Origin of the sequence: Pseudomonas sp. 273, from assembly GCF_029201425.1 — a bacterium.
Classification (GTDB): Bacteria; Pseudomonadota; Gammaproteobacteria; order Pseudomonadales; family Pseudomonadaceae; genus Pseudomonas; species Pseudomonas delhiensis.
The window spans coordinates 1-223,956 of sequence record NZ_CP116775.1; the positions used below are offsets into that span (position 1 = coordinate 1).

The 223,956-nt window shown below is 67.6% G+C and carries 208 protein-coding genes, 1 tRNA gene, 1 other RNA gene, 5 pseudogenes and 1 riboswitch (1 of these 216 only partly in view); of the genes and pseudogenes, 101 read left to right on the top strand and 114 right to left on the bottom strand.

Features of this window, described 5'->3' with window-relative positions:
- Positions 1-3 precede the first annotated feature (3 nt).
- The gene (locus PKO50_RS00005; RefSeq protein ID WP_275630566.1) at positions 4-5,979 is read left to right on the top strand and encodes a hemagglutinin repeat-containing protein; all 5,976 of its coding nucleotides are present in this window, start codon (positions 4-6) and stop codon (positions 5,977-5,979) included.
- Positions 5,980-6,761: 782 nt separating this feature from the next.
- Here the strand turns inward: PKO50_RS00005 and PKO50_RS00010 are convergent.
- Complete coding sequence (locus PKO50_RS00010; protein ID WP_109935958.1) at positions 6,762-7,310, bottom strand: RNA 2'-phosphotransferase; 549 nt, start codon at positions 7,308-7,310, stop codon at positions 6,762-6,764.
- 58 nt (positions 7,311-7,368) lie between these two features.
- Positions 7,369-7,518, bottom strand: a complete 150-nt coding sequence (locus PKO50_RS00015) for a hypothetical protein (RefSeq protein ID WP_158546439.1) — start codon at positions 7,516-7,518, stop codon at positions 7,369-7,371.
- 426 nt (positions 7,519-7,944) lie between these two features.
- Between PKO50_RS00015 and PKO50_RS00020 the strand changes: the two genes are divergently transcribed.
- Together PKO50_RS00020 and PKO50_RS00025 are read left to right on the top strand one after the other, a co-directional pair.
- Entirely contained in the window at positions 7,945-8,604 is a 660-nt protein-coding gene (locus PKO50_RS00020) for a hypothetical protein (RefSeq protein ID WP_275628458.1), read from the top strand.
- Positions 8,601-9,197 carry a hypothetical protein gene (locus PKO50_RS00025; RefSeq protein ID WP_089390057.1) on the top strand — a complete coding sequence of 199 codons (597 nt, stop codon included), beginning with the start codon at positions 8,601-8,603 and terminating at the stop codon, positions 9,195-9,197. The genes PKO50_RS00020 and PKO50_RS00025 overlap by 4 nt, the downstream gene beginning before the upstream one ends.
- Before the next feature lie 50 nt (positions 9,198-9,247).
- Here the strand turns inward: PKO50_RS00025 and PKO50_RS00030 are convergent.
- Positions 9,248-9,580 (bottom strand): annotated as a pseudogene (locus PKO50_RS00030) (IS4 family transposase); the annotation flags it as partial.
- A 327-nt stretch (positions 9,581-9,907) separates the two neighbouring features.
- Between PKO50_RS00030 and PKO50_RS00035 the strand changes: the two are divergent.
- The 8 genes from PKO50_RS00035 to PKO50_RS00070 all read left to right on the top strand — a co-directional run bounded on the left by PKO50_RS00035 (position 9,908) and on the right by PKO50_RS00070 (position 14,666).
- Positions 9,908-10,078 (top strand): hypothetical protein, encoded by a 171-nt coding sequence (locus tag PKO50_RS00035; protein ID WP_275628459.1) that lies wholly within the window; start codon positions 9,908-9,910, stop codon positions 10,076-10,078.
- On the top strand, positions 10,065-10,277 hold the full coding sequence (tnpB, locus tag PKO50_RS00040) for an IS66 family insertion sequence element accessory protein TnpB (RefSeq protein ID WP_275628460.1): 213 nt from the start codon (positions 10,065-10,067) through the stop codon (positions 10,275-10,277). The genes PKO50_RS00035 and tnpB overlap by 14 nt, the downstream gene beginning before the upstream one ends.
- A 731-nt stretch (positions 10,278-11,008) precedes the next feature.
- A complete protein-coding gene (locus PKO50_RS00045) occupies positions 11,009-11,362 on the top strand; it encodes a hypothetical protein (protein ID WP_275628461.1) in 354 nt (117 codons plus the stop codon).
- A 314-nt stretch (positions 11,363-11,676) separates the two neighbouring features.
- Entirely contained in the window at positions 11,677-11,958 is a 282-nt protein-coding gene (locus PKO50_RS00050; protein WP_275628462.1) for a type II toxin-antitoxin system ParD family antitoxin, read from the top strand.
- A complete protein-coding gene (locus PKO50_RS00055; protein ID WP_275628463.1) occupies positions 11,955-12,320 on the top strand; it encodes a type II toxin-antitoxin system RelE/ParE family toxin in 366 nt (121 codons plus the stop codon). The genes PKO50_RS00050 and PKO50_RS00055 overlap by 4 nt, the downstream gene beginning before the upstream one ends.
- A 607-nt stretch (positions 12,321-12,927) precedes the next feature.
- Positions 12,928-13,605 carry a CsgG/HfaB family protein gene (locus tag PKO50_RS00060; protein ID WP_275630567.1) on the top strand — a complete coding sequence of 226 codons (678 nt, stop codon included), beginning with the start codon at positions 12,928-12,930 and terminating at the stop codon, positions 13,603-13,605.
- Between the two features lie 30 nt (positions 13,606-13,635).
- Positions 13,636-14,007, top strand: a complete 372-nt coding sequence (locus tag PKO50_RS00065) for a DUF4810 domain-containing protein (RefSeq protein WP_109937292.1) — start codon at positions 13,636-13,638, stop codon at positions 14,005-14,007.
- On the top strand, positions 14,007-14,666 hold the full coding sequence (locus tag PKO50_RS00070; RefSeq protein ID WP_275628464.1) for a DUF799 domain-containing protein: 660 nt from the start codon (positions 14,007-14,009) through the stop codon (positions 14,664-14,666). Before PKO50_RS00065 ends, PKO50_RS00070 begins: the two co-directional genes overlap by 1 nt.
- A 259-nt stretch (positions 14,667-14,925) precedes the next feature.
- On the opposite strand, the gene PKO50_RS00075 is transcribed toward PKO50_RS00070, so the two are convergent.
- The 3 genes from PKO50_RS00075 to PKO50_RS00085 form a co-directional block, all read right to left on the bottom strand.
- The gene (locus PKO50_RS00075; protein ID WP_275628465.1) at positions 14,926-16,443 is read right to left on the bottom strand and encodes a hypothetical protein; all 1,518 of its coding nucleotides are present in this window, start codon (positions 16,441-16,443) and stop codon (positions 14,926-14,928) included.
- A 176-nt stretch (positions 16,444-16,619) separates the two neighbouring features.
- The gene (locus tag PKO50_RS00080) at positions 16,620-18,539 is read right to left on the bottom strand and encodes a methyl-accepting chemotaxis protein (RefSeq protein ID WP_275628466.1); all 1,920 of its coding nucleotides are present in this window, start codon (positions 18,537-18,539) and stop codon (positions 16,620-16,622) included.
- Between the two features lie 169 nt (positions 18,540-18,708).
- The gene (locus PKO50_RS00085) at positions 18,709-18,954 is read right to left on the bottom strand and encodes a DUF6868 family protein (RefSeq protein WP_089390281.1); all 246 of its coding nucleotides are present in this window, start codon (positions 18,952-18,954) and stop codon (positions 18,709-18,711) included.
- A 251-nt stretch (positions 18,955-19,205) separates the two neighbouring features.
- On the opposite strand from PKO50_RS00085, the gene PKO50_RS00090 reads away from it, so the two are divergent.
- Positions 19,206-20,507, top strand: a complete 1,302-nt coding sequence (locus tag PKO50_RS00090; protein ID WP_109936010.1) for an MFS transporter — start codon at positions 19,206-19,208, stop codon at positions 20,505-20,507.
- A gap of 69 nt (positions 20,508-20,576) precedes the next feature.
- Here the strand turns inward: PKO50_RS00090 and PKO50_RS34045 are convergent, their stop codons facing one another.
- Positions 20,577-20,969 carry a phage infection protein gene (locus PKO50_RS34045; RefSeq protein WP_346770519.1) on the bottom strand — a complete coding sequence of 131 codons (393 nt, stop codon included), beginning with the start codon at positions 20,967-20,969 and terminating at the stop codon, positions 20,577-20,579.
- A gap of 758 nt (positions 20,970-21,727) precedes the next feature.
- Here PKO50_RS34045 and PKO50_RS00100 point away from each other — a divergent pair.
- Entirely contained in the window at positions 21,728-23,800 is a 2,073-nt protein-coding gene (locus PKO50_RS00100) for an AsmA family protein (protein WP_109936008.1), read from the top strand.
- 1 nt (position 23,801) lies between these two features.
- Here PKO50_RS00100 and PKO50_RS00105 read toward each other — a convergent pair whose 3' ends face one another.
- Positions 23,802-24,257 (bottom strand): GyrI-like domain-containing protein, encoded by a 456-nt coding sequence (locus PKO50_RS00105; RefSeq protein ID WP_275628468.1) that lies wholly within the window; start codon positions 24,255-24,257, stop codon positions 23,802-23,804.
- 112 nt (positions 24,258-24,369) lie between these two features.
- Between PKO50_RS00105 and PKO50_RS00110 the strand changes: the two genes are divergently transcribed.
- The gene (locus PKO50_RS00110) at positions 24,370-24,624 is read left to right on the top strand and encodes a hypothetical protein (protein ID WP_089390068.1); all 255 of its coding nucleotides are present in this window, start codon (positions 24,370-24,372) and stop codon (positions 24,622-24,624) included.
- 17 nt (positions 24,625-24,641) lie between these two features.
- On the opposite strand, the gene osmE is transcribed toward PKO50_RS00110, so the two are convergent.
- Together osmE and PKO50_RS00120 are read right to left on the bottom strand one after the other, a co-directional pair.
- Positions 24,642-24,992: an osmotically-inducible lipoprotein OsmE gene (gene osmE / locus PKO50_RS00115; protein ID WP_275628469.1), complete on the bottom strand. Its 351-nt coding sequence runs from the start codon at positions 24,990-24,992 to the stop codon at positions 24,642-24,644.
- Between the two features lie 480 nt (positions 24,993-25,472).
- The gene (locus tag PKO50_RS00120) at positions 25,473-26,738 is read right to left on the bottom strand and encodes an Hsp70 family protein (protein WP_275628470.1); all 1,266 of its coding nucleotides are present in this window, start codon (positions 26,736-26,738) and stop codon (positions 25,473-25,475) included.
- A 216-nt stretch (positions 26,739-26,954) separates the two neighbouring features.
- On the opposite strand from PKO50_RS00120, the gene PKO50_RS00125 reads away from it, so the two are divergent.
- Positions 26,955-27,818: an oxaloacetate decarboxylase gene (locus PKO50_RS00125; protein WP_009613347.1), complete on the top strand. Its 864-nt coding sequence runs from the start codon at positions 26,955-26,957 to the stop codon at positions 27,816-27,818.
- Between the two features lie 3 nt (positions 27,819-27,821).
- Here the strand turns inward: PKO50_RS00125 and PKO50_RS00130 are convergent, their stop codons facing one another.
- Together PKO50_RS00130 and PKO50_RS00135 are read right to left on the bottom strand one after the other, a co-directional pair.
- Complete coding sequence (locus PKO50_RS00130; RefSeq protein ID WP_275628471.1) at positions 27,822-28,475, bottom strand: hypothetical protein; 654 nt, start codon at positions 28,473-28,475, stop codon at positions 27,822-27,824.
- Positions 28,476-28,587: 112 nt separating this feature from the next.
- Positions 28,588-29,259, bottom strand: coding sequence for a hypothetical protein (locus tag PKO50_RS00135; RefSeq protein WP_275628472.1), 672 nt, complete (start codon positions 29,257-29,259; stop codon positions 28,588-28,590).
- A 167-nt stretch (positions 29,260-29,426) separates the two neighbouring features.
- Here PKO50_RS00135 and PKO50_RS00140 point away from each other — a divergent pair, with 167 nt between their 5' ends.
- Positions 29,427-29,693 carry a DksA/TraR family C4-type zinc finger protein gene (locus PKO50_RS00140; protein WP_275628473.1) on the top strand — a complete coding sequence of 89 codons (267 nt, stop codon included), beginning with the start codon at positions 29,427-29,429 and terminating at the stop codon, positions 29,691-29,693.
- Between the two features lie 6 nt (positions 29,694-29,699).
- On the opposite strand, the gene PKO50_RS00145 is transcribed toward PKO50_RS00140, so the two are convergent.
- The 24 genes from PKO50_RS00145 to PKO50_RS00260 form a co-directional block, all read right to left on the bottom strand.
- The gene (locus PKO50_RS00145) at positions 29,700-30,953 is read right to left on the bottom strand and encodes an ABC transporter substrate-binding protein (protein ID WP_275628474.1); all 1,254 of its coding nucleotides are present in this window, start codon (positions 30,951-30,953) and stop codon (positions 29,700-29,702) included.
- 277 nt (positions 30,954-31,230) lie between these two features.
- Positions 31,231-32,931 (bottom strand): urease subunit alpha, encoded by a 1,701-nt coding sequence (ureC, locus tag PKO50_RS00150; protein WP_275628475.1) that lies wholly within the window; start codon positions 32,929-32,931, stop codon positions 31,231-31,233.
- Positions 32,932-33,137: 206 nt separating this feature from the next.
- Entirely contained in the window at positions 33,138-33,443 is a 306-nt protein-coding gene (locus PKO50_RS00155) for an urease subunit beta (protein WP_089390077.1), read from the bottom strand.
- On the bottom strand, positions 33,440-33,946 hold the full coding sequence (locus PKO50_RS00160) for a GNAT family N-acetyltransferase (protein ID WP_109934709.1): 507 nt from the start codon (positions 33,944-33,946) through the stop codon (positions 33,440-33,442). Before PKO50_RS00160 ends, PKO50_RS00155 begins: the two co-directional genes overlap by 4 nt.
- A gap of 50 nt (positions 33,947-33,996) precedes the next feature.
- Positions 33,997-34,299 carry an urease subunit gamma gene (locus PKO50_RS00165; RefSeq protein WP_043268703.1) on the bottom strand — a complete coding sequence of 101 codons (303 nt, stop codon included), beginning with the start codon at positions 34,297-34,299 and terminating at the stop codon, positions 33,997-33,999.
- 1 nt (position 34,300) lies between these two features.
- The gene (locus PKO50_RS00170) at positions 34,301-35,134 is read right to left on the bottom strand and encodes an urease accessory protein UreD (protein WP_109934710.1); all 834 of its coding nucleotides are present in this window, start codon (positions 35,132-35,134) and stop codon (positions 34,301-34,303) included.
- A gap of 306 nt (positions 35,135-35,440) precedes the next feature.
- Positions 35,441-36,139 carry an urea ABC transporter ATP-binding subunit UrtE gene (urtE, locus tag PKO50_RS00175; protein ID WP_109934711.1) on the bottom strand — a complete coding sequence of 233 codons (699 nt, stop codon included), beginning with the start codon at positions 36,137-36,139 and terminating at the stop codon, positions 35,441-35,443.
- Between the two features lie 92 nt (positions 36,140-36,231).
- Positions 36,232-37,077 (bottom strand): urea ABC transporter ATP-binding protein UrtD, encoded by an 846-nt coding sequence (urtD, locus tag PKO50_RS00180; protein ID WP_109934712.1) that lies wholly within the window; start codon positions 37,075-37,077, stop codon positions 36,232-36,234.
- Positions 37,074-38,153 (bottom strand): urea ABC transporter permease subunit UrtC, encoded by a 1,080-nt coding sequence (urtC, locus tag PKO50_RS00185; protein ID WP_109934713.1) that lies wholly within the window; start codon positions 38,151-38,153, stop codon positions 37,074-37,076. Before urtC ends, urtD begins: the two co-directional genes overlap by 4 nt.
- Positions 38,154-38,274: 121 nt before the next feature.
- Positions 38,275-39,861 carry an urea ABC transporter permease subunit UrtB gene (urtB, locus tag PKO50_RS00190; protein WP_275628476.1) on the bottom strand — a complete coding sequence of 529 codons (1,587 nt, stop codon included), beginning with the start codon at positions 39,859-39,861 and terminating at the stop codon, positions 38,275-38,277.
- Between the two features lie 172 nt (positions 39,862-40,033).
- Complete coding sequence (gene urtA / locus PKO50_RS00195) at positions 40,034-41,302, bottom strand: urea ABC transporter substrate-binding protein (RefSeq protein WP_109933130.1); 1,269 nt, start codon at positions 41,300-41,302, stop codon at positions 40,034-40,036.
- A gap of 260 nt (positions 41,303-41,562) precedes the next feature.
- Positions 41,563-42,159, bottom strand: a complete 597-nt coding sequence (locus PKO50_RS00200; RefSeq protein ID WP_275628477.1) for a MarC family protein — start codon at positions 42,157-42,159, stop codon at positions 41,563-41,565.
- A 510-nt stretch (positions 42,160-42,669) separates the two neighbouring features.
- Positions 42,670-45,474, bottom strand: coding sequence for a hybrid sensor histidine kinase/response regulator (locus PKO50_RS00205; protein ID WP_109932478.1), 2,805 nt, complete (start codon positions 45,472-45,474; stop codon positions 42,670-42,672).
- Positions 45,475-45,621: 147 nt separating this feature from the next.
- Positions 45,622-46,911, bottom strand: coding sequence for a phosphoribosylamine--glycine ligase (purD, locus tag PKO50_RS00210; RefSeq protein WP_109932479.1), 1,290 nt, complete (start codon positions 46,909-46,911; stop codon positions 45,622-45,624).
- 96 nt (positions 46,912-47,007) lie between these two features.
- Positions 47,008-48,615: a bifunctional phosphoribosylaminoimidazolecarboxamide formyltransferase/IMP cyclohydrolase gene (purH, locus tag PKO50_RS00215; protein WP_109932481.1), complete on the bottom strand. Its 1,608-nt coding sequence runs from the start codon at positions 48,613-48,615 to the stop codon at positions 47,008-47,010.
- Between the two features lie 88 nt (positions 48,616-48,703).
- Positions 48,704-49,024 carry a DNA-binding transcriptional regulator Fis gene (gene fis, locus PKO50_RS00220; RefSeq protein WP_009613305.1) on the bottom strand — a complete coding sequence of 107 codons (321 nt, stop codon included), beginning with the start codon at positions 49,022-49,024 and terminating at the stop codon, positions 48,704-48,706.
- Complete coding sequence (dusB, locus tag PKO50_RS00225; protein WP_275628478.1) at positions 49,021-50,019, bottom strand: tRNA dihydrouridine synthase DusB; 999 nt, start codon at positions 50,017-50,019, stop codon at positions 49,021-49,023. Before dusB ends, fis begins: the two co-directional genes overlap by 4 nt.
- A 227-nt stretch (positions 50,020-50,246) precedes the next feature.
- Positions 50,247-51,779, bottom strand: coding sequence for a DUF3426 domain-containing protein (locus tag PKO50_RS00230; RefSeq protein ID WP_275628479.1), 1,533 nt, complete (start codon positions 51,777-51,779; stop codon positions 50,247-50,249).
- 75 nt (positions 51,780-51,854) lie between these two features.
- Positions 51,855-52,757 (bottom strand): 50S ribosomal protein L11 methyltransferase, encoded by a 903-nt coding sequence (gene prmA / locus PKO50_RS00235; RefSeq protein WP_275628480.1) that lies wholly within the window; start codon positions 52,755-52,757, stop codon positions 51,855-51,857.
- Positions 52,758-52,910: 153 nt separating this feature from the next.
- Positions 52,911-54,260, bottom strand: a complete 1,350-nt coding sequence (gene accC / locus PKO50_RS00240) for an acetyl-CoA carboxylase biotin carboxylase subunit (protein WP_109936158.1) — start codon at positions 54,258-54,260, stop codon at positions 52,911-52,913.
- Between the two features lie 17 nt (positions 54,261-54,277).
- Positions 54,278-54,742, bottom strand: a complete 465-nt coding sequence (gene accB / locus PKO50_RS00245) for an acetyl-CoA carboxylase biotin carboxyl carrier protein (RefSeq protein WP_109936159.1) — start codon at positions 54,740-54,742, stop codon at positions 54,278-54,280.
- Between the two features lie 25 nt (positions 54,743-54,767).
- Entirely contained in the window at positions 54,768-55,211 is a 444-nt protein-coding gene (gene aroQ, locus PKO50_RS00250) for a type II 3-dehydroquinate dehydratase (protein WP_009613296.1), read from the bottom strand.
- Between the two features lie 141 nt (positions 55,212-55,352).
- A complete protein-coding gene (dsbD, locus tag PKO50_RS00255; RefSeq protein ID WP_275628481.1) occupies positions 55,353-57,209 on the bottom strand; it encodes a protein-disulfide reductase DsbD in 1,857 nt (618 codons plus the stop codon).
- 133 nt (positions 57,210-57,342) lie between these two features.
- The gene (locus PKO50_RS00260; protein WP_275628482.1) at positions 57,343-58,251 is read right to left on the bottom strand and encodes a LysR family transcriptional regulator; all 909 of its coding nucleotides are present in this window, start codon (positions 58,249-58,251) and stop codon (positions 57,343-57,345) included.
- Between the two features lie 115 nt (positions 58,252-58,366).
- Here PKO50_RS00260 and PKO50_RS00265 point away from each other — a divergent pair, with 115 nt between their 5' ends.
- Entirely contained in the window at positions 58,367-59,458 is a 1,092-nt protein-coding gene (locus PKO50_RS00265; RefSeq protein ID WP_275628483.1) for a polyamine ABC transporter substrate-binding protein, read from the top strand.
- A gap of 67 nt (positions 59,459-59,525) precedes the next feature.
- Entirely contained in the window at positions 59,526-60,488 is a 963-nt protein-coding gene (speB, locus tag PKO50_RS00270) for an agmatinase (protein ID WP_275628484.1), read from the top strand.
- Between the two features lie 307 nt (positions 60,489-60,795).
- Here speB and PKO50_RS00275 read toward each other — a convergent pair whose 3' ends face one another.
- Positions 60,796-62,409, bottom strand: coding sequence for a PleD family two-component system response regulator (locus PKO50_RS00275; RefSeq protein ID WP_089390096.1), 1,614 nt, complete (start codon positions 62,407-62,409; stop codon positions 60,796-60,798).
- 249 nt (positions 62,410-62,658) lie between these two features.
- Here PKO50_RS00275 and PKO50_RS00280 point away from each other — a divergent pair, with 249 nt between their 5' ends.
- From PKO50_RS00280 to speA, 4 genes are all read left to right on the top strand, one after another.
- Positions 62,659-63,726, top strand: coding sequence for a DUF2333 family protein (locus PKO50_RS00280; RefSeq protein ID WP_089390097.1), 1,068 nt, complete (start codon positions 62,659-62,661; stop codon positions 63,724-63,726).
- Positions 63,726-64,262, top strand: a complete 537-nt coding sequence (locus PKO50_RS00285) for an NUDIX hydrolase (protein ID WP_275628485.1) — start codon at positions 63,726-63,728, stop codon at positions 64,260-64,262. Before PKO50_RS00280 ends, PKO50_RS00285 begins: the two co-directional genes overlap by 1 nt.
- A gap of 334 nt (positions 64,263-64,596) precedes the next feature.
- Positions 64,597-64,968: a translation initiation factor Sui1 gene (locus PKO50_RS00290; protein WP_089390099.1), complete on the top strand. Its 372-nt coding sequence runs from the start codon at positions 64,597-64,599 to the stop codon at positions 64,966-64,968.
- Positions 64,969-65,200: 232 nt separating this feature from the next.
- Positions 65,201-67,114 (top strand): arginine decarboxylase, encoded by a 1,914-nt coding sequence (speA, locus tag PKO50_RS00295; RefSeq protein WP_275628486.1) that lies wholly within the window; start codon positions 65,201-65,203, stop codon positions 67,112-67,114.
- A 240-nt stretch (positions 67,115-67,354) separates the two neighbouring features.
- Here the strand turns inward: speA and PKO50_RS00300 are convergent, their stop codons facing one another.
- A complete protein-coding gene (locus PKO50_RS00300) occupies positions 67,355-68,773 on the bottom strand; it encodes a PLP-dependent aminotransferase family protein (protein ID WP_109936166.1) in 1,419 nt (472 codons plus the stop codon).
- A 124-nt stretch (positions 68,774-68,897) separates the two neighbouring features.
- Here PKO50_RS00300 and cbpA point away from each other — a divergent pair, with 124 nt between their 5' ends.
- Both cbpA and PKO50_RS00310 read left to right on the top strand, forming a co-directional pair.
- Positions 68,898-69,848, top strand: coding sequence for a curved DNA-binding protein (gene cbpA / locus PKO50_RS00305; protein WP_109936167.1), 951 nt, complete (start codon positions 68,898-68,900; stop codon positions 69,846-69,848).
- A complete protein-coding gene (locus tag PKO50_RS00310) occupies positions 69,845-70,147 on the top strand; it encodes a chaperone modulator CbpM (protein WP_109936168.1) in 303 nt (100 codons plus the stop codon). Before cbpA ends, PKO50_RS00310 begins: the two co-directional genes overlap by 4 nt.
- A gap of 382 nt (positions 70,148-70,529) precedes the next feature.
- On the opposite strand, the gene PKO50_RS00315 is transcribed toward PKO50_RS00310, so the two are convergent.
- On the bottom strand, positions 70,530-71,090 hold the full coding sequence (locus PKO50_RS00315) for an NADPH-dependent FMN reductase (protein WP_275628487.1): 561 nt from the start codon (positions 71,088-71,090) through the stop codon (positions 70,530-70,532).
- Positions 71,091-71,274: 184 nt separating this feature from the next.
- On the opposite strand from PKO50_RS00315, the gene PKO50_RS00320 reads away from it, so the two are divergent.
- Both PKO50_RS00320 and PKO50_RS00325 read left to right on the top strand, forming a co-directional pair.
- A complete protein-coding gene (locus PKO50_RS00320; protein ID WP_109936170.1) occupies positions 71,275-72,033 on the top strand; it encodes an NAD-dependent epimerase/dehydratase family protein in 759 nt (252 codons plus the stop codon).
- Positions 72,030-72,863 (top strand): arylamine N-acetyltransferase, encoded by an 834-nt coding sequence (locus PKO50_RS00325; protein ID WP_275628488.1) that lies wholly within the window; start codon positions 72,030-72,032, stop codon positions 72,861-72,863. Before PKO50_RS00320 ends, PKO50_RS00325 begins: the two co-directional genes overlap by 4 nt.
- On the opposite strand, the gene PKO50_RS00330 is transcribed toward PKO50_RS00325, so the two are convergent.
- The 4 genes from PKO50_RS00330 to PKO50_RS00345 form a co-directional block, all read right to left on the bottom strand.
- Positions 72,860-73,318, bottom strand: a complete 459-nt coding sequence (locus tag PKO50_RS00330; RefSeq protein WP_109936172.1) for a DUF2214 family protein — start codon at positions 73,316-73,318, stop codon at positions 72,860-72,862. The genes PKO50_RS00325 and PKO50_RS00330 overlap by 4 nt on opposite strands.
- A gap of 114 nt (positions 73,319-73,432) precedes the next feature.
- Positions 73,433-74,782 carry an MATE family efflux transporter gene (locus tag PKO50_RS00335; RefSeq protein ID WP_275628489.1) on the bottom strand — a complete coding sequence of 450 codons (1,350 nt, stop codon included), beginning with the start codon at positions 74,780-74,782 and terminating at the stop codon, positions 73,433-73,435.
- 52 nt (positions 74,783-74,834) lie between these two features.
- On the bottom strand, positions 74,835-75,236 hold the full coding sequence (locus PKO50_RS00340; protein WP_275628490.1) for a YkgJ family cysteine cluster protein: 402 nt from the start codon (positions 75,234-75,236) through the stop codon (positions 74,835-74,837).
- Between the two features lie 81 nt (positions 75,237-75,317).
- Positions 75,318-75,767, bottom strand: coding sequence for a DMT family transporter (locus tag PKO50_RS00345; protein ID WP_109936174.1), 450 nt, complete (start codon positions 75,765-75,767; stop codon positions 75,318-75,320).
- A gap of 89 nt (positions 75,768-75,856) precedes the next feature.
- Between PKO50_RS00345 and PKO50_RS00350 the strand changes: the two genes are divergently transcribed.
- The gene (locus PKO50_RS00350; protein WP_275628491.1) at positions 75,857-76,291 is read left to right on the top strand and encodes an SRPBCC family protein; all 435 of its coding nucleotides are present in this window, start codon (positions 75,857-75,859) and stop codon (positions 76,289-76,291) included.
- Positions 76,292-76,671: 380 nt separating this feature from the next.
- Here PKO50_RS00350 and PKO50_RS00355 read toward each other — a convergent pair whose 3' ends face one another.
- Positions 76,672-78,699, bottom strand: coding sequence for an NADPH-dependent 2,4-dienoyl-CoA reductase (locus PKO50_RS00355; protein ID WP_275628492.1), 2,028 nt, complete (start codon positions 78,697-78,699; stop codon positions 76,672-76,674).
- Positions 78,700-78,897: 198 nt separating this feature from the next.
- Between PKO50_RS00355 and PKO50_RS00360 the strand changes: the two genes are divergently transcribed.
- From PKO50_RS00360 to selB, 7 genes and pseudogenes are all read left to right on the top strand, one after another.
- Positions 78,898-79,092 (top strand): hypothetical protein, encoded by a 195-nt coding sequence (locus PKO50_RS00360; protein ID WP_109936177.1) that lies wholly within the window; start codon positions 78,898-78,900, stop codon positions 79,090-79,092.
- Between the two features lie 170 nt (positions 79,093-79,262).
- Positions 79,263-82,357 (top strand): annotated as a pseudogene (fdnG, locus tag PKO50_RS00365) (formate dehydrogenase-N subunit alpha).
- The gene (gene fdxH / locus PKO50_RS00370; protein WP_109936180.1) at positions 82,354-83,286 is read left to right on the top strand and encodes a formate dehydrogenase subunit beta; all 933 of its coding nucleotides are present in this window, start codon (positions 82,354-82,356) and stop codon (positions 83,284-83,286) included. The pseudogene fdnG and the gene fdxH overlap by 4 nt, the downstream one beginning before the upstream one ends.
- Before the next feature lie 52 nt (positions 83,287-83,338).
- Positions 83,339-83,965: a formate dehydrogenase subunit gamma gene (locus PKO50_RS00375; RefSeq protein WP_275628493.1), complete on the top strand. Its 627-nt coding sequence runs from the start codon at positions 83,339-83,341 to the stop codon at positions 83,963-83,965.
- A gap of 189 nt (positions 83,966-84,154) precedes the next feature.
- Positions 84,155-85,087 (top strand): formate dehydrogenase accessory protein FdhE, encoded by a 933-nt coding sequence (gene fdhE, locus PKO50_RS00380; protein ID WP_109936182.1) that lies wholly within the window; start codon positions 84,155-84,157, stop codon positions 85,085-85,087.
- Between the two features lie 109 nt (positions 85,088-85,196).
- On the top strand, positions 85,197-86,603 hold the full coding sequence (gene selA / locus PKO50_RS00385) for an L-seryl-tRNA(Sec) selenium transferase (protein ID WP_275628494.1): 1,407 nt from the start codon (positions 85,197-85,199) through the stop codon (positions 86,601-86,603).
- Positions 86,600-88,531: a selenocysteine-specific translation elongation factor gene (gene selB, locus PKO50_RS00390; protein WP_275628495.1), complete on the top strand. Its 1,932-nt coding sequence runs from the start codon at positions 86,600-86,602 to the stop codon at positions 88,529-88,531. Before selA ends, selB begins: the two co-directional genes overlap by 4 nt.
- Here the strand turns inward: selB and PKO50_RS00395 are convergent.
- Complete coding sequence (locus PKO50_RS00395) at positions 88,509-89,426, bottom strand: hypothetical protein (RefSeq protein WP_275628496.1); 918 nt, start codon at positions 89,424-89,426, stop codon at positions 88,509-88,511. The two genes, selB and PKO50_RS00395, sit on opposite strands and share 23 nt — an antisense overlap.
- Here PKO50_RS00395 and PKO50_RS00400 point away from each other — a divergent pair.
- Positions 89,414-89,509 (top strand) — tRNA-Sec (locus PKO50_RS00400). The two genes, PKO50_RS00395 and PKO50_RS00400, sit on opposite strands and share 13 nt — an antisense overlap.
- Before the next feature lie 42 nt (positions 89,510-89,551).
- Here PKO50_RS00400 and PKO50_RS00405 read toward each other — a convergent pair.
- The 4 genes from PKO50_RS00405 to PKO50_RS00420 form a co-directional block, all read right to left on the bottom strand.
- Positions 89,552-89,881, bottom strand: coding sequence for an excalibur calcium-binding domain-containing protein (locus PKO50_RS00405; RefSeq protein ID WP_275628497.1), 330 nt, complete (start codon positions 89,879-89,881; stop codon positions 89,552-89,554).
- 132 nt (positions 89,882-90,013) lie between these two features.
- Positions 90,014-90,559, bottom strand: coding sequence for a GrpB family protein (locus PKO50_RS00410; RefSeq protein WP_275630568.1), 546 nt, complete (start codon positions 90,557-90,559; stop codon positions 90,014-90,016).
- Between the two features lie 108 nt (positions 90,560-90,667).
- Positions 90,668-90,856, bottom strand: coding sequence for a hypothetical protein (locus PKO50_RS00415; protein ID WP_275628498.1), 189 nt, complete (start codon positions 90,854-90,856; stop codon positions 90,668-90,670).
- Positions 90,857-91,235: 379 nt separating this feature from the next.
- The gene (locus tag PKO50_RS00420; RefSeq protein WP_109936196.1) at positions 91,236-91,910 is read right to left on the bottom strand and encodes a M15 family metallopeptidase; all 675 of its coding nucleotides are present in this window, start codon (positions 91,908-91,910) and stop codon (positions 91,236-91,238) included.
- A 191-nt stretch (positions 91,911-92,101) separates the two neighbouring features.
- On the opposite strand from PKO50_RS00420, the gene PKO50_RS00425 reads away from it, so the two are divergent.
- Positions 92,102-93,727: a methyl-accepting chemotaxis protein gene (locus tag PKO50_RS00425; RefSeq protein ID WP_275628499.1), complete on the top strand. Its 1,626-nt coding sequence runs from the start codon at positions 92,102-92,104 to the stop codon at positions 93,725-93,727.
- Between the two features lie 7 nt (positions 93,728-93,734).
- On the opposite strand, the gene PKO50_RS00430 is transcribed toward PKO50_RS00425, so the two are convergent.
- The 9 genes from PKO50_RS00430 to PKO50_RS00470 form a co-directional block, all read right to left on the bottom strand.
- Positions 93,735-93,941 (bottom strand): hypothetical protein, encoded by a 207-nt coding sequence (locus tag PKO50_RS00430; protein ID WP_275628500.1) that lies wholly within the window; start codon positions 93,939-93,941, stop codon positions 93,735-93,737.
- Positions 93,942-94,012: 71 nt separating this feature from the next.
- The gene (locus PKO50_RS00435; protein WP_275628501.1) at positions 94,013-94,477 is read right to left on the bottom strand and encodes a glycine cleavage system protein H; all 465 of its coding nucleotides are present in this window, start codon (positions 94,475-94,477) and stop codon (positions 94,013-94,015) included.
- The gene (locus PKO50_RS00440) at positions 94,474-94,848 is read right to left on the bottom strand and encodes a DsrE family protein (protein ID WP_109936200.1); all 375 of its coding nucleotides are present in this window, start codon (positions 94,846-94,848) and stop codon (positions 94,474-94,476) included. Before PKO50_RS00440 ends, PKO50_RS00435 begins: the two co-directional genes overlap by 4 nt.
- A complete protein-coding gene (locus PKO50_RS00445; RefSeq protein ID WP_275628502.1) occupies positions 94,835-95,320 on the bottom strand; it encodes a GNAT family N-acetyltransferase in 486 nt (161 codons plus the stop codon). Before PKO50_RS00445 ends, PKO50_RS00440 begins: the two co-directional genes overlap by 14 nt.
- A complete protein-coding gene (locus tag PKO50_RS00450) occupies positions 95,317-95,880 on the bottom strand; it encodes a DUF4136 domain-containing protein (RefSeq protein ID WP_275628503.1) in 564 nt (187 codons plus the stop codon). Before PKO50_RS00450 ends, PKO50_RS00445 begins: the two co-directional genes overlap by 4 nt.
- 121 nt (positions 95,881-96,001) lie before the next feature.
- The gene (locus PKO50_RS00455) at positions 96,002-96,592 is read right to left on the bottom strand and encodes a DUF4136 domain-containing protein (RefSeq protein WP_109936203.1); all 591 of its coding nucleotides are present in this window, start codon (positions 96,590-96,592) and stop codon (positions 96,002-96,004) included.
- Between the two features lie 58 nt (positions 96,593-96,650).
- A complete protein-coding gene (locus tag PKO50_RS00460) occupies positions 96,651-97,403 on the bottom strand; it encodes a methyltransferase domain-containing protein (RefSeq protein WP_089390130.1) in 753 nt (250 codons plus the stop codon).
- Entirely contained in the window at positions 97,396-97,704 is a 309-nt protein-coding gene (locus PKO50_RS00465; RefSeq protein ID WP_089390131.1) for a MazG-like family protein, read from the bottom strand. The genes PKO50_RS00460 and PKO50_RS00465 overlap by 8 nt, the downstream gene beginning before the upstream one ends.
- Before the next feature lie 48 nt (positions 97,705-97,752).
- Positions 97,753-98,610 carry a MaoC family dehydratase gene (locus tag PKO50_RS00470; protein WP_275628504.1) on the bottom strand — a complete coding sequence of 286 codons (858 nt, stop codon included), beginning with the start codon at positions 98,608-98,610 and terminating at the stop codon, positions 97,753-97,755.
- Positions 98,611-98,822: 212 nt separating this feature from the next.
- On the opposite strand from PKO50_RS00470, the gene PKO50_RS00475 reads away from it, so the two are divergent.
- On the top strand, positions 98,823-99,815 hold the full coding sequence (locus PKO50_RS00475) for an AraC family transcriptional regulator (protein ID WP_109933644.1): 993 nt from the start codon (positions 98,823-98,825) through the stop codon (positions 99,813-99,815).
- A 336-nt stretch (positions 99,816-100,151) separates the two neighbouring features.
- Here the strand turns inward: PKO50_RS00475 and PKO50_RS00480 are convergent, their stop codons facing one another.
- Positions 100,152-101,507: a 3-oxoacyl-ACP reductase gene (locus PKO50_RS00480; RefSeq protein ID WP_109933645.1), complete on the bottom strand. Its 1,356-nt coding sequence runs from the start codon at positions 101,505-101,507 to the stop codon at positions 100,152-100,154.
- A gap of 167 nt (positions 101,508-101,674) precedes the next feature.
- On the opposite strand from PKO50_RS00480, the gene PKO50_RS00485 reads away from it, so the two are divergent.
- A complete protein-coding gene (locus tag PKO50_RS00485; protein ID WP_275628505.1) occupies positions 101,675-102,955 on the top strand; it encodes an acetyl-CoA C-acetyltransferase in 1,281 nt (426 codons plus the stop codon).
- A gap of 446 nt (positions 102,956-103,401) precedes the next feature.
- On the opposite strand, the gene PKO50_RS00490 is transcribed toward PKO50_RS00485, so the two are convergent.
- Complete coding sequence (locus PKO50_RS00490) at positions 103,402-103,848, bottom strand: Lrp/AsnC family transcriptional regulator (RefSeq protein WP_089390136.1); 447 nt, start codon at positions 103,846-103,848, stop codon at positions 103,402-103,404.
- 167 nt (positions 103,849-104,015) lie between these two features.
- On the opposite strand from PKO50_RS00490, the gene yedA reads away from it, so the two are divergent.
- Positions 104,016-104,903: a drug/metabolite exporter YedA gene (gene yedA, locus PKO50_RS00495; RefSeq protein ID WP_275630569.1), complete on the top strand. Its 888-nt coding sequence runs from the start codon at positions 104,016-104,018 to the stop codon at positions 104,901-104,903.
- A gap of 6 nt (positions 104,904-104,909) precedes the next feature.
- Here yedA and PKO50_RS00500 read toward each other — a convergent pair whose 3' ends face one another.
- The 3 genes from PKO50_RS00500 to PKO50_RS00510 form a co-directional block, all read right to left on the bottom strand.
- Positions 104,910-105,161 carry a hypothetical protein gene (locus PKO50_RS00500; RefSeq protein WP_089390137.1) on the bottom strand — a complete coding sequence of 84 codons (252 nt, stop codon included), beginning with the start codon at positions 105,159-105,161 and terminating at the stop codon, positions 104,910-104,912.
- A 120-nt stretch (positions 105,162-105,281) separates the two neighbouring features.
- Positions 105,282-106,865, bottom strand: coding sequence for a rhodanese homology domain-containing protein (locus PKO50_RS00505; RefSeq protein ID WP_275628506.1), 1,584 nt, complete (start codon positions 106,863-106,865; stop codon positions 105,282-105,284).
- The gene (locus PKO50_RS00510; protein ID WP_275628507.1) at positions 106,862-107,467 is read right to left on the bottom strand and encodes a 3-mercaptopropionate dioxygenase; all 606 of its coding nucleotides are present in this window, start codon (positions 107,465-107,467) and stop codon (positions 106,862-106,864) included. Before PKO50_RS00510 ends, PKO50_RS00505 begins: the two co-directional genes overlap by 4 nt.
- A gap of 114 nt (positions 107,468-107,581) precedes the next feature.
- Between PKO50_RS00510 and PKO50_RS00515 the strand changes: the two genes are divergently transcribed.
- The 15 genes and pseudogenes from PKO50_RS00515 (at position 107,582) to PKO50_RS00585 (ending at position 123,526) form a co-directional block, all read left to right on the top strand.
- Positions 107,582-108,478 carry a LysR family transcriptional regulator gene (locus PKO50_RS00515; RefSeq protein ID WP_275628508.1) on the top strand — a complete coding sequence of 299 codons (897 nt, stop codon included), beginning with the start codon at positions 107,582-107,584 and terminating at the stop codon, positions 108,476-108,478.
- Positions 108,479-109,016: 538 nt separating this feature from the next.
- Complete coding sequence (locus PKO50_RS00520; RefSeq protein WP_275628509.1) at positions 109,017-110,084, top strand: LLM class flavin-dependent oxidoreductase; 1,068 nt, start codon at positions 109,017-109,019, stop codon at positions 110,082-110,084.
- A gap of 12 nt (positions 110,085-110,096) precedes the next feature.
- Positions 110,097-111,041, top strand: coding sequence for an ABC transporter substrate-binding protein (locus tag PKO50_RS00525; RefSeq protein WP_275628510.1), 945 nt, complete (start codon positions 110,097-110,099; stop codon positions 111,039-111,041).
- A gap of 16 nt (positions 111,042-111,057) precedes the next feature.
- Complete coding sequence (locus PKO50_RS00530; protein ID WP_275628511.1) at positions 111,058-112,140, top strand: LLM class flavin-dependent oxidoreductase; 1,083 nt, start codon at positions 111,058-111,060, stop codon at positions 112,138-112,140.
- Between the two features lie 4 nt (positions 112,141-112,144).
- A pseudogene (locus PKO50_RS00535) lies at positions 112,145-113,295 on the top strand (acyl-CoA dehydrogenase family protein).
- A 112-nt stretch (positions 113,296-113,407) separates the two neighbouring features.
- Positions 113,408-114,400 (top strand): ABC transporter substrate-binding protein, encoded by a 993-nt coding sequence (locus PKO50_RS00540; protein WP_275628512.1) that lies wholly within the window; start codon positions 113,408-113,410, stop codon positions 114,398-114,400.
- A 177-nt stretch (positions 114,401-114,577) separates the two neighbouring features.
- The gene (locus tag PKO50_RS00545) at positions 114,578-115,480 is read left to right on the top strand and encodes an acyl-CoA dehydrogenase family protein (protein ID WP_275628513.1); all 903 of its coding nucleotides are present in this window, start codon (positions 114,578-114,580) and stop codon (positions 115,478-115,480) included.
- A gap of 176 nt (positions 115,481-115,656) precedes the next feature.
- A complete protein-coding gene (locus PKO50_RS00550; RefSeq protein WP_275628514.1) occupies positions 115,657-116,628 on the top strand; it encodes an aliphatic sulfonate ABC transporter substrate-binding protein in 972 nt (323 codons plus the stop codon).
- Positions 116,629-116,708: 80 nt separating this feature from the next.
- Positions 116,709-117,719: a taurine ABC transporter substrate-binding protein gene (gene tauA / locus PKO50_RS00555; RefSeq protein ID WP_275628515.1), complete on the top strand. Its 1,011-nt coding sequence runs from the start codon at positions 116,709-116,711 to the stop codon at positions 117,717-117,719.
- Positions 117,720-117,962: 243 nt separating this feature from the next.
- Positions 117,963-118,754: a taurine ABC transporter ATP-binding protein gene (locus PKO50_RS00560; RefSeq protein WP_275628516.1), complete on the top strand. Its 792-nt coding sequence runs from the start codon at positions 117,963-117,965 to the stop codon at positions 118,752-118,754.
- Positions 118,744-119,561: pseudogene (tauC, locus tag PKO50_RS00565) on the top strand (taurine ABC transporter permease TauC). The gene PKO50_RS00560 and the pseudogene tauC overlap by 11 nt, the downstream one beginning before the upstream one ends.
- Positions 119,562-119,742: 181 nt before the next feature.
- Entirely contained in the window at positions 119,743-120,579 is an 837-nt protein-coding gene (gene tauD / locus PKO50_RS00570) for a taurine dioxygenase (protein ID WP_275628517.1), read from the top strand.
- A gap of 279 nt (positions 120,580-120,858) precedes the next feature.
- The gene (locus PKO50_RS00575; RefSeq protein ID WP_275628518.1) at positions 120,859-122,883 is read left to right on the top strand and encodes an oligopeptide transporter, OPT family; all 2,025 of its coding nucleotides are present in this window, start codon (positions 120,859-120,861) and stop codon (positions 122,881-122,883) included.
- A gap of 68 nt (positions 122,884-122,951) precedes the next feature.
- Complete coding sequence (locus tag PKO50_RS00580; RefSeq protein ID WP_089390284.1) at positions 122,952-123,167, top strand: CopG family transcriptional regulator; 216 nt, start codon at positions 122,952-122,954, stop codon at positions 123,165-123,167.
- Positions 123,161-123,526 (top strand): type II toxin-antitoxin system VapC family toxin, encoded by a 366-nt coding sequence (locus tag PKO50_RS00585; RefSeq protein ID WP_275628519.1) that lies wholly within the window; start codon positions 123,161-123,163, stop codon positions 123,524-123,526. Before PKO50_RS00580 ends, PKO50_RS00585 begins: the two co-directional genes overlap by 7 nt.
- Here the strand turns inward: PKO50_RS00585 and PKO50_RS00590 are convergent.
- The 8 genes and pseudogenes from PKO50_RS00590 to PKO50_RS00625 form a co-directional block, all read right to left on the bottom strand.
- Positions 123,514-124,239: a DUF6796 family protein gene (locus PKO50_RS00590; protein ID WP_275628520.1), complete on the bottom strand. Its 726-nt coding sequence runs from the start codon at positions 124,237-124,239 to the stop codon at positions 123,514-123,516. The two genes, PKO50_RS00585 and PKO50_RS00590, sit on opposite strands and share 13 nt — an antisense overlap.
- Positions 124,236-124,418, bottom strand: coding sequence for a hypothetical protein (locus tag PKO50_RS00595; RefSeq protein WP_275628521.1), 183 nt, complete (start codon positions 124,416-124,418; stop codon positions 124,236-124,238). The genes PKO50_RS00590 and PKO50_RS00595 overlap by 4 nt, the downstream gene beginning before the upstream one ends.
- Entirely contained in the window at positions 124,415-125,563 is a 1,149-nt protein-coding gene (locus PKO50_RS00600; RefSeq protein WP_275628522.1) for a PepSY domain-containing protein, read from the bottom strand. Before PKO50_RS00600 ends, PKO50_RS00595 begins: the two co-directional genes overlap by 4 nt.
- Positions 125,564-125,570: 7 nt before the next feature.
- Positions 125,571-127,984, bottom strand: a pseudogene (locus PKO50_RS00605) (TonB-dependent receptor).
- A gap of 101 nt (positions 127,985-128,085) precedes the next feature.
- Complete coding sequence (locus PKO50_RS00610; RefSeq protein ID WP_275628523.1) at positions 128,086-129,054, bottom strand: FecR domain-containing protein; 969 nt, start codon at positions 129,052-129,054, stop codon at positions 128,086-128,088.
- Positions 129,051-129,557, bottom strand: coding sequence for a sigma-70 family RNA polymerase sigma factor (locus PKO50_RS00615; RefSeq protein ID WP_275628524.1), 507 nt, complete (start codon positions 129,555-129,557; stop codon positions 129,051-129,053). Before PKO50_RS00615 ends, PKO50_RS00610 begins: the two co-directional genes overlap by 4 nt.
- Positions 129,558-129,638: 81 nt before the next feature.
- On the bottom strand, positions 129,639-131,594 hold the full coding sequence (gene betT / locus PKO50_RS00620; protein ID WP_275628525.1) for a choline BCCT transporter BetT: 1,956 nt from the start codon (positions 131,592-131,594) through the stop codon (positions 129,639-129,641).
- 368 nt (positions 131,595-131,962) lie between these two features.
- The gene (locus PKO50_RS00625) at positions 131,963-132,115 is read right to left on the bottom strand and encodes a hypothetical protein (protein ID WP_167364769.1); all 153 of its coding nucleotides are present in this window, start codon (positions 132,113-132,115) and stop codon (positions 131,963-131,965) included.
- Positions 132,116-132,451: 336 nt separating this feature from the next.
- Here PKO50_RS00625 and PKO50_RS00630 point away from each other — a divergent pair, with 336 nt between their 5' ends.
- Positions 132,452-132,775 carry a hypothetical protein gene (locus PKO50_RS00630; protein ID WP_089390159.1) on the top strand — a complete coding sequence of 108 codons (324 nt, stop codon included), beginning with the start codon at positions 132,452-132,454 and terminating at the stop codon, positions 132,773-132,775.
- A gap of 184 nt (positions 132,776-132,959) precedes the next feature.
- Here PKO50_RS00630 and PKO50_RS00635 read toward each other — a convergent pair whose 3' ends face one another.
- Positions 132,960-133,856 (bottom strand): sigma-54-dependent transcriptional regulator, encoded by an 897-nt coding sequence (locus PKO50_RS00635; protein ID WP_275628526.1) that lies wholly within the window; start codon positions 133,854-133,856, stop codon positions 132,960-132,962.
- A 91-nt stretch (positions 133,857-133,947) separates the two neighbouring features.
- Entirely contained in the window at positions 133,948-134,727 is a 780-nt protein-coding gene (locus PKO50_RS00640) for a MetQ/NlpA family ABC transporter substrate-binding protein (RefSeq protein WP_089390161.1), read from the bottom strand.
- Positions 134,728-135,178: 451 nt separating this feature from the next.
- Here PKO50_RS00640 and PKO50_RS00645 point away from each other — a divergent pair, with 451 nt between their 5' ends.
- The 4 genes from PKO50_RS00645 to PKO50_RS00660 all read left to right on the top strand — a co-directional run bounded on the left by PKO50_RS00645 (position 135,179) and on the right by PKO50_RS00660 (position 139,147).
- The gene (locus tag PKO50_RS00645) at positions 135,179-136,615 is read left to right on the top strand and encodes a cytochrome ubiquinol oxidase subunit I (RefSeq protein WP_275628527.1); all 1,437 of its coding nucleotides are present in this window, start codon (positions 135,179-135,181) and stop codon (positions 136,613-136,615) included.
- Between the two features lie 2 nt (positions 136,616-136,617).
- On the top strand, positions 136,618-137,625 hold the full coding sequence (cydB, locus tag PKO50_RS00650) for a cytochrome d ubiquinol oxidase subunit II (protein WP_275628528.1): 1,008 nt from the start codon (positions 136,618-136,620) through the stop codon (positions 137,623-137,625).
- A gap of 10 nt (positions 137,626-137,635) precedes the next feature.
- Positions 137,636-137,785, top strand: a complete 150-nt coding sequence (locus tag PKO50_RS00655; RefSeq protein WP_109935538.1) for a DUF2474 domain-containing protein — start codon at positions 137,636-137,638, stop codon at positions 137,783-137,785.
- 159 nt (positions 137,786-137,944) lie between these two features.
- On the top strand, positions 137,945-139,147 hold the full coding sequence (locus tag PKO50_RS00660; protein WP_275627212.1) for an ISL3 family transposase: 1,203 nt from the start codon (positions 137,945-137,947) through the stop codon (positions 139,145-139,147).
- 349 nt (positions 139,148-139,496) lie between these two features.
- Here PKO50_RS00660 and PKO50_RS00665 read toward each other — a convergent pair whose 3' ends face one another.
- Positions 139,497-140,708 (bottom strand): MFS transporter, encoded by a 1,212-nt coding sequence (locus PKO50_RS00665; RefSeq protein ID WP_275628529.1) that lies wholly within the window; start codon positions 140,706-140,708, stop codon positions 139,497-139,499.
- Between the two features lie 301 nt (positions 140,709-141,009).
- On the opposite strand from PKO50_RS00665, the gene PKO50_RS00670 reads away from it, so the two are divergent.
- From PKO50_RS00670 to PKO50_RS00690, 5 genes are read left to right on the top strand one after another with little or no spacing between them, the layout of a single operon-like run.
- The gene (locus tag PKO50_RS00670; RefSeq protein WP_275628530.1) at positions 141,010-143,841 is read left to right on the top strand and encodes a xanthine dehydrogenase family protein molybdopterin-binding subunit; all 2,832 of its coding nucleotides are present in this window, start codon (positions 141,010-141,012) and stop codon (positions 143,839-143,841) included.
- Positions 143,834-144,367, top strand: coding sequence for a (2Fe-2S)-binding protein (locus tag PKO50_RS00675; protein WP_089390167.1), 534 nt, complete (start codon positions 143,834-143,836; stop codon positions 144,365-144,367). Before PKO50_RS00670 ends, PKO50_RS00675 begins: the two co-directional genes overlap by 8 nt.
- Positions 144,368-144,369: 2 nt before the next feature.
- A complete protein-coding gene (locus tag PKO50_RS00680) occupies positions 144,370-145,611 on the top strand; it encodes a cytochrome c (protein WP_275628531.1) in 1,242 nt (413 codons plus the stop codon).
- A gap of 1 nt (position 145,612) precedes the next feature.
- The gene (locus tag PKO50_RS00685; RefSeq protein ID WP_275628532.1) at positions 145,613-146,581 is read left to right on the top strand and encodes an XdhC family protein; all 969 of its coding nucleotides are present in this window, start codon (positions 145,613-145,615) and stop codon (positions 146,579-146,581) included.
- A complete protein-coding gene (locus tag PKO50_RS00690; protein WP_275628533.1) occupies positions 146,578-147,153 on the top strand; it encodes a nucleotidyltransferase family protein in 576 nt (191 codons plus the stop codon). Before PKO50_RS00685 ends, PKO50_RS00690 begins: the two co-directional genes overlap by 4 nt.
- Before the next feature lie 541 nt (positions 147,154-147,694).
- Here PKO50_RS00690 and PKO50_RS00695 read toward each other — a convergent pair.
- The 3 genes from PKO50_RS00695 to PKO50_RS00705 all read right to left on the bottom strand — a co-directional run bounded on the left by PKO50_RS00695 (position 147,695) and on the right by PKO50_RS00705 (position 149,571).
- Positions 147,695-148,105: a type II toxin-antitoxin system VapC family toxin gene (locus tag PKO50_RS00695; RefSeq protein ID WP_275628534.1), complete on the bottom strand. Its 411-nt coding sequence runs from the start codon at positions 148,103-148,105 to the stop codon at positions 147,695-147,697.
- Entirely contained in the window at positions 148,102-148,362 is a 261-nt protein-coding gene (locus tag PKO50_RS00700) for an AbrB/MazE/SpoVT family DNA-binding domain-containing protein (RefSeq protein WP_089390172.1), read from the bottom strand. Before PKO50_RS00700 ends, PKO50_RS00695 begins: the two co-directional genes overlap by 4 nt.
- 84 nt (positions 148,363-148,446) lie before the next feature.
- Positions 148,447-149,571: a class I SAM-dependent methyltransferase gene (locus tag PKO50_RS00705; RefSeq protein WP_275628535.1), complete on the bottom strand. Its 1,125-nt coding sequence runs from the start codon at positions 149,569-149,571 to the stop codon at positions 148,447-148,449.
- A gap of 127 nt (positions 149,572-149,698) precedes the next feature.
- Here PKO50_RS00705 and PKO50_RS00710 point away from each other — a divergent pair, with 127 nt between their 5' ends.
- Entirely contained in the window at positions 149,699-150,475 is a 777-nt protein-coding gene (locus tag PKO50_RS00710) for a ferredoxin--NADP reductase (RefSeq protein WP_089390174.1), read from the top strand.
- 188 nt (positions 150,476-150,663) lie between these two features.
- On the top strand, positions 150,664-152,217 hold the full coding sequence (locus tag PKO50_RS00715; protein ID WP_275628536.1) for a TerC family protein: 1,554 nt from the start codon (positions 150,664-150,666) through the stop codon (positions 152,215-152,217).
- 18 nt (positions 152,218-152,235) lie between these two features.
- Here PKO50_RS00715 and mscL read toward each other — a convergent pair whose 3' ends face one another.
- Entirely contained in the window at positions 152,236-152,649 is a 414-nt protein-coding gene (gene mscL, locus PKO50_RS00720) for a large-conductance mechanosensitive channel protein MscL (protein ID WP_089390176.1), read from the bottom strand.
- Between the two features lie 190 nt (positions 152,650-152,839).
- Between mscL and PKO50_RS00725 the strand changes: the two genes are divergently transcribed.
- From PKO50_RS00725 to radA, 3 genes are all read left to right on the top strand, one after another.
- Positions 152,840-153,082 (top strand): YdcH family protein, encoded by a 243-nt coding sequence (locus PKO50_RS00725; RefSeq protein ID WP_089390177.1) that lies wholly within the window; start codon positions 152,840-152,842, stop codon positions 153,080-153,082.
- A 77-nt stretch (positions 153,083-153,159) separates the two neighbouring features.
- Positions 153,160-153,402, top strand: coding sequence for a hypothetical protein (locus PKO50_RS00730; protein ID WP_089390178.1), 243 nt, complete (start codon positions 153,160-153,162; stop codon positions 153,400-153,402).
- A gap of 95 nt (positions 153,403-153,497) precedes the next feature.
- Complete coding sequence (radA, locus tag PKO50_RS00735; RefSeq protein WP_089390179.1) at positions 153,498-154,862, top strand: DNA repair protein RadA; 1,365 nt, start codon at positions 153,498-153,500, stop codon at positions 154,860-154,862.
- Between the two features lie 466 nt (positions 154,863-155,328).
- On the opposite strand, the gene PKO50_RS00740 is transcribed toward radA, so the two are convergent.
- Entirely contained in the window at positions 155,329-155,700 is a 372-nt protein-coding gene (locus tag PKO50_RS00740) for a PilZ domain-containing protein (RefSeq protein WP_275628537.1), read from the bottom strand.
- Positions 155,701-155,846: 146 nt separating this feature from the next.
- On the opposite strand from PKO50_RS00740, the gene PKO50_RS00745 reads away from it, so the two are divergent.
- The 4 genes from PKO50_RS00745 (at position 155,847) to yjiA (ending at position 159,901) form a co-directional block, all read left to right on the top strand.
- The gene (locus PKO50_RS00745; RefSeq protein ID WP_275628538.1) at positions 155,847-156,353 is read left to right on the top strand and encodes a DUF3015 domain-containing protein; all 507 of its coding nucleotides are present in this window, start codon (positions 155,847-155,849) and stop codon (positions 156,351-156,353) included.
- Positions 156,354-156,552: 199 nt separating this feature from the next.
- On the top strand, positions 156,553-158,619 hold the full coding sequence (locus PKO50_RS00750; RefSeq protein ID WP_275628539.1) for a carbon starvation CstA family protein: 2,067 nt from the start codon (positions 156,553-156,555) through the stop codon (positions 158,617-158,619).
- Between the two features lie 15 nt (positions 158,620-158,634).
- A complete protein-coding gene (locus PKO50_RS00755) occupies positions 158,635-158,838 on the top strand; it encodes a YbdD/YjiX family protein (RefSeq protein ID WP_089390183.1) in 204 nt (67 codons plus the stop codon).
- Between the two features lie 73 nt (positions 158,839-158,911).
- Entirely contained in the window at positions 158,912-159,901 is a 990-nt protein-coding gene (yjiA, locus tag PKO50_RS00760; protein WP_275628540.1) for a GTPase, read from the top strand.
- Positions 159,902-160,305: 404 nt separating this feature from the next.
- Here yjiA and PKO50_RS00765 read toward each other — a convergent pair whose 3' ends face one another.
- From PKO50_RS00765 to PKO50_RS00805, 9 genes are all read right to left on the bottom strand, one after another.
- Positions 160,306-161,793, bottom strand: a complete 1,488-nt coding sequence (locus PKO50_RS00765) for an amino acid permease (protein WP_109934023.1) — start codon at positions 161,791-161,793, stop codon at positions 160,306-160,308.
- A 352-nt stretch (positions 161,794-162,145) separates the two neighbouring features.
- Positions 162,146-162,889, bottom strand: coding sequence for a cache domain-containing protein (locus tag PKO50_RS00770; protein WP_109934022.1), 744 nt, complete (start codon positions 162,887-162,889; stop codon positions 162,146-162,148).
- Positions 162,890-163,397: 508 nt separating this feature from the next.
- Positions 163,398-164,147 (bottom strand): FCD domain-containing protein, encoded by a 750-nt coding sequence (locus PKO50_RS00775; protein ID WP_275628541.1) that lies wholly within the window; start codon positions 164,145-164,147, stop codon positions 163,398-163,400.
- 152 nt (positions 164,148-164,299) lie between these two features.
- Complete coding sequence (locus PKO50_RS00780; RefSeq protein ID WP_275628542.1) at positions 164,300-164,992, bottom strand: ABC transporter substrate-binding protein; 693 nt, start codon at positions 164,990-164,992, stop codon at positions 164,300-164,302.
- Complete coding sequence (locus PKO50_RS00785; RefSeq protein ID WP_109934019.1) at positions 164,989-166,362, bottom strand: glutamine synthetase; 1,374 nt, start codon at positions 166,360-166,362, stop codon at positions 164,989-164,991. Before PKO50_RS00785 ends, PKO50_RS00780 begins: the two co-directional genes overlap by 4 nt.
- Before the next feature lie 84 nt (positions 166,363-166,446).
- On the bottom strand, positions 166,447-167,196 hold the full coding sequence (locus tag PKO50_RS00790; protein ID WP_275628543.1) for a type 1 glutamine amidotransferase: 750 nt from the start codon (positions 167,194-167,196) through the stop codon (positions 166,447-166,449).
- 18 nt (positions 167,197-167,214) lie between these two features.
- Entirely contained in the window at positions 167,215-167,655 is a 441-nt protein-coding gene (locus tag PKO50_RS00795) for a flavodoxin domain-containing protein (RefSeq protein WP_275628544.1), read from the bottom strand.
- Positions 167,652-168,932, bottom strand: coding sequence for an FAD-dependent oxidoreductase (locus tag PKO50_RS00800; protein WP_275628545.1), 1,281 nt, complete (start codon positions 168,930-168,932; stop codon positions 167,652-167,654). The genes PKO50_RS00795 and PKO50_RS00800 overlap by 4 nt, the downstream gene beginning before the upstream one ends.
- On the bottom strand, positions 168,929-170,149 hold the full coding sequence (locus tag PKO50_RS00805) for a cytochrome P450 (protein ID WP_275628546.1): 1,221 nt from the start codon (positions 170,147-170,149) through the stop codon (positions 168,929-168,931). The genes PKO50_RS00800 and PKO50_RS00805 overlap by 4 nt, the downstream gene beginning before the upstream one ends.
- Before the next feature lie 284 nt (positions 170,150-170,433).
- Here PKO50_RS00805 and PKO50_RS00810 point away from each other — a divergent pair, with 284 nt between their 5' ends.
- Positions 170,434-171,114, top strand: coding sequence for a type 1 glutamine amidotransferase (locus tag PKO50_RS00810; RefSeq protein ID WP_089390194.1), 681 nt, complete (start codon positions 170,434-170,436; stop codon positions 171,112-171,114).
- 846 nt (positions 171,115-171,960) lie between these two features.
- Here the strand turns inward: PKO50_RS00810 and PKO50_RS00815 are convergent.
- Positions 171,961-173,454, bottom strand: coding sequence for an aldehyde dehydrogenase (locus PKO50_RS00815; protein WP_275628547.1), 1,494 nt, complete (start codon positions 173,452-173,454; stop codon positions 171,961-171,963).
- A 231-nt stretch (positions 173,455-173,685) separates the two neighbouring features.
- Here PKO50_RS00815 and PKO50_RS00820 point away from each other — a divergent pair, with 231 nt between their 5' ends.
- Both PKO50_RS00820 and PKO50_RS00825 read left to right on the top strand, forming a co-directional pair.
- Positions 173,686-174,363 carry a DUF480 domain-containing protein gene (locus tag PKO50_RS00820; protein WP_109936430.1) on the top strand — a complete coding sequence of 226 codons (678 nt, stop codon included), beginning with the start codon at positions 173,686-173,688 and terminating at the stop codon, positions 174,361-174,363.
- A 97-nt stretch (positions 174,364-174,460) separates the two neighbouring features.
- Complete coding sequence (locus tag PKO50_RS00825) at positions 174,461-174,763, top strand: hypothetical protein (protein WP_275628548.1); 303 nt, start codon at positions 174,461-174,463, stop codon at positions 174,761-174,763.
- A gap of 16 nt (positions 174,764-174,779) precedes the next feature.
- Here the strand turns inward: PKO50_RS00825 and PKO50_RS00830 are convergent, their stop codons facing one another.
- From PKO50_RS00830 to PKO50_RS00840, 3 genes are all read right to left on the bottom strand, one after another.
- Positions 174,780-176,399 (bottom strand): NADP-dependent glyceraldehyde-3-phosphate dehydrogenase, encoded by a 1,620-nt coding sequence (locus tag PKO50_RS00830; protein WP_275628549.1) that lies wholly within the window; start codon positions 176,397-176,399, stop codon positions 174,780-174,782.
- A 312-nt stretch (positions 176,400-176,711) separates the two neighbouring features.
- Positions 176,712-178,064, bottom strand: a complete 1,353-nt coding sequence (locus PKO50_RS00835; RefSeq protein ID WP_089390200.1) for a GntP family permease — start codon at positions 178,062-178,064, stop codon at positions 176,712-176,714.
- A gap of 75 nt (positions 178,065-178,139) precedes the next feature.
- Entirely contained in the window at positions 178,140-178,631 is a 492-nt protein-coding gene (locus PKO50_RS00840; RefSeq protein WP_275630570.1) for a gluconokinase, read from the bottom strand.
- Between the two features lie 233 nt (positions 178,632-178,864).
- On the opposite strand from PKO50_RS00840, the gene PKO50_RS00845 reads away from it, so the two are divergent.
- From PKO50_RS00845 to PKO50_RS00910, 14 genes are all read left to right on the top strand, one after another.
- Positions 178,865-179,899 (top strand): LacI family DNA-binding transcriptional regulator, encoded by a 1,035-nt coding sequence (locus tag PKO50_RS00845; protein WP_109933520.1) that lies wholly within the window; start codon positions 178,865-178,867, stop codon positions 179,897-179,899.
- A gap of 248 nt (positions 179,900-180,147) precedes the next feature.
- Positions 180,148-182,805: an EAL domain-containing protein gene (locus tag PKO50_RS00850; protein WP_275628550.1), complete on the top strand. Its 2,658-nt coding sequence runs from the start codon at positions 180,148-180,150 to the stop codon at positions 182,803-182,805.
- 284 nt (positions 182,806-183,089) lie between these two features.
- A complete protein-coding gene (locus PKO50_RS00855; protein ID WP_109933522.1) occupies positions 183,090-184,421 on the top strand; it encodes an OprD family porin in 1,332 nt (443 codons plus the stop codon).
- A gap of 641 nt (positions 184,422-185,062) precedes the next feature.
- Complete coding sequence (locus PKO50_RS00860) at positions 185,063-185,365, top strand: hypothetical protein (protein ID WP_256595837.1); 303 nt, start codon at positions 185,063-185,065, stop codon at positions 185,363-185,365.
- Entirely contained in the window at positions 185,352-186,065 is a 714-nt protein-coding gene (locus PKO50_RS00865) for a ferritin (RefSeq protein ID WP_109933524.1), read from the top strand. Before PKO50_RS00860 ends, PKO50_RS00865 begins: the two co-directional genes overlap by 14 nt.
- A 2-nt stretch (positions 186,066-186,067) precedes the next feature.
- Positions 186,068-186,313 (top strand): hypothetical protein, encoded by a 246-nt coding sequence (locus tag PKO50_RS00870; RefSeq protein ID WP_275628551.1) that lies wholly within the window; start codon positions 186,068-186,070, stop codon positions 186,311-186,313.
- Complete coding sequence (locus tag PKO50_RS00875; protein WP_275628552.1) at positions 186,310-186,609, top strand: hypothetical protein; 300 nt, start codon at positions 186,310-186,312, stop codon at positions 186,607-186,609. The genes PKO50_RS00870 and PKO50_RS00875 overlap by 4 nt, the downstream gene beginning before the upstream one ends.
- A gap of 2 nt (positions 186,610-186,611) precedes the next feature.
- The gene (locus PKO50_RS00880; protein WP_275628553.1) at positions 186,612-187,052 is read left to right on the top strand and encodes a hypothetical protein; all 441 of its coding nucleotides are present in this window, start codon (positions 186,612-186,614) and stop codon (positions 187,050-187,052) included.
- The gene (locus tag PKO50_RS00885; RefSeq protein ID WP_275628554.1) at positions 187,052-189,172 is read left to right on the top strand and encodes a heavy metal translocating P-type ATPase; all 2,121 of its coding nucleotides are present in this window, start codon (positions 187,052-187,054) and stop codon (positions 189,170-189,172) included. The genes PKO50_RS00880 and PKO50_RS00885 overlap by 1 nt, the downstream gene beginning before the upstream one ends.
- Positions 189,169-189,402: a FeoA family protein gene (locus PKO50_RS00890; protein ID WP_109934533.1), complete on the top strand. Its 234-nt coding sequence runs from the start codon at positions 189,169-189,171 to the stop codon at positions 189,400-189,402. Before PKO50_RS00885 ends, PKO50_RS00890 begins: the two co-directional genes overlap by 4 nt.
- A gap of 21 nt (positions 189,403-189,423) precedes the next feature.
- Positions 189,424-189,657, top strand: coding sequence for a FeoA family protein (locus tag PKO50_RS00895; RefSeq protein ID WP_256595878.1), 234 nt, complete (start codon positions 189,424-189,426; stop codon positions 189,655-189,657).
- Entirely contained in the window at positions 189,654-191,981 is a 2,328-nt protein-coding gene (gene feoB, locus PKO50_RS00900) for a Fe(2+) transporter permease subunit FeoB (RefSeq protein ID WP_275628555.1), read from the top strand. The genes PKO50_RS00895 and feoB overlap by 4 nt, the downstream gene beginning before the upstream one ends.
- The gene (locus PKO50_RS00905) at positions 191,978-192,223 is read left to right on the top strand and encodes a FeoC-like transcriptional regulator (protein ID WP_109934536.1); all 246 of its coding nucleotides are present in this window, start codon (positions 191,978-191,980) and stop codon (positions 192,221-192,223) included. The genes feoB and PKO50_RS00905 overlap by 4 nt, the downstream gene beginning before the upstream one ends.
- Before the next feature lie 16 nt (positions 192,224-192,239).
- Positions 192,240-192,776 carry a hypothetical protein gene (locus PKO50_RS00910; protein ID WP_275628556.1) on the top strand — a complete coding sequence of 179 codons (537 nt, stop codon included), beginning with the start codon at positions 192,240-192,242 and terminating at the stop codon, positions 192,774-192,776.
- On the opposite strand, the gene PKO50_RS00915 is transcribed toward PKO50_RS00910, so the two are convergent.
- The 5 genes from PKO50_RS00915 to PKO50_RS00935 all read right to left on the bottom strand — a co-directional run bounded on the left by PKO50_RS00915 (position 192,773) and on the right by PKO50_RS00935 (position 195,220).
- Complete coding sequence (locus PKO50_RS00915; RefSeq protein ID WP_109934538.1) at positions 192,773-193,204, bottom strand: HMA2 domain-containing protein; 432 nt, start codon at positions 193,202-193,204, stop codon at positions 192,773-192,775. The genes PKO50_RS00910 and PKO50_RS00915 overlap by 4 nt on opposite strands.
- Positions 193,205-193,308: 104 nt before the next feature.
- On the bottom strand, positions 193,309-193,653 hold the full coding sequence (locus PKO50_RS00920; protein ID WP_275628557.1) for a hypothetical protein: 345 nt from the start codon (positions 193,651-193,653) through the stop codon (positions 193,309-193,311).
- A gap of 84 nt (positions 193,654-193,737) precedes the next feature.
- Complete coding sequence (locus tag PKO50_RS00925; protein ID WP_275628558.1) at positions 193,738-194,229, bottom strand: hypothetical protein; 492 nt, start codon at positions 194,227-194,229, stop codon at positions 193,738-193,740.
- A 178-nt stretch (positions 194,230-194,407) separates the two neighbouring features.
- Positions 194,408-194,920, bottom strand: coding sequence for a hypothetical protein (locus tag PKO50_RS00930; protein ID WP_275628559.1), 513 nt, complete (start codon positions 194,918-194,920; stop codon positions 194,408-194,410).
- Between the two features lie 51 nt (positions 194,921-194,971).
- Positions 194,972-195,220 (bottom strand): hypothetical protein, encoded by a 249-nt coding sequence (locus PKO50_RS00935; RefSeq protein WP_009613099.1) that lies wholly within the window; start codon positions 195,218-195,220, stop codon positions 194,972-194,974.
- A 153-nt stretch (positions 195,221-195,373) separates the two neighbouring features.
- On the opposite strand from PKO50_RS00935, the gene PKO50_RS00940 reads away from it, so the two are divergent.
- Positions 195,374-195,583, top strand: a complete 210-nt coding sequence (locus PKO50_RS00940) for a hypothetical protein (protein WP_109934542.1) — start codon at positions 195,374-195,376, stop codon at positions 195,581-195,583.
- 51 nt (positions 195,584-195,634) lie between these two features.
- Positions 195,635-195,799, top strand: a complete 165-nt coding sequence (locus tag PKO50_RS00945; RefSeq protein WP_158546420.1) for a hypothetical protein — start codon at positions 195,635-195,637, stop codon at positions 195,797-195,799.
- Between the two features lie 165 nt (positions 195,800-195,964).
- Here the strand turns inward: PKO50_RS00945 and PKO50_RS00950 are convergent, their stop codons facing one another.
- The 3 genes from PKO50_RS00950 to PKO50_RS00960 form a co-directional block, all read right to left on the bottom strand.
- Positions 195,965-197,812 carry a hypothetical protein gene (locus tag PKO50_RS00950; RefSeq protein ID WP_275628560.1) on the bottom strand — a complete coding sequence of 616 codons (1,848 nt, stop codon included), beginning with the start codon at positions 197,810-197,812 and terminating at the stop codon, positions 195,965-195,967.
- 84 nt (positions 197,813-197,896) lie between these two features.
- Entirely contained in the window at positions 197,897-198,157 is a 261-nt protein-coding gene (locus PKO50_RS00955; protein WP_275628561.1) for a hypothetical protein, read from the bottom strand.
- Between the two features lie 66 nt (positions 198,158-198,223).
- The gene (locus PKO50_RS00960) at positions 198,224-198,730 is read right to left on the bottom strand and encodes a hypothetical protein (RefSeq protein WP_275628562.1); all 507 of its coding nucleotides are present in this window, start codon (positions 198,728-198,730) and stop codon (positions 198,224-198,226) included.
- Between the two features lie 177 nt (positions 198,731-198,907).
- Between PKO50_RS00960 and PKO50_RS00965 the strand changes: the two genes are divergently transcribed.
- The gene (locus tag PKO50_RS00965) at positions 198,908-199,120 is read left to right on the top strand and encodes a carbon storage regulator (protein ID WP_275628563.1); all 213 of its coding nucleotides are present in this window, start codon (positions 198,908-198,910) and stop codon (positions 199,118-199,120) included.
- A 128-nt stretch (positions 199,121-199,248) separates the two neighbouring features.
- On the opposite strand, the gene PKO50_RS00970 is transcribed toward PKO50_RS00965, so the two are convergent.
- A complete protein-coding gene (locus PKO50_RS00970; RefSeq protein ID WP_023119085.1) occupies positions 199,249-199,524 on the bottom strand; it encodes a hypothetical protein in 276 nt (91 codons plus the stop codon).
- A gap of 120 nt (positions 199,525-199,644) precedes the next feature.
- Here PKO50_RS00970 and PKO50_RS00975 point away from each other — a divergent pair, with 120 nt between their 5' ends.
- From PKO50_RS00975 to PKO50_RS01000, 6 genes are all read left to right on the top strand, one after another.
- Positions 199,645-199,869 carry a DNA-binding protein gene (locus PKO50_RS00975; RefSeq protein ID WP_178119503.1) on the top strand — a complete coding sequence of 75 codons (225 nt, stop codon included), beginning with the start codon at positions 199,645-199,647 and terminating at the stop codon, positions 199,867-199,869.
- Complete coding sequence (locus PKO50_RS00980; RefSeq protein ID WP_019681378.1) at positions 199,866-200,081, top strand: hypothetical protein; 216 nt, start codon at positions 199,866-199,868, stop codon at positions 200,079-200,081. Before PKO50_RS00975 ends, PKO50_RS00980 begins: the two co-directional genes overlap by 4 nt.
- Positions 200,074-200,463, top strand: coding sequence for a hypothetical protein (locus PKO50_RS00985; RefSeq protein WP_054377824.1), 390 nt, complete (start codon positions 200,074-200,076; stop codon positions 200,461-200,463). The genes PKO50_RS00980 and PKO50_RS00985 overlap by 8 nt, the downstream gene beginning before the upstream one ends.
- 234 nt (positions 200,464-200,697) lie before the next feature.
- Positions 200,698-200,835, top strand: a complete 138-nt coding sequence (locus PKO50_RS00990; RefSeq protein WP_275628564.1) for a hypothetical protein — start codon at positions 200,698-200,700, stop codon at positions 200,833-200,835.
- Between the two features lie 106 nt (positions 200,836-200,941).
- The gene (locus PKO50_RS00995) at positions 200,942-202,234 is read left to right on the top strand and encodes a hypothetical protein (protein WP_275628565.1); all 1,293 of its coding nucleotides are present in this window, start codon (positions 200,942-200,944) and stop codon (positions 202,232-202,234) included.
- Entirely contained in the window at positions 202,234-203,238 is a 1,005-nt protein-coding gene (locus tag PKO50_RS01000) for a tyrosine-type recombinase/integrase (protein WP_275628566.1), read from the top strand. Before PKO50_RS00995 ends, PKO50_RS01000 begins: the two co-directional genes overlap by 1 nt.
- Before the next feature lie 485 nt (positions 203,239-203,723).
- Here PKO50_RS01000 and PKO50_RS01005 read toward each other — a convergent pair whose 3' ends face one another.
- From PKO50_RS01005 to PKO50_RS01060, 12 genes are all read right to left on the bottom strand, one after another.
- On the bottom strand, positions 203,724-204,881 hold the full coding sequence (locus tag PKO50_RS01005; RefSeq protein WP_275628567.1) for a hypothetical protein: 1,158 nt from the start codon (positions 204,879-204,881) through the stop codon (positions 203,724-203,726).
- Positions 204,882-205,070: 189 nt separating this feature from the next.
- Positions 205,071-205,425: a transfer-messenger RNA gene (ssrA, locus tag PKO50_RS01010) on the bottom strand.
- Positions 205,426-205,498: 73 nt separating this feature from the next.
- Entirely contained in the window at positions 205,499-206,176 is a 678-nt protein-coding gene (locus PKO50_RS01015; protein WP_275628568.1) for a type 1 glutamine amidotransferase domain-containing protein, read from the bottom strand.
- Positions 206,177-206,281: 105 nt separating this feature from the next.
- A complete protein-coding gene (locus PKO50_RS01020) occupies positions 206,282-207,292 on the bottom strand; it encodes a sodium:proton exchanger (protein ID WP_109934548.1) in 1,011 nt (336 codons plus the stop codon).
- Positions 207,293-207,355: 63 nt separating this feature from the next.
- Positions 207,356-207,526: riboswitch (yybP-ykoY riboswitch) on the bottom strand.
- Positions 207,527-207,564: 38 nt separating this feature from the next.
- Positions 207,565-210,840, bottom strand: a complete 3,276-nt coding sequence (locus tag PKO50_RS01025) for a carboxyl transferase domain-containing protein (protein ID WP_275628569.1) — start codon at positions 210,838-210,840, stop codon at positions 207,565-207,567.
- Between the two features lie 139 nt (positions 210,841-210,979).
- On the bottom strand, positions 210,980-211,231 hold the full coding sequence (locus PKO50_RS01030) for a hypothetical protein (RefSeq protein WP_009613086.1): 252 nt from the start codon (positions 211,229-211,231) through the stop codon (positions 210,980-210,982).
- A 92-nt stretch (positions 211,232-211,323) separates the two neighbouring features.
- A complete protein-coding gene (locus PKO50_RS01035) occupies positions 211,324-212,709 on the bottom strand; it encodes an ATP-binding protein (protein WP_109934550.1) in 1,386 nt (461 codons plus the stop codon).
- Positions 212,706-213,380 carry a response regulator gene (locus PKO50_RS01040; protein ID WP_089390213.1) on the bottom strand — a complete coding sequence of 225 codons (675 nt, stop codon included), beginning with the start codon at positions 213,378-213,380 and terminating at the stop codon, positions 212,706-212,708. Before PKO50_RS01040 ends, PKO50_RS01035 begins: the two co-directional genes overlap by 4 nt.
- A gap of 1,427 nt (positions 213,381-214,807) precedes the next feature.
- A complete protein-coding gene (locus PKO50_RS01045) occupies positions 214,808-215,980 on the bottom strand; it encodes an IS4 family transposase (RefSeq protein ID WP_275627213.1) in 1,173 nt (390 codons plus the stop codon).
- A gap of 138 nt (positions 215,981-216,118) precedes the next feature.
- Complete coding sequence (locus PKO50_RS01050) at positions 216,119-218,932, bottom strand: FAD-binding and (Fe-S)-binding domain-containing protein (protein WP_275628570.1); 2,814 nt, start codon at positions 218,930-218,932, stop codon at positions 216,119-216,121.
- Positions 218,933-219,078: 146 nt separating this feature from the next.
- Positions 219,079-220,224, bottom strand: a complete 1,146-nt coding sequence (gene lldD / locus PKO50_RS01055; protein WP_089390215.1) for an FMN-dependent L-lactate dehydrogenase LldD — start codon at positions 220,222-220,224, stop codon at positions 219,079-219,081.
- 69 nt (positions 220,225-220,293) lie between these two features.
- Entirely contained in the window at positions 220,294-221,973 is a 1,680-nt protein-coding gene (locus PKO50_RS01060) for a lactate permease LctP family transporter (RefSeq protein ID WP_275628571.1), read from the bottom strand.
- 318 nt (positions 221,974-222,291) lie between these two features.
- On the opposite strand from PKO50_RS01060, the gene PKO50_RS01065 reads away from it, so the two are divergent.
- The gene (locus PKO50_RS01065) at positions 222,292-223,056 is read left to right on the top strand and encodes an FCD domain-containing protein (RefSeq protein WP_275628572.1); all 765 of its coding nucleotides are present in this window, start codon (positions 222,292-222,294) and stop codon (positions 223,054-223,056) included.
- A gap of 97 nt (positions 223,057-223,153) precedes the next feature.
- Here the strand turns inward: PKO50_RS01065 and smpB are convergent, their stop codons facing one another.
- On the bottom strand, positions 223,154-223,633 hold the full coding sequence (gene smpB, locus PKO50_RS01070; protein WP_089390218.1) for an SsrA-binding protein SmpB: 480 nt from the start codon (positions 223,631-223,633) through the stop codon (positions 223,154-223,156).
- Between the two features lie 232 nt (positions 223,634-223,865).
- Between smpB and PKO50_RS01075 the strand changes: the two genes are divergently transcribed.
- Positions 223,866-223,956 carry the 5' portion of a type II toxin-antitoxin system RatA family toxin gene (locus tag PKO50_RS01075; protein WP_058488394.1) on the top strand. 344 nt of this gene lie beyond the right edge of the window, so the window shows 91 of its 435 coding nt (coding positions 1-91); its start codon is at positions 223,866-223,868; the stop codon falls past the right edge of the window.

Consider the following 223,956-nt stretch of genomic DNA (forward strand, 5'->3'; position numbering starts at 1 on the left):
CGCATCGCCAGCGCCGGCGGCCTGACCCTGACGGCCGCCTACCTGAACAACCAGGGCGAACTGCTCAGCGACGGCGACCTCGGCCTGACCCTCAGCGGAGACGCCTACAACGCCGGCCTGCTTTCCGCCCAGGGCAACCTCGGCCTGAACGCCGGCAACTTCACCCAGCAGGGCGGCCGCCTGGCCAGTGGCCTGGACACCCGGCTCACCCTCGGCGGCAGCCTGAACAACCAGGGCTGGCTGATCGCCAACCAGGCCCTGCGCGCCAGCGCCGCGCAAGTGAACAACAATGGCACCCTCGGCGCCCTGGGCGCGCTCGACCTCACCAGCCAGGGCATCGCCAACGGCGCCGACAGCCTGCTGTTCAGCGGCGGCGACATGACCCTGCGCGCCGCCAGCCTGAGCAACCGCTACGGCGACCTCTACAGCCAGGGCAACCTCAGCTTCGCCGGCCAGGACGGCGGGCGGGCGCAGAGCCTGAGCAACCGCTCCGGCACCATCGAGGCGCAAGGCGACATCCATCTCGACGTGGCGAACCTGGAAAACACCCGCGACGTCTTCGCCTTCGAGCAGACCACCACCTTCGGCGAATTCGACGTGCAGTGTGGCCAGCACTGCGGCGGCCACGACTCCTTCAAGCGCGGCAAGATCGACGTCAGCGAAACCATCGAAGAGCGCATCACCCAGAACAGCCCCGCCGCCTGGCTGACCGCCGGGGGCAACCTGAGCATCGATGCCGATGCGGTGGAAAACCGCAACAGCACCATTGCCGCCAACGGCGACCTGACCATCAACGCCAACTCGCTGCTCAACCAGGGCAACACCTCGCGCACCGGCAACAAGGTGGTGGTCATCAACGTGGTCCCGGGCGACTACGGCAAGATCCCCACCGGCCAGTGGGATGCCATGGAAAACCTGGCCCGCGCCTTCAACAACAAGATGGCTGCGGGCACCTTCGACCAGGACCTGTACGACCAGCTCTGGGCCATCTACAACGGCGACCGCTGGGCGATCGGCACCCCGGTCGTCAGCTGGAGCGAAGACGGCGCCCAGTCCGCGCCGGCCACGCTGCAGGCCGGCAACCGCGTTACCCTGAACGTGGCGCACAACCTGCAGAACGGCACCGTCAGCGAATACAGCCAGGCCCAGCTCACCGGCCAACTGGCTGGCAGCCTGCTGGGCGGGCAGCTCGGCACGGTCAACCTGACTCTCAACAAGCAGTCCAGCGACGCCCAGGCGCGCGGGCCGCAAACCGTGCAGAGCGTGACGCACACGGCCGCCGACGGCAGCCAGCAGGTCAGCTTCATCCCGGTCGACTACACCGGCGTGCCCTTCGCCGCCGTGGACCCGACGGCGGCCGACACCTTCCGCCTGCCCCAGGGGCAGTACGGGATGTTCATCCGCAGCCCGGACCCGCAGAGCCACTACCTCATCGAAACCAACCCGGCGCTCACCGACCTGGGGCGCTTCCTCAACTCCGACTACCTGCTCGGCAAGCTCGGCTTCGACCCGGACCAGGCCTGGAAGCGCCTGGGCGACGGCGCCTACGAGACCCGCCTGATCCGCGAAGCCATCCAGGCCCAGACCGGCCAGCGCTTCCTCGACGGCCTGACCAGCGACTACGACCAGTTCCAATACCTGATGGACAACGCCCTGGCCGCCAAGGACGCGCTGCAGCTGAGCGTCGGCGTGGGCCTCTCCGCCGAACAGGTGGCGGCGCTGACCCACGACATCGTCTGGATGGAAACCCGCGTCGTCGACGGCCAGCAGGTGCTGGTCCCGGTGGTCTACCTGGCCCAGACCGACGCGCGCAACCTGCGCGGCGGCAGCCTGATCCAGGGCCGCGACCTCAACCTCATGGCCGGCGGCGACCTGACCAACGTCGGCACCCTGCGCGCCAGCGAGGACCTCACGGCGACGGCGGGCGGCAGCATCCTCCAGGGCGGCCTGGTGGATGCCGGTCAACGCGTCAGCCTGCTGGCCGGAGACAGCATCCGCAATGCCCTGGCCGGGCAGATCCGCGGCGACCAGGTCGACCTCACCGCGCTCAAGGGCGACATCGTCAACGATCGCACCGCCGTTACCGCCGGCATCGGCGGCGACGAGTACCGCAGCTTCCTGGACGCCGGCGCGAGCATCAGCGCCCGCAGCGAACTCAGCCTGGACGCCGGCCGCGACATCACCAACCGCGGCAGCCTCGCCAGCGGCGGCGACAGCTACCTCGGCGCCGGCCGCGACATCAACCTGCAAGCCGTGACCGACGCCAGCCGCCTGCGCGACATCCAGCAGGGCGGGCACCACGTCACCACCACCACGGTCGCGCAGAACCACGGCTCCAGCCTGACGGCCGGAGGCGACCTGGTACTGGATGCGGGGCGTGACCTGAACGTGGTGGGCAGCCAGGCGAGCGCGAAGGGCGACCTGACCGCCGCCGCCGGCCGCGACATCAACCTCCGCGCTGTCGAAGACGCCGCCAGCGTCGAAGTCCGCAGCAAGACCAGCAGCACCCGCACCGTCGAGCAGACCGGACAGACCCGCCAGCTTGGCGCGCAACTGACGGCGGGCGGCGACCTGGTGGCCAGCGCCGGGCAGGACCTGAACCTGACCGCCAGCACCATCAGCGCCAGCAACGAGGCCTACCTTTACGCCACCCGTGACGTGAACCTGCAGGCGGCGGCGGAAACCGACAGCCATGCGCTGAGCAAGACCAAGCGCAGCCATGGGCTGCTCTCCAGCTCGGAGAAAAAGACCGAGGACACTTCCCTCTACACCACCCAGCAAGGCTCGCTGGTCAGCGCCGACAAGGTGGCCATCCGCGCCGGCCAGGACATCGGCGTCAGCGGCAGCGACGTGGCTTCCACCAATGGCACCAGCCTGCTGGCCGGGCGCAACGTGCTGATCGACGGCGCCACCGAAACCAGCGAAACCAGCCACGCCGAGTCGAAGAAGAAATCCGGCGTGATGAGCAGCGGCGGGCTCGGCTTCACCCTCGGTTCGGCCAGCACCCAGGCCACCCAGACCAACCACAACGAACAGACCCGTGGCAGCACCATCGGCAGCGTGCTCGGCAACGTCGACATCCAGGCCGGCAAGGACCTGACCATCCGCGGTTCCGACGTGGTCGCCGGCAAGGACATCAACCTCATCGGGCAGAACGTCGACATCCTCGCCGCGCAGAACGAGAACCGCAGCGAGCAGACCTACAAGAGCAAGACCAGCGGCCTCACCCTGGCGCTCTCCGGCAGTGTCGGCAGCGCCATGGATTCGGGCTACCAGACCGCCAAGCAGGCCAAGCACGAGGACGACAGCCGGCTCTCCGCGCTGCAAGGCATCAAGGCCGGGCTGACCGGCGTGCAGGCCTGGCAGGCGGCGCAGCAGGGCACTGAAGGGGGCGGCGTCAGCCAGTTCTTCGGCATCAGCGCCTCGCTCGGCTCGCAGAAGTCCAGCTCGAAGCAGACCCAGGAGCAGAGCGTCAGCCAGGGCAGCAGCCTGACCGCGGGGAACAACCTCAACATCCTCGCCACCGGCGCAGGCAAGGTGGGCCAGGACGGCGACATTCGCATCCAGGGCAGCCAGCTCAAGGCCGGCAACGACGTGCTGCTGGCGGCCAACCGCGACATCACCCTGGAAGCGGCGGCCAACACCCAGAAGCTCGACGGCAAGAACAAGAGCAGCGGCGGCGCGGTTGGCGTGAGCGTGGGGTACTCCGCGGACAACGGGGTGGGCCTGAGCATCTTCGCCAACGCCAACCAGGGTTCGGGCAAGGAAGTCGGCACCGGCACCACCTGGACGGAAACCACCCTGGACGCCGGCAACCAGGTCAAGCTGGTCAGCGGCCGTGACACCACGCTCAAGGGCGCCCAGGTCAACGGCGAGCAGATCATTGCCAACGTCGGCCGCGACCTGACGCTGCAGAGCCTGCAGGACAGCGACTACTACGATTCCAAGCAGAAGAACGTCTCCGCCGGGGCGAGCGTCGCCATCATCGGCACCGGCGGCAGCGCCAGCGTCAGTGCCAGCCAGAGCAAGATCGACTCCAACTACAAGAGCGTGCAGGAACAGACCGGCCTCTACGCCGGCAAGGGCGGTTTCCAGATCGACGTGGGCAACCACACGCAACTGGACGGCAGCGTCATCGCCAGCACCGCCGAAGCCGAAAAGAACCGCCTGAGCACCGGCACCCTGGGCTGGAGCAGCATCGACAACAAGGCCGACTACAAGAGCCAGCAACAGAGCGTCAGCCTCAGCAGCGGCAGCGATGGCAGCGGCAAATTCATCAGCAACATGCCCAGCGGCATGCTGGTGGCCTACAACCACGGCGACAGCGCCAGCGGCACCACCGGCTCGGCCATCTCCAGCGGCACCCTCGAAATCCGCGACCCGGCCAGCCAGCAACAGGACGTGGCCAGCCTGAGCCGCGACGTCGAGCACGCCAACGGCAGCATCAGCCCGATCTTCGACAAGGAGAAGGAACAGAACCGGCTGAAGCAGGTGCAGTTGATTGCCGAGATTGGCACCCAGGCGATGGACATCGTTCGGACGCAGGGGGAGATCGAGGCGGCGGAAGAAGGTCGCAAGGAGCTGAAAACACAGGGTAAGGACAACCCCACGCAGAAGGAGCTGGAGGCGACCGTCGCGTACCAGAATGTCATGCGCGAGTACGGCACCGGCAGCGACTATCAGAGAGCCGCGCAGGCTGTGACGGCGGCGCTGCAGTACCTGGCTGGTGGTGATATCGGTGGTGCGATAGCAGGTGCTTCTGCGCCTTACATAGCCCATCTCATTAAGCAGCAGACTGGCGACAATGACACGGCGCGCATCATGGCTCAGGCATTGCTCGGTGCCGTGGTTGCTGGGGTACAAGGCAACTCCAGTGTTGCTGGAGGGATTGGGGCTGCCACTGGGGAGTTGATCGCAGCGAACCTTTACCCAGGTAAGAAGCCTGAAGATCTGACGGAAAACGAACGTCAGATTGTTTCGGCTCTTTCCAGTTTGGCCGCGGGTATGGCTGGAGGTTTAGCCAGTGGTGATACAGCCGGTGCGGTGGCCGCAGCGGGAGCAGGCAAGACCGCTGTGGATAATAATTTCCTGAGCGGAGATCAAGCCAAGGCATTCGATCATGAGATGCAGCAATGTACAAAGGAAGGAGATTGTACGAAAGTAATTAAGAAATATGTTGCATTGAATGACGAGAACAGAGAGCTTCTGAAAGCTACTTGTTCAGAGAAGCCGTGGGTTTGCTATGGGAACAGCAGGGATTTTGTTCTTACAGGCCTGAACTCGGCTGACCCTTCTAGGCCGGTTTCTTCTGGAGGGATTGAAAATGATAATGTTAGATTGTTTGTGCAGTATGAAAATTCTCTCGATTTGCAGTATATAAATAAAAACACTGATACTTTGTACAAGGCTTTGGTGTTTGCCTCAGAGCCTGAGAATTTCATGCTTATGTTTGGTGGCCTAGCGAACCTAACGAACGCCTCCGGGACGTCCATTGCCACTGGTGCTGGGCTGAGCATGGCCGCGAATGGAGGAGTGCAGTTGGCAACGGGGAGCACGGGAGATAAATTCGATTGGATTGGATTCATGACCTCAGGAGTCACTGGTGGTATGTCTGCGGGCCAGACTTTGACACCCACTCTCCAAACTAATATTGGTGGTGCATACATTTCTAGCCAGCTGAATGGGCAGAGTTCTTTAGACGCTATGATGGGGGCTATGATTGGAGCGAGTCTAGGTTATGGCGCTGGTGCTACGATAACGAGTCAGATGGAAAAGAACTATGTAAATAAAATTTTTGGACTTTCCAGAAATAGTGTTAATGCATTGAAGTACTCTGAGGCTGCAAACTTTCCAGGCTCTTATTTGCTCAAAGAGACTCCTATGAGTCCGATTCCTGGTATTCTGGGTGGAGCAACAGGAAGTGTTGTCTCTGAATCCTCAAATAATGCAGTTCTGAATGGTGCGAATAATGGGAAATAGCTTGAGACGCCTGTTGTTTTTGATTGTTTTGTTTATTGTGGTCTTCTTTGCAATATTTACATCGATTTCTATTATATATTTTGTAAATTCGGCAAGCTATAACAATGGTGTTGTTTTTAGTTATCCGAATTCTGTGTTTGTGTATTCTCTAAAAGTAAGTGTTACTGGTTCGTTGATTATTTCAGTAGGTTTATGGTTGTTTATTGTTTGTGGGGTTAAACGGTAGAAGGTGATAGCAAAATAGGTGGATTTTTTACTCTAAAACTGATCTTTCAGGCCGGCTAATGGGTGTCCCCTTTTTCTCCTTTTTCTTGAGAAGCTAAATTCGGTGAGGAAATGAGAATAGGTCAACCAAGGTTAATCTTGAATCTCTATGATTGGCTGCCAGGTTATGGTGAGTCGAAGGTATCTTTCCGCTCCGCTGGAGTGGATGTAGTGCTAGATATTGAGTATGAGCGGGAAGAGCCGGGTGTCAGTGGGGGGCTTTAATAAAGTTGAGAAGGGAAATGACCTTCAGGTGGGTAAGTAACTTTATTAAAGTGCCATTCCCTGGGGCAGATATTTTCGAATTTCACGGCGCTTCGGATGGGTTCAGGTTAGGCGGGCTTACAGAATTTATTGAGTCTGACATGCTGAAAAGAAACCTAGAGTTGAGGAACTCATTTTCTAGTGGTAATCCGCCAAAATTAAGACATTTCAGTGTTCAATTTTTATCGGAGAACATGGCCTTTCATGTGTTGTCGGAGGATGTGCGTTTGTCCGATGAAATCATTATTAATTAGTTATTCGGTGAGGATGAAGTTGGCGGGAATTTTGTCAGCCAGCCAAACGCCATTTTCTGCCTGAAAGAACTTGAAGCCCTGCCGATGCATTCGCAGGGCTTCAATTTTTAAAATAACCGGTTTCCCGTAGCGCTTCCCTACTTCAACCGCCGTTTGTTCATCTTGGGACAGATGAACGTAGTGGCGTGCCCCTGGAATCAACCCTTGCGTTTTGATCGAGTCCAGAAAACGACTGGCTGTGCCGTGATACAAGAGCTCTGGCGGTTCTTTCTCTGTGTGTTGGAGGGTGACGGTTGGCGTCGAATGGCCTTGCACGGCTCGGATTCGCTGACCGTCGCTCGATATGCTGAAGCGCTTTTTATCGCTACTAGCGACAACCTTTTGGATAATTTCCGAATCTAAATTTTTCCCCTTTTTTGCCGCGCCTGCGATCAAAGCGTTTATGTTGGCCCAACCTTCGCTGTCTAATTGCAGCCCGATGGCTTGTGGCTCATGTCTGAGTACATAACTTAGGAACTTGCTGGTTTCATTAAGAAGTTTAGTATCCATTGCTTTGACTCCTTCCAAATTGAAACCCCAGTTCAAGTGCTGGGGTTTTTTACTGCTATTACCGTTCCTGCCTCTGCTTGTGGTCGGCTTGGTACAACGACCAGGTATCGGAGACCAGCAGCAACAGCGAGCGGCTGACCGTGCAGAACGGATTCTCCTCCGGGCCGCCCAGGTGCAGCGCCAAGAGCAATTCGATCACTGACTTCAATCGATACTCCGCCGCATCATACAACGCATCGGCAGGCGCAGGCTGGCAAGAATGCAGTGGAGAACAATCACCTTTCCACTGACGAGAAAATCAGCCTGAACCTGAAGGAGGTGCAGTACCAGCGCGATTGCCAGGGAGGTGCGTCTAACAGTGGCCTTTGCCAGCAACTGCGCAAGGACATCCAGGCCCTGCGGGAAAAAGGTCGCAGTGTGCTGGAGACTGAACTGCTCGCTCCCGCGTCAGACATGGGGCCAGAGAATACGGTCAAGACCAAGCCTGGGAATATCATTCGTTGCGTGGGTTCGTCGAATGGCTTCTGCCAGGTAACAGACCAAGTGCTGATTACCGATCAGGGCAAGGAGTGGCAACTGGTCCCGGCTTCGGACGAACAGGCTCAGATAGAGGCAGCACGCCAGCAGAGTGTTAGTGCTCAAGCAGATGCTTCTCTTAAGCAATGGACTGCGGATGCTCGATGTTGGCTGCGGTGGTTTTGGCGTAGCAGCGGTAGCTTGTCAGATTTACCGTGCAGCGGGGGGAGCGAATCCTATATCCGGTGCGGTGCCTAGCACTGGTGAGCAGGTGTTGTGGGGAGCTACGGCTATCCTCAACGGGTTGGGGATTTATGGGACGGTAGCTGATGGTGTCGTAGTAAGCTCGGGGCGACCAAAGACTGAGAAGTATTTCAGGGTTGAAGGTGGTGGTTCGGGAGTGGCCTCAAGTCAGAATCGTATTACAGTTAATGCTGATGGTAGTATAAGAATCAATCCTGGGTGTTCCGGGCAGCTTTGTGTAAGTGTCGGGAACTCTGATCATGCTACCTATTTTTTAAGTAACAAACGTCCGGACGGAACAGTGGTGGTGTTTGAAGTAGATGCCGAGCTTCATAATCAAATAATGTCCAGCGCGATACCTCAACGACCTGTCCCGGGGATCCCGCGAGACCCATCGGCTCCTAAAATTGTGGATCCAAATCAACCGGGCGTTGCATTAGAGCTCCCCAAGGTATGGGAGGCAGTTCTTGAAAAACACTCAAGTAATGCACGTGTGTACTCTCATGATGAATTCTTGCGGGAGTTTGGCAATTGATGAATTGGAAAAAGTTACATGAGGAGTTGTGGAATGGGGAAAAAAGCATTTGCTTTTTTGTTCATTCAGGTAAGTGTTTCTGGGTCGTTGATGAGAAGTTTAATTTTAGCTTGGATGCTGAGAAAGAGTATCGTGCGTATCTAGAAAAGGGTTATATAACTAATGAGCAGTATTCTGAGGCATGTGTGAATTTTAGAGGGGGAATTCTTAAGCTTACTGCTGATAATTTTCTGAGTTACCTGATGGGAAAGGATCGACAGGTGTTATCCTTGGAGGATATTGGGAACTTGTTTCTTCAAAGCGGGTTGAGTAAAGATCTGCATAGAAGGGTTGAGGGCTATCTCTTGTCTGGTGTTGAATTAAGTCAAAAAGATTTTTCTAGTGTGAACTCTGTTGCAGTCGCCCTTCCGAGTTTCTATGTGAATTTTGATAGAGAGATATTTTTTCATATGGATTATGGTAGAGTTCATGAGGACTTGGCTCATTCTGGTTGGAGTGCGAAGTATATAGATTTTTGCTATTTGATCCCTGATGGCGAGAGGTACTGGATGGTTGATGGGAGTGATTACTGGAAGTTTCGCTTCATGCAATAGTTTCTTGGTCAAAACGAAAATGGCCGAAAAGAGGCAGATTTGAATGGCGCTTACTTAGCCCGCCTTGGGTGACCGCTTCGCCTGATTTTGGCGCGCTCAGATTGGCGTGTATGGGTCAGCAATGGATAAGGTTTCGACCTTCGCTTGAGAGCTCGTGGCTCAACCCGCCCAGGCCGCCTGCCAACGCGCTGCTGGGCGATTAAAATGAGTAACCTCTGAAGGCTTTCGTCCATATCCGGACCATCGAACTGTCGCCATGCCAGCCATAGCTGCAGGCTGTGCTTGAAGCTCAGTTCACGCGGCAAATAGTCCGCCATTAATGCCGATTGCACCATGAGTAGCCGGATCAGGTTGTGTGCCAGCAGGTAAACCCAGATTTTAATGGTGCTTACTTAAGCATTAATTGATTGATCCTGAAGAGGAAAAGCTGCTCTTAGTCTACTGTGATAGTTGAAAGAACATACCGAGCCCAAGTAGGAAAGCTGTAGGAGCTGAATGCAACAGGGGGCATCGAGTTGAGCTTTCAAATAGGCACTGCTCTTTAAAAACAACTCAGAGATAAAGACAAAGCCAACTGACTGATCCAGGGCCGTGATGTCAGCCTCACCCTGGCGCTCTCCGGTAGTTCGGGCTACCAGACCGCCAAGCAGGCCAAGCACGAGGACGACAACCGGCTCTCCGCGCTGCAAGGCATCAAGGCCGGCAACGACATGCTACTGGCCGCCAACCGCGACATCACCCTGGAAGTGGCGGCCAACACCCAGAAGCTCGACGGCAAGAACAAGGTAAGCGCTCCACAAACCCCACCTTCATTTGAACTGTCCGCTTGCGGATGCTGGGCTCCCATTTTCCCAGTGAAGCTCCGTCATGATGCGTCCTGACGCCAAGGTCAAAGCTGTCTATCTCTATCCGAAGCCGGTGGACTTCCGTAAGTCCATTGATGGTCTGGCGGCCCTGGTGGAGTTGGATATCAAGGTGGCCGTGTTCGACCCGGTGTTGTTCGTCTTCCTGGAAAGGGGGCTGCTTTATTTTTCCTACTCTAAAGCTGATCACTCAGGCAGGATTAGAGTGCTTAAATAAATCTGTCCCCTTTTCTCTGGTGGGTGACTTAGAGAGGGTGCTAACTGGTAAAGCCGTTATTGTGAAGGGTAAATAACTCCATGGTTTCTGAAATTTGTGACTTGTATGTTGGGCCAGTAGTCGGATCAAAGACTATGTCGCTTGTTAAGCTATTTGACAGGGAATTCATTTTTGACTCTCAGAAATGCTACTCTGGTTACTTGGGGTGAATGTTGAGAGATTTAGGTTGGTGCGAGTGGTTGTTGATCTGCGCAATGAGGGGGTTCGAGTGCTTAGTGTCCCTGTACGATACCGAGATAGCTTGAATATTGATAGGGGGGAGGCATTGGTTTTGGCTAAGGAGTATGCAGAGGCTAAGGGCTTTAAGGTGGCGGGGAATGACTTGAGAGTAGATAATTTCACTCCGTTGTATTGGAGTTTTTCTATCTCGGATCCTACAGGGGAGAGGGCCGGGGGAAAAGTTAGGGTGGATAGAGTGGACGGCCATGTTTGGAGTATGGACGAGTACGACAAGTATATGTATGACTATAATTGTATTTTTGCGTGAGTATGAGCGGAAAGAGGGCGGGTTTATTTTTCCTGCTCTAAAGTCAACTGGTTGGGCTGGATTAGAGTGTGAAAAATAAATCTGTCCCATTTTAAAATATTATTGAGCGTGGCTATGACCCTGGGCAGGTTGAAGAGGCAATAAAGCAGATCATTGATAGGAGCCGTCAGGCTGGAGTTGTAAAGTGATAAGTGTATGGGATAAATCTATAGCTGCTATTGGTAAGGTTGAGAGATCATCCGATTTTTTAGAGTTGGAGAAAGTTATTGGGGAGGTTCCATGCATTTCGTCTGATCCTGATGAGTATAATGACCCGATAGGGGCGACAAAGTACTATAAATTTACTCGCTCGGGAGTTGAGGTGGGTTTCAGAAGAAAATTACTAAATCATATAAATTTTTATGTTGAGGCTAGTGATGGATACTCTGCCTTCAATGGAGAGTTGTATGGGGGGTTGAATGGTCTATCTACTTGTCAGAGTGTTTTGAGTTTTCTTGGCCAGCCTGCAATGGCAGGTGGTGGAAAAAAGATTTATTAATTGGCTATGTAGGGAAGTGGCTAAGGTATCAGAAGTGGGGGGTTGTGGTTAATTTTCAGTTTAATGAGAGTGATCTTTTGTGCCGGGTTACAGTCGCTCAGGGGTAAGTGGAGAAGGATAGCGAAAAGAGGATAGATTTATTTCTTCTACTCTAAAACTGATCGGTCAGGCAGAATTAGAGCGCTTAAATAATTTTCTCCTTTTCTCGTCCCCTTCTCTCCCGAAAGGCACCGTGATATAAGGCATACGCCGTTTTTGCATTCCCATAAGCTTCATGGCATAAAACGCCATAGCTGCTTTCCTTGGAGAGTGCCATGGCCACACACAACGTCGTTCTGCCTCAGCCCATGGAGAAATCCATTGATGACCTCGTGAGCGAAGGCCGTTACCAGAATTTCAGTGAGGTCGTGCGTGCCGGCCTACGTCTGCTCCTCGAGCGCGAGGCCGAAGAGTCCGCCAAGCTCGTCGCTCTCCGTAACGCAACATCAAGCGGCATCATGCAGCTCGAGACAGGTCGGTTCGTCGAGATTGCCTCCGAAGCACAGCTCGAGAAATACTTGGGAGAGTTGGGCCAGCTGGCGAGCTCCAGGCAGTGAGCGACCCCCAATTCCGCCTGTCCCTGGATGCGCAGACTGACCTCATCGATATCCTTCGCTTCACCCAGGTGAAGTTTGGCGAGGACGTGCGCCGTCGTTACCAGGGGCTTCTACGGGCGGCCTTCGTGTCGCTGTCGGCAGAGTCCGAGAGGGCTGGGAGTATCGCTCGGGAGCAGTTGGAGACCGGGCTGCGCAGCCTGCACTTGCTCTACTGCCGCTCCGAGGCTCCAAACGGCCGCGTAGACCGTCCCCGCCACGTTGTTTTCTACAGGCTGGGCCACGACCAGGTCATCGAGATCGTTCGTATCCTTCACGATGCCATGGAGGTCGAAAGGCACCTGCAGAAAGTCCCCGCAGGCTGAATGGCCAAATGGCAAATGGGTTGGATGGTTCTCAAGGATAAAGAGAGCCGCAGACACCGGCCCACTATCGGCTGATCATGCCCGGAAGTGCTCGGTCCGGCTCTGCCCCGGCTGTGGATAGCGGGTGCCTACCGAGCTGCATTCGCTTGTGAGGCTGGGGATGGCCAGACGCTCCTGCCGGCACCGGTCCTGCTTTGGCAGGTGCTCGCCAGCCCCCTTCGAAGGCCGCCATTACCCGCCCTATCCCGGGCATGCCGGGAATTTCTTGAGACACTTCTGATTTCAGGCACCTGGCATGGATGATGGCGTAATGATTGTGCTCTAATCGCCCACCTCAGGTAACACGATGTTTTCGAAGGATCGACGGGATACGGTTCGTTCCCACAGGCTGGATGCCAGGTCTTGTTTCGCCGCTTCCCGCCCTTCCTGCCGCTACGTCCTGTAACGGCGCCGTTTTCCATCCTCGAGCTTTCCCTTCCTGCGTGTCTTTCGAGCGCGGCTGTGCCGTGCGCAGGAGCTTCGAATCCGTCGTGGCCTTTGACTGGAGGGCGCCGGTGTTTGCCGGCGGCCCGGTTTGGTGGATTTGCGAGGGGAGTGCAACGTGAAGATGAAGATGTCCCAGGGGTTGCTGCTGGGTGTGGCGTCCGCCGCCCTGCTGATGGTCGGCGGTTGTGCCACGGAGAGTTCCAGGGCGCTGCCGGTGCAGCAGGTGGAGAGCGTCGGCAAGCCCTATTCGGGTGTGCGTTCGCCCATTGCGGTGGGCAAGTTCGACAACCGTTCCAGCTACATGCGCGGCATTTTCTCCGATGGCGTCGATCGCCTTGGCGGCCAGGCCAAGACCATCCTGATCACCCATCTGCAGCAGACCAACCGCTTCAACGTGCTGGACCGCGACAACATGAGCGAGATCCAGCAGGAAGCCGCCATCAAGGGGCAGGCCCAGCGGCTCAAGGGGGCGGACTACGTGGTGACCGGCGACGTCACCGAGTTCGGTCGCAAGGAAGTCGGCGACCGCCAGCTGTTCGGCATCCTCGGCCGCGGCAAGACCCAGGTGGCCTATGCCAAGGTGGCGCTGAATATCGTCAACATCAGCACCTCCGAGGTCGTCTATTCCACCCAGGGGGCGGGCGAGTACGAGTTGTCGAACCGGGAGATCATCGGCTTCGGCGGCACCGCCAGCTACGACTCCACGCTCAACGGCAAGGTCCTGGACCTGGCCATGCGCGAGGCGGTGAACAAGCTGGTGAATGCGGTGGACAGCGGTAGCTGGAACCCCGCGCGTTAACCCGAGACAGAACAGGGAGTGATGATGTTCATGGGTAGGACCTTTGTTTCCAGGGGCTGCCTCGCGGCCCTGACTTGTGCCGGCCTGGCGCTGCTTTCCGGGTGTTCCTCGCCGAAGACCCTGTACCAGTGGGAAAGCTACCAGTCGCAGGTGCACGACTATTTCACCAGCGATGCCAAGCAAGCGCAGGCCGAGGCGCTGGAGCGCGACCTGCAGAAGATCGCATCCACCGACGGCAAGGTGCCGCCGGGCTACCACGCGCAACTGGGCCTGCTGTATTCGAGCCTGGGCAAGGACGACCAGATGGTCCAGCAGTTCAACACCGAGAAGGCATTGTTCCCGGAATCCGCGGCCTATATGGATTTTCTGCTGAAGAACGCCCGGCAGGGAGGTAGCCAGTGATGTCGAACCCGTTCAAGGCCTTGCTGGCCCTGTTTGCCCTGGTGCTGCTGGCCGGCTGCGCGCCGCAGAAGACCGTCGACTATTCCGCGTACAAGCAGGCCCGGCCGCGCTCGATCCTGGTGCTGCCGCCGCTGAACGATTCGCCGGACGTGAAGGCGACCTACAGCATGCTCTCGCAGGTCACCTTCCCGCTCGCCGAGGCCGGTTACTACGTGCTGCCGGTGGCGCTGGTGGCCGAGACCTTCCGCCAGAACGGCCTGGGCACGCCGGCGGACATCCATGCGGTGTCGCCGGCGAAGCTGCAGGAGATCTTCGGCGCGGATGCGGCCCTGTACATCACCGTGACCCAGTACGGCACCAGCTACATGGTGCTGAGCAGCGCCACCGTGGTGACCGCCGGGGCCAAGCTGGTGGACCTGAAGACCGGCGCCACCCTGTGGACGGGCAGCGCCAGCGCCTCCAGCGAAGAGGGCAGCAGCAACAACAACGGCGGCCTGCTGGGCATGCTGATCACGGCGGCGGTCAAGCAGATCATCAGCAGCGCCCAGGAGGATGCGGGCTACCCCATCGCCGGTGTCACCAGCCAGCGCCTGCTCTCCGCCGGCAAGCCGGGTGCGCTGCTGTACGGCCCGCGTTCGCCGAAGTACGGTACCGACTGAGTGATTGCGGGCGTGGCCGCCGCCGCGCCCGCATGATCTGTCGGGGCCTCGCGGGGCCTGGAATTCAGGGCCTTGCGGCTTCGCTGCGGTGGGTAAGGACCGGTCCGGCGTCCCTGCCATGGCCGATCCGCTCTCAGCAAGAGCCTGCCCACTTTCGGCCGGGCGGGCCCGTTGGGCAATCAGACGTTTCCGAAGCGCTGCGAAATGGTTGCACGGCCTCTGCGGCAGCTCCGACTGAAGGGCTTGCCGCCCATTCCTCTCATGGGCTCGTTTCGATCCCCAGGGCCAGCCGTCTCAAGCCGAAACAGGGCGCCTCCGCGCCGTTGCCCGTGCTTGCGCCGAGCAGGGCGAGGTAGCGGTCCGCCCCGTCCTCCACCCGCAACTTCTTGCCGCTGGCCAGCGGCAGGCTGGGGCAGAGGATGCGTTTCGCGCCGGCGTCGTCCAGCAGCAGGGCGTTGTGGGTGGCGCTTTCCTGCAGCTTGCCGAGCAGGGTGATGCGGCAGGCGCGGGGCTGTTTCGATAGCCAGGCGAGGCTCAGCGTGGCTTGTCCGTTACCCGCCGGGGCCATCTGTTCGACGCGGGCCAGGCGCCAGTCCGCCGTGGGCGCGGTGCGGATGCCGAGCAGGTCGCCGGCCGCGGGCCGGGAGGCCGCCTCGCCGCTCCATGTCGCGCAAACGCCCCGGGGACTCTTCGTCATCCCGCTCAGCAGGCCGGGCGGCGGCAGCTCGGGAGTGGTTGGCGTCGATGGGGTGAACTCGATGAGGTCCTCGTGGGGCACCATTTCGTCGAGATCGACCCGCGCGTTGCCATGGATCGCCCAGACGTCCTGGGGCATGGCCTGGCGGGCGAAATGGCGGGCATCCAGGGCGGCTTCTTCGCGGGGGGCGCCCAGCTGCGCCAGGATGGCGGCGAAGCTGTGGCAGGCCTCCCAGGTGGGGCCGGGTGCCTCTTCGCTCCAGCAGCGCTGCAGGTGGGCCTTGAGGTCGAAGCCCTGGCCGGCGCCGCCGAAACCCTTGAAATGGCCTATCGCCTCGAGCGCTTCGTCCAGCCGCAGCGCCAGGCGGCCCTCGGGGTTGGCGGGGATGTCGAGGAACGGGCGATCCTGGTCGCTGGCGATGATCCAGCGGTCCGTGCCGCGGGCGCCCTCCAGGCGCGCCGCCGTGGCCAGGGCATCCAGGGATTCGATCAGCAGCCGCAGGCTTTCCCGCGGCATCTCCAGCGGGCCCGAGCCGGCCAGCAGCAGCGCCGCCAGGTAGCCGCGGGCGAGGCTCTGGCTTTGCGCGCCCGGGGCTTGCGGGTCGTCCACCTCGATGGCCTGCAGCGACAGCTGGCGGGCCCTGGCGTGCAGGCGGTGGAGCAGGCGCCAGAGGCCGGCGGGCGCCTGCTGGCCGTCGAGCAGGGCGCAGCAGTGGATTTCCTGGGCGCTGCGCAGCGCGCGTTGCAGCAGCAATGCGCGCACTTGCGGCTTGGCCCGCTCTTCCTGGGCCAGGCCACAGTAGCCCTGGATCAAGCGGCGGTGCAGGGCGGTGATCAGCTTTGCCGCCTTGTCCGCCCGGCGTTGCTCGCCGGCGCCCTGGCGGTGCCGGAGCAAGCCGGCGAGGCCGCGGCCCAGTTCGAAGACTTCCGGCCGCGCACGCTCCAGCTGCTTGAGGCGCGCGGCTGCCGGAACGGGCGCGGTACACAGGTCGACCAGGTGCTGGTAGAGGGCGCGGGTCCGGCCGGCCAGGTGCTGCCCGTTGAAGGGCACGGGGTGTCGTTCGGCTGCGTTTTCGTCCATGCGAAGCTCTTGGAATGCGGTTCTCCGGATGCCTTGGGAGACTGCTCGCTTCGTCATGGGCTGGAGTTAGGACGAGTCCGAAAAACGCCTGGGAAAGACTCCTTTGTGCTGTGCGTCACGGAACCGCCGGCCGAAGGCGCCACGAGCCCCGGGGCTCGTGGCTTCCCTGGCCAGCGTTACACGCGGAAGTGGCTGACCAGCGTCTGCAGCTGCCCGCCCAGGCGCGCCAGCTCCACGCTGGAGGCGGCGACTTCCTCGCTGGCGGCGGCGGTCTGCTCGGAGACGTCGCGCACGCTCACCACGCTGCGGCTGATTTCCTCGGCCACGGCGCTCTGCTGTTCGGCGGCGGTGGCGATCTGCTGGTTCATCGCCTGGATGTTGGACACGGTGCGGGTGATGCTGCCCAGGGATTCGCCGGCCTGGCGGCTCAGGGCCACGCTGCTGGCGGTCAGTTCGCGGCTGCCGAGCATGGCGCTGGAGACCTGGCGGGTGCCGCTCTGCAGGCCGGCGACCAGGGCCTCGATCTCTTCGGTGGACTGCTGGGTGCGCTGGGCCAGGGCGCGCACCTCGTCGGCCACCACGGCGAAGCCGCGGCCGGCTTCCCCGGCGCGGGCCGCCTCGATGGCGGCGTTGAGGGCCAGCAGGTTGGTCTGCTCGGCCACCGACTTGATCACGTCCATGACCTTGCCGATCTTCTCGCTCTCCTGCTCCAGGCGCTGCATGGCGTCGGCGGAGCGTTCCACTTCCCCGGCCAGGCGCTCGATCTGCTCCACCGCCTGGTTCACCACGCGGTCGCCGTCGTGGGCCTCGCGGTCGGCGGCGGAGGCGGCCTGGGAGGCCTGCTCGGCGTTGCGCGCCACTTCCTGCACGGTGGCGGACATCTCGTGCATGGCCGTGGCCACCTGGTCGGTCTCGACCTTCTGGCTGTTGGCCCCGGCGCTGGTCTGCTCGGTGACCGCCGAGAGTTCCTCGGCGGCGCTGGCGATCTGCGTCACGCCATCGCGGATGCCGCCGATCAGCTCGCGCAGGCTGCGGCTCATGCGCTGCATGCTCTGCTGCAGGCGGCCCAGTTCGTCGCGGCGCTCGACCTGGATGTCGCGGGACAGGTCGCCGGCGGCGATGCGGTCGACCACTTCCATGGTGGCGTGCAGCGGGCGGGTGATCTGCCGGGTGATGACCACCGCAGCCAGGCCGCCCAGCACCAGGGCCAGCAGGGTGAAGAGCACCTGCAGGTTGCGGGCGCGGGCGCTTTCGACGTCGCGGCGGTCCAGCTGCAGCTGGTAGAGGGCCTCGCTGAGTTTGACGATGTCCTGGCCCTGGGTGGTCATTTCCTTGCGCGCCTGGACGATGGCGGCCATGTTCGCCCGCAGGGCCTGCACGCCTTCGCGGTAGCCGCGCAGCGCCGTGCCCAGTTGCTGCACGCGGGCGGCCTGGTCGGGGCCGAGGGCGCTTTCCAGCGCCGGCAGGCTGGCGAGGCTTTCGTCCAGGTGGCGGGTGACGCCGTCGCCATCGCGGGCCAGGGCCGTGGCCAGGTAGTCACGCACGTCGTAGCGGGCCTGCAGCAGGTCCTCGCGGGTGCGGCTGATGGCCTGGTAGCGGATGGAGCGCGCTTCGTCGGCGGGGGCCTTGAGCACGTCTTCCTGGAGCTGCGCGGTCAGCTCGCCGGCGCGGGCGGCGTCGGCCTCCAGGGCGCGGCGGGTGGCGTTGGCGTTCTGGTAGCCGCTGCGCATGGCGGCCAGGGATTTCTCGTAGTCGGAGATGACGCCGCCCAGCTGGTCGAGCATGCGCACGTTCTCGGGGCTGACGAAGTAGCCGCGCAGCTTCTGCTGGTGCGCCTTGAATTCGCCCAGGGCGCTCATGACGGCGCCGGCTTCCTGCTCGCCGCCGTCGGCGATCATGTATTGCAGGCGGGTGATGCGCAGCTTGGTGAGCCGGGAATTGAGCTCGGTGATGTCGCTCATCCAGTTGCTGCGGTCGATCAGCGAGCCCAGGCCGACCCAGCTGACCACGGCGAGGATGGCGGTAAACGCCAGGACCACGCCGAAGCCGAGGGCCAACTTGAGGTTCACGCTCAGGTTGGATATCCAGCTATGCATTGACGATCTCCAGGAAGGGTTCGGAAAAATCAGGCCATTCGGAGATTGTTCTTGTTGAGGCCATGGCGGGGCGGACCACGCCGGTGGCTTATCGGCAGGGCTTGGCGAAACCGTAGGAAGAGGTGAGAAAAATCTGACGCCAGAAACGAGGCGTCCTTCCGGGGGCCGTTCAGCCCCCGGTTATCCACAGCGCCAGCAGCGGCACCAGGTTGAACAGCAGGATGCCGATCTTGTAGACGGCCATGCCGCCGTAGTGCAGGACGTCGAAGGCTTCCCGGCCCAGGTCGAACCAGTGCCTGTGCAGGCGGTACAGGCCCTCGTGGGCCAGGCTGAAGGCGCCGAACCAGAGCAGCAGCACGGCGTAGTTGAGCAGTGTGCACCAGAGCAGGAATTCCTGCGGGTCCTTCACGTTCATGGCAACCTCCCGGCGTTTTTCCATTCGAGCGCCTCTGCGCCGGACGGTTCCGCGGCTGCCGGACGTCGCGGCCAATGGCGGCGGGCGATGCCGGCGTGGATAATGCGCGGCTTCTGCGCCGGGCTTTCCGGTGTGGCACCGGCCGGGTTTCGCGCGGTGGTGGTCGCACAGGTGCGCCCGCGGATGCCGGCCGCCATGAACGATCACCCCTCTTGTCCGCCGGGCGCCATGCCGCCCGGCGAGGTAGCCCCATGTTCAGCCCGCTCGTCACCTTCCCCGCGCTCTACACCGCCACCCTCCTGATGCTGGCCGGCTCCGGCCTGTTCACCACCTACATGGGCCTGCGCCTGACCTCCGAGGGCGCCGGCGACCTGTGGGTCGGCGGCCTGATGGCGGCCTACTACTTCGGCCTGGTCTGCGGCGGCAAGTTCGGCCACAAGCTGATCGCCGGCTTCGGCCACATCCGTTCCTACGTGGCCTGCGCTGGCCTTGCCACGGTGATCGTGCTGCTGCACGCGCTGGTGGACACCCTGGCGGTCTGGGTGGCGCTGCGCTTCGTGATGGGCGCGGTGATGATGAACCAGTACATGGTGATCGAGAGCTGGCTCAACGAGCAGGCCGAAGGCCACCAGCGCGGCAAGGTGTTCGCCGGCTACATGGTCGCGGTGGACCTCGGCCTGGTGCTGGGCCAGGGCCTGCTGGCGGCGAGCCCGGCGCTGGACTACAAGCCGTTGCTGCTGGTGGCCATCTGCTTCTCCGCCTGCCTGATCCCGCTGGCGCTGACGCGCCGGGTGCACCCGGCCAAGCTGGTGGCGGCGCCGCTGGAGATCGGCTTCTTCTGGAAGCGCGTGCCGCAGTCGCTGGGCACCATCTTCGTCGCCGGCCTGATGGTCGGCGCCTTCTACGGCCTGGCGCCGGTGTACGCCAACCGCAACGGGCTGGACACCTCGCAGTCGAGCCTGTTCGTCGGCATGTGCATCGTCGCCGGCTTCTGCGCCCAGTGGCCGCTGGGCTGGCTGTCGGACCGCGTCAACCGCAGCTGGCTGATCCGCGGCAACGCGCTGCTGCTGTGCGTGGCCGCCGCGCCGATGTGGGGGTTGATCCAGCTGCCCTACTGGGCGCTGCTGGCCAACGGCTTCGTCACCGGCATGTTGCTGTTCACCCTCTACCCGCTGGCGGTGGCCCTGGCCAACGACCACGTCGAGCAGCCGCGGCGCGTGGCGCTCTCGGCCATGCTGCTGACCACCTACGGGGTGGGCGCGTGCATCGGCCCGCTGTTCGCCGGCGCGCTGATGAGCCACTTCGGCCCGGGCATGTTCTACATGCTGGTGTCGGCCTATGCGCTGGTGCTGATCTTCTGGGTGCAGCCGCGGCGCGTCACCGGCATCCACCGCGTCGACGAGGCGCCGCTGCACCACGTGGCCATGCCCGACACCGTCAGCCCCATGGCCGCCACCCTCGACCCGCGGGTGGAAGAGGTGCCGGAAGAGCTGGTGGTGGAAGCCCCGCCGAGCATCGGCCGCTCCGACGGCTCGCCCGACCAGGCGAGCTGACCCGCAGAAATGAGAAAGCCCGGCGAGTGCCGGGCTTTTCTTTCACCTTGCGGTGTACTGCGCGTTGCTTCAGACCTGACGGAAGTGGGCGTTGAAGACGGTGTCGCCACCGGATTCGGCAACGCTCATGGCGCCGTGCAGACGGTCGATGGTGTGGCTGCTGCCGTTTTCGGCCACGCGGGCTTCCTCGCTACCCATCTGCTTGTGCAGGCGGTCGATGGTGTTGGAGCTGCCGTTCTCGGCTACGCGAGCCTCTTCGCCCATCTGCTGGTGCAGGCGGTCGATGGTGCGGCTGCTGCCGTTCTCGGCGACGCGGGCTTCTTCACCCATCTGCTTGTGCAGGCGGTCGATGGTGTTGGAGCTGCCGTTCTCGGCTATGCGAGCCTCTTCACCCATCTGCTGGTGCAGGCGGTCGATGGTGCGGCTGCTGCCATTCTCGGCGACGCGGGCCTCTTCACCCATCTGCTTGTGCAGGCGATCGATGGTCTGGCTGCTGCCGTTCTCCGAAACGCGGACCTGCTCGCTCAGCTGCTTGTGCAGGCGCTCGATGGTCTGGCCGCTGCCGTTCTCGGCGACGCGGGCCTGCATTTGCTGGTGCAGACGGTCGACGCTGTGGGAAGAACCGCTCTCGGCCACTTGCGCCGGAGCCTGGGCGGAAACGCTGGCCGGGGCGGCGAAAGCGAGGTTGGCGGCGATCAGGGAAAGGGCGAAACCGAAGGTGAGGGTGCGTTTCATGATGTTTGGCTCCTGGAGGAAAGGGGTGTTGTTCTGGACACGGAGCCAGTATCCAATCTGGATTATCGATTTAAAAACGAAGCCGGGTAATGGTCGCTATCGATGTCGATGATGTTTGATTTAATCCTTTAGGAACAATAAGTTGATTTTGAATATTGACTTCTATCAATGGCCTCGATGGAGTGTATCGACGTGATTGTTCATATCTGTCGATTAGATAAATCTACCGGTGCGAAAGGCCAGGGCTATCGTCGCCGGCGGCCCGGCGCCTCGCTGAGCGGCGTGCCAGAGCGGTTGCGCTTGTCCCGGGGCGGCACGAATGACGCCGGTGCTGGCTTCGCGCATCCTTGGGGGCGTCATCGTGGGGAGCCGTTCGATTTTCCGGCCCGGCGATTTTTCCGGCATTTCGCCGGGGCCTTGCGGTCCAACCCGATAGAAGAGCCTGCCTGGGCGCATCCAACCGACGCGAAGACAAGGAGTTCTGCATGACGCGCGGCGCGAAAATCTGCCTGTTCAGCCTTGCCGGCCTGCTCACCCTGCTGGTGGCGGCGCTGGCGTTCATCGCCACCTTCGACTGGAACCGCGTGCGGCCATTGATCAACGACAAGGTCTCCGCCGCCATCGGCCGCCCCTTCGCCATCAACGGCGAGCTGCAGGTGCTCTGGCAGCGCGAGCCGGAGGAGGGCGGCTGGCGCGCCTGGGTGCCCTGGCCGCACTTCGCCGCCAGCGACATCACCCTGGGCAACCCCGACTGGGCGGTGGGCAAGACCCGCGCGGCCGAGTTCGCCAGCCTCAGGCACGTGGAGTTCCGCCTCTCGCCGCTGCCGCTGCTGTGGCACCAGGTGGTGATCCCGCAGGTGCGCCTGACGCAGCCCAGCGCCGACCTGCTGCGCCTGGCCGACGGCCGCGCCAACTGGACCTTCACCCTGCCGGCCAAGGAAGAGGGTGAGGCCGAGCAGCCCACGCCCTGGTCGCTGGCCATCGGCGAGATCGGCTTCGACAAGGGCCGCGTGGGCTTCGACGACCAGACACTGAAGACGCGCCTGGAAGTGCTGGTGGACAGCCTCGGCAAGCCGGTGCCCTTCGCCCAGCTGGCCGGCAAGGCGCTGGGCGGCGAGCAGGCGGCGGCCACCCAGGACTACGTGTTCGGCTGGAAGGTGCGCGGCACCTACAAGGGCCTGGCGCTGGCCGGCGAGGGCAAGGTCGGCGGCGTGCTGGCCCTGGAGGCTGCCAACCGGCCCTTCCCGTTGCAGGCGGAGGTGAAGGTGGGCGACACCCGCGCGGCGGTGGTCGGCACCCTCACCGATCCGCTGCGCCTGGGCGCCCTGGACCTGCGCCTGAAGCTGGCCGGCAACAGCATGGCCAACCTCTACCCGCTGACCGGCGTGACCCTCCCCGACACCCCGGCCTACGCCACCGACGGCCGCCTGCGGGCGCAGCTGCACGACCCCGCCGGGGCGCGCTTCGAATACCAGAACTTCAACGGCAAGGTCGGCGAAAGCGACCTGCACGGCAGCCTGACCTTCGTCAACGGCCAGCCGCGGCCGAAACTCAGCGGCAAGCTGACCTCCGAGCAACTGCGCATGGTCGACCTGGGCCCGCTGATCGGCGCCGACAGCAACGCGCAGAAGCAGGCGCGCGGCCAGAGCACCCGCCAGCCGGCGGACAAGGTGCTGCCGGTGGAGGAATTCCGCACCGAGCGCTGGCGCGCCATGGACGCCGACGTGGCGTTCGCCGGCAAGCGCATCGTCCACAGCGACAAGCTGCCCATCAGCGACCTGCAGACCCACCTGCGCCTGGAAGACGGCCTGCTGCGCCTGGACCCGCTGCGCTTCGGCGTGGCCGGCGGCAGCCTGACCGCGCAGATCCGCCTGGACGGCGGCAAGACGCCGCTGCAGAGCCGGGTGCAGCTGCAGGCCCGCGGCTTCAAGCTCAAGCAGCTGTTCCCCAGCTTCGCGCCGATGCAGACCAGCTTCGGCGAACTCAACGGCGACGCCGCGCTGAGCGGCACCGGCAACTCGGTGGCGGCCATCCTCGGCGGCGCCGACGGCGAGATCAAGCTGCTGGTCAACGACGGGCGGATCAGCAAGGGGCTGATGGAGATCGCCGGGCTCAACGTCGGCAACTACCTGGTGGCCAAGCTGTTCGGCGACGACGACGTGAAGATCAACTGCGCGGCGGCCGACGTCGGCATCGCCAAGGGCCTGGCCCAGCCGCGGATCTTCGCCTTCGACACCGAGAACGCCATCATCAACGTCGAGGGCACCAGCAACTTCGCCACCGAGCAGCTGGACCTGGACATCATCCCCCACAGCAAGGGCGTGCGGCTATTCTCGCTGCGCTCGCCGCTCTACGTGCAGGGCACCTTCAAGAACCCGAAGGCCGGGGTGCACGCCGGCCCGCTGATCGCCCGCGGCGCCGGCATGGTGGCCCTGGGCGTGGCGGTGGGGCCGGCGGCCGGGCTGCTGGCGCTGATAGCGCCGAGCAAGAACGACGACAACCAGTGCGCCGCCCTGCTGGCGCAGATGAAGCAGCCGGCCCGGGCGCCGAAGCGCTGAGTCAGTAGACCGGGATGTACAGGTCGGTTTCCGAGGTGGTGTCGTCCGGCCCGTGGAAGCGCTCGGTGTAGCGCTCGAAGGCCGGCGCCTGGCGCGGCTCCAGCCCGCGCTGGGGCAGCAGTTCGGCGTGGATGCGCTGGAAGCTGTCGGCGATGCCTTCCACCGGCCCGACGTGGGTGAACACCGCGTACTTCTGCGCCGGCACCTCGAACCTCACCATGCCCTCGGGCACCGCGGCGCCCTGGGCCACCGGCAGCCCGGCGACGTAGTGGAAGACGCCGCCGGCGGCCTGGGCGCAGATGCCATAGGCGCTGCGGTCGTCGGCCCGCGCGGCGACCTCGCCCTCGCGCGGCAGGAAGCGCTGCCAGAGCTGGCCGATGCCGCCCTCCTGGCCGTCGCCGCGGTATTCCAGGCCCACCACGCTGAAGGCGGGCAGTTCGACGATGTGGTGTTTCATGAGGTCCTCTCCTGTTTTCCTGCTCGCATGATAGACGGCATCGATATCGCCTGAATATTTTCCGCGGCGCCTGGTCCATTGCTCTGTTCCCCTCCCGCAGAAGGAGATTGCCATGCCGCGCAACGGTACGCAGGGCCACTCGGCACGCCACGAGAAGCAGCGGGCGCACGTTCAGGCGCATTACGGGAAGCTGGGCCTCAGCCCGGAGGAGGTGGACGCCCTGGCCAGGCTCGCCCGGCGCAGCAAGCCGGCCACCGCCAAGCTGCTGGGCATGACGCGCAAGGAACTGCTGGCGCGCGCGGCCCGCGCGGGTGTGCGCGGGCGCTGGCGGATGACCAAGGCCGAACTGGTGGCGGCGCTCAGCTAAACGCCGCCGGCCGGGCCTCAGGGGTGCGCGTCGCGGTCGTGGCGGTCGCGCTCGGAGCAGCTCAGGAAGCCGCTCCCGTCGACCCTGCCCTGGTCGTCGAAGGTCACGTAGTAGGGCTGCTCGCGGCCTTCCCGGTTGAGGATGTAGCTGTTGCAGCTACCGGCCTTGTACGCCCGCGCCTGGGTGCTGGAAGGCGGGCCGCCGACGCGCAGCACCTCGTCCCTGCTCATGCCGTCGTGCACGTCGCGCACCAGCGGCTCGTCGCGGTAGGTCACCAGGTTGACCGGGTTCTGCACCCGGGTGGATTCATGGGAACAGCCCGCGAGCAGGGCCAGGGCGGTGGCGGTCAGCAGGGCTTGCCGGTACATGGGGCCTCCTTGTCGGCTCGGACCTGTGGGTGGTCCAGTTTCGAGTCGGGGCCTGGGGCGGGAGTTCGAAAAATTGGTGGGGGTGGGGTGGAGGTGCGGGCTTGTTTGCGGAGGGAGCTCCCGGATGCACTGGCGTTGAACCGACCTCCGTACCCTCTCCCCAGCCCTCTCCCTGAAGGGAGAGGGGGCTTGTCCGTGCCAACGGGAAGCATGGCGTTAGCCGGATATCTCCGTGATTGCCGGCTGACTCCAGGGTTCCCGTTTCTGCCCAACGGTCCCCTCTCCCTTCAGGGAGAGGGTTAGGGAGAGGGAGCGGAGTTGATCCTGCGCGCCTGTGCCACCTGTGAGCACCCTTCGCGAGCAAGCTCGCTCCTACGAAAAGCAGCAGCCGACTGCCCCGGCCGATGGCTAAACGGCGGATAACCGCGAACGGTTATCCGCCCTACGGTTGAGGGCGTGCGTAGGAGAAACCCTGGCGCCTCAGCCGTAACGCTTCTTCGCTTCGATGGCCAGGCCGCTGCCGATGCCGCCGAAGCGGTCGCCGTCGACGTGGCGGGCGTTGGGCAGCATGGCCGCCACGCTCTGGCGCAGGGCTGGCACGCCGCTGGAGCCGCCGGTGAAGAACACGGTGTCGACCCGCGCCGGGTCGAGGTCGGCGTCGCCCAGCAGGCGGGTGATGCCGGCGCGTACGCGTTCCAGCTGCGGCTCGATGGCGCCCTCGAACAGTTCGCGGGTCAGCTCGGCCACCAGGCCCGGCTCGATGCGCGCCAGGTCGATGTCGCGGCGCTGGCTGTCGCTCAGCTCGATCTTGCTGGCCTCCACCTGCATCGCCAGCCAGTGCCCGGCGCGCTGCTCGATGAGGCGGAACAGGCGGTCGATGCCGGTGCTGTCGACGATGTCGTAGCGCATGTTCTTCAGCGCCAGTTGCGACTTCTGCGCGTACACCGCGTTGATGGTGTGCCAGGTGGCCAGGTTCAGGTGGTAGCTGGTGGGCATCAGCGCGTCGGACTTCATCCGGCTGCCGTAGCCGAACAGCGGCATCACGCCCTGCAGGCTGAGCTGCTTGTCGAAGTCGGTGCCGCCGATGTGCACGCCGCCGGTGGCCAGGATGTCGGCCTGGCGCTCGGCCTGCTCGCGGCGCTCCGGGGCCAGGCGCACCAGGGAGAAGTCCGAGGTGCCGCCGCCGATGTCGACGATCAGCACCAGCTCCTCGCGCGCGATGCCGCGCTCGTAGTCGAAGGCCGCGGCCAGGGGTTCGTACTGGAAGGAAATGTCCTTGAAGCCGAGCTTGCGCGCCACCGCCACCAGGGTGTCCTGGGCCTCGCGGTCGGCCTCGGCGTCGTCGTCGACGAAGAACACCGGGCGGCCCAGCACCACGGCCTCGAACTCGCGGCCGGAGACGGCCTCGGCGCGCCGCTTCAGCTCGCCGATGAACAGCCCGAGCAGGTCCTTGAACGGCAGGGCGCTGCCCAGCACCGTGGTCTCGCTCTTGAGCAGGGGCGAGCCGAGCAGGCTCTTCAGCGAGCGCATCAGGCGCCCCTCGTAGCCTTCCAGGTACTCGGCCAGGGCCAGGCGGCCGTAGACCGGGCGGCGCTCCTCGGTGTTGAAGAAGACCACCGAGGGCAGGGTGATCTTGCCGTCTTCCAGTGCGATCAGCGGTTCCGTCCCCGGGCGCCACCAGCCGACGGTGGAGTTGGAGGTGCCGAAGTCGATGCCCAGGGCGCGGGCGTCAGTGGAGTGCAGCATGGCGGAAAGGTCCGGCGAAAAAACGGCCGCGCAGTTTACGCGAGTGCGCATGGCGCTGCTCGACTATCGGCTCATGTGCCGCTGGACGGTGAAGGCGATAGAGTGCTTGGGAAGGCTTTGTAGTTTTGCTACATTTGCCATCCTGTAGTTTTGCTACATGAGTTCGCTGATTCCGCAGAGCCCCTTCCCACCTCCAGGTCGCAGTTGGATCCCACCATGCACAGAGCCTCCCACCACGAGCTACGCCAGAGTTTCCGGGCGTTGCTGAACTCTTCCTCCTGCTACCACACGGCATCGGTGTTCGACCCGATGTCGGCGCGCATCGCCGGCGACCTCGGCTTCGAGGTCGGCATCCTGGGTGGTTCTGTAGCTTCGCTACAAGTGCTCGCGGCGCCCGACTTCGCCCTCATCACCCTCAGCGAGTTCGTCGAGCAGGCCACCCGCATCGGCCGCGTCGCGCGCCTGCCGGTGATCGCCGACGCCGACCACGGCTACGGCAACGCGCTGAACGTGATGCGCACCATCGTCGAGCTGGAGCGCGCCGGCGTCGCCGCGCTGACCATCGAGGACACCCTGCTGCCGGCGCAGTTCGGCCGCAAGTCCACCGACCTGATCCCGGTGGAGGAGGGCGTGGGCAAGATCCGCGCGGCGCTGGAGGCGCGGGTGGACCAGGAGATGGCGATCATCGCCCGGACCAACGCCGAGGTGATCGAGGTGGACGACGTGATCCGCCGCACCCTGGCCTACCAGGCCGCCGGCGCCGACGGCATCTGCATGGTCGGCATCCGCGACTTCGAGCACCTGGAGGCCATCGCCCGCCACCTGAGCGTGCCGCTGATGCTGGTGTCCTACGGCAACCCGAAGCTGCACGACGACAAGCGCCTGGCCAAGCTCGGCGTGCGCATCGTGGTGGACGGCCATGCCGCCTACTTCGCCGCCATCAAGGCCACCTACGACTGCCTGCGCGAGCAGCGCGGCGTCGATGCTTCCGACCTGACCGCCTCGGAGCTGGCGAAGAAGTACACCCTGCCGGAGGAGTACCAGATCTTCGCCAGGGAATACATGGAAGTGAAGGAGTAGGGCCTAGCCTTCCCGGCCCTCTTCGAGCTTGTGCAGCAGGTACTCGACCTGGGCGTTGAACGGGTAGAGCAGGGTGCCGGCCGGCCGCTCGGTCAGCTGCAGGTAGCGCCAGCGGGCGCGCATGGCCTCGCCCTCGGGGGTGTCCGGCAGGCTGGTGAACTGGGCCCCGATGGCTTCGCGCAGGTCGGCGACCTGCTCGTCCAGGCTCCCGTCGTCCGCCCCCAGCAGCTTGTGGTTGGCGCGCTTGGCCTTGAGCAGCGCCAGGCGCTGCAGGTTGGCCGCCAGGCTCGCTTCGCCCGGCGGCGGAAGCTGCACGCGGAACTCCTGTAGCAGCGCCGAGACCTCCAGGGCCTGGGCGAGGGCCTCGCGCAGCGCCGGGCCGCTCTGTTCGTAGCCGCTTTCCACGCGTTCCACCGTTTCGCCGTAGAGCGACCAGATGTCCTGGAGCGTCTCGCCGTTGCGCTGTTCGGCGACCTGGGCGTGGAAGGTCTCGTCGAGCCGTTGCAGGCGCTTGAGGAAACGTTCGTCGCCAGTGGCGCTGTAGAGCAGCAGGTAGCGCTGCGCGGCCTGCAGGGTGGCGTCGAGGTCGTCGGCCCGGGCCACGCCGGGCAGGGTGACGAGCAGGCTCAGCAGCAGGGAAAGGACGAGGCGGTGCATGGGGCGGCTCCTGGCGATGGGGCCGCCATTCTTGGGTGGCCCATCCGGTGCCGCCTATCGGACGATTCCGAGTCTGCGGTAGACCGACTCCGGCCGGGACGGCCGGCCCCGGTCAGGCGCCGGCCAGCTTGCCGAGCATGGCCTCGATCTGCGCGTTGAAGGGGTAGAGCAGTTGCTGGCCATTGCGCTGGCTGACCTGCAGGTAGCGCCAGCGCTTGTCCAGTTCGTCGTGCAGGGCGGGGTTGCTCTGCGCCAGGGCGTCGATGCGCTGCTGGATGCGTTCGTCCAGGGCCTTGACGTTCGCCGCCTCGGCCTCGGCGCGCGGGCCGTCGACCTTCTGCAGGTTGGCCAGGCGGGCGGTGAGCAGGGCGCGGCTGCGCAGGTCGTCGGCCAGGCCCGGTGCGGCCAGCGGGTGGGCCTGCAGGTAGGCGTCCAGGGGCTCGGCCAGCTTCAGGCTGCGGGCCATCTCGCCATTCTGGTCGAGCTTGCGGGCGGCGTGCTCGGCCAGCATCTGTTGCCGGCCCTGCTCGTAGCTGGCCCAGAGCGCGCGCAGCGCCGCGGCGTCCTGGCGCTGCCCGAGGGCGGCCTGCAGGTGCTTGCCGGTGGCGTCCAGGCGTTCGAGGAAGCGTTCGTCGGCGGTGGCGCTGTAGAGCAGCAGGTAGCGGTTGGCGTCGACCAGGTCGGCTTCGACGCTGGTGGCCCCGGAGGCCTGGGCCTGGGCGCCGAGCAGGGCGCAGAGCGCCAGCGGCAGGCTGTGGCGGAGACGGGACGGGAGGATTCGCATCGGGGAACATCCATGACGGGAAAGCGCGCTATTGTTCTCGTTGCGCGGCGCCTGGGGAAGGGGCTTTTCAGCGCACCCCGCCACCTTTTCGCGCAGCCGTTGCCCTTGCAATCGGCCGCCGGGGCGTCCATATCTGCAATCTGTACAAAGTTTGATCGGAGGTTGCCATGGCCAGTGGTTGGGCGAACGACGGCGCCGTGCAGGAACAGATCGACAGCACCATCGAGGACGCCGTCGCCCGGGCGCGCAGCCAGTTGCCCCGCGGCGAGAGCCTGACGCATTGCGAGGAGTGCGATGCGCCCATCCCCGAGGCGCGGCGCCAGGCCGTGCCCGGCGTGCGCCTGTGCGTGAACTGCCAGGCCGCCCACGACCAGGTGCAGGCGGCCTTCGCCGGCTACAACCGGCGCGGCAGCAAGGACAGCCAGCTGCGCTGAGGGGCCTCACTGCAGCAGCGGGGGCTTGCCGGCGGCGCGCCTTTCTTCCCGCCATTCCTCCAGGCTCGGCGCGGCCAGGTCGCCGTCGAGCTGGTGGATGATCTCGAAGTAGTCCTGCTTCAGCGGGTCCTTCAGCACCTCGCTGCGCGGCTTCACCTTCACCGCATAGATGCGCTGCACGTTCTGGTGGTCGAACGCGCGCCAGTACTGCTCGCCCTTGAGCAGGGCGTAGCGGTGGCCTTCCAGCGCCCTGATCAGCGCCTCGCTGTCCAGGCTGTTGGCGCGCCTGGCGGCGTCCGCCCACTGGTAGACGATGCCGTAGGCCGAGGCGGCGGAGCTGGACGGGTACTTCTGGTAGCGCTTCACGTAGTCGCTGACGAAGGCCTTGCCGCGGGCGCTGTTCTCCAGTTCCGGTACGCGCCAGGTCCAGGGCTCGGTGCCGACCACGCCCTCCATCACGCTCGGCCCGGCCTGCTCTATCACGTTCAGGGTGAGGTTGGGCGCGACTACCTGCATGCGCCTGGTCAGGCCGAGGTCGTGGGCCACCTGCATGGCCCGCACCAGGTCGCGGCCGAACAGCACCAGGACCAGCACCTGGACGTCGCTGGCGGTCGCCTGGGCCAGGCTGTCGCGGTAGTGCGCAAGGCCGACGGCGGGGAAGGGAATGCGCCGCCCGGGGTGCTGGGCGCCGTCCTGGGTGCCGGTGGCCTGGCGTAGCGAGGCTTCTGTGGTGTGGCCCCAGGTGTAGTCGGAGGTGACGTAGAAGTAGCGGCTGCCCGGGTGCTTCTGCGCCAGGTACTGGCCCAGCACCCGCGCGCTCATCCAGGCGCTGATGCCCTCGCGGAACATGTAGCGGTGGCCGTCCTTGCCGGTGGTGTCGTTGGAGTAGGTGACGGCGCCGAAGTACAGCAGCCCGCGCTCGGCGGCGCGCTTGCCGGCGGCGATGGCCACGGCGCTGGAGGCGCCGCCGAAGAGCATGGCGGCGCCCTCGTCGGCCAACTTGTCGACGTTGGCCACGGCCTTCTTCGAGCGCGAGGCGCTGTCGTGGCTGGACAGCCGCAGCGAGCGGCCGAGCACGCCGCCGTTGGCGTTGATCTCGTCGATGGCCAGCAGGGCGCCGCGCATCTGGTCGCGCCCTTCGTTCTGGTAGCTACCGGTGCGGGGGTAGTTGAGGCCCAGGGTGATGGGCGCGGGGGCGGCGGCCTGGGCGCAGGCGCAAAGGCCCAATGCCAGGGCCAGGGCGGCGGTCAGTCGTTTCATCGGGAGTCCTTGTTGTTCTAGCGGGCACAGAGGCCCTGCCAGCGTAGGGGTGGACTCCCGGGGGAAATGCGAAGCGCGTCCGCTGGGGGCGGTCTTCTGAATTTTCCCGGTGGATTTCAGTCGCCTGTAGGAGCGGGCCCTGCCCGCGAATCGCGCGCAGGGCGCGCTCCTACAGGGGAATGGCGTGGGCGGTGAGGCGTAGGATTGCAGGCTACGCCGTGGCGATGGGTATCGCTTCGCTCAACACCATCCTACGAGGGTGTTCCTGGGCGGGTGCTCAGAACAGGAAATAACGCTGCGCCATGGGCAGCACCTCGGCCGGTTCGCACCACAGCAGCTGGCCGTCGGCGCGCACCTGGTAGTTCTGCGGGTCCACCTCGATGTGCGGCAGGTAGGCGTTGTGGATCAGGTCGGTCTTGCGCAGCGTGCGGCAGCCCTGCACCACGCCGATGGCCTTGTGCAGGCCCAGGCGCGCGTGCAGGCCGGCCTCCCAGGCGGCCTGGCTGAGGAAGGTCAGGCTGGTGGCGTGGCGGCTGCCGCCAAAGCTTGCGAACATCGGCCGGTAGTGCACCGGCTGCGGGGTGGGGATGGAGGCGTTGGCGTCGCCCATCAGGCTCGCCGCGATGGCGCCGCCCTTGAGGATCAGGCTCGGCTTCACGCCGAAGAAGGCCGGGCGCCAGAGCACCAGATCGGCCAGCTTGCCCACCTCGATGCTGCCCACCTCGTGGCTGACGCCATGGGTGATCGCCGGGTTGATCGTGTATTTGGCGATGTAGCGCCTGGCGCGGAAGTTGTCGTTGCGCGCGCCGTCGCCGGGCAGGGCGCCGCGCTGCTTCTTCATCTTGTCGGCGGTCTGCCAGGTGCGCGTGATGACCTCGCCGACGCGGCCCATGGCCTGGCTGTCGGAGCTGATCATGCTGAAGGCGCCCAGGTCGTGGAGGATGTCCTCGGCGGCGATGGTCTCGCGGCGGATGCGCGACTCGGCGAAGGCCACGTCCTCGGCGATGCTCGGGTCTAGGTGGTGGCAGACCATGAGCATGTCCAGGTGCTCGTCGATGGTGTTGCGGGTGAAGGGCCGCGTCGGGTTGGTGGAGCTGGGCAGCACGTTGGCGAAGCCGCAGGCGCGGATGATGTCCGGCGCGTGGCCGCCGCCGGCGCCCTCGGTGTGGTAGGTGTGGATGGTGCGGCCGGCGAAGGCGGCCAGGGTGGTTTCGACGAAGCCGGATTCGTTGAGGGTGTCGGTGTGGATGGCCACCTGCACGTCGTAGCGGTCGGCCACGCCCAGACAGTTGTCGATCGCCGCCGGGGTGGTGCCCCAGTCCTCGTGCAGCTTCAGGCCGATGGCCCCGGCGCGCACCTGTTCCTCCAGCGGCAGCGGCAGGCTGGCGTTGCCCTTGCCGGTGAAGCCGATGTTCATCGGGAAGGCGTCGGCGGCCTGGAGCATGCGCGCCAGGTGCCAGGGCCCGGAGGTGCAGGTGGTGGCGTTGGTGCCGGTGGCCGGCCCGGTGCCGCCGCCGATCATGGTGGTCACCCCGCTCATCAGCGCCTCTTCGATCTGCTGCGGGCAGATGAAGTGGATGTGCGTGTCGATGCCGCCGGCGGTGAGGATCATGCCCTCGCCGGCGATCACCTCGGTGCTGGCGCCCAGGGCGATGCTGACGCCGGGCTGGATGTCCGGGTTGCCGGCCTTGCCGATGGCTTTGACGCGCCCGTCCTTCAAGCCCACGTCGGCCTTGACGATGCCCCAGTGGTCGAGGATCAGCGCGTTGGTGATGACGGTGTCGACCACCTCGGCGGCCGGCAGCTGGCCCTGGCCCATGCCGTCGCGGATGACCTTGCCGCCGCCGAACTTCACCTCCTCGCCATAGACGGTGAAGTCCTGCTCCACCTCGATCCACAGCTCGGTGTCGGCCAGGCGCACGCGGTCGCCGACGGTGGGGCCGAACATGTCGGCGTAGGCTTGTCTGCTGATCTTCATTGCGGCTCCTTGGCGGCCAGGGGCATTCGGTACTTTTCCTGAGCCTTCGACACGGGACTCAACCACGCGCCCTCTCCCTAACCCTCTCCCTGAAGGGAGAGGGGACCGTGCGGTGCAGGATGAAACCTTGGCGTCAGCCGGCACGGACAGCTCCCTCTCCCTTCAGGGAGAGGGCGGGGGAGAGGGTTCTCTTGTTTGCATCAATCTCAAAGCGCGCCCATCACTCGCCCAGCGAAGCCGTAAACCTTTCTCTCGCCAGCCAGCTCCACCAACTCCACCTCGCGGCTCTGCCCCGGTTCGAAGCGCACCGCGGTGCCGGCCGGGATGTTCAGGCGCATGCCGCGGGCCGCTTCGCGGTCGAAGCGCAGGGCGTCGTTGGTCTCGTAGAAGTGGTAGTGCGAGCCGACCTGGATCGGCCGGTCGCCGCTGTTGGCCACCGTCAGGGCCAGCGTGCGGCGGCCGGCGTTGAGTTCGATCTCGCCGGGCTGGACGTCGTATTCGCCAGGGATCATGGGGCGCTCCTTGGGTCGAGGGTCAGTTGCATGAAGGTCAGGTCGAGCCAGCGGCCGAACTTCTGGCCCACCTGCGGCATCTGCCCGGTGACGGCGAAGCCCAGGCGTTCGTGCAGGCGGATGGAGGCGGCGTTGCCGCTCTCGATGGCCGCCACCATCACGTGCAGGCCCTGGGCCCGGGCGCGGTCGATCAGCGCCTGCATCAGCTGCGGGCCCACGCCCTTGCCGCGCTGGTCGGCGCGCACGTAGACCGAGTGCTCGACGGTTTCGCGGAAGCCGTCGAAGGCGCGCCAGGGGCCGTAGCTGGTGTAGCCGAGCACTTGGCCGGCGTCCTCGGCCACCAGCACCGGGAAGCCCTGCTGGGCGCGCAGTTCCAGCCAGGCGCGGCGGTTGTCGAGGTCGATGGCGACCTCGTTCCAGATCGCGGTGGTGTTGAGCACGGCGTCGTTGTAGATGTCGCGCAGGGCTTCGAGGTCGGCGGGCTGGGCGTCGCGGATGTGCATGGGGGTTCCTTGGGCAGGTTCAGTCGAAGATCGCCGGTCTGTGCCGGCTGTCAGGCGATGGGCTGGTGCACGGTGACCAGCTTGGTGCCGTCGGGGAAGGTGGCTTCCACCTGGATTTCCGGGATCATCTCCGGCACCCCTTCCATCACCTGCTCGCGGCTGAGCAGGGTGGTGCCGTAGTGCATCAGTTCGGCCACGGTGCGGCCGTCGCGGGCACCTTCGAGCAGGGCGGCGGAGATCAGCGCGATGGCTTCCGGGTGGTTCAGCTTCAGGCCGCGGGCCAGGCGCCGTTCGGCCACCAGGCCGGCGGTGAAGATCAGCAGCTTGTCTTTCTCGCGGGGCGTCAAGTCCATCTCAGGTGCTCCAGATTCTCGGGGGAACGGCCTCGCGGCCGAGCAGCGCGGGCCGCAGCCGGCGCCAGAGTTCGATGAGCCAGGCGCGGGCATGCAGCGCCTCGGCGGCCAGGCAGCGGGCGACCAGCAGGCCGGGCAGCTGGGTGAGGTTGCCGCGCCCGCTGCAGGGTAGCGCGCGGCAGGCTTCCAGCAGCTCGGCGTCGATCTGCCCGCTGGCGATCAGGGTGGCCATCACCGGCTGCCCGGCCAGGCCGATGGGCGAGTCCAGCAGGCGGTCGCCGCCGTCGATGCGCTGGCGTTCGTGCCATAGGCGCTGGCCGTCGCGGCGGATGTCCAGCTGCGCGGCGAAGCGGCCCTGGTCGAAGCGCTCGCCGGCAGCGGGGCGGCCGAGGGCGACCAGGTCCCAGTAGAACAGGCGGGCGTCACCGAGCAACTCGATGTCGCTGCGCAGCTCGGCCCGGGCGCCGGAGAACACGATGGTTTCCTGGGGCAGCCATTCCAGGGTGGCGCCGGGCTCGACGCGGATGCGCAGGCGTTGGCTGGCCGGCGTGGCGGCGCGGTACCACTTGGCCGCGCCGGGGCTGGTGAGCTGCGCCCAGGCGCCGGGGCCGGCGTGGATGTCCAGGGCCAGGGTATCGCCCCCGGCGATGCCGCCGGGCGGGTGCACCACGATGTGCTGGCAGACCTGCGGGCCCTCGGCGTAGAGGTGCTTCTGCACCCGCAACGGCCCCAGGTGGCGCCGCTTCACCGGCCGCGTGCCGTCACCGACGCGGGCGTAGGCCAGCTCCAGCTCGGCGTGCCAGGCGGGGTGGAAGAGGGCGGCGGGTGCGTTCATGGGGCTCGGGTTCGGCTGCGGTTGCCCTGGATAGAGCAATTGGCGTGCCTTCTGCGCCAGGATAGTGCGTGGGCGTGGAAAGCCTGGCCCGCGACGGGGGACGGGGTTGTCCGGGTGGTCAGGTATGGGCGCGATTGCGGTGCATCGGCGGGCGCCGTGCACCATCATGGAGCGTAGGGCGTATAACCGTTCGCGGTTATACGCCGATGGCCCGGGCGCGGAAGGTCGATGGCGGATAACGCCGTAGGCGTTATGCGCCCTACGGTGCCGGCGAGCATCGATGTGTCCGTTGGCACGGACGGCCCCTCAGATGGCGACCAGGCCGCGCACCCCTTCGCTTTCCATGTCCGCGCCACGGCCCTGCTGGACGATCTCGCCGCGGGCCATCACCAGGTACTGGTCGGCCAGTTCGGCGGCGAAGTCGTAGAACTGCTCCACCAGCAGGATGGCCATGTCGCCGCGCTCGGCGAGCTTGCGGATCACCGCGCCGATCTCCTTGATCACCGAGGGCTGGATGCCTTCGGTGGGCTCGTCGAGGATCAGCAGACGCGGGCGGCTGGCCAGGGCGCGGCCGATGGCCAGCTGTTGCTGCTGGCCGCCGGAGAGGTCGCCGCCGCGGCGCTGCTTCATCTCGCGCAGCACCGGGAACAGCTCGTAGATGAACTCGGGAACCGCCTTGGCCTCCTTCGCGCCGAAGCGCGAAAGCCCCATCAGCAGGTTCTCCTCCACGCTCAGCCGCGGGAAGATCTCGCGCCCCTGGGGCACGTAGGCGATGCCTGCATGCACCCGCTGGTGCGGCTTGAAAGCCGTGATGGCCTTGCCCTCCCAGTTGACGCTGCCTTCGCGCGCCGGCACCAGCCCCATCAGGCAGCGCAGCAGGGTGGTCTTGCCCACGCCATTGCGCCCGAGCAGACAGGTGACTTCACCGATCTTCGCGTCGAACGACAGGCCACGGAGGATGTGGCTGCCGCCGTAGTATTGATGCAGTTGTTGGACTTGGAGCACGGAAGAATCCTCGGAGTTGGGCTGCAGGCGACAGGCTTCAGGCTGCAGGAAACAGCGCTCTTGCCTGCAGCTTGCAGCTTGCAGCTGGCGCGTCAGCGCCCCAGATAAACTTCGATCACCTGTTCGTTGGCCTGCACTTCTTCCAGCGAACCCTCGGCCAGCACGTGGCCCTGGTGCAGCACGCTGACGTGGTCGGCGATGCTGCCGACGAAGCCCATGTCGTGCTCCACCACCATCAGCGAGTGCTGGCCGGCGAGGGACCTGAAGAGTTCGGCGGTGAACTCGGTCTCGGCGTCGGTCATGCCCGCCACCGGTTCGTCGAGCAGCAGCAGTTGCGGTTCCTGCACCAGCAGCATGCCGATCTCCAGGAACTGTTTCTGGCCGTGGGACAGCAGCCCCGCCGGGCGCCGCCGCGACTCGCCGAGGCGGATGGTGGCCAGCACTTCCTCGATGCGGTCCTTCTGCTCGCCGGACAGCTTCGCCCGCAGGCTGGCCCACACCGACTTGTCGGCCTTCTGCGCCAGCTCCAGGTTCTCGAACACCGAGAGCGCCTCGAACACCGTGGGCTTCTGGAACTTGCGGCCGATGCCGGCCTGGGCGATCTCCACCTCGCTCATGCGCTGCAGGTCGTAGGTTTCGCCGAAGTAGGCCTTGCCGCTGTCGGGGCGGGTCTTGCCGGTGATCACGTCCATCAGCGTGGTCTTGCCCGCGCCGTTGGGGCCGATGATGCAGCGCAGCTCGCCCACGCCGATGTACAGCGTCAGGTCGCGCAGGGCGCGGAAGCCGTCGAAGCTGACGTTGATGTCTTCCAGGGTGAGGATGGTGCCGTGGCGCACGTCCAGGCCTTCGCGCGCGCTGGCGCCCAGGCCGACGGCGTCGCGGCTGGTGCCGCTGGGGTCGAAGGCCGGTTCCAGCATCAGGTGGGGCACGGCTCTCATTGCGCTTTCTCCCGCTTGATCAGGCCCAGGATGCCCCGGGGCAGGTACAGGGTGACGACGATGAACAGGGCGCCGAGGAAGAACAGCCAGTACTCCGGGAAGGCCACGGTGAACCAGCTCTTGGCGCCGTTCACCACGCCGGCGCCGAGCAGCGGGCCGATGAGCGTGCCGCGCCCGCCCAGGGCCACCCACACCGCGGCCTCGATGGAGTTGGTCGGCGACATCTCGCTGGGGTTGATGATGCCCACCAGCGGCACGAACAGGGCGCCGGCCAGGCCGCAGATCACCGCGCTCAGCGTCCAGACGAACAGCTTGTAGCCGCGCGGGTCGTAGCCGCAGAACATCAGGCGGTTCTCGGCGTCGCGCAGCGCGGTGAGCACCCGGCCGAACTTGCTCCGCGCCAGGGCGAAGCCCAGCGCCAGGCTCGCCGCCAGCAGCAGGACGATGGCCAGGAACAGCGCGGCGCGGGTGCCCGGCGCGGTGATCGGGAAGCCGAGGATGCTGCGGAAGTTGGTGAAGCCGTTGTTGCCGCCGAAGCCGGTCTCGTTGCGGAAGAACAGCAGCATGCCGGCGAAGGTCAGGGCCTGGGTCATGATCGAGAAGTACACGCCCTTGATCCGCGAGCGGAAGGCGAAGAAGCCGAACACGAAGGCCAGCAGCCCCGGCGCCAGCACCACCAGGCACAGGGCCCAGAGGAAGTGCTGGGTGCCGGCCCAGTACCAGGGCAGCTCGTTCCACGACAGGAAGGTCATGAAGGCTGGCAGGCCGTCGCCTGCGGCTTCGCGCATCAGGTACATGCCCATGGCGTAGCCGCCCAGGGCGAAGAACAGGCCGTGGCCGAGGGACAGCAGGCCGGCGTAGCCCCAGACCAGGTCCAGGGCCAGGGCGACTATGGCGTAGCAGAGGATCTTGCCGGTCAGCGTCAGGCCGTAGGCCGACAGGTGCAGGGCATTGTCCTCGGGCAGCAGGTGCAGCAGCGGCAGGATCAGCAGCGCGATGAGCGCGGCGCCGACGATGCCGGCGGTGACTCGCGGGCCGGCCTTCTGCGCGGCCGTCACGGTGAGTGGCTGGTTCATGGACGAGCCTCCACGGCTTCCTGTAGGAGCGAGCTTGCTCGCGAACGGATTCGCTGCGGGGGCTGTTCGCGAGCAAGCTCGCTCCTACGAAAAGCGGCCGTAGCGAGGGTTGGAAGCTGGTTCAATCGATGACCCTCCCTTTCAGAGCGAAGAGCCCCTGCGGTCGTTTCTGGATGAACAGGATGATCAGCGCCAGGATCAGGATCTTGCCCAGCACCGCGCCGATCTGCGGTTCGAGGATCTTGTTCGCCACGCCCAGGCCGAAGGCCGCGCAGACGCTGCCGGCGAGCTGGCCGACGCCGCCCAGCACCACCACCAGGAAGGAGTCGATGATGTAGCTCTGGCCCAGGTCCGGGCCGACGTTGCCGACCTGCGACAGGGCCACCCCGCCGAGCCCGGCGATGCCCGAGCCGAGGCCGAAGGCGAGCATGTCCACGCGCCCGGTGGGCACGCCGCAGCAGGCCGCCATGTTGCGGTTCTGCGTCACCGCGCGGACGTTCAGGCCCAGCCGCGTGCGGTTGAGCAGCAGCCAGGTGAGCGCCAGCACGAACAGGGCGAAGCCGATGATGACGATGCGGTTCCACGGCAGCACCAGGTTCGGCAGCACCTGGATGCCGCCGGACAGCCAGGCCGGGTTGGCCACCTCGACGTTCTGCGCGCCGAACAGCACGCGCACCAGCTGGATCAGCACCAGGCTGATGCCCCAGGTGGCCAGCAGGGTTTCCAGCGGGCGGCCGTAGAGGTGGCGAATCACCGTGCGCTCCAGGGCCATGCCGATGGCCGCGGTGACGCCGAAGGCCACCGGCAGCGCCAGCAGCGGGTAGTACTCCAGCAGGCCGGGGGCGAAGCGCTGCAACAGCGACTGCACCACGTAGGTGGAGTAGGCGCCGAGCATCAGCATCTCGCCGTGGGCCATGTTGATGACGCCCAGCAGGCCGTAGGTGATGGCCAGGCCCAGGGCCGCCAGCAGCAGGATGGAGCCCAGGGACAGGCCGCTGAAAGCCTGGCCGAGCAGGTCGCCGACCAGCAGCCGGCGCTTGACCTGGGCCAGGCTGGTGGCGGCGGCGGTGCGCACCTGCTCGTCGGCTTCCACGGCCGGCTCGAGCAGGTTCTGCAGGCGCGTCAGCGCCAGCGGGTCGCCGGATTCGCCGAGCAGGCGCACGGCGGAGAGGCGCACCTGTGGGTCGGCGTCGGCCAGTTGCAGGTTGGCCAGGGCCAGCTGCAGGGCGGCCTTCACCTTGTCGTCGGTCTCGGCTTCGCTGCGCTGGGCGAGCAGGTCGCGTTGCGCGGGCTTGGCCGTCTTCTGCAGCTGGCGCGCGGCTTCCAGGCGCAGCGTCGGGTCCTTCGCCACCAGTTGGTGGCTGGCCAGGGCGGTGTTGAGCAGGCCGCGCAGGCGGTTGTTCAGGCGCAGCTTGTCGGGCTCGCCGGCGGGCGTGGCGTCGCCTTCGGCGGGGCGGTACTGCTTGTCGTCGCCGAGGAGGAAGGCGTGGTTCTGCGCGTCGACGGCGAAGCGGCCGGCCTGGATGGCTTCGAGCAGCGGCAGACGCTTGGCCTCGGGGGCGGCGGCCCAGCTTTCGAGCAGGGTGGCGCGGCCGGCGTTGTCGGCGGCGGCGAAGTCCTGGGCCGGGCCGGCTTGCGCGGGCAGGGCGAGGAGGGTGGCCAGCGCGAGGGCGCAGGTCTGGAGCAGGCGGTATAGGGCAGTGGGCATGGTGTGGTTCCTGAGAGGCTGGCGCTTGGGCTAGAGCACCCTCTCCCCAGCCCTCTCCCTGAAGGGAGAGGGGGCCATACGGCACGCGACCGGGAGCATGGAGCTCACTGTCGCGCGTGAGGTTGGCGTGGCGTCCCCTCTCCTGGGAAGAGGGGCTCTGGCGAGCGCCGGCTCAGTTGCTCTTCACCGCGTAGTCCGGCTTCTTGTCGTTGCCCGGGATGAACGGGCTCCACGGCTGGGCGCGGATCGGCTCGGGGGTCTTCCAGACCACGTTGAACTGCCCGTCGTCCTGGATCTCGCCGATCATCACCGGCTTGTGCAGGTGGTGGTTGGTCTTGTCCATGGTCAGGGTGAAGCCCGAGGGCGCCTTGAAGGTCTGCCCGCCCATGGCCTCGCGGACCTTGTCGACGTCGGTGCTGCCGGCCTTCTCCACCGCCTGGGCCCACATGTGGATGCCGACGTAGGTGGCCTCCATCGGGTCGTTGGTCACGGCGGTGGCGTAGTTCGGCAGGTTCTTCGCCTTGGCGTAGGCCTTCCAGTCGGCGACGAACTTCTCGTTCTGCGGGTTCTTCACCGACTCGAAGTAGTTCCACGCGGCCAGGTTGCCCACCAGCGGCTTGGTGTCGATGCCGCGCAGCTCTTCCTCGCCCACCGAGAAGGCCACCACCGGCACCTCGGTGGCTTCCAGGCCCTGGTTGGCCAGTTCCTTGTAGAAGGGCACGTTGGAGTCGCCGTTGACGGTGGAGATCACCGCGGTCTTGCCGCCGGCGGAGAACTTCTTGATGTCGGCGACTATGGTCTGGTAGTCGCTGTGGCCGAAGGGCGTGTAGACCTCCTGGATGTCCTTGTCGGCCACGCCCTTGCTGTGCAGGAAGGCACGCAGGATCTTGTTGGTGGTGCGCGGGTAGACGTAGTCGGTGCCCAGCAGGAAGAAGCGCTTGGCGGCGCCGCCGTCCTCGCTCATCAGGTATTCCACCGCCGGGATGGCCTGCTGGTTCGGCGCGGCGCCGGTGTAGAAGACGTTGGGCGACATTTCCTCGCCCTCGTACTGCACCGGGTAGAACAGCAGGCCGTTGAGTTCCTCGAACACCGGCAGCACGGATTTGCGCGACACGCTGGTCCAGCAGCCGAAGACCACCGCGACCTTGTCCTGGGTCAGCAACTGGCGGGCCTTCTCGGCGAACAGCGGCCAGTTCGACGCCGGGTCGACCACCACCGGCTCCAGCTTCTTGCCGTTCACCCCGCCCTTGGCGTTGATCTCGTCGATGGTCATCAGCGCCATGTCCTTGAGCGAGGTCTCGGAGATGGCCATGGTGCCGGACAGCGAATGCAGGATGCCGACCTTGATGGTCTCGGCGGCCTGGGAGCTGAAGGGGAACAGGCCGGTGAGCAGCAGCGCGCTCACCGCCAGGGTGCTTTTCAACAGGGGACGACGTTTCATCGCGGCAGCCTCCTTGGCTTCCTGGACCGGGGAGGGTGCCGCGCGGATTCTGGGCCGTCGCCTGTGCAGCCTCCCGAAGTGGGTAGGGGACCCCTGCGGGTCGGGAGGGCTATCGCAGCATCCGTGCCAAACAGCGCAAAGCCCTGTGGCAGAAGGCTTGCGCGGGATTTTTTGCCGCTTCGGTCAGGGTTTCCGGGGCGCTATCTTGGTGCGCCGGCGGGCTTCGTGGGCGAATCGCCCCCAAATGGGGCGCGCCGCGCTCAGCCGGCGGGGAGGAAGTAGCCGCGCACCCCGGTCATGATGATCTGCGCGGCCAGGGCGCAGACGAACAGGCCCATCAGCCGGCTGACGATCTGCAGGCCCTGCTCGCCGAGTATCCGCTCGATGCGGTCGGACAGGTAGAGGGTGGCGCCGAGGGTGAGGCAGGCGAGGAAGATCGCCAGCAGCGCCAGCAGCCTGTCCTCCCAGTGCTGGCCGACGCCCATCACCAGCAGCGCACCGATGGTGCCGGGGCCGACGGTGATGGGGATGGTCAGCGGGACGATGGTGACGTCCTGCTGCACGTTGTCGCTCTGCACCGCCGAGCGGCCCTGGGCCATGCCCAGGGCGGAGATGAACAGCACGCTGCCGGCGCCGATGCGGAAGGCGTCGGCGGTGATGCCGAAGAGGGTGAAGATGTAGCGCCCGAACAGGTACAGCAGCACGCTGGCGACCAGCGCCGCCAGGGCCACGCGCCAGGCCATGCGCTTGCGGTCGCGCGGGGCGAAGCCGCGGCTCAGGCTGATGAAGCAGGAAAGCACGAAGAAGGGGCTGTAGAGCACCAGCATCTTCAGGTACACGCTGAACAGCACATGCATGGGGAATCTCGTCCGGCTGAGAGGCCTCTGTTTGGGGCTGAAGCATAGCGGGCGCGGCGGGGGCGGTCATTGCGCGGTGGCAATCGTCCGGGGCGGGTGGTGCTCGGGGCGGCCAATCGCGGACGAAGTCCTACGCTGCCCGAGCCATGCCATTCCCCTGTAGGAGCGCGCCCTGCGCGCGAATCGCGGGCAGGGCCCGCTCCTACCCTGCCGGCGGGCACTGCTTCTCGTAGGAGCGAGCTTGCTCGCGAATAAGCCCCGCAGCGGAGCCTGTTCGCGAGCAAGCTCGCTCCTACGAAGAGCAACCTCGGCACGGCCTGCAAGACAGTTGCCCCTACGACGTGCGTTCCTGGAGCTGTAGGAGCGGACTCTGTCCGCGATTGGCGTCGGGTGATGCTACGGAGCCGTAGGGCGAATAACCGTTCGCGGTTATCCGCCGATGGGCCGGGCGCGGGCGGTCGATGGCGGATAACGCCGTAGGCGTTATGCGCCCTACGGGGTATTCCGGTGTCAGGACGGTAGTGCCGCGTCGCTCTGCTGGCGCAGGCGGCGTTCGCGTTCGGCTACCCAGTAGGCCACCAGCTCGCGCAGTTGCGACAGTTCCACCGGCTTGGCCATGTGCCCGTCCATGCCTACCAGGCGGGCGCGTTCCTTGTGTTCGCTGAGGATGTGCGCGGTGAGCGCCACCACCGGGGTGTGCGGGCGGTGTTCGCTGGCTTCCCAGGCACGCAGGCGCTCGGTGGCGGAGAAGCCGTCGAGCACCGGCATCTCGCAGTCCATCAGCACCAGGTCGTACTGGGTGGCCTTCATCGCGGCCAGGGCTTCCTCGCCGTTGCTGGCGGTGTCCGGGTGCAGGTCGAGCTTGCCGAGCATGCCGCGGATGACCTTGGTGGAGATGCTGTTGTCCTCGGCCACCAGCACGCGGAAGTCGCTGGGCGGGCTCAGCGGCGCGGGTTCGGTGGCTGCCGGCAGGTAGTTGGTCACGCCGCTGGGGCCGCGCTGGGCCAGTTCGTCGGCGAGGGTGGCCTTGAGCGTGTAGCCGGCCACCGGCTTGGCCAGGATGCGCTTGATCCCGGCGTTGCGGGCGATGATCTTGCTCGGCGCGTTGCTGATGCCGGTGAGCATGATCAGCAGGATGTCGTGGTTGAGGTTGGGGTCTTCCTGGATCTTGGTCGCCAGCTGCATGCCGGTCATGCCGGGCATGTCCTGGTCCAGCAGGACCACGTCGAAGTACTCGCGCAGGTGCGCCTTGGTACGCAGCAGGGCCAGGGCCTCCTTGCCGGACGCGACCGCGCTGACGTTCATGCCCCAGGCGCTGCACTGCTGCACCACCACCTTGCGGCAGGTCTGGTTGTCGTCCACCACCAGCAGGCGCGCGCCCTGCAGCGGGCTGTCGAGGTCGGCGGTGGGGTGTTCGAGCATCTGCTGGTCCAGCGGCAGGCTCAGCCACAAGGTGTTGCCGCTGTCGCCGCCGCTGTCCAGGCCGCTCTCGATGCCCAGCTGGCCGGACATCAGCTGGATCAGCTGGCGCGCGATCACCAGGCCCAGGCGGCTGCTCAGGCGGGTGGCGGAGAGGAAGTCGCGGCTGTGCAGCTCGGCGGTGAGCAGCGCCTGGCGGTCGTTCGGGTCCAGCGGGCGGCCGCTGTCCTGCACGGCGATGCGCAGGCGCGTCTTGCCCGGCGGGCCGTCGAGGGCCACCACCAGGAGGATCTCGCCTTCCTCGGTCTGCTTGAAGGCGTTGTCCAGCAGGCTCAGCAGCACCTGGCGCAGGCGCGTGGGGTCGCCGCTGATGACCCGCGGCACCTGCGGCTGGGTGAAGCTGATCAGTTCGATCTTCTGCTGCTCGGCGCGCACCCGGAAGATCGCCAGGCAGTCCTCGATCAGCGCGCCAAGGTCGAACTGCACCTCGTCCAGCTCGATCTGCCCGGACTCCAGCTTGGAGATGTCGAGGATCTCGTTGATCAGCGCCAGCAGCTCGTTGCCGGCGCTGTGGATGGTCTGCACGTAGTCGCGCTGCTTGGCCGACAGCGGGGTGCCGAGCAGCAGCTCGGTCATGCCCAGCACGCCGTTCATGGGGGTGCGGATCTCGTGGCTGATCTTCGCCAGGAACTCGCCCTTGGCCTTGAGTTCGGCGCTGCTGGCGGCGCGCTTGCGGCTGGCGTCGAAGCTTTCCTGCTGCAACTGGCGCTGGCGCTCGGCCAGGGCCAGGCTGAGCAGGAAGCCCACCGCCGCGGTCAGCCCGAGCAGGCCGCTGCCCAGCCAGTCGCTGTGCGTCGGCACGTAGCCGAGCAGCGCCGGCAGGCTCAGCAGCCAGGCGCTGACGAACACGCCCATGGCGATGACGAACAGGCGGGCCGGGCGGTAGCCGTGGCGCATGTAGTAGGCGGCGACGAGGAACATGCCCAGGCTGGTGATCGCCACCAGGCCGTAGAGCAGGTCGCTGGTGGGAATCTCCAAGGCCAGGTGCAGCAGCGCGCCGAAGCCCAGCAGGCCGAGGCTGCCCAGCGCCAGCAGGCGGCCCAGCGGCCGGCGCGGCGGCTGGCCGTGGAAGAAGCTGGCGGTGTAGCCCAGGGCGCAGGACAGCACCAGCAGCAGGGCCAACTGGGCGGTCAGCGGCTGCCAGGTCTGGTGCGTGCCGTACCAGGGGCTGAGCAGGCCGAACAGCGTCAGGCAGGCCAGCAGCAGCCCGGCGTGCACGCCGGCCAGCCACAGGCCGCTGCGCACGCGGTTGTAGGCGAAGCGCACCAGGTTGTAGAGCAGCAGCATGCCCAGGCAGCCGAGCAGGATGCCGAACTGCAGCGGGCGCTGCTGGCCGGCGGGGTATTCGGCGCTTTCCAGGCTGATGGTGGGGCGCAGGCTCTGGCTGGAGCTCAGGCGCAGGTAGAGGTCGAGGACTTCCGGGCTGCTGCGCAGCGGCAGCAGGATGTCGCTGTTGAGCAGCGGGCGCTGGCCGGGGTAGAGGTTGCCGGCCTGGCGTTCTTCCAGCAGCTGCGGGCCGTGCAGCAGGTAGAGCTGCAGGCTGTCCAGGCTCGGCGAGAACAGGCGCAGCTGGCGCGGCGCGTCGCTGGCCGGCAGGCGGTAGTGCAGCCAGATGGCGCCGGGGCCGGCGGGGGCGTGCAGGTCTTCGATGTCGAGGGGGCTGAACAGCGGGCGCAGGCGTGCGGAGAGGACGTCCTGCAACTGCAGGCGGCCTTCGCCGTCGTGCAGCTGCGACCAGCCGCCGGCATCCTGCGCCTGGGCGAGGCCGGGGCCTGCGAGCAGGGCGGTCAGCAGCAGGCAGACTAGGAGTCCTGTGGCGTTCCAGAGCCGGCGCACGGCGAATTCCCTTCGGTGGAGAGTGGCCGGATTATAGCCAAGTGCCGACGGGCCCGGAATCCACCCGGGCCCGCGCATGGCCGCCTGCCGACCGCAGGTCGGAAAAGCGGGCGCAAAGGCAGCTCAGGCCCCGCGCCCGCCGGCCGCTCAGCCTTCGCCGCGTTCGCGGGCAATGGCGCGGTAGCCGATGTCCTTGCGGTAGAAGCAGCCGTTCCAGCGGATCTGCTCCGCCAGGCGGTAGGCCTGCTGCTGCGCCGAGGACACGCTCGGGCCGATGGCGGTGGCGCAGAGCACGCGGCCGCCGGCGGTGACCACCTGGCCGTCCTTCAGCGCGGTGCCGGCGTGGAACACCTTGCCGTCGAGCTTGGCTGCTTCGGCCAGGCCTTCGATGACGTCACCCTTGGCGTAGTCGCCCGGGTAGCCGCCGGCGGCCAGTACCACGCCCACGGTGGGGCGCGGGTCCCAGGTGGCTTCGACCTTGTCCAGCGCCTTGGCCAGGGCGGCCTCGACCAGCAGGACCAGGGAGCTTTCCAGGCGCACCATGATCGGCTGCGTCTCGGGGTCGCCGAAGCGGCAGTTGAACTCGATGACCTTGGGCGCGCCGCTCTTGTCGATCATCAGCCCGGCGTAGAGGAAGCCGGTGTAGACGTTGCCTTCCTCGGCCATGCCGCGCACGGTCGGGTAGATCACTTCGTCCATCACCCGCTGGTGCACCTCGGGGGTGACCACCGGGGCCGGGGAGTAGGCGCCCATGCCGCCGGTGTTGGGGCCGCTGTCGCCGTCGCCGACGCGCTTGTGGTCCTGGCTGGTGGCCATGGGCAGCACGTTGTGGCCGTCGACCATGACGATGAAGCTGGCTTCCTCGCCGTCGAGGAACTCCTCGATCACCACGCGCGAACCGGCGTCGCCGAAGGCGTTGCCGGCGAGCATGTCGCGCACGGCTTCCTCGGCCTCGGCCAGGGTCATGGCGACGATCACGCCCTTGCCCGCGGCCAGGCCGTCGGCCTTGATGACGATGGGCGCACCCTGCTCGCGCAGGTAGGCCAGGGCCGGCTCGACCTCGGTGAAGTTCTGGTAGGCGGCGGTGGGGATCTTGTGGCGCGCGAGGAAGTCCTTGGTGAAGGCCTTGGAGCCTTCCAGCTGCGCTGCGCCGGCGGTCGGGCCGAAGATGTCCAGGCCGCGCGAGCGGAACAGGTCGACCACGCCTTTGACCAGCGGCGCCTCGGGGCCGACGATGGTCAGTTGCACGTTCTTCGCGGCGAAGTCGGCCAGTTGCTCCAGGGCCAGCACGTCGATGGCGACGTTCTCGCACTTGGGCTCGGTGGCGGTACCGGCATTGCCCGGCGCGACGAAGACCTTCTCCACCCGCGGGTCCTGGGCGACCTTCCAGGCCAGGGCGTGTTCACGGCCGCCGCTGCCGATGATCAAAACATTCATCAATCTCTCCTTCGGAGAGGCTGCAGGCTACAGGCCGTAGGCTGCAGGCAAGAGCGCTCTTGCCTGCAGCCTGACGCCTGCAGCCTGCCGCCGCTGTTAGTGCCGGAAGTGGCGCATGCCGGTGAACACCATCGCGATTCCGGCTTCGTCGGCCGCCGCGATGACTTCGTTGTCACGCATCGAGCCGCCCGGCTGGATCACCGCGGTGATGCCGGCCTTGGCCGCGTTGTCGATGCCGTCGCGGAACGGGAAGAAGGCGTCCGAGGCCATGACCGCGCCTTTGACTTCCAGGCCGGCGTGCTCGGCCTTGATCGCGGCGATGCGCGCGGAGTTGACGCGGCTCATCTGGCCGGCGCCCACGCCCACGGTCTGGCGGTGCTTGGCGTAGACGATGGCGTTGGACTTGACGAACTTGGCCACTTTCCAGGCGAAGATCAGGTCGTGGATTTCCTGCTCGCTGGGCGCGCGCTGGGTGACGATCTTCAGGTCCGCCTCGGTGATCATGCCGATGTCGCGGCTCTGCACCAGCAGGCCGCCGTTGACGCGCTTGAAGTCCCAGCCCGGGGCGCGCTCGGCCGGCCACTCGCCGCATTCCAGCAGGCGCACGTTGGCCTTGGCGGCGACCACCGCGCGGGCCGCGGCGGAGACTTTCGGGGCGATGATGACTTCGACGAACTGGCGCTCGACGATGGCCTGGGCGGTGTCGCCGTCCAGCTCGCGGTTGAAGGCGATGATGCCGCCGAAGGCCGACTCGGTGTCGGTGGCGTAGGCCAGGTCATAGGCCTTGCGGATGCCGCCCTCGTCCTCGGGGACCACGGCCACGCCGCACGGGTTGGCGTGCTTGACGATGACGCAGGCCGGCTTGACGAAGCTCTTCACGCATTCCAGCGCGGCGTCGGTGTCGGCCACGTTGTTGAACGACAGTTCCTTGCCCTGCAGCTGCACGGCGGTGGAGACGCTGGCCTCGCCCTTCTTCGCCTCGACGTAGAAGGCCGCGCTCTGGTGCGGGTTCTCGCCGTAGCGCATCTCCTGGGCCTTGATGAACTGGCTGTTGAAGGTGCGCGGGAAGGCGCCGCGGCCTTCGGTGGAGAGGCTGTCGCGGGCCTGGTCGATGGTGCCCAGGTAGTTGGCGATCATGCCGTCGTAGGCAGCGGTGTGCTCGAAGGCCTTCAGGGCCAGGTCGAAGCGCTGCGCGTAGGTCAGGCCGCCGGCCTTCAGGGCCTCGACCACGCCGGCGTAGTCACCGGCGTTGACCACGATGGCGACGTCCTTGTGGTTCTTCGCCGCGCTGCGGACCATGGTCGGGCCGCCGATGTCGATGTTCTCGATGGCGGTCGGCAGGTCGCAGTCGGGCTTGGCCACGGTGGCCTCGAAGGGGTACAGGTTGACCGCCACCAGGTCGATCGGCTTGATGCCGTGCTCGGCCATCACCGCGCCATCGATGTCGCGACGGCCGAGGATGCCGCCGTGCACCTTCGGGTGCAGGGTCTTGACGCGGCCGTCCATCATTTCCGGGAAGCCGGTGTAGTCGGCCACTTCCACGGCGGCGATGGCGTTGTCCTTGAGCAGCTTGTAGGTGCCGCCGGTGGAGAGGATCTCCACGCCGAGGGCGACCAGCTCGCGGGCGAAATCGACGACGCCGGTCTTGTCGGAGACGCTGATCAGCGCGCGGCGGATGGGCAGACGGGTGGTTTGGTCGGTCATTACAGGTTCCTAGGGCTGCAGGCTGCAAGCTGCAGGCTTCAGGTCCGGGCGGCTTGCCTGCCGCCGGCGGCCTGTAGCCTGCCGCCGCTTAAAGGAGGTCGTACTGCTTGAGTTTCTTGCGCAGGGTGCCGCGGTTCAGGCCGAGCAGCTCGGAGGCCTTGGTCTGGTTACCCTTCACGTGGTCCATCACGGTCTCCAGCAGCGGTGCTTCCACTTCGCAGAGCACCATGTTGTACACGTCCGTGACCGGCTGCCCATCGAGATGGGCGAAATAGTTGCGCAGTGCCTTCTCGACGCTGTCGCGCAGGGTATGGCCTTCCTGCGTCGGCGTGTTCAGGTGCTGCTTGAGGTTCGCGTTGTCGCTCACGGGTGTCATTCCACTCACTAAAGTCTCGGTCATCGTTGTCATGCGGCCACCCCTTTTCCGTTGTCGTGGCGCTCGGCGAAGAACTGCCTGACGCTGGCGCTCTGTGCATCCGTGTTCTGCAAACGATTGAACTGGGCGCGGAACTCCGCCGCCCCCGGTAACGTCGCCAGGTACCAGCCCACGTGCTTGCGGGCGATGCGGACACCCAGCTCTTCCCCATAGAAGGCATGCAAGGCGGCGAGGTGCTCCAGCAGGATGCTTTCGACCTCGACCAGGGACGGCGCCGGCAAGGTCTCGCCGGTGCTCAGGTAGTGCTCGATCTCACGGAATATCCACGGCCGGCCCTGGGCGGCGCGGCCGATCAGCAAGGCGTCGGCGCCGGTGTGCCGGAGCACCTGGCGGGCCTTCTGCGGCGAGGTGATGTCGCCGTTGGCGAACACCGGGATGGACACCGCCTGCTTGATCGCGGCGATGGTTTCGTACTCGGCCTCGCCGGTGTACAGGTCGGCGCGGGTGCGGCCGTGCACCGCCAGGGCCTGGATGCCCGACTGCTCGGCGATGCGCGCGACGTTCACGCCGTTGCGGTTGTCGCGGTCCCAGCCGGTGCGGATCTTCAGCGTCACCGGCACTTCGACGGCGGCCACCACGGCCTCGAGGATCTCGGCCACCAGCTTCTCGTCGCGCAGCAGCGCGGAGCCGGCGGCCTTGTTGCACACCTTCTTGGCCGGGCAGCCCATGTTGATGTCGATGATCTGCGCGCCCAGCTCGACGTTGGCGCGGGCGGCCTCGGCGAGCATCTGCGGGTCGCCGCCGGCTATCTGCACCGAACGCGGCTGATCCTCGCCGTCGTGCACCAGGCGCAGGCGCGACTTGCGGCTGTTCCACAGGCGCACGTCGCTGGTGACCATCTCCGAGACCACCATGCCGGCGCCGAGGCGGCGGCACAGCTGGCGGAACGGGCGATCGGTGACGCCGGCCATGGGAGCCAGGATCAATCTGTTGGGCAGTGTGTAAGAGCCGATGCGAACCACCGACATCGCTTCCCTGTTATGGGGCGTAATCGCTGAACGCTCCCGCGGGTCGAGGACTCGGGGAGGGTCGGCGAGAGGCCACCGGTGCTTGCAAAAAAGGGAGGGCATGATACCCGCTCTCGATGACCGGATAAAGGCGATTTTGGATAAATTCTGAACAGCCGCCGGCTTATTGCCTGGGGTTGGAAGACGAGCGGAACTGGCGTCGCGCGGGGTTCTGCGCTACGCGGGGGTCACTCCGGGGAATGGAAGCTGAGGCTGTAGTTGACCGCCTTGGGGCCCGGGTCGAGGATGTCCAGCGACACGTGGATGGGCGTCTGCGGCGGCATCTCGCTCTGCCCGGCCAGCTCGCCGCCCAGGTACTCGCTGGGCTTGAAGCTGCGGCTGGCTATCAGCTGGCCGTTGAGGTCGGCGAAGCGCAGCTCCAGCAGCGGGAAGGGCTGCGAGAAGCTGGCGCGGTTGTAGATGATCGCGTCCACCACCAGGGCGCCGCTGAAGTCCGGGTGGCTGCGCACCACCAGGTTGCTGCTGCGGATCTGCTCGACGTCGACCTTCGAGGGCAGGGTGCAGCCCAGCTGCGGGCAGAGTTCGGCGAACCAGGGGCGGTAGGCGTCCTCGCGGGCCAGTTCGTCGAAGTGATAGGCCACATACTGACCGCCCAGGCCGGCCAGGGCCAGGAGGATCAGCAGCAGCCAGAGCAGGCGGCGGCCCCAGCGGCCCTTGGGCTTCTGCCAGTCCAGCTGCAGGGGTTCGTCGCTGAGGTCGTGCAGGGCGGCTTCGCCCAGGCCCGGGTCGGGACGGCGCAGTTCCCTGTCGTCCTCTTCCTCGTCCAGCGGCGTGTCCAGGCGCGGCGTTTCGCGTAGCTCCAGCGGGGGCTCGGCCTCGGGCGCTTGGTCCTGCCCGGCGGCTTCTGCCTCCAGTTCTTCCAGCGGCTCGTCGTCGCGGCGGGCGCTGAAACTCGGCAGGTCGTCGTCTTCCTCTTCGGCCGCGGCGGCCACGGCCGGCTCGTCGGCTGGCGCCGGCTGCGCCTGGGGCGGCGCGACCGGCGGTTGTTCGGGTTCTGCCTCGATGCGGCCCAGGCTCGGTTCCTGGCGGCCGCCTTCGCCGGCCTGGCGTTCCTCGTCCCGCAGCAGGGCCTCGGCCCAGCGTTCGTCATGCGGGTCGCGCACCACCGGGCGGTTGCCCAGCAGGGCCTCGGCCGGCTTGGGCGCGGACTGCAGCTCGCGGAACTCCTGGGATAGCTCGAATTCGTCGAGCTTGGCCAGTTCTTCGTCGAGATTGAGGCTGTCCAGGTCGAGATCGTCGTGGATCCACAGGGTATCGTCGGCGGGCTTGGCCGCGGCGGGGGCTTCTTCCGCCGGCCTGGCCGCTGCCGGGGCGGGCGGCGCTGCCTGAATGGGGGCGGGCGCAGGGGTTGCGGCCGGGGCCGCCGTGCTGTCGGCGGACGGCCGCGCGCTGTGCGGCGCCAGCGGCCAGCCGAGGGTGGCGACGCCGGGCGCCGGGACGGGGCGCGGGGGCTCGCTCGGCACGGCGGGTGCAACAGGTACGGCGGGGGCTGCGACCGGTGCCGCAGGCGGCGCCGGCGGCTGCGGCCGGGCGGGCTCGCCCGCGGGCTGCGCGGTGCCGCCCAGCATGTGTTGCGGGGCGTTGAACACCTTGAGGCAGGCGCCGCAGCGCACAGCGCCATTGGCCGCACCCAGCTGCGCCTGGTTGACGCGGAAACTGGTGAGGCAATGCGGGCACTGTGTGATGAAACTGTCGCTCATGCGGCGGTCCGGCGATAAACGGTCGCTTAGTCTAACTCAAGCCTCGGCGTGCGGGCAGTTGGCCGCCACCGTGGTTCAGCGGCGGCGGCCGCTGATGCGTACCCAGCCCTCGCGCTCGGCGGTGGGGTCCAGCTCGAAGGCGTCGGCGTAGGCGGCGCGGACTTCCTCGGCCTGTTCGGCGAGGATGCCCGACAGGGCCAGGCGGCCGCCCGGCTTGACCAGGGAAGTCAGCTGGCCTGCCAGTGAGACCAGGGGACCGGCGAGAATGTTCGCCACCACCACGTCGGCCTGCCCGGCGGGCAGGTCGGCCGGCAGGTCGGCCGGCAGGTCGGCCGGCAGGTAGACCGGGAACAGCGCCGGGTCGATGCCGTTGCGCGTGGCGTTGTCGCGCGAGGCCTCCAGGGCCTGCGGGTCGATGTCGGTGCCCAGCGCCTGCCTGGCGCCCAGCAGCAGCGCGGCGATGGCGAGGATGCCGGAGCCGCAGCCGAAGTCCAGCACGGTGTCGCCGGCCAGTTCCTGGCCGTCCAGCCATTCCAGGCACAGCGCGGTGGTCGGGTGGGTGCCGGTGCCGAAGGCCAGGCCCGGGTCGAGTAGCAGGTTCACCGCGTCCGGCTCCGGCGCCTCGTGCCAGCTGGGCACGATCCACAGGCGGCGGCCGAAGCGCATCGGCTTGAAGTTGTCCATCCAGCTGCGTTCCCAGTCCTGGTCCTCGACCACTTCGACCTGGTGCCGGGGCAGCTTGCCGCCGGTCAGCAGTTGCAGGTGCGCCAGCAGCGCGGCCTCGTCGGTGCCGTCCTCGAACAGGGCGAGCAGGTGGGTGTGGGTCCACAGCGGGGTGGTGCCCAGGTCCGGCTCGAAGATCGGCTGGTCCTCGGCATCCATGAAGGTCACCGAGACGGCGCCGACTTCCAGCAGCGCGTCCTCGTAGGTGGGCGCCTGCTCCGGGGTGATGGCGAGGCGGACTTGAACCCAGGGCATGAAAGGCTCCCTTCGGGAGCGGCTGCAGGCTTCAGGCTGCAGGCCGCAGGAAAAAGAAAGGGAGCGACCTTGGTCGCTCCCGTCGATAATCGTTCCAGGCCCAGGGGGCGACATACCGGCCTGTCGCCTGAAGCCTATAGCCTGTAGCCGATATCAGTGCTTGTCCATACCCAGCTTCTTCTCCAGGTAATGGATGTTCACGCCGCCCTTGCAGAATTCCTTGTCGCGGACCAGGTCCTTGTGCAGGTCGATGTTGGTCTTGATGCCGTCGACGATCAGCTCGTCCAGGGCATTGCGCATGCGCGCCATGGCTTCGTCACGGTCCTTGCCGTAGGTGATCAGCTTGCCGACCAGCGAATCGTAGTTCGGCGGTACGGTGTAGCCGCTGTACAGGTGCGAGTCGACGCGCACGCCGTTGCCGCCGGGGGCGTGGAAATGCTTCACCTTGCCCGGGCTGGGCATGAAGGTGCGCGGGTCCTCGGCGTTGATCCGGCATTCCAGGGCGTGGCCACGGATCACCACGTCTTCCTGGCGGACCGAGAGCTTCTGGCCGGAGGCGATGCGCAGCATTTCCTTGACGATGTCGATGCCGGTGACCATCTCCGATACCGGATGCTCCACCTGCACGCGGGTGTTCATCTCGATGAAGTAGAAGCGGCCGTTCTCGTAGAGGAACTCGAAGGTGCCGGCGCCACGGTAGCCGATCTCGACGCAGGCGCGAACGCAGCGCTCGAGGACTTCCGCGCGGGCCTTCTCGTCGATGCCCGGTGCCGGCGCTTCTTCGAGGACCTTCTGGTGGCGGCGTTGCAGCGAGCAGTCGCGGTCGCCCAGGTGGATGGCGTTGCCCTGGCCGTCGGAGAGCACCTGGACTTCCACGTGACGCGGGTTGGTCAGGAACTTCTCCAGGTAGACCATGGAGTTGCCGAAGGCGGCGCCGGCCTCGGTGCGGGTCAGCTTGGCCGACTTGATCAGGTCTTCCTCGCTGTGCACCACGCGCATGCCGCGACCACCACCGCCACCGGCGGCCTTGATGATCACCGGGTAGCCGACCTCGCGGGCGATCGCCAGGGCGGTCTCCTCGTCTTCCGGCAGCGGGCCGTCGGAGCCCGGCACGGTGGGCACGCCGGCTTTCTTCATGGCGTCCTTGGCCGAGACCTTGTCGCCCATCAGGCGGATCACGTCGGCGCTGGGGCCGATGAAGGTGAAGCCGGAACGCTCCACCTGCTCGGCGAAGTCGGCGTTCTCGGCGAGGAAGCCGTAGCCCGGGTGGATGCCGTTGGCGCCGGTGACTTCGGCAGCGGCGATGATCGCCGGGATGTGCAGGTAGGACTGCCCGGCCGGGGCCGGGCCGATGCACACGGCCTCGTCGGCCAGGGACAGGTGCATCAGCTCGCGGTCGGCGGTGGAGTGCACCGCGACCGTCTTGATGCCCAGCTCCTTGCAGGCGCGCAGGATGCGCAGCGCAATTTCGCCGCGGTTGGCGATCAGTACTTTATCCAACATCGCAGGTTCCCCGCGGCTTAGACGATGGTGAACAGCGGCTGGTCGTATTCGACCGGCTGGCCGCTTTCCACCAGGACCTGCCCGATGACGCCGCTGGTCTCAGCCTCGATGTGGTTCATCATCTTCATGGCTTCGACGATGCACAGGATGTCGCCTTTCTTCACGCTCTGGCCGACTTCGACGAAGGGCGCGGCGGTCGGCGACGGCGAACGGTAGAAGGTACCGACCATCGGCGAGCGGACGACGTTGCCGTTCAGCTGGGCGGCGGCCGGCGCGGCTTCGGCGGCCGGGGCGGCGGCGACCGGGGCGGGCGCCGCGGCCGGCGCCGGGGCGTAGGCCGGCGCGGCGGCGTAGATCGGCTGGGCGGCGGCCTTGCTGTGGCGGCTGATGCGTACCGACTCTTCGCCTTCGCGGATTTCCAGCTCGTCGATACCGGATTCTTCGAGCAGTTCGATCAGTTTCTTGACTTTACGGATGTCCATTAGCGTTCGCACTCCCAGGTGATGGTCACGGGCGTTCAAGTTGTTCGAGGGCGGATTCCAGGGCCAGGCGATAGCCTGTGGCTCCCAGGCCGCAGATCACCCCTACCGCCACGTCGGAGAAGTAGGAGTGATGCCGGAAAGGTTCACGTTTGTGCACGTTGGACAGGTGCACTTCGATGAATGGGATGCTCACCGCGAGCAACGCGTCACGTAGGGCGACACTCGTATGCGTGAAAGCCGCCGGATTGATGAGGATGAAGTCCACGCCTTCGCCGCGGGCGGCATGGATGCGCTCGATCAGTTCGTACTCGGCGTTGCTCTGCAGGTACATCAGGTGATGGCCGGCCTCGCGGGCGCGGCGCTCCAGGTCCTGGTTGATCTGCTCGAGGGTGACCGAGCCGTAGACGCCGGGTTCGCGGGTGCCGAGCAGGTTCAGGTTGGGCCCGTGCAGGACCAGTAGGGTGGCCATCGGCTTGTTGTTCTCTCGTCGCGCGGATTGGAAATTGGCCGGGACTATGCCGGAAACCGGTCGTGACTGTCCAGTCATGCCGGTTTTGCAGTAGATGTCGGCATGTTGCCTGATGATTGCTGCAGAAATATGAGGCGCGCTCTAGCGCGCGCCCGCCTGCCGCAGATGGGCGGCCAGGGTGGCCGCGTTGGTCTCGCCGACGATGCGCAGGTCGCTGTGTTCCTGGCCGTTCGCGGCGAACAGCAGCAGCGCCGGCGGGCCGAACAGGTTGTAGCGGTCGAGCAGGGCGCGCTGCTCGGCGGTGCTCTCGGTCATGTCGAAGCGCAGCAGCCGGTAGCCGGCCAGTTGCGCCTGGACGTCGGCATCCGGCAGCACCTGGCGCTCGATGATCTTGCAACTGATGCACCAGTCGGCGTACCAGTCCAGCAGCACCGGGCGGCCATTGGCGCTGGCATCGGCCAGGGCGGCGTCGAGCTGCGCCGGGGTGGTCAGGTTCTGCCACTGGCCGGGCGTCGAGCTGGGCGGCCCGGCGTGGCTGGAGGGTTCGGAGCGGCCCAGCGGGTGCAGCGGGTCGGATTCGCCGCGCAGGGCGCCGGCCCAGGCGGCCAGGGCGTAGACCAGGAACATCAGGCCCAGCAGCTGGGCGCCGCGTTGCAGCGGCGTCTTGCGCACCAGCTCCAGGGTGCCCAGGGCGATGGCCACGCCGCCGGCCAGGGCGCCCCACAGGGCCAGGCTCACCGGGCCGGAGAGCACCCGCTCCAGCAGCCAGATGGCCACCGCCAGCAGCAGCACGCCGAAGAAGTTGCGCACGCCGGTCATCCAGGCCCCGGATTTCGGCAGCACGGCGCCGCCGCCGGCGCCGAAGATCACCAGCGGGGTGCCCATGCCCAGGCCCAGGGCGAACAGCAGCAGGCCGCCGCCCAGGGCGTCGCCGGTGCTGCCGATGTACAGCAGCAGGCCGGCCAGGGGCGCCGAGACGCAGGGCGAGACCAGCAGGCTGGAAAGCACGCCGAGGGTGGCCGCGCCGGCGATGGAGCCGCCGCGGGTGTCGGCCGCCATGCGGTCCAGGCGCTCGCGCAGGAAGCCCGGCAGGCGCAGTTCGAAGACGCCGAACATGGCGATGGCGAAGGCCACGAAGAAGGCCGCGAAGGGCACCAGCACCCAGGGCGACTGCAGCATCGCCTGCAGGTTGAGCCTGGCGCCGAACAGCCCCATGAGCGCGCCGAGCACGGCGTAGCACACCGCCATCGGCAGCACGTAGGCCAGCGACAGGGTGAAGCCGCGCATGCCGCCCGGGCGCCCGCGCAGCACCACGCCGGAGAGAATCGGCAGCATCGGCAGCACGCAGGGGGTGAAGGTCAGCGTCAGGCCGGCGAGGAAGGCGATCAGCAGGCCGCGGTCGAGCTTCTTGATCTTGCCGCTGCCTTCGCCCTTGAGCAGCGCCAGCAGGTCGTCGACCACCGCCGGCTCGCCGGAATCCACGGCGGCCCCGGCCGCGGCGGCGGGCTTGGCGCCGAGGCTGGCCTCGCCGCTGGCGGAGACCTGCACCTGGACGGTCTCCGGGGCGTAGCACAGGCCCTTGTCGGCGCAGCCCTGGTAGGTGACGGTGAGGCGGTAGGGCAGCTTCCGCGGGTTGTTCAGCGGCACCTTGATGTCGGTGATGGCGTAGTAGACCTGGGAGTCGCCGAAGTAGTCGTCGTGGTGGGCCTTGCCCGGCGGCAGCTGCACCTCGCCGAGGCTGACCTCGGCCGGCTCGACCTGGAACTTCATGCGGTGGCGGTAGAGGTAGTAGCCCTCGGCGTTGACGAAGCGCAGCAGCACCTGCTGGGCGTCGCTGTCCTCGATGCTCAGGCGGAAGGCCTCGGCCACCGGGAGGAACTTGCCCTCGGCCGGCGCCGCGGTACTGAAACCGGGGGCGGCGGGGGCCGGCTTGTCGAACAGGCCGGCCGTGGCGGGCAGGGCGACCAGGAACAGGAGCAGGGTCAGCAGGCGGCGCATGGAACTCTCGCGGACTTTCTGGGTGGCGGCATGATAGCGGAAAGCTTCCGATGCGGCCCGAGGAGCTGTCACAAGAAGTGATCGAGGCTGTGGGACTTCGCCTGCGCGTCCTGGTTCCCGCGTCGCTGCCGCGTCAATCGGCCGCGTGCCGGCTGAACGCCCCCAGCAGGTCGCTGACGAAGGCCTGTTCGGCGTCGCCGGGGTGGCGGCCACGGTGGCGGGTCAGGCTGAAGGCCACCTCGAAGCCCAGTTCGCCCGGCAGCAGCTCGCGCAACTGGCCGCGCTCGATCCAGGGTTGCGCGACATGCCGGGGCAGGTAGCCGATGTGCGCGCCGGAGAGGATGAACGCCAGGCTGCCGTCCACCTGTTCGCAGCGCGCGCTGCTGCGGCTGGTCTGCAGCGGTTCGTCGGCGGCGATGAAGCGGTAGGGGTGCAGCACCTGGTCGGCGTCGGCCAGGGAGTCGCGGGTCGGCTTCCTTTGCTCGAAGGCCGGGTGGCCCGCGCCGCAATACAGGCCCTGGGATTCGACGAACAGGGGGCGATGCTCCAGCGCCGCCTGGGTGCCGGCGAAGTAGCCGACCGCCAGGTGCAGCCGGTCCTGCAGCAACAGGCGCTCCAGTTCGGCGGGCGTGGCGGTGAGCAGCTCCAGGCTGACCGCCTCGTTGCGCTGGCGGAAGCGGCGGATCGCCTCGGACAGTCGCGCGACGACGCTTTCTTCGAGACTTTCCGAAAGACCGATGCGCACCTCGCCCAGCAGCTTGTCGGCCACGCCGCGCGCCTCGTCGCGGAAGCCCTCGATGGCGACGAACAGCCGCCGCGTCGATTGCAGCAGGTGCTCGCCCTTGGGCGTCAGGCGGAAGCCGCCCTTGCCGCGCTCGCACAGGCGGTAGCCCAGGCGCGTCTCCAGCTTGGCCATCTGGATGCTGATGCTCGGCTGGCTCAGGCCCAGCTCGCCCTGCGCCGCGCTGAAGCCGCCGCACTCCACCACGGTGACGAACAGGCGCAGCAACTGCAGGTCGAGGTCGCGCAACTGGCTGAGCATGGCTGTCTCCAAACATTGTTCCGGTGAAATGCCAAAGTAATTAACTTTGTATTTTTACAAAGTAAAGCCCGCCCCATGCTCGCCCCATAACCACAACAACCCCGAGGCGATGATCATGCGTGTGTTTCCCTGGGCTTCCCTTGCGGCCCTGCTCGCGGCCCTGGCCATGCCCCTGCAGGCGCAGGAGCGGGTGCTCAACCTGTACAACTGGGCGGATTACGTCGGTGCCGAGGCCTTGCAGCGCTTCCAGAAGGAAACCGGCATCCGCGTCAGATACGACACCTTCGACAGCGCCGAGGTGCTCGACAGCAAGCTGATGACCGGCCGCAGCGGCTACGACGTCGTCTTCCCCGCCAGCAGCGGGCTGGCCCGCGCCATCCAGGCCAAGGCCGTGCAGCCGGTGGACGATGCGCAGCTGAAGAACTTCGCCAACCTCGACCCGGAACTGCTGGCCAAGCTGGCCGCCATCGATCCGGGCAACCGCTACGGCGTGCCCTACACCTGGGGCACCGTGGGCCTGGCGATCAACAAGGACGAAGTGCTCAAGCGCATCCCCGGCGCGCCGCTGGACAGCCTCGACCTGCTGTTCAAGCCCGAATACGCCAGCCGCCTGGCCGACTGCGGCATCTCGCTGATCGACTCGCCCCAGGAGGTGATCAGCGTGGCGCTCAACTACCTGGGCAAGCCGCCCTACAGCACCGACGCGGCCGACCTGGCCCAGGTCCGCCAGTTGCTCGAGAAGCTGCAACCCAACGTGCGCTACATCGCCAGCGGCAAGCACATCAACGACCTGGCCAACGGCACGCTGTGCCTCGCGCTGACCTACACCGGCGATGCGCTGATGGGCGCCGCGCAGGCCAGGCAGGCGAACAAGCCATTCGAGGTGATCTACCGGATACCCAGGGAAGGCACGCTGATCTGGTTCGACACCATGGCCATCCCGGTGGACGCGCCGCACCCGCAGGAAGCGCGCGCCTTCATCGACTTCATGCTGCGCCCGGACGCCATCGCCGAGCTGACCAACACCCTGTACTTCGCCAACGCCAACCGCAAGGCCACGCCGCTGCTCAATGCCGACGTGGCCAGCGACCCGGACATCTACCCGGTGCCGGCCATGCGCCAGAAGCTGTTCGGCGAGCAGTTGCTGACCTTGAAGCAGCAGCGTGAGCGGACGCGGCTGTGGTCGGCGTTCCGCACCCGCTCCTGAGTGAGGGGGGAGCCGCAGGCGCCGAGCTTTCAGGACACACCCAAAAAACACCGATGATGAGGACACCATGGATCTCGCCCACGACAACGACCAGGCCATCACCCGCGACAGCCTGTATGGCACCGCCGCCGAATCCACCTACGCCGGCATCACCAGCTTCATGCGCCGCCGCTACAGCCGCGACCTGCGCGGCGTCGACCTGGTGGTGAGCGGCGTGCCCTTCGACACCGCCACCACCAACCGCCCCGGCAGCCGCTTCGGGCCGCGGGCGATCCGCGCCGCCTCGGCGCAGATGGCCTGGGCCCGGCACTTCCCCTGGGAGTTCGACCCCTTCGACCACCTGGCGGTGATCGACTACGGCGACTGCTCCTTCGACCACGGCGTGCCGCAGGAAACCCCGGAAGCCATCGAAGCCCACGCCGCGCGCATCCTCGATGCCGGCTGCGCGCTGCTGACCCTGGGCGGCGACCACTTCATCAGCTACCCGTTGCTCAAGGCCCATGCGAAGAAGCACGGCCCGCTGTCGCTGATCCACTTCGACGCCCACAGCGACACCTGGCCGGACGAGGACTGCCAGCGCATCGACCATGGCACCATGTTCTACCATGCCGCCCGCGAGGGGCTGGTGGACCCGGCGCGCTCGGTGCAGGTCGGCCTGCGCACCACCAACGACGATGTGATGGGCTTCCAGGTGCTGGACGCCCGCGAAGTGCACCGCCACTCGCCGCAGGCCATCGCCGAACGCATCCGCGCGCGGGTGGGGGACAACCCGGTGTACCTGACCTTCGATATCGACTGCCTCGACCCGGCCTTCGCTCCGGGCACCGGCACGCCGGTCTGCGGCGGGCTCAGTTCGCACCAGGCGCTGGAAATCCTCCGCGCGCTGCGTGGCATCAACCTGGTGGGCATGGACGTGGTGGAGGTCGCGCCGCCCTACGACAGCGCCGAGATCACCGCCCTGGCCGGCGCGACCCTGGCGATGGAGATGGTTTGCCTGTACGCGGCGCGGCACAAGCTGGGCGAGCGTTGATGGGATGACCCGGTAGGCGCGGGAAACTCATCCTATGGGGCTTCGTGGTTGAACCTGGCGCGCAAATGACTTGCCGGCTGCGCTGAAATGCTCTTCGTAGGAGCGAGCTTGCTCGCGAACAGACGCGGTGCAATGCGGTTCGCGAGCAAGCTCGCTCCTACGAAAAGCCGCTGTCTATTGGGTTCCCGCGTTCGCGGGAATGACGGGGTGAGCGTCGTATTTTCCGGCGTCATTCTCGCGAACGCGGGAACCCAGAGAACAGCGCAGGAGCGGACCTTGTCCGCGATAGCCGGGGGGCGGCGGCGTGCTACGCGAACACCTCGACGCGGTTGCGCCCGCCGTGCTTGGCGCGGTACAGCGCCTCGTCGGCGCGCCGGGCCAGGACGGTGACGTCCTCGTCCTGGCCCAGCTGGGCGATGCCGCAGCTGAAGGTGCAGGCCAGGTCGGCGGGCTTGGCCGGGTAGCGGATCTCGGCGAAGCGCTGGCGGATTTCCTCCAGCACCTTGTGCGCCGCCGTGCTGTCGGTGTCCGGCAGCACCACGGCGAATTCCTCGCCGCCGTAGCGGCCGATGTGGTCGGTCTTGCGCAGGCGCTGCTTGAGGAACAGCGCCAGGCTCTTGATCACCCGGTCGCCCATGGGGTGGCCGTAGCTATCGTTGACCTTCTTGAAGTGGTCGATGTCGAGCATGGCGAAGGTCAGCGGGCGGCCCTCGCGGCGCGCGCGGTAGCTGGCGTCTTCCAGCAGCTGCAGGGTGTGGGTGTGGTTGTACAGCCCGGTGAGGCTGTCGCGCACCATGCGCGCCTTGAGGCTGCGCGCCCGCGCCGCGCGGTTGCGCACGGTGGCGATCAGGTGGCGCGGCTTGATCGGCTTGGTGAGGAAGTCGTCGCCGCCCTCGCTCATGGCGTCCAGCTGCTTGTCCAGGTCGTCCTCGGCCGACAGGTAGATGATCGGCACGCTGACGTGGCGCTCGTGCTGGCGGATCACCTTGGCCAGCTCGGTGCCCAGGCATTCGGGCATGTACATGTCGAGGATGATCAGGTCGGGCTGGAACTCGGCCAGCTCGGCCATCACCGACAGCGGCGCGGTGAGCGCGCGGGTGACGACGCCGGCGCCGTTGAGGACCATCTCGGTGTGCGCCGCCTGGGCCCGCGAGTCGTCGACGATGAGCACGCGGAAGGGGTCGTAGTGGGCGACGCGGGTGAGCAGCTCGATCTTCTCCAGCACCCCGGAGGCGTCCAGGGTGCCGCTGAAGAACTCCTGGCCGCCGGCGCGGGCCGCGGCCAGGCGCGTCGGGGTGTCGGTTTCCTCGTGGCTGAAGAACAGCACCGGCAGCTTGTGCGCCAGGCCCGCCTGCACCTCCTCGGCCAGGGCCAGGCCGTGGCCCGCGCCGGCGAAGTCGACCTCCATCAGCAGCGCCGCCGGGTGGCGCTCGGCCATGGCCGCGCGGAAGGCCGCGGCGTTCTCGCACAGTTGCGCGTGGACGCCGAAGAACTCCAGCTGCTGGGCCAGGCGCTCGGCGCGCTCGGCGTCCTGCAGGGCCAGGTAGACCGGCTTGCGCAGCGGCGGCAGCTGGGTGTGCTCGAGCTGGTCGCCATGCCGCAGGCCGGTGCGCGACAGGCGCAGCATCAGCTGGGCGAACTCGTTGATCAGCTCGCTGGACAGGCGCCCGCGGTTTTCCGCCACGGCGTCCAGCCCGGCGCCGATGGCGGCGGCCAGCTGGGCGTGCTCGGCCTGCTCGAAGCGTTCGGCGTAGCGCTGCAGGCGCAGGGCGGCCTCGCGCAGGTCGAGCATGCCGCTGGCGGTCCATTCCGAGCGGCTCAGCTGCTGCCAGATCTCCAGCACGTGCCGGGCCTGGTGGATCACCCGCTGGGCGAAATGGTGTTTCAAGCGATCACGGGTCGGATCGTCGTGCTCGGTCATGGCGCGCTTCTTGTGGGGGCTGACGCGGTGGCGAGAGTCGCCGGAGCGGTGATGGCATCATGCTACCATTTGCCGCTGGCAATTCCAGTGATGTCAGTCAAGGATCGCCACGCGTGCCATGCAGAGGGTAGGCTGCCCTTAGGGCGCCGACTGCGGCATGCTAGTGCGCCTGGATCGCGGCATCGTCCGGCACCTGTGGCGAGGCTGGCGGTCCAACCTCTTTCCGTTAGTCGAACCAAGGACTTTGCCATGTGGAACTGGAAGAATCGCGGCGGCTCGGTGCGCGAGCGCGTCGACGACAGGGTTGACGATGTGCGCGCCTACTTCGGCGGGCCCTGGCTGGCGCGCGTGGTGGGCGGGCTGCTGGGCGCCTACCTGGTGGTCGCCGGCCTGGTCGGCTGGTACTGGAGCCGCGAGCCGGACCTGTTCCCCGTGCAGCAACACGCCCAGCAGGCCGCCGAGCGCGCCGGGCGGCAGATGGTGGTGGGCTACACCACCGTGGAAACCCTCAAGGAAGTGGTCGGCACTGTGCTGAACAAGCCGGGCGGCTACCTGTCCAACGACATCTTCCCGCCGGGCCTGTGGCTGGACAACATGCCCAGCTGGGAATACGGCGTGCTGGTGCAGACCCGCGACCTGTCCCGCGCCCTGCGCAAGGACTTCGCCCGCTCGCAGTCGCAGTCCACCGAGGACGCCGACCTTGCCCGCGCCGAGCCGCGCTTCAACTTCGACAATAAAAGCTGGGCGCTGCCGTCCTCCGAGTCGGAGTACGCCGAGGGCATCAAGTCCCTGGACCGCTACCTGGCGCGGCTTTCCGCCGAGCAGCCGAGCGCGCAGTTCTATGCCCGCGCCGACAGCCTGAACAACTGGCTGGGCGACGTCTCCACCCGCCTGGGCTCGATGTCCCAGCGGCTCTCGGCCAGCGTCGGCCGGGTCAAGCTCAACACCAACATCAATGCCGCCGCGCCGCTGGCCCCCGGGCAGGCGCCGCAGGTCGACGAGGAACTGCAGGAAACCCCCTGGCTGCAGATCGACAACGTGTTCTACGAGGCCCGCGGCCAGGCCTGGGCGCTGTCGCACATCCTGCGCGCCATCGAGGTCGACTTCGCCGACGTGCTGGCGAAGAAGAACGCCACCGTCAGCGTGCGGCAGATCATCCGCGAGCTGGAGGCCACCCAGGAACCGTTGTGGAGCCCGATGGTGCTCAACGGCGGCGGCTTCGGCGTGCTGGCCAACCACTCGCTGGTGATGGCCAACTACATCTCCCGGGCCAACGCCGCGATCATCGATCTGCGGCAGCTGCTGGCGCAGGGCTGATGGACCTCGTCAGCGCCGCCGAGGCCGCCCACCGGCTGGCCTCGGACCGGGAACTGATCGCCTGGGTGGACGAGCGCGACCAGTTGCTGGGCGAGTTGCCGCGCGCCCAGCTGCGCGAGCGCGGGCTGATCGGCCGCGGCACCTTCATCCTGCTGTTCGACGGCGCCGGGCAGCTCTGCGTGCATCGCCGCAGCCTGAGCAAGGCGGTGTACCCGGGCTACTGGGACGCCGCCGCCGGCGGCATGGTCCAGGCCAGCGAGAGCTACGCCCTGTCGGCCCGCCGCGAGCTGGAGGAAGAGCTGGGCGTGGCCGGCGTGGAACTGCGCGAGCACGGCACCTTCTTCTTCGACGAACCGGGCAACCGCCTGTGGTGCGCGGTGTTCTCCGCCACCTGGGACGGGCCGCTGAAGCTGCAGCCGGAAGAGGTGCTGGAGGCGCGCTTCGTCGAGCCGGGGGTGGCTTTGGAGGAGGCTGGCGCCGGGGCTTTGTACTGTCCGGACTCTTTGCAGGCTTTGAGGCTTTATTTGGCTTCTTGAGCGGCAGGCGGCAGGCGGCAGGCGGCAGGCTGCAAGCTGCAAGCTGCAAGCGGAAAGCTGAAGAGCCCCTCACCCCGGCCCTCTCCCGCAAGCGGGAGAGGGCCGGGGTGAGGGTGCTTTTTGAGGGGGCCATGGGGGCATGTCGCCAATCCGCCGATCAATGACGCATTTCCACCCTTAGCATTTGCCTCCAATGCTGGTAAATTGCGCGACCTTTCCGCCCGGGTCCTCCGGCGGGAATGCGCAGCCCCTGCCTGAGTGGGGCGTCGCGGTCGGCGCCAGCCGATCATTCGTTGACCTGGCCCCTAGAGGCCAATCCTGGGGAAAACGCCCGGTGGTCAAGAAAGCATCCTCCCTGTCCGCCCTCGGCGGGCTCGTCTACTCCACCGATGCGGGCCGGCATTGCCCGGACTGCAAGCAGCCCATTGGCGCCTGCACCTGCAAGCAGTCCGTGGTCCCGGCCGGCGATGGCATCGCCCGCGTGCGCCGCGAGACCAAGGGCCGCGGCGGCAAGACCGTGACCACGGTCAGCGGCGTGCCCCTGGCCGAAGACGCCCTCAAGGAACTGGCCAGCGCGCTGAAGAAGCGTTGCGGCACCGGCGGCGCGCTGAAGGACGGCGTCATCGAGATCCAGGGCGACCACGTCGAGCTGCTCCTCGAAGAGTTGGCCAAGCGCGGCTTCAAGGCTAAGAAATCCGGCGGCTGATTCGTCTCTCCCCTGCAGGGAACGGGTTAGGCAGCGGCGCAGGGCGCCGGCATGCCGGCCAGCCCGTTCCCTAGATGGGAGATGCGCCGCGCTCGCGAGTTCGCCACGCTTTCCTAAACTACCGCCAGAGATGGCGGTCAACACGGCAACGTCATACCCGACGTATAGGCTTGTTGCGTCCGCGCGCTACCCGCGCCGGGCGCTCGACTTTCTTTTCAGGAGACACCCGCGCATGGCCGCAAGACGGACCCGCAAAGACGACGGCAGCAACTGGACGGTGGCGGACAGCCGCAGCATCTACGGTATCCGCCATTGGGGCGCCGGTTACTTCGCGATCAACGACGCCGGCAACGTCGAGGTGCGCCCGCAGGGTGCCGACGCCCAGCCGATCGACCTGCACGCGCTGGTCGGCCAGTTGCGCGAGGCGGGCCTGTCGCTGCCGCTGCTGGTGCGCTTCCCGGACATCCTGCAGGACCGCGTGCGCAAGCTGACCGGCGCCTTCGACGCCAACATCGCGCGCCTGGAATACGGCAGCCGCTACACCGCGCTCTACCCGATCAAGGTCAACCAGCAGGAAGCGGTGGTGGAAAGCATCATCGCCACGCAGAAGGTCTCCATTGGCCTGGAGGCCGGTTCCAAGCCCGAGCTGATGGCGGTGCTGGCGCTGGCGCCCAAGGGCGGCACTATCGTCTGCAACGGCTACAAGGACCGCGAGTTCATCAAGCTGGCGCTGATGGGGCAGAAGCTCGGGCACAACGTCTTCATCGTCATCGAGAAGGAGTCCGAGGTGCAGCTGGTGATCGAGGAGGCCGAGCAGGTCGGCGTGCTGCCGCAGGTGGGCCTGCGCGTGCGGCTGTCCTCGCTGGCGTCCTCGAAGTGGGCCGACACCGGCGGCGAGAAGGCCAAGTTCGGCCTGTCCGCCGCGCAGCTGCTGTCGGTGGTCGAGCGCTTCCGCAAGGCCGGCCTGGACCAGGGCGTGCGCCTGCTGCACTTCCACATGGGCTCGCAGATCGCCAACCTGGCCGACTACCAGCACGGCTTCAAGGAAGCCATCCGCTACTACGGCGAACTGCGCGCCCTCGGCCTGCCGGTGGACCACGTGGACGTCGGCGGCGGCCTGGGCGTGGACTACGACGGCACCCACTCGCGCAACGCCAGCTCGATCAACTACGACATCGACGACTACGCCGGCGTGGTGGTGGGCATGCTCAAGGAGTTCTGCGACGCCCAGGGCCTGCCGCACCCGCACATCTTCTCCGAGAGCGGCCGCGCGCTGACCGCGCACCACGCGGTGCTGATCACCCAGGTCACCGACGTCGAGCGGCACAACGACGAGCTGCCGAAGATCACCGACCGCGCCGAGCAGCCGGAGATCGTCCAGTACCTGGCCGACCTGCTGGGCCCGACCGACGCCGAGATGGTCACCGAGACCTACTGGCGCGCCACCCACTACATGAGCGACGCCGCCAGCCAGTACGCCGAGGGCAAGATCAGCCTGGCCCAGAAGGCCCTGGCCGAGCAGTGCTACTTCGCCATCTGCCGGCGCCTGCACAACCAGCTCAAGGCCCGCCAGCGCTCGCACCGCCAGGTGCTCGACGAACTCAACGACAAGCTCGCCGACAAGTACATCTGCAACTTCTCGGTGTTCCAGAGCCTGCCCGACACCTGGGCCATCGGCCAGGTGCTGCCGATCCTGCCGATCCACCGCCTGGGCGAGGAGCCGGACCGCCGCGCGGTGCTGCAGGACCTGACCTGCGACTCCGACGGCAAGATCACCCAGTACGTCGACGAGCAGAGCATCGAGACCAGCCTGCCGGTGCACGACGTGAAGGAAGGCGAGGACTACCTGATCGGCGTGTTCCTGGTCGGCGCCTACCAGGAAATCCTCGGCGACATGCACAACCTGTTCGGCGACACCGACTCGGTGAACGTCTACCAGGACGCCGACGGCAGCTTCCACCACGCCGGCATCGAGACCCACGACACCATCGAGGACATGCTGCGCTACGTGCACCTGTCGCCCGAGGAACTGATGACCCACTACCGCGACAAGGTGGCCGGGGCCAAGCTCACCGCCCGCGAGCGCACCCAGTTCCTCGACGCGCTGCGCCTGGGGCTGACGCGCTCGGCGTACCTGTCGTCCTGACGGTGTTCCTAGTAGGAACGGTAGGTGGGGCAGCGTAGGAGCGGACTCTGTCCGCGATTTCGTAGGGCGAATAACCGTTCGCGGTTATCCGCCGATTGACCTTGGCCATAGGCGCGCACTGGATTCAACCTCGGAGCCGCTTCCGGGCTGGCCTGGGGTCTGGCCTGGGGTGTCCAGCCCAGCCGTGGCGCGTGGGATAAGTGAGGTGTAGCGGCGTATAACCGCGAACGGTTATACGCCCTACGTTTCCATTACCCCCGCCACGCGCCTGGCCAATTCGGTTGCCTGCCGCTCGTCTTTTACATTGGTGAAACTCATCACCAGTGCCGGTTCGCGCTTCGCCTCTACGCACCAATTGTTCAACGCCTGTAAGCCCAGGCCGGCTTCCCGGGCGCGGGCGGCGATGGCCTTGTCGTCGCCGTCGATGCGGCCGATCAGGTGCAGGCCGCCGGGCAGCTCGGCGAAGCGCATGCGTTCGCCCAGGCGCCGCTCCAGCGCGCTGCGCAGCAACTGCCGGCGCTGCGCGTAGAGCGTGCGGGTGCGCTTGAGGTGGCGGGCGAAGTGGCCCTCGCTGATGAAATCGCACAGCGTCGCCTGCTGCAGCTCGGCGCAGCCGTTGGCGAAGGTCTGCTGGCTGCGCACGAAGCGCGCCAGCAGCGCTTCGGGCACCACCAGGTAGCCCAGGCGCAGGGCCGGGAACAGCACCTTGCTGAAGGTCCCGGCGTAGAGCACGCGGCCCTGGCGGTCGAGGCTCTTCAGCGCCGGCAGCGGGAAGCCGGCGTAGCGGTACTCGCTGTCGTAGTCGTCCTCGACTATCCAGGCCCCGGCCTGGGCCGCCCAGTCCAGCAAGGCCAGGCGCCGCGGCAGGCTCAGGGCCACGCCGGTGGGGCTCTGCTGCGAAGGGGTGACCAGGGCGAAGCGGGCGTCCGGCGCACGGCGCAGGCCTTCCTCCACGCACAGGCCGTCGGCGTCCACCGGCACCGCCACCGGTGCTGCGCCGGACGCGGCCATCAGCTGGCGCCCGCGCGGGTAGCCGGGGTCCTCGTGCCAGACGGCATCGCCTGGCTGCAGCAAGGTGCGGCTGATGAGGTCCAGCGCGCCCTGGTAGCCGGCGCAGATCAGCACCTGCGCCGGCTCGCAGGCGATGCCGCGGGACACGTTGAGGTAACCGGCCAGCGCCTCGCGCAGTGGCGCGTAGCCGCAGGGATCGGGGTAGGCCAGCTCGACACTGGTGCCATGGCGCAGGCGGCGCCCGGCCAGGCGCGACCAGAGCGAGCGGGGGAAGGCGTCCAGCGCCGGCAGGCCGAGCTGCAGCGGCAGCACCTGCGGGCCGTGGGCGATCAGCCCGGGGAACACCTGCTCGGCCTGGGGCGCCAGGCGCGCCGGGCGTTCGGCGCTGCGCCCGGCCAGTTGCGGCGACACCACGGTGCCCGCCGGGCCGCGGGCCAGCAGGTAGCCTTCGCTGGTCAGCAACTGGTAGGCCAGTTCCACGGTGCCGCGGGCCACGCCCAGCTCGCTGGCCAGGCCGCGCACCGGCGGCACCCGCTCGCCCGGGCGCAGGGTGCCGCGGGCGATGGCCTCGCGGATGCGCTCGTAGAGCTGGCGGTAGATCGGCTGCGCCAGGCTTGGGTCCAGGCGCAGGGCGAGGGGCTCGGTCATGGCCTGGTTCGCTGCGGGCATTGGGGATAAATGACTATGCCATGACGCGGATCAGCCGTCGCGAGCGGACGACTGCCGCGCCAGCGGCTAGGCTTGCAGTTCCAGACCCGGGAGCAGCAAGGCGATGGATTTCAAGGATTACTACGCGGCGCTGGGCGTGGCGCCGGACGCCGACGAGAAGGCGATCAAGACCGCCTACCGCAAACTGGCGCGCAAGTACCACCCCGACGTCAGCAAGGAACCGGACGCCGAAGCGCATTTCAAGGAAGTCTCCGAGGCCTACGAGGTGCTCAAGAGCCCCGAGAAGCGCGCCGAGTACGACCAGTTGCGCCAGTACCAGCAGGGCGGCCATTTCGAGGCACCGCCGGGCTGGCAGCCGTCCGGCGGCTTCGAGGGCGCCGAGCATTTCCAGGAGCAGGACTTCTCCGACTTCTTCGAATCGATCTTCGGTGCCCATGCCGGCCCGCAGGCCCATCGCCGGCGGGAAAGGCGCGGCCGCGACATCGAGCTGGAGGTGCCGCTGTTCCTCGAGGAGAGCCAGTCCGGCGAGCCGCAGCCGATCCGCTTCAGCCTGCCCAGCTACGACGAGCAGGGCCGGCGCCTGCCCGACGTGGAGAAGACGCTGAAGGTGCGCATCCCGCCCGGCGTGGTGGATGGCGAGCGCATCCGCCTGAAGGGGCAGGGCGCGGCGGGGCTGGGCGGCGCGCCGGCCGGCGACCTCTACCTGATCATCCGCCTGGCGCCGCACCCGCTGTTCGACGTCGACGGCCGCGACCTCGTCCTCGGCGTACCGCTGGCGCCCTGGGAAGCGGCGCTGGGGGCGAAGATCGAGGTGCCGACGCTGAACGGCCGCATCGCCCTGGGCGTGCCGCCGGGCAGCCAGAACGGCCAGCGCCTGCGCATCCGCGGCAAGGGCCTGGCCGGCAAGGGCGGGGACGCCGCCGGCGACCTCTACGCGGTGCTCAAGGTGGTGATGCCCAAGGGCGCGCCCGAGGGCGAGACGCGCAAGCACTGGGAAGAACTGGCCGCCCGCGCGGCCTTCGATCCACGCAGCCAGTGGGGTAAACGGCCATGAGCGAGATACTGCTGAGCCTGGAGCTGGAAGAGCTCTGCGAGGGCGCGCGGTTGCCGCGCGAGACGCTGCTGGAGATAGTCGAGGTGGGCATCGTCGAGCCCCTGGAGCGGCGTGGCGACACCTGGCTGTTCAGCGTCGAGTCGCTGACCCTGGTGCGCCGCGCGGTACGCCTGCAGCGCGAGTTCGAGGTGGACTGGCCGGGCATCGCCCTGGCCTTGCGCCTGCTCGACGAGGTGGAGCAACTGCGCACCGACAACGCCCGCCTGCGCCAGCGCCTGGCGCGTTACGAGGAAGATTGAAGGGGCGGGGAGGCCGCCCCGCCCCACATTCCCCATGTAGGAACGGGAGGCGCGGTATTCCTCCCCGTAGGAGCGGACCTTGTCCGCGATAGCCGGACGTATCGGCGCGGATCGCGGATGAGATCCGCTCCTACGCTGCCCCACCCGCGCCATTCAAATGTAGGAGCGCGCCCTACGCGCGAATCGCGGGCAGGGCCCGCTCCTACAGGTTGCCGGGAGGCGCGGTATTCTTCCCCGTAGGAGCGGACCTTGTCTGCGATAGCCGGACGTATCGGCGCGGATCGCGGATGAGATCCGCTCCTACGCTGCCCCACCCGCGCCATTCAAATGTAGGAGCGCGCCCTGCGCGCGAATCGCGGGCAGGGCCCCTACAATTCGCGATTCAGGCCCCGGCGATCTTCTCCACCCAGCGGGCATAGCTGTCGATGATGGTCTGCAGGAAGGGCCCGACCTGGTCGTTGGCCTTGCCGGCGGCGTCGAAGAAGTTGCCGGCGCCGCCCAGGTAGGTTTCCGGCTGCTGCATGCAGGGCACGTCGAGGAACACCAGCGACTGGCGCAGCGCGTGGTTGGCGCCGAAGCCGCCGATGGCCCCCGGCGAGACGCTGACCACCCCGCCCGGCTTGCCGCCCCAGGCGCTCTTGCCATAGGGGCGCGAACCCACGTCGATGGCGTTCTTCAGCGTCCCCGGCACCGAGCGGTTGTATTCCGGGGTGACGAACAGCACCGCGTCGGCGCGGCGGATGCGCTCGCGGAAGGGCGCATAGCTGGCCGGGGCGTTGTCGCCGTCCAGGTCCTCGTTGTACAGCGGCAGCTGGCCGATCTCGACGATCTCCAGCTTCAGGTTCGCCGGAGCCCGCTCGGCCAGGGCCAGGGCCACCTTGCGGTTGAGGGATTCCTTGCGCAGGCTGCCGACCAGCACGGCGACGTCGAAGACTTTGCTCATGGTGTTTCCTTGTTGCGAGGGGAGTCGGGAACCTTCGTTATAGACGAGAAATGTGGCATTCGCGGGGGCGCTGCGCGGATCGGTCGCGCGAGCATGTCCCAGTCTGTTGATCGATTCTTGGCTCTGTCGACTGTGCCATGGCGCACCTAGAGTGGCCCCATCCACCCCCAGACGAGATGCGGACATGTGCACGAGAATCTTCTTCGCCGGCGCCACCGGCGCCGTGGGCAGGCGCCTGCTGCCCCTGCTGCTGGCGCGCGGCTACCGGGTGCTGGCGAGCAGCCGTGACCCGGCCCGGGCCGAGGCCCTGCGCGCGGCCGGCGCCGAGGCCTTGGTGCTGGACATCTTCGATGGCGCGGCGCTGGAGAGTGCCATGCTGGAGTTCCGCCCGCAGTGGGTGATGCACCAGCTCACCGACCTGCCGCCCGGCCTGGACCCGGCGCGCATGGCCGAGGCCACGCCGCGCAACGCCCGGGTGCGCCGCGAAGGCACCGCCAACCTGGTGGCCGCGGCCCGCGCCGCCGGGGCCCGGCGCCTGGTGGCGCAGAGCATCGCCTGGGCCTATGCGCCGGGGCCCTTGCCGCACCACGAGCGGCAGCCGCTGGACCTGGCGGCCGATGGCCCCCGCGCCATCAGCGTCGGCGGCGTCGCCGCGCTGGAGAACGCCGTGCTCGGCGCCGCGCCCCTGGAAGGCCTGGTGCTGCGCTACGGGCGCCTGTACGGCCCGGGCACCGGCTTCGACGAACCCGACCCGCGCCTGGCCCTGCACGTCGACGACGCCGCCCGCGCCGCGTTGCTGGCGCTGGAGTGGGGCGCACCCGGGTGCTACAACCTGGCCGAGCAGGACGGCGAAGTCAGCACCGCACTGGCGCGCCACCGGCTCGGCTGGCAACCGGGCTTTCGCCTGGAGGCCCACGCCATGACCCAAGGAGAAACCCCATGACCCCGCTCACCCCCTTCGCGCCGCAGCAATTGCAGGCCTGCCTGGCGCGCCTGGGCCTGCCGCCGCAGGCGCCGGCCGCGACCCTGGAGACGCTCGAGCGCCTGGTCGACGCCGCGCTGCACCACCTGCCCTTCGAGAACCTCGACGTGCTGCTGGAGCGGCCCGTCGCCATCGAGCCGGAGGCGGTCTTCGCCAAGGTCGTCGAGGGCGGCCGCGGCGGCTACTGCTTCGAGCTGAACAGCCTGTTCGCACGCCTGCTGGCCAGCCTCGGCTACCGCGTCAGCCTGCTGGTGGCGCGGGTGCGCTGGGGCATGCCGGCGGAGGTCGAGCGCACCCAGCAGAGCCACCTGCTGCTGCGCATCGAGCTGGAGGAGGGGCCCTACCTGGCGGACGTCGGCTTCGGCGGCGCCAACCCGTCACGGCCGCTGCCGCTGGTGATCGGCGAGGAACTGCCCGGCGGCTGGCGCATCGCGCCCCACGACGGCGACGAACTGGAGCTGGCGCTGCACACCGCCAGCGGCTGGCAGGCGCTGTACCGCTTCACCTTGCAACCGCAGTACTGGGTCGATTACCTGCCGCGCAACTGGTACACCTCGACCCATCCCGACAGTGTGTTCCGCAAGAGCCTGCGGGTGGCGCTCAGCGAGGGCGGCATGCGCCTGACCCTGCTCGACGGCCAGTTCGGCTGGCGCGATGCCCGGGGCAACGCCGAGCAGCGGCGCATCCTCGACGTCGACGAGCTGATCGAGGTGCTGCGCGGGCGCTTCCATCTGCGCCTGCCGCCGGCCACCGGCGAGGCGCTGCGCGAGCGCCTGGCGCGGCTGCTCTAGCTACCGGTCATGCCGATGCCGTGGGCCATCAGGCTGGCCAGCAGCGGCAGGATCAGCATCGCCAGCAGCTCGATGCGGATCACCAGGGTCACCCGCCGGCCCTGGGCCTCGCCGACCTGCGGGGCCTGGCCGGCCTTGAGCGCGTTGCGCCAGTTGAGGAAGGTCATGGTCGGGTAGATGGACAGCAGCGCCACCAGCACGAACAGGCCGACCAGGGCATGGAAGGCGGCGTTGTGCAGGTAGTAGTCCAGGCCCTTGGCGAACCACAGGGTGCGGGCGATGCCGCTGAGCAGCACGACGCCGGCGCTGGCGCCGTAGGCCAGGTCGATGATCACCAGGCTGCGGGCGCGCTTGGCGTCCAGCGGCAGCTGGAACAGGCGGTGCTCCAGCACCAGCAGGGCGAACATCACGAAGATGGAGACGAAGTGCAGGTAGGCAACCAGGGCTGAGGCCATGTCGTGGGGTCCTTGTCAGGCATGGGCCGTGGTCGCGGCCACGGCTTCGTTGTCATAGGCGCGATCGCGAATGCGCCGCCTCGCACTGTAGAGCGCGGCGGCGGCGCCTGCCAGTCAGGTGGAGGGCACGCCCACCCAGGCGTTGCGGCGCGTCAGCCGCCAGGCGTAGAGGGCCAGGATCAGCCCGCGCAGCAGCATGAAGCACAGGAACGCCAGCCACAGCCCGTGGTTGCCCAGCGGCTGCAGCAGCCAGCCCAGCGGCAGGCTCACGGCGCAGGCCAGGAGCATGGCGTTGCGCATCTCGCGGGCGCGGGTGGCGCCGATGAACAGGCCGTCGAGCAGGTAGCTCCACATGCCGATCAGCGGCAGCACGGCGAGGTAGGGCAGGTACTGGTCGGCCACCGCGCGCACCTCGGGGATGTCGCTCTGCAGGGCGATGAACAGGTGCCCGGCGCTGCCGAAGAACAGCACGAAGGCCAGGCTGGCCAGCAGCGACCAGCCGCAGGCGACCACCAGCGAGCGGCGCAGCGTGCGGCGGTCGCCGCTGCCGATGGCATGGCCGCACAGGGCTTCCACCGCGTGGGCCAGGCCGTCGAGGGCATAGGAGGTGATCATCAGGCCGTTGAGCAGCAGGGCGTTGGCCGCCACCGTGGCGTCGCCCAGGCGCGCGCCCTGCACGGTCACCAGGAAGAACACACCCTGCAGCGCCAGGCTGCGGATGAAGATGTCGCGGTTGACCATCAGCAGCGGCGCCCAACTGGCCCAGCGGCGCAGGCGGCGCCAGTCCGGCGCCCCGGGGAAGCGCCCCAGCGCGCCGCGGGCCAGCCACAGGCCGAGCAGTGCGCCGCTCCACTCGGCGATCACCGAGGCCTGCGCGGCGCCGGCCACGCCCCAGCCCAGGCCGAGCACGAAGAGCAGTTCCAGGGCGATGTTCACCAGGTTGGTGGTCAGCAGGATGGCCAGCGGCCCGCGGGCGTTCTGCGTGCCCAGCAGCCAGCCGATCAGCGCATAGCTGGCCAGGGCCGCGGGCAGGCCGAACAGGCGGATGTGGAAGAACTGCCGGGCCAGGCCGTCGAGTTCCGGCGAGGCGTTCATCAGGCCCATGGCCACGGGCGTCAGCGGCACCGCCAGCAGGCCCAGCAGCAAGGCCAGGCCCATCGCCAGCAGCAGGCCCTGGCCGAGGATGCGCCGCAGCGCGCCGCCGTCGTCGCGCCCGGCGGCCTGGGCGGCGAAGCCGGTGGTGCCCATGCGCAGGAAGCCGAGCACGCCCACCAGCAGGGTGTACAGGCTGCCGCCCACGGCCACGGCGCCCAGCTGGTGGGCATGGGGCAGGTGGCCGATGACCGCGCTGTCGACCAGGGTCACCAGCGGCACGGATACGTTGGACAGGATCATCGGCGCGGCCAGCGCCCAGACCCGCCGGTGGGTCGGGCGATCGCGCCAGGCGTCGCTCAGTGGGTTCATGCAGGGCTCCGGAACAGCGCCGCAGTATAGCGGGGCCGCGGCGCCCGCGGTCCTACGCCTGCTTCTTGCGGTAGGCGCAGTAGCCCGGGCGCGGGCCCACCTGCGGGTGGTTGCGGCAGGTGTCCGGGCGCTTGGCGTAGACGGTGCACAGGCGCGTCTTGCGGTCCAGGTACAGGCAATCGCCGTTGCTGCTGCGGGTGAGGGTGAAGATGCCGCTCTTCTGGTTGAAGCGCTCGATCAGGCCTTCCTTGCTCAGGCGCTTGGCGATGTTCTTCGCCGGCTCCTCGCGCTCGAACTCGTCCACCACGCCCAGGCGGATGAGGTCGCCGATGCGCACTTCCACCGGCATGGTGCAGCAGCTGGCATGGCAGTCGCGGCACAGGCCCGAGCTGTACTTGGCCCAGGTTTCCAGGCGGTCGAGGTCGGCGTCGGCGATCAGCGGCGGTTTTCTCATGGCGGCGGCACGGTGCGTTGCGGGGCGCGCAATCATAGTGACCTCGACGGCGGATTGCGCGCGCTTTCGACGAAATGGCGCTCAGCCCTTGCGGATCAGCCAGATGCCCACGCCGATGGCGGCCAGGCCGGCGAGCTTCATGGCGCTGACCGGGTTCTCCTTGAAGCCGGCCCAGCCGAAGTGGTCCAGGCTCATGGCCATGCCCAGCTGGCCGGCCAGCACCAGCACCATGAACAGCAGGGCACCCACCCGCGGCGCGGCGAAGGCGGCGATGAAGATGAAGAACATGCCGAGGAAGCCGCCGCACCAGTGCCACCAGTGCAAAGAGCGCAGCGCCTGCAGGGCGGGGAACTCGCGGTTGGCCAGGGTCAGCACCAGCAGGCCGAGGGTGCCGACGAAGAAGGAGATCAGCGCGGCGGCCAGCACGCTGGACACCTGCTTGGCCAACTGGCCGTTGATGCCCGCCTGCAGCGGCAGGCAGGCGCCGGCGATCAGCGGCAGGACGAACATCCACCAGGGCGGCGTGGGCATGGGGTACTCCTTGGCAGTCGAAGCGAAAAGAACAGCCGGCTAGTATGCACCAGACCGGAGCAACGCTCCCGCCTCGCTGGAGAGAAACCATGGGCACCTTCGCTTCCCGTACCCTGGCCGTGCGCATCGAGCGCCCCTGGCAGGTGGCCTACGACTTCCTCGCCGAACCGCGCAACTTCCCGCGCTGGGCCTCGGGCTTGTGCAGCGCCATCGAGCCGCTGGACGATGATCAGTGGCTGGCGCAGACGCCGCAGGGGGCGCTGCGGGTGCACTTCTCGCCACGCAACCCGTTCGGCGTGCTGGACCACGACGTGCTGCCGGACGACGCGCCACCGGTGCACATCCCCCTGCGCCTGATCGCCAACGGCGACGGCTGCGAACTGCTGCTGACCCTGCTGCGCCAGCCGGCGATGGACGACGCCACCTTCGCGCGCGACGCGCAGTGGGTGGAAAAGGACCTGGGGGCGATCAAGGCGCTGCTGGAGTCCGAGGAGCTGCCCTGGTCGATGGGGTGGTCGCCGTGACCGGGTTGGTGCTTCGAGGTTGAACGCCGTGCATGCCTGGGGCCAAGGTCAGGCGGCGTATAACCGCGAACGGTTATACGCCCTACGCCACTTGTAGGCGTCGCTGCTTTTCGTAGGAGCGAGCTTGCTCGCGAATGGGGTTTTCCGATTGCTCTTGAGCTGGATTTGAGCACGTTCCCTCTCCCCAGCCCTCTCCCTGAAGGGAGAGGGGGCTTGTCCGTGCCGGCGGGGAATAAGGTTTTAACCGGGAAACATGGAGGTGTTTTCGGCTGACTCAGGACTAATCAAGCACGCCGAACGGTCCCCTCTCCCTTCAGGGAGAGGGTTAGGGAGAGGGCGCTCTTCGGAATAGCACCACCCCCCCAACGAAACACACCCCCTCACAACCGCGCCGCCAACTCCGCCCCCTCGCGTATCGCCCGCTTGGCGTCCAGCTCCCGCGCCAGGCGGGCGCCGCCGATGATGTGGTGGCGCAGGTTCTCCGCGGCCTGGGTGGGTTGCAGTTCCAGCAGCGGTTCCTGGCCGGCGCAGACCACCACGTTGTCGACCTCCAGGCACTGCTCGCGGCCTTCCACGCGGATGTGCAGGCCGGCGTCGTCGATGCGCAGGTATTCCACGCCGCCCAGCATTCGCACCTGGTGGTGCTTCAGGTGGGCGCGGTGCACCCAGCCGCTGGTCTTGCCCAGGCCGGTGCCGGGCGTGCCCGGCTTGCGCTGCAGCAGCCACAGCTGGCGCTTCGGCTCGGCCGGGGTGGGTTGGCGCAGGCCGCCGGGGGTGCAGTTGTCCAGGTCGATGCCCCATTCGCCCAGCCACTGGCCCAGCGGCTGCGGGCCTTCGCCCTCGGCGAGCAGGTAGCTGGCGACGTCGAAGCCGATGCCGCCGGCGCCGATCAGCGCCACCCGCTTGCCCACCGGCGCGCCCTTCAGCACGTCCAGGTAGCCGAGCACCCTGGGATGGCCGATGCCCGGCAGCTTCAGTGCCCGCGGGCGGATGCCGGTGGCGACTATCACCTCGTCGAACTGCCCCTGCAGCTCGCCGCGGGCGATGCGCCGGTTCAGTTGCAGGTCCACGCCCAGCTCGGCCAGGCGCCCGGCGAAGTAGCGCAGGGTTTCGCCGAACTCTTCCTTCCCGGGGATGCGCCTGGCCAGGTTGAACTGCCCGCCGATCTCGCCGCTGGCCTCGAACAGGCTCACGCGGTGGCCGCGCTCGGCCGCCACGCAGGCCGCCGAGAGCCCGGCGGGCCCCGCGCCTATCACGGCGATGCGCTTGGGCTGGCGTACCTTGCGGTAGCGCAGCTCGGTCTCGTGGGCGGCGCGCGGGTTGACCAGGCAACTGGCGCGGCGGTTGGCGAAGGCATGGTCGAGGCAGGCCTGGTTGCAGGCGATGCAGGTGTTGATGCGCCCGGGCTGGCCGGCGGCGGCCTTCTGCACGAACTGCGGGTCGGCCAGCAGCGGCCGGGCCAGGGAGACCAGGTCGGCCTGGCCGCTGGCGAGCAGCGCCTCGGCCACTTCCGGGGTGTTGATGCGGTTGCTGGCGATCAGCGGGATGCGCAGTTCGCGGCGCAGGCGCGCGGTCACCTCGGCGAAGGCCGCCCGCGGCACCGAGGTGACGATGGTCGGCACCCGCGACTCGTGCCAGCCGAAGCCGCTGTTGAGCACATCGACGCCGGCCTCCTGCAGCGCCAACGCCACCTGGCACACCTCGTCCCAGGTGTTGCCGCCTTCCACCAGGTCGAGCAGCGACAGGCGGAAGCCGATGACGAAGCGCTCGCCCAGCGCGCGGCGGATGCGCCGGACGATCTCCAGCGGCAGGCGCATGCGGTTCTCCAGGCTGCCGCCCCAGCGGTCGCGGCGGCGGTTGCCGCGCGGGCAGAGGAACTGGTTCAGCAGGTAGCCTTCGCTGCCCATGATCTCCACGCCGTCGTAGCCGGCGGCGCGGGCCAGGCGCGCGCAGCGGCTGAAGGCGGCGATGGTACGGGCGATGCCGCGCTTGGACAGCTCGCGCGGGGCGAACCAGCTGATCGGCGATTTGAGCGCCGAGGCCGAGACCACCAGCGGGTGGTAGCCGTAGCGCCCGGCGTGGAGGATCTGCAGCAGGATGCGCCCGCCCTCGGCGTGCACCGCCCGGGTCAGGCGGCGGTGCGCCGGCACCTGCAGGCTGCTGGTGAGGTCGCTGCCCAGCGGCAGCAGCCAGCCCTCGCGGTTGGGCGCGAAGCCGCCGGTGACGATCAGCCCCACGCCGCCGCGGGCGCGCTCGCGGTAGTAGGCGGCGAGCTTGCCGAAGTCCCACAGGCGGTCCTCCAGGCCGGTGTGCATGGAGCCCATCACCACGCGGTTGCGCAGGTGCAGCGGGCCGATCTGCAGCGGGGCGAGCAGGTGGGGGTAGGGGCTGGCGTCGGTGGCGTGCATGCTGGCCTCATCGGCAGGGCGATGACGGCACCATAGGAAGTTGCGCGGCGCCGGTGAACGGCCCGGCTGACGGCCGCGCCGGGCATTTGGGCCAAGCCGCCGCGCTTGACAGCCGGCGTGGCGGGCACACACTGGAAAGAGCGGGAAGGCAGCTTTCGCCATCCCCGGTTCCTTGACCGGCTTCCGCGGGAGGTTGTCATGAACGGCACAAGAAGAAAGCACCTGCGGCACTACCGCCACTACCTGCTCGCCGCGCTGCTGGGCCTGCTCCTGCTGGGCCTGCACGAGACCGTCAACCAGGACCTGCAGCCCTCCTGCCTGGGCGACGACGGCCAATTGATCTGTTCCTACCCCTCGCGTACCGATTTGCAGGTACTGCTTTATTTCCGCTGAGTAGGCCTGCGCGGGCTGACGTGGGTCAGGGAAGCGGCTCGGCCTTTTCAGGCAGAGTGCTCGGCCGCGCCTGCTGGCGCGGCCTGGCGCAATGCGTCAGGTTGGCTATCTTTTAATCAGAGGCGCCTGGCCAGGTACTGGGCGCCCTTTGCCTGATCAGGAGACGCACGATGGACATGAACCGTCGGCAATTCTTCAAGGTCGCCGCCGTCGGCCTTGGAGGATCCAGCCTTGCGGCCCTCGGCATGGCGCCACCGGAAGCCTTCGCCGAACAGATTCGCCACTTCAAGCTCGAACGCACCACCGAGACCCGCAACACCTGCACCTACTGCTCGGTAGGCTGCGGCATCCTCATGTACAGCCAGGGGGATGCGGCCAAGAACGTCACCCAGAACATCATCCACATCGAGGGCGACGGCGACCATCCGGTCAACCGCGGCACCCTCTGCCCGAAGGGCGCGGGCCTGCTCGACTTCGTCCACAGCCCCAACCGCCTGAAGTACCCGCAGATCCGCGAGCCGGGTTCCAGTGAATGGAAGCGCATCGAATGGGACGAGGCGCTGGACCGCATCGCCCGGCTGATGAAGGACGACCGCGACGCCAACTTCATCGAGAAGAACGCCCAGGGCCAGACGGTGAACCGCTGGCTGACCACCGGCTTCCTGGCCGCCTCGGCGTCTTCCAACGAAGCCGGCTACATCACCCACAAGGTGGTGCGCTCCCTCGGCATCCTGGGGTTCGATAACCAAGCGCGTGTCTGACACGGCCCGACGGTGGCAAGTCTTGCCCCGACGTTTGGCCGTGGAGCCATGACCAACCACTGGACCGACATCAAGAATGCCGATCTGATCCTCATCATGGGCGGCAACGCGGCCGAGGCGCACCCCTGCGGCTTCAAGTGGGTGACCGAAGCCAAGGCGCACAACAAGGCGCGCCTGCTGGTGGTGGACCCGCGCTTCACCCGCTCGGCCTCGGTGGCCGACTACTACGCGCCCATCCGCACGGGGACGGACATCGCCTTCCTCGGCGGGCTGATCAGCTACCTGATCGAAAACGGCAAGTACCAGAAGGAATACGTCGAGCACTACACCGACGCGGCCTTCATCGTGCAGGAAGGCTTCGGCTTCGAGGATGGCCTGTTCAACGGCTACGACGCCGAGAAGCGCAGCTACCCGGACAAGTCCTCGTGGAACTACGAGCGCGGCGAGGACGGCTTCGCCAAGGTCGACCCCACGCTGCAGCACCCGCGCTGCGTGTTCAACCTGCTGCGCCAGCACTACAGCCGCTACACGCCGGACGTGGTCAGCAACATCTGCGGCACGCCCAAGGACATGATGCTCAAGGTCTGGGCCGAGATCGCCGAGACCTCGCGGCCGGACAAGGTCATGACCATCATGTACGCCCTGGGCTGGACGCAGCACTCGGTGGGCGCGCAGATGATCCGCACCGGCGCCATGGTGCAGCTGCTGCTGGGCAACATCGGCATGCCCGGCGGAGGCATGAACGCGCTGCGCGGCCACTCCAACATCCAGGGCCTGACCGACCTGGGGCTGCTGTCCAACTCGCTGCCCGGCTACCTCACCCTGGCCATGGACGCCGAGCAGGACTACGCCGCCTACATCGCCAAGCGCACCGCCAAGCCGCTGCGCCCGGGGCAGCTGTCCTACTGGCAGAACTACGGCAAGTTCCACGTCAGCCTGATGAAGTCCTGGTTCGGCAAGGCCGCCACGGCCGAGAACAACTGGTGCTACGACTGGCTGCCCAAGCTCGACATGCCCGGCGCCGGCTACGACGTGCTGCGGGTGTTCGACATGATGTACCAGGGCAAGGTCAACGGGTACTTCTGCCAGGGCTTCAACCCCATCGCCTCCTTCCCCAACAAGGGCAAGGTCGGCGCCGCGCTGGCCAAGCTCAAGTGGCTGGTGATCATGGACCCGCTGGCCACCGAGACCTCCGAGTTCTGGCGCCACGCCGGCGACTTCAACAACGTCGACACCCAGGCCATCCAGACCACGGTGATCCGCCTGCCCACCACCTGCTTCGCCGAGGAGGACGGCTCCATCGTCAACTCCGGGCGCTGGCTGCAGTGGCACTGGAAGGGCGGCGAGCCGCCGGGCCAGGCGCGCCCGGACATCGCCATCATGGCCGGGCTGTACCATCGCCTGCGCACGCTGTACGCGAAGGAGGGCGGCAAGTTCCCCGATGCCATCCTCGGCCTCGACTGGCCCTACCTGCGGCCGGACGACCCGAGCCCCGAAGAGCTGGCCAAGGAGTTCAACGGCAAGGCCCTGGCCGACCTGGTGGACCCGAAGAACGGCATGGTCCTGGCCAAGGCCGGCGAGCAGTTGCCCGGCTTCGCGCTGCTGCGCGACGACGGCAGCACCGCCAGCGGCTGCTGGATCTTCGCCGGTTCCTGGACGGCCCAGGGCAACCAGATGGCCCGCCGCGACAACGCCGACCCCTACGCCATGGGCCAGACCCTCGGCTGGGCCTGGGCCTGGCCGGCCAACCGGCGCATCCTCTACAACCGCGCCTCGGCCGACCTTTCCGGCAAGCCGTGGGACCCGCTCAAGAAACGCCTGGTGTGGTGGAACGGCACGGCCTGGGGCGGCACCGACGTGCCCGACTACAAGGCCGACGTGCCGCCGGAAGCGGGCATGAACCCCTTCATCATGAACCCCGAGGGGGTGGCGCGCTTCTTCGCCGTGGACAAGATGGCCGAGGGCCCTTCCCCGAGCACTACGAGCCGTTCGAGACGCCCATCGGCATCAACCCGCTGCACAAGGACAACCCCAAGGCCACCAGCAACCCGGCCGCGCGGGTGTTCAAGAACGACATGGAAGTCTTCGGCAAGGCCGACGAGTTCCCCTATGCGGCCACCACCTACCGCCTCACCGAACACTTCCACTTCTGGACCAAGCACTGCCGCCTGAATGCGATCACCCAGCCGGAACAGTTCGTCGAGATCGGCGAGGCGCTGGCCAAGCAGCTGGGGATAGCGGCCGGCGACCGCGTGAAGGTCTCCTCCAACCGCGGCTACATCAAGGCCGTGGCGGTGGTGACCAAGCGCATCCGCCCGCTGCAGGTCGACGGCAAGACCGTGCACCACGTCGGCATCCCGCTGCACTGGGGCTTCGCCGGGGTGGCCCGCAACGGCTACCTGACCAACACCCTGACGCCCTTCGTCGGCGACGGCAACACGCAGACGCCGGAGTTCAAGTCGTTCCTGGTCAACGTCGAGAAAATCAGCGGAGGTGAGGCATGAGCACCCAGGACATCCATGCCCGTTCGGCCACCACCACGCCGATGCCCTCGGTGCGCAACCAGCAGGAGGTGGCCAAGCTCATCGACGTATCCAAGTGCATCGGCTGCAAGGCCTGCCAGGTGGCCTGCTCGGAGTGGAACGAGCTGCGCGACGAGGTGGGCCACAACCACGGGGTGTACGACAACCCGCTGGACCTGACGGCCGACTCCTGGACGGTGATGCGCTTCACCGAGCACGAGAACCCCAACGGCAACCTCGAATGGCTGATCCGCAAGGACGGCTGCATGCACTGCGCCGAGCCGGGCTGCCTGAAGGCCTGCCCGAGCCCGGGGGCGATCGTGAAGTACGCCAACGGCATCGTCGACTTCAACCAGGACCACTGCATCGGCTGCGGCTACTGCATCACCGGCTGCCCGTTCAACATCCCGCGCATCTCGCAGAAGGACCACAAGGCCTACAAGTGCACCCTGTGTTCCGACCGCGTCAGCGTGGGCATGGAACCGGCCTGCGTGAAGACCTGCCCGACCGGGGCCATCGTCTTCGGCACCAAGGACGCCATGAAGGAACACGCCGCCGAACGCATCGAGGACCTCAAGTCGCGCGGCTTCGAGCACGCCGGCCTGTACGACCCCGAAGGGGTGGGCGGCACCCACGTGATGTACGTGCTGCACCACAACGACCAGCCCTCGCTGTACGCCGGCCTGCCCGACAAGCCGGCCATCAGCCCGATGGTCAGTCTGTGGAAGGGCATCACCAAGCCGCTGGGCCTGCTGGCCATGGGCGCGGTGGTGCTTGCCGGGTTCTTCCACTACACCCGCATCGGCCCCAACCGCACGGAAGAGGACGAGGAGCCGGGGCCTGGGCCGGAAGCGCCGGTGCACAAGGTCGACCCCTCGGTACACAGCTATGACCCGCGTGACCCGCGCTGAGCGGCCATGACGAACCGCCGCGCTCCCCCGGGAGCGCGGCCGGGAGAGCAGCATGAAAAAAGACATCCAACGCTATACCGCCAACGAGCGCAGCAACCACTGGCTGGTGGCGATCTTCTTCATCCTCGCCGGCCTGTCGGGGCTGGCGCTGTTCCACCCGGCGCTGTTCTGGCTCAGCCAGCTGTTCGGCGGCGGGCCCTGGACGCGCATCCTGCACCCCTTCCTGGGGCTGGCGATGTTCGTGTTCTTCCTCGGCCTGGTGCTGCGCTTCGCCCACCACAACCTGCTCGACCGCAGCGACGTGCAATGGCTGAAGCAGTGGCGCGACGTGATCGGCAACCACGAGGAGAACCTCCCCGCGGTGGGCCGCTACAACGCCGGGCAGAAACTGCTGTTCTGGACCCTGCTGCTGTGCATGCTGGTGCTGCTGGTGACCGGCTTCGTGATCTGGCGCCAGTACTTCAGCGCCTGGTTCGGCATCGATGTCATCCGCCTGGCCGCACTGCTGCACGCCTTCGCCGCCTTCGTGCTGGTCAGCAGCATCATCGTGCACATCTACGCCGGCATCTGGGTCAAGGGCTCCATGGGCGCGATGCTCTATGGTTGGGTCAGCCGCGCCTGGGCGCGCAAGCACCACGCCGCCTGGCTGAAGAGCGTGGACAAGGGCGAGGGCCACTGACCGCCCCGCACCACCCGCAGGATGGCGTTGAGCGCAGCGATACCCATCAATGGGACGAGCACAGTAATCCAACCCATGCACCGAACAATCCCCTCTCCCTTCAGGGAGAGGGCTAGGGAGAGGGAACCCGCGCCAGCCCAGGGCACGATCTTCAACCCCTCTCCAAAGCCCATCGCAAAGGAGTCCTGCGTGCCAGGCCAAATCCTCGAACCCGGCCAGATCGAAGCCGCCGCCAACATCCCCCCGTTCCTCAGGCTGCCCCCGGCGCAACTCTTCGCCCAGCGCGGCCAGCGCCTGCGCCAGCTCGCCGAAGGCCACCCCCTGGGCGACTACCTGAGCCTGCTGGCCGAGCTGTGCGACATCCAGCAGAACCTGCTCGACGCCCCACCCACGCTGCCCATGCCCGACGAGGCCGCCCTGCGCCGCAGCGTCGAACACGGCATGCCGCCGCTGGGCTTCGAGGTGCTGGTGCGCGAAGGCGCCTGGCTGGCCCTGCTCGAGCCGCTGCTGGAGGCCTTCGCCACCACCCCGGCCAGCCCCATCGCCAACGCCCTGCAACAGCTGCGCAAGGCCGACGCCGGCCAGCGCAAGGCCTGGGCCCTGGCGCTGCTCAACGGCCAGTTCGACCTGCTGCCGGCGGCCCTGGTGCCCTTCCTCGGCGCCACCCTGCAGGTCGCCTTCAGCCACTGGCTGCTGCGCCTGCCCGAAGGCCTGCTCAGCGAGCGCGAGGAACAGACCCTCTGCCCGGCCTGCGGCTCGCCGCCGGTGGCCGGCGTCATCCACAACCGCGGCAAGTACAACGGCCTGCGCTACCTGGCCTGCTCGCTGTGCTCCTGCCAGTGGCACTACGTGCGCATCAAGTGCAGCCACTGCCGGCAGAGCAAGGGGCTGTTCTACCTGTCGGAGCAGCACGACAGCCGCGAGGTCATCCGCGCCCCGCTGCGTGCAGAGGTCTGCCCCAACTGCCAGAGCTACCTCAAGCAGTGCTACCTGGAGCACGACGAGGCCGCCGAGCCCCAGGCCGACGACCTCGCCAGCCTGGCCCTGGACGTGCGCCTGGCCGAGGAGGGCTACCTGCGCAGCGCGCCCAACCTGCTGTTGTCCCCGGGCGGCTCCGACTGACCTAGACTGCAACCAGGCCCCCACCCGTAGGATGGGGGGAGGAGCCTGCGACGATACCCATCGCCCGCCGCCCACCCAAATCGCCCCGTGACGACAGACAGGACCGCGCATGACCTCCGCCCGCCTGCCCTCCATCGACCGCCTGCTGCGCAGCCCGGCCTGCGCCCCCCTGCAACAGCGCTACGGCCGCGAAGCCCTGCTCGGCACCCTGCGCGACCTGCTCGACGAACTGCGCGAGCCGGCCCGCCACGGCCAGCTCGCCGCCATCGAACTGAGCGAAGCGGTGCTCGCCGGCCGCGCCGGCGAACGCCTGGCCGCGCACCACGCCAGCCGCGTGCGCCGGGTGTTCAACCTCACCGGCACCGTGCTGCACACCAATCTCGGCCGCGCCCTGCTGCCGGACGAGGCCATCGAAGCCATCACCCTGGCCGCGCGCTACCCGCTGAACCTGGAGTTCGACCTGGCCAGCGGCAAGCGCGGCGACCGCGACGACCTCATCACCGGGCTGATCCGCGAGCTCACCGGCGCCGAGGCGGTCACCGTGGTCAACAACAACGCCGCCGCCGTGCTGCTGGCGCTCAACAGCCTGGGCGCGCGCAAGGAAGGCATCATCTCCCGCGGCGAGCTGATCGAGATCGGCGGCGCCTTCCGCATCCCCGACATCATGGCCCGCGCCGGTGTGAAGCTGGTGGAGGTCGGCACCACCAACCGTACCCACGCCAAGGACTACGAAGCCGCCATCGGCCCGCGCAGCGGCCTGCTGATGCGCGTGCACACCAGCAACTACAGCGTGCAGGGCTTCACTGCCAGCGTCGCCACCCGCGACCTCGCCGGCATCGCCCACGCCCACGGCCTGCCGCTGCTGGAAGACCTGGGCAGCGGCACCCTGGTCGACCTGACCCGCTGGGGCCTGCCCAAGGAACCGACGGTGCAGGAAGCCCTGAAGGACGGCGCCGACATCGTCACCTTCAGCGGCGACAAACTGCTCGGCGGCCCCCAGGCCGGGCTCATCCTCGGCAGCAGGGAACTCATCGGGCGGATCAAGAAGAACCCGCTCAAGCGCGCCCTGCGCGTCGACAAGCTGACCCTCGCCGCGCTGGAAGCCGTGCTCGGCCTGTACCGCGACCCCGACCGCCTGGCCGAACGCCTCACCACCCTGCGCCTGCTCAGCCGCCCGCAGGCCGACATCCAGGCCCAGGCCACGCGCCTGGCGCCGCTGCTCGCCGCGCAACTGGGCGCAGGCTGGGCGGTGAGCGCGGAAGCCGCCCTGGGCATGATCGGCAGTGGCGCCCAGCCGGTGGCGCGCCTGCCCAGCGCCGCCCTGGCCCTGCGCCCGCAGAGCAACAAGCGCCTGCGCGGCCGCGCCCTGCGCGAGCTGGAAGAACGCCTGCGCGGCCTGCCGATCCCGGTGCTCGGGCGCATCGACGACGACGCCCTGTGGCTCGACCTGCGCCAGCTCGACGACGAGGCCGCCTTCCTCGCCCAACTGCCCCTGCTGGCGGAGGGCGCGGCTTGATCGTCGGAACCGCCGGCCACATCGACCACGGCAAGACCGCCCTGCTGCGCGTGCTCACCGGCGTGGAGGGCGACCGCCGCCCGGCCGAGCGCGAGCGCGGCATCACCATCGACCTGGGCTACGTCTACGCCGACCTGGGCGACGGCAGCCTCACCGGCTTCATCGACGTGCCCGGCCACGAGCGCTTCGTCCACAACATGCTGGCCGGCGCCAGCGGCATCGACCTGGTGCTGCTGGTGGTGGCCGCAGACGACGGCGTGATGCCACAGACCCGCGAGCACCTGGCCATCGTCGAACTGCTTGGCATCCCCCGCGCCCTGGTGGCGCTGAACAAGGCCGACCGCGTCAGCCCGCAGCGCCTGGCCGAGGCCCGTGCCGAAGTGGAAAGCCTGCTGGCTGCGGGGCCGCTGGCCGACGCGCCGATCTACCCGGTTTCCAGCGTCACCGGGGAAGGTGTGGACGCCCTGCGCCAGGCCCTGGCCAAGGCCGCCCGCGAGGTCCATGAGCGCTCCAGCCAAGGCGGCTTCCGCCTGGCCGTGGACCGCGCCTTCAGCGTCAGCGGCGCCGGCCTGGTGGTCACCGGCACGGCCTTCTCCGGCAGCCTGAAGGTGGGCGACGAACTCCTCCTCGGCAATGCCGGCCGCCCGGTGCGCGTGCGCGGCCTGCACGCGCAGAACCGCGCCGCCGAACAGGCCCACGCCGGCCAGCGGGTGGCGGTCAACCTCTCCGGCGACCGCCTCGGCCCGGACCAGGTCAAACGCGGCGACTGGCTGCTGGCGCCGGAACTGCACGCGCCCACCACCCGCATCGACATCGACCTGCAGCTGCTCCCCGGCGAACCCCGCGCCCTGGCCCACTGGACGCCGCTGCACGTGCACCTGGGCGCCCAGGACGTCACCGGCCGCGTCGCCCTGCTGGAAGACGAGCGCCTGGCGCCGGGCGAAAGGGCCTTCGCGCAGCTTGTGCTGAACGCTCCCGTGCAAACCGTGCACGGCGACCGCCTGGTGCTGCGCGACCAGTCCGCCCAACGCACCCTCGGCGGCGGCCGCGTGCTCGACCCCTTCGCCCCGGCCCGCAACCGCCGCAGCCCCGAACGCCTGGCGCAACTCCAGGCCCTGCGCGGCGAAAGCCTGGAACAGGCCCTGCCGGTGCTGCTCGAACACGCCGACAACGGCCTCGACCCCAAGCTGCTGGCGCGCCAGTTCAACCGCCCCCGCGAAAGCTGGCGGCTGCCCGCCGAACTGGTGGAAATCACCACCCGTGGCGGCCCCCGCCTGTTCACCGGCGAACGCTGGCGCGCCCTCGGCGAACAGCTGCTGCAAGCCCTGGCCCGCTTTCACGCCGAACAACCCGACGAACTCGGCCCCGACCGCGACCGCCTGCGCCGCTACGCCTTCGCGCAGCTGGAACGCCCAGTCTTCATCGCCCTGCTGGAACAGGCCCTGGCCAGCCAGGCCGTGGAAAGCAGCGGCCCCTGGCTGCACCTGCCGGACCACCGCGTACAACTCGGCACCGAAGACGAAGCCCTGCGCCAACGCCTCTGGCCGCTGCTGCTCGCCGGCGCCTACGACCCCCCCTGGACCCGCGACCTGGCCCGCGAACTGCAAGTCGACGAAGCCGCCATGCGCCTGCTGCTGCGCAAACTTGCCCGCCTGGGCCAACTGCACCAGGTGGTGAAAGACCTGTTCTACCCCGACGAAACGATCCGCCAACTGGCCCAACAAGCCCTGCAGCTACGCACCGAACAAGACCTGATCCGCGCCGCCGCCTTCCGCGACCGCATCGGCATAGGGCGCAAGCGCAGCATCCAGTTGCTGGAGTACTTCGACCGCATTGGCTTTACCCGGCGCTTCGGCAGTGAAAGGCGGATTCGCGAGGATTCGGCGTTGGCGCTGGGCGCAGGTGTCAGTGCAGAGCAAACTCCCTAACCACCGCCATCATGGTGATCACCGGGACCGCAAGGCTAATGGCGGCAGGGCAGGCTCGATTGCTCAAAAAAGCATCAGCGCTTACCATGGTGAATATTGCAATCCCCGTTTCAGGAGGGATTTTATGGTGATGCACCTTGTTGGCCAGCCTGCGGCCAAACCTACCGGCAAGCCCAAGCCCAGGACCAAGAAGGGCGCGCGTGATCCGCTCGCGGTCGTGGAACAGGCCGCGCGTGCCGGTGATGCCCAATATCAGTACTTTGTCGAGACCGGGAAGCTTCCGGACTCCAAGTGAGGTTGCGTGTCGATTGCGCGAGTCTTCGTAACCGACAGCTTCATGAGCCTCCCCGCCTGGCACGACCTGTACGTCGATTTCTACAACCTGAAGGTCTGCGATATTCATCCGCTCCATTGGGGGCGTGATGCCTCTCTTTGGCAGGTGCCTTTCGGTCATGTCCAGTTGACCGATAGCCGAGTGGTCCTGCTGCGCTGGAGCAAAATCGGTGACCCCTTCAAACGCACTGTGAAAGAGAGCGAGTCCGAGCATGACTTGTGGCTGCTCTATGCGCAGGACCGCCCGGAAAATCGTTATTTGATGTTGTCCGTATTCGGCCCTCATGCACATAAGGACTCGCGCTTCCAAAGCTACATCCGCACATTGAAAGTGGATATAGTCGAGCCCTGGCTGGATGGAAGGTTTTATTGCTTCGAGCCGCCGGAAGACTATGAGCCTTAAGTGAAATGGCTGTTGTTCCGGGCTCTTGATGGAAGAAACAGCATTGCTGTTCTTGGCAGTGATGCGTCCAGGGATTTTCGACACTTCTTCGACACTCCACCGGAGTCGGCAACGGAAGCTGGCGAAAAAGCCTTGTAGATCAATATGGAAGGCAATCACGCCCGGTGGCGTGGCCGGGCTTCAAACCCGGTGGGGGACGGCAGCCGTTCCTGGGTGGGTTCGACTCCCACTGCCTTCCGCCATTTCCCCTGTAACCCCGGCAGCACCCTTCCTGTGGCGGACTGCTACATCCTGCACCACTGCTCCTCGCAGGGAATCCCATCGCCGTCTCCATCCATCTTCATCCCCGGACAGCTGCGCAGAAACGCCTTGGCCTCGGCGCAGGAAGTCATTTGCGAGCAGTATTTGCGGCCATCGCAGCGAGCATCGAGGGTGGGACTATCGGAGGGGATGCTTACCGCTGGTGGCATCAGGTCCGTGGTGGGGGCGTTGGCGTCTTCCGCGACGCTCATCGGGGCCGGTTTCGAGCGGGAGAAATGGTTCTGCCAGGACGGGTTGTCCATGTACTGCCAGGCGAGCAGGGCGAGGGCAATCAGCAGAATCCATTTCTTCATGAGGTTCACCGAGTCCTGTGGGATGGTTGGATTCTAGTGGCGAACCCGCGGGTATTGCACCGCGTAGGATGGCGTTGAGCGCAGCGATACCCATCGTCGGCCGCATGGGTATCGCTGCGTGCTCCACCCATCCTACGTCCTGGCTCCCTGTACCGATCCGCCCGCCTCGTTCATCTGCCGTTCGCGCAGTGCCTTGCCCAGTATCCGCGCTACCAGTTCGTCCTTGCCTTGCGTGTAGGCCTCGCGGTCGGTGGGGAAGCGTTCTGCCAGTTGTTCCTTGAGGCGTTGGTACTCGGCCGCGTCCTGCGGATGGTTGCGCAGCCAGTTGCGGAAGATCAGGTGGCGGTCGGCGTCGGCCAGGTTCATCACGTGGAGGTGGTGGGTGCGGCCTTGGCCCAGCGGCGGCATGCCCTTGACGAAGAACATCCGCTGCGGCGCCGGGTTGTCGCGCCAGTACTGGTAGCCGAGGGCTTCCAGCGGGGCGACCAGGCTTTGCCAGTCGGCCCCCGGCGGCGGTAGCAGGAGGATGTCGATGATCGGCTTGGCCTTCAGGCCGGGCACCGCCGTGCTGCCGAAGTGCTCGATCTTCAGGCCGGGCAGGGCCAGGGCGCCGGCGATGGCGTCGGCTTCCTCGGCGAAGCGCCGGGGCCAGTCCGGGTTGGCTTCGGCCAGTTCGATGCGGTCGGCTTCGGCGTTGCTCCAGCGTTGACCGTCGAAGGTGGGGGCTGGGTCATGGGGTTTCCTGGTTGAGGGGCTGTCGTTCGACGTTCGGGCTGGTGTGCAGGTTCATCGTCGTTGTTCGGGCTTCTTCCGCTGTTCCTTGATTCGGTTGCGCAGGTGCTCGAAGAAGGCCGCATCGGCGTGCCCTGTGGGAGCGGATTCGGCGCCGGCTAGAAGGAGGTTTCGCAAGCGATGGCGGTCTTGCGTCCTTTGTTCGCTGGCGTGTGGGTTGGTCTGGTCGTCGACGGTGCTCATGGGGCTTCCCGTTTGCAGGTTCTGGCTGAGCCTATTCCTGAGGTGGGCGGGCTGGCCATGCTCTTGTAGGAGCGAGCTTGCTCGCGAACGGTGTTTCGCCTGGGAGCTTGGTGCGGGGATTGACGTCTTGCCCTCTCCCCAGCCCTCTCCCTGAAGGGAGAGGGGGCTTGTCCGTGCCGAGAGAACAAATGGTTTCAGCTGAGAACCTTTAGTGCTGCCGGCTAACTCCATAACAGTCAAGCACGCCGAACGGTCCGCTCTCCCTTCAGGGCGGGGCGCGCAGCCGAGGGTTAGGGAGAGGGCGCTCTAAAGCCCACCTCCCACGCTCGCCGGCAAGCTCCATTCGCGAGCAAGCTCGCTCCTACGAAAAGCCGGCAGGCTATTTCACGGGGAAGTCGAAGGCGGTGTTCGGGTAGGGCTCCTGCTTCAGCGTGTAGTGCCACCACTCGTTGGCGTAGGGCTCGAAGCCGTGGCGTTGCATGGCGCTGCGCAGGGTTTCGCGGTTGCGTGTCTGTTGCACGGTGATCAGGCCGGTGCCGTGGTGGGAGATGGGGCCGAAGAAGTCGAAGTGGCTGCCCATGTCCAGTTCCTGGCCGGTGCTGGCGTCGACCAGTGTCAGGTCCACGGTACTGCCGCGGCAGTGGGCGGACTTCCTGGCGATGTAGCCGTCGCGGAACAGCGCCACCTTGTCCAGTTGCGGGTAATAGCGCTCCTTGGTGCGGGTGTCGGCCAGGTCCGCGGCCCAGCGCTGGAAGTGGGCCACGGCGCGTTGCGGGCGGTAGCCGTCGAAGAGTTTCAGTTGCAGGCCGCTCAGGGCGACGTCGCGTTCCACGTCGGCCAGGGCCGTGGCCGCTTCTTTCGTGAGGATCACCCGCGGGCTCTCGTAGCCGTCGATGCGGGTGCCGACGAAGTTGTCGCCGCTGTAGTAGCGCGCTTCGTAGCGGGCGTTCTTCAGGACCTGGTCGAGGTAGACGAAGCCGGGTTGCGCCGGCTGGTCGGCGCTGGCGCCGAGGCTGGCCAGCAGCAGGAGCAGGGCGAGGGCTTGGCGGAGCATCCGGCCTCCCGGGCGTGGGGTTTCTTTCACCCTAGCAGCCCTTTCCTGGGAAGCGTCTCTCGAAATGGAGGGATGTTTCCTACTTAACCCTCAGGTCCAGTTCTCCCCTGGAAGGCCGATCCATTCGCCGAGACGAGCGGATCGCGGTGGCGTGGTCCGCGCACGAGTTCGAGCAGCCCAGGAGAGATGCGATGCTCAACCAGTTCCGCGTACGTACCCGCCTGCTGTCGCTGGCGTTCCTGCCCCTGCTGGTGCTGGCCGGGGTGATGGCGCTGGCGGCCTACAACGCCGGCCAGCTCAATGATGACTTCGACGAGCTGTTCAGCGACCGCATGCGGCCGGTGAACCGGCTCAACCTGATTTCCAACGCCTATGCCGTGAACATGGTGGATGCGCTGCACAAGTACCGCGCCGGGGTGGTCGACGTGGAGGCGCTGCGTGGCGCCATCGGCGAGGCGCGGACGAGCATCGAGGACTCCTGGGGCATCGTCCAGGGCAGCAAGATGACCGATGCCGAGCGGCAGATGGTGGCCGGCATCCGCGCGCGCATGGCCGAGGTGGACAAGCTGGTGGAGGCGCTGCTGGGGCAGACCGACGGCAGCCTGCGCAGCGAGAGCGACGGCAGCTTCGTGCGGCGCCTGTATGCGGCCTTCGACCCGCTGGGGGACGCGCTGGAGGAGCTGGCGCAGCTGCAGGTCCGCGAGGGCGATGCGCTGAACCAGGCCTCCACCGCGCGCTACCAGGCGATGAAGCACAGCTTCGTGGTCATCGCCGTGGTGGTGCTGGTCGGCATGCTGCTGTTCAGCCTGCTGGTCAGCCGTTCCATCAACCGCCCGCTGGAGCAGCTGAGCCGGGTGATCGCCACGGTGCAGCGCAATTCCGACCTGAGCCTGCGCGCCGAGGCCGTGGGCCGCGACGAGCTGGCGCAGACCGCCCGGGCCTTCAACACCATGCTCGAGCACTTCCAGCGGCTGATCCGCCACCTGGGCGGCGCCTCCGTGCAGCTGGCCAGCGCTTCGGAGCAGATGAGCGCCATCAGCGCCCAGGTCAGCGATGCCGCCAACGGCCAGGGCGAGCAGACCGCCATGGTTGCCACCGCCGTGCACGAGATGAGCGCCGCGGTGCAGCAGGTGGCGGAGAACGCCCTGGACATGGCGCGGGTGGCCGAGGACGTGCGCCGCGAGGCGCACCAGGGCACCGAGCTGGTGGAGGCCAACCTGGGAGCCATCGAGCGGCTGTCCCAGGCGGTGCAGGAGAGCGCCGGGGTGATCGACCGCCTGCACAGCCAGAGCGACGAGATCGGCAGCGTGCTGGGGGTGATCCAGAGCATCGCCGAGCAGACCAACCTGCTGGCGCTCAACGCCGCCATCGAGGCGGCGCGGGCCGGCGAGGCCGGGCGCGGTTTCGCCGTGGTGGCCGACGAGGTGCGCAGCCTGGCGAGCAATACGCAGAAGGCCACCGAGTCGATCCGCGGCATGATCGACGCGCTGCAGAATGGCGCGCGCCAGGCCGTGGGGGTGATGCAGGAGTCCCGCGAGCGGGCCGGGGAGAGCGTGCGGCATTCGCGCGAGTCCGGCGAGGCGCTGCGGCACATCGCCAACGCCATCGACCGCATCGCCGACGGCAACGCGCAGATTTCCACCGCCACCGAGGAGCAGACCGCGGTGGCCCACGAGATCAGCCAGAACATCACCCAGCTCAACGACAGCATCCAGAGCGTGGTGGAGAACGCCGGACAGAGCGCCGCCGCGAGCCTGGAACTGGCCCGCCTGGCGGTGGAGCAACAGCAGCAGCTGGCGGGCTTCCGGGTGGACTAGAGCGTGCTCACGGGCCCATCAGCAGGCGCTGCTGCTGGGACGAGAAGCCGCCCTGCTGCTGGAACTGCGCGCCCATCATGGGCTGGCGTTCGAGGTCGTCGAGGCCGAAGGATTCCTTCACCGGCGACTCGATGGCGCCGAGGTTGTAGCTGCTCTGCCCGGCGCAGCCGGAGAGGGCGAGTAGAGCGAGGACGAGGGCGGGAAGCCGGGGCATGGCGGACTCCTTCTGTGGGGGAGCTTGCGGTCGCCCAGGTTAGACCGGCGATGCTTACGGCTTGCTTAAGCTCAGTCGCGGCGCAGGGCCTGGACGTCGTCGCCCCGGGGGTCGAAGGCGTCCAGGCGCATGCGTTCGGCGAAGGCGTCCAGCGCCGCCTGGCCGCTGACGAAGCCGGTGCGCGCGGCGGCCCAGTCGTCCGGGCGCAGGCGCACCATCCAGCCTTCGCCGTAGCAGTCGAGGTTGATCAGGCCGGGGCGGCGCTGCACTTCCTCGTTGCTCACCAGCAGGGTGCCGGCCAGCGGGCTGCGCGCCGAGGAGGCGGCCTTGGCGAACTCGACCACGCCGAAGCTGCGGTCGCGCTCGACGTGCCAGCCGTCGCGCTTGGGGGTGAAGGCGAATATCTGCCCGTAGAGCGCGCAGCCGTAGGCGCTCAGGCCGAGGGTCACGGCGCCGTCGGGCTCCTCGCGCAGCCACAGGTTGTAGTCCGGGGCGTAGAGCAGGTCGTCGGGGAAGTCCAGGCCGTGCAGCTTCACAGGGTCAGCACCCGGTCGTATTCGAGGATCATCCGCGCCAGCTCGCCGCCGCTGGCGATTTCGTCGACTTCGTCGATCAGCGCGCTTTCGTCGATGGGCACGCCGGGGGCGCGGCACATCAGCAGGCGCGCGCCGGCTTCCTTGGCCTGCTGGATGAAGTGGCTGAGCGGCTCGCCGCCGGGGGCGGCGTAGAGGTTGTCCACCACGTCCTGGCGCGCCAGCTGCACGCCCTCGCCGCTGAGGAAGAGGGTCACCTCGGCGTCCATGCAGGCCAGCAGGGTGGCGGTGTAGAAGGGCGCCGCGCAGCGCGCCGGGGTGCTCGGGCCGCTGCTGACGATGATCAGCACGCGCTGTGGGTCAGGCGGGTTCAAGGGCTTTCTCCATCTGCACCAGGGCCACGCGGCGGCCGCCCGGCGCCTGGCGCTCGACGATGCCCACCGGGCGGTAGCCCAGGCCGGCGTACAGCAGCAGGCCGCCGGCGTTGTCGTTGAAGCAGGAGATCTTCATCAGCGGCGCAGCGTAGTCGCGCCGGGCGAGGCCTTCCATGACGCCGATCAGGTAGCGCGCCACGCCGTGCCCGCGGGCCCAGGGCGCGACCATCATGTTGCCCAGGGCGCAGTATTCGCCCGGCAGGCTCAGGTAGAAGTTGGCGAAGCCGGCGGCGCGGCCGTCGAGCAGGGCCAGGGTGCTGGCGCGGCGCTCGGCCACGGCGGCGGCCAGTTGCTCGACGCTGAACGGCCACTGCGCCTTGGGGTAGGCGTAGAAGAGCTCGTCGGCGTCACGTACGAAGCCGGCCACCTCGGCCAGGTCGCCGGCTTCCACCGGGCGGTGCTGCAGGCTCATCCGCGCGGCGGGTACTGGGCGAGGACCTTCTGCACGGTCTCGCGGATGGCCGCCTCGCGCTCGGCCGGGGTCGGCGGGCTGCTGCGCATGATCTGCTCGCCGCTGCCACGCCACACCAGCTTGCCGTCCTTGCCGTCGAGCAGGTCGACCTGGATGGTGGCGACCTTGTAGGTCACGGTGCGCGACTCGGCCATCGCCGGGCCGCCCCAGTAGCCACCCCAGTACCCGTTCCAGTAGCCGCCGGTGTAGGTGGTGACCTGGTCCTGGCGCTGGTCGACGATCAGGTAGGTGCGCACCGTCACGTCGGGCGCGGCGCCGGCCTGGGCCGGGCGCAGGCCGCGCTGGTCGAGCTGGTCGGCCACCGCCGAGAGGATGCGCTGCTCGGTGAGGTCGCTCTTGATGCGCGGGTCGTCCGGGCGGTACTCGAAGGCCGGCTGCGCCCAGGCCCAGCTGCGGTACATGGCGAAGTCGCGGCTGGAATCGTAGTCGCGGTTGAGGTTGACGGTCTCACAGGCGGCGAGGCCCAGCAGCAGGCCCAGCAACAGCAGGCGGCGGATCATGGTCGGCATACTCCAGACAGAGTCTTCATCGAAGCTCAGAGTGTCGGCAAAGGCAAGTGCCGAAATGTCTCGAAACGGCCCTATTCCGCAGTTTTCTGGCAACAAAGCCGGACGGTGCCGATCAGTGCGGCGGGTAGCCCGACAACGCCTTGCGCACCGCCTCGCGCAGCCCCCGGGCCTGCTCGCTCTGGTTGCCGCTGGGCTCGTATTCGGCCGAGGCGTCCCAGACGGGGTGGTTGTCATGGGCGTCGTACAGTTCGATGCGCACCACGTTGACCTGCACCACGTAGGTCCGCGTCACCGGGATGGAGGCGCCGTACCAGGGATCGTTCCAGCCGCCGTAGTAGCCGCCGCCATAGTAATCGGTGACCTGGCGGGTGCGCTGCTCGCTGCTGACCCGCGCGCTCACCCGCAGGTCCGGCGCGGCGCCGGGGCGCGCCGGGCGCAGGCCGACCTGGTCGAGGCCCTCGCTGACTGCATCCTGCAGCGAGCTGCCATAGGTGGTGGCGCCGCTGGGCGCGCCGGTCCAGTTCCACGAGCGGTAGCGCCCGTAGTCCGGTGGCGCGGCCGGGTAGGCGCCGGGGTCGAAGCCCGGGGCGCTGGCCTGGGCCGGCACCGGGGGCGGCGGCAGCGACTGGCTGGTGTAGGGGTTCTGGCTTTGGCAGGCGGCGAGTGCGGCGAGCAGCGGCAGCAGGATCAGGCGTGGCGACATGCGGGGCTCCCGCCCGCGCCGGGGCACGGGCGACGACGGTGATGCGGCGATTGTGCACCTATTCGCGCGGGCGGCACAGCCAGTGCAGGTAGCGGCCCAGGCCGGCGAAGGCCGGGTGGCGGCGGTAGGCCAGTTCCATTTCCACCAGGTCCAGGGGCTCGGCCTTGTGCTGGAACTCCTGCGGCATGTAGTCGTGGAACACCCGCACGCCGCTGCGTGCCTCGATGTTCCAGCTGGCGGCCATGGCCGCTTCCAGCTCGCGCGGGTCCAGCGGCTGCTGCGGCGTCAGGCTCTGGCCCTCGCCGGCGAAGCGCTGCTTGCGCAGCTTGCGGAAGTGGCCCTTGAGCAGGTTGCGGTAGATGAGCGCGTCGCGGTTGTAGAAGGCCAGCGACAGCCAGCCGTCGCGGGCGGTCAGCTGGTGCAGCACGGGGAGGATGGCCTGGGGCTCGGCCAGCCATTCCAGCACGGCGTGGCACAGCACCAGGTCGTAGGGTTCGTCGAGGCGGCCTAGCAGTTCCTGCCAGGGCGCCTCGATGAAGGTGGCCGCGCGGCCGGCCTCGGTGAAGCGTTGGCGGGCGCCTTCGAGCATGGGCGCGGCGGGTTCGGCGAGGGTCACCTGGTGGCCGCGCTCGGCCAGCCACAGCGCCATGTGGCCCAGGCCCGCGCCTATGTCGAGCACGCGCAGCGGGCGCTCGGGCAGCGCTTCGGCCAGGTCGGCCTGCAGCACGGCCAGGCGGATGGCGCCCTTGGCGCCGCCGTAGATCTTCTCGGCGAAGCGCGTGGCCAGTTCGTCGAAATGCCGGTCAGCCATGCACGAAGCGCCTTTCGCTGTCGGCCAGCTTGGCGCGCACCACCTGGTCCATGTCCAGGCCCAGTTCGGCGCAGAGCAGCAGCAGGTAGAGGACGATGTCGCCGACCTCCTGGCCGGCGTGGGCGAGCTTGTCGGCCGGCAGGCGGCGCGACTCGTCCTCGCTCAGCCACTGGAAGATTTCCACCAGCTCGGCCATTTCCACGCTGGCGGCCATGGCCAGGTTCTTCGGGCTGTGGAAGCGCTTCCAGTGGTTGTGGTCGCGGATCGCGTGCAGGCGCGCGGTGAGTTCGTCGAGGTTCATCGGGGGCTCCTTGGGAGCCCCATAGCTTCCGGCTTCGGCGCCGCCGCTTCAAGCGTCGAGCGGTTTCCAGGCGCCGGCCATGTGCGGCAGGCCGTCCGCCCCGCGCAGGGCGAACTGCCCGGCCGGGGCCACCTCGCTGGCCAGCAGGGTGACGCTGGAAGGCAGCAGCACCGGCTTCTGGAAGCGCACCTCCACCTGGTAGCCGGCCGCCGGCAGGCGTTCGCCCAGGGCCGCCAGGCTGCGCGCCTTGTTCCACAGGCCGTGGGCGATGGCGCGGGGGAAGCCGAACAGCCTGGCGCTGGCCGCCGACAGGTGGATGGGGTTGTAGTCGCCGGCCACCCGGGCGTAGCGCCGGCCGATGTCCGCCGGGCACAGCCAGTGGTCGATCTGCTCCAGCGGCAGTTCTGGCGGCTCCTGGCGTTCCGGCGGCGAGCCTTCCAGGCGCATGCCGCGGAACAGGATGCGGCTGTCGCCTTCCCACAGCAGGCCGAGCTGGTCGTGCAACTGGGTGACGAGGCTGAAGGTCACGCCCTTGTCGTGGGGCTGCAGGTCGGCCACCCGCACGCTGGCCTGGAACGGGCCCAGGCCGCCGAGCGGGCGCAATACGCTGATACGGTTCTCCAGGTGCACCAGCCCCAGCAGCGGGAAGGGGAAGCGGGCGTCGGTGAGCAGGCCCATCTGCAGGCCGAAGGCGAGGATGTGCGGGTAGGTCGGCGGCAGCAGGTGGTCGTTCCTGAAGCCGCACACCTGGCGATAGCGCTCCAGGTGCCGGGCATCGACCATCACCGGCGCGCGCACGCCGCGGGTGGGCAGGCTGCGGCCGCGCAGGCCGCGGCGTACGGCGGCGCGCAGGAACAGGCCGGGCAGGGCGGGTGGGGCGGACAGGTCCAGCCAGTCTTTGGGCATCGACAATCTCCTGAGCGGAATTACCTTCAGCTTAGCCGCCGGGCCCGGCCGGGCATTGGCCGGGGCGGGGCGGCCTGCCGGCAGGCCGGTCAATCGGCGGCTCTGGCATGGGGCTTGTGGATAAATCGACCGCTGCCATGGCGTGTTACTTGAGAGGCGGTGGGAAAGCTGCCTAAGATGGGCCCGCTTCATGGATAACCAGAATAAATACCATGCACGATCTGACCGACGATGTGGCGCTGATGCGCCCGGTGATCGACGCGCTGCGCGCCAGCGGCAGCGATCCCGACCGTGTGCTCGCCCGGGTTGGCCTGCCGCCGGGCGCCCTGCCGGCCGGGCGCTTCCCCCATAGCGCGCAGAACCTGTTCTGGAAGGCCGCCGCCGAGGAATGCGGCGAAGAACACGTCGGCCTGTACCTGGCCGGGCACCTGCCGGCCTTCCACGGCCTGCTGCTGGAATACCTGTTCCTCTCCAGCGCCACCTTCGGCGAAGGCCTGCGCCACGCCCTGCGCTACGTGCGCCTGCTCTCCGACACCCTCAACGCCCGCCTGGAAGTGGAAGGCGAGCGCGCCGTGCTGCTGCTCGGCCACAGCGCCGGCACCAACCGGCACTTCCCGGAAATGCTCGCCGGCGCGGTGATCCGCCTGTTCCACGCGCTCACCGAAGGCGACTTCAGGCCCCGCGAGGTGCAGCTGATGCACGAGCAGGGCGCCCCCGCCGAACGTTATCGACAGGTCTATGGCTGCCCGGTGCGCCTGGGCGCCGAGCGCTACGCCCTGGAGTTCGACGCCGCGGTGCTGGACAAGCCCTCGCGCCACGCCGCGCCGGAGCTGCTGCGCATGCACGAATCGCTGGCGCGCCGGCAGCTGGCGGAAGTGGAGCGCCTGGACCTGGTGCGCAAGGTGCGCGAGCTGATCGGCGAGCTGCTGGTGGACGGCGGCGCCACCCTGGAGCAGGTGGCCGCGCGCCTGGACATGCCGGCCCGGCGCCTGCGCGAGCGCCTGGCCATGGCCGGGGTGCGCTTCAACGACCTGGTCACCGACTACCGCTGCCGCCTGGCCAAGGAACTGCTGCTGAAGACCGACGAGCGCATCGAGGTGATCGTCGAGCGCACTGGGTTCTCCGAGCCGAGTACCTTCTACCGAGCTTTCAAACGCTGGGTGGGGGAGACGCCGGTGGAGTTCCGCAAGCGCGGGAAGGCATGAGGCCGCTGGCCGAAACCTGCTCTTCGTAGGAGCGAGCTTGCTCGCGAACGCTGTTCTGCCGGTGGTTTCGGTGCTTGCCTTGAAGAGCGCCCTCTCCCCAGCCCTCGGCTGCGCGCCCCGCCCTGAAGGGAGAGGGGGCTAGTCCGTGCCGAGAAAGGTGATGGTTTCCGCCGGAAACCTCTGTGCTAGCCGGCTGACTCCAGAGTATCCAAGCGCTCCGAACGGTCCCCTCTCCCTTCAGGGAGAGGGTTAGGGAGAGGGGCGGAGTTCGACCGAAACACCCAGGTCACCTGGAAATAACGTAGGACTCATCCGCGCCCCCGGCAGAGCCGGCCCTCACGCCCCAAGCAAACTCTGCCCGCAAACCCGCAACACCTGCCCACTCACCGCCCCGCTGCCCGGCTGGGCGAACCAGGCCACGGCCTCGGCCACGTCCTGGGGCAGGCCGCCCTGGCCCATGGAGTTCATGCGCCGGCCGGCCTCGCGGATGGTCAGGGGGATGGCCGCGGTCATCTGCGTCTCGATGAAGCCCGGGGCCACCGCGTTGATGCTGATGCCCTTCTTGCCCAGCGCCGGGGCCCAGGCCTGGGCCAGGCCGATCAGGCCGGCCTTGCTCACCGCGTAGTTGGTCTGCCCGAGGTTGCCGGCGATGCCGCTGATGGAGGCCAGCAGCACCACGCGGCCGTCGTCGTGCAGCTTGCCGGCGTCCAGCAGGGCCTGGGTGAGCACCTGCGGGGCCTTGAGGTTGACGTCGATCACCGAGCTCCAGAACGCCTCGCTCATCTTCGCCACCGTCTTGTCGCGGGTGATGCCGGCGTTGTGCACCACGATGTCGACGCCCTCGGGCAGCGCTTCCACCAGCTTCTCGCCGGCGTCCGGCGCGCAGATGTCCAGGGCCACGCCCTGGCCGCCCAGGCGCGCGGCCAGGGCGTCGAGGGCGTCCTTGGCCGGCGGCACGTCGAGTAGCACCACCTCGGCGCCGTCGCGGGCCAGGGTTTCGGCGATGGCCGCGCCTATGCCGCGGGCGGCGCCCGTGACCAGGGCGCGCTTGCCCACCAGCGGGCGGCTCCAGTCCTGCACCTGTCCGGCGTAGGCCGAAAGGCGGATCACCTGGCCGGAAACGTAGGCGCTCCTGGGCGAGAGGAAGAAGCGCAGGGCGCCTTCGAGCTGGTCCTCGGCGCCCTTGCCGACGTACAGCAGCTGCACGTTGCCGCCGCGGCGGATTTCCTTGCCCAGGGAACGGCTGAAGCCTTCCAGGCTGCGCTGCACGCTGGCGGCGACCGGGTCCTTCAGGGTTTCCGGGGCGCGCCCGAGGATGACCACGTGGGGGCACAGGTCCAGGCCCTTGAGGGCGCCCTGGAAGAAGTTGCGCAGTTCGATCAGTTGGTCGAAGCCGGCCAGGCCGCTGGCGTCGAACACCATGGCCTTGAGCTTCGGGCCGTGCTCGGCGGTCCAGCGCGGCAGGCCGTACTGGCCTTCCACGGCGGCGTAGACGGCGTCGGTCAGGCGCTGGCTGAAGCCCAGCACGGCCTCGCCCAGGTTGCCCACCCCGCCCAGCAGCAGGGCGCCGTCCACCGGCCGGGTGCGCCCGGCGCTCCAGCGTTCCAGGCGTACCGGCGCGGGCAGGCCGAAGGCGCCGACCAGGCGGCGGCCGACGTTGGAGTTGGCGAAGGCGATGTAGCGATCGGTCATGGACGGGGGCTCCTGCACGGATACTCGAAGTGCCGACCACTCTACGCAGGCACCGGTTCCGCGCAATTGACCGCGCTGACCTGCGCCATGGCGGGGCGGCCAATGCGACGGGACCGGCTAAGGTTAGCCTGTGCGCCACAACCCGCTCAGCCCGCAAGGAGCCTTGCATGACCCAGACCCGACGGGTCGCCATCGTCGGCGGCAACCGTATCCCCTTCGCCCGCTCCAATACCGTCTACGCCACGGCGAGCAACCAGGAGATGCTCACCAGCGCCCTGGACGGCCTGATCGAGCGCTACAACCTGCATGGCGAGCGCCTGGGCGAGGTGGTGGCCGGCGCGGTGCTGAAGCACTCGCGGGATTTCAACCTGACCCGCGAATGCGTGCTGGGCACCCGCCTGGCCGCGGAAACCCCGGCCTACGACGTCCAGCAGGCCTGCGGCACCGGCCTTGAGGCGGCGATCCTGGTGGCCAACAAGATCGCCCTGGGGCAGATCGAGTGCGGCATCGCCGGCGGCGTGGACACCACCTCCGACGCGCCCATCGGCGTCAACGAGGGGCTGCGGCGCATCCTGCTGGAGGCCAACCGCGGCAAGTCCAACGGCGACAAGCTCAAGAGCCTGCTGAAGATCCGCCCGCGCCACCTGATGCCGCACATCCCGCGCAACGGCGAGCCGCGCACCGGGTTGTCCATGGGCGAGCACTGCGAGCTGATGGCGCAGACCTGGCAGATCCCCCGCGACGAGCAGGACAGGCTCGCCTACGAAAGCCACATCAAGCTGGCCGCGGCCTACGCCGAGGGCTGGCAGAACGACCTGATGACGCCGTTCCGCGGCCTGACCCGCGACCAGAACCTGCGCCCGGACATCAACCTGGAGAAGCTCGGCACCCTCAAGCCGGTGTTCGAGAAGGGCCCGCGCGGCACCCTGACGGCGGCCAACTCCACGCCGCTGACCGACGGCGCCTCGGTGGTACTGCTGGCCAGCGAGGACTGGGCCAGGGCGCGCGGCCTGCCGATCCTGGCGTACTTCCGCGATGGCGAGGCGGCGGCGGTGAACTTCGTCGGCGAGGGCGCCGAGGGCCTGCTGATGGCGCCGGTCTACGCCGTGCCGCGGCTGCTGGCGCGCAATGGCCTGAGCCTGCAGGACTTCGACTACTACGAAATCCACGAAGCCTTCGCCGCCCAGGTGCTGTGCACCCTCAAGGCCTGGGAAGACGCCGAATACTGCAAGACCCGCCTCGGCCTGGACGCGCCGCTGGGCTCGATCGACCGTAGCAAGCTCAACGTCAAGGGCAGCTCCCTGGCCGCCGGCCACCCCTTCGCCGCCACCGGCGGGCGCATCGTCGCCAACCTGGCCAAGCTGCTGGACGCGGCCGGGAAAGGGCGCGGGCTGATCTCGATCTGCGCCGCGGGCGGGCAAGGTGTGACCGCGATCGTGGAAAAGTAATCCAATACATCGGGCGGCCCTGGCCGGCCCACGATGTAACAGCAACTCCGTGACTTAAGGCGGTGCCGTGCGAGCGGCACCGCCTCTTTTTTTGCGTGGCTGGGCGTTTCGTTTTTTGTAGGAGCGAGCTTGCTCGCGAACAGCCTCTCCCGGCAGCGCTATCGTCTCAGGTCGACTCCGTCCCCTCTCCCCAGCCCTCTCCCTGAAGGGAGAGGGGGCTTGTCCGTGCCGAGAGAACAAATGGTTTCAGCTGAGAACCTTAGTGCTGCCGGCTAACTCCATGACAGCCAAGCACGCCGAACGGTCCCCTCTCCCTTCAGGGAGAGGGTTAGGGAGAGGGCGCTCTACAGCCCAACTCCCAAGCCCGCCGGCAAGCACTGTTCGCGAGCAAGCTCGCTCCTACGAAGAGCCCCCCATCCTGCTCGCTTGCAGCTTGCAGCCTCTTTTTACCCCCCCTGTAACATCGCCGGATGCACCCGCCCATCCAGCGTGGTCGAGAGGATCAGCGAAGTCTTGCTCGCCCCATGCTGTGCCAGCTGGTCGATCAGTTCTTCCAGCTCGGCGGTGCTGGTCACCGTCACCCGCAGCATCACGCAGGATTCGCCGGTCACCCGGTAGCAGTCGAGCACCTGGGGGATTTCCGTCAGGCGTTGCAGCTGCAGGGCGCCGCGGTGGTCGTTCAGGCGCAGTTCGATCAGGCACTGGATCGGGCGGCCGAGCTTGGTCAGGTCTACGCTGGCGTGGTAGCCGGTGATCACCCCCTCGGCTTCCAGGCGCGCCACGCGGTCGGCCACCGCCGGGGGCGAGAGGTTGATGCGCCGGGCCAGCTCGGCGAAGGACAGGCGGCCGTTTTCCAGCAGGGCGGCGAGCAGTGCGCGGTCGTATTTGTCCATCGGTTTTTCTCGTCTGTGGAATCGATGGCTTTCCTGGTGAAAATCCGTCGAAAGAAAAGTGTTACGCCAGATAATGCGTTCTCTGTGCCTTATAGGGCACAGGAGCACTTAATAAAATGAGGCGCTACGACCCACTTGTCGAGCCCGCTGCCATGTCCGTCATGCCCATGCCCAAAGCCCGCGTCTCGCTGACGCTGATCGCTGCCTTCTTCGCCCTCTACTTCATCTGGGGCTCGACCTACCTGGTGATCCGCATCGGCGTGGAAAGCTGGCCGCCGATGCTCATGGCCGGCTGCCGCTTCGTCATTGCCGGGGCGCTGCTGCTGGCCTGGGCGCTGTACCGCGGCGCGCCGCTGCCCAGCGGCCGGCAATGGCTGAACGCCGGGGCCATCGGCGTGCTCTTGCTCAGCTGCGGCAACGGCGGGGTGACGGTGGCCGAACACTGGGGCGTGGCCTCGGGCGTCGCCGCCCTGGCGGTGGCCACGGTGCCGCTGTTCACCCTGGTGTTCGCGCGCCTGTTCGGCCAGCGCAACACTCTGCTGGAGTGGGGTGGCATCGGCCTGGGGCTGTGCGGCATCGTGCTGCTCAACCTCGGCTCCAACCTGCAGGGCAGCCCGGCGGGCGCCGCGCTGATCCTCTTCGCCGCCGCGGCCTGGGCCTTCGGTTCGGTGTGGAGCCGGCGCCTGGACCTGCCGGCCGGGCCCATGGCCAGTGCGCTGGAGATGCTGGTGGGCGGCGCCGCGCTGCTGATCGGCAGCCAGCTTTCCGGCGAGCACCTGCAGCAACTGCCGGACCTGCGCGGCTGGCTGGCGCTGGGCTACCTGGTGGTGTTCGGTTCGATCATCGCCTTCAGCGCCTACGTCTACCTGCTGGCCAACGTGCGCCCGGCGGCGGCCACCAGCTATGCCTTCGTCAACCCGGCGGTGGCCGTGCTGCTCGGGGTGCTGTTCGCCGGCGAGCACATTGGCTGGCCGGAGGCGCTGGCGATGGCGGTGATCATCGGGGCGGTGGTGTTGATCAGCCTGCCGCAGTGGCGGCGGCGCGAGGCGGCCTGAGCCGGCTCAGTTGATCGGGACGATGCGCACGCGGGTGACCCCCACGCGATCGGCGCTGTGCCGCAGGTTGGGGATCAGGTTGGGGTCCAGGGGGGCGTCGGTCAGCCCGGTGGGGTCCTCGCCGGTCTCCTGCGCCAGGTGCAGCAGGACCTGGAGCAGGGCGAGGAACTCGTTGGGCTCCTCGGACCACTCGTGGATCAGCCGGCGCGGCTGTTCGCGCAGCCGGTAGTGGATGGCGTAGCGGTGGGTGACGTTCATGGTGGCACCTCCGCAGGCTAAGACACCTCAGAACGTCAAAATTCCCATCACTTTCGCGGCCAGCCGACAGGTGGTCATTTTTTCGCCACTCACCGACAGGCGTCGATGAGTGGCGGCGCCTCAGATGACGAAAAAGCCGTGGGTGCCATCGCGGCCGAGCTGCTCGACCAGGCCGAATTCCCAGTCCAGGTAGCCCTGCATGGCCTCGCGCGGGTTGTCGGTGCCCTCGTAGGGGCGGCGGTAGCGGTCGATGCGCGGCGCGGCCAGCAGGCGCTCGCCTTCCTCGGTCGGCAGGCCGGCGGCGACCCAGGCCGCGGTGCCGCCTTCGAGCAGGAACACCGGCTTGCCGCTCAGCGCCTGCACCTGCGGTACGGCGAAGCGCGCCAGCAGGCTGCTGCCGCAGGTGAGCACATAGCGTTCGGCCGCGCCCAGCTGCGCCAGCGCTTCCTTCAACTGGCTGCGCAGGGCCCAGGCGGCGCCGGGAATGTGGCGTTTCACGTAGTTGGCGCTGGCGGTGAAGTCGAGCACCCGGGTGCCGGGCTCGCGCAGCCACTCGGCGAGGGTCTGCGGGGCGATGGTTTCGGCCTGCGGCTGCGGCGGCAGCGGGGCGGCCCAGGCGCCCTTCTCGCCGAAGTCGGCGGTGGACAGCCCGTCCAGCACCGCCACCTCCCAGCCCATCTGGGCCAGCCAGGAGGCGCTCATGTTGGCGCGCACGCCGTCGTCGTCCAGCAGCACCAGGCGCGCGCCGCGCACGCTGGCGACGTGGTCGGTCTCCTGCACCAACTGGCCGCCGGGGGTGGAGCGCGAGCCGGGCAGGTGGCCGGCCTCGTATTCCTCCGGGGTGCGCACGTCGAACAGGTAGGTGGTGCGCCCGGCCTCGGCCTGCCACTGGCGCAGGCCGGCCAGGTCGGTGCGCGCCACGCCTGCGCGGTCGGCCACGGCGCGGGCGCGCTGGGCGGCGGCTGCGCGGGTGGCGCTGGAGACCTCACCGAAGCGCCGCGCCTGGCCGTGCTCCAGTCGCTGGCCGGCCAGCGTCCAGCCGATGGTGCCGTTGCGCAGCGCCGACACCGGGTTGGCGATGCCGGCGTTCACCAGCGACTGGGTGCCGATGATGCTGCGGGTGCGCCCGGCGCAGTTGACGATCACCCGGGTGGCCGGGCTGGGCGCCAGCTCGGCGACGCGCAGCACCAGCTCGGCGCCGGGCACGCTGATGCCGGTGGGGATGCTCATGGTCTGGTATTCGTCGAAGCGGCGGGCGTCCAGCACCACCACGTCGGCCTTGGCGTCGAGCAGCGCCTGCACGTCCTCGGCGGTCAGCGACGGGGTGTGGCGCTCGGCCTCCACCAGCTCGCCGAAGGATTTGCTCGGCACGTTGACGTCCTTGAACAGCTCGCCGCCGGCGTCGCGCCAGCCGGCCAGGCCGCCGTCGAGCAGGGCCACGTCGCTGTAGCCCAGGTCGAGCAGGCGCTGTGCGGCGACTTCGGCCAGGCCCTCGCCGTCGTCGTAGACGGTGACGGGCGTATCGCGGCGCGGCACGCGGGCGTAGACCTCCAGTTCCAGCCTGGACAGCGGCACGTTGGCGGCGAACAGCGGGTGCGCCTGGGCGAAGGGGTCTTCCTCGCGCACGTCCAGCAGCGCCAGCTCGCGGCGGGCGAGGAGGGCGGCGCGGATGTCGTGGAAGGTACGGCGGGCGATCTGGCTCATGCGGGGTTCTCTTTCGACAGGTCCCAGATGTTGGGCAACTGGCTGTTGGAATAGCCGGAGATGAAGGGCTTTTCCTCACCTTCGGCGGTATAGACGGCACGCCGCACCGCGCCGATGTTGGCGCCGTAGACGTGGATGCTGATGGAGGGCCGGTCGGCGAAGGCGTTGCTGACCTGGTGGATGTCGCCGATGCGCGGCGACACCGCCTCCACCTCGCCGGGCTCCAGGCGCACCGCCTCGCCGGCCGGCTGCAGGCTGCCGTCGGCGGCGAAGGCGAAGGGCTGCGAATACTCGGCGCCACGCAGCATGCCGATCAGGCCCCAGACGCGATGGTCGTGCACCGGCGTGCGCTGGCCCGGGCCCCAGACGAAGCTGACCACCGAGAAGCGCTGTTGCGAGTCGGCGTGCAGCAGGTACTGCTGGTAGCGCTGCGCGTCGGGCTGGGCGCAGGCCTCGGGCAGCCAGTCGTCGTGGCGCACCAGTTCGGCCAGCAGCGGGCGGGCCCGGGCGAGCAGGGTGGCTTCGTCGGGATGGCCGTCGAGCAGGCTGGCCAGGTCGCCGATGAACTGGCGCAGGCGGTCGAGACGCAGGGAGGCGGACATGCGGGCGTATTCACTCCGGAAGGTTCTGGCTGTACGGTAGCAAACGCGTTTTTATTCCTGAAATGCATTTTGAATCTAAGCTAATATGCGAGAAATGCAATTGGTGCCAGCCCCATGAAGATCGACGACATCGACGCCTTCGTCGCGGTGATCCGCAACGCCTCCCTCAGCCAGGCCGCCGAGAGCCTGGGCCTGACCCAGTCGGCCATCACCCGCCGGGTGCAGAGCCTGGAGGAGGCCCTGGGCGTGGAACTGCTGGACCGCAACACCAAGCCGCTCAAGCCCACCGCCGCCGGCCTGCGGGTCTACGAGCAGTGCCGCCGGGTGCTGCGCGAGGTGGACGGCCTGCGCGAACTGGTGGCCAGCGACACCGCCCCCTGCGGCGTGCTGCGCCTGGGCGTGCCGCAGAGCATCGGCGAGGTGGTGCTGCTGGAAGCGCTGCGACGCCTGGCCGGCGAGTACCCGGAGCTGCGCGCCCAGGTCGGCAGCGGTTGGGGCAGCCACTTGCTGGCGCGGCTGGAGAACGCCGAGCTGGACGCGGCGGTGGTGCTGTTCCCGCCGAGCAAGGTGTTCCCCGACGACCTCGGCGCCACGCCCCTGGGGCGCATGGACCTGTGCGTGGTGGCGGCGCGCGACAGCGACCTGCAAGCCCGCCGCCTGCTCGACTGCTACCAGCGCGGCTGGGTGCTCAACCCCGACGGCTGCGGTTTCCGCGCCGGCCTGCAGCGCGCCCTGGCCGACCAGGGCCTGGGCCTGCAGTTGAACCTGGAGACCTTCGGCAGCGAACTGCAGCTGGGCCTGGTCGCCGAGGGCCGCGGCCTGGGCCTGGTGCCGGCGCCGGCCCTGGCGCGCAGCCGCTACCGCGAACAGCTGCGGGTGCTGCAGCTGGACGACTTCCAGCCGCTGATCCAGCTCTGGCTGGTGCGCCCGCGCCTGCTCGGCAACCTGGAGGCGCCGGCGCGGTTGTTTGGGAATGCGGTGGCTGACGGGTTGGATATGCGGGTGGGGTGAGTTTTTCGAATCTGCTCACTTACCCCCCCCTGTAGGAGCGAGCTTGCTCGCGAACAGACTCCCCCGGCAGCGCTGTCGCCCCAGGTTGACTCCGTCCCCTCTCCCCAGCCCTCGGCTGCGCGCCCCGCCCTGAAGGGAGAGGGGGCTTGTCCGTGCCGGCTGCAAGCATGGCATCAGCTGGAGACTCCAGTGTTCCCGGCTGACTCCGTAATACCCGTTTCTGCCCAACGGTCCCTCTCCCTTCAGGGAGAGGGTTAGGGAGAGGGCGCTCTCATGCCTGACACCGGCATGACCGGAAAACTCCGTTCGCGAGCAAGCTCGCTCCTACAAAAGCGAAAACCCCCTCGCGCAACTTGCTCAACCCTGAATATGCGTAATTAGCATATTAGAATATGCAAAAAATGAATTTCCATCATGAAGTGCTTGCCTATAACTTCTAAGAACAACGTCCACCAAGACGTTTTTCTTATAACGAAAGCCGCCGGCCTTATGCAGCGGCCCAGGCGAGGGCAACACAGTGAGCGTGGAAATTCTCGGCATGATCACCGCCACCCCGAGTTCCGAGGTGGATCAGCCGCTGGGGGACGCGGTGGACGCCGGTTTCGTCCGGCGCTTCGCCCAGGCCCATGAGGACGCCGGTTTCGACCGCGTGCTGGTGGGCTACTTCAGCAATGCCGCCGAGGGCGCCGTGGTCAGCTCTTTCGTCGTCGCCGCCACCCAGCGCCTGGGCATCCTCCTGGCCTACCGCCCCGGGGTGATCGCGCCGCCGCTGGCCGCGCGCCAGCTGGCCACCCTCGACCAGTTCAGCGACGGCCGCCTGGCCCTCAACGTGGTCAGCGGCGGCAACGACGAGGACCTGGCCCGCGACGGCGACTACCTCGACCACGACCGCCGCTACGCCCGCACCGACGAGTACCTCGCTGCCCTGCGGCGCATCTGGACCGCCACCGGCTCGGTGGACTTCGCCGGCGAGTTCTATCGCTTCCAGGGCGCCTCGCCGGCCGTGCGCCCGCGGCAGAAACCGCACATCCCGATCTACTTCAGTGGCTCCTCCGATGCCGCCATCGAGGTCGCCGCCAAGCACGCCGACACCTACATGCTCTGGGGCGAGCCGCTGGCCGCGGTCGACGGCCATATCCGCCGCGTGCGCGCCGCCGCCCAGGCCCAGGGCCGCGAGCCGCGCTTCTCGGTGTCGTTCCGGCCGATAGTCGCGGACACCGAGGAAGCCGCCTGGAAGCGCGCCGCCGAGGTGCTCGAACAGGTGCGCGAGAACCGCACCCGCCTGGGCCTGCCGCTCAACGACCACCAGCCTGAGAACGTCGGCTCGCAGCGCCTGCTGGCCGCCGCGCAACAGGGCGAGGTGCTCGACACCCGGCTGTGGACCGGCGTGGCCCGGCTGACCGGCGCGCGCTGGAACTCCACCGCCCTGGTCGGCACCCCCGAGCAGGTCGCCGCCGCCCTCGGCGAGTACTACCGCCTGGGCGTTTCCACCTTCCTGATCCGTGGCTTCGACCCGCTCGGCGACGCCGTGCGCTACGGCCAGGGCCTGATTCCCGCCATCCACGACCACGTCGCCCGCCTGCCGCAACTGCGCCGCGCCGGCTGAGGAGCCCCACCGATGAACCTGAAACGACGCCTGCGCGCCACCTTCGCCGCGCTGCTGCTGGGCGCGCCCCTGGCCCAGGCCGCCGACCTGCCGACGCTGCGCGTGGGCGACCAGAACTACTACAACGTGCGCGCCTCCATGGAGGCCTCGGGCGTGCTCGAAGGCGCGCCCTACACGGTCGACTGGAAGCACTTCCAGTCCGCCGCGCCGGTGGCCGAAGGGCTGCAGGCCGGCGCGCTGGACCTGGGCTTCCTCGGCGATTCCGGCTTCATCTTCCTGGCCGCCAAGGGCGCGCCGGTGAAGCTGATCGGCGTGTCGCGGCAGAACCCCGACACCATCGCCCTGCTGGTGCCCAAGGATTCGCCGGTGAAGACCATCGCCGACCTCAAGGGCAAGAAGGTCGCCTACTGGCCCGGCGCCTGGAGCCAGCAGCTGACCCTGCGGGCGCTGGAGAAGGCCGGCCTGCCGAAGGACTACGTGGACTTCGTGAAGCTGATGCCCATCGACGCCGCCGCCGCCCTGCCGCGCGGCAGCATCGACGCCTTCCCGGTGTGGGAGCCGTACATCTCGCAGCAGATCGTGTTCTCCGGCGCGCGGCCGATCCTCACCGCCCGCGACCTGATGCCGGGGCTGTCGAGCATCGCCGCCAACGCCGACTCCATCGAGCCCAAGCGCGCGCAGATCGCCGACTTCCTCGGCCGCCTGCAGCAGGCCCGGGCCTGGGTCGAGGCGCACAAGGAGCAGTACGCCGACATCTGGGCGAAGAAGGCCAACCTCGACCAGGCGGTGTCGCGCCACTGGATCGGCCAGGCCGGCATGAGCGTCGGCCCGGTGGACAGCCAGGCCGCCGCCGACTACCAGGGCACCGCCGACTTCCTGGTGCAGGCCGGCGCCCTGCCCAAGGCCTTCGACACCGCCAGCGTGATCGACACCTCCTTCGCCAAAGCCTTCCACTGAGCACGGAGCACAGACCATGAGCATCCAGTTCCTCGGCATGATCGGCCACCGCCTGGCCTCGGAAACCCTCGCCCCGGCCGGCCCGATCCTCGACAAGCAGTACATCGCCGCCTTCGCCCGCGCCCACGAGGAGGCTGGCTTCGACCGCATCCTGGTCGGCTACTGGTCGGACCAGCCGGACGGCTTCCTGGTGGCCGCCACCGCCGGCCTGGCCACCTCGAGGATCAACTTCCTGCTGGCGCACCGCCCCGGCTTCGTCGCGCCGACCCTGGCCGCGCGCAAGCTGGCCACCCTGGAGCACCTGCTCGACGGGCGCCTGGCGGTGCACATCATCAGCGGCGGCAGCGACGCCGACCAGCGCAGGGACGGCGACTACCTCGACCACGACCAGCGCTACGCCCGCAGCGAGGAATTCATCGAGGTGCTCAAGCGCACCTGGACCAGCGCCGAGCCCTTCGACTTCCACGGCGAGCACTACCGCGTGGAGCAGGCCTTCTCGGCCATCCGCCCGCAGCAGAAGCCGCACATCCCGGTGTACTTCGGCGGCTCTTCGGAGGCCGCGCTGAAGGTCGCCGGCAAGCAGGCCGACGTGTTCATGCTCTGGGGCGAACCCCTGGCCCAGGCCGCCGAGACCATCGCCGCGGTGCGCGAGCAGGCGCGGCAGAATGGCCGCGAGGTGGAGTTCAGCCTGTCGTTCCGGCCGATCCTCGGGCGCACCGAGGAAGAGGCCTGGGCCAAGGCCGAGGCGATCCGCGCGACCGCCGGCGAGCGCCTGGGCGAGGCCGGTTTTCCCAAGGGCAAGCCGCAGAGCGTCGGCGCCCAGCGCCTGCTCAAGGCGGTGGAGCAGGGCGACCGCATCGACGAGCGGCTGTGGACCGGCATCGCCAAGCTGGTTGGCGGCGGGCACAACTCCACCGCCCTGGTCGGCACCCCGGAGCAGGTCGCCGATGCGCTGCTGGCCTACTACGACCTGGGCGTGCGCAGCATCCTCATCCGTGGTTTCGACCCGCTCAACGACGCCGTGGAATACGGCCGCGAGCTGATCCCGCTGACCCGCGCCAAGGTCGCCGAGCGCGAGCGCCGGCGTGCCACGGCCTGAACCCATGACCGTCCCGCAGACCCCGCCGCTGGCGCTCAATGACCTGCTGCCGGCGCTCACCCGGCAACTGGCGGAAAGCGCCGAGGCCTACGACCGCAGCGGCGATTTCCCCCACGCCAACCTCGCCCTGCTGCAACGCCACGGCCTGCTCGGCCTGGCCCTGCCGCAAGCGCTCGGCGGCCCCGGCGCCAGCCTCGGCGAACTGCGCCGGGTGGTCGGCGCCGTGGCCCGTGGCGAACCTTCCACCGCGCTGGTGCTGTGCATGCAGTACCTGCACCTGCGGCGCCTGGCCGACAACCCCGACTGGCCGGAAGCGCTGAAGCGCCGCGTGGCCCGCGAGGCGCTGGAGCAGGGCGCGCTGATCAACAGCCTGCGGGTGGAGCCGGAGCTGGGCTCGCCCTCGCGCGGCGGCCTGCCGCAGACCGTGGCCCGCCGCGAGGGCGACGGCTGGCGGTTGTCCGGGCACAAGCTCTACACCACCGGCATTCCCGGCCTGACCTGGCTGGCGGTGTGGGCGCGCAGCGACGAGCCGGCCCCGCACGTGGGCACCTGGCTGGTGCGTCGCGACAGCCCCGGCATTCGCGTGGTGGAAAGCTGGGACCACCTGGGCATGCGCGCCACCGGCAGCCATGAAGTGATTTTCGAGGACGTGCCGGTGCCGCTGGAGCACGCCATCGGCCTCTACCCCACGACCAGCCGCCGGCGCCGGACGAAGCCGTGCTGCGTGACTTCGCCCAGGCCAGCGCGGCGCTGCTCGGCGCGCTCTACGACGGCATCGCCGGCGCCGCCCGCGACTGGCTCGTCACCTGGCTGCGCGAGCGCGTGCCGGCCAGCCTTGGCGCGCCCCTGGCGAGCCTGCCGCGGGTGCAGGAGGCGGTCGGCGCCATCGACGGCCTGCTGCTGCAGAACCGCCTGCTGCTCGACGCCGCCTGCCGCGACCGCCTGACTGCCAGCGAGTCGGGGCTGATCAAGGTCGGCGTCACCGACAACGCGGTGGCGGTGGTCGAGAAAGCCCTGGAGCTGACCGGCAGCCACGGCCTCAGCCGCCACAACCCCTTGCAGCGGCATTACCGCGACGTGCTCTGCGGGCGCGTGCACACACCGCAGAAAGACAGCGTATGGATCGCGGCGGGGAGGGCGGCGCTGAGCCCCTGAACCCCGGGATTACCTGAAGGAAACGACGGCAATATCGGCGACCGCACCGGCGGAACGGATAGCCCCCAAGACCACCCCCGGCTTCCGTGCGGAGCCGCCTGGAGATTGCCCCATGAAACGAACCCTGCGTGTCCTCGCCGGCCTGCTGGCCGCGACCCTGCTGGCTGGTGCCGCCAGCGCCGCCGAACCCGTCACCCTGCGCCTGGGCGACGTGAAGGGCGACCGCTACGCCTCGCTACGCGCCTCCGGCGAGCTGGAGAACCTGCCGTACAAGCTGGAGCTGTCCGCCTTCCCCTCCGGCGCCCCGGTGCTCGAAGCACTGAACGCCGGCGCCCTGGACATCGGCTTCACCGGCGACATCCCGTTCCTCTTCGTCTACGCCGCCGGCGCGCCGCTCAAGGCCGTCGGCGCCTGGCACTTCAACCCGGCGACCGTGGCGCTGGTGGTGGGCAAGGACTCGCCCATCCACTCGGTGGCCGAGCTCAAGGGCAAGCGCATCGCCGTCAACCGCGGCGGCTGGGGCCACTTCATGGCCCTGGGCGCGCTGCGCCGCGCCGGGCTCAAGCCGGAAGACGTGACCTTCTCCTTCCTCGGCCCGGTGGACGGCCGCGCCGCCCTGGTGCGCGGCTCGGTGGACGCCTGGGTGCCCTGGGAGCCCTACACCTCCAGCGCCGTGCTGCTCGACCAGGCGCGGGTGATCGACAACGGCGAGGGCATCATGACCGGCTATTCCTATGCCCTGGCCAGCGACGCCGCCATCGCCGCCAAGAAGGCCGCCATCACCGACCTGCTGACGCGCCTGGCGCGCGCCCAGGTCTGGGCGCTGCAGCACCCGGACGAGTTCGCCGCGGCCCTGGCCAAGGACCTGAACATGCCCCGGGAAGTCACCCGCCGCTGGGTGGGCGAGGCGCGCATCAGCCCCATCGTGTTCGACGAGCGCATCGCCGCCACCCTGCAGAAGGCCGCCGACTTCTTCCATGGCGAAGGCGTGCTGCCCAAGGCGCTGAACGTCACCCCGGCGTTCGACTTCGGCCTGTCCGGCGGCGCCGCCGAAGTGGCCCGCCACCTGCCCGCCGACCTCACCGTCGGCCAGCGGCAGCCCTGACGGTTCTCAGCTAAGGCAAAAAGGTTATTTAACCTTGCCGTACCGCTTGGATATGGTTCTAAGTACCGCCCCGGCCGCGCCTCGCGCGCGGCGCAACGGAGCGCTGCCGAACCCCTTCGCTTCAGTCTCCCCGCGCGCCATTCGCCCAGGCACTGATCCCGTCGTCCCGAGGTGCCCATGAGCGTCGCCCCGTCCCGGCAGGCCCCTGCCGAGCCGTTCCTCCAGAGCGCCGTCGCCGGCCCCGCCGCCTGGGCCCGCGCCCTGCGCGAATCCGGGCTGCTGCGGCTGTCGCTGCCGGCCCAGCTGGGGGGCGGCGGCAGCCCCTGGCGCGAGGTCCTGCAGGTTCTGCGCGACCTCTGCGAACGCGACGGCGGCCTGGCCCGGTTGTTCGCCGTGCACCACCTGCAACTGACCCGCGTGCGCCTGCTCGGCAGCCGCGAACAACTGCAACGCCTGCTGCACCTGAGCCTGCTGCGCGAGCCGCTGTGGGGCGCCCTGGGCGAGGACGACGGCCAGCGGCTGCGGGCGGAAGAACACGTGCGCGGCGGCTTCCGCGTCAACGGCGCGCAGTGGGACGCCTTCACCGCCGAGGCGGCCGACTGGCTGCTGTTGCGCGCCTGGCACGCGCCCAGCGGCGACTTCCTGCTGGCTGCGCTGCCCAGCGCCCGGGCGGGCCTTGCGCTGCGCGCCGGCGCCCTCTGCCAGGGCCTGCGCCTGCACCCGGAAGACATCCTGCTGCCGCCGGGCCTGGCGGCCACGCCCAGGCGCGTGCTCTGCGACGGCCTGGCGCAACTGCTGCAGGCCAACGTCGCCCTGGGCCTGGCGCTGCAGGCCGCGGACAGCCTGGACCTGCCCGAGGCCTCGGAACTGTCGCGGCTGCTCGGCCTGGGCCTGGTGCTCAGCGAGCAGGCCGCCCTGCAACTGGACGAGGGCATCGAGGCGGGCGCGGCGCTGGCCTTCGGCCGCGCCAGCCACTTCGCCAACCTCGCCGCCCAGGCCCTGGCGGTGGCCCGCCAGGCGGCCCAGGCGAGCCTCCGTGCGGAAGGCGTGAGGGCCCGGCTGCTGGGGGCTGCGCACTGATGGCGGGATGAATCCGGGCGATATTAGTTAAGAACTAAAAATTATTTATTTCTGATTTTTTATAGCTGTAATCTTCACTTCACCGGACCACCGGACTCACCTAGAACACCTGACCCCAGTCCCGTGGTCCGTCCTCGCTCTGCAGGCGGCCGCCCCGTACCCGAGGAGCCGTACCCATGTCCCGCAGCCCGTTCCTGCGCCGTTTCGCCGTCGGCCTCGCCGCCTCCGCCGCCCTGCTGGGCGCCCTGGGTGCGCACGCCGAAGGCACCCTGCGCATCGGTTTCCAGAAGTCCTCCACCCTGCTGACCATCGTCAAGGCCCAGGGCACCCTGGAGCGCGAGCTGGGCAAGCAGGGCATCAAGGTGAGCTGGCATGAGTTCCCCAGCGGCCTGCCGCTGCTCGAATCGCTCAACGTCGGCAACGTCGACCTGTCCGCCGACGTCGCCGACACCGTGCCGGTGTTCGCCCAGGCCGCCGGCGCGCAGCTGACCTACTTCGCCCGCGAAACCCCGTCGCCCACCGCGCAGTCGATCCTGGTGCCGGAGGATTCGCCGCTGAAATCCCTGGCCGACCTGAAAGGCAAGCGCGTGGCCGTGACCAAGGCCGCCGGCAGCCACTACCTGCTGATCGCCGCGCTGGCCAAGGCCGGCCTGAAATTCTCCGACATCCAGCCGGCCTACCTGACCCCCGCCGACGGCCGCGCCGCCTTCGAGAACCACAAGGTCGACGCCTGGGTGACCTGGGACCCGTACGTCGCCAGCGCCCAGCGCCAGCAGCACGCCCGCGTGCTCGCCGACGGCCAGGGCCTGGCCAGCTACCAGCGCTACTACCTGGCCTCCAGCGACTACGCCAAGGCCCACCCGGAAGTGCTCAAGCAGGTCTTCGCCGAGTTGCAGAAGACCGGGCGCTGGGTGAAGGAACACCCGGCCGACGCGGCCAAGGTGCTCGGCCCGCTGTGGGGCAACCTCGACGCCGCCACCGTGGAGCAGGCCAACGCCCGCCGCAGCTACGACGTGCAGCCGGTGCGCGCCGACGGCCTCGACGAGCAGCAGCGCATCGCCGACGCCTTCTACGCCCAGGGCCTGCTGCCCAAGCCGGTGGACGCCCATGCGGTGCAGGTCTGGCAGCCGGACCTGGCGCGCAACTGAGCCGAATTTCCCGCCGCCCCGCGAGGGGCGGCCCGTCACGGCCCGGCCGGCCGCCCCGAATGCATTTCCAGGAGCACCCCATGAAACGCACCTTCGCCCCGCGCCGCCTGCTGGCCGCGCTCGCCCTGGCCGGCGTCGCCGGCATCGCCCAGGCCGACATCACCCTCGGCTACCAGACCGGCGTGGACCCGACCAAGGTCCCGCAGGCCGACGGCACCTACGAGAAAGCCATCGGCGAGAAGCTCGACTGGCGCCGCTTCAACAGCGGCCCGGAAGTGGTCGCCGCCATCGCCTCCGGCGACGTGCAGCTGGGCAACCTCGGTTCCAGCCCGCTGGCCGCCGCCACCTCCCGCGGCCTGCCGATCGTGGCCTTCATCGTCACCGCGCAGATCAATGCGGCGGAAGCCCTGGTGGTGCGCAACGGCAGCAAGATCGAGAAGCCCGAGGACCTGGTCGGCAAGACCATCGCCACGCCCTTCGTGTCCACCTCGCACTACAGCCTGCTGGGCGCGCTCAAGCACTGGAAGATCGACCCCACCAAGGTGAAGATCGTCAACCTCAACCCCACCGAGATCGCCGCCGCCTGGCGTCGCGGCGACATCGACGGGGCCTTCGTCTGGTCGCCCGCCCTGGGCGAGATCAAGAAGAGCGGCAAGGTGCTGACCGATGCCGCGGAAGTGGGCAAGTGGGGCGCGCCGACCTTCGAGGTCTGGGTGGCCCGCAAGGACTTCGCCGAGAAGCACCCGGAGGTGCTGGCCAAGTTCGCCCGCGTGACCCTCGACTCCTTCGCCGACTACAACGCCCACAAGGCCGAGTGGACCGCCGACTCCGAGCAGGCGAAGAAGATCGCCCGGCTGACCGGCGCCGCCCCCGAGGACGTGCCCGAGCTGCTGGCCGGCAGCGCCTTCCCGGAGACCAAAGAACAGCTCTCCAGCGCCCTGCTCGGTGGCGGCACCGCCAAGGACATCGCCGGGACCGCGGCCTTCCTGAAGGAACAGAAGCGCGTGCCTTCGGTGCTCAAGGACTACTCGCCCTACGTCAGCGCCGAGTACGTGCGCCAGGCGGAGAGCGTGCAGGTGGGGCAGCGCTGATCGCGCCGGCCTGCTCGATCTCCCTGTAGGAGCGAGCTTGCTCGCGAACAGCCCGGCACCTTTCTCCACCTCGTCATTCCCGCGAACGCGGGAACCCAGAGACTCTGGATCCCCGCGTTCGCGGGGATGACGGGGAAGGTGTGGTGTGAAGCGGGTTCGCGAGCAAGCTCGCTCCTACGAAGAGCGAAGAGCGCAACGTGCGAAGCGCCCAGCACTCCTTCTTACCCTACGGAGGGCAGAAACATGAGCCGTTTGACGGCCGAGGCGGTGAGCCTCTCCTTCGAGCAGCATGGCCAGACCCGGCGCGTGCTGCATGAACTGACCCTGGACGTGGCCAAGGGCGAGTCCCTGGTGGTGCTCGGCCCTTCGGGCTGCGGCAAGTCCACCCTGCTCAACGTCCTCGCCGGTTTCCAGAAGCCCGACCGTGGCCGCGTGCAGATCGACGGGCGGACCCTCGAAGGCCCCGGCGGCGAACGTGGCGTGGTGTTCCAGGACGACGCCCTGATGCCCTGGCTGGATGCCCTCGACAACGTCGCCCTGGGCCTGCGCGTCCGCGGCCTGGGCCGCGCCGAGCGCGAGGCCCGCGCCCGCGAGGTGCTGGCCCTGGTCGGCCTGCAGGAGCATGCGCATTACCGCGTCTCGCAGCTTTCCGGCGGCCAGCGCCAGCGCCTCGGCCTGGCCCGCGCCCTGGCGGTGGAGCCGGACTTCCTGCTGCTCGACGAGCCCTTCGGCGCCCTCGACGCGCTGACCCGCGAGCGCATGCAGGTGCTGACCCTGGAGCTGTGGCGCAAGACCGGCAAGGGCCTGTTCCTGATCACCCACAGCGTCGACGAGGCGCTGTTCCTGGCCACCGACCTGGTGGTCATGGACGGCCCGCCGGCGCGCATCGTCAAGCGCCTGCGCCCGGACTTCGCGCGGCGCTACGCGGCCGGCGAGCCGGTGCGCTCGATCAAGGCCGACCCTGAATTCGGCCGCCTGCGCCAGGCGCTGCTGGATGAGTTCCTGGAAGAACCGGAGGCCGAACATGCCCACTGACACCCTCAGCGCCAAGCTGCCCGCCAGCCGTCGCGCCAAGCCCGCCCACCCGCGCGATGCGCGACGTTGGGCCGCTGCCGGAAGTATCGCCGCACTCGCCGCGCTCTGGTGGTTCGCCACCCATTTCGGCTGGGTCGACACGCTGTTCCTGCCGGCCCCGAGCAGCTCTACGAAGCTCTGCAGCGGGTGCTTGCCGAAGGCTACGTCGACGCCACTCTGTGGCAGCACATCGGCACCAGCCTGCTGCGCGTGCTGCTGGCCCTGGGCGCGGCGGTGCTCACCGCCATCCCCCTGGGCATCCTCATGGGCCTCAACCCGCTGGTGGGCGCTGCGCTGGACCCGCTGGTGGAGTTCTACCGGCCGATCCCGCCGCTGGCCTACCTGCCGCTGATCGTCATCTGGTTCGGCATCGGCGAGCTGTCCAAGGTGCTGCTGATCTACCTGGCGCTGTTCGCCCCGCTGCTGATCGCCACCGCCGCCGGCGTGCGCCGCGTGGACAAGTCGCGCATCCAGGCGGTGCGCTGCCTGGGCGCCAACCGCTGGCAGGTGGTGCGCCACGTGGTCCTGCCCAGTGCCCTGCCGGAAGTCCTCACCGGCCTGCGCATCGCCCTGGGCGTGGGCTGGTCGACCCTGGTCGCCGCCGAGCTGATCGCCGCCAACCGCGGCCTGGGCTTCATGGTGCAGTCGGCGGCGCAGTTCCTGGCGACCGATGTGGTGGTGCTGGGGATTTTGCTGATTGCTGGGATCGCGCTGGCGTTCGAGGTGAGCCTGCGCTGGTTGCAGCGGCGGTTCGCTTCCTGGGAGTAGGGCTGTAGAGCCAGAGCAAGAGCCCCTCTCCCTAACCCTCTCCCGCAAGCGGGAGAGGGGACTGATCGGAGTCGCCGGCTAGCTCGGCGCTCGACGGATACACCGAACGGCCCCCTCTCCCTTCAGGGAGAGGGCTGGGGAGAGGGTGCTCTTCCCACACAGAACACGAGAGAGAAAAGAAATGACCACCCTGACCCTGGAACCCCTCAGCCCCGCCCTCGGCGCCGTGGTCTCCGGCATCGACCTGCGCCAGAGCCTGGACGACGCCCAGCAACAGGCCATCGAGCAGGCCCTGCTCACCCACCAGGTGCTGTTCTTCCGCGACCAGCCGCTGACGCCGCAGCAGCAGGCCGCTTTCGCCGCGCGCTTCGGCGACCTGCACATCCACCCGATCTACCCCAGCGTGCCCGAGCAGCGCGAGGTGATCGTGCTCGACACCGCCGTCACCGACGTGCGCGACAACGCCATCTGGCACACCGACGTGACCTTCCTGGAAACCCCGGCGCTGGGCGCGGTGCTGGCCGCCAAGCAGTTGCCACCCTACGGCGGCGACACCCTCTGGGCCAGTGGCATCGCCGCTTTCGAGGCGCTGTCCAGGCCGCTGCGGGCGCTGCTCGACGGGCTGACCGCCACCCATGACATCAGCAAGTCCTTCCCCCAGGAGCGCTTCGGCGCCACCGACGCCGACCTGGCGCGCCTGGAAGAGGCGCGGGCGAAGAACCCGCCGCGCTCGCACCCGGTGATCCGCACCCACCCGGTCACCGGGCGCAAGGCGCTGTTCGTCAGCGACGGCTTCACCACCCGCATCAACGAACTGTCGGCGGCCGAGAGCCGGGCCATCCTCGACCTGCTGTTCGCCCACGTCGCCCGCCCGGAGTTCACCGTGCGCTGGCGCTGGCGCGAGAACGACGTGGCCTTCTGGGACAACCGCGTGACCCAGCACTACGCGGTGGACGACTACCGCCCGCAGCGCCGGGTGATGCACCGCGCGACCATCCTTGGCGACAAACCGTTCTGACCCCCGCACGCCAACCCTTGCCCTTGTAGGAGCGAGCTTGCTCGCGAACCGCCTCATGCCGAAGCTGTTCGCGAGCAAGCTCGCTCCTACGAAAAGCGGGGGCCGTTGCGTGGGCGGCATTCGGCGTGGTGGGCGTGAGCCGCCTCGTGCCAGGGCGGTTCGCGAGCAAGCTCGCTCCTACGAAAAGCGGGTGCCGTCGCCTGGGCGACATTCCGCGACGTGGGCGCGCGCGCCGCTCTGGCCTAAGCTTGGCAGGTTGACTTCCAGAGACTGCCTTCCATGCTCGAACGGATTCCGGACGAATCGAACCTGGCCGAACTGACCCTGCGCGGGCTCATCCTCGGCGCCCTCATCACTGTCGTCTTCACCGCCTCCAACGTCTACCTGGGCCTGAAGGTCGGGCTGACGTTCGCCTCGTCGATCCCCGCCGCGGTGATCTCCATGGCGGTGCTGCGCTACTTCTCGGGCTCGAACATCCTCGAGAACAACATGGTGCAGACCCAGGCCTCGGCCGCCGGCACCCTGTCCTCGATCATCTTCATCCTCCCCGGCCTGCTGATGATCGGCTACTGGGCCGGCTTCCCGTTCTGGCAGACGGCGGCCATCTGCTCCATCGGCGGCATCCTCGGGGTGCTCTACACCATCCCGCTGCGCCGGGTGATGGTGGTACAGAGCAGCCTGCCGTACCCCGAAGGCGTGGCGGCGGCGGAGATCCTCCGCGTCGGCAGCCATGAGGAGGAGCACCCGCAGGCGGACGATGCCGGCAAGCCGGGCCTGCGCGACATCCTCGCCGGCGGCGTGGTGGCGGCGCTGTTCAGCCTGTTCAGCAGCGGTTTCAAGCTGCTGGCCGAGGGCTTCAGCTTCTGGCTCACCGCGGGCCAGGCGGCGTTCCGCCTGTCCACCGGCTTCTCCCTGGCGCTGGTGGGCGCCGGCTACCTGATGGGCATCACCGCCGGCATCGCCATCCTCATCGGCGTGGTGATCGCCTGGGGCGTGGCGGTGCCGCTGCTCACCGTGAACAGCACCCTGGCCGCCGGGCAGGGCCTGCCGGAGCTGGCCAGCAAGCTGTGGAGCAGCCAGGTGCGCTTCCTCGGCGCCGGCACCATAGGCGTGGCCGCGCTCTGGACCCTGGCCACCCTGTTCAAGCCCATGGTGCAGGGCGTCTGGGCCTCGCTCAGCGCCATCAGCGGGCGCGCCGAGGCCAGCGACCTGCGCACCGAGCGTGACATGCCGGCGGCCTGGATCCTGGCCATCGCCGCGGTCCTGCTGGTGGCGCTGTTCGTGGTCTTCGCCTACTTCCTCGGCCAGGCCGCGCCGGACCTCGCCGGCTTCTCCTTCTGGGGCCTGGTGGCCACCTGCGTGGTGTTCGCCTTCTTCTTCGGCTTCCTGATCGCCGCCGCCTGCGGCTACATGGCCGGCCTGGTGGGCTCTTCCAGCAGCCCGATCTCCGGCATCGGCATCATCGCGGTGATCCTGGTGTCGCTGCTGATCCTCGGCGTCGGCTCGCTGGAGGCCGACTTCCTCGACCGCGAGGGCGGCAAGCTGGCGATCGCCCTGGCGCTGTTCACCACCGCGGTGGTGCTGGCCATAGCCGCCATCTCCAACGACAACCTGCAGGATCTCAAGACCGGCTACCTGGTCGGCGCCACGCCCTGGCGCCAGCAGGTGGCGCTGATCGTCGGCTGCCTGGTGGGCGCGCTGGTGATCCCGCCGGTGCTGGAGCTGCTGTACAACGCCTACGGCTTCCCCAACGCCCTGCCGCGCGCGGGCATGGACCCCGGCGCAGCCCTGGCCGCGCCCCAGGCGACGCTGATGACCGCCATCGCCAGCGGGATTTTCCACGACGCGCTGAACTGGAACATGATCCTCATCGGCGTGGCCCTGGGCATCGCCCTGATCCTCGTCGACGTGCTCCTGCGCCGCACCGGCAAGGCCAGCCTGCCGGTGCTCGCCGTGGGCCTGGGCATCTACCTGCCGCCGACCATCGGCATGACGCTGGTGGTGGGCGCGGTGCTCGCCTGGCTGCTGGAGAGCGCGCTGAAGAAGCGCGCCCAGGCCGCCGGGGTGAACGAGGAGAAGTACGCCGAGCTGCCGCGCCGCCGCGGCGTGCTGCTGGCCTCGGGGCTGATCGTCGGCGAGAGCCTGATGGGCATCCTGCTCGCCGCGCTGATCGGCACCAGCGGCAAGGACGCGCCCCTGGCGCTGGTCGGCGCCGGTTTCGAGGACACCGCGCAGTGGCTGGGGCTGCTGGTGTTCGTGGTGGTCTGCGTGCTGTTCCACCGCCAGGTGCTGGGCAAACGCTGATACAAACGGAGGCTTGGTCGATCGGGGATGTGTGATATATGTTATCGATATCACATATGGAGGACGCCATGCGCACCCTCGTCGACATCCCCGCCGAACACCTCGAAGCGCTCAATGCCCTGGGCGAGCAACAGCAGCAATCGCGCGCCGCGCTGATCCGCGAGGCGGTCGCCGAGTACCTGGTCCGGCACCGCCGGCAGGATGCCGAGGCCGCCTTCGGCCTGTGGAACGGCAGCGCCGGCGACGGCCTGGCCTACCAGCGGAAGGTGCGCGAGGAATGGTGAAGGCGCTGTTCGACACCAACATCCTCATCGACTACCTCAACGGCCACGAACAGGCCCGCGACGAGTTGCGCCGCCACGATGACCCGGCCATCAGCATCGTCACCTGGATGGAGGTGATGATCGGCGCCACGCCCGCCACCGCCGCGGCCACCCGAGCCTTCCTCGACAGCTTCGCCCTGGTGCCGCTCGACGCGTCCGTCGCCGAGCGCGCCGTGGCGGTGCGCCAGACCCTGCGGGTGAAGCTGCCGGACGCCATCATCAAGGCCAGCGCCGAGGTGCAGGGTCGCCTGCTGGTCTCCCGCAACACCCGGGATTTCCCCGTCGACGACGTCGGCGTGCGCCTGCCCTACAGCCTCTGAGCCCCGCGCCGGGCGAACCACAGGCTGGAGAAGGCGTAGGCGACGAACCAGCCGATGTTGATGCCGGCGCCACGCAGCCAGGTGCCCAGCGGCTCCGGTAGCACGGCGGGGGCGAAGTGGCCCAGCACCCCCAGGCTCAGCGGGTTGAGCAGCAGCGCGCTGCTGCGCGGCAGGCGCGTGCGCCCGCAGGCGATGGCCAGGGTGAGCACGCCCAGCCCGGCCACCAGGCCGCCCACCGCCGCCACCCAGGCGATCATCAGCAGGCGGTGGAACTGCTCGCCCAGCGCCAGCAGCGCCGGGTGGGCGTCCGCCGGCACCAGCAGCAGGGTCTTGTAGACCATCCCCAGGTGGTAGAAGGCGGCGTGCCCCAGCGGCGAGTAGGCGTTGCCGCAGACCAGCAGGGCGAACAGCGTCCAGGCCATCCAGCCCTGGCCGCGGGCGACCAGGAACCAGTGCCAGGCGCCGAGCAGGTAGAGCGGCATGGCCAGCACCGCCACCAGGGCGCCGAAGGCCAGGCGCGGCTCGCTGTTGGGCAGCATGTAGTCCAGGCCTTCGAAGCTGATCCGCGACAGGTAGTCCTGCAGCGGCGGGTAGTCGGCGAGGTTGGCCCGGGCGCCGAGCAGGCCGGCGTCGCCGATCATCCAGAACACCGCGGCCAGCAGCCCGGCGTAGCCACACAGGCGCAGGGCGCGGTCGCTGTAGATCGGGTTCATGGCGACGGCCTGCGGGCGCGGGCCAGCGCCGCCAGGATCACCAGCAGGGGAATGCCCAGGGCGAACCAGGACAGCGCGTCCCAGGGGCCGTCGCCGACCAGCGCGGAAACCAGCCCCACCAGGCTCAGCACGGCCAGCGCCAGGGGCCAGCGGAACACCATCCACAAGTTGCGCTTCATGCCTCGCCCTCCGCGGCCAGGTGCCCGGCCTGCAGGTCGGCCAGGCGTTTCTCCATGGTCTTGCGCCGCGCGAACCACAGGTACAGGCCGCTGCCGAGCACGACGATGGCCACCAGGTCGAGCAGCGTCCAGACGATCTTCAGCGGCAGCCCGCCGTAGTCGCCGAAGTGCAGCGGCTGCGAGAGGAACAGCGTCTTCACGTACAGCGGCATCTCGCGGATGTCGGTCAGCTCGCCGGTCTGCGCGTCCACCAGGGCGGGCTTGAGCAGGCGCTTGGTCAGCGGCGTGGCGCCGTGCATGAACACCGCGTAGTGGTGCTGGCTGCTGAACTGGGTGCCGGGGAAGCCGATGAAGCTCATGGTCATGTCCGGCGCCGCCGCCTGGGCGGTCTGCAGCGCCTTGTGCAGCGAGCCGTTGTCGGCCATGGGCGGCGCGTCGCGGTAGGGCGCGGTCATCTCGGCCAGCTGGTCGCTGCGCCAGAGCATGAGGATCGGCAGCGCCAGGGTGTTGATCACCCCGGTGGCGCCCACCACCAGCACCCAGGCCAGGGTGACGATGCCCAGCATGTTGTGCAGGTCCAGCCACTTCACCCGGCGGCTGCGTCTGGTGCGCACCGCGGCGAAGTCGAGCTTGCGCATGAAGGGCGTGTAGACCACCACCCCGGACACCAGCGAGGCCAACAGCAGCAGCCCCATGAAGCCGAGGAACAGGTAGCCGGGCAGGCCCATGAACAGGTCGGTGTGCAGCTTGAGCATCAGGTACATGAAGCCGCCGGGCGGCGGCTCCGGGTCGAAGAACTCGCCGGTGCGCGCGTCGAACGGCTGCACGTGGCCGATGTCCGGCGGCGGCACCAGGGTGGGCGCGGTGATCACCGCGCCCAGCGGCTCGTCGGGGTCGAACACCACGAAGCGCACCACCTCGCCCGGGCGCGCGGCCAGGGCGCGGGCCACCACGTCGTCGTAGTCGATGCGCGGCGACTCGGCGGTCAGCGGCTTGAGCTCCGGGTGCGGTTCCAGGGTGTGCTCGATCTCGTCGTGGAAGATCAGCGGCAGGCCGGTCAGGCACAGCAGCAGCAGGAACAGCGTGGACACCAGGCTGGTCCACTTGTGCACCAGGTACCAGGTGCGCAGGGCTTTCGCGGTCATGGGCGCCTCAGAAGTCCGCGGTCAGCGACAGCGACAGGGTGCGCGGCGAGCTGACGGTCATGTAGCCGTTGGACGCGGTCCAGTAGTCCTTGGCCAGCAGGTTCTCCAGGTTGGCCCGCGCCACCAGCAGCTTGCCGGCGAGCTGGAAGGCATAGCTGGCGCCCACGTCGATGCGGTTCCAGTGCGGCACCTTGAGGTCGTTGGTGGTGTCCAGGTAGGCCGCGCCGGTGTAGATCCAGCGGCCGTCGAGGGTCAGCCCCTGGACGAACGGGGTGTCCCAGCTCAGCCCCAGGTTGGCCTGGCGCCGCGGCACGCCGGGGGCGTCCTTGCCTTCGCTGGTTGGGCTGGCGGTCTTGCTCTGCTCGGCCTTGATGTAGCTGGCGCCGGCCAGCACGCGCAGGTCGTCGGTCAGTTCGCCGAACAGGCTCAGCTCGATGCCGCGGTTGCGTTGCTCGCCGTCGGCGCGGAACACGTTGTCGGCGTCGAGGAAGGCGTTGGGTTTCTTGATCTCGAACAGCGCCAGGGTGGTGGTGAAGCCGCCCAGGTCGTACTTGGCGCCGACCTCGTACTGCTCGGCCTTGTACGGTGCCAGCGCCTGGCCGGCGTTGGCCGCGGTGGAGGGCGGGGTGTCGCCCTGGCTCAGGCCCTGGATGTAGTTGGCGTACAGCGACAACTCGTCCAGCGGCTTGACCAGCAGGCTGAACATCGGCGTCCAGGCGTGCTCGTCGTACTTGTTGGTGCGCGCTCCGCTGGACGGGTCGTAGTCCTTGGACTGCACCGTCTGCCGGCGCACGCCGGCGGTGAACTGCACGCGCTCGTCGAGGATCGACAGCCTGTCGGCCAGGGCCACGCCGGAGAGGTCGGTTTCGTTGGTCTTCGGGATGCTGCCGTCGAGGCTGGAGAAGTCCGGGATCGGCGTGTGCGGCGAGGTCTCGTAGAGGCTGCCCGGCTGCATGCCGGTGAACACGTAGACCATGCCCACGCGCTCGTGCAGGCGGTTGGCGCTGAGGGTCCAGTCGTGGCGCACGGGGCCGGTGTCGAAGTCGCCGCGCACCCCGGCCTCGCCGGAGTAGGTGCGGCGGTCGGCGCGCTGGCGCGCCAGGCTGTTGATGACGTCGCCCTGGTTGCCGTTGAGGATGCTGTTGGCGGCGATGGTCTCGTAGTCGCTCTGGCGCCCGCCGAGGCTGGCGAAGGCGGTGAGGTGGTCGCTGAGGTCGTACTCGCCGCGGTTGACGATCGAGTAGTCCACCTGGTCCAGGTAGGAGTCGCGCAGGCCGAAGCGGGTCTTGGAGTCCGGCGCGTGGGGGATGCTGGTGGCGCTGCCGGTGATCACCGGGCGCACCACGCCCTCCAGGCTTTCCTTCTGGTACAGCAGGTCGCTGGACAGGCGCAGGCGCTCGCCGCGGAAGTCCAGGCCCAGGGCCAGCAGCGGGAACCCGCGGCTCTGGTGGTCGATGGCGGTGTCGCCGTTGCGGTACACACCGTTGAAGCGCACGCCGAAGGCGTTGCCCTCGCCGAAGCGGCGGCCGATGTCCAGGTGCGTGCCGAGCTGCGAGCGGTCGGTCCAGTCCAGGCTGACGCGGGTCAGCGGCTGGTCCTCGGCGCGCTTGGGCACCAGGTTGATGGTGCCGCCGACGCTGCCGCCGGGGGACATGCCGCCGAGCAGGGCGGTGGGGCCCTTGAGCACTTCCACGCGCTCGGCGAACTCGATCGGCACCCGCCAGTAGGGCAGCACGCCATACAGGCCGTTGAAGGCGACGTCGGCGTTGTTCACCCCGAAGCCGCGGATGACGTAGGTATCCACCAGGTCGCCGCGGCCACCGATGACGCGCACCGACGGGTCGTTGGCCACCAGCAGGTCGGCGACGCTGCGCGCCTGCTGCGCCTCGATGGTCTGCGCGGTGTAGCTGGTGACGCTGAAGGGCGTGTCCATCAGGTCGGCGTTGCCCAGCATGCCCAGGCGCGCGCCGCTGGCCACCTGGCCGCCGGCGTAGGCGGGGGCAGGGCCTCGGCGCCGAGGCTGGCGGTGATGGTGCTGGCCGACAGGGCCACGGCGCCGTCGGTGGGCACCGGGCGCAGCACGTAGCTGCCGTTGGCCTGGTGCTCGGCCTGCAGGCCGCTGCCGACGAGCAGCGCACTGAAGCCGCCGGTGACGTCGTAGCTGCCGTGCAACCCGGCGGACTGGCGGCCGCGCAGTTGCGCGGCGTCGAACGACAGGGCCACCCCGGCGGCGCTGGCGAAGCGCCCGAGCACTTCCGCCAGGGGCCCGCCGGCGATGTCGTAGCGCACGGCTTCGGCGGCCTGGGCGCTAGCAGCGGCGAGCGCGCCGGCGCCCAGGGCCAGGGCGATGGCCAGGGCCAGCGGTTTGTGGAGCGAACGGCTGGCGGTGGCCGGTGCCGGGTCGACGGTGTTGCGGTTCATGCGGACTCCCCCAAGTTGGGCCAGATGGCCCGGAATACGAGGGGGCCGGGCGAGGGCGGAAAAAAGTGCAAGGCCGGGGAGATTTTTTTCCGGCCCCGGTCTCAGGCCTGCGGCTGCACGCTGACCCAGAAGCGCGTGTGGCGCACGATGCGCAGCCCGAAGGCGGATTCCAGGGCGGCCAGGGCCAGCTCGGTATCGCCGATGGGGAAGTTGCCGGAGACCTTCAGCCCGGCGATCCGCGGGTCGCAGTGCAGCACGCCGCTGCGGTAGCGGCCCAGTTCCTCCAGCAGTTCGCCCAGCGGGCGGTCCACGGCGATCAGGCTGCCGGCGAGCCAGGCGGCGGTGTTGGCGTCGTTGCGCCGCAACGGGCCGAGGTCCAGCTCGCCGAGGTCGAGCTGCTCGCCGCCGTGCAGGATGCGGCTGCGCTGCGGCGCGGCCCGGGGGCGGACTTCCACGGCCTTGTCGAGCACGGCGACGCGGGTGCGGCCGTCGAGCAGGCGCACGCTGAAGCGGGTGCCCAGGGCGAGGATGCGGCCCTGGGGCGTCTCCACGCGGAAGGGGCGGGCGCTGCCGCTGGGGTCCGGCGCGGTGCTGACGAAGATTTCCCCGCGCAGCAGGCGCAACAGGCGTTGTCCGGGGTCGAAGAGCACGTCCACCGCGCTGTCGGTGTTCAGCGTCAGCGAGGAGCCGTCGGCCAGGGGGACTTCGCGGCGCTCGCCCACCGCGCTGCGGTAGTCGGCCAGCCAGGCCTGCCAGGGCGTGTCGCGCCAGGCCAGCCAGGCCAGCGGCAGGCCCAGGGCGAGGCTGCCCAGGCCGCCGAGCAGCTGGCGGCGCGACAGCCCGCGGGCGCCCAGGGTCGGCCCGGCCAGCTTGCCCGGCACCCGGGCGAACTGCTGGCGCACCTGTTCCACCCGGGCCCAGGCGCGCTGGTGCTCGGCGCTGGCGGCGTACCAGTGCTGCCAGGCGCTCTGGTCGGCGTCGCTGGCGTGGCCGGAGTAGAGGCGCGCGTACCACTGGGCGGCGGCGCGGATGGCCTGGCGTTCGGCCTCGCTGGGGGCGGTGGCGCTCATGGCAGCATCAGGCAGCAGTGTTCCATGGCCTTGGCCATGTGGTTGTTCACCGTGCGCAGGGAAATGCCCTGGCGCTCGGCGATCTCGGCGTAGGTCAGGCCCTCGACCTGGGCCAGCAGGAAGCTGCGCTTGACCTTGGCGCCCAGGCCGTCGAGCAGGCGGTCGATCTCCATCAGCGCCTCGAACAGCAGGGCCTGGGTCTCCGGCGAGGGCTGCTCGTCCTCCGGCAGGCCGGCCACGGCCTCCAGGTAGGCCTGCTCCAGCGAACGGCGGCGGAAGTGGTCGATCATCAGGCCCTTGGCGATGGTCGCCAGGTAGTCCCGCGGCTCGCGGATCTCGCCGGCGTTGCGCGCGCGCAGCACGCGGACGAAGGTGTCCTGGGCCAGGTCGGCGGCATCGCAGGCGTTGCCCAGGCGGCGCCGCAGCCAGCCGTGCAGCCAGCCGTGGTGCTCGTTGTAGAGATGGTGCAGGGCGTGCTGCGGGTCGAGAGCGGTCGCCGGCATGGGAAGGGCCTGAAGGAAGGTGTGCCAATGATAATCACTATCAATTGACAATTGCCAGGCCCCTCGTCACCGGCGTGCCGTTCAACGCACCAGGTGCAGGAACTGCAGGTGCCGCTCGTACTGGTCGAGCATGTCGTTGATGATCTGCTCCCTGCCGTAGCCCATCAGGTCGTAGTCCTGGCTGCCCTCGGCCAGGTGCACCTCGGCGCGGAAGTAGCGGCGGTTCTTCAGGTGCAGGCCGCCCATGCCGGCGCGGGCGAAGGACGGCGTGAAGTAGCCGCGCATCGATACCTGGTAGTAGAACGGGTGCTGCTCGCCGTGGCCGATCTCCAGGCTCAGCTCCAGGTTGCCCGGGTCGAGGTCGGCGTCCACCTGCAGGCCCTTGTCGCGGAACACTTCCGCCACCTCGGCCATGGCCGGGCCGACCACGTCCGCCAGGAAGCGGTAGACCTCGTCGCGGGTGGGGAAGTGCACCGCCTGGGAGATGCGCCGCTTCCAGCCGCCGGCCTTGGCCGCCAGCGGCGGCGCCAGGGAATGGCTGCGCGCGCGCTGGCGCTGGGATTCCAGGTAGAAGGCCTTGTGCAGGCCCCACATCATCAGCAGCAGGATCAGCGAGAAGGGCAGCGAGGTCAGCACCACCGCCGACTTCAGCGCGTCGATGCTGCCGGCGAACAGCAGGCCGCCGGTGACCAGCGCGGTGGCCAGGCCCCAGAACACCCGCAGCCACTTCGGGCCGTCGTCGTCGGCGCTGCCGCCGCGGGCGGAGAGGGTGGAGAGCACCACGGTGCCGGAGTCGGCCGAGGTGACGAAGAACACGAAGCTGACCAGCACGGTCACGGCGATCAGCACGCGGCTGCCGGGGTAGTCCTGCAGCAACTGGTAGAGCGCCATCTGCGGCTCCGCCACGGCCACCCGGCCCAGTTCGACGGCGCCGTGGTCCAGCACCTGTTCCAGGGCGCTGTTGCCGAAGATGGACATCCACGCCAGGGTGAAGCCCAGGGGGATGAAGAGCACGCCGAAGACGAATTCGCGGATGGTCCGCCCGCGGGAGATGCGCGCGATGAACAGGCCGACGAAGGGCGCCCAGGCGATCCACCAGGCCCAGTAGAACACCGTCCAGCCGCCCAGCCAGTCACCGCCCTCGCCATAGGCGTAGAGGTCGAAGCTCTTGGTCGGCAGCGCGCCGAGGTAGTCGCCGATGTTCTGCACCAGGGTGTTGAGCAGGTGCTGGGTGGGCCCGGCGAACAGCACGAACAGCAGCAGGGCGCAGGCCAGCAGCATGTTGATGTCGGAGAGCAGGCGGATGCCCTTGTCCACGCCGGACACCGCCACGGCGATGGCTGCGCCCATCATCAGGGCGATCAGGGTCATCTGCACCGGGTGGCTGTGGGCGACGCCGAACAGGTAGTCGAGCCCGGCGTTGAGCTGCAGCACGCCGAAGCCCATGTCGGCGCCCAGGCCGAACACGGTGGCGACTATGCCGAAGCAGTCCACGGTGTAGCCGATGGGCCCGTTGATGCGCTTGCCGATCAGCGGGTACAGCGCCGAGCGCAACGCCAGCGGCAGGTTGTGGCGGTAGGCGAAGTAGGCCAGGGCCATGGCCACCAGGGCGAACACGCCCCAGCCGTGCAGGCCCCAGTGCAGGAACAGCAGCTGCATGGCCTGGCGCGCCGCCTCGGCGGTGCCGGCCGCGCCCTGGGGCGGCTGCAGGAAGTGCGTCAGCGGCTCGGACACGCAGAAGAAGAACAGGGTGATGCTGATGCCCGCGGCGAACAGCATGCCGGCCCAGGACAGGTAGCTGAATTCCGGCTCGTCGTGGTCGGCACCGAGCTTGATCTTCCCGTAGCCGGAAAGCGCGGTGACCACCACGAAGATCAGGTACAGCGTCATCGCCAGCAGGTAGTACCAGCCGACGTTGGCGGCGGCCCAGGCCTGGGCGTCGAGCAGCCATTGGCCGGCCTCGACGGGGAAGCCGATGACCAGGACGACGAACAGCAGGATCAGCGCCGCCGCACCGTAGAAGGCCGGTGGGTTCATGCGCATGGCGGGGGAGGGTGGAGCGGTGGACGAGGGAAGCTGGGGAACGGACAAAACGGGCGGGGTTCCTCGTGTTTTTAATTGAACAGGCAATCAATATAAACACGAAAGGCCTTGCCAGGGCCACTCCCCGGGACCGATGGTCCCGCCGCCGGCCCCGTGCGGGGGCCGAGCGGAGCGGGTACTGCTTTACTTGCGGCGGGGCTTCGCGCGGCGGACTTCACGGCGTTCCGGATCGACCTGCTGGGGTACGTTCAGGAAAGCAGTGGCGGCGAAAAAGCTGGCAAGAGCGGCAAAGCTGGTCACGATAGTCTCCAAGGGCGCCGGGGAAATTGGGTCCCGACTGCCTGGTAGCCATTTTCCCTGATTCACATGACAAATTGAAGTTGATGTGCCTGATGATCGGTATTGATGTGGTCGATGGGACTGCCTTTTGCCGTTGACGTCAGAGAAATTCCTGTTTTTGACCTTTCCATCAGGATTCCCTGCTGCCGGGCATGGGGGTAGGCGAATCGTTTCACTGCGACCATCCGTCGCTTTTCGTGGACGTTCGAAGCCTGGGAGCCGCGTTTTCGTAGGTGTGCGATGCGCCCGGGAGGGCGGCGAATGCCGCTGATCGCGGACGGAGTCCGCTCCTACGGTCCGGTGAAGGTACGGCATCCCTGTAGGAGCGGACTCCGTCCGCGATTGACCGCCGGCCCTGCCGGCGGATGTCCTCCGCCATGGTCTGTAGGCAGGCCAGGGCGGTTTCATACATGGCCTGGTGTTTACTCGGAAAGGTCCGACTTCGGGCCGTCGGGCGTTTGGTTAGTGTCGTCGCCGGCAACACACCAACCATCGATCAGGACACTCGTCGCATGAACCTCACCCGCATCTGCCTCGTCTTCGCCCTGGCGGCCCCCCTGGCCGCCTGCACCACCATGACGCCCAACCAGGCGATAGTCCCCCTGCAGGCAGCCACCGCCCAGATGATCGGCCTCGCCTCTTCCGACGAACTCGTCATCCGCGACGTCAAGGCGGGGCAGCCCGATCCCCTGGGCACCCAGGAGCTTTCCTATACCGCCAGGACCACCAAGGGGCGCGTCTTCAACTGCACCTCGCGAATGATGCCCGGCCTGCTGATCAGCCCGGCGACGCTGTCCACCCCTTCCTGCACGCCGGTGGTCGCCCATTCCAACTGAGACGGTGACGGCCTGTTGGCCGGATCGTGGACGGAGTCCGCTCCTGCGCTGCCCGAGCCATGTGATTCCCCTGTAGGAGCGGGCCCTGCCCGCGATTTCGCGCGCAGGGCGCGCTCCTACAGGTGGGACAGCGGTGGCGGCGTAGGAGACTCCGTCCGCGATAGCCTCAGGTTCCGGTGCGGTCCTACGGAAGAGGGGCTTCTTCCAATAACGCGAGCAACTGCTCGCGCACGCCGGGCTGGCGCAGCAGCCGGCGCAGGTCCGCTGGCGCGCTGTCCGGCAGGTTGAGGTGCTGCGGCTGGATTTCCTCGCCCGGGCTGACCAGCAGGGCGAAGTGGATGACGTTCTCCAGTTCGCGGATGTTGCCCGGCCAGGGGTAGGCCTCCAGCGCCGCCTGGGCCGCTTCGCCGATGTGCGGCACCGGCAGGTCCAGGCGCTGGGCGTGGATGCCGAGGAAGTATTCGGCCAGCGGCAGGATGTCGCCGATGCGCTGGCGCAGCGGCGGCAGCTCCAGGTCGCCGTCCACCAGGTATTGCCGCAGCGGTTCGAGGAACTTGCCGGCGGCCACCGCCTGGCCCAGGTCGATGCTGGTGGCCACCACCAGGCGCACGTCCACCGGGATCGGCTCGCGGGCGCCGACGCGCAGCACCTCGCGCTCCTGCAGCACGCGCAGGAGTTTCTCCTGCAACCCCAGCGGCAGGTCGGCGATCTCGTCCAGGTACAGGGTGCCGCCGTTGGCCGAGCCCAGCCAGCCGGCGCGGCTGCCCACCGGGCCGTTGTGCGCGCCGGGGGCGTAGCCGAACAGCTCGGCCTCGGCGAAGTTGCGGCTCAGCGCGCTGCAGCTGACCGCGACGAACAGCCCGGGGCGCTCGCTGGCGCGGTGGATGTGCCGGGCCAGCAGTTCCTTGCCGGTGCCGGTCTCGCCGCGGATCAGCACCGGCTGCAGGCCCGGGGCCAGGCGCTCGACCTCGTCGCGCACCTGGTGCGAACGCGGGTCGAAGAACACCAGCGCCTTGGCGCGGATGCTCAGCGGGCTCTTGTCGGCGTCGGGGAAGGTCAGCAGCGGTTGGGGAGTTTTCATCGGCACGGCTCTCGAAATGAAAACGCCGGTGGCGGGCACCGGCGCGTGCGTGTGAAGACGGCGCGCCCCTTGGCCGGGGCGCGCCCATCGATCAGAAGGCGGGGATCACCGCGCCGTCGTATTTCTTCTCGATGAAGGCCTTCACTTCCGGGCTGGTCAGCGCCGCGGAGAGTTTCTTCAGGGCGTCGCTGTCCTTGTTGTCCGGGCGCGCCACCAGGTAGTTCACGTAGGGCGAGTTGCGGTCCTCGAGGATCAGGGCGTCCTTCACCGGGTTGAGCTTGGCCTCCAGGGCGTAGTTGGTGTTGATCAGGTCCAGGTCGACCTGGTCCAGCACGCGGGGCAGCAGGGCCGACTCCAGCTCCTTGAACTTCAGGTGCTTGGGGTTCTCGGCGATGTCTTTCGGCGTGGCCAGGGCGTTGTGCGGGTCCTTCAGCTTGATCACGCCGGCCTTCTGCAGCAGGAGCAGGGCGCGGCCGCTGTTGCTGCCCTCGTTGGGCAGGGCGACGGTGGCGCCGTCGGGCAGCTCGCTCAGGGACTTGTACTTCTTCGAGTAGCCGCCGAAGGGTTCGACGTGCACGCCGGTCACGGTGACCAGGTCGGTGCCCTTGCCCTTGTTGAAGTTGTCCAGGTACGGCCGGGTCTGGAAGTAGTTGGCGTCCAGGCGCTTCTCGGCCACCTGCACGTTGGGCTGCACGTAGTCGGTGAAGACCTTGATCTCCAGGTCCACGCCTTCCTTGGCCAGGGTCGGCTTGATCAGCTCGAGGATCTCGGCATGGGGGACCGGGGTGGCGGCCACCACCAGTTTCTCGTTGGCGTTGACCGAGGCGCTGAAGGCGGCGGCGAGGGCAGTCAGGAGCAGCAGTTTCTTCATGGCGATGTCCTTGTAGGGCAGCGTGCCGGCGATCAGACCGCGGCTCGTGGCGGCGGCGCAGGGCGGCGGGGGTTGGCTCCGGCCCCTCTGCGGAGGCCGTTGGAGCGAAAGCTACCGGGATTTTTTATTCCATTAAAATATTATTTATTCATCTGCATATGACTTGTTTTCATAATGAATGACCGCTGAGACAGGCTGCCGCGCGACAGCCTGCCGCGCGGCAACCCACCACGGCGGCAAGCCGCGGCGTGCGGCGTAACATCGATACGCTTTCTTGAGCTGCATCAATGCACGCCCTGCTAGTCTTTGCTTGGCGTACCGCCGTAGACCTCCGGTCCGCCGGCCCGAACAAGAATCCGATTCCAGGATCACTGCTGAAACCCCGGCGTCCGTGCGCCGGCGAGCTGCCCGCTGCGTGCGACGACGGGCGTCACCCTGAAGAGGAAACGTCATGTTGGGTCTCGAGGCGTTGGAACTGGCGCGTATCCAGTTCGCCTTTACCGTCTCCTTCCACATCATCTTCCCCGCCATCACCATCGGCCTGGCCAGTTACCTGGCGGTGCTCGAAGGGCTGTGGCTGAAGAGCGGCCAGGAGGTCTACCGCGACCTCTACCACTTCTGGTCGAAGATATTCGCGGTGAACTTCGGCATGGGCGTGGTCTCCGGCCTGGTGATGGCCTACCAGTTCGGCACCAACTGGAGCCACTTCTCCGCCTACGCCGGGAGCATCACCGGACCCTTGCTGACCTACGAGGTGCTCACCGCCTTCTTCCTCGAGGCCGGCTTCCTCGGCGTGATGCTGTTCGGCTGGAACCGCGTCGGCCCGGGGCTGCACTTCTTCGCCACGGTGATGGTGGCCCTGGGCACCCTGATGTCGACCTTCTGGATCCTCGCCTCCAACAGCTGGATGCAGACCCCGCAGGGCTTCGAGGTGGTCGACGGGCGGGTGATCCCGGTGGACTGGTTCGCGGTGATCTTCAACCCGTCCTTCCCCTACCGCCTGCTGCACATGAGCATCGCCGCCTTCCTCGCCACGGCCTTCTTCGTCGGCGCCTCGGCGGCCTGGCACCTGCTGCGCGGGCGCGACAACCCGGCGATCCGCAAGATGCTTTCCATGGCCATGTGGATGGCGCTGCTGGTGGCGCCGATCCAGGCCATGATCGGCGACGCCCACGGCCTGAACACCCTGGAGCACCAGCCGGCGAAGATCGCCGCCATCGAGGGCCACTGGGACAACGCCGAGGGCGGCCCGACGCCGCTGATCCTCTTCGGCTGGCCGGACATGCAGCGCGAGGAAACCCGCTTCAAGGTGGAAATCCCGGTGCTCGGCAGCCTGATCCTCAAGCACAGCCTGAGCGAGCCGATCCCGGCGCTGAAGGACTTCCCGCGCGAGGACCGGCCCAACTCCACCATCATCTTCTGGTCGTTCCGCATCATGGCCGGCCTGGGCATGCTGATGATCCTGGTCGGCGTCTGGAGCCTGTGGCTGCGCTGGCGTGGGGGGCTGTTCAGCAACCGCGCCTTCCTGCGCCTGGCGCTGTGGATGGGCCCCTCGGGGCTGCTGGCGATCCTCGCCGGCTGGTTCACCACCGAGGTCGGCCGCCAGCCCTGGGTGGTCTACGGGCTGATGCGCACCGCGGACGCGGTGTCCAACCACAGCACCCTGCAGATGAGCCTGACCCTGGTGATGTTCGTGCTGGTGTACTTCTCGCTGTTCGGCGTGGGCATCGGCTACATGATGCGCCTGGTGCGCAAGGGCCCGGTCACCCACGAGGGGCGCGAGCACAACGAGGGCGGCGCCGGGCGCCAGCGCACCGCGGCGCGGCCGCTGTCGGCCACCGCCGAGGGCTTCGACGACGATGACGACGACCGGGAAGGGAGGAACTGACGATGGGCATCGACCTTCCGCTGATCTGGGCGATCATCATCATCTTCGGCGTGATGATGTATGTGGTGATGGACGGCTTCGACCTGGGGATCGGCATGCTCTACCCGTTCTTCAAGGACGAGCGCGACCGCGACGTGATGATGAACACGGTGGCGCCAGTGTGGGACGGCAACGAGACCTGGCTGGTGCTCGGCGGCGCAGCGCTGTTCGGCGCCTTCCCGATGGCCTACTCGGTGGTGCTTTCGGCGCTGTACCTGCCGCTGGTGCTGATGCTGGTGGGGCTGATCTTCCGCGGCGTGGCCTTCGAGTTCCGCTTCAAGGCCAAGGCGCACAAGCGGCACATCTGGGACAAGGCCTTCATCGGCGGCTCGCTGGCGGCGACCTTCTTCCAGGGCGTGGCCCTGGGCGCCTTCATCGAGGGCCTGCCGGTGGTCGACGGCCAGTACGCCGGCGGCTCGCTGGACTGGCTGGCGCCCTTCCCGCTGTTCTGCGGCCTGGCGCTGATCGTCGCCTACAGCCTGCTCGGCTGCACCTGGCTGATCATGAAGACCGAAGGCAAGCTGCAGGAGCGCATGCACGACCTGGCGCGCCCGCTGGCGCTGGTACTGCTGGCGGTGATCGGCATCGTCAGCCTGTGGACGCCGCTGGCCCACGAGGCCATCGCCCAGCGCTGGTTCAGCCTGCCCAACCTGTTCTGGTTCCTGCCGGTGCCGCTGCTGGTGCTGCTGAGCTTCTACGCCCTGCTGCGCTCGGTGGCGCGCAACGACAACGCGCTGCCCTTCGTGCTCACCCTGGTGCTGATCTTCCTCGGCTACAGCGGCCTGGGCATCAGCCTGTGGCCGAACATCATCCCGCCGGGGGTGAGCATCCAGGCTGCCTCGGCGCCGCCGCAGAGCCAGGGCTTCATGCTGGTGGGCGCGCTGTTCATCATCCCCTTCATCCTCGGCTACACCGCCTGGAGCTACTACGTGTTCCGCGGCAAGGTGAAGCACGGCGATGGCTACCACTGAGGGCCGCGGCATGACACCGGACGAACAGGGCAAGGCGCCGCTGCGCAAGCGGCTGGGCTGGCTGGTGCTGATCTGGGCGGCCAGCGTCGCCGCCCTGGGCGTGGCGGCCTGGCTGATGCGCCTGCTGATGAATGCGGCGGGGTTGGGGACGCCGCACTGAGACTCCCATCTGGGCGCCTTCGGGGGCCTGTAGCCCCTGCTTTGGCGGGGGCTTTTTTATGGTTCTTCGCGGAGTCTGGGGAAAGAGCGGATTGACAGTCAGGGAAGCGGGTAGATTGGCAGTCGCCAAACGAACCAACCCCCACCCCCTGCTGTCGCCGTGCATCCTATTGATCTTGCTGCTTTCTGGCCAGGCTACGAAGTCATCGCCTGCCACCCATCTGCCGACAGCACCCTGCTGATCGAGCTCAAGCCTCACGCCAGCGCTGTCCCCAAATGCGGGCGCTGCGGTCAGGCCAGTCCATTAATCCACGAACGGCGGATTCGCCGGGTGCGTGATCGCGATCTGTTCGACCAGCGCGTCCTGCTCCAACTGCCGGTGCGCCGCGTCGACTGCCTGCGCTGTGGTCGGGTGACCGAGCGGATCGACTGGCTGGAGCCAGCGTCGCGCTTGACCCAGCGCTTGCGCATCTGGCTCGAGGCTTTGCTGCAATTACTGCCCATCAGTCACGTCAGTCGCCTCGTCGGTCTGCATTGGCACACGCTCAAGCAGCTCGACAAACGTCGTCTAGAGGCCGCAGTCGGTGCTTTCGAGCCGGGTGACGTTCGCCGCCTGGTGATGGACGAGTTCGCTCTTCACAAAGGACATCGTTACGCCACCGTGATCATGGATGCGCAGCGGACACGCGTGCTGTGGGTCGGGCATGGCAACAGCCGCGAGGCGATTCAGCCGTTCTTCGAACTGCTCGGTGAGCGCTGCCAGCAAATCGAGGCCGTGGCGATGGACATGAACACCGCCTTCGATCTGGAAGTAAAACAGCATTGCCCCCGTGCCGAAGTGGTCTACGACCTATTCCACGTGGTGGCTCGCTATGGCCGGGAGGTGATCGACCGCATCCGTGTCGATCAGGCCAACGCGCTACGCCAGGACAAAGCGGCACGCAAGGTAATCAAGCAGAGTCGTTGGTTGCTGCTGCGCAATCGCGAAAACCTCAAGGATCAGCAAGCCGTGCAGTTGCAGGAAATCCTCGAGGCCAACCAGCCACTGGCCACGGTCTACGTGCTCAAGGATGCGCTCAAGGAAATCTGGTACGCCCCCAGCGTGCGGGAGGGTTGGCGCCGCTGGCGGGACTGGTTGCGCCACGCCAGGGACAGTGGCCTGGCCCCGCTGCAACGCTTCGCTCGCAATCTGCGCAAATACGCCCGAGGCATCCTGGCCAGCGCTCGCTTCCCCATGCACACCAGCCTGCTGGAAGGGGTAAACAATCGCATCAAGGTGATCAAGCGCATGGCCTATGGCTTCAGGGACTCCGCCTACTTCTTCCTGAAAATCAAGGCCGCCTTCCCCGGGAAAGCGCGATGAACCTTTTTTATTGGGGGGCTTTTGGGTTTTTCGTAGGAGCGAGCTTGCTCGCGAATGGCGTTTCCCTATCGCTACAGCGCCTGGGGTTGATTCCGCTCCCTCTCCCTAACCCTCTCCCTGAAGGGAGAGGGGACCGTTGGGCAGATGCTGATATTTCGGCGTTAGCCGGCTAGCACGGGGATTGCCGGCTGAAACCATTCCCCCTCTCGGCACGGACAAGCCCCCTCTCCCTTCAGGGCGGGGTGCGCAGCCGAGGGCTGGGGAGAGGGTGCTCTGCAACCCAGAGCGCAAAGTCGCCGGGAAACGCTGTTCGCGAGCAAGCTCGCTCCTACGAAGAGCGAAGAGCGCTTCAGTGCAGCTTGTCCCTCTTCGCCAACGTTGGAAACAGCTTCATCCACGCCCCAGTAACAACCAGCGTCCCCACGCCACCAATAACCACCGCCGGCACCGTGCCGAACCAGTGCGCCGTCAGCCCCGACTCGAACTCGCCGAGCTGGTTGCTGGCGCCGATGAACAGGCCGTTCACCGCGCTGACGCGGCCGCGCATCTCGTCCGGGGTTTCCAGCTGCACGAAGGCGCCGCGGATCACCATGCTGATCATGTCCGCCGCGCCCAGCACCACCAGCACGCCCAGGGACAGCCAGAAGGAGGTGGACAGGCCGAAGGCGATGGTCGCCACGCCGAAGATGCCCACCGCCAGGAACATGATGCGCCCGACGTTGCGCTCGATGGGGAAGCGCGCCAGCCAGAACGACATCAGCAGCGCGCCCAGCGCCGGCGCCGAGCGCAGCAGGCCCAGGCCCCAGGGGCCGGTGAGCAGGATGTCCTTGGCGAACACCGGCAGCAGCGCGGTGGCGCCGCCCAGCAGCACGGCGAACAGGTCCAGGGAGATGGCGCCGAAGATGTCCGGACGGCTGCGGATGAAGTGGATGCCGGCCATCAGCGACTGCAGGCTGGCCTTGCCCTGGATGCCGTTCTGCCGGCGCACCTGCAGGCTCAGCGACAGCGCGCAGGCCATGAAGTAGAGCAGCGTGGTCGGCGCGTACACCCAGAAGGCGCCGAAGGCGTAGAGCAGGCCGCCCAGGGCTGGCGCGGCGATGGTCGCCGCCTGCATGGCCGAGGCCGAGGCGGCCACCGCGCGGGGGAAGAGCGCGGTGGGCACTAGGTTCGGCAGCAGCGCCTGGGTGGTCGGCATCTCGAAGGAGCGCGCGCTGCCGAGCAGGAAGGCCAGCACGAAGATCATCTCGCGGGTCACGCTGCCGGTGCTGGCGCCCAGCACCAGGGCCAGCGCCACCAGGCCCTGGGCCACCTGGCACAGCGCGGCGACCTTGCGCCGGTCGTAGCGGTCGGCGACGTGCCCGGTGTGCAGCATGAACAGCACCCGTGGGAGGAACTCCACCAGGCCCACCAGGCCGAGGTCGAGCACGTTGTGGGTCAGCTCGTACATGTGCCAGCCGATGGCCACGGTGAGCATCTGGAAACCGCTGGCGGTGCACACGCGGGCGAGCCAGAAGGCGAGGAAGGGACGGTGGCGGAGCAGCGAGGTGGCTTCGGCGGACATGGTGCGCGGACGACTGGTTAGGGAGCTAAGCAAAGGCCGGTGAGCGTAGCACGCCGTAACAAATTCGGTAGGCATTTTCCTTCAGACGAGTGGACGGCGCCGACGCATTCGGTTCGCTGACCGCCCTGCTTAACTTTTGCCTGAGGCGTGCGATTTGGGTAAAGTTGACGTATCGGTCAGGATTTTCCGTAGGACGACGCGGCTCGCAATGCCGTCGTCGCGCCGTTCCATGCCTCGGTTCCGCCGGTTCCAGAACTCCATAACGACATGGGCGGGTAGTGCACCGCCCAGAGGATGATCCATGTCCAACCGTGATATCTCCCGGCGCGCCTTCCTCCAGGGCGGTCTGATCGCCGGCGTGAGCGTCACCCTGGCGCCGCTGGGCAGCCGGGCTTTCGCTGCCTTGATGGAGAAGAGCGTGACGGTGCCGGCCGAGCAGTGGCTCGGCCACGACGGCAAGGTGCGCTTCCGCAACGACGCCATTTCCAAGGTCTGCGGCAACAAGGTGTTCGCCCGCGACATCCGCGCGAAAGACATGCCCGGCTGGCCGCAGCAGCAGGGCCACGCCATGCTGCTGAAGACGCTCAAGGCCGACCGCCTCTACGAAGGCTACGACCTCGCCTGGCTGGGCGACGACCTGCAGCCGGACCGCATCGTCACCGCCGACGACCTGGCGAAGGACGGCATCGCCTTCCCCGAGGCCCACGGGCCGGACCCGCTGCTGCCCACCGGCAAGGTGCCGATGTTTATCGGCCACCCGGTGGCGATCCTCATCTGGCACGACTTCGAGCGCTTCCGCCGGGCCAAGCTCAAGCTGAAGTTCAACGACAAAGCCATCCGCTACGGCGCCCAGGCGCCGCTGTACCAGGGCGACCCCTACGGCAGCTTCCGCTACGTGCGGGTGGGCGGGAAGACCTCGGCCGACGAGGACGAGTTCTCCAGCCTCAAGGCCTCGATCCTGTTCCCGCTGATCCGCAACCGCAAGCCGGTGTGGGACCAGCAGCCCAGCCAGCACGGCAACCTCACCGAGCAGGGCCTGTTCTACGCGCAGAAGATCAAGGACCAGGTCGACAACCCGCCGGCCGACTGGCTGGTCTTCGACGAGCGCTACAGGACGCCGTCCATTGAACCCGCGGCCCTGGAGCCGGACAACGGCAACGGCTGGTACGACCCGGCCAGCAAGACCCTGCACTTCGTGGTCGCCACCCAGTGCCCGTTCGAGGCCGCCTACGAGACGGTGCACATGATCGCGCCGTCGCGCTTCGGCCTGGCCACGCTGAACATCCACCCCGGCTACACCGTCGGCTACGGCTCCAAGGACCACAACATCTTCGTCTTCTACGCGGCCCTGGCGGCGCTGTACGGCGAAGGCGTGCCGGTGCGCCTGGCCAACGACCGCTACGAGCAGTTCCAGAGCGGCATCAAGCGCCACGCCTTCGACATCCGCTACCAACTGGCGGTGGACAAGAAGGACCTGGGCTTCCGCATCTTCCGCGCCGAGATGAGCCTGGACGGCGGCGGCCGCGCCAACTACAGCGCCTCGGTGGCCGCCGTGGGCGCCACCGCCGCGCAGTCCATCTACTACATGCCGCAGAGCGACCTGCAGGCCACCGCCTACCATTCGCGCGGCGTCGAGGCCGGCTCCATGCGCGGCTACGGCACCCTGCAGAGCATGGCTTCCACCGAGATGATGGTGGACGAGATAGCCGGGCGCCTGGGCGTCGACCCCATCGAGCTGCGCCGGCGCAACGCCCTGGTCTCGGGCATGAAGAACACCCAGGGCGCAGTGCCCGCCGGCGCCCTGCGCCTGCACGAGATCCTCGACAAGGTCGCCGCCCACGAGGTGTGGAAGAACCGCGCCGAGCGCAAGCAGCAGTTCGACGCGCAGGACCCGGACAACTGGTACGGCGTCGGCTTCGCCATCTGCCAGAAGGACTTCGGCACCGGCTCCGAGGCGCCCATGGCCAGCCTGGAGTTCGATGCCGAGGGGCGCATCCAGCTGCGCCACATCGGCATCGAGATCGGCACCGGCATGTCCACCTCCCAGGCCCTGGTCGCCGCCGACTTCCTCGGCCGCCCGGCGGACGAAGTGAAGACCGCCGAGACGCAGTGGCCGGAGCTGCAGCTGGTCAGCGGCGAAGACCCCTACACCATGAGCCAGGCCACCCAGGACGAGAAGCTGCGCAACCCGCGCTGGGTGGGCAAGTACGCCTCGGCGTCCTCGGCCACCAACTCGGCCTACTACTTCAGCCACGCCACCCGCGAGGCGGCGCGCGTGCTGTTCAACCACGGCCTGTGGCCGGCGGCCCTGGAAATCTGGCGCCAGGGCCCCTACGGCGGCCAGGCCAACCCCTACGTGGTGCGCCGCGAAGACGCCCACTGGGTGAACGGCGAACTCACCGCCAACGGCATGCAGCCGCTGCCCTTCGCCGTGCTGGCCAGGCGCGCCCACGAGCGCGGCCTGGTCACCGGCGCCACGGTGCACGCCTTCAACCGCTGGAGCTGGGCCGAGTGCGAGTTCAGCATCGACGGCGTAAGCGAGCGCCTGCCGCTGGACGGCCTGGCGGTGAAGTACGGCGACGGCGCGCCCCAGGCGAAGAAGGCGCAGATGACCAGCGCCGGCTTCCACCTGCTGGAGCGCAGCAACGTGAACTATCCGCCGGTGCAGCTGAACAACGCCGCGGTCACCTACTACAGCCCGGTGGCCACCCTGGTGGAGCTGAAGGTCAACAAGGGCAGCCACGAGGTGCAGGTGCTCAACCACCACTCCTGGGTCGAGTGCGGCCGGGTGCTGGTGCCGGAGCTGGTCAAGGGCCAGATCGAAGGCGGCACGGCCATGGGCCTGGGGCACGCGCTGCTGGAGGAAATGCCGCTGCACGAGGGCGGCCCGGCCGAGGGCGACTGGAACTTCAACCGCTACCGCCTGCCGCGCGCCAAGGACGTGGCGGTGTGGCAGCAGACCTCGGAGATCCTCCCGCCGCTGTCGCCCAGCGACCCGTCCAAGGGCATCGCCGAAGTGGTGATGATCCCCATCGCCGGCGCCGTGGGCAACGCCATCGCCCACGCCATCGGCAAGCGCGTCCGCGACCTGCCCGCCACCCCCGCCCGCATCAAGGAGGCCCTCGATGGCTAAGCTCCAGCTGACCCTCAACGGTCAAGGCGTCGGCCCGGTAGAGGTCCCCGAAGACCTGCCGATGATCGACTACCTGCACGAATACCAGAACCTCACCGGCTCGCGCCTGGGCTGCGGCCAGGGCATCTGCCACGCCTGCGTGGTGATCGTCGACAACCCCGACGGCACCAGCGAGGAAGTGCGCACCTGCATCACCGGCGCCAACTGGTTCGACGGCAAGCAGGTGCGCACCATCGAAGGCCACGCCAAGCGCGATGCGCAAGGCCAGGTGAGCGAGCTCAACCCGATCCAGCAGAAGTTCGTCGAGCGCTTCGCCTTCCAGTGCAGCTACTGCGCGCCGGGCTTCGTCAACGCCGCCACCGTGCTGGTGGAAAAGGCCCAGCGCCAGCCGCTGAAGAAGAGCGAGCTGGAGTCGGTGATCGAGGCCAGCCTGGGCCACCACATCTGCCGCTGCACCGGCTATGTGCGCTACTACAACGCTACCGCGGAGGTCCTCGCCGACCTCGGCCTGGTCAAGGAGGGCTGAGCATGGCTCGATCGCTAACCGGCCTGCTGCTGGCCGCCGGGCTGGGCCTGGCCGCCGGCGCCCAGGCCGCCGACGCCGACCTGGTCAAGCGCGGCGAATACCTGGCCCGCGCCGCCGACTGCATGGCCTGCCACACCGCCGCCGGCGGGGCGCCTTTCGCCGGCGGCCTGCCGATCGCCTCGCCGTTTGGCACCATCTACGGCAGCAACATCACCCCGGACAAGGACTATGGCATCGGCAACTACAGCGCCGACGACTTCTTCGCCGCCCTCACCGAGGGCAAGCGCAAGGACGGCGCCAACCTCTACCCGGCGATGCCCTACACCTCGTACCACCTGATCAGGCGCGAGGATTCCGACGCCATCCACGCCTACCTGATGACCATCGAGCCGGTGCACCGCGCCGCGCCCGAGACCGCGCTGAGCTTCCCGTTCAACGTGCGCGCCGGGCTGTCCGGCTGGAACCTGCTGTACGGCAAGAGCGTCCAGCTGCAGGGTGCCGAGGGCCGGAGCGAGGCCTGGCAGCGCGGCCAGTACCTGGTGGAAGTGCTCGGCCACTGCGGCGAGTGCCACACCCCGCGCAACGCCATCGGCGCCTTGCAGCAGGACAAGCGCCTGTCCGGCGCCCTGCTCAACGGCTACCTGGCGCCCAGCCTGTTGCCCGGGGACCTGGCCGCGCGCGGCTGGAACCACGCCGACCTGTCGGCCTTCCTCGAACACGGCATGAGCGCCCAGGGCAGCATGTTCAACGAGATGTTCCCGGTGCTGCACCACAGCACCCAGCACCTGGACAGCGGCGACCTGCAGGCCATGGCCAGCTACCTGCTGGGCGACCAGCCGCCGGCGGCCAGGGTGGTGCAGGCGGTGGCTTATCCACAGCTCTCCGCCAGCGCCAAGCGCGGCCGCCAGCAGTACCTGAACGTCTGCGCCGGCTGCCACGGCACCGAGGGCGAGGGCAAGCCGCACATCGCCGTGGCCATGCAGGGCAACACCACCCTGCGCCTGGCCGACTCGCGCAACCTGCTGCGGGTGATAGTCGACGGCATCGGCGAACAGCAGTTCGGCGGCTACGAGCGCATGCAGCCGATGCCCGGCTTCGCGGATAAACTGGATGACGCGCAACTCACCGATCTGCTCAACTACCTGCGCCAGAGCTGGGGCGGCCTGCCCGGCGACCTCGACGCCCAGGCGGTCGCGCGACTGAAGTCCGATGGCGTGCCGGCCCATGCCGGCAAGGCGATGTGAAGTGCAACATCTCGATCTGCAAGTGGTTCGCCAGGCGCTGCGCTGGTCCGGCGAGGGCCAGCGCGTCTGGCTCTGCACCGTGCTCTTCACCTACGGCTCGGCGCCCCGCGCGCCGGGCTCGCTGCTGGCGGTGAACCCGCGCGGGCAATGGGTGGGCTCGCTGTCCGGCGGCTGCGTCGAGGATGACTTCCTCGAACGCGTGGCCAGCGGCGAGTTCGCCGAGCCGGTGAAGGTGGTGCGCTACGGCGATGGCGACGCGCGCAGCAACATCCGCCTGCCCTGCGGCGGCATCCTCGACGTGCTGGTGGAGAACCTGGCGCCGGACTGCGAGGTGCAGGCGCACCTGCGCGAGCTGGAGTCGGCGCTGCTCGGCCAGCGCCGCCTGCTGCGCCGGGTGGACCTGGCCAGCGGCGCGCGCCGCCTGAACGACGACCATGAGCATGGCCCTCGGGTGGAGCGCGACGAAGGCGAAGTGCAACTGCGCGTCGGCGCCGCCCAGCGCCTGCTGCTGGCCGGCTATTCCAGCGTGGCCCATGCCTGCGCCGAGTTCGGCAAGGGCCTGGGCTTCGAAGTGATCCTCTGCGATCCGCGCGACGAGGCGCTGGATGGCGTGGAGCTGGACGGCATCGAGGTCCGCCGCGAACTGCCGTCGATCTTCATCGCCAACGGCGGCTGCCACGCCGACACGGCGGTGGTGGCGCTGACCCACGACCCGAAGATCGACGACCTGGCGATGCTCGAAGCGGTGCGCACCGAGGCCTTCTACATCGGCGTGATGGGCTCGCGCACCACCTCGGCCCGGCGCAGGGAGCGCCTGCAGCGCGTCGGCGGCCTGGGCGAGCGCGAACTGGCGCGCATCCACGCGCCCATCGGCCTCAATCTGGGCAGCAAGACGCCGGCGGAAATCGCCCTGGCGGTGCTCGCCGACATCCTCCGCACCCGCAGCGGCATCGCCCGCGAGAGCCTGTGAGCACCGTCGCCCTGCTGCTGGCCGCCGGCTGCGGCCACCGCTTCGGCGCCGACAAGCGCCAGGCGCGCCTGGCCGACGGCCGCGGCCTGCTGGCGGCGAGCCTGGCCAATGCCCGCGAGGCGTTCGACGAAGTGCTGGTGGTGCTGCGCCCGGAAGACGACGCGGCCGCGCTCGGCGTGCCTGTGGATATCGCCACCGTGCGCTGCGCGGAAGCGGCGGCCGGCATGGGCCACAGCCTGGCCGCCGGCGTCGCCGCACTGGCTGACAACCCGGCCACCAGCGTGGCGATCCTGCTCGCCGACATGCCCTGGATAGCGCCGCAGACCTTGCGGCGCCTGGCCGCCGAGGCCGACGAGCGACGTATCGTCTTCCCCCTGCACCAAGGTCAGCGCGGCCATCCGGTCCTCTTCGGCCGCGCCTTCTGGCCGGAGCTCCGCGCCCTGCAAGGCGACGAAGGCGCCCGCGCGGTGCTGCAAGCCCACCGCGAGGCCTGGCACCCCGTGGAAGTGGACGACCCGGGCGTGCTGCGCGACGTGGACACCCCCGCAGCCCTGAACGACGCCCGACTGTAGGGCGGATAACGCCACAGGCGTTATCCGCCGTCGTTGGCAGGCCTTGGCGCATTGGCCAACGGCGGATAACCGCGAACGGTTATTCGCCCTACGCCCAGGGTAGGCATGGCGTAGGGCGAATAACGCTCCGCGTTATCCGCCGTCTGACCTGCCGTAGGGACCGCCGGAGCCTGCGGCTATCGCGGACGGAGTCCGCTCCTGCAGGTTGGCTCCGAACCTCCCGGCGCTGCCGAACAGCCCCCTCTCCCGCTTGCGGGAGAGGGTTGGGGAGAGGGCGCGGAATCAACCCGACGCACAGCTGCCGCCGGGGAGCTCCGTTCGCGAGCAAGCTCGCTCCTACACCGGAATGGCGGAGCGGCTCTCATCCGCGAATCGCGCCGATACGTCCGGCTATCGCGGACAAGGTCCGCACGGAGAGGAATACCGTGCTTCCCGCTAACTTGTAGGAGCGGGCCCTGCCCGCGATTCGCGCGCAGGGCGCGCTCCTACAGGGGAGCAGTGTGGCTGGGGCCGCGTAGGAGCGGACTCCGTCCGCGATGCCCTACTCGGCTGCCCAATCCTCCAGGCGCAGCCCGTCGATGCGTTCGAACTCGCGGGTGTTGTGCGTCACCAGGGTCGCCTCCAGTGCCAGGGCGTGGCAGGCGATCCACAGGCCGTTGGCGCCGATCGGCGTGCCGGCCAGCTTGAGGCGGGTGAATTGCGCCGCGTAGTGCTCGCACAGGCGCGGGGTGCCGTCGTAGACCACCGGCACCTGGCGCGTCAGGCGCTCCAGCTGGCGCAGGACCTCGCCGCGCCGGGTGCTGCGCTCGGCGCCCTTGAGCAGCTCGGCGTAGGTGATGAAGGACATGCATAGCCCGGCGTCGGCGGGCAGGGCGTTGACCCGTCGGGCCACGGATTCCGGGCGGTTCTTCAGCAGGTAGATGAGGATGTTGGTGTCGAGCAGGTATTTCACAGCTCTTCACGCTCCTGCACCGGCGGCTGCTCGCGCTGGCCTTCCTCCAGGGCCTCGACGAAGTCCTCATCGAAGCCGGCGAGCGCCTGCAGCAGGGCCTCGCCGCGGTCCTCGGGCAGCGGGTGGATGACCAGGTCGCCGTTGGGCTGGCGGTGGATCTCCACGCGGCTGGCATCCAGGCGGAACTCCTGGGGGATGCGCACCGCCTGGCTGTTGCCATTCATGAAGACGCGGCTGGGAAGCGTCGATGTGGACATGCAATGGGCCTCCCTGTGTAACGTGTGTACAGGTATGTGTGTATCTTGCGCCCGCCAGTCACTGCAAGGCAATGTCCGCCCGTCTCACTTGCTGGCCTTGAGCACCACGAACTTCGGGTTCGCCGCCACCTGCTCGACGCCGCGGAACAGGCGCTTGAGCTTGGCGTGGTAGCCCAGGTGGCGGTTGCCGACTATCCACAGCTGGCCGCCGGCGACCAGGGCGTGGCGGGCTTGCTGGAACATGCGCCAGGCGAGGAAGTCGCCGACCACCTGCTGCTGGTGGAAGGGCGGGTTGCACAGCACCAGGTCCAGCGAGTTTTCCGGCTGCCCGGCCAGGCCGTCGGCGGCGTGGAACTCCGCTTCGCGCTCGCCCAGGGCGGCGCGCCAGTTCTCGCGGGCCGACTGCACGGCCATGAAGGACTCGTCCACCAGGGTGTAGCGGGCCTCCGGGTTGGCCAGGGCGCTGGCGATGGCGAGCACGCCGTTGCCGCAGCCCAGGTCCGCCACCCGTGCCCGGCCCAGGCCCCGCGGCAGGTGCGGGAGGAAGGCGCGGGTGCCGATGTCCAGGCCTTCGCGGCAGAACACGTTGGCGTGGTTGAGCAGTTCCAGCTTCGGCTGGTCCAGGGTGTAGCGGGTGGGGTAGGGCGAGGCGGCCGGCGCTTTGTCCACAGGCGTGGCGAACAGCAGCCGGGCCTTCTTCTCCGCCAGCGAGGCCTGCACCGGGCCGACGTATTTCTCCAGCAGGTCGCCGGCGGCGCGCGGCAGGTGCTTGACCATGGCCCCGGCGATCACCCGGGCGCCCGGCGCCAGGCGGCCGTGCAGGCGGATCAGCTGTTCCTCCAGCAGGGCGAGGGTCTTGGGCACCCGCAGCAGCACCAGGTCGAAGGGCCCGGCCGGGGTTTCGCTGGCCGGGACGAAGTCCACGGCGTCTTCCGCCAGGCCGTTGCGCGCCAGGTTCTTGCCCAGGGCCAGGGCGGCGAGGAAGGAGTCGCCGCTGCTGGTCACCCGCGCATGGCCGGCCAGGCCCGCGGCCAGGGCGCCGAAGGCGTCGTTGAGCACCAGCACCCGGCAGCCTGCGGCCAGGCCGTCGGCGGCCACCTGGCGCAGCAGGTATTCGTCGGCGGCGTCGAAGGCCTGCAGCGGGTCGTTGCGTTGCTCCGGCTGGCGGATCAGGTCGAGTTCGGCGAAGGGCGTCTGGAGGGTCGGCATGGGCATCGTTTTTTGTTGCGTCAGGTCAGGCCGGCCGGGGTTTCCGGCAAAGGCCCTGATATCTGACGGTGTTTCTCGGTGTTGCGATGGGAGAAACTGTAGGCAGAGATTGGATCGGGAGCGGAGTATGACCGCCAGCGAAGAGAAGTTCACCCGTCAGACGCTGCTCGACGTGCAGACGCTGACCCCCAGCCTGTTCACCCTGCGCACCACCCGCGACGCGGGCTTTCGCTTCCGCGCCGGGCAGTTCGCCCGCCTGGGCGTGTACAAGCCCAGCGGCAGCATCGTCTGGCGCGCCTATTCGATGGTCTCGGCGCCCCACGACGAGCACCTGGAGTTCTTCTCCATCGTGGTCCCGGGCGGCGAGTTCACCAGTGAGCTGAGCCGCCTGCGCGAGGGCGACCAGCTGCTGGTCGACCGCCAGGCCTTCGGCTTCCTCACCCTCGACCGCTTCCCCGACGGCCGCGACCTCTGGCTGCTGGCCACCGGCACTGGGCTTGCGCCCTTCCTGTCGATCCTCCAGGACTTCGAGGTGTGGGAGCGCTTCGAGACCATCAAGCTGGTCTACAGCGCCCGCGAGGAAAAGGAGCTGGCCTACCGCGAGCTGATCGCCGGCCTGGCCCGCCGCGACTACCTGGCCGAGCACGCCCACAAGCTGCAGTTCATCCCGGTGGTCACCCGCGAGCAGGTGCCCGGCTGCCTGGGCGCGCGCCTCACCACCCTGATCGAGAACGGCGAGCTGGAGCGCGCCGCGGGCCTTGAGCTGTCCCCCGAGCATTCGCGGGTGATGCTCTGCGGCAACCCGCAGATGATCGAGGACACCCGCGCAGTGCTGAAGACCCGCGGCATGAGCCTGGCGCTGACGCGCAAGCCCGGGCAGATCGCCGTGGAGAACTACTGGTAGGCAAGATTTGGAAAAGATTGCCCGCTTAAGCGGCGGGCGTCTTTGCCCTTAGGATGGCCGTCCATTCATAGCCCCTGGAACCCCATGGACTGCCACACGAGCGAGCCGCCCCCGGCGGCCGACGACCTTTTCGCCAGCATCTTCCCCCATACCCTCGCCGCGCCCCTGCGCGCGCCCGGGAGCTGACCATGGAGTGGCTCCTGGACCCTACGGCCTGGCTCGGCCTGCTCACCCTGATCCTGCTGGAGCTGGTGCTGGGCATCGACAACCTGGTGTTCATCGCCATCCTCGCCGACAAGCTGCCGCCGCAGCTGCGCGACCGCGCCCGGCTGATCGGCCTGTCGCTGGCGCTGCTGATGCGCCTGGGCCTGCTGGCCAGCATCTCCTGGCTGGTGACCCTCACCGAACCACTGTTCGAGGTCTTCGGCAAGGCCTTCTCCGGGCGTGACCTGATCATGCTGTTCGGCGGCCTGTTCCTGCTGTTCAAGGCCACCATGGAGCTGCACGAGCGCCTCGAGGGCCGCGTGCACAAGGCTGGCGGCCCGCGGGTCTACGCCGCGTTCTGGCCGGTGGTGGCGCAGATCGTGGTGCTCGACGCGGTGTTCTCCCTGGACGCGGTGATCACCGCCGTGGGCATGGTCGAACAGCTGGAAGTGATGATGATCGCCGTGGTCTTCTCCATGCTCCTGATGATGGTCGCCAGCAGGCCGCTGACGCGCTTCGTCAACGCCCACCCCACGGTGATCATGCTGTGCCTGGGCTTCCTCATGATGATCGGCTTCAGCCTCACCGCCGAGGGCCTGGGCTTCCACATCCCGAAGGGCTACCTGTACGCCGCCATCGGCTTCTCGATCCTCATCGAGCTGGCCAACCAGGCGGTGCGCTGGCGCCGCCGGCGCAGCCTGCAGGGCCGCCGCGGCCCGCGCGAGCGCACGCGCTACGCGGTGCTGCGCCTGCTGGGCGGCAAGGTGGAGGCCGACGAGGTGGGCGAGGAGATCGCCGACATGCTGGGCGAGGAGCCGGCCGACGCGCCCTTCGACCGCCGCGAGCGGGTGCTCATCAGCGGCGTGCTGGAGCTGGCCGAACGCTCCATCCGCACGGTGATGACCGAGCGCACCGAGGTGCACCGCATCGACCTCGACGCCGGCGCCGAGCAGACCCGCCAGGTGCTGCTGGAATCGCCCTTCTCGCGCCTGCTGGTGATCCGCGCCGGCCAGGTGGACGAGCCGCTGGGCTACGTGCACAAGAAGGAACTGCTCAAGGCCATCCTCGCCGGCCGCCAGCCGGACATCGAGCCCCTGCTGCGGGTGCCGCTGAACCTGCCGGACAGCTGCAGCGTGCTCGGCGCCCTGGAGCAGATGCGCCAGGCCTCGACCCACGTGGCCTTCGTGGTCAACGAGTTCGGTGGCTTCGAGGGCCTGCTGACGCTGACCGACATTCTCCAGGCGATCGCCGGGGAGCTGCCGGACGCCAGCGAGATGGCCGGCCCGGACATCGAGAAGGGCAGCGACGGCTGGCGCGTGCGCGGTGCCACCACCCTGGCGCTGCTGGCCGAGCGCATCGGCTTCCGCGGCCAGGCGCCGGAGGATTGCCGCACCCTGGGCGGCCTGGCGCTGCACCTGCTGGACCGCCTGCCGGCGGCGGGGGACGAACTGGAGCACCGCGGCTGGCGCCTGCGGGTGCTGGAGGTGAAGGAGCGGCGCGTCGAGCGCCTGCTGCTGCAACCGCCGCGCGCCGCCTGACGGCGCGCGGGGCCGGGCTCAGCTGCGGTTCTGCTGGTTCTTCAGCAGGTCGCGGATCTCGGTCAGCAGCACTTCCTCGGGCGTCGGCGCCGGCGGCGTCTCGGGGGCGGCGGCTTCTTCGCGCTTGAGGCGGTTGATGGCCTTCACGCCCATGAAGATGGCGAAGGCCACGATCAGGAAGTCCAGGCAGGTCTGGATGAACTTGCCATAGGCCAGCACCACCGCCGGGACGTCGCCCTCGGCGGCCTTGAGGGTGATGGCCAGGTCGGAGAAGTCGACCCCGCCGATCAGCAGGCCGATCGGCGGCATGATCACGTCGCCCACGAAGGACGAGACGATCTTGCCGAAGGCGGCCCCGATGATGATACCGACGGCCATGTCGACCACGTTGCCCTTGACGGCAAAGGCCTTGAACTCGCTGAGCAGACTCATGCAAAGACTCCTTGTTGGGAAGAGGGGACAGGGGGGAGTTTAGCGGTCGCGCCCGCGTTGAACACTACCCCCGCGCCGCCATGGACCGCCGCCTGCGCAAAAGTTCCGGCATGACCGGCGGCGCTGGGCGAAATTCGGGGGTGGTCTAGGCTGAAGGAAATCATCCACCCCACGCAGAAGGAGGACCGCCATGCCGCTCGAGCACCATCCCCTGGCACGTGAGTTTCCCGATCAGCGCGCCAAGATCGCCAGGCTCATCGGCGAGAACAGCCATTTCACCCGCCTGGCCGGCACCTACGAGGAACTGGACCGGCGCATCTACGACATCGAGGACGGCCGCGAGCCGCTGGATGACCTGGCACTGAACAACCTGAAGCTGCAGCGCGTCGCCCTGAAGGACGAGATCGCCGAACTGCTGCAGCGTTCAAGCTGAGCTTGATCGACATCAAGGGAGCTCGCCGAGGTCGGGCGTAGTCTTCGGACAACTTTTTCTACTGCTGGTGATCCGCCATGCGTAAAGAGCCGCGTCCCCTGGCCAAGTCCGTCCGCAAACAGGCCAAGACCCCCTTCGACCCGCGCCGGGCGCAGGAGCGCCTGGTGCGCCTGAAGCTGCAGTACGAGCTGCTGGACCAGCGCATCAGCCGGGTGGAGGAGGGCATCGAGCGCCCCGATGGCACCCTGGCCGCGCTGATCATGCGCCGCGAAGGCCTGCGCTACGACATGGAGAGCCAGTACCGCCTGCTGGCGGGCTGATTCCCCGGCCGCACCCGTCGGCCATTGCCGCGCCGGGCTGAAGCGCCCGGCGCGAACCGCTATGATGCGGGCTTTGTTTCCGACGGAGTCCGCCCATGGCCAAGGCCAAGCGCATGTACGGCTGCACCGAGTGCGGCGCCACCTTCCCCAAATGGGCCGGGCAGTGCGCCGACTGCGGCGCCTGGAACACCCTGGTGGAAACCGTGGTGGAGGGCGCTTCCTCCGCGTCTTCCGGGCGCGGCGGCTGGGCCGGGCAGCAGGCCAACATCAAGACCCTGGCGGAAGTCAGCGTCGAGGAGATGCCGCGCTTCAGCACCGCCTCCAACGAGCTCGACCGCGTCCTGGGCGGCGGCCTGGTTGATGGCTCGGTGGTGCTGATCGGCGGCGACCCGGGCATCGGCAAGTCGACCATCCTCCTGCAGACCCTGTGCAGCATCGCCAGCCGCATGCCGGCGCTCTACGTCACCGGCGAGGAGTCGCAGCAGCAGGTGGCCATGCGCGCGCGGCGCCTGGGCCTGCCGGAAGACCGGCTCAAGGTCATGACCGAGACCTGCATCGAGAGCATCATCGCCACCGCTCGCCACGAGCAGCCCAAGGTGATGGTGATCGATTCCATCCAGACCATCTTCACCGAGCAGCTGCAATCGGCCCCCGGCGGCGTCGCCCAGGTGCGCGAGAGCGCCGCGCTGCTGGTGCGCTTCGCCAAGCAGAGCGGCACGGCGATCTTCCTGGTCGGTCACGTCACCAAGGAAGGCGCCCTGGCAGGCCCGCGGGTGCTGGAGCACATGGTCGACACCGTGCTGTATTTCGAGGGCGAGTCCGACGGCCGCCTGCGCCTGCTGCGGGCGGTGAAGAACCGCTTCGGCGCGGTCAACGAGCTGGGCGTGTTCGCCATGACCGACCGCGGCCTGAAGGAAGTCTCCAACCCCTCGGCGATCTTCCTCACCCGCGCCCAGGAGTCAGTGCCCGGCAGCGTGGTCATGGCCACCTGGGAGGGCTCGCGGCCGATGCTGGTGGAGGTGCAGGCGCTGGTGGACACCAGTCACCTGGCCAACCCGCGGCGCGTCACCCTGGGCCTGGACCAGAACCGCCTGGCCATGCTGCTGGCGGTGCTGCACCGCCACGGCGGCATCCCCACCTACGACCAGGACGTGTTCCTCAACGTGGTGGGCGGGGTGAAGGTGCTGGAAACCGCGTCGGACCTGGCCTTGATGGCGGCGGTGATGTCCAGCCTGCGCAACCGCCCGCTGGATCATCAGTTGCTGGTGTTCGGCGAGGTCGGCCTGTCCGGCGAGGTGCGCCCGGTGCCCAGCGGCCAGGAGCGCCTGAAGGAAGCGGCCAAGCACGGCTTCAAGCGCGCCATCGTGCCCCAGGGCAACGCCCCCAAGGAGGCCCCGCCGGGCCTGCAGGTGATCCCGGTGACGCGCCTGGAGCAGGCGCTGGATGCGCTGTTCGAATAGACGGCGCCGAGGTGCTCTTCATAGGCGCGGGGGGACGCCTGGTTCTTGCTTGCGAATGAGCCCAGCAGCGGAATCTGTTCGCGAGCAAGCTCGCTCCTACGAAAAGCCGTGTCCGCGCCTACGGGGAGAATGGCACCCTGTAGGAGCGGGCCCTGCCCGCGAAATCGCGCGCAGGGCGCGCTCCTACAGGGGAATGGTGTAGTGGGGTGGCGTAGGAGCGGATCTCATCCGCGAATCGCGCCGGTGGTTCCGGCTATCGCGGGGCCTACGGGGGAGGAATGCCGTGCTACCCAGCGAACTGTAGGAGCGGGCCCTGCCCGCGATTTCGCGCGCAGGGCGCGCTCCTACATGGGAATGGTGTAGTGGGGCGGCGTAGGAGCGGATCTCATCCGCGAATCGCGCCAGTGGTTCCGGCTATCGCGGACAAGGTCCGCTCCTACGAGAAGCCATACCTGCCTGGGGCACCCTACGCCTGCTCCCCCAGCGCCGTCAGCTCGCGCTCCAGCAAGGTCGTGTCGCCCAGGTTGAGTTCCACCAGGCGGCGCAGGTGGCTGATGGAGTCCAGGTCGATGTGCCGGCAGATGAAGCCCAGCAGGCCCTCGCGTTCCCAGGCCAGGTCCGCCTCCATGTAGATGTTGGCGTCGAAGCCCAGGTAGATGCGGATGTCGAAGGGCTTGCCCGGGTTGCCGTTCCAGCCCGGCGGGCGCGCCACCAGCAGGCCCTGCAGGGAGATGTCGTGCAAGTCGGCCTTCCAGCGCTGGCCGTCCTGGCCGACTTCGGTGCCGGCATCGAAGGCGATGCGGCTGAAGCGCCGTCGTTCGGCGTGATCGTCACTCATGGGCGGGCTCTCCGGCCGTTCTGCGTTCGCCTCACTATAGCCAAGCCCCTGTCGCCCGTCGCTCCGCCGGCCGGCGGTTTGACAGCCGCCCGGGCCTCGCCAAAGCTGCTAGGGCGGTTCCCCATCAAACCAAGGCGGAGCGGAGCATGGACAAGAAGATTCTGGGAAAGGGGCTGATCCTCGGGGTTCTGGCGTCGGCGAGCCTGCTGGCCCAGGCCGATGACGCGAGCGACAAGGGCTGCGGCTGGGGCCAGTTGCTCTTCGAAGGCCAGCGCGGGCTGTTGCCGCACCTGCTGGCCACCACCACCAACGGCACCTCGGGCAACGCCACCTTCGGCCTGACCTCGGGCACCAACGGCTGCGATTCGAACGTACGCATCCGCTACGGCGGCCGCTCGGTCCTGGCCATGAACGGCATGCTCGACAGCATCGCCGAGGACATGGCCCGCGGCCATGGCGACGCGCTGGACGCCTACGCCACCCTGCTCGGCGTGCAGGCGCAGGACCGCGCCCACTTCGCCCAGGTCACCCGGCAGCACTTCGGCGAGATCTTCGCCAGCCAGGACGCCACCAGCGAACAGGTCTACGCCAACACCCTGGCGGTGATGCAGCGCGACGCCACCCTGGCGCGCTACGCCAGGCAGCCCGCCTGAGCCTCCCAGCCGCGCCGGCCCGCGCGCAAACCCTCGGCGCAGAGCGGTTTGCGCCGCGCGGGCCGCGACACCGCACCGCCCCTTTTCAGGCGGCAATATCGTTGCAACGGCTCTAGACTAAGGTCGTATAAATGACTCGCCGGAAAGGACTAGAATTTTTCCTGCGAATTCTCGCCCTTCAACAGTCGGAAGCATCGCCATGAACAATAACAACAGCCTGCTACGTCACATCGCCTGGGCGATAGTGGCGATAGTCGGAGCATGTGCCTTAGGAGTCGTGGCCCTTCGCCGCGGCGAAGCCATCAATGCCCTGTGGATCGTGGTAGCGGCGGTCGCCATCTACCTGGTCGCCTACCGCTACTACAGCCTGTTCATCGCCGAGAAGGTGATGCAACTGGACCCCAACCGAGCCACCCCCGCGGTGCTCCACAACGACGGCCTGGACTACGTCCCGACCAACAAGCACATCCTCTTCGGTCACCACTTCGCCGCCATCGCCGGCGCCGGCCCGCTGGTGGGCCCGGTGCTCGCCGCGCAGATGGGCTACCTGCCCGGCACCCTCTGGCTGATCGCCGGGGTGGTCCTGGCCGGCGCGGTGCAGGACTTCATGATCCTGTTCATCTCCAGCCGCCGCAACGGGCGCTCGCTGGGTGAACTGGTGCGCGAGGAAATGGGGCAGGTGGCGGGGACCATCGCCCTGTTCGGCGCCTTCCTGATCATGATCATCATCCTCGCGGTGCTCGCGCTGATCGTGGTGAAAGCCCTGGCGGAAAGCCCCTGGGGCATGTTCACGGTGATGGCCACCATCCCGATCGCGATCCTCATGGGCGTGTACATGCGCTACATCCGCCCGGGCCGCATCGGCGAGATCTCGGTGGTCGGCGTGGCCCTGCTGCTGGGCTCCATCTGGCTCGGCGGGCAGGTCGCGGCCAGTCCCGAGTGGGCGCCGGTGTTCACCTTCCACGGCGTGCAGATCGTCTGGATGCTGATCGGCTACGGCGCCATCGCCTCGGTACTGCCGGTGTGGTTGCTGCTGGCCCCGCGCGACTACCTGTCGACCTTCCTGAAGATCGGCACCATTGTCGCGCTGGCCATCGGCATCCTGATCGTCATGCCGGAGCTGAAGATGCCGGCCCTGACCCAGTTCACCGACGGCACCGGCCCGGTGTGGAAGGGCAGCCTGTTCCCCTTCCTGTTCATCACCATCGCCTGTGGCGCCGTGTCCGGCTTCCACGCGCTGATCTCCTCGGGCACCACGCCCAAGCTGCTCAACCGCGAGCCCGACGCCCGCTACATCGGCTATGGCGGCATGCTGATGGAATCCTTCGTGGCGATCATGGCCATGGTCGCCGCCTCGGTGATCGAGCCGGGCATCTACTTCGCCATGAACAGCCCGCCGGCGGTGGTCGGCACCGACGTCGCCGCGGTGGCCGCGACCGTCAGCAGCTGGGGCTTCGCCGTCACCCCGGAAATGCTCACCCAGACCGCCCAGGACATCGGTGAAACCACCATCCTGGCCCGCGCCGGTGGCGCCCCGACCCTGGCCGTGGGCATCGCCCACATCCTCCACCAAGTGCTGCCGGGCGAAAACACCATGGCCTTCTGGTACCACTTCGCGATCCTCTTCGAGGCGCTGTTCATCCTCACCGCGGTGGACGCCGGCACCCGCGCCGGGCGCTTCATGCTGCAGGACCTGCTGGGCAACTTCGTCCCGGCGCTGAAGAAGACCGACTCCTGGGGCGCCAACATCGTCGGCACCGGCGGCTGCGTGGCGCTGTGGGGCTGGCTGCTGTACCAGGGCGTGGTCGACCCGCTGGGCGGCATCAATACCCTGTGGCCGCTGTTCGGCATCTCCAACCAGATGCTCGCCGGCATCGCCCTGATGCTCGCCACCGTGGTGCTGATCAAGATGAAGCGCCAGCAGTACGTGTGGGTCACCGCGCTGCCGGCGGCCTGGCTGCTGATCTGCACCAGCGCCGCGGGCCTGATCAAGATCTTCGACGGCAACCCGGCGGTGGGCTTCGTCGCCCTGGCGCAGAAGTACGGCGCGGCGCTGGACGCCGGCCAGGTCCTGGCCCCGGCCAAGGACCTCGCCCAGGTCAAGACCGTGATGCTCAACGCCTACATCAACGCCGGCCTCACCGTGCTCTTCCTGCTGGTGGTGTTCAGCGTGCTGGTGTATTCCATCAAGGTCGGCGCCAAGGCCTGGACCAAGAAGGAGCGCACCGACAAGGAAGCGCCGTTCCAGCCCATTCCCGAGGCCTGAGGCAGGAGGTGACACGTGTTCAATGACCTCAGCCGCATGGGCAAGTACCTCGGGCAGGCCGCCAGGATGCTGGTGGGCATGCCCGACTACGACACCTATGTCGAGCACATGCGCAACAAGCACCCGGACAAGCCGGTGATGAGCTACGAGGAATTCTTCCGCGAACGCCAGGAGGCACGCTACGGCGGCGGCAAGGGTCGGCCGATCCGTTGCTGCTGAAGCCGCGGATGGGTGTATAAACGGACGGGCCGCCTGCGGGCGGCCCGTTTTCATTCCTGCCTGGAACCTGCCCATGAGTGATTCCCAACAACCCGCGCAGATCCCGGTGACCGTGCTCACCGGCTTCCTCGGCGCCGGCAAGACCACCCTGCTGCGCCACATCCTGCAGGCCGAGCACGGCCTGAAGATCGCGGTGATCGAGAACGAATTCAGCGACACCCCCATCGACGGCCAACTGCTGGGCGACGCCCCGGCGCAGGTCGTGACGCTGTCCAACGGCTGCGTCTGCTGCACCATCAACAACGACCTGGAGCGTTCGCTGTACCTGCTGCTGGAGCAGCGCGACAGCGGCGAGATCGCCTTCGACCGCCTGGTGATCGAATGCACGGGCCTGGCCGACCCGGCGCCGGTGGCGCAGACCTTCTTCGTCGACGAGACGCTGCGCGAGCGCTACCTGCTCGATGGCATCATCACCCTGGTGGACGCCGCCAACGCCGACCGTCACCTGCAGGAAGCCATCGCCCAGGCCCAGGTCGGCTTCGGCGACCGCATCCTGGTGAGCAAGCGCGACCTGGTCAGCGCCGAGCAGTACCAGGCCCTGGCCGAGCGCCTGCAGCGCATCAACCGCCGCGCCGAGCTGCACCCGGTGGACCACGGGGTGATCGACCTCGAGCGCCTGCTCGACGTGCGCGGCTTCAACCTCAACGCCGACGTCGGCCTGCGCCCGCTGCAGCCGCTGCGCCCGGTGACGGCCAGCGACGACCGCATCCGCACCCTGGTGCTGCGCAGCGACAAGGCGCTGAGCATCGAGCGCCTGAGCGAGTTCATGGACGACCTGCTGCAATGGCACGGCAACTCGCTGCTGCGCTACAAGGGCGTGCTGAACATCGCGGGCGAGGAACGCCGCCTGGTGTTCCAGGGCGTGCTGCGCCTGTACGGCTTCGACTGGGACACGCCCTGGGGCGAGGACGCGCGCGAGAGCGTGATCGTGTTCATCGGCGACAACCTGCCGGAGGAGCAGATCCGCCAGGGGTTCGAGGCGATCACCGGCGCCGCACCGTAGGGCGAATAACCGTTCGCGGTTATCCGCCGCCCGGCCGGAACACCGGTGCTCGGGGACAACGGCGGATAACGCTGTAGGCGTTATGCGCCCTACGTCGCTGCTCTTGTAGGCGCGAGCTTGCTCGCGAAGGGTGTTTACCTTTGGCGTAGGTGCGTTGGGTGTGGGCTCCGCTCCCTCTCCCTAACCCTCTCCCTGAAGGGAGAGGGGACCGTTCGGCGTGCCCGGGTGTTCAGGCGTTAGCCGGAAGCGCCGTTGCTTCAGGAGTACACGGGACTACCCGTTGGCACGAATAGCCCCCTCTCCCTTCAGGGAGAGGGCTGGGGAGAGGGCGCTCTTCAGCTCCTCACCCTCCTCAAAAAGAAACGCCCGGCATTCACCGGGCGCTCTCCTTCAACTATCCAGCCTCAGTGCCGCGCCAGTTTCCAGGCATCCCCGGCCGGGGCGGTGCCCTTGTCGTAGGGCTTGAACACCGTCATGTACACCAGCCCCACGGCGATCACGATGGCGCCCACCAGGATGATCCCGTAGTTGATGTACCAGGGCGCGTCCGGCGTGCGCGGCCAGGACATGTTGATGATCGCCAGCAGGCCGTAGGCCTGGGCGGCGATGTTCACCGGCCAGCCCCACTTGCCCAGGGTGAAGGCGCCGCTGGGCTTCCAGCCGCGCAGGCGGGCGAACAGGGCGGCGCCGACGATCATCTGGAAGGCCAGGTAGATGCCGATGGCGGCGAAGCTGACCACGGTGCCGATGGCGTTCTGCAGGTAGAAGCCGATGCACACGATGATCGACGGGATCACCCCGCATACCACCAGGGCGGCGGTGGGCACGTGGGTGTTGGGCGACAGGCGCTGCAGCAGGCGGCTGCCCATGACCATCTCGTCACGGGCGTAGGAGTACAGCAGTCGGCTGGCGGCGGCCTGCAGGCTGAGCACGCAGGAGACGAACGACACCAGGATCACCAGCATCACCAGGCGCGCGCCGAGCGGGCCGAAGGCGCCGTCGAAGATGGTGGTCATCGGGTCCTTGTCGGCGCCGGAGATCACCGCGCCTATGTCCGGCACCGCGAGGATCAGCGCCAGGGCGGCGAACATCGAGGCGCCACCGCCGATCCAGATGGTCATGCGCATGGCCTTGGGAATGCGCCGGCTGGGGTTCGGGGTTTCCTCGGCGACGTCGCCGCAGGCCTCGAAGCCGTAGTAGAGGAACATGCCGGCCAGGGAGGCGGTGAGGAACGCCGGCCAGTAGGCGCCGTCGATGCGGATGTCGAAGGTGTTGAACAGCACCGATATCGGCTGGTGGCGTTCGAAGACCAGCAGGTAGCCGCCGATGACGATGGCGCCGATCAGCTCGCAGAGGAAGCCGAACATGGCCACCCGTGCCAGCAGCTTGGTGCCGCTGAGGTTGAGCAGGGTGGCGACCAGGGTCAGGCCCAGGCCGATCAGGGTGTTGGTCGCCGGGTCGGCCTCGAAGCCGAGCAGCGTGGCGACGTAGGGGCCGGCGCCCAGGGCCACCGCGGCGATGGTCACGCACAGCGACACCGAGTAGATCCAGCCGACCATCCAGGCCCAGCGCTTGCCCACCAGGCGCCGGGCCCAGGGGTACACGCCGCCGGAGATCGGGAACTGCGAGACCACCTCGCAGAAGATCAGGCACACCAGCATCTGCCCCAGGCCCACCAGCAGGTACGACCAGAACATCGGCGGCCCGCCCGCGGCCAGGCACAGGCCGAAGATGCTGTACACGCCGACCACCGGCGAAAGGTAGGTGAAGCCCAGGGCGAAGTTCTGCCACAGGCTCATGCTGCGTTCGAAGTTGGAGGAATAGCCCAGCGCGCGGAGCTGTTCCGCGTCGCGGTCGACCGGGGCGAGACCGGGTTGGATCGGACTGTTCATCGTTATTGTTCCTGTATGGCTATGCACGTCGGCATTGAACAGATGGATCGGGACTGGGAGCCCGCTGCCCACGGCGCGTGGCAGCAGCGGTGAAAACCGGGGCGGCCGGGCCGGGGTAACAGCGGCGGCCGCCTGCGTGGAGCAAGCACAGCCTATGCCATATTACATATGATTTAAAATGTTTTATTGCGCTCTCTTCTCTGGAAGGTGGGAAGGCTGGAGCTAGAGCGGTGGGCTCCTGGGCGCTATGGCCCGGGTGACGGGGCCGCCAGGGCAGTTCAGCGCCCTGGCGGGGGACGAAAATGGGGCGGAGTAACGCCGCACTGCTCCCATAAGGAGCACCGCCGGGGGCTCAGGCCGCGCGGTGGCGCTTCTCCGGCAACTGCACCAGGGTCCAGTGCGCGGACTGCTCGGCCAGGTTGGCGCGCTGGCAGCGGGCGTCGGTGGCCAGCCCCAGGCTGGCTATCTCGCCGGCGATGAAGTTGGCGGTGTTGGCCGCCACCACCCGGCCCTCGCCGCTGAGGATCAGCGCCTCGTGCTCCAGGCGCATGAGCTTGGCGGTGACCACCCGCTCGAAGCGGTTCAGCGCGATGTCCGCGGCGGCCACGCCGAGGAAGCGCCCTTCCAGCAGCAGCGGGCGGGAGAAGGTGAGGATGTACATGTCCTGGCCGTAGAGGTCGACGTAGGGGCCGACCACGCTGCTGCGCCCGCTGTCGCGGGGGATGGCGAACCAGGGCATGGCGCAGTAGTCGTAGAAGTTCTCGCTGCGCCGGTTGAAGTTCAGGCTCAGCGGCACGCTGCGCCCGCCGGCGCCCAGCTGCCGCCACTCCAGGTACATTTCCTGGTCGCGCAGCACGCCCGGCTGCAGCACCACGCCACAGCCCTGCAGGCAGGCGCCGGGCTGCGTCAGGCAGCCTTCGATCAGCGGCCGCAGGCTGGCCAGGTCGGCGGAGTCGACGGGCCTGCCGTCGGCATCGCGCCAGATGCTGTCGATGGCGTTGGCCAGGGTGTCGATCTGGGCAAAGATGTTACCGATCGATACGTCGATGCGCTGGGCGCACTCGTCCAACGGGGTTTCACACACTGCGCTCGCCATGGCCTGGAGTCTCTTGTTCTAAGGGGAAGCGGACCTCTGGCGGATAAAAATCCTAAATAAGAGGTTTGCACGGGAAAAACAGGGCAAGGGTTGTGCCAACGCGGCTTCGGCTGCTTCTTGTAGGAGCGAGCTTGCTCGCGAACAAGCCCCGCAGCGGAATCTGTTCGCGAGCAAGCTCGCTCCTACGAAGAGCCGAAGAGCGTTTCGGTGCTACGGGAAGACGGAGCACCGCGGCCCGGGAACAATGGCGGATAACGCCGTAGGCGTTATGCGCCCTACGCGGAGTTCAAGGCGTGGGATGGTGATGGGAGCGCTTGTGGACCTGTAGGACCTTGTCCGCGATTCGCGCGCAGGGCGCGCTCCTACAAGGGAATGCCCGGGGGTGGCGTAGGGCGAATAACCGTTCGCGGTTATCCGCCGTCGGCCGATGCACCGGTGCCCGGGGCTGCGGCGCATAACGCCGTAGGCGTTATGCGCCCTACGGGTATGGGGAACGCCGTTGGGGTGGCTAGGGCTCTTCCTGGGCCAGCAGCTCCAGCTTCATGTCGATCAGGCGCTTGATGCCGCGGTTGACGTGGGCCTCGACCATGGCGCCGGCCAGGTTCGGGTCGCCGGCGACTATCGCCTCGCGGATCGCCGTGTGTTCCTGCTGGATGGTTTCCACACTGGGGGCGCCGGGCACCGGCAGCCAGAGCAGTTCGCCGATCTCCGCCTGCAGGCGGATTTCCGCGTGGGTGAGGCGCACCGACTGCGAGGCCACGGCGATCTCGATGTGGAAGCGCGCGTCGGCGCGGCGGCGTTCGTGGCGGGTGGCGGCCTTGCCCAGGGCTTCGATGTACTGCGCCAGGTGCTGGTGGTGCTCGCGGGAGGCGCGCCGGGCGGCCAGGCGCGCGGCGGTGCCGGAAATGGCGATGTGTTCGTCGCAGAGGTCGCGCAGGTCGATGGTGCTCAGCTCGTCGAGGCGGCTCAAGACGATCTCGGCGGGGATTTCCTCGATGGCGCGGATGAAGCTGCCGCCGTTGCGCCCGCGGCGGGTCTCGATGACGCCGCGCTGGCGCAGGTAGGCCAGGGCTTCGCGGAGGGTCACGGTGGCGACGCCGAACTGCATGGCCAGCTCGGTCTCGCTGGGCAGTTGCTGGCCCTCGGCGAACAGGCCGAGGTCGATGGCGTCCATCAGCCGGCGCACGACCTCTTCGGTGCGGCCTTCCTGGCGCAGGCGGATGAACGGGCCGGGAGCGGTGGGTGAGGATCCATTCATGCTGCGGTACGGCCGCGGCGTGGAGGGCGCGCCGGAGCCAGAACTCCTGTAAGGGCCGGAAGGGGTGAAGGGCTGGCGCAGTATAACCTCATACTCAGAGTTCAATGTAGAAAGCGGCCGCCCCACGGGGCGGCCGTTTGCCGCGGTATGTTTCAGAAGGGATAGGCGAGGCTCGGCATCCAGCGCTGCCAGATGCGTTGCAGCTCGCCGTCGGCCTTCAGCGCCGCCAGGGCGCTGTCCACCTCGTCCAGCCACTGCCCCTGGCCGCGCTTCACGGCGATGCCCCAGCGATTGTGGGTGGGCACGCTGAAGCCGATGGCCAGGTCAGGCTCCTCGGCCAGCGGCACCAGCGCCACGTCGTCGTCCACCAGGGCGTCGATGCGGCCGTCGCGCAGGGCCTGGACCATGTCGCCGAGCACGTCGTCGGTGTCACCGCCGAAGGGCACGGTGACGCAGCCTTCGAAGGTTTCCGCCAGGGCCATGTTGAGGCTGTTGGCGATCGCCCCGACGCGCTTGCCGACCAGGTCCGCCGGGCTGCGCACCAGGCTGCCGCGCAGCACCATCACCGCCTCGTCGAACACCGCGTAGGGCGCGGTGAAGTCGGCGAGGGTCAGGCGGTAGTTGGAGATGCCCTGGCCGCACAGCAGCAGGTCGCCGTCGCCGGCCTGCAGCGCCGGGTAGAAGTCCGCCCAGTTGCGGTAGACGAACTGCGCCTCGCGGCCCAGGCGCGCGGCCAGGGCGCGGGCGACGTCGGACTCGTAGCCGTGGCGGTAGCCCTCGGCGTCCTTGTGGAACAGCGGCGGGGCCGGCAGGTCGGCGCAGAGAACGCGCAATACGCCGCTCATGGCAGGTAGTCCATGTACATCTTGGCTTCCCACTCGGTGACCACCGAGCAGTAGCGCGCCCACTCGTCGGCCTTCAGGTCGCGGTACAGCTCGGCCATCGCCGGCGGCAGCGCGCCGCGCACCACGGCGTCTTCGTCGAAGGCCTGCACGGCTTCGCCGAGGGTCATCGGCATGCGTACGTTCTCGCGGGCGGCGGGGATGCTGTCGCTGTTGTCCGGGGTGCCCGGGTCGGTGCGGTTGGCCAGGCCGTCGCGGATGCCGGCCAGCAGCAGGGTGTGCGACAGGTAGGGGTTCACGCTGGCGTCGGGCAGCTTGTATTCCAGGCGGCCGTTGGCCGACAGGCGCACGGTGCAGGTCTTGTTGTCCATGCCCCAGTTCAGGCGGTTGGGGGCGAACAGGCCGGCGTCCCAGAAGCGCTTGTAGGAGTTCACGGTGGAGGCCATCACCAGCATCGAGCCCGGGGCGTGGGCCAGCAGGCCGCCGAGGGCGTGGCGGCCGGTGTCGGTCAGGTGCAGTTCGCGGCGGCCGGCTTCGGCCAGCACGTTCTGCTCGCCGCGCCAGAGGCTGAAGTTGTGGTGGCAGCCGCTGCCCATGCTGCCGGTGGTGGGCTTGGGCATGAAGCTGGCGCGCACGCCGAACTCGTTGGCCACCTGGCGGCAGATCAGGCGATAGGTCACCAGGCGGTCGGCAGTGAGGTGGCAGTCGTCGAACATCCAGTTCAGCTCCAACTGGCCCGGGTCTTCATAGTCGCCCTCGATCATGTCCAGGCCCATGGCGCCGGCGTACTGCATCACGCGCTGGAAGATCGGCCGCATGGTCTCCAGGTTGCCCAGGTGGTAGGCCGGGCTGGCGCCGGGGCGCACCTTGACCTCCAGCTTGTCGCCGAACCAGGTCATCTCCGGCTCGCAGCCGGTCTTCAGGCTCAGCCCGGTGTCGGCGGTGAAGGCCTTGTGGCTGTCGATCAGCAGGCCGCGGGCGTCGGTGGCCAGCACCTGGCCGGCCACTTCCTGGCGGTGGTCGGGCTCGTACAGGCGGCAGAAGAAGCTGCCGATGGACTTGTCCCAGGGCAGCACGTTGAAGCTGCTCACGTCGGGGATGGCGGTGAACTCGGCGGCCTGGGCGCCGCCGCCGAGCAGCACGCCGGCGCGGGTGCTCTGCAGGTCGGAGAGCGCGGTGCGGTGGAACTGCACGCCCTTCTCCAGGTTGCGCAGCAGGTGCTTGGCCGGCACCACCTTGGCCAGCACGCGGCCGCTGAGGGTGACCACCTGGTAGTACAGGTACTCCACGCCGGCGTCGCGGATGCGCGCGGCGAGGTCCTGGGCGACGGCGGAGCTGGTGTTGTATTCCTTGTGTAGATCGAGCGCTGTCATTTCGGGGTTCTCCTCGGGCAGCGGCAGGCAAGGCACGCTGCGATGGCGGATGAATTTAAATTTGTAAACTGTGTTTATATGTTTTTAAGCGAAGAACGCGACCTCTCTGCCAGGTTCCGGGCTAGGGGATGAACGGGAACAGACCGCTCGGGTGTGTTCGCGGAAGAAGGCGGCGGCCCAGCGGGCGACCTGCCGGTTGTCCGGGGTCAGCCGCTGCAGCGATTCCCAGGCCCGGGCGGTGACGTCCGCCGGCAGCAGGCCATTGCCGTAGCGGTCGAGCAGGGCGGCCAGGTAGTCCACGGTGAACTCCGGGTGGAACTGCACCGAGCGCGCCGGGAAGGCGTATTCCAGCACCCCGTGCGGGCAATGGGCGGAGCCGCCGGCCACGCGCGCCTGTGGCGGCAGGCTGCTGACCTGGTCCTGGTGGAACACCAGGGTGGCGGCATCCTCCAGGCCTTCGGCGGCATAGCGGTAGGCCTGGGCGCCGACGCCCCAGCCGACCTCGGCGCGGGTGGTGCGGCCCTCGTAGGCGTCGGCCATGATCTGGTGCCCGAAGCAGATGCCGAACACCGGCCGGCGCAGGCTGCGCAGGCGCCGTAGCAGGGCCACCAGCTGCAGCATCCAGGGGCTGTGTTCGTAGCAGCTGTGGCGCGAGCCGGTCAGCAGGTAGCCGTCGAAGGCCGTGGCCTCGGGCAGGGCCTCGCCGCGCACCGCCGAGACATAGGTGAAGTCCGCTTCGGGCAGCGCCGGGGCCAGCCAGCTTTCGATCATCGCCGGGTAGCTGCCGAAGCTGTCCTGCAGTTCCTCGGGACCAGGCCGTTCTCGATGATGCACAGGCGCATGGCGTTCTCCTCAGATCTGCCCGAGCAGGGTCTTGGCCCAGGCCAGGGCGGCGTCGCCGGGCAGCTCGCCGCTGGAGGCGTCGTGCTGGCCGTGCTCGCCCACCGCCGTGGCGCCCAGCTCCACCAGGGTGTCGGCGATGATCCGGCTGCCGCGGTTGAAGGTCTCGTAGAAGCTGTCGCCCAGGCCGAAGGTGGCGAAGCGCAGGCCCGCCAGGTCCGGGCGCCTGCTCTGCAGCGCGGCGTGGAAGGGCTGGGCGCTGTTGGGCAGCTCGCCGTCGCCATAGGTGGAGCAGACGATGATGTGGAAGTCGCCGGCATCCAGCTCGGCCGGGTCGAAGGCGGCCATGTCGCGGACCTGGGTGGTGTAGTCGGCGCCCAGGGCGTCGGCGAGGTCGTCGGCGACCATCTCGGCGTTGCCGGTCTCGGTGCCGAAGAGGATGAGGATGTTCATGCGGGGTTCTCCTGGGGGCTGCGGGCGATGGCGAGCATGCCGGCGCGGTCGGTGATCTTGCGGCGCACGCGGCCGTCGGCGGCGGCCCGGGTCTCGGCGTGGTCGATGCGCTGCCACTGGGCGTAGCCGACGCCGCGTTCGCGCAGCCCGGCGGGCAGGGCGGCGAGGCCGGGGCGGCCGCTGCGCGGTGCGGCCTGCTGGTCGGCGAACATGGCTTCGGCGACGAGGCGGGCGTCCTGGCGGTTCTCCGGGATGGTCCCGCGCGGGCCGCGGCGCAGCCAGCCGACGCAGTAGAGACCTTCGTCCAGGCGGCCGCGCTCGAGGTCGGCGCTGGCGCCCAGCAGGGCATCGCGGTGCAGCAGGCCATCGGCCGCTTCCTCGAAGCCGATGGCGCTGACCAGGCTGTCCACTTCCAGGCGCAGCTCGCGGCCATCGGCGTGGCGCAGCTGCAGGGCCTCGATGCGCCCGCTGCCGTCGATGGCGCGGGGCGTCCAGCCGAAGCGGAACACCAGTTCGCGGCCCGTTGCCGGCTGCGCCTGCGCGGCCAGCGCGCGCAGCACGTCCAGGCGCGCCTGCCCGGCGGCGTCGGCACTCGGACAGGGCTCCGGCGGCAGGTCCTCGATGCGGATGCGCACCCCGGCCAGCTTGCCCAGTTCGCGCAGCATCACCGGGTCGAAGCGGGCCTGGTCGGCCGGCGAGCGGCCGACGATGTCGATGCGTTCCGCGCCTTCGGCCAGCAGCGCCTGCAGCGGTGCCTCGGCGATGTCGGAGCCGGCGAAGTCCTCGGCCGACTTGGCCAGCAGGCGCAGCACGTCGATGGCCACGTTGCCGTTGCCGACGATGGCCACGCGGCGGCCGAACGCCGGGGCGAAGCCCTGTTCGTCCGGATGGCCGTTGAACAGGCGGGTGACGCGGCCGGAGCCGTAGACGCCAGCCAGCCCGTCGCCGGGAATGCCCAGGCGGCGGTCGCCGTACAGGCCGGTGGCGAGCACCACCAGGTCGAAGGCTTCGCGCAGTTGCTCCAGCGACAGGTCGCGGCCCACTTCCAGGTTGCCGAGGAAGGCCACGCCCTCGCGCTCGAACAGCCGCTCGAACTGCCGGCACACCGCCTTGGTGCCCTGGTGGTCCGGCGCCACGCCGTAGCGCACCAGGCCGAAGGGCGCGGGCAGGCGCTCGACCAGCACGATCTGCGCGTCCGCCCAGTGCTTGCGCAGGGCCTGGGCCAGGTAGCAGGCCGAGGGCCCGCTGCCGACGATGGCGACGCTGGGCGCGTTCATTCGCCGCGCACCGCGTCGAAGCGGATCGGCAGACGGGTGGCGCCGGTGTTGCCGCTGTCCGGCAGCCATTCGGCCTCGCCGTTGGGCGCCGGGTTCCTCAGGTGCTGGGCAAGCAGGGCCAGGGCCGCGGTCATGTCGCCGCGGGCGATGAAGTGGCCGATGCAGTGGTGCGCGCCGGCGCCGAAGCCGAAGTGCGGCAGGCGCTTGGCGGTGATGTCGAAGCTGGCGTCCTCGAAGGCGTGCGGGTCGCTGCCGGCGGACTGGCTGAACAGGTGCACGGTGGTGCCCTTGGCGATGTGCAGGCCCTGGTACTCGAAGTCCTCCAGCGCCTCGCGGGTGACCCAGGTGACGGTCGGGCGCACGCGCATCACTTCTTCCACGGCGGCGCGGGCCAGCTCGGGGTCGTTGCCCAGCAGCTCCCATTGCGCGGGGTGCTGCAGGAAGGTGTCCATGGCCAGGCTGAGCTGGTTGCGGGTGGTGTCGATGCCGCCGAAGATCGCCAGGACGATCATGTCGTACAGCTCCTGGTCGCTGAGGGCGTTCTTGTCCTCTTCGTTGGCGCGCACCAGGCTGCTGAGGAAGTCCTCGCCCAGGCCGTTGCGCTTGAGCGCCTCCACCGCCTGGCGGGCATAGCCGAAGAGCTTGTCGGTGGCGGCGTTGATGCGCGCTTCGTCGCGCTTGAAGGTCACGCCCAGGGCCAGGCCCATCTCCACCGCCAGCTCGGCCAGGCCCTTCCATTCGCTGATCGGCAGGCCGAGCAACAGGCAGATCACCTGGGTGGCGTAGGGTTCGGCGAACTCGCTGACGAACTCGCACTCGCCGCGCCCTTCGAACCGGGCGATCAGGTCGCCGGCCAGGCGCTGGAAGTCCGGCATCATCTGCTTCACCAGCTTGGGCGCGAAGGCCGGGTTGGCCAGGCGGCGCAGGCGCGAATGGTCGGCGCCTTCCTTGCTCAGCAGCATGCGCATCCACCAGTCGGCGAAGCTGCCGGTGGCGTTGTTGTGCGCGGGCCAGGCGTAGCTGCCCTGGCGCAGGCGCTGGTCGCGCAGCAGCTTGTTCACCTCGTCGTAGCGCAGCACGGCGATGCCGTAGGGCGTGCGGGCGAACCAGCTCTTCTCGCGGGCCTCCATCACCGCCCGGGAGCGAATGGAAAAGGCCGGGTCGCTGACATCCAGGTAGGGCGCGTCATCGAGGCGGGTAGGGGCGCTGGTGGTCATTCGGACACCTCCGTTCTGGCGCTTGCCGCCAGTGGGCGGTGCGCTGTTGTTGTGATGGGCGATGCCGGGCGGCGCCGCCATCCGCCGTCGGTGGGCGGCGGGGGATGGATTTGAATTTAAAATATGGTTTCATAGTTTTCAACAGGCTTTTTTCGCCTTTCCGTTGTCTTTTGAGTGGGCCTTGGCTGCTCGCGAAAGCGAGAGTCCAGGTTTCATGCGGGTTTCAGCGCTGCGGATGGGTAAAATAAAAAATCTGTTTTGGAATCTTTTAAGGAGGAAACACCATGAAACCATCCCGTGCCATCGCCGTGCTGCACGACGCCGCAGACGTCGCCGGCTGCCTGCCGGAGCTGTTCGCCGAGCAGGGCATCGACCTGGAGCTGCGCTGCGTGGAGGACTTCCTGCCACCGCCGGACAGCCTGGAGCTGCTGCTGGTGCTGGGCAGCCCCGAGTCGGCCTACGACCATCGCGTGCCCTGGCTGGGCGGCGAGCTGGCCTGGCTGAAGGCCGTGCAGGCCCATGGCGTGCCGACCCTGGGCATCTGCTTCGGCAGCCAGCTGCTGGCCCGCGCCCTGGGCGGCGAGGTGTACCGCAACCGCCAGGCCGAGATCGGCTGGACGCCCATCGAGACCGCGCCGGCGGACCAGGCCCTGCGCGGCCCCTGGCTGAACTTCCATTTCGACGCCTTCACCCCGCCGCCGGGCGCCACCCTGGTGGGCAGCACCGAGCTGGCGGCCCAGGCCTACCGCCACGGCCGCAGCCTGGGCGTGCAGTTCCACCCGGAGATCGACACGGCGATGTTCGACACCTGGATCGCCTACTGGCGGCGCAGCGAGGAAGGCCGGCGCTTCATGGCCGAGGCAGGCGACCTGCCGGAGCGGATCCGCGCGGAGATCGCCGAGCGGGAGGGGGTGAACAAGGCGAATTGCCGGGCGTTGCTGGGGGACTTTCTTGGGCGGTTGTGAGTGGGGGCTCGTTGCTTGTCGTAGGAGCGAGCTTGCTCGCGAAGGGCGTCATGCCGGCGGCTGCGGTGTATGGGGCCGGCCCCGCTCCCCCTCCCTAGCCCTCCCCCGCAAGCGGGAGAGGGGACCGTTCGGTGTGATGCGGAACCACGAAGCTCCCGGGCTCCCCGTAGGGCACATAACGCCTACGGCGTTATCCGCCGAATCGCGGACAAAGTCCGCGCCTACGGTTCCAGGAAGCACGGACGTAGGAGCGGACTCCGTCCGCGATTGGTCTCACCGCCCACGCCGGACACCCCGGTAGCACGGCCAACGGCGGATAACCGCGAACGGTTATTCGCCCTACGGACTTGCCGGCTGACTCTGCGTTATCTGCTTGCTCGGGACAGCCCCCTCTCCCTTCAGGGCGGGCCACGTAGGCGAGGGCTGGGGAGAGGGGACGGACTTCGCTCTGGCACCTCTGCCAAACCTTGACTCCGCTCCCCCTTCCTAACCCTCCCCCGCAAGCGGGAGAGGGGGCTGTTGGGCAGAACGGGTGGTTGTGGAGTCAGCCGGGCGTCCTGTTCGCGAGCAAGCTCGCTCCTACGAGAGCGGGAGCGGGAGCGGGCAGGATGACTGCTTGGCCTCGCTTCACGCCGAACGGCCCCCTCTCCCTTCAGGGAGAGGGCTGGGGAGAGGGTGACGGACTCCGACGACACTCCGGAGCATGGCTTGACTCCTCTCCCCTCCCTAGCCCTCCCCCGCAAGCGGGAGAGGGGGCCGTTGGGCAGAACGGGTGGTTGTGGAGTCAGCCGGGCGTCCTGTTCGCGAGCAAGCTCGCTCCTACGAAAGACGCCGGCGCGGGGACAGTCAGAGCTTGATCCAGGTCGCCTTCAGCTCGGTGTACTTGTCGAAGGCGTGCAGCGACTTGTCGCGGCCGTTGCCCGACTGCTTGAAGCCGCCGAAGGGCGCGGTCATGTCGCCGCCGTCGTACTGGTTCACCCACACGCTGCCGGCGCGCAGGGCGCGGGCGGTCTGGTGGGCCTTGGAGATGTCGCGGGTCCACACTGCCGCGCCCAGGCCATACGGGGTGTCGTTGGCGATACGGATGGCTTCCTCGGCGCCTTCGAACTCGATCACCGAGAGCACCGGGCCGAAGATTTCCTCGCGGGCGATCTTCATGGCGTTGCTCACGCCGTCGAACAGCGTCGGCTCCACGTAGGTGCCGCCGGTTTCCTCCAGCACGCGCTGGCCGCCGGTGAGCAGGCGGGCGCCCTCGGCCTTGCCGGCCTCGATGTAGCCCAGCACCTGCTCCAGCTGGCGGCCGTCCACCAGGGCGCCGACGTTGGTCTGCGGGTCCAGCGGGTGGCCGGCCTTCCAGCCTTTCAGGGCTTGCACCACCAGGGGCACGAACTGCGCCTTGATGGATTTCTCCACCAGCAGGCGCGAGCCCGCGGTGCACACTTCGCCCTGGTTGAAGGCGATGGCCGCGGCGGCGGCTTCGGCGGCGGCCTGCAGGTCCGGGGCATCGCCGAAGACGATGTTCGGGCTCTTGCCGCCGGCCTCCAGCCACACGCGCTTCATGTTCGACTCGCCGGCGTAGACCAGCAGTTGCTTGGCGATCCTGGTCGAGCCGGTGAACACCACGGTATCCACGTCCATGTGCAGGGCCAGGGCCTTGCCCACGGTGTGGCCGTAGCCCGGCAGCACGTTGAGCACGCCCTTGGGCAGGCCGGCGTCCAGCGCCAGCTGGGCGATGCGGATGGCGGTCAGCGGCGAGCGCTCGGAGGGCTTGAGGATCACCGAGTTGCCGGTGGCCAGGGCCGGGCCGAGTTTCCAGCTGGCCATCATCAGCGGGAAGTTCCACGGCACGATGGCGGCGACCACGCCCACCGCCTCGCGGGTGACCAGGCCCAGCTGGTCGCGGGGGGTGGCGGCGACCTCGTCGTAGACCTTGTCGATGGCCTCGCCGCTCCAGCGGATGCTGTCCACCGCGCCGGGCAGGTCGACGTTCAGCGAGTCGCCGATGGGCTTGCCCATGTCCAGGGTTTCCAGCAGCGCCAGTTCCTCGGCGTGCGCTTCCAGCAGCTCGGCGAAGCGCACCAGCACGGCCTTGCGCGCGGCCGGCGCCTGCTGCGACCACACGCCGGATTCGAAGGCGGCGCGGGCGCTCTGCACGGCGCGTTCGGCGTCGGCGGCGTCGCAGCTGGCGACCTTGGCCAGCAGGCGCCCGTCCACCGGGCTCAGGCAGTCGAAGGTGGCGCCGTCGGCGGCGTCGAGGTACTGGCCGTCGATGAAGGCGCGGCCTTCGATGCGCAGTTGGCTGGCGCGGGCTTCCCAGTCGGCTCGGGTCGCTTGGGTCATGGCTTGGTTGCTCCTGCTCGTTGTTGTGGTGTGGGTGGCCGCCGGGTGGGCGAGCCGAATAATACATATGAGACCATATCTTAAGCGCTCGCCAGTGCCAATGGTCGCCTGCGACGCGCTGCCGGCCAGCTGCCTGTGGACCGGCCCGGCGTGAGGCGCGACGCCGCGGAGGGTGCCAAAGCCGCCGTGGGCGGCTAGGCTAGTGCCCTCCAAGCGATCTCTGGAAACGACATGAACGACGAAGCCACAAGCCTGCCCGAGCGCGAGCCCCTCGGCGCGGTGGACATCCGCGTGCTCGGCAGCCTGATCGAGAAGCAGCTGACCACCCCGGAAGCCTACCCGCTGACCCTCAACGCCCTGGTCACCGCCTGCAACCAGAAAACCAGCCGCGAGCCGGTGATGGACCTCAACCCCGGCCAGGTCGGCCAGGCCCTGCGCCGCCTGGAGGGCCTGGAGATGGTGCGCCTGGTGATGGGTAGCCGCGCCGACCGCTGGGAGCAGCGCCTGGACAAGGCGCTGGAACTGGTCAAGCCGCAGTGGGTGCTGCTCGGCCTGCTGTTCCTGCGCGGCCCGCAGACGCTCAACGAACTGCTCACCCGCAGCATGCGCATGCACGACTTCGACGACACCGAGGAAGTCCGCCACCAGCTGGAACGCCTGGCCGCGCGCGGTTTCGCCATGCAGCTGGAACGCCAGAGCGGCCAGCGCGAAGACCGCTACATGCACCTGCTGGGCAGCGCCGCCGACCGCGAGGCCGCCATCGCCGCCAGCAGCCGTGGCGCCTCGGCGCCGCGCGGCGAGCACAGCGTGCAGGACGAGGCGCGCATCCTCGAGCTGGAAGCCCGCGTGGCCGCCCTGGAGGAGCGCCTGGCGCGCCTGGAGCAGGACCGCGACAACGGTCTGGATTGACACGAACGGTGGCCATGGAGACGGCCGGATAAGGATTCTTTAAGAATTCGTCCGCATAGTGCCAGGACCGTTTTCATGGCTGCACAGGGGAGCTTCCATGGGGCCTAGACCTTCGCAGGCGCTGCTGGTGTCGGTGCTGTGCCAGCTGTCCGAAAGCCAGCCGCGCTCGCTCGCCGAGCTGAGCGGCCAGCGCGAGAACAACCTGCTGGCGATCCGCGAGCTGTTCCGCCAGGGGCGCATCAGCGGCGTGCTGCGCGACGATCCCTTCGGCCTTGAGGACGACCAGGGCCCGCTGCTCTGCGATGCCGAGCGCCTGCGCCTGCGCCGCCCCTATGCGCTGCAGGTGGAGGAGCTGAAGGAGCAGGCGGCGCCGCTGGTGGATGGCTTGATCCGCATCTGACGGCGCCTGCCTGGCTTCAGAAGATGTAGTCGGTGGTCAGGAAGTTCGACTCGCGGCCCTGGATGATCTCGCTGATCAGCGCCTTGTTGGCGGCATTGAAGCGCGTCGCCACCAGGGTGCGGATGGAGAAGGTGCGCAGCGCGTCGTGCACCGACAGGGTGCCCTCGGCGGAGTTCTTGCGGCCGTTGAACGGGTAGGTGTCCGGGCCGCGCTGGCACTGGGCGTTGAGGTTGATGCGGCCGACCTGGTTGGCGAAGGCGTCCACCAGCCGGCCGACCTGCTCGGGGTCGTCGCCGAACAGGCTCAGCTGCTGGCCGTAGTCGGACTGCAGCACGTAGTCGATCACTTCCTCAAGCTCGCGGTAGGGCACCACCGGCACCAGCGGGCCGAACTGCTCCTCGTGGTACAGGCGCATCTGCGCCGTCACCGGGCTGAGCAGGGCCGGGTAGAAGAAGCTCTCGCGGGACTCGCCGCCGCCGGCGTTGATCACCTTGGCGCCCTTGGCCAGGGCGTCCTGCAGCAGGCCGTCGAGGTAGTCCACCTTGCCCGGCTCGGGCAGCGGCGTCAGCGCCACGCCCGGCTCCCAGGGCATGCCCGGCCTGAGCTGGGCCAGGCGCGCGCTGAACTTGTCGAGGAAGGGTTGCAGCACGCTGTCGTGGACGAACAGGATCTTCAGCGCGGTGCAGCGCTGGCCGTTGAACGACAGGGCGCCGGTGATGGCTTCCTCCACGGTGTTGTCCAGGTCCACCTGCGGCAGCACGATGCCCGGGTTCTTCGCGTCCAGGCCCAGGGCCGCGCGCAGGCGGTGCGGGCGCGGGTGCAGGCGCTTGAGGTCGGCGGCGCCCTTGTGCGTGCCGATGAAGGCGAACACGTCCACCTTGCCGCTGGCCATCAGCGCCGAGACGGTCTCGCGGCCGCGGCCGTAGATGATGTTGATCACCCCCGGCGGGAAGCTGTCGCGGAAGGCCTCCAGCAGCGGGCGCACCAGCAGCACGCCGAACTTGGCCGGCTTGAACACCACGGTGTTGCCCATGATCAGCGCCGGGATCAGGGTGGTGAAGGTCTCGTTCAGCGGGTAGTTGTAGGGGCCCATGCACAGCGCCACGCCCAGCGGCACGCGGCGGATCTGGCCGAGGGTGCCCTGTTCCAGCTCGAAGCGGCTGGAGCGGCGGTCCAGCTCCTTGAGCGCGTCTATGGTGTCGACGATGTAGTCGCAGGTGCGGTCGAATTCCTTCTCCGAGTCCTTGAGGTTCTTGCCGATCTCCCACATCAGCAGGCGCACCACCGCCTCGCGCTGCTCGCGCATGCGCGCCAGGAAGGTCTCCACGTGCTGGATGCGCTCGGCCACCCGCAGGTTGGGCCACAGGCCCTGGCCGTTGTCGTAGGCGGCCACCGCGGCGTCGAGGGCGCCCAGCGCGGCCTCGGCGTCCAGCAGCGGGGTGCTGCCGAGGATCACCTGCCGTTCGCCTTCGGCGGTCTTCAGGAAGATCGGACTGCGCACCGGCGCCAGCGGGCCGTCCCAGCGGCGCAGCTCGCCGTTCACCAGGTAGTCGCGCTGCTCCACCGGCGCGTCGGGGCGCCAGGTCTCGGGGATGTCGTCGATGGCGGGGAACAGGGTGTCGAGGTTGTGGCTCATGGTTCCTCCCTCAGGGTGGGGCGCCCGGTGGTCAAGGGCCGGGCGCCCGAAGTGGGGTTCCAGTCTGTCGCGCTGAAAGGTGAATCGTTTCAGCTTGCACATGTCGGCAGGCCCGGTAAAGGGCTTTTCAGCGGGCGGGGACGTTCGGTCGCAGCGGCGCCAGGGCGCGCCGAGCAGCTCCTGCTGCTCGGCGTAGCGCTCGCGCACGTCGAAGTCGCGCGGCCAGTCGCGCGGTTCGGCGGGGCGGGGGTTGGGCTGGGGTTGCGTGGCGGACATCGGCGGTACTCCTTTCACGGGGGAAGCCGGTGGTCCTCAGACCACCAGCGAAAGCAGCAGGATGAACACCAGGCCGACCACGGAGAGGATGGTCTCCATGGCCGTCCAGGTCTTGAAGGTCTCGGCGACGCTCATGTTGAAGTACTGCTTGACCAGCCAGAACCCGGCGTCGTTGACGTGGGAGAGGATCAGCGAGCCGGCGCCGGTGGCCAGCACCAGCAGCTCGCGGTTCACCCCGGGGATCATCCCCACCACCGGCACCACGATGCCGGCGCCGGTGATGGTGGCGACCGTGGCCGAGCCGGTGGCGATACGGATCACCGCGGCCACCAGCCAGGCCAGCAGGATCGGCGAGATCTGCGCTTGCACGGCCAGGTGGCCGATCACGTCGCCCACGCCGCTGGCCACCAGCATCTGCTTGAAGCCGCCGCCGGCGCCGATGATCATCACGATGGCCGCGGTGGGCGCCAGGCTCTGGTCGAGCAGCTTGAGGATCTTCTGCGAGCCGAAGCCGCGGGCGTAGCCGAAGGTGTACAGGGCCAGCAGCAGCGCCAGGAGCAGGGCGGTGATGGGGTGGCCGATCATGTCCATCCAGGCGCGGAAGGCGTGGCCGTCGGGCAGCAGCACGTCGGCGAAGGTCTTCAGCAGCATCAGGAACACCGGCAGCAGCACGGTCAGCAGGGTGATGCCGAAGCTGGGCAGGTTGCCGGTCTCCGGCTCGTGGGCGATCTGCGCCACCAGCTCCTCGGAGGGGCTGCCGGGGATCACCCGGGCGATCCAGGCGCCGAACAGCGGGCCGGCGATGGCCGCGGTGGGCAGGGCGACGATCAGGCCGTAGAGGATGGTCTTGCCGATGTCGGCGCCGAACACGCCGATGGCCAGCAGCGGGCCCGGGTGCGGCGGCACCAGGCCGTGCACGGCGGACAGGCCGGCCAACAGCGGGATGCCGATCTTGATCAGCGACACGCCGCTGCGCCGGGCGACGATGAACACCAGCGGGATCAGCAGGATGAAGCCGATCTCGAAGAACAGCGGAATGCCCACCAGGAAGGCCGCCAGCATCATCGCCCAGTGCACCCGGCGCTCGCCGAAGGCGTCGATCAGGGTGCGGGCGATCTGATCGGCGCCGCCGGACTCGGCCATCATCTTGCCGAGCATGGTGCCCAGGGCGAGGATGATGCCGACGAAGCCGAGCACCCCGCCGAAGCCGTCCTGGAAGGCCTTGACGATCTGCGCCACGGGCATGCCCGAGGTCAGGCCGAGGAAGCCGGCGGCGATGATCAGGGCGAGGAAGGGGTGGATCTTGAAGCGGGTGATCAGCAGGATCAGGCCGATGATGGTGACCAGCGCATCCAGCAGCAGGTAGGTGTCGTGGGACAGACCGAACATGGCGGGGCTCCCTTGTCGTTGTTTTTACGGGCGTTTTGGGATAGCGCTGTCTTAAGCGCGCGGCAAAGAACTTGCTCAGGCCGGCTCGTGGGCGCGCCACCAGGCCAGGGCCTGTTCGACGATGCGTTCCACCGGCAGGGTGGCATCCACGGCGAGGGTCAGGGGTTCGTCGTGGGGCGGCTCCAGGGCGGCGAACTGGCTGTCCACCAGGGTCGCCGGCATGAAGTGCCCGGGGCGCTCGGCGACGCGGCGTGCGGCTTCGTCGCGGGGCAGTTCGAGGAACACCACGCCCAGGCCCGGCACGGCCTGGCGCAGGCGTTCGCGGTAGGCGAGCTTGAGCGCCGAGCAGGTCAGCACCGGGCGCTGGCCGGCGGCCACGGCCTGGCTCAGCAGCTCGGCCAGGGTGGCCAGCCAGCCGGCGCGGTCGTCGTCGGTCAGGGGGATGCCGGCGCTCATCTTGCGGATGTTCTCGGCCGGGTGGAAGGTGTCGCCCTCGATCTCGTGGGCGCCGCTGGCGCGGCACAGCGCCTGGCTGACGCTGGTCTTCCCGCAGCCGGAGACACCCATGACGAGCAGGGCGTGGATGGGGGGAGCATATCGCACCTCGGTGGGGAGACAGCGCTGTCTTTGTAAGTCGAAGCCAAAAGCATGGGGCCGCCTCCGCTTTCTTGTCATTCTAGTGCTTGCGCATGGTGTCCGCGGTTTTTCCGCCGTAGCGCGATCCGGGGCTTTCAGGCAATTGCCGGGCTCGCGAGACAGCGCTACCTTAGTGCCTCGATTTTCGTTTGGCAAGCCAGCCGATGCCCTCCCCGAAGAAGAACGACAAGCACTCCCGCGCCAGCGGCCGCCCCACCCTGAACGAAGTGGCGCAGCGCGCCGGCGTCAGCCCCATCACCGCCTCCCGCGCCCTGCGCGGCGTCAGCAGCGTCGCCGAGGCGCTGGTGCTGAAGGTGCGCGAGGCCGCCGCCGAGCTGGGCTACGTGGCCAACCCCGCGGCGCGGGCGCTGGCCTCGGCGCAGAGCCACAGCGTGGTGGTGCTGGTGCCGTCGCTGTCCAACCAGCTGTTCGTCGACACCCTCGAAGCCATCCACGGCGTGCTGCGGCCCCAGGGCCTGGAGGTGCTGATCGGCAACTTCCACTACTCGCGCGACGAGGAGGAAGACCTGATCCGCAACTACCTGGCCTACCAGCCGCGCGGCCTGCTGCTCACCGGCTTCGAGCGCACCGAGAGCGCCCGACGGATGGTCGAGGCCAGCGGCGTGCCCTGCGTCTACATGATGGACCTGGACCACAGCCCCGGCCTGCACTGCGTGGGCTTCTCGCAGATCGCCGCCGGCATGGCCGCCGCCGAGCACCTGCTGGCCGGCGGCCGCAAGCGCCTGGCCTATGTCGGCGCGCAGCTGGACCAGCGCACCCTGCTGCGTGGCGAGGGCTTCCGCCGCGCCCTGCAGAAGGCCGGTTGCTACGACCCGGCGCTGGAGCTGCTGACCCCGCGGCCATCCTCGGTGGGCCTGGGCGGCGAGCTGTTCCGCCAGCTGCTGGCCGCGCAGCCGGACGTCGAGGGCATCTTCTTCGGCAACGACGACCTGGCCCAGGGCGCCCTGCTGGAGGCGCTGCGCCAGGGCATCGAAGTGCCGGAGCAGATCGCCGTGGTCGGCTTCAACGACCTGCCCAGCTCGGCCTACATGGTGCCGCGCCTGTCCAGCATCCGCACCCCGCGCGAGGCCATCGGCCGGCGTGCCGCCGAGACGCTGCTGGCGCTGATCGCCGGGCGGCCGATCGCCGAGCCGGTGCAGGACCTGGGCTTCGAGCTGATGGTGCGCGAGAGCAGCTGACGAGGGTATTTCTGCCGATCTCGCGGTGTCCGCGGCCGCCGCGCTTCGTTTTCCGGGCCCGGCGGTCGCCTTGCTCCGTGGCTGGCCGGGCGCATCGCAGAGCGCCTCGCCCATCGTTCGACGGCCGGTACTGGGGAATACCGCCGGTCTGCCGATAAGCATCGGGTACCCGGCCGATGGTTGATTGGGTGGTGGCTAAATGCCATAACCGGGTTCGATACTCCCGCTGCAGTCACAGACGGATCTACATGACCAGCAACTTCGATGTCTTCACCCATGCCCGGGGAGGCTCGCGCCGACAGCGCATCGGCGTGCTCTTCTATGCCGGCGTGCTGCTGGTGCTCACCCTGCTGGTCGGGCTGAGCGGCTGGAGCGTGTACCGCGACTACCGCAGCAGCACCGACCAGGTGCGGCAGAACCTGTCCGCCCTGGCCCGCTCCCTGGAGGGCTACATCAGCGCGCTGCTGCTGCAGAGCTACGGCAGCATCTACGCGGTGTCGGAGGACCTGCAGAGCCTGGCCGAGGTCGCCGATGCCCGGCAGGTGCGCGACAAGCTGGCGCAGGCGATGCGCTACGACCCGGTGTCGACCTACCTGTTCGTCCTGCGCGACGGCCACCTCTACGCCGTGGACGGCCACGGCCAGCCGGCCGAGGAACACCTGCGCCCGCTGCTCGCCCTGGGCGACCTGCCGGCCAGCGAGCGCCCGGCCTTCGGCCACACGCTGCGCGGCCCCAATGGCGGCTTCCTGTTGCCGATGTACGTCGGCCAGCGCGGCGCCGACGGCCGTACCCAGCGCGTCGGCGCGCTGATCGACACCGCCCGCGTCGGCGACCTGCTGCGCCGCCTGGGGCTGGCCGAGCAGATGAACGCCGGCATGATCGACAACTTCGGCACCGTGCTCTACCGCACCCCCGACGCCCTGAACATGATCGGCCGGCGCCTGCCGGAGTGGTCGCCGCTGTTCCCGCGCCTGGGCCGCCCGGACTTCGCCCTGGTCGAGGGCCTGGGCATCACCGGCGAGCCGTCGCTGTTCGCCGACGCGCCCTCGGCGAGCTTCCCGATCCACGCCGTGGTCGGCCAGGCCTCGGCCAGCTACCTGCTGCCCTGGCTCAAGCGCGCCGGCTTCAGTGCGGTACTGCTGGCCATCTGCGCCCTGGCCCTGGGCCTGTCGGCCTGGCAGCTGCGCCGGCTGATCGGCGAGATCAGCCAGAACGGACGCTTCTATCGCCAGTTGTTCACCAACATCAACGACGGCGTGCTGCTGATCGGCGTGGACGGTCGGGTGCGCGCCGCCAACGAGTGCGCCGCGCGCATGTTCGGCGTCGACACGCCGGACCGCCTGGTCGGCCTGCTGCCCTCGGAACTGTCGCCGGAGCGCCAGCCGGACGGGCGCCTGTCGCTGGTCGCCAGCCGCGCCAACCTCGAGGGCCTGCTCAGCGGCGAGCTGCACGAGGTGGACAGCGAGTGGCAGTTCCTGCGCCGCGACACCTACCTGCCGTTCGACTGCGAGGCGCACGCCACGCGCTTCAGCTGGCAGCAGAACACCCTGTTGCTGCTGGTGCTGCACGACATCACCGAACGCAAGCGCTACCTCGCCGAGCAGGAGTACCTGGCCAACCACGACTCGCTCACCGGCCTGCCCAACCGCTACTGGCTCGGCCGCCACATCGAGCAGCGCATCGCCCGCGGCGACGGGCGCTTCGGCATCCTGCTGCTGGACATGAACCGCTTCAAGGAGGTCAACGACACCCTCGGCCACCAGCACGGCGACAGCGTCCTGCAGCAGGTCGGCGCGCGCCTGGGCGCCTGGCTGCGGACCCAGGAGGCGGAGATCGCCCGCCTGGGCGGCGACGAGATGGCGGTGGTCAGCTGCGCCCTGGACGACGAGGGCGGCGTGCCGGGGTTGTGCCAGGGCATCGCGCGCATCCTGCGCCAGCCGCTGTCCGCCGGCGGCATCCAGCTGGAGCTGTCGGCCAGCATCGGCGTGGCCCTCTACCCCGACCACGGCGACACCCCCGGCGACCTGCTGCGCTGCGCCGACATCGCCATGTACCAGGCCAAGCACGGCCGCCGCGACTTCCTCCTGTACCAGCGCTGCGACGACACCTACACCCCCGAGCGCCTGGCCCTGCACACCTGGCTGGGGCGGGCGATCCGCGAGGGCGGGCTGCAGCTGCACTACCAGCCCAAGGTGCGCCTGGCCGACGGCCAGGTGGTCGGCTTCGAGGCCCTGCTGCGCTGGCAGCACCCCGAGCGCGGCATGATCCCGCCCGGCGAATTCATCCCCATGGCCGAGTCCACCGAGCTGATCCACCCGCTCACCCGCTGGGTGCTGGACGAGGCCCTGCGCCAGCTGCGGGCCTGGAGCGAGCACGGCCTGGAAACCTGCATGGCGGTGAACATCAGCGCCAACAACCTGCGCAACCCGCACTTCGTCAGCGAGCTGCAGGGCCTGCTGGCGCGCCACGGCATCGCCGGCTCCATGGTCGAGCTGGAAGTCACCGAAGGCACCCTGCTGGAAGACCCGGAGCTGGCCCTGCGCAGCCTGCAGGCGATCCGCGACCTGGGGGTGACGCTGTCGATCGACGACTTCGGCACCGGCTACTCGTCCCTGGCCTACCTCAAGCGCCTGCCGGTGCAGGTGCTGAAGATCGACCGCACCTTCGTCTCCGGCATGGCCGACAACTTCTCCGACGCCATGATCGTGCAGTCGACCATCGCCCTGGGCCACAACTTCGGCATGCAGGTGGTGGCCGAGGGCGTCGAGGACGCTGCCACGGCCGCCGCCCTGGCGCGGCTGGGCTGCGACATCGCCCAGGGCTACCACTTCGGCCGCCCGATGGGCGCCGCCCAGGTGATGGACTGGCGCCTGCGGCGGCAACTGGAAGTCTTCGGCCTGGGTTGAGACCGGTCCTCGGTCCTTGCCTCGATGCAGTAGTGCGCTACCACTATTACATTTTTGTTAAAAGACCTTTGCCTATATCCGGATTCAAATAGCCCTTCGATCCGGCATCATGTCCCCACTCCGCCAGGGGAATAGAGCGGGGTGCGGAAGTACTTCCACTACAGAAACATACATTCGCTCGGCCATGACTGTTACGCATGGCTGAACATTTGTTCCTGCCTACAAGAAAAGCTGGCCATCACGCTTACCACTGGCCGGCACTCCAAGACTCAAGGGGCAACTCCATGAAGCACCTCAAACGCAGCATGCTCGTGCTCGCCGTTTCCACCGCCGCCATGCAACTGGCCCATGCCGAACCCTTCGTCAGCGACCAGGCCGACGCCAAGGGCTTCCTCGAGGACAGCCACCTCGACCTGCTGTTGCGCAACTTCTACTACGACCATGACGGCAAGAACGGCTACAGCGACCAGCGCGACTGGACCCAGGGCATCTTCGCCACCTACAGCTCCGGCTACACCCAGGGCACCGTCGGCTTCGGCGTCGACGCCTATGGCTACCTGGGCATCAAGCTCGACGGTGGCTCCGGCACCGCCGGCACCGGCAACCTGCCGGTGGACCGCCACGGCAACCCGGAGGACGACTACGGCAAGGCCGGCGGCGCGCTGAAGGTGCGCGTTTCCAAAACCGAGCTGAAATTCGGCGACATGCAGCCCACCGCCCCGGTCTTCGCCGCCGGCGGCACCCGCCTGATGCCGCAGACCGCCAAGGGCTTCGCGCTGATGAGCAGCGAGCTGCAGGGCCTGGACCTGGAAGCCGGCCACTACACCGCCGCCACCGGCCCGGTGACCACCAGCCACACCGGCGGCATCTGGGCCACCTACGCCAACGTCGAGGCCGACAGCGCCGACTTCGTCGGCGGCCGCTACGCCATCACCCCGGACCTGAGCGTGTCGCTCTACGCCGCCGAGCTGGAAGACATCTGGCGCCAGTACTACGGCAACGCCAACTACACCCTGGCGCTGGGCGGCGACCAGTCGCTGGGCTTCGACTTCAACATCTACCGCACCAACGACTACGGCCAGGCCAAGGCCGGCCGCATCGACAACACCGCCTGGTCGTTCGCCACCGCCTACTCCTTCCTGCAGGCGCACACCCTGACCCTGGCCTTCCAGAAGGTGCAGGGCGACACCCCGTTCGACTACGTGGGCTTCGGCGACAACGGCGCAGGCGGCGCCGGCGACTCCATCTTCCTGGCCAACTCGGTGCAGTACTCCGACTTCAACGGCCCGGGCGAGCGCAGCTGGCAGGCGCGCTACGACCTGGCGATGGATACCTACGGCGTACCCGGCCTGAGCTTCATGGCCCGCTACATCAACGGCACCAACATCGACGGCGAGCACATGGCCAGCGACAGCCCGTACCGCGACTACGGCTACGGCAGCGACGGCAGCCACCACGAGACCGACGTGGAAGCCAAGTACGTGGTCCAGTCCGGCCCGGCCAAGGACCTGTCCTTGCGCCTGCGCCAGGCCTTCCACCGCGGCAACGCCGACCAGGCCGAGGCCGACAACAACGAACTGCGGCTGATCGTCGACTACCCGCTGTCGATCCTCTGACGCGCCCGGTCTTCGGGAGGTTGCGCGAGCAATCGCAGCAGCTTCCCGAAAGTTCCCCGCAGATTGTTACGTATTCGCAGAAGGTGTTTCCCCTCCCAGGGAATTTATCCGACACCGCCCTGTCCGTTAACGTAGCGGACATCCGATTCGGCAGCCGCCCGGCGGCTCTCCCGGATCCTGCTCCTGACGTTGATTTAAATCGTGATTGCTCAATTCAACGTCCTTCCAGCCGCTCCGCCAGGAGCGGTTTTTTTTGCCCGAGAAGAACACCGTCCCGCTCCTGCACCACGTCATCCCCGTAGGGCGGACACCGGCATCCCGGCCGACGGCGGATAACCGCGAACGGTTATTCGCCCTACGCCACCCCGGACACGCATCTCCTGCGGGCTTGGCCCCCTTACATCCGAAATCCCGGCCGGCTCGCTGCTTATTTGATCGCGGTCAATTGCGACTCATTTGCAGCGAACTAGCTTGAGCCATGAGGGCGGCCAATTCGAAACACCATCGAATTGTCGATCAGCCCCTTCCGAATCGTTCGAGAGCGATCTCCGACTGTCTTCGGGAATTTTCGAGCCGCCTTTGAGGGAGGTATCGGGATGGTCGGGTTCGAAACGCTCCTCGCGCTTCTGCCGAAGGTCCGCGTGGTTCACCACATTCCCGGCCGCATACGGCTGAAGCTGGTGGACCTGGAATTGCCTTCCAGCCCCCGCCTGCCGGCGCGCGGCGTGCTGCACAAGGCCTCGGAAATCGCCGCCCGCGCGCCTGGCGTGCGCTCGCTGCGGCTCAACCCGCTGGCGCGTTCCTGCGCCGTGGAATACGACCCGCTGGTCATCCCCGAGCAGGCCTGGGCCGATCTCCTGGCCGGCCAGCGCTCGCCCGCGGCGCGCATCCTGGAAGGCATCCTGCTCGACAGCTACCGGGAGATCGTCGATGCGCAACTATGACGAGCCGATCCTGCGCGGGCGCCAACTGCAGCCCGCCGCGCCCTTCCCGCTGCTGCACCAGGCGGTGCGCATCGCCCTGTACGACGAATACGCCGCGCGCAGTTTCTACGCCCGGGTGGTGGAGGCCTTCGGCGAGCGGCCGCCGTTTCCCGACGTGCTGCGCGACCAGGAGCGGCACATCCAGGCGCTGTCGGCCCTGGCCGCGCGCTTCGGCATCCCTCGGCCGCTGGACCCCTTCCCGGCGGAGACCGCCATCGAGCCGACCTGGCTGGCCAACTGCATGCGCGCGGTGATGGGCGAGAGCGCCAACGTTCGCCTCTACGACTACCTGCTGGCCCACGTGCGCCAGCCCGAGGTGCGCCGGGTGTTCCTCGACCTGCAGGCCACCGCCTCCGCCAACCACCTGGCGGCGTTCCGCGAGGCGGCCATCGACGCCTTCGACCAGGAGCGCTACCACGCCGGCAAGGGCGTTCCGCCACAGGAGGCCTATGCCAGCCATGGCCCGATTTCCGATTTCACCGAATACCTGATCGCCCACCTCAGCGGCCAGGGTGGCCTGCTGGGCCTGGCCGGGCCGCTGCTGCGGCGGGTCAACCCGGTGTTGCTGGCCGGCGTGGCCGTCGGCGGGGGCGGGGTCTACCTGTGGAAACACAAGCGCGCACGTCCTGCACGCCCTGCACATCCTGAAGAGGAGAACTGACCATGCAGCCACTGATTTCCTTTGCGGCCGGGGTGGTGGCCGGGGCCGTCGCCCTGCGCCTGATCCGCCGTGGCAAGGCGACGAAAGCCGCCGAAGAACCGCCGGCAGCCGAACCTGCGCCGGCGCCTGTCGTGGCGCCCAAGGCCGCGCGCCGGCCCGCCGCGAACAAGGCCGCCGCGGCGAAGAAAACCCCCGCCCGCCCACGCAAGGCCACCCGGCCTGCGCCCGCCACGGAGCCTGGAGCATGAAAGCCTATCCGGCACTTCGACAGGCGGCCTGGGATGACGCCAATTTCGCCAAGGGTTTCGTCACCAGCGCCTGCCTGTCCGCCTTCCAGGATGCGGCCGGGCAGCCGGACCTGCGGCGGGTGGCGCGCCATGCCCTGCAGGGCGGCACTGCGCTGTGCGCCGGCACCCTCGCGGCGCGGGCGCTGCAACGGCGGGAATACGCCCGGGCGCTGTTCGCCGGCATGGCCGGGGCGGTGGGCGTGATGCTTGTGGAACGTTGGCTGCACGACGGGGCACGGCCCCGCCAGGAGAACTGAGCATGGCTAAGAAGGGCAAGCGGCGGCAGCAGGCCGCCGGATATGGCTACGGGGACGACGCCTACGCCGGCAACGGTTACGGCGCATACGGCTATGCGCCGCAGAACCCGCCCGGCTGGCAGATGCCGCCACCGCAGATGATGGGCGGCGCGCCGGGCATGCAGGAAGCGGCCGGGCTGTTCGGCCTGGCCGGCGGGATGGATGCCGGCATCCTCCAGGGGCTGCCGACCTTCCTGCGTTCGCGGCACACCGAGCAGTTCCTCCTCGGCCTGCTGGTCGGCGGCGCGGCGGCCTGGGTGATGAGCGACGAGGAACTGCGCGGCAAGCTGATGAAGTCCGCGGTGAAGCTCTATGCGAGCCTGGCCGGCGGCCTGGAGGAGTTCAAGGAGCAGATGGCCGACCTCAAGGCCGAGATGGGTGCGCAGCAGAGCGGTGACAAGTAATGTCGGGCCCCTGGTTCGCCGGCCTCGACCTGGTGCACGGCAGCGCCGGGCGGGCGCGTTATCGCTACCGCTGCCAGAAGGGCAGGCGCGGCGAACTGCAGCGCATCGAGTGGGCCGTCGAATCCCTGCGCGGGGTGCGCAAGGTGCGGGTCAACCCGGCGATCCAGGCCCTGGTGGTCGAATACGAGGGTGCGCTGACCGACGCCGAGCGCCTGCGCCAGGACATCCTCGCCCTGGAGTACCCGGACCTGCCGCTGGCCGCGGGGCGGGCCGGTGGCCGTGGCGACGAGTCGCCGGCCGGGGTGCTGACCACCGGCGCGGCGCTGCTGGCCGACCGCCGCCTGCAGCCCGAGCTGCAGGGGCCGCTGTCCATGGCGGTATCGCTGCCGCTGTTCGGCAAGGCCCTGGCGGAGCTGGTGCAGCGGGGCATCACCTCCCACGTGCTGGAGGCGCTGGCGGTGGCCATTTCCATCGGCCGCCGCGACTTCCTCACCGCCAACATCACCACCTTCCTGCTGGCGCTGGGCGACTACCTGGAGCGCTCCATCGAGCGCCATTCGGACAACCTGCTCAAGAGCCTGCTGCGCCCGGCCAGCAACGAAGTCTGGGTGGAGCGTGACGGCGTCGAGCAACTGATCGATGCCCGCGAGGTGGCCTTCGGCGACACGGTGATCGTCGCCACCGGCACGGTGATTCCTGTCGATGGCACCGTGCTGGGCGGCGAAGCACTGGTCAACCAGGCGACCATGACCGGCGAGAGCGTGCCGGTGGTGCGCCACCGCGGCGACATCGTGCTCTCGGGCACGCTGGTGGAGGAGGGGCGCCTGCGCATCTACGCGGAGAAGGTCGGCCGCCACGCCGCCGCGGCGCGCATCGCCAGCTTCGTCGAGCAATCCCTGGCGGTGAAGAGCGCCACCCAGCTGGAGGCCTCGCGCCTGGCCGACCGCCTGGTGCCCATGGTGCTCGGCCTGGCCGGCGGCACCTGGCTGCTGTCGGGCAGCCTGCAGCGCGCCTCGGCGGTGCTCCAGGCCGACTATTCCTGCGCCCTCAAGCTGGCCACCCCGGTGGCCTTCAAGGCCTCCATGTACCAGGCCGGCCGCCACGGTGTGCTGGTCAAGGGCGCCAATGCCCTGGAGCGCCTGGCCGAGGCGGACACCTTCGTCTTCGACAAGACCGGCACCCTGACCACCGGCGCCCTGCGCGTCACCGACTCGCTGGTGTGCAGCGCCGGCTACAGCGCGGAGGACGTGATCAACATCGCCGCCTCGGTGGAGGAACACTACTACCACCCCATGGCCATGGCGGTGGTCGAGGCGGCCAGCCACCTGCCGCACCGGCAGCACTTCAACCACGGCGAGGTGGAGTTCATCGTCGCCCATGGCGTGGCCAGCGTCATCGACGGCAAGCGCATCGTGGTCGGCTCGCGGCACTTCGTCGAAGAGGACGAGGGCATTGCCACCGCGGCCTACGCACAGGACATCGAACGCCTGCGCCGGGAAGGCAAGACGCTGCTCTACATCGGCTACGGCGGCGAACTGCTCGGCGTGCTGGGCATGCTCGACAGCGTGCACCCGGACAGCGCCGCCACCATCGCCCGCCTGCGCGAGCTGGGCGCCCGGCGCATCGTCATGCTCACCGGCGACCACCCCGAACGCGCCCAGGCGCTGGCCGACGAACTGGGCCTGGACGGCTTCCGCGCCGGGCTGCTGCCGGACGAGAAGGCCGCGGCGATCCAGGCGCTGGCCGAGCAGGGCGCGCGCATCGCCTTCGTCGGCGACGGCATCAACGACGCGCCGGCGCTCAGCGGCGCCCACGTCGGCATCTCCATGCGCCAGGGCTCGGACATCGCCCGCCTGGCCTCGGACATCGCCCTGCTGGAAGACGGCATCGCCGGCGTGGCCGACGCCAGGGCCATCGCCATGGCCGCGCGCGATTTGATCAACAGCAACTTCAGGCTCATCGCCGGGCTCAACAGCAGCATCCTCGGCGCCGCCGCGCTGGGCCTGCTGAGCCCGGTCTCGGCCTCGATGCTGCACAACGGCTGCACCATCGGCATCCTCCTGCGCGCCCTGGCCGGCGCCGGGATGCCGGGCCAGCCGCGCCCGCAGGAGGCCCCATGAGCACGGATGCGCTGCCGCTGAGCATGGCCGGGGAAAACGCCAGGGTGCGCATAGTCGCGCTGCTCGGCGGGCCGGGCATGGCCCGCCGGCTGACCGAGATGGGGCTGAACGTCGGCAGCGAGATCACCGTGCGGCAGAGCCAGGGCGGCGGTCTGGTGGTATCCCGGGGCGAGACGCGTTTCGCCCTGGGGGCCGGAGTGGCTCACAGAATCATGGTGTGCCCCGTCTGATGGCGCACCGGGAGGCATGCCATGGCAATGCTCAAGGAACTGGCGGTAGGTGACCGGGCCAGGGTGACCGGCTTCAACCAGGGCGGCAGCGCCTACCGGCGCAAGCTGCTGTCCATGGGGCTGACCCCTGGCGCCGAGCTGTCGGTGACGCGGGTGGCGCCGATGGGCGACCCGGTGGAGATCCGCGTGCGCGGCTTCTCCCTGTCGCTGCGCAAGGCCGAGGCCGATGCGCTGATGGTGGAGAGGCTGCCATGAGCGAGCACCGCGTCATCGCCCTGGTGGGCAACCCCAATTGCGGCAAGACCACGGTGTTCAACGCCCTCACCGGTTCGCGCCAGCGCGTCGGCAACTGGCCGGGGGTGACGGTGGAGCGCAAGGTTGGCGAGTACCGCTTCGAAGGCGAGCGCTACGAGGTGGTCGACCTGCCCGGCACCTATTCCCTGGACGTGGTCGACCAGGAAGTGTCGCTGGACGAGAAGATCGCCCGCGACTACGTGCACGCCAACGAGGCCGGCCTGGTGGTCAACATCGTCGATGCCTCCAACCTCGAGCGCAACCTCTACCTGACGCTGCAGCTGGCCGAGATGCAGGTGCCGCTGGTGGTGGTGCTGAACATGGTCGACGTGGCCGAGGAAAAGGCCATGCGGGTGGACGCCGGCAAGCTCGCCGAACGCCTGGGCTGCCCGGTGGTGCCCGTGGTGGCCTCGGAAGGCACCGGCATCGACGAACTGAAGGTGGCGCTGCGCGAGGCCCTGCGCCAGGCTCGCCGGCCCGCCGTGGCGGTGACCTACGACGCCGCCCTGGAGCAGGCCATCGACAAGCTGCTGCCGGAACTGGCCGAGGCGGACACGGGCATGGCGCCGCGCTGGCTGGCGGTGCGCCTGCTGGAGGGCGACGACCTGGCCCGCGCCATTGCCGGGCCCCGGGCGGCGGAGGCGGCGTCGCGGCTGGCGGAGGAACTGGGCGACGACATCGACATACTGGTGGCGGACGCCCGCTACGGGCTGGCCAACGCCATCACCCGCGAGGCCCTGACACGCCTCGGCCGCACCAGCCGCGACCTGACCGACCGCATCGACCGCGTGGTGCTCAACCGCATGCTGGGCATCCCGATCTTCTTCGCGATGATGTACCTGATGTTCATGTTCACCATCAACATCGGCAGCTCCTTCATCGACCTGTTCGACCAGCTCGGCGCGCTGTTCTTCGTCGACGGCCCCGGCCGGCTGCTCGACGCCTTCGGCACCCCCGACTGGCTGGTGGCGCTGCTGACCAAGGGCATCGGCGCCGGCGTGCAGACGGTGGCGACCTTCATCCCGGTGATCGGTTTCCTCTTCCTGTTCCTCTCCGTGCTCGAGGACTCGGGCTACATGGCGCGCGCGGCCTTCGTCATGGACCGCTTCATGCGCTGGGTCGGGCTGCCCGGCAAGTCCTTCGTGCCGATGATCGTCGGCTTCGGCTGCACCGTCCCGGCGGTCATGGCCACGCGCACCCTGGAGCACCGCCGCGACCGCCTGCTGACCATCGCCATGGCGCCGTTCATGTCCTGCGGCGCACGGCTGCCGGTGTACGTGCTGTTCGCCGCGGCGTTCTTCCCGGAGCACGGCCAGAACGTGGTGTTCGGCCTGTACCTGATCGGCATCGGCGCCGCCGTGCTGACCGGCCTGCTGCTCAAGCACAGCCTGCTGGAGGGCGAGGCCACGCCCTTCATCATGGAGCTGCCGCCGTACCACATCCCCACGGTCAAGGGTGTGCTGCTGCACACCTGGTCGCGGCTCAAGGGCTTCGTGATCAAGGCCGGGCGCATCATCGTGCCCACCGTACTGGTGCTGAACATGCTGAACTCCACCGGCACCGACGGCAGCTTCGCCAGCGTGCCGCCCGACCACTCGGTGCTGGCCGAGGTGGGCCGCGGCATAGCGCCGGCCTTCAGCCCCATGGGCGTGACCGAGGAGAACTGGCCGGCGGCGGTGGGCATCATCACCGGCATCCTGGCCAAGGAGGCGGTGGTGGGCACACTCAACGCCACCTATGGCGCGCTGGCCGGGCAGGGGGAGGCTGAGGAGGACAAGCCCTTCGACCTGGCCGGCGGCATCGTCGACGCCTTCGCCACCGTGCCGGCCAACCTGGCCGAGGCCTTCGGCCGCTGGACCGACCCGCTCGGCCTGGAGGCCGACCTGGGGGACCAGGACGCGGTCGCCGCCGCCAACGAGGTGTCGAGCAGCATCTTCGGCGCCATGGTCACCCGTTTCGCCAGCGCCTCGGCGGCCTTCGCCTATCTGCTGTTCGTCCTGCTCTACTCGCCCTGCACGGCCGCCATGGCCGCCGTGTACCAGGAGGCCGGTACCCGCTGGATGCTCTTCGTGGTGGGCTGGACCACCGGCCTGGCCTATGGCGTGGCGGTGCTGTTCTACCAGTTGGCGAACTGGGCGGCGCACCCGCTGGGCTCGCTGGCCTGGTGCACCGGCGTGCTGCTCGCCTTCGCCGCCGCCTTCGCTTCCCTGCGCATCGCCGGCCAGCGCGCGCCACGGGTGGCGGCTGGCCTGCCGCTCTCGCCCTCCGGAGGGGGCTCGCCATGATCCTGTCGCAACTGAGTGACTACCTGAAGCTGCACGGGCGGGTCAGCCTGCACGACATGCAGCACCACCTGGACACCACGCCCGAGGCCCTTGAAGGCATGCTCGCGGTGCTCGAACGCAAAGGCCGCGTGCGGCGCCTGCCCAGTGGCACCTCCTGCGGCGGGGGCACCTGCTGCAAGTGCGACCCGGCCACCATCGTCGTCTACGAATGGGTCGCGGCCACGCCCGGCAATGCGTCGTGACGCGGGACGCGGGGCCATGAAGCGGGCGCCGGCGCTGCTGGTCATCGGCATCCACCGCGAGGAACTGGCCTTCGGCGAACGCGTCGCCGAAGGCGTGGCGCCCGACCAAGCGGACGTGCAGCGCATACCCGACGGCCTGTCCGGGCGCCACCCGCGGGCGGACCAGCGCTTCCACCACGAACTCCTGCATGCCGCCCTGTACGAGCAACTGCTGCCGCTGGCGAGCGGCCGCTACCGGGTGCTGATCGACCTGCACAGCGGCCACGACCGCGACGGCCCGAGCGTGGACCTCTACTGCGGCCATCCGCGCTTCTGCCAGGTGCTGGTAGAGGCCCTGGCCCGGGAAGGGCTGGCCGGCCGGGGCATCGAAGTGGTGCCGCTGGGCGAGGCGGTCGCCACGGTGATCCCCCGGCGCATCTGGGACAACCCGAAATTCCTCTACCTCGGCATGGAGGTCTACCTGCCCGAGGGCGACCAGGAAGAGGCCGTGAGGCTGGCCAGGCAACTGGTCGCCCTGGTCAGCCGGCAGGCGCAGGCGTTCGAGGACGCCTAGCGCAGGATATGCCGGCGGTGCGTGCTCAGGTGCACCCCGAGGCATGCGACGAACACCGCTCCACAAGCCGCATGCCCGCGCTTGGAACCCATGCCCACCAACGCCAGCGAACTGCCCAGCCCGGCGATCATCCCCAGCTTGGCATAGCGGTTGACGCGCATCTTCAGCGGCCGCCGGCCGGCGGCCTGCAGCGGGGCGGCCAGTTCGGCGTCGACCAGCGCGTCGACCTGAGTTTCAAAGGCGGCGAGCTCGACCTGCGCCGGAGTGAAATGCAGAAGCAGCGAACCCGACTTCGCATTGGCCTCGCAGGAAAGCACGCCATCGAGCGCGGCCAGCGTGTCACGCAGCCTGCGCAGGCGTTCGGCATTGCGCAACCGGGCGTCCCGGACGCGGATACGGCCGGGCAGGGAGGAAACGATGTTGGTCATGGGGGCGGACGAGAGGCTGATTGGAAGCCGCATCATAGCGATTTGTATTCCGGGGCAGAGTGGCCGGTGGTCGGGTGGGCTCCGGGAGCATCAGCTCCGGCCTGTTACAGCCATTTCCCAGTGACCAGCATGTTCCCGATCAGGGCTAGCCACAGGGTGGCCGGGATATTGAACAACTGCAGCCAATGGAGCGACCTGGGGCCGCGGAATAGCCAGAAGGACGAGGCTATCAGGGCCAGGGGAATCAATTGGAGCCAGACGAACAGCCGCCCACCGATCTCACCATGCCAACCGCCGAACCCAACGGCGAACGCGAGCAGAAGCAGCACTAGTGCACTTGCTCCATGGGCGGACGAGACCAGCCGCAGGGTCAATGGCGTGTTGGCTGGCGAAGTCTGGAAGTACCAGTAGCTCGTCGAGAGCAGGATGAGGACGCAGAGCATTTCCATTGCTTTGCCTCGTGGCGGAGCGCAGCTTTACGCTGCCTGGGGATAGAACACAGCGTGTAATTCAGAACCGTCCCCTTTTTCGTTTCAAGCTGTGGTGTTCACCCCGGTCCCGCTGGTGCTGCTGCCGGACTCCGTCAATGCCTCGGAGTAGGCAGCATAGGCGCTTGCCACCGCTGCGCTGGCCGTCGCGACACGCGCCCGGGCGGCTTGCTCCTGGGTCTGGCGGGCCTGTTTTTCCTCATCGGTCTGGTTGCTGCCGCTCTGGCTGACCTTGGCAAGTTCCTGTTCGGCTTCCTGCAATTCCTTCTGCGCCTGCTCCACAGCCTCCTTGAGTTTCTCCAGCGTACTGTCGGAAGTGCTGCTGGAACTGCTGCCGCTCCCTCCTGCGCCACCCGCGCCACCCGCGCCACCGGCCCCGCCAGCACTCTGCGCCGAACCGCTCGCACTGGTTTGGGACGAACTCGTTGCACTAGAAGCAGTGCTGCTGTCGTCACTCGTCGACGAAGTGGCGGTGGATGAACTGGATGAGGTGGTGAAGCGGAGATTCATGTTGCTGACGGACGAGATGCTGGACATCGGAAGGCTCCGGATCGTGATGGATACCCGGCATGGCGGCCTTCGCAGGGAAACCTTTAGCGTGGTTTGTTAGCGGCTTGGTATCGGTCCGGATACTTTGGTCGGGAAGAGTGAGAAAGCGGAAGATGAGGGCGGCCGATTCATGTTGACCGAACTCGATGTTGGGGTACGTCCGCTTTTAATTCCGACCTGTGCACGCCTCAGCCTTTTTCTGCGCAGTTCTCTCGGTTGGGTGCTGCTCATGCTGCTGCCACCAGAATTGACACTGCGCTGACGCGAAGCGTTTCTCCTGCGCCACCCTGGCTTGTTCCGATTGGGCCTGGGCAAGTTGCTCGGCTTTCTGCTGTCGCAGCGCTTCTTCTTCCTGCACGACCCGTTGGCGCAACTCGGCCTGGGCTCTTTGCGAGTCCCGTTCGGCCTGGCGCATGGCTTGCTGCAGGTAGAGCCCCGCGTCATTGAGCGCGGCTTTGATGCGCTGCTCCTGGATGTAGTCGTAAAGCAGCTTTCCGCCCCAGATACCGCCCACGATGATGAGGGCGGCCAGGATGATGGCGTGGCTGGAGTCCATCGACTGATGGGCGCGGCGGGTAGGGGCCAGCCTGCGGCCAAGACGTTCGTTGCGATCGTCTATTTCCTCGTCCATATCGAGGCTGAGGCTTTTCAGTTGCTCGTCGATTTCACGCTTTGCCATACCTGCCGCGTTCCTTGCCGCACTTCCTGTGATCGAACCTTGTGGATATCCCTAGCCCGCAGGGTTGGCCTGGTCGTGATCAGGGCTTGTCTGCCCGATCTCCGGCAGCACCTCGCCGGTGCTCAACCACCAGCGGTAGTGTGGGTAGACCTTGCCGAGGATCTCCACCTCATCGGCGCCAACCCGCGCTCTTCCGCGCTTGATGCTGACCCAGCGGTTGTAGTCCGTGTCGCCAGCGCGCGTCAGTTCACTCAGGTTGCTCTGGCTTATCAGTCGAAGTGCTCTCTCGGTGATGCTCATTCAATTGGTAACTGATTGTTTTGGACTATGTACAAGGAATAGACCTGAAAGGTATTTTGACTATGTGCATGAACATAGTTCATGAAGTTAGCCGTCCATAAGCCGCCATAGTGCAGCAAAGGTTATGGGTGTGAAAGCTATTGAGGAGGGGTCATGACCCGACCAGATCTGCATCTCAACTTGTGCACTATCGAAGCCTTTGGCCGGATGTGCGTTTTGCCTATCGGAGTGGTAGCCGAGTGGATCGAGGCTGGCGCGCTGCCGAGTCGGACTATCGCCGGCATTCGCTTGGTCGACTTGAGGCGGCTGAACGCCAAACGCTTCAACGACAAGGTTTGCCAGTCAAGCGAGAGTGTTGACTAGCGAGCTACGCTATTCGGCGCCTGCCAGAGAGTGGCTTGGAAGGAGGTTCTGATGTCCAGAAAGTTTTCTGAGCTCAAGGCTAAGATGTCGCCGCAAGCTCAGGCCCGAGCTGAGGCCAAAGCCAAGGTCCTGTTGGATGAGATGTCGTCGACGGAGCAGCCAGAGCAAAAATCGCAGGCACAAAAAAGGCACTTGCGAGAACCGCCAAGTGCCTGATCTGTCTGTTTGGTGGGCCGGGGGATTTGAACCCGTTTTGGTGCGTGGCCATTAATGGTGATTTCTGGCTAACACTACTGAAATCAGGCCCTCTAGGAGGGCCATCTAGGGTATTGGTAGTAAGTAGGGGCAATTGATTTCGACGGATTTTCGACATCGATTGCTCTATTTCGGCAATTTGTCCTTAACTCTAGAAGCCGTTTTTTTGTCCCAGTCGATTTGCATGTCATCAAGTTTATCTAGTTCTACTCCGCGTCTTTCTAACTCTGCTCTTAGTTTGCCGTCTCTAAGGGTCTCAATGTGTCTTCCAAATATGTAGTCGGGGAGTTTCCAGAAGCATAGGAAGAATACAATTACACTTATGACTATGCTGATAAGTTGCGAATATGGGATGCTGTTTATTCCAGGTATGAATGATCCTATAATTGCGATCGCGCATACGATAAATGCTATTCCCCAAGTGAGCCGCCTCACGAATTTGTCAGCTTCGATCACTCCGCGCTCCACTTGCTTTCGATCTTTCTCTTCTCTGTTTTCGACGTCTTTAATACGCTGACGTTCTTGTTCCTCTAGTCTCTCCGTAAGCGCTCCGACCATTTCTTGAGTGGTCCTCACGTCCCCTCGGGCTAATAAGAGGTCGGTCTCCGCAGAAATTATCTGCCCCTTTAGCTCCTCAATTTTTTCACTGTGCTGCTGGTTTATAATTTCTATCTGCTCCTCGTGCTTTTCCCGCTCGGCCCGCCATTCGGCCTCGCTCTTTTCAAGAAGCGAATTCTTCATTTGCTCTAAGATGAGACTGGCATTATCTTGGGATATATAGCTTGAGTCCCCGAGTGACAGCTTGGACAGATACTGAGAACCGCGCTCCTCAGTCATAAGAGCTTTAAAATAATCAGCTTGCTTTTCGTCTACATTGCTTAAAAATTGATGCATTCGCTGGATTAGGTCGGTTTTGGGCTCCACTGCTGCTGCGCAATTTGCAAGTAGTACCTGTACCGGAAGTTTGCTGGCTGTTCCGCCGTACAATACCCAAAGCAGACCCGCTAAATATCGATCGGTGATGGCGGCAGGAACGTCACCTGCATCATAAATCCCCCATCGAACCATGGCATCTTGACTCTTTTTTGCTACCCAAGGATTTTCGGTAACAAAGAGAACCTTGCATGCTTGAAATTTACCCATCCTAGCTTTTGTGCCGCTGCGCAAGCGCATAGTACCTGCTACGGATGCTGCGTCTCTTTCTTGCGCCCTCTTGTTTTGGAAGAACCCAAGGCTTTGGAAGAGTTTTCTTTCGTCTTCATCTGTGAAATAACCGTATGCCTGTTGCGAGCTAGGTGCCTCGATTATCTCTATCGACTCTTGTTTTAACCTGATTTCGGGCGCCGTCTTTATAGACCCAGCATATGTCCTGAATGTTCTCTCATGTAGCCTTCGCGCAGTGGGGCCGTATCCTTCACCCGCGTCAAAAGAAGACATTACTGCGGCAAGGTTATCCGTCATTTCTTCAATTGAGTGTCTGAAGACTGCCAATCTAGCTCCCTTCTCCAAGAGCTGCTTGCATATGCTCGACGAAACCTCAAAAGCGCCTTTACTTGAGAGGTTAAGAAGGTCCATGAGGAACGGAGTGTCCAATATTACCCTTAGGCCGCTAAGTGATATACCGGTTTCCGGGCTTTGAAAGTTGAGGACAACTTCTGAGACCATGGCGCCTGCGGTTATTCTGCAAACTAATGCGTACAGTTCGGGCTCTTTGTTATGGAGATCAAGAACGAATGATGCGCAAAGTGTATCTATTCTTGCGGAATTAATCTTTTCTTGTTCCCATTTTGTTTGCTCTGCACTCTTGGGTAGTCCCAGTTTGGGCTTTCCATCGGCGCCGAGCGACTGGATAGGGCGCAATATTGTTCCGACAAAATCAAGGTCCACTATATGTGCAAGAAATGCTTCTTTTAGGACTTCTGGTTCAAATTTAAGACCTTCGTGCCCTTCCACAAGAGGTCTTGCAAACTCCACGAATTTGTCGAGTACTAGCTGAACGTCTTTTTCAGTTACTTCGGAGTATTCTTCTTCGATCTGTGAATATACATATTCATGTGCTTACTCATTGATTTTTATACGAGTAAGGACTCCAGCGGCTTCCAGCCTTGGCGCCAGGCTTTCAACCGCCCAGGAGCTAACATTTAGTCCGTATAAATCAGCGACTAATTCAGAGAATTTTGCAGGATTAAATGTTTCTCCTTGATGCAGCTTTGCAATAGGCTTGAATATCGGCATTAAACCGCTAAGCAGATCGCCATCGCTTCTGTTCGCCTGTGCGAGAAATGCATATGCCACGACGCTTCTATGTACACGACTCATTCCGATTCCCTTGTTCTAATTATCTAAATTCAATCTTCTATTAGCGCAGATATGGGGGCGGAGTAATCAATTTCCGCATGCCTGAGCTTTTCTTTTCGCAGTTCGTTCGGAAGGATTCTGGTTATGTTGCTGCCACCAGAACTGGCATTGGGATGATTTGAATCGTTTTTCCTGTTCCGCTCGGGCTTGCTCTGCCTTCAATTGAGCAAGCTGTTCAGCGCGCCGCTGTTCTCTTGCCTCTTCCTCGGCTTCTACTCGCTGCTGCATCTCTGCCTGCGCGCGTCTGGAGTCTTGCTCGGCTTGCTGCATCGTCTGCTGCATATAGGCGGCAGCTTCGTTGAATGCGGCCTTGATGCGCTGTTCCTGGATGTAGTCGTAGAGAAGCTTTCCACCCCACAGGCCCCCGACGATGATGATCGCGGCCAGGATGATGGCGTGGCTGGGGTCCATGGGAGTGTGGGCGTGGCGAGGTGGCGCGGCTTTCCGGCCTCGACGTTCGTTGCGATCGTCGATTTCCTCATCCATGTCGAAGCTCAGGCTTTTGAGCTGATCATCAATCTCGCGCTTTTCCATGCACGTTGCGTCCTTGCTTGCTGGCGGACTCAAGGTTTACGTGGGTCGATTCTAACCGGCATGTAGGATGATGGCATCTTGAAAGTACGACGTGGCTGAAACGCGCTTTACAGCCTTGTGGCGCCTCTTCGCTCTGCCATGTTGCACCAACCAATAGCTGCAACATGGGACGGCGCCATGAGCTATCTCGTACTTCAGCGTCACGCGAACGAGCAGATCGTGCAGACTGCGAATCCGGATGTGAGTGATGAGGACCTGATTCGGCAAATCAGGGAGCAGGGGATTGCGGTATGCGTTACGCGTACCGGGCCCAAGATCGCGAGCATTGCGATTAGTGCGCCGGAGTCGATGAAGATTCTCCGGGCGGAGCTGCTGACGTCCTGGGCGTGATCACTCGATGGGGTGTGTATCCATAGCAGGGCTGGATGTTGGATGGTCGGCCCTGCTGTCTTCTTCCGCCGCCGCTCCATTGCGGGAGCGCCATGTGTACCAGCGTTTACTCACCTCGGCAGTGAGTTTTATCCCGCGTCTTGATTGCTCAAGTTTCGATTCGCGTCTTCGTAGTCAGGGCTTGTTTGCCCCACCTCTGGCATCACCTCACCAGTCAATAGCCACCAACGGAACTGCGGGAAGACTTTCGCGATTGCGAGAATTTCCTCTTCCTTGATCTCCCTGCTCTTGGAGGGGTTCTTCAGGTTGCTCCACGTGTAGCGGCTGATACCGGTTAGCTCCTCTAGCTTGGGGAGCCGGATATCCGACCACGACAGAATGGTTATGACGCGCTGTTTGATCATTACTTATTCATCTAAATAAGCTCTAGTCAATCTGACTCAAGCTGAATGTGCTTCATATCGGCTAGAGTCAATTTGACTTTAGCTGTGACCAGTATTGATCAACATAGTGCAGGAAAGACCATGGATGTGGAAGGAACACCCCTCACTCTGAAAGACCTGCTTGCCCCGCCGCCGCTGATGCCGTGGCGCAACTTCGCCGACTGGATACGCATGAGCGACAGCCACGACATCGTGTGGGGCTGGATTCGCAATGGCTACATCCCGTCCCACAAGGTCGGCAAACACATGATGGTCAACGTGGCACTGCTGACCAGCCAACTGATGGATAAGGAGATTCGACTGTGAGCAAAACCCAAGTAGCCCCGGAGCTCTGCACCGTCGCGGCCTTCGCGGAGATGTGCGGCGTGTCGTATGCCGAAGCGGAGCAGTGGGCGGAAGACGGCACCATCCCCAGCCTCGACATGGGTACCTTCCGCATGGTCAATCTCGCGCGCTTCCGCGCCGACCTCCTCAAGGGCAAGAACACCTTCGACGCGGGGGACTACCGCCATGGATAACCGCCGCGTGATCCTGGATGCCATTAGCGCGCTGCGCTACCTCGGTCAGACCGTTCTGGTCGAACTGGGCTGGGAAGACGACCCCGAAACCGTGTGGCGCCTGCTGCGCGTGATCGGCGTAGTGCTTCCGGCAGAGGGCGTGCGCGACGAGCCGCACTTCCTGACAGTGCCCGTCGGCGTGACCGACGAATTCGCGAATGAAACCTTCTGGGACACTATTCGCACGATCCGGGTGATGCGAAACCGCGACCGGCAAAGCTCCGGCAACGTACTGGGCCGCATCGCCCACCCCGCAACGTCCCGGTCAGGGGCCGCGCTCCCGGCTCGTCGGAACAGCTCCACCGTTCCGGCGAACGGAAGCACGGGCGGAGCGCACCCTTGACCGCGCACCCGCCAGAAACAGCCTCGGCTTGGGAGTGTGGTGCAGCTCTTCCGCACCGCGCTCCCGAGCCCTCGGCGGCGAGAGCGGGATGACAAGGGCGGAGCCCTTTGTGTTGATCTTCTTCCCGGCGCGCACGGGCCTCACCGACCGCCGCAGCAGCACCCCGCCGCGATCCCCTCGCTCCGCCGCCACTCCACCACTCACACCCTGGAGCGCGCCATGTCGGAGTGCCTCTTGCTCAAGACCATCCTCTTGCTGCTCACCGCATACCTGTTCGGTCTGTGGGAGCTGCATCGTCCCGAATACCCCACCTGCTGGATCGACCCGGAGCGCCTTGCGTGCTGGTCGTTGGCCGCGCCCACCGGACGGTAGCGTAAGGCACGAGCGCCCCGACGGTGGGCGCGGCCGACGCCCCTGTAACACGTCGGACAACCCATTTCCTATTCGTTGGTTATTGGACATTGTTAGGTGAATCCCCATGAGAAAAGTGACCCACCAGCACCGCCTGATCGTTCAGCCTGACGGCCAGATCATTGATTCCCCGCGCGGCCGCCTGTTCGTCGATGCGCGGCCCGGCAGCTTCACCGATCTTTCCGGCGTGCGGGTGCTGCGGTGCGGCGTCGACACCGTCCGGCAGCTGTACAACGGCATGATCCGGCCCGAGGTGATGGCGCTGTTCGACGACAAGGAGCCCACCGCCGAATTCGCCGGGCATCAGTGGTCCAAGGGCCGCATCGGCCGCGACTCCGGCTACCAGTTCCGCCTGCAGAACGCGGACCTCGGCCTGATCCTGTTGATCAAGAACCACAACATCAAACTCGACACCATCGGCTCGCACTTGAAGATCGAGGTGTCGCCGCATGCTATCGACGGCACCGATCCCGCGGCCCTGCAAGCGATGCTCGATGACCTCGCCGCCGCGGTGCTGACCCACTGCGAAACCAACCAGTGCGCCGTCCACATCGCCCTGGATGTTCAGGGCTGGACGCCACCCGCTGACATCGTGGATCGCATGCACTGCCGGTCGAACCGGGTGCGCCAGATCAGCGGCATCGACCGCATTGAGTTCGACGGCAACGCCTCGGTGTACGGACGCGGCGAGACCTTCACGTTCGGCTCGGCCAACGGCCTCCAGCTGTGCATCTACAACAAGACGCTACAGGCGCGCGCGAGCGACAAGCTGGACTACTGGAACGCGGTCTGGTCCGGTCTCAATGGCGATCCGTTCGGCGCGGGTGAAGCCGCCTACGACCCGACGGAAACGGTGTGGCGCATCGAGTTCCGCTTCCACCACTCCATCGTCGAACAGTTCGCCCAAGGCACCTGCCTGCCCTCTGGCGCGGTGATCGCCACCCAGACCTATGCCGGTATCTGTCCGCACCTCCAGGGCCTGTTTGGCTACGCCTGCGAGGCCTTCAAGCTGCTGGCCCGGGACGCCGTCTACGACCCGTTCTGGTCGCTGATCATGCAAGACGTGAAGGTGCAGGTGGAGTGCGATCCGCTGATTGATCGCGTCGAATACCGGCGCTACCACAAGACGGCCATGGGCTTCTCCGGCAAGAACTGCGAGATGTTCCTGGGTCAGTTCATCAGCCTGATCGCACGGGAGCGCATCCCCGCAAAAAAAGCCATTGAGTCCGCCCACCGACTGGAATTCTGGCACGTCATCGAAGACCACTATCTGGCCAAGGGTTGGACTCGCCGCGAATTGGAGCAGCACATCAAGGACCTGATCTCCGACCGCTACCTAAGGCGAGGCTATGCCGTCTGATGAGCATCACCAGGCTCCCGGACGGCCTCTGGTTCGTCGACGTCGAACCCATCAAGGGGAAGCGCTTCCGCAAGCGGTTCAAGACCAAAGGTGAAGCTCAGCGCTTCGAAGCCACGGTGCGGCAGAAGTGCAGTGAGAACCCCGCTTGGAGCATCAAGCCAAAGGATCGCCGCAGGCTCTCCGAGCTGGTGCAACTCTGGTACGACCTGCACGGCCATTCACTACGCGACGCACCCCGGCGACTCTCCAAGCTGCTGCAATTGGCTGCTCGATTGGGTGACCCGGTGGCGACGGCCCTGGATGCGTCTTCGTATGCGAGCTTGCGGCGGAAACGGCTGGAGGAGGGGATATCGGGGAAGACCCTGAACAACGAGCTGGGCTACATCCGCGCGGTGTTCAACGAGCTTAAAGACTTGAAGCAGATCGAGTACGACAACCCGCTGGCCGGGGTGAAGCTGCTCAAGCTGCAAGAACGGGAACTGTCGTGGCTGACGACTGAGCAGATCGGCGAGCTTCTCGATTCCATCCGCAACCGTTGCGACAACCCACATACGGAGCTGGTGACGCTGCTCTGCCTGGCTACCGGCGCTCGATGGTCCGAGGCTGAAAAGCTCCCCGCGCAACGCCTCCAGGGCAACGTCGTGACCTACGCCGGAACCAAGTCAGGGAAGGTAAGGCACGTACCAATCCCAACGGAACTGGCTGACCGGGTGAGGGCGCACTGGCGGATGCATGGTCCGTTCACGTCCTGCATCACATCTTTCCGCCGCGCCCTGGAGCGAGCCACGATTCGGTTGCCGCAAGGGCAAGCCAGCCACGCGCTGCGGCACACCTTTGCCAGTCACTTCATGATGAATGGCGGCAACATCCTCACGCTGCAGAAAATATTAGGTCACTCAACTCTGGCAATGACTATGCGCTACGCACACCTCTCGCCTGATCACCTGCAAGATGCTATACGGTTCGGACCATTGGATGGATTTGACCTAGGATTTATAAATTGAAGCTAACGGATTATTTGGCATTTTACGCTGCAGTTCTTTCTTCCATCGTTTTTATTTGGAATTTGATCCAGTCTAGGCCGCGGATTCGGGTGCGATTGGTAACTGCTACCGAGTCGAAAAATGACGTTTTCCAGTTTGGTGTATATATCTGTATTCAGAATTTGTCCTCTCATGCGGTTAATATTTCACACGTGTCTTTGCTTTATGAAACTTCTGGTTCGGGCTTTTTGAGTCGTTTAAGGCATCTAATTAAATATCGTAGGATTTCTCGCCGAGTAGGATGGTGCTCGTCTAGTCTTTCTAATTATGGTATAGAAGATAAGTGTCCGTATAAGGTAGAGGTCAGAGACGCCTTAAATATATTTGTGCCGGATGAGGCGGTGAAGTCGCTTCTGTCTACGGCTAAATCGGATAATATTATGGCAGTTGCCCAGGATCAGCTCTGGATTGATCGATACTCCAATAGATTGAAATATAGATTTTAGTTAGTGCTGGTTCAGGAGTCTTTCAAACTCCTGAGCTGCGACTTCGTGCTGAATGGTGGACTCGGAGCGGCTCCACCAAGTTGTGTCGTTATTCTCATTGGCTGGTGTGAGTGGGTCATGTGCAAGGAAGATTTCGAATAGTCTTCTAGATTCTACGTCTCTAATGCTTAGTTGATAGGCGCCCTCATCGGCGAGTAGCTTTTTCACTATTAATGGAAATAGCCAGCTGCTGAAGAGTAAGTGGCTTTTCGCATTCCAAACGGTTGGTTGCCCATTACCTCTTGGGCCATGAGCCACAGCGTTGCGAGCGGCGCAAAAGTCTTGTACCCATGCATCTAATGGTCGGGATACGTTCTGCGGCCACCGGCCACGCCAGGTGGCTTCATTAAGCGTCCCAGCGAACCAGTGCGCAGGAAGCTGCAAATCACGCTGAAAGTGCCTGCTCAACCGCTCGCGTAAATCGCTGGCCATGTGCGATGAGTTCAATAGGGTTTCGAATGCTACTCGCATCAGTGTTAGTTCTGATTGTTCTTTTATGCCCGGCGCGTCGGTATTTGCAAGCAAGAAAGAATCTATTGCTGCAGTTATTTGTGATTTCAAATTACCTGTTTGAAGATTAAATAGCGCGTTCGCCACTGATTGGTCGATGTTTGATGGTATATGGCCGCCAATGTGGAAGGGGCGAATGAATCTAGGTGCTGCTGAAGTTCCTATATAGTGTTGAGTGCCGCCGTCTCGCCTTCTTGTTGTGATGCAGGTTGCTCCTGCTTCTGTATTGTCGAATCGCTGGGCAATAACTTGGTAGCTGTCAGTGTTACAGTAGTCGGTGAAGTGGCAAAATCTTCGATTTGCTATCGCTGCGAATATTAGTATTTTGGTTTCTTCGAATCTTGCTTGTATTTCTTCTTCGCCTACCTCTAGATTTGTAGTATCGTTTTCCCACGTAATTATAGACGCTGTATCAATGCGTCTGCTTATGGCGGGGAGTGGTTGAAAGGACTGGTCTCCATAGTTAGCCATTACCGCATCAATACTAGACTGGTCTATCCCAAAGAGAGCTCCGGGTGCCTCCCCTCTAATATACGGGTGGATGGTGATTCGCCCCAATTGTATTGGTAAGGTCGTTGTGACCCATGGCATAAAAAATAGTACTGACATGTCTTCCTCGCGAAACGTAATATTAAAGACGTTAAGGAGATAGATCGTAGCTTGGCAGGGGAGTCATCTAGCAGCCAAGCGTAAAGCTGGCAGTAGAATGCCATTTTCGACAGTTCTTCGACAGCTTGCGGAGGAAAAGAAAAAGCCCCTGAAATTCACTAGGAAATTCAGGGGCTTATCGTTTACATTTGGTGGAGCCGGGGGATTTGAACCCCCGTCCGCCAGCTCTCCGCTATCGGTTCTACATGCTTAGCCATCTCTACTGAGTTAACTCCGCGCGGCCCGAGTGGCAGGGCGCTTGGAGCGAGCTGTATGAGTTTTAGCCGTTACGTCTACAGCGAACTTGGCGGCGATCCTGTTCTATCTGACAGACCTAATCTTCGGGTTTACAGGCATCCCCTAGGGTCTGCTGGCGCCCTTAGGCGGCCAGAGCGTAGTTGTCGTCGTTGGCAACTATGAATTGTGGCAGCGGATTTACGAGAACTGTCACCTACTCGGCATGCCCCTCAAGTTTTGTTACCGGCGTCGAATCCTAATCGGCCCCAAAACCCGTAAAGGTCGCGGCCAGTGTACGGCAAAGCCCCCGGCGCGTCCACCGGGGGGCTTGCAAGTGCCTGTCAGCCCAGGAGTTTCAGCACGGCTTCGGCCACCGCTTCGCTGGAGGCGGGGTTCTGCCCGGTGATCAGCAGGCGGTCCACTTCCACGTGGCTCTGCCAGTCGTCGGCCTTGCTGTAGCGGCCGCCCTTGGCCTTGAGTTCGGTCTGCACCAGGAAGGGCACCACGGCGGTCAGGCCCACGGCTTCTTCCTCGCTGTTGGAGAAGCCGGTGACGTGGCGGCCCTCGACCAGCGGCTTGCCGTCGCCGTTCCTGGCGTGGCGCAGCACGCCGGGGGCGTGGCAGACGGTGGCCACCGGCTTGCCGGCGTGGGCGAAGGCCTCGATCAGGGCGATGGAGTGTTTGTCCTCGGCCAGGTCCCACAGGGGGCCGTGGCCGCCGGGGTAGAAGATGGCGTCGTAGTCGGCTTCGTTCACCTCGGCCAGCCTGCGGGTGCTGGCCAGGGTGGCCTGGGCCTCGGGGTCCTTGCGGAAGCGCTCGGTGGCCGGGGTCTGGGCGTCGGGCTCGTCGCTCTTGGGGTCCAGCGGCGGCTGGCCGCCCTTGGGCGAGGCGAGCGTCAGCTCGGCGCCGGCGTCCTTGAACACGTAGTAGGGCGCGGCGAATTCCTCCAGCCAGAAGCCGGTTTTCTTGCCGGTGTCGCCCAGTTGGTCGTGGGATGTGAGCACTACCAGGATCTTCATGGCCTCTCCTTGCATGCAGCGGTGTGACGGCAGGCGCCGGCCGGGCGCCTGGCGGAACCGTCAGTTTAGGCGCTGCGCCGCGGCTTGCACGCTGCGGCGCGGTGTTCAGCGGCCGAGGGTGATGGCCAGGTAGGCGACGTAGAGTGCGCCGTTGCCCAGCAACACCCAGGCGGCGATGCCGTCGTGGCGGGCGTTGAGGCGCAGCCAGAGCGCCGCGCCGAGGGTCACCAGTACGCCGGTGAGCACTTCGATGCGCGGCTGCCAGGGCGTCAGCAGGATGCCGATGGCCGGCAGCAGGGTGCCCTGGAAGACCATGGCGCCGGTGATGTTGCCGAAGGCCAGGGTGTCCTTGCCGCGGCGCACCCAGAGGATGCTGTTGACCTTCTCCGGCAACTCGGTGGCGATGGGGATGATCAGCAGCGAGAGCAGCAGGGCGGAGATGCCGAGCAGGCTGGACAGGCCTTCCACGCCGTGGATGAAGCCCTTGGCGCCGAGCACCAGCAGGGCCAGGCCCAGGGCCAGTTGCGCGACTATGGTGACGATGTTGGTCGGCAGGCCGGTGCGCGCCAGCCACATGGGGTTTTCCGCCGCGGTGCCGTGGCCGTCCTCCACCAGTTCGCGGGAGGCGCGCAGGGTGAGGGTGATGTAGCCGATGTAGGTGAGCACCAGCAGCACGCTCAGGCCGATGCGGTAGCTGTGCAACTGCGAGGGCACGAACATCGCCACCGTGGCCAGGCAGAAGGCCAGGAGGAAGAAGTTGAGGTCGCGCAGCAGGCCGCTGCGCTCGGGCACCAGGCGCCCGCGCAGGCCACGGCCGCGGAGGACGAAGCAGGCCATCAGGCAGGTGGACAGGGTGGAGAGCATCAGCGGCGCGCCGAGGATGGCGCCCACGCCCACTTCTTCGTTGAGCGACACGTTGCTGGTGCCGGCCACCAGCGCCAGCAGCGGTACCAGGGTTTCCGGCAGGGCGGTGCCGATGGCGGCGAACAGCGAGCCGGTGACGCCTTCGGAAATGCCCAGGCGCTCGCCCAGGTGTTCCAGGGCGTTGGTGAAGAGTTCGGCGGCGACCAGAATGAGCAGCAACATGCCGAGCAGTTCGAGGACGAAGGTCAGCATGGGGCGCGCTCCTCGCGGGTGGAGGGCGACACGGGACGGAGGCGGTGCATCACGGTGGAACTCCCGGCCGGTGTAGTACCCATGACCATGCGCCTCCCCGGCCGCTGCGGAGGTTGCATGGTCAAAGGTCTTGCCAGGCTGTGCGCTGGCCACGCCATGGCCTGCCGGCCAAGGATGTTGACGTGGTCCCCGCCGGTGTTTCCGGGCGGGCGGCTACTCCCCAATGACGCCGGGCATTCTAGCGGATTGCCCGGCGCGCTCAAGGGCTTGTTTCACCATGTGTCGATCAAAGGGCGCTTCTTGCCGGCGCGTTTCGCCGCTTTCGGCGTCGACGCCAGGCCGCGCAGCAGCCAGCGGCGGGTCTCGGCCGGGTCGATGACGTCGTCGATCTCCAGGAAGCTGGCCATGTTCAGCCCTTTGCCGTGGCGATAGGCCGCAGCGACCATCTTGTCGAACAGCTTCTGCCGTTCCCCGGCGTCCTCCACGGCCGCCAGCTCCTTGGCGTAGCCCAGCCGCACCGCGCCCTCCAGGCCCATGGCGCCGAACTCGCCGCTGGGCCAGGCGATGGTGAACAGCGAGGCATGGAAGCTGCCGGCGGCCATGGCCATGGCGCCCAGGCCATAGCCCTTGCGCAGCACCACGGTGAAGAAGGGCACGCTCAGGCTGGCGGCGGTGACGAACATGCGCGAGACGTGGCGCACCGTGCCCTGCTTTTCCGCCTCCGGGCCGACCATGAAGCCGGGGGTGTCGCACAGCGACAGCATCGGCAGGTCGAAGGCGTCGCACAGTTGCATGAAGCGCGCGGCCTTGTCGCCGGCCACGGCGTCGATGGCGCCGCCCAGGTGCGCGGGGTTGTTGGCGATCAGGCCGAAGGGCTTGCCTTCGATGCGCACCAGCGCGGTGATCATGCCCGGGGCGAACTGCCGGCGCAGCTCCAGCACCGAGCCTTCGTCGGCCAGGGTGGCGATGACCTGGCGCATGTCGTAGGCGCGCAGGCGGTTCTCCGGCACGGCGTGGCGCAGGTGGCGCTGGTCCGTGCACTGCCAGTCGGCGACCTCGCCCTGGAAGTAGGACAGGTACTGGCGGGCGATGCGCGTGGCTTCGGCCTCGTCCTCCACCAGCACGTCGATCACCCCGTTGGGGCCCTGCACGCTGCTCGGCCCGACTTCCTCGGCGGCGTAGCGGCCCAGGCCGCCGCCCTCGATCATCGCCGGGCCCGCCATGCCGATGCTGCTGTCGCGGGTGGCGATGATCACGTCGCAGCAGCCCAGCAGCGCGGCGTTGCCGGCGAAGCAGCGGCCGGAAACCACGCCCACCAGCGGCACCAGCCCGGAGAGTTTCGCCATGCCCATGAAGGTGGCGCAGTCCAGCCCGGCCACGCCCAGGTAGTCGCTGTCGCCGGGGCGCCCGCCGCCGCCTTCGGCGTAGAGCACCATCGGGATGCGCCACTGCTCGGCCAGTTGCAGCATGCGGTCGCTCTTCTTGTGGTTCATCACCCCCTGGGTGCCGGCGAACACCGTGTAGTCGTAGGCGATGGCCAGGCAGCGCGCGGCTTCCTCGCCGAACTGCGCGGCATTGACGCTGCCCAGGCCGGTGACCAAGCCGTCGGCCGGGCTGATCGTCTGCAGCTCCTCCAGGCTGCGCCGCCGCCGTTGCGCGGCGATGGCCAGGGCGCCGTACTCGATGAAGCTGCCGGCATCCAGCAGGTCGGCGAGGTTTTCCCGGGCGCTGCGCTTGCCGGCGGCGTGGCGCTTGGCGATGGCTTCCGGGCGCCGCGCGTCGAGGCCGATGGCATGGCGTTCGAGGACTTCGGCGAGGTCGGCGCGGATGTGTTCGAGGTCCTGCTCGCCGGCCAGGCCTTCGTCCAGCGCGGCCACTTCCGCCGGCTCGACGAACAGCAGCGGCGCGCCTTCGTCGAGGCTGTCGCCCGGTTCGGCGGCCAGGCTGTGGACGATGCCGCTGGCGCTGGCCTTGACCTCGAATTCCATCTTCATGGCTTCGACGATGGCGATCACCTGGCCGCTGGCCACGGCGTCGCCGGGGGCGGCCAGCAGGCTGACCAGCACGCCGGCGCCGGGAGCGTTCAGGGCGAGGCAGCCGGGCGGTGCCGCGTGGCTGCGCGTGGCCTGTTCGCCGCCGGCGCTGCCCAGCCAGCGGTGCGGGTGCTCGCCGCCGGCCAGCAGCTCCGCCAGGTGCTGCTCGATGAAGCGGGTGCTCACCTGGTTGTCCGCCAGTTCCGGGCGGCGCAGCAGGTTGAGCAGCAGCGGGATGTTGTTGGCAACGCCTTCGATGCGGAATTCGCAGAGCGCGTGGTAGGCCTTGCGCAGGGCCTGTGGATAATCCGCCGCCTGGACGATCAGCTTGGCCAGCAGCGAGTCGTAGCCGGCGCCGGTGCGGTAGCCGGGGTAGCCGTAGCCGTCCACCCGCAGGCCGGGGCCGCTGGGCGGCTGGTAGGCGGCCAATACGCCGCTGGCCGGTTGCGGCGTGCCGTCGGCGGCCAGGCTTTCCAGGTTGATCCGTAGTTGCAGGGCGAAGCCGCGCGGGGCGGGGATATCTGCCTGTTGCAAACCCAGCTCGGCCAGGCTGGCGCCGGCGGCGAGGCGCAGCTGGGCCTGGACCAGGTCGATGCCGGTGATGGCCTCGGTGATGGTGTGTTCCACCTGCAGGCGCGGGTTGGCTTCCATGAACAGGAAGTCGCCGCTGTCCTCGTCGAGGAGGAATTCGAAGGTGCCCAGGCCGCGGTAGCGCACCGCTTCGGCCAGGCGCACCGCGGCGCTGGCGATGGCTCCGCGCAGGCGCGGGTGCAGGCCGGGGCTGGGGGCGATCTCCAGCAGCTTCTGGTTGCGCCGCTGCAGGCTGCAGTCGCGCTCCCACAGGTGGCTCACCTGGCCACTGCCGTCGCCGATGACCTGGATTTCGATGTGCCGGGCGCGCTCCACCAGGCGCTCGACGTAGAGCGCGTCGTTGCCGAAGGCCGCGCGGGCTTCCGACTGGCAGCGCGCATAGGCTTCGGCGATGTCCTCGCGCCGGCGCACCGCGCGCATGCCGCGCCCGCCGCCGCCGGCCAGGGCCTTGATCATCATGCCGGCGCCGCTGGGCAACTGGGCGAAGAAGCGCCCGGCTTCCTCCAGGCTGGTGGCGCGGTTGGTGCCGGCGGCCAGGGCCACGCCGTGCTGGCTGGCCAGCTCGCGGGCGCGGGCCTTGTCGCCCAACTGTTCCAGGACTTCGGCGTCGGGGCCGACGAAGCGCAGGCCGGCCGCTTCGCAGCGGCGGGCGAACCCGGCGTTCTCGGAAAGGAAGCCATAGCCGGGGTGCACGGCATCGCAGCCCTGGGCCAGGGCCACTTCGATCAGCTGGGCGATGTCCAGGTAGGCGGCGGCCCCGCGCCCGCGTAGGGGCACGGCCTGGTCGGCCTGGCGGGTGTGCAGCGAGGCGGCGTCGTCCTCGGCGAAGACGGCGACGCTGCGGATGCCGAGTTCGGCGGCGGCGCGGGCGATGCGGATGGCGATCTCGCCACGGTTGGCGATCAGCAGGCAGGTGATGGGCATGGGCGATTCCGCTTGTCGTTCTTCTGGCGTGGAATCGCTCCATCTTAGGGATGAAGCGGGGCCCCGGAACGAACCGGGGCCTCGCGAATGACGGGCCCTCAGCCCGGCTTATGACGCATGGCGCCCAACACGGGGCGGGTCAGCTGCTGGACGAGGCCTTCAGCAGTTTCAGGGCTTTCTCGGTCATGGCGACGCAGGCCTGGGTATTGCCTTGTTCCTGGGCCTGGGCAGCTTTCTCCTGAAGACGCATGGCCTGCTCCTGCACGCTGTCGCTGCTGTTGGTGCTCTGCATGCTCTCGTCGATCCGCTGCAGGTTGTCGCTGCAACGGTCGGCGGCGAACACCGGCGACGCGAGCAGCGCGGCACTGATGAACAGGATGGTGGTTTTCATGATGCGGTACCTGTACGGCTGAACATGACGCAGGCGGCGACTCGCCAGGCGAGCGGGGCCTGTACGGTGGACTGCGGTGGCCGTGCCGGGGTTCAGGAAAGTTGCGCGGACGGCAGTTCCACCCGCACGCCCAGGCCGCGGCCGTCCAGGCCCGGGTGAAGGCTGATGCGGCCCTGGTGGATTTCCACCACGCGCTTGACGATGGGCAGGCCCAGGCCGCTGCCGCCGCTGCCGGAGGCGACGCCGGGGCTGCGGTAGAAGCGGGTGAAGATGGCGGCCTGCTCGGCGGCGGCCACGCCGGGGCCGGAGTCCAGCACCCACAACTGCACCTGGGTGCCCTCGGTGCCCAGGCGCACTTCCACGCGGCCGCCCTCGGGGGTGTAGCGCAGGGCGTTGCCCACCAGGTTGCCGAGCATGATGCCCAGCCACACCGACACGCCCATGACCTCGGCGCCCTGGTTCTCCAGGGTCAGCTCGATGCCCTTGTCGATGGCCTGGGGGGCCAGCTCGGCGATGGTTTCCTCGCTGAGCTGGCCGAGGTCGACGCGGGTGAAGGTCTCGTGCAGTTCCTCGTTGTCCAGGCGCGCCAGCAGGAGGATCTGCTCCATCAGCGTGCCGATGCGCTCGACGCTGCGGCTGACCTGCTGCAGGCCATGGGCGAGCACCGCCGGGTCGGAGGAGCGCAGCGCCACCTGGGCGTGGGTGCGCAGGCTGGCCAGGGGCGTGCGGATTTCGTGGGCGGCGTCGCTGGTGAGGCGGCGCTCGGCCTCCATGGCGGTGCCCAGGCGTTCGAGCAGCAGGTTGAGTTCGTTGACCAGGCTGTGCACTTCCACCGGCGCCCGGTTGAGCGCCAGGGGTTGCAGGCTGTGGGCGTCGCGCTGGTGCAGTTGCGCGGTGAGGATGCGCAGCGGCGCCAGGCCGTTGTTGACGCCGAACCACACCAGCAGGGCCAGCAGCGGCAGGGCCAGCAGCAGCGGGAAGAGCGCGCTGAGCAGCAGCAGGTGCAGGGTGTGGCTGCGGTGGTGGAGGTTCTCCACCACCCAGATGCGCGCGTTCTCGTCGCGGGTGCTCAGTTGCAGGACGCGCCAGGTGATGCCGCCGTGGCTGATCTCGGAGAAGCCCGTCTCCAGGGCCTCCAGGCCGGAGGGCAGGCCCGCCGTGGCGAACAGCGGCTGGCCCTGGTACCAGAGGCTGTAGCCCAGGGCGGATTCGCGCCTGACCAGCGGCAGCCCCTCGATGGCCTTGCGGCTGCGGGCGATCAGCTCGCCCTGGCCGCCGGCGACGTCCACCAGGCGCAGGGCGGCCTCGCCGAAGTCGATCATGTCCTCGTCGTAGAGGCGGTCCACCTGGCGCGAGGCGAGGTGGTAGGTGAGGGTGCCGGCCAGCACCCAGCACAGGCTCACCCCACCGATCAGCAGCAGCAGCAGGCGCCGGCTCAGCGAGCCGGCGCGGCGCGTGCGCCCGGGCGTGGCGCTCAAGGCGCGTCCTTGGCCGGGCGGTCGATGCCGTAGCCGATGCCGCGCACGGTGCGGATCAGCTCGTTGCCCAGCTTGCGCCGCAGGTGGTGCACGTGGACTTCGATGGCGTTGCTTTCCAGCTCGCCGTCCCAGCCGTACAGGGCTTCCACCAGGCGGGTGCGCGAGAGCACCTTGCCGCGCTGTTCCAGCAGCAGGCGCAGCAGGGCGTATTCGCGCGGGGCCAGCTCCACCGCCTCGCCGCCCAGGCTGACCTGGTGGGTGGCCGGGTCCAGGCGCAGCTCGCCGTGTTCCAGCACCGGCTGGGCGCGGCCGGTGTGGCGGCGGGTGAGGGCGCGCACGCGGGCCAGCAGTTCGTCGAGGTCGAAGGGCTTGCTCAGGTAGTCGTCGGCGCCGGCGTCCAGGCCGGCCACGCGGTCGGCGACCTTGTCGCGGGCGGTGAGGATCAGCACCGGCGTCATGTCGCCGCGCCGGCGCAGGCCGCGCAGCACTTCCATGCCGTCGCGGCGCGGCAGGCCGAGGTCGAGCACCAGCAGGTCGAATTCGTCGGTGGCCAGGGCCTGGTCGGCGGCCACGCCGTCGGTCACCCAGTCCACGGTATCGCCTTCCAGGCCCAGCCCGGCGCGGATGCCGTCGCCCAGCAGCGGGTCGTCTTCAGCCAGCAGGATTCTCATGTTCGCCCCCTTTCGCGCGGTACCGCCGCGGCCATCCGCAGCAGGATAGCCGCAGCGGCGGTTTCGCGGCAGAGGCTGGCAGCGCCGGCTTAACGGCTGGTTAAGGCGGGGCGGGGCCCCTGTGCGCGATTGCGTATCTTCGCGCCGAGGCGCTTTTCGTAGGATGGGTGCACGCGGGGCAGCGCTATCGCAGGAGCGAGCTTGCTCGCGAACGGGGTTACCCGGCGGCTGCAGTGCTTTGGGTTGACTCCGCACCCTCTCCCCAGCCCTCTCCCGTAAGCGGGAGAGGGGGCGTCCGGCGTGGCCGTTAGGTCCGACGTCATCCTGTAGGAGCGGGCCCTGCCCGCGATTCGCGCGCAGGGCGCGCTCCTACAGGGGGGCACCATGCGTGGAGCTGTGTAGGAGCGAGCTTGCTTGCGAACGGGACTACCCGGCGGCTGTAGTGCTTTGGGTTGACTCCGCACCCTCTCCCCAGCCCTCTCCCGCAAGCGGGAGAGGGGGCCGTTCGGCGTGGCCGTTAGGTCCGACGTCATCCTGTAGGAGCGGGCCCTGCCCGCGATTCGCGCGCAGGGCGCGCTCCTACAGGGGGGCACCATGCGTGGAGCTGTGTAGGAGCGAGCTTGCTTGCGAACGGGACTACCCGGCGGCTGCAGTGCTTTGGGTTGACTCCGCACCCTCTCCCCAGCCCTCTCCCGCAAGCGGGAGAGGGGGCGTCCGGCGTGGCCGTTAGGTCCGACGTCATCCTGTAGGAGCGGGCCCTGCCCGCGATTCGCGCGCAGGGCGCGCTCCTACAGGGGGGCACCATGCGTGGAGCTGTGTAGGAGCGAGCTTGCTTGCGAACGGGACTACCCGGCGGCTGTAGTGCTTTGGGTTGACTCCGCACCCTCTCCCCAGCCCTCTCCCGCAAGCGGGAGAGGGGGCCGTTCGGCGTGGCCGTTAGGTCCGACGTCATCCTGTAGGAGCGGGCCTGAGCGATTCGCGCGCAGGGCGCGCTCCTACAGGGGAGCACCATGCGTGGAGCTGTGTAGGAGCGAGCTTGCTCGCGAACGGGATTACCCGGCGGCTGCAGTGCTTTGGGTTGACTCCGCACCCTCTCCCCAGCCCTCTCCCGCAAGCGGGAGAGGGGGCTGTCCGGTGTGGCCGTTAGGTCCGACGTCATCCTGTAGGAGCGGGCCCTGCCCGCGATTCGCGCGCAGGGTGCGCTCCTACAGGGGAGCACCATGCGTGGAGCTGTGTAGGAGCGAGCTTGCTCGCGAACGGGATTACCCGGCGGCTGCAGTGCTTTGGGTTGACTCCGTACCCTCTCCCCAGCCCTCTCCCGCAAGCGGGAGAGGGGGCCGTTCGGAGTGAGCGGCGGGGTCAGTGTCATCCTGGGCGCCTGGCTATCCTTGTCATTCCCGCGAACGCGCACTGCTGTCCGGCACTCTTCATGCTATTAACAGCTGCCCTTGCCGTTGGTTAATCTCCTGTAGTCGCTCCCGTCGTCGTCGGGAGCGTTCGGCCTCCAGGCCAGGGCGCTGAAACAGCGTCGCCTGTACCTCCACCATCAGCATCCACAGGCTTTGCCGGGCTCCGGTCCGACGTTGGTAAAGACTCAGCAGCAGGTAGCTGATCAACGCACAGAGAATCTGGATGCGCACGGCATTCTCGCTGCGCCCCAGGAAGCGCTTGATCTTCAGGTGCTGCTTGATCCATTTGAAAAACAGTTCGATTCGCCAGCGATCCCGGTAGCGCTCCGCAATCTCGGTCGCTGGGCTGGTCAGGTCATTAGTCGCCAGGCTCAGCGGAGGCTCACCGCCCGGGCGATTCACCAGGATTCGTCGCAGCGGCTTGGTGTAGTGATTGCGCCGTCTGCCACCGGGGGAACGATTGGAAAAACGCACCTCGGCGTCCTGCAGGATCGTTTCCCGGTCCTGCACGGGCACTTCGCGCTGGGCCAGGACCTTGAGCGCCACATTGGACTTGAAACGCGTGACGAAGCGGGCCTGCTGGGCATCCAGGCTCGCCCACCAATTGAAGTCGTAATAGCCCTTGTCGAACACGTAGGTGGCCCGCGGCTCGATGCTCAGCGTCTTGCCTTCGTCGACATCATTGACGTTGGCGGCAGTGAAACTGCAATGCACCGGCGCGGCGGCCTGCTCGGCATACAGCACATGGACTTTCAGCCCCTGGGTGCGGGTTCGGTTGCTCAACGTCCACTCGTCGAAGCCTGGGCCCTTGAGGGTGATCGACGTGGAGTCCAGCAGGTACAGCAATTCTTTCCCGTCGCGGCGCAGTTGGCGGCAGGCGCCGGTCATCAGGTATTGCGCCGCCAGGGCGAAGACCTGGGCATTACGGCGCTCGTTGGCGTCGGCCAGGGTCGAGCGCCGGATCGGGCCCGCACCGAGGTGATAGTGATGATTGGACTGGCTGTTGAAGCTGGTTTCCAACGCACGCAGGCTGCTTACGCTGGCCAGATGGGCATACACCATGGCGACCAGGTGATGCCAGCTGCCAAAGCGCTTGCTGTGCTTGTCGGCGCCCTGTTCGGCGACCAGTCGATCGAAGACTCCGCGGGGCAGAGCTTTTAGAACATCGTGAAAACGGCTTATTCTGAACATCTTGCGGGGGCTGGGGTTGAGTTGGCGCTCAACGGTTTAATCCGTGCCTTCAGCCCCGCAAGCCCTCCAGGCTTTTCCTCGCAAAATTTATTCCGGACAGCAGTGCGCGAACGCGGGAAGCCAATAGACGGCTACTTCCTACGGGGCAGTGCGGGCGCGGGTGACGCGGTCCACCAGGTAGACCACCCCGTGGTAGTCGATGCCGCCGTGGGCGCTCAGGCCGATCTCGCAGGTGCGGCTGGTGGACACGCCTTCGTCGCAGTACTGCACCGCGTCCTTCAGGCTGCGCAGCGAGTGGGCGTTGAGCTCCGGGGTGGTGAAGCCCTTGTCGCCGGCGAAGCCGCAGCAGTGGATGCCCTCGGGGACCACCACTTCCCGGGCGCAGCGGCGCACCAGGTCGATCAGCGCCTGGCTTTCGCCCAGGTGCTGGGTGCTGCAGGTGACGTGCACCGCCACCGGCTTGTCCAGCGGCTGGAAGTCCAGGCGGTCGACCAGGTGGGTGCGGATGAACTTCACCGGGTCGTAGATCCGCAGCCGGCTGTCGGCCAGGTCCTGGACCAGGCGCAGGGTGCAGGGGCTGGTGTCGCAGTAGATCGGGTCGAGCCCGCCGCGGCTGGCCTGCAACAGCGCGGCGAGCAGTTCGTCGCGCTTGTCATCGGCCTGCTGCTTGTAGCCCTTGGAGGCGAAGGGCTGGCCGCAGCAGAGGTTGTCGGCGTTGTCCGGGAACACCACCTGGTAGCCGGCTTTCTCCAGTAATTGGCGGGTCTTGTCGATCAGTGGCACCTGCTCCTCGTCGCCGGCCGCCGGGCCCATGGCGCGGGATACGCAGGCGGTCAGGTAGACCACCCGCGGCTTGTCGATATCGGCGGCGGCCTGTGGCGCGGTGAAGCGCACTGGCTGCGGCATTGCCGGCGTCCACTGGGGCACGCGGCCCTTGCTGGCGTGGCTGATGGACGCGCTGAGGCTGGCCAGGCGCGGCGCGCCAAGCAGCATGCGCGCGCCGTTGGCCGTGTGGAGCATGAAGCGCGTGCCCTTCATCGCCGTGGCGAAGTTGCGCGCCAGCCAGGTGGCGGTGCCGGCGTGGCGGGCCTGCTCGCCGCGCAGTTTCTTCACCAGCTCGCCGGTGTTGATGTTCACCGGGCAGCGCTGGGCGCACAGACCGGTGGCGGCGCAGGTGTCGATGCCCTGGTACTGGTAGTCGCGCTCCAGTTGCGTGGTGTCGGCGCCGCTGCGGCGTTTAGCCTGGATGTCGCGCCACATGACGATGCGCTGGCGCGGGCTGAGGGTCAGGCCCCTGGACGGGCAGACCGGCTCGCAGAAGCCGCATTCGATGCACTTGTCGACGATCTCGTCGGCGGCCGGCAGCGGCTTGAGGTTCTTCAGGTGCAGCTGCGGGTCGTCGGTGAGGATCACGCCCGGGTTGAGGATGCCCTGCGGGTCGAGCAGGCGCTTGAGCTGCCACATCAGCTGGTAGGCGTCGTGGCCCCATTCCAGCTCGACGAAGGGCGCCATGTTGCGCCCGGTGCCGTGCTCGGCCTTCAGCGAGCCGCCGTACTCCACCGCCACCAGGTGCGCCACGTCGTCCATGAAGGCCGAGTAGCGCGCCACCTGCTCGGGCGAGTCGAAGCCCTGGGTGAAGACGAAGTGCAGGTTGCCCTCCAGCGCGTGGCCGAACAGGATGGCTTCATCGTAGCCGTGCCTGTCGAACAGCCCGATCAGCCGGTTCACGCCCTCGGCCAGCTGTTCGACGGGGAAGGTGACGTCCTCGATGATCACCGTGGTGCCGGTCTCGCGCACTGCGCCCACCGCCGGGAAGGTGTCCTTGCGGATGCGCCAGAGCTGGTTGTAGACCAGCGGGTCTTCGCTGAAGTCGACCTGCTTCTCCACCGGGAATTCGGCGATGGAGGCCATGATCTGCGCCAACTGCTCGTGCAGCAGCGTCTGCGTTGCCGCGCGGGATTCGATGAGCAGCGCGCAGGCGCCGGCGGACAGGCTCTTCACCCACGCCGGCATGCCCTGCATGTTCTCCACCGAGCGCAGGCTGCGGCGGTCCAGCAGCTCCACGGCGGACACCGGCTGCCGCTTGAGCACCGGCACGGCCTTGCAGCAGGTTTCCACGTCGGGGAAGACGATGAGCGCGCTGGCCTTGTGCGGGTGATCGGGCACGGTGTCGTAGGTCACCGCGCTGATGAAGCCCAGGGTGCCCTCGGAGCCGACCATCAGGTGGGTGAGGATGTCCAGCGGCTGATCGTAGTCCACCAGGGCGTTGAGGGAGAAGCCGGTGGTGTTCTTCAGCCGGTACTTGTGGCGGATCTTCGCTGCCAGCTCGGCGTTGGCGCGGGTCTGCCGGCCCAGTTCGGCCAGGCTTTCGAGGATTTCGCCATGGCTGGCCTGGAAGGCCTCGACGCTGGCCGGGTCCTCGCTGTCCAGCAGGCTGCCGTCGGCCAGCACCAGGCGCAGGCCGGCCAGGGTGTTGTAGCTGTTCTGCGCGGTGCCGCAGCACATGCCGCTGGCGTTGTTGGCGACGATGCCGCCGATCTTGCAGGCGTTGATCGAGGCCGGGTCGGGGCCGATCTTGCGGCCGAAGGGCGCCAGCCAGGCGTTGGCCTGGGCGCCGATCACCCCGGGTTGCAGGCGGATCCGCTCGCCGCCGCCACGGATGTCGCGGCCGTTCCAGTTGTCGCCCAGCACCAGCAGTACGGAGTCGCTGACCGCCTGGCCGGACAGGCTGGTGCCGGCGGCGCGGAAGGTCACCGCCACCTGCTGGGCGTGGGCGGCGCGCAGCAGGGTGCGCACCTCGTCTTCGCTCTCGACGCGGATCACCAGCTTGGGGATCAGCCGGTAGAAGCTGGCGTCGGTGCCGAAGGCCAGGGTCGAGAGCGGGTCGTCGAAGCGGCGCTCGCGGGGGATCAGGTGTTCGACCGTGTCGAGGAACGCGGCGGGCAGGCTCATGGCGGCTCCAGTCATCATCGGTGAGCGTGGACCGCTGGACGGCCCATCGGTGTTCTTTTGATTTCGTAGGAGCGAGCTTGCTCGCGAACCCGGCGGGCTCGGCGCTGGGCAGGTTCGCGAGCAAGCTCGCTCCTACAGGGGCGCCTTCAGGCGCCGAGCTCGCGTACCAGCGAGTCGCGGGTGATCTCGCTGATCGACTTGGCGCCGGTGAGCACCATGGCCACGCGCATTTCCTTCTCGATCAGCTCCAGCAGGTTGCGCACGCCGGCCTCGCCGTCCACCGCCAGGGCGTAGAGGAAGGCGCGGCCGAGCAGCACGCTGTCGGCGCCCAGGGCGATCATGCGGACCACGTCCAGGCCGTTGCGGATGCCGGAGTCGGCGAGGATGGTCAGGTCGCCCTTCACCGCGTCGGCGATGGCCGGCAGGGCGCGGGCGCTGGACAGCACGCCGTCGAGCTGGCGGCCGCCGTGGTTGGATACGACTATGCCGTCGGCGCCGAATTTCACCGCGTCCCTGGCGTCTTCCGGGTCGAGGATGCCCTTGATCACCATCGGGCCTTCCCAGAAGTCGCGGATCCACTCCAGGTCCTTCCAGGAAATCGACGGGTCGAAGTTGGCGCCCAGCCAGCCGATGTAGTCGGCCAGGCCCGTGGGGTTGCCGCGGTACCTGGAGATGTTGCCCAGGTCGTGGGGGCGGCCCAGCAGGCCGACGTCCAGCGCCCACTGCGGGTGGGTCATGGCCTGCCACATGCGCCGCAGCGGCGCGTTCGGGCCGCTCATGCCGGAGTGGGCGTCGCGGTAGCGGGCGCCGGGCACCGGCATGTCCACGGTGAACACCAGGGTCGAGCAGCCGGCGGCCTTGGCCCGCTCCAGGGCGTTCTTCATGAAGCCGCGGTCCTTCAGGACGTAGAGCTGGAACCACATGGGCCGGTCGATGGCCGGCGCCACTTCCTCGATCGGGCACACCGAGACGGTCGACAGGGTGAAGGGCACGCCCTTGGAGGCCGCGGCGCGCGCCGCCTGCACCTCGCCGCGGCGGGCGTACATGCCGGTCAGGCCGACCGGGGCCAGGGCCACCGGCATCGCCAGTGTCTCGTTGAACAGCCGGGTTTCCAGACTCAGCTCGGACATGTTCTTCAGCACGCGCTGGCGCAGGGCGATGTCCGAGAGGTCCGCCACGTTGCGGCGCAGCGTGTGCTCGGCGTAGGCGCCGCCGTCGGCGTAGTGGAACAGGAAGGGCGGAATCTTGCGTTGGGCCGCGGCGCGGTAGTCGGTGGAGGCGGAAATGATCATCTGGCAGGGCACCGGTTGGGGTGGACGGTGAAGGCCGGGCCCGCAGCGCAGGGGCCCGGCAGGTACAGCTTAGTGAACGAGCATGCCGGTGAAGACATAGGCCTGCAGCAGGGTGATCACGCCGATCACCGCGGCGAACAGCAGGCTGTGCTTCAGGGTGAAGCGGAACAGGTCGGATTCCTTGCCGACCATGCTGGTGGCGGCGCAGGCCACGGCGATGGATTGCGGCGAGATCATCTTGCCGGTCACGCCGCCGGTGGTGTTGGCGGCCACCAGCAGGGTGTCGTTGACGCCGATCTGGTGCGCGGTGGTGCCCTGCAGGGCGCCGAACAGTGCGTTGGACGAGGTGTCCGAACCGGTCAGGAACACGCCCAGCCAGCCGAGGAACGGCGAGAAGAACGGGAAGGCCGCGCCGGTGCCGGCCAGTACCAGGGCCAGGGTGGTGGACATGCCGGAGAAGTTGGTGACGAAGGCGAAGGCCAGCACCATGCCGATGGACAGCACCGGCCACTTCAGCTCGACCAGGGTTTCCTTGAAAGTGGTCAGACCAGTTTTCGCGGCGATGCGCAGGATGAACATGGAGACGATCGCGGAGATCAGGATCGCGGTGCCGGTGGCGGCCAGCGGGTCGAACTTGAACACGGCCGGCAGGGCGGTGGCGGCCGCGGCGATCGGCGGGCCCTTGAACACCAGCTGGTCAAGGCCGGGGATCGGGAAGTTGAACACCAGGCTGTAGAGCGCGCCGCCGGGCAGGAACATGGCCTTGAACGGCTTCAGCGTCCAGATGGTGACCAGCACGGTGAGCACCAGGAACGGCGACCAGGCCTTGATGATCTCGCCGGTGCTGTAGGGCGAGGGTTCGGCGCGCGGGGAGCTGCTGCCACCGCCGGCAACGGCGGCGCCACCGGAAACGCCCAGCACTTCCACGGCGTGGGCCGGCTGCCAGACCTTCAGGAACAGCGTCAGGCACACCAGGCTGATGAGCGCGGAGGTGATGTCCGGCAGTTCCGGGCCGATGAAGTTGGAGGTGAAGTACTGGCTGACGGCGAAGCTGCCGCCGGCGACCAGGGCGGCCGGCCAGGTTTCCTTCACGCCCTTCAGGCCATCCATCATGAACACCAGCCAGAAGGGGACCAGCAGAGACAGCAGCGGCAGCTGGCGGCCGGCCATGGCGCCGATCTTGAAGGCGTCGATGCCCGAGACCTGGCCGGCGACGATGATCGGGATGCCCAGGGCGCCGAAGGCCACCGGCGCGGTGTTGGCGATCAGGCACAGGCCGGCGGCGTACAGCGGGTTGAAGCCCAGGCCGACGAGCAGGGCGGCGGTGATCGCCACCGGCGCGCCGAAGCCGGCCGCGCCTTCGAGGAAGGCGCCGAAGGAGAAGCCGATCAGCAGCACCTGCAGGCGTTGGTCGGAGGTGATCGACAGGACCGAGCTGCGGATGATCTCGAACTGCCCGCTCTTCACCGTCAGTTTGTACAGGAACACCGCCGCGACGATGATCCAGGCGATCGGCCAGAGGCCATAGAGGAAGCCGTAGACCGCGGCGCCCAGGGCCTTGCCGACCGGCATGCCGTAGGCGGCGATGGCGACGACGATGGAGAGGATCAGGGTGATGGTGCCGGCGACGTGGCCCTTGAGGCGGAACACGGCGAGGGCGAGGAAGAAGAAGACGATCGGGATCACGGCGACCAGCGCGGACAGGCCGAGGCTGCCGAGCGGGGTATAGATCTGCTGCCAGGTTTGCATGCTGTTTTGGCTCCTAATTGTTTTTTGATTGGAGTCTGGTTTTGCGCCGTGTCGTGGGTTTTGCGCCGCCCCGGCGAGGGTTGGCGGCAGGCGGACGACCGTCTCGGCGTATCTCGCGAAAATTGGTAATACCAATTTACAAAAGCGAGCGCTCAGAGTAAAAGCATCCCTGTAGCCTGTCAATTTGCGGGGCTACAACTTTTGTCGGACCGGGCGATCCAGGCGATCGTCGGGCTTGTTGTGGCCGGCGCCGCTGGTTAGGCTGCCGCGCCTGTGGAACGGGGCCTTCCGCCAGGCGGGCCAAGAGGTGGGGAAAAGATGGCTTTCAATCAGGTACGGCAGCGCCGCTTGTCGGACGATATCGTCGAGCGCCTCGAGGCGATGATCCTCGAGGGCACGCTCAAGGCGGGCGAGCGCCTGCCGGCCGAGCGCCTGCTGGCGGAGCAGTTCGGCGTGTCGCGGCCATCGCTGCGCGAGGCGATCCAGAAGCTGGTGGCCAAGGGGCTGCTGGTCAGCCGCCAGGGCGGCGGCAATTATGTCGCGCAGTCCCTGGGCTCGACCTTCAGCGACCCGTTGCTGCACCTGCTGGAGAGCAACCCCGAGGCGCAGCGCGACCTGCTGGAGTTCCGCCACACCTTGGAGGGCTCCTGCGCCTACTACGCCGCGCTACGCGCCACCGAGGTGGACCATCAGCGCCTGACCAGCGCCTTCGAGACGCTGCAGGCCTGCTACCAGCACAACGACAAGGTCAGCGACGAGGAAGGAGCGGCCGACGCCAGCTTCCACCTGGCCATCGCCGAGGCCAGCCACAACACCGTGCTGCTGCACACCATCCGCGGCCTGTTCGACCTGCTCAAGCACAACGTGGTGACCAACATCGGCGGCATGTACGCCCAGCGCGCGGAAACCCGCGAGCAACTGATGAGCCAGCACCGCGAACTGTACGAGGCGATCATGCAGGGCCGCGCGGAAGAGGCGCGGGAGATATCCCACCGGCACATTTCCTATGTGCGGGAAGTGCTGGAGGAGGCGCAGGACGAGGCACGACGCCTGCAGCGGGCGCAGCGCAGGTTGGGAGTTTAAGAGCGGCTACAGGCTACAGGCTACAGGCTACAGGCTACAGGCCACAGGCAAGAGCGGCTCTTACCTGCTGCCTGTAGCCTGCCGCCTGCAGCCGCTTTCAGTCTTCCTTGCCGTGCCGCATCGCGCGCTGGATCTCGCGATTGGAATCGCGTTCCTTCTCGGTGTCGCGCTTGTCGTATTCCTTCTTGCCCTTGGCCAGGGCGATCTCGCACTTGATCAGGTGCTTCTTCCAGTACATCGACAGCGCCACGCAGGCGTAGCCCTTCTGCTGCACCGCGCCGAACAGCTTGCCCAGCTCGCGCTTGTGCAGCAGCAGCTTGCGCGTGCGCACCGGGTCGGCGATCACATGGGTGCTGGCGGTGGTCAGCGGGGTGATGTGGCTGCCCAGCAGCCAGGCCTCGCCGTCCTTGAGCAGGACGTAGCTGTCGACCAGTTGGGCCTTGCCGGCGCGCAGGCTCTTGACCTCCCAGCCGGCCAGGGCGATGCCCGCCTCGAAGCGTTGCTCGATGAAGTAGTCGTGCAGAGCCTTCTTGTTCTGCGCGATGGTCCCCTGGGGGTGTTTCTTCTGTTTAGCCATAGGCGGCGCATTATAGGGAGTCGCTCGCCGCGCCGCCATCGGGGGAATGGCTGTCTTTGGATTCTGCGCAACCGAAGTCGGTGTGCGACGAGGATGCATTTGCGAGTGCGGCGGGATGTGCGCTTGAGAGGGCGTGGCTAATCTCGGAGAATGCGCGCTGTTTTTTTGCACAGAGGGACGCCGGATCGCCCTGGAGCCGCTGGCGCCCCTCCACTGAAGAAGCGAGACCCCTATGAGCACGCATATCCAGCGTTCGGCCCTGCTGCCCTATCCCGCGAAGGCGCTGTACGACCTGGTCAACGATGTGGCGCGCTACCCGGAGT

Bases quoted from the DNA above. Each gene is read 5' to 3' on its own strand.
- PKO50_RS00260 (WP_275628482.1), bottom strand. From the start codon at position 58,251: ATGCTCAGCCAGTTGCGCGACCTCGACCTGCAGTTGCTGCGCCTGTTC.
- PKO50_RS00850 (WP_275628550.1), top strand. From the start codon at position 180,148: ATGACCAGCAACTTCGATGTCTTCACCCATGCCCGGGGAGGCTCGCGC.
- PKO50_RS00740 (WP_275628537.1), bottom strand. From the start codon at position 155,700: ATGAGTGACGATCACGCCGAACGACGGCGCTTCAGCCGCATCGCCTTC.
- accC (WP_109936158.1), bottom strand. From the start codon at position 54,260: ATGTTGGATAAAGTACTGATCGCCAACCGCGGCGAAATTGCGCTGCGC.
- PKO50_RS00655 (WP_109935538.1), top strand. From the start codon at position 137,636: ATGACACCGGACGAACAGGGCAAGGCGCCGCTGCGCAAGCGGCTGGGC.
- PKO50_RS01065 (WP_275628572.1), top strand. From the start codon at position 222,292: ATGGCTTTCAATCAGGTACGGCAGCGCCGCTTGTCGGACGATATCGTC.
- PKO50_RS00825 (WP_275628548.1), top strand. From the start codon at position 174,461: ATGGGGCCTAGACCTTCGCAGGCGCTGCTGGTGTCGGTGCTGTGCCAG.
- PKO50_RS00675 (WP_089390167.1), top strand. From the start codon at position 143,834: ATGGCTAAGCTCCAGCTGACCCTCAACGGTCAAGGCGTCGGCCCGGTA.
- PKO50_RS00075 (WP_275628465.1), bottom strand. From the start codon at position 16,443: ATGGACGAAAACGCAGCCGAACGACACCCCGTGCCCTTCAACGGGCAG.
- urtD (WP_109934712.1), bottom strand. From the start codon at position 37,077: ATGAGAGCCGTGCCCCACCTGATGCTGGAACCGGCCTTCGACCCCAGC.
- PKO50_RS00885 (WP_275628554.1), top strand. From the start codon at position 187,052: ATGTCGGGCCCCTGGTTCGCCGGCCTCGACCTGGTGCACGGCAGCGCC.
- PKO50_RS00890 (WP_109934533.1), top strand. From the start codon at position 189,169: ATGAGCACGGATGCGCTGCCGCTGAGCATGGCCGGGGAAAACGCCAGG.
- tnpB (WP_275628460.1), top strand. From the start codon at position 10,065: ATGATGCGTCCTGACGCCAAGGTCAAAGCTGTCTATCTCTATCCGAAG.
- purH (WP_109932481.1), bottom strand. From the start codon at position 48,615: ATGACCGACCAAACCACCCGTCTGCCCATCCGCCGCGCGCTGATCAGC.
- betT (WP_275628525.1), bottom strand. From the start codon at position 131,594: ATGAACCCACCGGCCTTCTACGGTGCGGCGGCGCTGATCCTGCTGTTC.
- PKO50_RS00635 (WP_275628526.1), bottom strand. From the start codon at position 133,856: ATGAAAACTCCCCAACCGCTGCTGACCTTCCCCGACGCCGACAAGAGC.
- PKO50_RS00090 (WP_109936010.1), top strand. From the start codon at position 19,206: ATGTTCAGCCCGCTCGTCACCTTCCCCGCGCTCTACACCGCCACCCTC.
- PKO50_RS00330 (WP_109936172.1), bottom strand. From the start codon at position 73,318: ATGGCCTCAGCCCTGGTTGCCTACCTGCACTTCGTCTCCATCTTCGTG.
- PKO50_RS00550 (WP_275628514.1), top strand. From the start codon at position 115,657: ATGTCCCGCAGCCCGTTCCTGCGCCGTTTCGCCGTCGGCCTCGCCGCC.
- PKO50_RS00450 (WP_275628503.1), bottom strand. From the start codon at position 95,880: ATGATCCGCCGCCTGCTGTTGCTGGGCCTGCTGCTGGGCCTCGCCGCC.
- PKO50_RS00810 (WP_089390194.1), top strand. From the start codon at position 170,434: ATGAAACCATCCCGTGCCATCGCCGTGCTGCACGACGCCGCAGACGTC.
- PKO50_RS00835 (WP_089390200.1), bottom strand. From the start codon at position 178,064: ATGTTCGGTCTGTCCCACGACACCTACCTGCTGCTGGATGCGCTGGTC.
- PKO50_RS00855 (WP_109933522.1), top strand. From the start codon at position 183,090: ATGAAGCACCTCAAACGCAGCATGCTCGTGCTCGCCGTTTCCACCGCC.
- PKO50_RS00060 (WP_275630567.1), top strand. From the start codon at position 12,928: ATGAAGATGTCCCAGGGGTTGCTGCTGGGTGTGGCGTCCGCCGCCCTG.
- PKO50_RS00335 (WP_275628489.1), bottom strand. From the start codon at position 74,782: ATGAACCCACTGAGCGACGCCTGGCGCGATCGCCCGACCCACCGGCGG.
- PKO50_RS00595 (WP_275628521.1), bottom strand. From the start codon at position 124,418: ATGAAGCGCAACTTGTGGATGGTGTTCCGCTGGCCCCTGGCGCTGGCC.
- PKO50_RS00845 (WP_109933520.1), top strand. From the start codon at position 178,865: ATGCCCTCCCCGAAGAAGAACGACAAGCACTCCCGCGCCAGCGGCCGC.
- PKO50_RS00310 (WP_109936168.1), top strand. From the start codon at position 69,845: ATGAGCGAGATACTGCTGAGCCTGGAGCTGGAAGAGCTCTGCGAGGGC.
- PKO50_RS01005 (WP_275628567.1), bottom strand. From the start codon at position 204,881: ATGTCAGTACTATTTTTTATGCCATGGGTCACAACGACCTTACCAATA.
- PKO50_RS00065 (WP_109937292.1), top strand. From the start codon at position 13,636: ATGGGTAGGACCTTTGTTTCCAGGGGCTGCCTCGCGGCCCTGACTTGT.
- PKO50_RS00640 (WP_089390161.1), bottom strand. From the start codon at position 134,727: ATGAAGAAACTGCTGCTCCTGACTGCCCTCGCCGCCGCCTTCAGCGCC.
- PKO50_RS00985 (WP_054377824.1), top strand. From the start codon at position 200,074: ATGGATAACCGCCGCGTGATCCTGGATGCCATTAGCGCGCTGCGCTAC.
- PKO50_RS00460 (WP_089390130.1), bottom strand. From the start codon at position 97,403: ATGGCTGACCGGCATTTCGACGAACTGGCCACGCGCTTCGCCGAGAAG.
- PKO50_RS01020 (WP_109934548.1), bottom strand. From the start codon at position 207,292: ATGCTGACCTTCGTCCTCGAACTGCTCGGCATGTTGCTGCTCATTCTG.
- PKO50_RS00940 (WP_109934542.1), top strand. From the start codon at position 195,374: ATGACCCGACCAGATCTGCATCTCAACTTGTGCACTATCGAAGCCTTT.
- PKO50_RS00910 (WP_275628556.1), top strand. From the start codon at position 192,240: ATGAAGCGGGCGCCGGCGCTGCTGGTCATCGGCATCCACCGCGAGGAA.
- PKO50_RS00905 (WP_109934536.1), top strand. From the start codon at position 191,978: ATGATCCTGTCGCAACTGAGTGACTACCTGAAGCTGCACGGGCGGGTC.
- PKO50_RS00120 (WP_275628470.1), bottom strand. From the start codon at position 26,738: ATGCTGCACTCCACTGACGCCCGCGCCCTGGGCATCGACTTCGGCACC.
- PKO50_RS00865 (WP_109933524.1), top strand. From the start codon at position 185,352: ATGCGCAACTATGACGAGCCGATCCTGCGCGGGCGCCAACTGCAGCCC.
- PKO50_RS00340 (WP_275628490.1), bottom strand. From the start codon at position 75,236: ATGAGAAAACCGCCGCTGATCGCCGACGCCGACCTCGACCGCCTGGAA.
- PKO50_RS00560 (WP_275628516.1), top strand. From the start codon at position 117,963: ATGAGCCGTTTGACGGCCGAGGCGGTGAGCCTCTCCTTCGAGCAGCAT.
- tauA (WP_275628515.1), top strand. From the start codon at position 116,709: ATGAAACGCACCTTCGCCCCGCGCCGCCTGCTGGCCGCGCTCGCCCTG.
- PKO50_RS00715 (WP_275628536.1), top strand. From the start codon at position 150,664: ATGGAGTGGCTCCTGGACCCTACGGCCTGGCTCGGCCTGCTCACCCTG.
- PKO50_RS00745 (WP_275628538.1), top strand. From the start codon at position 155,847: ATGGACAAGAAGATTCTGGGAAAGGGGCTGATCCTCGGGGTTCTGGCG.
- PKO50_RS00425 (WP_275628499.1), top strand. From the start codon at position 92,102: ATGCTCAACCAGTTCCGCGTACGTACCCGCCTGCTGTCGCTGGCGTTC.
- PKO50_RS00880 (WP_275628553.1), top strand. From the start codon at position 186,612: ATGGCTAAGAAGGGCAAGCGGCGGCAGCAGGCCGCCGGATATGGCTAC.
- PKO50_RS00265 (WP_275628483.1), top strand. From the start codon at position 58,367: ATGCGTGTGTTTCCCTGGGCTTCCCTTGCGGCCCTGCTCGCGGCCCTG.
- PKO50_RS00780 (WP_275628542.1), bottom strand. From the start codon at position 164,992: ATGAGCGGCGTATTGCGCGTTCTCTGCGCCGACCTGCCGGCCCCGCCG.
- PKO50_RS00925 (WP_275628558.1), bottom strand. From the start codon at position 194,229: ATGTCCAGCATCTCGTCCGTCAGCAACATGAATCTCCGCTTCACCACC.
- PKO50_RS00140 (WP_275628473.1), top strand. From the start codon at position 29,427: ATGGCCAGTGGTTGGGCGAACGACGGCGCCGTGCAGGAACAGATCGAC.
- PKO50_RS00110 (WP_089390068.1), top strand. From the start codon at position 24,370: ATGCCGCGCAACGGTACGCAGGGCCACTCGGCACGCCACGAGAAGCAG.
- PKO50_RS01050 (WP_275628570.1), bottom strand. From the start codon at position 218,932: ATGAGCCTGCCCGCCGCGTTCCTCGACACGGTCGAACACCTGATCCCC.
- PKO50_RS00355 (WP_275628492.1), bottom strand. From the start codon at position 78,699: ATGCACGCCACCGACGCCAGCCCCTACCCCCACCTGCTCGCCCCGCTG.
- PKO50_RS00050 (WP_275628462.1), top strand. From the start codon at position 11,677: ATGGCCACACACAACGTCGTTCTGCCTCAGCCCATGGAGAAATCCATT.
- PKO50_RS00935 (WP_009613099.1), bottom strand. From the start codon at position 195,220: ATGAGCATCACCGAGAGAGCACTTCGACTGATAAGCCAGAGCAACCTG.
- PKO50_RS00540 (WP_275628512.1), top strand. From the start codon at position 113,408: ATGAAACGAACCCTGCGTGTCCTCGCCGGCCTGCTGGCCGCGACCCTG.
- PKO50_RS00100 (WP_109936008.1), top strand. From the start codon at position 21,728: ATGACGCGCGGCGCGAAAATCTGCCTGTTCAGCCTTGCCGGCCTGCTC.
- PKO50_RS00870 (WP_275628551.1), top strand. From the start codon at position 186,068: ATGCAGCCACTGATTTCCTTTGCGGCCGGGGTGGTGGCCGGGGCCGTC.
- PKO50_RS01025 (WP_275628569.1), bottom strand. From the start codon at position 210,840: ATGCCCATCACCTGCCTGCTGATCGCCAACCGTGGCGAGATCGCCATC.
- PKO50_RS01030 (WP_009613086.1), bottom strand. From the start codon at position 211,231: ATGAAAACCACCATCCTGTTCATCAGTGCCGCGCTGCTCGCGTCGCCG.
- PKO50_RS00630 (WP_089390159.1), top strand. From the start codon at position 132,452: ATGAACCTCACCCGCATCTGCCTCGTCTTCGCCCTGGCGGCCCCCCTG.
- PKO50_RS00070 (WP_275628464.1), top strand. From the start codon at position 14,007: ATGTCGAACCCGTTCAAGGCCTTGCTGGCCCTGTTTGCCCTGGTGCTG.
- PKO50_RS00545 (WP_275628513.1), top strand. From the start codon at position 114,578: ATGAGCGTCGCCCCGTCCCGGCAGGCCCCTGCCGAGCCGTTCCTCCAG.
- PKO50_RS00160 (WP_109934709.1), bottom strand. From the start codon at position 33,946: ATGCACATCCGCGACGCCCAGCCCGCCGACCTCGAAGCCCTGCGCGAC.
- PKO50_RS00345 (WP_109936174.1), bottom strand. From the start codon at position 75,767: ATGCCCACGCCGCCCTGGTGGATGTTCGTCCTGCCGCTGATCGCCGGC.
- PKO50_RS00445 (WP_275628502.1), bottom strand. From the start codon at position 95,320: ATGAGCCTGCAGCACCGCCCGGTGGAAGCCGGCGACCTGGCCGAGGTG.
- PKO50_RS00320 (WP_109936170.1), top strand. From the start codon at position 71,275: ATGTGCACGAGAATCTTCTTCGCCGGCGCCACCGGCGCCGTGGGCAGG.
- PKO50_RS00285 (WP_275628485.1), top strand. From the start codon at position 63,726: ATGGACCTCGTCAGCGCCGCCGAGGCCGCCCACCGGCTGGCCTCGGAC.
- PKO50_RS00875 (WP_275628552.1), top strand. From the start codon at position 186,310: ATGAAAGCCTATCCGGCACTTCGACAGGCGGCCTGGGATGACGCCAAT.
- purD (WP_109932479.1), bottom strand. From the start codon at position 46,911: ATGAATGTTTTGATCATCGGCAGCGGCGGCCGTGAACACGCCCTGGCC.
- PKO50_RS00200 (WP_275628477.1), bottom strand. From the start codon at position 42,159: ATGCATGTGCTGTTCAGCGTGTACCTGAAGATGCTGGTGCTCTACAGC.
- PKO50_RS00645 (WP_275628527.1), top strand. From the start codon at position 135,179: ATGTTGGGTCTCGAGGCGTTGGAACTGGCGCGTATCCAGTTCGCCTTT.
- accB (WP_109936159.1), bottom strand. From the start codon at position 54,742: ATGGACATCCGTAAAGTCAAGAAACTGATCGAACTGCTCGAAGAATCC.
- PKO50_RS00405 (WP_275628497.1), bottom strand. From the start codon at position 89,881: ATGAAGAAATGGATTCTGCTGATTGCCCTCGCCCTGCTCGCCTGGCAG.
- prmA (WP_275628480.1), bottom strand. From the start codon at position 52,757: ATGCCCTGGGTTCAAGTCCGCCTCGCCATCACCCCGGAGCAGGCGCCC.
- urtB (WP_275628476.1), bottom strand. From the start codon at position 39,861: ATGCCCACTGCCCTATACCGCCTGCTCCAGACCTGCGCCCTCGCGCTG.
- PKO50_RS00350 (WP_275628491.1), top strand. From the start codon at position 75,857: ATGGGCACCTTCGCTTCCCGTACCCTGGCCGTGCGCATCGAGCGCCCC.
- PKO50_RS00975 (WP_178119503.1), top strand. From the start codon at position 199,645: ATGGATGTGGAAGGAACACCCCTCACTCTGAAAGACCTGCTTGCCCCG.
- fdxH (WP_109936180.1), top strand. From the start codon at position 82,354: ATGAGCACCCAGGACATCCATGCCCGTTCGGCCACCACCACGCCGATG.
- PKO50_RS00700 (WP_089390172.1), bottom strand. From the start codon at position 148,362: ATGTCCACATCGACGCTTCCCAGCCGCGTCTTCATGAATGGCAACAGC.
- PKO50_RS00525 (WP_275628510.1), top strand. From the start codon at position 110,097: ATGAACCTGAAACGACGCCTGCGCGCCACCTTCGCCGCGCTGCTGCTG.
- PKO50_RS00965 (WP_275628563.1), top strand. From the start codon at position 198,908: ATGAGCTATCTCGTACTTCAGCGTCACGCGAACGAGCAGATCGTGCAG.
- PKO50_RS00955 (WP_275628561.1), bottom strand. From the start codon at position 198,157: ATGAGTCGTGTACATAGAAGCGTCGTGGCATATGCATTTCTCGCACAG.
- PKO50_RS00920 (WP_275628557.1), bottom strand. From the start codon at position 193,653: ATGGAAATGCTCTGCGTCCTCATCCTGCTCTCGACGAGCTACTGGTAC.
- smpB (WP_089390218.1), bottom strand. From the start codon at position 223,633: ATGGCTAAACAGAAGAAACACCCCCAGGGGACCATCGCGCAGAACAAG.
- PKO50_RS00580 (WP_089390284.1), top strand. From the start codon at position 122,952: ATGCGCACCCTCGTCGACATCCCCGCCGAACACCTCGAAGCGCTCAAT.
- PKO50_RS00585 (WP_275628519.1), top strand. From the start codon at position 123,161: ATGGTGAAGGCGCTGTTCGACACCAACATCCTCATCGACTACCTCAAC.
- PKO50_RS00170 (WP_109934710.1), bottom strand. From the start codon at position 35,134: ATGAACGCACCCGCCGCCCTCTTCCACCCCGCCTGGCACGCCGAGCTG.
- ureC (WP_275628475.1), bottom strand. From the start codon at position 32,931: ATGAAGATCAGCAGACAAGCCTACGCCGACATGTTCGGCCCCACCGTC.
- PKO50_RS00895 (WP_256595878.1), top strand. From the start codon at position 189,424: ATGGCAATGCTCAAGGAACTGGCGGTAGGTGACCGGGCCAGGGTGACC.
- PKO50_RS00795 (WP_275628544.1), bottom strand. From the start codon at position 167,655: ATGAACATCCTCATCCTCTTCGGCACCGAGACCGGCAACGCCGAGATG.
- PKO50_RS00750 (WP_275628539.1), top strand. From the start codon at position 156,553: ATGAACAATAACAACAGCCTGCTACGTCACATCGCCTGGGCGATAGTG.
- PKO50_RS00465 (WP_089390131.1), bottom strand. From the start codon at position 97,704: ATGAACCTCGACGAACTCACCGCGCGCCTGCACGCGATCCGCGACCAC.
- tauD (WP_275628517.1), top strand. From the start codon at position 119,743: ATGACCACCCTGACCCTGGAACCCCTCAGCCCCGCCCTCGGCGCCGTG.
- PKO50_RS00520 (WP_275628509.1), top strand. From the start codon at position 109,017: ATGATCACCGCCACCCCGAGTTCCGAGGTGGATCAGCCGCTGGGGGAC.
- PKO50_RS00705 (WP_275628535.1), bottom strand. From the start codon at position 149,571: ATGCCGACCCTCCAGACGCCCTTCGCCGAACTCGACCTGATCCGCCAG.
- PKO50_RS00325 (WP_275628488.1), top strand. From the start codon at position 72,030: ATGACCCCGCTCACCCCCTTCGCGCCGCAGCAATTGCAGGCCTGCCTG.
- PKO50_RS00010 (WP_109935958.1), bottom strand. From the start codon at position 7,310: ATGGATACTAAACTTCTTAATGAAACCAGCAAGTTCCTAAGTTATGTA.
- PKO50_RS00915 (WP_109934538.1), bottom strand. From the start codon at position 193,204: ATGACCAACATCGTTTCCTCCCTGCCCGGCCGTATCCGCGTCCGGGAC.
- urtA (WP_109933130.1), bottom strand. From the start codon at position 41,302: ATGAAACGTCGTCCCCTGTTGAAAAGCACCCTGGCGGTGAGCGCGCTG.
- fis (WP_009613305.1), bottom strand. From the start codon at position 49,024: ATGACAACGATGACCGAGACTTTAGTGAGTGGAATGACACCCGTGAGC.
- lldD (WP_089390215.1), bottom strand. From the start codon at position 220,224: ATGATCATTTCCGCCTCCACCGACTACCGCGCCGCGGCCCAACGCAAG.
- osmE (WP_275628469.1), bottom strand. From the start codon at position 24,992: ATGTACCGGCAAGCCCTGCTGACCGCCACCGCCCTGGCCCTGCTCGCG.
- PKO50_RS00165 (WP_043268703.1), bottom strand. From the start codon at position 34,299: ATGGACTTGACGCCCCGCGAGAAAGACAAGCTGCTGATCTTCACCGCC.
- PKO50_RS00275 (WP_089390096.1), bottom strand. From the start codon at position 62,409: ATGACCGAGCACGACGATCCGACCCGTGATCGCTTGAAACACCATTTC.
- PKO50_RS00500 (WP_089390137.1), bottom strand. From the start codon at position 105,161: ATGAACGTCACCCACCGCTACGCCATCCACTACCGGCTGCGCGAACAG.
- cydB (WP_275628528.1), top strand. From the start codon at position 136,618: ATGGGCATCGACCTTCCGCTGATCTGGGCGATCATCATCATCTTCGGC.
- PKO50_RS00130 (WP_275628471.1), bottom strand. From the start codon at position 28,475: ATGCACCGCCTCGTCCTTTCCCTGCTGCTGAGCCTGCTCGTCACCCTG.
- PKO50_RS00125 (WP_009613347.1), top strand. From the start codon at position 26,955: ATGCACAGAGCCTCCCACCACGAGCTACGCCAGAGTTTCCGGGCGTTG.
- PKO50_RS00725 (WP_089390177.1), top strand. From the start codon at position 152,840: ATGCCGCTCGAGCACCATCCCCTGGCACGTGAGTTTCCCGATCAGCGC.
- speA (WP_275628486.1), top strand. From the start codon at position 65,201: ATGGCCGCAAGACGGACCCGCAAAGACGACGGCAGCAACTGGACGGTG.
- PKO50_RS01060 (WP_275628571.1), bottom strand. From the start codon at position 221,973: ATGCAAACCTGGCAGCAGATCTATACCCCGCTCGGCAGCCTCGGCCTG.
- PKO50_RS00455 (WP_109936203.1), bottom strand. From the start codon at position 96,592: ATGTCGCCACGCCTGATCCTGCTGCCGCTGCTCGCCGCACTCGCCGCC.
- PKO50_RS00800 (WP_275628545.1), bottom strand. From the start codon at position 168,932: ATGAACGCGCCCAGCGTCGCCATCGTCGGCAGCGGGCCCTCGGCCTGC.
- PKO50_RS00670 (WP_275628530.1), top strand. From the start codon at position 141,010: ATGTCCAACCGTGATATCTCCCGGCGCGCCTTCCTCCAGGGCGGTCTG.
- PKO50_RS00485 (WP_275628505.1), top strand. From the start codon at position 101,675: ATGACCCAGACCCGACGGGTCGCCATCGTCGGCGGCAACCGTATCCCC.
- PKO50_RS00490 (WP_089390136.1), bottom strand. From the start codon at position 103,848: ATGGACAAATACGACCGCGCACTGCTCGCCGCCCTGCTGGAAAACGGC.
- PKO50_RS00315 (WP_275628487.1), bottom strand. From the start codon at position 71,090: ATGAGCAAAGTCTTCGACGTCGCCGTGCTGGTCGGCAGCCTGCGCAAG.
- PKO50_RS00475 (WP_109933644.1), top strand. From the start codon at position 98,823: ATGCACGATCTGACCGACGATGTGGCGCTGATGCGCCCGGTGATCGAC.
- PKO50_RS01015 (WP_275628568.1), bottom strand. From the start codon at position 206,176: ATGAAGATCCTGGTAGTGCTCACATCCCACGACCAACTGGGCGACACC.
- PKO50_RS00995 (WP_275628565.1), top strand. From the start codon at position 200,942: ATGAGAAAAGTGACCCACCAGCACCGCCTGATCGTTCAGCCTGACGGC.
- PKO50_RS00680 (WP_275628531.1), top strand. From the start codon at position 144,370: ATGGCTCGATCGCTAACCGGCCTGCTGCTGGCCGCCGGGCTGGGCCTG.
- radA (WP_089390179.1), top strand. From the start codon at position 153,498: ATGGCCAAGGCCAAGCGCATGTACGGCTGCACCGAGTGCGGCGCCACC.
- PKO50_RS00360 (WP_109936177.1), top strand. From the start codon at position 78,898: ATGAACGGCACAAGAAGAAAGCACCTGCGGCACTACCGCCACTACCTG.
- PKO50_RS00615 (WP_275628524.1), bottom strand. From the start codon at position 129,557: ATGCCGGCGACCGCTCTCGACCCGCAGCACGCCCTGCACCATCTCTAC.
- selA (WP_275628494.1), top strand. From the start codon at position 85,197: ATGACCTCCGCCCGCCTGCCCTCCATCGACCGCCTGCTGCGCAGCCCG.
- PKO50_RS00710 (WP_089390174.1), top strand. From the start codon at position 149,699: ATGACCGCCAGCGAAGAGAAGTTCACCCGTCAGACGCTGCTCGACGTG.
- PKO50_RS00930 (WP_275628559.1), bottom strand. From the start codon at position 194,920: ATGGCAAAGCGTGAAATCGACGAGCAACTGAAAAGCCTCAGCCTCGAT.
- feoB (WP_275628555.1), top strand. From the start codon at position 189,654: ATGAGCGAGCACCGCGTCATCGCCCTGGTGGGCAACCCCAATTGCGGC.
- PKO50_RS00610 (WP_275628523.1), bottom strand. From the start codon at position 129,054: ATGAGCGCCACCGCCCCCAGCGAGGCCGAACGCCAGGCCATCCGCGCC.
- PKO50_RS00145 (WP_275628474.1), bottom strand. From the start codon at position 30,953: ATGAAACGACTGACCGCCGCCCTGGCCCTGGCATTGGGCCTTTGCGCC.
- PKO50_RS00665 (WP_275628529.1), bottom strand. From the start codon at position 140,708: ATGTCCGCCGAAGCCACCTCGCTGCTCCGCCACCGTCCCTTCCTCGCC.
- PKO50_RS00480 (WP_109933645.1), bottom strand. From the start codon at position 101,507: ATGACCGATCGCTACATCGCCTTCGCCAACTCCAACGTCGGCCGCCGC.
- PKO50_RS00765 (WP_109934023.1), bottom strand. From the start codon at position 161,793: ATGAACAGTCCGATCCAACCCGGTCTCGCCCCGGTCGACCGCGACGCG.
- yedA (WP_275630569.1), top strand. From the start codon at position 104,016: ATGCCCAAAGCCCGCGTCTCGCTGACGCTGATCGCTGCCTTCTTCGCC.
- PKO50_RS00785 (WP_109934019.1), bottom strand. From the start codon at position 166,362: ATGACAGCGCTCGATCTACACAAGGAATACAACACCAGCTCCGCCGTC.
- urtC (WP_109934713.1), bottom strand. From the start codon at position 38,153: ATGAACCAGCCACTCACCGTGACGGCCGCGCAGAAGGCCGGCCCGCGA.
- aroQ (WP_009613296.1), bottom strand. From the start codon at position 55,211: ATGGCCACCCTACTGGTCCTGCACGGGCCCAACCTGAACCTGCTCGGC.
- PKO50_RS00035 (WP_275628459.1), top strand. From the start codon at position 9,908: ATGCTACTGGCCGCCAACCGCGACATCACCCTGGAAGTGGCGGCCAAC.
- cbpA (WP_109936167.1), top strand. From the start codon at position 68,898: ATGGATTTCAAGGATTACTACGCGGCGCTGGGCGTGGCGCCGGACGCC.
- PKO50_RS00085 (WP_089390281.1), bottom strand. From the start codon at position 18,954: ATGAACGTGAAGGACCCGCAGGAATTCCTGCTCTGGTGCACACTGCTC.
- PKO50_RS01045 (WP_275627213.1), bottom strand. From the start codon at position 215,980: ATGTTCAGAATAAGCCGTTTTCACGATGTTCTAAAAGCTCTGCCCCGC.
- mscL (WP_089390176.1), bottom strand. From the start codon at position 152,649: ATGAGTCTGCTCAGCGAGTTCAAGGCCTTTGCCGTCAAGGGCAACGTG.
- PKO50_RS34045 (WP_346770519.1), bottom strand. From the start codon at position 20,969: ATGGGTGAAGAGGCCCGCGTCGCCGAGAATGGCAGCAGCCGCACCATC.
- PKO50_RS00230 (WP_275628479.1), bottom strand. From the start codon at position 51,779: ATGAGCGACAGTTTCATCACACAGTGCCCGCATTGCCTCACCAGTTTC.
- PKO50_RS00415 (WP_275628498.1), bottom strand. From the start codon at position 90,856: ATGAGCACCGTCGACGACCAGACCAACCCACACGCCAGCGAACAAAGG.
- yjiA (WP_275628540.1), top strand. From the start codon at position 158,912: ATGAGTGATTCCCAACAACCCGCGCAGATCCCGGTGACCGTGCTCACC.
- PKO50_RS00300 (WP_109936166.1), bottom strand. From the start codon at position 68,773: ATGACCGAGCCCCTCGCCCTGCGCCTGGACCCAAGCCTGGCGCAGCCG.
- PKO50_RS00280 (WP_089390097.1), top strand. From the start codon at position 62,659: ATGTGGAACTGGAAGAATCGCGGCGGCTCGGTGCGCGAGCGCGTCGAC.
- PKO50_RS00135 (WP_275628472.1), bottom strand. From the start codon at position 29,259: ATGCGAATCCTCCCGTCCCGTCTCCGCCACAGCCTGCCGCTGGCGCTC.
- PKO50_RS01000 (WP_275628566.1), top strand. From the start codon at position 202,234: ATGAGCATCACCAGGCTCCCGGACGGCCTCTGGTTCGTCGACGTCGAA.
- PKO50_RS00510 (WP_275628507.1), bottom strand. From the start codon at position 107,467: ATGTCCGCCTCCCTGCGTCTCGACCGCCTGCGCCAGTTCATCGGCGAC.
- PKO50_RS00960 (WP_275628562.1), bottom strand. From the start codon at position 198,730: ATGGAAAAGCGCGAGATTGATGATCAGCTCAAAAGCCTGAGCTTCGAC.
- PKO50_RS00470 (WP_275628504.1), bottom strand. From the start codon at position 98,610: ATGCCCAAAGACTGGCTGGACCTGTCCGCCCCACCCGCCCTGCCCGGC.
- PKO50_RS00430 (WP_275628500.1), bottom strand. From the start codon at position 93,941: ATGCCCCGGCTTCCCGCCCTCGTCCTCGCTCTACTCGCCCTCTCCGGC.
- speB (WP_275628484.1), top strand. From the start codon at position 59,526: ATGGATCTCGCCCACGACAACGACCAGGCCATCACCCGCGACAGCCTG.
- PKO50_RS00420 (WP_109936196.1), bottom strand. From the start codon at position 91,910: ATGCTCCGCCAAGCCCTCGCCCTGCTCCTGCTGCTGGCCAGCCTCGGC.
- PKO50_RS00945 (WP_158546420.1), top strand. From the start codon at position 195,635: ATGTCCAGAAAGTTTTCTGAGCTCAAGGCTAAGATGTCGCCGCAAGCT.
- PKO50_RS00530 (WP_275628511.1), top strand. From the start codon at position 111,058: ATGAGCATCCAGTTCCTCGGCATGATCGGCCACCGCCTGGCCTCGGAA.
- dusB (WP_275628478.1), bottom strand. From the start codon at position 50,019: ATGTCGGTGGTTCGCATCGGCTCTTACACACTGCCCAACAGATTGATC.
- PKO50_RS01040 (WP_089390213.1), bottom strand. From the start codon at position 213,380: ATGAGAATCCTGCTGGCTGAAGACGACCCGCTGCTGGGCGACGGCATC.
- PKO50_RS00575 (WP_275628518.1), top strand. From the start codon at position 120,859: ATGCTCGAACGGATTCCGGACGAATCGAACCTGGCCGAACTGACCCTG.
- PKO50_RS00820 (WP_109936430.1), top strand. From the start codon at position 173,686: ATGAACGACGAAGCCACAAGCCTGCCCGAGCGCGAGCCCCTCGGCGCG.
- PKO50_RS00730 (WP_089390178.1), top strand. From the start codon at position 153,160: ATGCGTAAAGAGCCGCGTCCCCTGGCCAAGTCCGTCCGCAAACAGGCC.
- PKO50_RS00970 (WP_023119085.1), bottom strand. From the start codon at position 199,524: ATGATCAAACAGCGCGTCATAACCATTCTGTCGTGGTCGGATATCCGG.
- PKO50_RS00770 (WP_109934022.1), bottom strand. From the start codon at position 162,889: ATGGCGAGCGCAGTGTGTGAAACCCCGTTGGACGAGTGCGCCCAGCGC.
- PKO50_RS00515 (WP_275628508.1), top strand. From the start codon at position 107,582: ATGAAGATCGACGACATCGACGCCTTCGTCGCGGTGATCCGCAACGCC.
- PKO50_RS00600 (WP_275628522.1), bottom strand. From the start codon at position 125,563: ATGACCGCGAAAGCCCTGCGCACCTGGTACCTGGTGCACAAGTGGACC.
- dsbD (WP_275628481.1), bottom strand. From the start codon at position 57,209: ATGCGCCGCCTGCTGACCCTGCTCCTGTTCCTGGTCGCCCTGCCCGCC.
- PKO50_RS00840 (WP_275630570.1), bottom strand. From the start codon at position 178,631: ATGGGTGTCTCCGGCTGCGGGAAGACCAGCGTCAGCCAGGCGCTGTGC.
- PKO50_RS00775 (WP_275628541.1), bottom strand. From the start codon at position 164,147: ATGAATGGATCCTCACCCACCGCTCCCGGCCCGTTCATCCGCCTGCGC.
- PKO50_RS00080 (WP_275628466.1), bottom strand. From the start codon at position 18,539: ATGCATAGCTGGATATCCAACCTGAGCGTGAACCTCAAGTTGGCCCTC.
- PKO50_RS00105 (WP_275628468.1), bottom strand. From the start codon at position 24,257: ATGAAACACCACATCGTCGAACTGCCCGCCTTCAGCGTGGTGGGCCTG.
- PKO50_RS00805 (WP_275628546.1), bottom strand. From the start codon at position 170,149: ATGACCACCAGCGCCCCTACCCGCCTCGATGACGCGCCCTACCTGGAT.
- PKO50_RS00815 (WP_275628547.1), bottom strand. From the start codon at position 173,454: ATGACCCAAGCGACCCGAGCCGACTGGGAAGCCCGCGCCAGCCAACTG.
- PKO50_RS00155 (WP_089390077.1), bottom strand. From the start codon at position 33,443: ATGATCCCTGGCGAATACGACGTCCAGCCCGGCGAGATCGAACTCAAC.
- PKO50_RS00590 (WP_275628520.1), bottom strand. From the start codon at position 124,239: ATGAACCCGATCTACAGCGACCGCGCCCTGCGCCTGTGTGGCTACGCC.
- PKO50_RS00830 (WP_275628549.1), bottom strand. From the start codon at position 176,399: ATGAGCCACAACCTCGACACCCTGTTCCCCGCCATCGACGACATCCCC.
- PKO50_RS00375 (WP_275628493.1), top strand. From the start codon at position 83,339: ATGAAAAAAGACATCCAACGCTATACCGCCAACGAGCGCAGCAACCAC.
- PKO50_RS00505 (WP_275628506.1), bottom strand. From the start codon at position 106,865: ATGAGCCAGATCGCCCGCCGTACCTTCCACGACATCCGCGCCGCCCTC.